Raw genomic sequence first — 229,217 nt, 5'->3', positions numbered from 1 at the left:
CGGCGCCGATCTCGCGGGCCGAACCGGTGATCACGGAGAACAGCCCCTTCGGCATGCCGGCGCGCTCGGCAAGCACGGCGATGGCGCTCGCCGAAAACGGCGTCTGGGCGGCCGGCTTCAACACCATGGCACAGCCGGCGGCAAAGGCGGGGCCGGCCTTGCGGGTGATCATCGCATTCGGGAAGTTCCACGGGGTGATCGCCGCGACGACGCCGATCGGCTGCTTCATCACGAGGATGCGCTTGTCCTTCTGGTGGCCGGGCACGAGGTCGCCATAGACGCGGCGCCCTTCCTCGGCAAACCACTCGATGAAGCTTGCGCCATAGACGATCTCGCCGGTCGCCTCGGCGAGCGGCTTGCCCTGTTCGATCGTCAGAATCCGGCCGAGATCGTCCTTGTTCTCGATCATCAGCTCGTACCAGCGGCGCAAGATTCCCGCGCGCTCCTTGGCGGTCTTCGCCGCCCATTCCTTCTGGACCCGAGCGGCGGTTTCGATCGCAGCCTTGGTTTCGGCGGCGCCGAGCTTCGGGACGCGTCCAATGATCTCGCCCGTCGCCGGATTGTTGACCTCGATGGCGTTCTGCGGGTCGGCTTCGATCCAGTTCTCGCCGACGAGCGCGGCTTGGCGAAACAGCGACGGGTCCTTCAAGTTCATGGCTGGTCCTTCCCTCAGAAAAAAGTTACAGAACTTATACAACTTTTTTCCGTTTCGACAATCGTCTTTTGCTTTTCCGGAAAACGCCTCCCTCGTCGCTTCGTTCCGCTTCCCGAAGGTCCCGCGCGCCAGCGTTCCCGCTTCGATGACTTTTTGTGATGCACGTTCCAAAGCGCCGTCAGGTTCTATAGCGTCGCGGCGAATCCGGCTCTTCGCGAACGCAACACCTTACAGCGGAAGGGCCTCCCAACGAATTCACAGAGAAGGATCCTTCCGTGACGGAAATCAACCACAGAACAGCCGACCATCCGATTCACTCCATCTTCCTCGAGCGCTGGTCGCCGCGAGCCTTCACCGGGGAGGAGATCGGCGAAAAGGAGCTGCTGGCGCTCTTCGAAGCGGCGCGCTGGGCGCCCTCCGCCAGCAATATCCAGCCGTGGCGCTTCGTCTATGCCCGCCGCGGCGCCGCGTATTTCGCCTCCCTGCTGGAAACGCTGGACGAGGGAAATCAGCGCTGGGCCAAGAACGCCTCGGCCCTCGTGATCATTCTTTCGAAGACCCACAGGCAGACCTCGAGCGGCGAGATCAGGCCCGCTTATACGCATGCCTTCGACACCGGCGCCGCCTGGTTCGCTTTCGCGCTCCAGACCCAGCTTGCCGGGTGGCATGCCCATGGGATCGACCGCGACAAGGCGATGCGCGTCGCCGGCGTGCCGGAGCACTATCGGGTGGAAGCGGCCGTCGCAATCGGCAGGCTCGCCGATCCGGCCACGCTTCCTGACGATCTCCGGGAGCGCGAAAAGCCGAGCCAGCGCAAACCAATCAACGAATTCGTTTTCGAAGGTCAGTTCAGGGGCGATTGAGGCGCAAAGCCTTCCGCCCGCAGCTCAAATGAAAAAAGCGCGGAGCCGAGACAGCCCCACGCTTTCATATACAGCACCGCCGAGTGTCTCTGCTGATCGGCTTCTCAGATGTCGAGGTTGGCGACGCTCAGCGCGTTTTCCTGGATGAAGTCGCGGCGCGGCTCCACCTCGTCGCCCATCAGGCGCGAGAACAGCCCGTCCGCGTCGGTCGCGTCGGAAACCTTGACCTGCAGCAAAGAGCGCACATTCGGGTCGAGCGTCGTTTCCCACAATTGCTCGGCGTTCATTTCGCCGAGGCCCTTGTAGCGCTGCATCGTCAGCCCCTTTCGGCCGGCAGCGAAGATCGCGTCCAGGAGAGCCCGCGGCCCGCTGATCTCCTGCGTGCCGTCGCGGCGGCGCAGGACCGGCGGTTCGGCATAGACTTCCTTGAGCTTCGCCGTCAGCTGGTCGATGTGGCGGGCATCGGAGGAACCGATCAGCGCCATGTCGAGCACCGCCACTTCCTTGACGCCGCGCACCATGCGCTCGAGCTTCAGGCCGCCTTCGGCCGTCACCGACCCGGTCCAGCCGCGTTCGGTCTCCTCGGCAATGACGTCGAGACGGCGCGCCACTTCGGCGGCGACCTTCTGGTAGTCGTCGTGATGGCTGTTGAGCTCGGTATTCAGCGCGCCGGCAATCGCCGCCTGCTCGACGATCGCCCGGTTGTAGCGCGAATGCAGTCCGTCCATCAGCGAGCGCAGGCGCAAGGCGTCGTTGATCACCTCGCGGAGATCCTGACCGGCCCTGACCTCACCCGAGCCGAGCGTCAGCGACGCCTCATCGAGGCCGGTCGTGATCAGATACTCCTCGAATGCCTTTTCGTCCTTCAGGTACTGGGCGGACTTGCCGCGCGTCACTTTGTAGAGCGGCGGCTGGGCGATATAGAGGTGGCCGCGCTCGATCAGCTCCGGCATCTGCCGGAAGAAGAAGGTCAGCAGCAGCGTGCGGATATGGGCGCCGTCGACGTCGGCATCCGTCATGATGATGATCTTGTGATAGCGCAGCTTGTCGGCATTGAACTCGTCCTTGCCGATCGAGGTGCCGAGTGCGGTGATCAGGGTGCCGATTTCCTGGCTCGACAGCATCTTGTCGAAGCGCGCCCGCTCGACATTCAGGATCTTGCCGCGCAGCGGCAGGATCGCCTGGTTCTCGCGCGAGCGGCCCTGCTTGGCCGAACCGCCTGCCGAATCGCCCTCCACCAGGAACACTTCCGACTTGGCCGGATCTCGCTCGGAGCAGTCGGCGAGCTTGCCCGGCAGCGACGAGATGTCGAGGGCCCCCTTGCGGCGCGTCAGTTCACGCGCCTTGCGCGCCGCTTCGCGGGCGGCGGCCGCCTCGACGACCTTGCCGACGAGGATCTTCGCATCGGAGGGATTTTCCTCGAGCCAGACGCTGAGCGCCTCATTGACGAGGCTCTCGACCACCGGCCGGACTTCGGACGACACCAGCTTGTCCTTGGTCTGCGAGGAAAACTTCGGATCCGGCACCTTGACCGACAGGACCGCCGTCAAGCCTTCGCGGCAATCGTCGCCGGTCAGCGACACCTTTTCCTTCTTGGTAATGCCGGACGTATCGGCATAGGAGGTGATCTGCCGGGTCAGAGCACCGCGGAAGCCGGCCATGTGGGTGCCGCCGTCGCGCTGCGGAATGTTGTTGGTGAAGCAGAGCACGTTCTCGTGGTAGCTGTCGTTCCACCACATGGCCACCTCGACGGTGATGCCGTCCTTCTCGCCGCGGATCGAGACCGGCTTGTGCACGAGCGGCTTCTTCGCCCGGTCGAGATAGGCGACGAAGGCCTCGAGGCCGCCGTCATACATCATCTCGTCGCGGCGGATGTCCGAGTGGCGCTTGTCGGTCAGGACGATCCGGACGCCGGAATTCAGGAAGGCGAGCTCCCGCAGGCGATGTTCGAGCGTTGCGAAGTCGAATTCGGTCTTAGAGAAGGTCTGCTCGCTCGGCAGGAAGGTGACTTCGGTGCCGGTTTCGCTGCCGGCGTCGCCGGTAATCGTCAGCGGCCCATCGGCGACGCCGTGGGTAAAGCTCATCTCGTGGATCTTGCCGGCGCGACGGATCTTGAGCTTGAGCGACACGGAAAGGGCGTTGACGACCGAAACGCCGACGCCGTGCAATCCGCCGGACACCTTGTAGGAGTTCTGGTCGAATTTGCCGCCGGCATGAAGCTGCGTCATGATCACCTCGGCCGCCGAGACGCCCTCTTCCCGGTGAATGTCCGTCGGAATGCCACGGCCGTTGTCGGTCACGGTGCAGGAGCCATCGGGATTGAGCGTAACCGTGACGATGTCGGCATGGCCGGCCAGTGCCTCGTCGATCGCGTTGTCGACGACCTCATAGACCATGTGGTGCAGACCGGAGCCATCATCGGTATCGCCGATATACATGCCCGGCCGCTTGCGCACGGCGTCGAGGCCCTTCAACACCTTGATGGAATCGGCACCATATTCGGCGATCGCGCCGGCTTCGGTCTCAGAGATATCGGTCATTCGGCTTCAGGTCTTTCCAGGTTTTCGGACGTCGTGATTCGTTGCGAATCACAGCGCGGATGCCTCGCGGACTATAGGAAATTTGTCCACGGGTTCCAAATCCCGGGCGTCGCGAGCGCGGCCGGGGCGAGGCTTCATCCCCTGTCATTATCAGGAAATGTGGCTTTTTCCAAAATATCTTCCATCGCCTCGATCGCTTCGCCCGAAAGGCCGCGAATCCGCTCGCTCAGGCGGTTGGCAAAGGCGGTGTGGCCGGGCGGCAGACCCGAAGTGTCGAGCACGACCTTCGGATCGGAAAGCCGCGCGATGCTGAAGAGCTCGTCGGCCTCGTCCCAGATCACATTGAAGTAGCCGGCGACGCGCTGCAGGAAATCGAAACTCGGGGCGCCGCGCTTGCCGTGTTCGAGGGCCGAAAGATAGGCCGGCGAAACGCCGATCGCCGCCGCCATCTCCTTCTGCGAGACCCCCTTGCGGCGGCGCAGGTCGCGCATGGCCTCGCCGAAGGGCGTCATGGCGCACGCCCCCTGGTGCGCGCCAGGCGGACATAGAGCGCCCCCTCGCCCCCATGATTTCGTGCCGCCGGCTCGTAGGACGAGATCAGCGGGCGAAACTCGGGAAGGGCGAACCAGAGCGGCACCGCTCGCTTCAACGCGCCGTCGCTGCCGAACGACGTTCCCTTGCCGGTGATGACAAGGACATGGCGCAAGCCGCGCTCGTGCGCCTTCAGGAGAAACTGCAGCAGGAACCCATGCGCCTCGCTCTGGATCATCCCGTGCAGGTCGATACGCGCCTCGAGCGCCAGCCGCCCCTTCGCCAGCTTCCGCTTCACCGGTCTCTCGATCGGATGGTGGCGGTGCTCGGCCTTGCCGCTCAGGGCAAATCCCTGCTCAGGCTTCGCCGATGCGGACAAGCCGGCGTCGGCCGGCTGGGGAGAGGACGGCGCCGGCGGCGGCTCGATCTCGCCGAGCAGGTCCTCGAGGTCCTGCAGCCGCCCCGGCATCGGCTTGGTCGAGCGCGCGACCTTGCCCCACAGGATGCGATCCTCCGGCGACAGCTTTTTCTCCCTAGCCATGGCGATATCTGGCGGCGGCCGCGCGGGGCACGAGGATGAAGAAATCGGCAGCGGCGCGCACCGAGCCGGCAAGTGCGCCGGCCGCCTCGCCGGAGCCGGTGAAGATGTCGCCGCGGGCCGGTCCGACGATCGCCGAGCCGGTATCGAGCGCCAGCATCAGCCGTGCAAGAGGACGGCCGCCATCGAGATGGGTAAGCGTCTCGCTGGCAATGTAGAAGGGAACCCCGAAGGTATGGATGAGACGGTCCACCGCGAGCGACCGGCCCGGCTCGAGCGGCACCTTGGCGGCGGCGACCGGTCCGAGGCTTTCGTCCTCGACCGACGCTTCACGGAAGAAGATGAAAGAACGATTGTGCCACAGGACCTGGTCGACCTTCGCCGGATGGGCCGCGAGCCAGTCGCGAATGCTCGCCATCGAGACGGTCGCCGGGTCGATTTCGCCGCGCTCGATCAACAGTTTGCCGATCGCAGAAAAGCGGTGCCCGGTCTTTGCCGCATAGGTAATGCGGCGGCGCGTTCCGTCCGGATAGATGAGCCGCGCAGCACCCTGGACATGAATAAAGAAGACGTCGACCTTCGAGCGGGCATAGGCGATCTCGAGGCCGCGGCCGGCGAGTAGTCCCTCGTCGATCGCCCGTCGATCGGAATATTCCTCAATCCTGCCATCGCGAAGCCGGCCAAAAACGAAATAAGGATCCATTCCCTCGGGCCGATTCGCGTCATCAATATCGATGAGATCGGCGGGCCGCCGGTAGAAGGGAAAGCGGAACTCCGCGTCTGCGGTGGCGCGAACCTCGACTTCCGGTTCGTAGAAGGCAGTGACGAAGCCTTTCCCTCCGTCGTCGGGACGGATGCGGAACGGCACGAAGCGGTCCTCGAAGAAAGCGCGCGCCGCGGCAGCTCCCGAAAAACCGGCACCGGCCGCCTCGTAGGCGGGCAGCAGGTCGGCGACCGTTACTCCGAGAGAGCCTGTCCTGTACGGCTTGACCGCCGTCACATGATGATGACAGCGGCGAAGCGCATCGATGACGGGAGTCGGGTCGTCCTGCTGCCACCCCGGCAATTCCGAAAAGGACACCGGTTCGAGATCAAAGGCCATTATCGCCCCTTGCGGTCAAGTTTCCGATTCGGTGGCGATCAGCTTCCAGTTCGGATCGCGCGAGCGGATGTCGCGCGCAAAGGTCCAGAGGTCATTCACTTCGGCAACCGAATCGGCGTCGCCGTCGATCAGCTTGCCCTGTTTGTCGTAGGTGGCGGAGATGAGCTGGCTGACGATGCGAACGGTGACGTTCTCTTCAGTGTCCTTGAGCTCCGCATGGACGATCTCGGCCTTTTCGATACCGACGAAGGTCGACTTGACCACCTCTCCCTTGGCCTCCCGTTCGGCGATCGCCGCTTCGAAGCCTTCATACACCTCGCGGGACAGAAGACTTTTCAGTGTCTTGCGGTCGCCGTCGGCGAAGGCCATGACGATCATCTCGTAGGCCATCTTCGCGCCGTTGAGGAATTCGGCGGGCTGGAAGCTCGGGTCTGCGTCGCTGAGCGCCCGCAGTTGCGCGTTCAGCGGCGTGCCGGGCTTGGAAAAGCCATCGATGGCGGCGTAACGGGACTCGTCCTCCGCGCTGCTCTCGCGGCGAGGGAGCTGCACGACCTTGCCATTGTCCCTTGCCTCCGGACCCTGCGCCTCGCGCGGCGAATAGGGGTCGAAAGGCGGTCGTTCATTTCCTGTCCTGCGGCCAAGGACGCTGCGCAATTGCAAGAAGATGACCACAGCCGCGATCAGGAAAAAAAACGTGATGAAGTCGAAAGAGCCCATTTCTACCCGGAACCGCTGTTAGAATTTCTCTTGGTGTTCCATATAGTCCGCAAGGATAAACCATTCAAATGGCGATGTCGCACCCATAAACCGGAGACCGGTCAATTGCACTCATCTTCTTGCGAGCACGATCGATGCGGTCGCTGATCATTCCCCTCGTCATCCTCGGCCTGCCGATCGCAGAGATTGCCGGCTTCGTGGTCGTCGGCCGCGAACTCGGCCTGGCGATGACGCTGCTGGCCGTCCTAGTGAGCGGAGTTGCCGGCGTCCTGCTCTTACGCATCCAAGGTCTCGGCACTTTGCGCCGCGTGCAGGAGGCGGCCCGGGCCGGAAAGGACCCGGGCCCGGATCTTCTCGGCGGTGCGCTCATCTTCGTTGCAGCAATCCTGCTGATCGTCCCGGGCTTCATCACCGACATCGCTGGTGTCATTCTCTTCCTGCCGCCGGTCAGGCGCGCCATCTCCTCCTTCCTGCAGACGCGGCTGACGATCCTGACGACCGGAAGCGGCTTCTACTCCGGCGGCCGCGGCAGCGACCGGCCGCGCGGCCCGACGATCATCGACCTCGACACGGACGAGTTCTCCAGAAGGAACGACGACGAAAACGGTCCCTCGCCGCCTGGCAACCGGATTTCCGGGTAGGTCAGGGCGATAGTGAATCCGGTCGGCGAAGGGGGCCGTAACGCCTTTCAGTCCGGGGAACCGGTCCCGGCTTCGAGGGTTGTAAGCCCAGGTCCGAAGTGCTAGATGGCCTCACCAATTCGAAGTCCGAGGAAACTCTTATGACGACTGATACCGCATCCAACGGCAATGGCGAGGCCCAGCAGAGCCCGTCGCTCAACATCCTGGCCCAGTACGTCAAGGACCTCTCCTTCGAGAACCCCGGCGCCCCGCGTTCGCTGCAGGCCCGCGATCGCGCGCCCTCGATCAACATCAATGTCAACGTCAATGCCAATCCGCTCGCGGAGAACGATTTCGACGTCGTTCTCTCGCTGAACGCCCAGGCTCAGGACGGCGACAAGGTGCTGTTCAACGTCGAGCTCGCCTATGGCGGCGTTTTCCGCGTATCTGGCTTCCCGCAGGAGCACATGCTGCCGCTGCTCTTCATCGAGTGCCCGCGCCTGCTCTTCCCCTTTGCCCGCCAGATCGTCGCCGACGCGACCCGCAACGGCGGCTTCCCGCCGCTGATGATCGACCCGATCGATTTTGCGCAGATGTTCGCTCAGCGCATGGCGGAGGAGAAAGTCCGCGCCCAGGTTGCCAACAGCAACACGACGACGAACTGACGCATCCTCGAATAAGTGCAAAAAACCCGGCTCAGAAGGCCGGGTTTTTGTTGCGGGCTTTCAGCCGCTGTACTTTACCCAGATCGCCTTCGCACCGATCTTGGAAACGAGCGCCGCATGGGCCGCGATCTCGGCTTCCGTCAGGCGCGGCGTCAGCACCCGCTCCCTTTGCATGACGATGATCGGACCATCGTCCGCCTGTACGGCAAGACCGTTGATCTCGCTCGTCACCAGCCCCAGCGCCGCCTGGCGGCCGCCGATCATTTCGATATAGACTTCGGCGAGCAGCTCGGAGTCGAGAAGGGCGCCGTGCTTGGCGCGATGCGAGTTGTCGATGCCATAGCGACGGCACAGCGCATCGAGCGAATTCGGGCCCATCGGGTGCTTGCGCCGTGCCATGGCCAGCGTATCGGTCACCCGATCGATCGCGATCGGCGGCAGCCCCAAACGGTCGAACTCGGCATTGATGAAGCCGATATCGAAGGTCGCGTTGTGTGCGACCCAGCGCGCATCTCCGAAGAAGTCGACGATCTGCTCGACCACGTCGGCAAAGGATGGCTTGTCCTTCAGGAAGTCGTCGGTGATGCCGTGCACGGCGAGCGCATCGGGATGCACCTTGCGGTCGCCCGGATTGATATAGAGATGGATTGTCCGTCCGGTCGGAAACTGGTTCTCGAGCTCGACGCCGCCGATCTCGATCACCCGGTCCTCACGGCTGTCGAGGCCGGTCGTTTCCGTATCGAAAATGATCTCACGCATGAATTTTCCTAAGACGGGCTACTCGGCGAATCAGTTGATCCGTTCGTGCGACCGATTTTAATGTCGTTGCTTTTCCAGTTGAAGATGCTCATGGCCGCGGGTCAGGGGCTGTCCACGGTCAAACGATCGACAATGGCGCGGACCTGCTCCCGGGTAACGTCGAAACTGTCGCTCGTGTCGATGACGTAATCCGCCCGGGCGCGCTTTTCACTGTCGGGCACCTGCCGCGCGAGAATCATCGCGAATTTCTCGGCGGTCATGCCCGGGCGCTTCATGACACGCTCTCGCTGGATCTCCGCATCGCAGCTGACGACGACGACCCGGTCGAGGCGCTTCTCGGCCTTGGTCTCGAAAAGCAGCGGGATATCGAGAAGCACGAAAGCCGCTCCCGCCGTCCTGTGCCTTGCCACGAACGCATCTTCCCTCGCCCGGACAAGCGGGTGAACGATCCGCTCCAGTTCGCCGAGGCGCTCCGGTTGCGCCAGCAACTGCCGGGAAAGCTCCGCCCGATCGACGATGCCGTCCTTGGCGACGCCCGGAAAGGCTGCTTCGACCGGCGCCACCGCTTCCCCGCGATAGAGATCGTGAACCACCTCGTCCGCGTCGTTCACCGGGACGCCGAGCTCCCGGAACATCTGAGCCGCCGTCGTTTTTCCCATGCCGATGGAGCCGGTGAGCCCGACGGTGATCATGCGTGCACGTCCATATCTTCGATAATAATTTGCCGAAGCGTTTCATCGACTTTCGGTTTCCGGCCGAACCATTTCTCGAAACCCGGCACGGCCTGGTGCAGGAGCATGCCAAGGCCGTCGACGATCCGGAAGCCCTGCTCTTCGGCCTGGCGAAGGAGCGGCGTTTTCAACGGCACATAGACGATGTCGGTGACCACCGCGCCGGCTGCGAGCGGCGAGAAATCGATCGACGGCGCCGGCTCGCCGTCCATGCCGAGCGAGGTCGTATTCACGAACAGACCGGCATCGGCCATGACCTCGGAAAGGGCGGCGATCGGATGGGCCTCGACGGCCTCGCCAAACCGGTCAGCCAGTTCCTGGGCCCTGGCGGCCGTGCGGTTCACCACATGGATCGTCCTGACGCCGCGATCGCGGACCGCCTGGATCACGGCGCGGCTGGCGCCGCCGGCGCCGAGAATGACGGCCGTGGAGGTACGATCCCAGCCGCTTGCCCGCTCGTCGAGATTGGCGACGAAACCGCGCCCGTCGGTATTGGTCGCGTAGATTTGTCGGTCTTCGAGCCAGAGGGTATTGGCGGCGCCGAGCTCGGCACTCAGCTCGTCCGGCCGGTCGGAGAGCTCGAAAGCCATCTCCTTGTGGGGGATGGTGACATTGCCGCCGCAGAAGCCAGTGCTGCCCTCCCGCAGATTGCGCATGAAATCAGGGAAGGCCGCCGGGGTCACCTCGTGGGCCCGGTAGCTTCCGGCAATGCCGAACTGTTTCAGCCAATAGCCGTGGATCAGCGGCGAGCGAGAATGCTTGATGGGATAGCCGGTGACGAAGGCGTGGTTAAAAAATGTTTCACGTGAATCACGCATCGATCGATCCCAATTCGCGGAGTTTTTCAAGAAGCGGCAGCATCGGCAGACCTAGGATCGTGAAGTAATCGCCGTCGATCTTCTCGAAGAGCTGGATCCCCTCACCTTCGAGCTGATAGGCGCCGACGCTCGAAAGCGCCTTCTCCCCGACCCTTCTCAGATGCCGTTCGGCAAAGGCGCGTTCCAGCGGCCTGACCGTCATACGCGCGGTCGACACATGCCGCCAGAGGACCTCACCGTCACGGACGAGGACGATGGCGCTGTTCAGGCTGTGCGTCCTGCCGGAGAGCGAGAGGAGATGTTCAGTCGCCTCCGCCATATCTTTCGGCTTGTGATAGACGCGGGTGCCAAGCGACATCGTCTGGTCGCTGCCGATCACCAGCGCGCCTGCGAAATGGCGCGACACATCCTTCGCCTTGGCTTCCGCTAGTGTAAGCGCCACCTCGGAAGGCGAGGCACCCGCCTCTTCCAGCGGTCGTTCCAGGGCGCGCTCGTCCACCTGCGCTGCGCGGGCCGCAAATGTCAGCCCGGCGTTTTCCAGGAGAGCGCGCCGAAAGGGGCTGGCAGAGGCGAGCACGAGCGAGGATGTCATCTTCTCAATCCGCAGTTCCGAGATCACGATGGTCGCTGGACCGGTCGCATGCGATCATCATGATCGATTCCGCATGAACCGGAACCGAACGGCGCGACCGAACGGCTGCTGTGCGACCTTCCGGTTCCTGGGCTCCGCTCTATCTGAGCCGGGGGCGAAGGGCAACGATCGCCGCGGCGGTTTCCTCGATCGAACGGCGGGTCACGTCGATCAGCGGCCAGTTGTTGCGGGCGCAGAGCGTGCGGGCATATTTCAGCTCCTCGGAGATCGCCGCCCGATCCGTATAGTCCTCGCCATGAAAGCTCGGGGTCGTACCGAGCAGGCGATGCTGGCGGACCTGGGAGAGCCGGTCGGCGCTGGCGATCAGCCCCACCACCAGCGGCTTCGTCGCCTTGAGCAGGCCCTCCGGCAAGGGCACGCCGGGGACAATCGGAATGTTGGCGGTCTTGATGCCGCGATTGGCGAGATAGATGCTCGTCGGCGTCTTGGAGGTCCGGCTCACGCCGACGAGCACGACATCCGCCTCGTTGAAATCGGCCGGCATCTGCCCGTCGTCGTGATCCATGGTGAAGTTCAGCGCCTCGATCCGGGCGAAATAATCGGCATCCATGACATGCTGTGCGCCCGAACGGCGCCGCGACGGCGAACCGAGATAGGATTGGAACAGTTCGATAATCGGGTCGAGGACGGAGACGCAGGGAACGCCGATCTCGCGGCAGCGCTGGTCGATCATGCCGGCTAGTTCCCGATCGACGATCGTATAAAGCACGATGCCCGGTGCGCCGTCGATCGCATCGAGAACCTGCATCAACTGCTTCCTGTTGCGGATCAGCGGATAGACATGCTCGAGCGCGTGCGAGGACTGGAATTGCGCCGCGGCGGCGCGGCCGGCGGCTATCAGCGTCTCGCCCGTCGAATCGGAGACGAGATGCAGGTGGAAGTAATTTTTTCGGTTCTCCACGCAATTCTCCGGAGGCTGTTGATAGGCCGGGACACCGGCGGCCAAAATCGCGGCCGCCGCTTAGGCCCGTGGAAAAGGGTCGCGTTATTCACATCCGAAGCCCGGACGAAAAACGCCCGGGCGCAGTTGTGGACAAGACTCAAGCCGACGACAAATTGTCACGCCGATCGACTCCTTGTCCACAGGAATCGCAAATCCGAACGCCTGGGCAAGATGCTGACTTTCCTGTCTTTTCTCAACTTTTCCCGATCCGTTGGCAATCCAGACGAACTTTCTCCAATGATACGCGTGGCGATCGGCGGCGGTTGGATGAACTGAGGATTGATTTTAATCCTTGATAGCCACCGACTCTAAGAAATAGAAACAATTTCAAATAGGTTGATTTTAGATTGGGAAATGGCGAGTGGCCGAGACACGTCGCAAAGTTCTTGAGGTGTTGAACGGGAAATGCCTTACGCCTCCGCCCGTCTGGCTGATGCGCCAGGCCGGCCGCTATCTGCCGGAATACCGGGCGACACGCGCGAAGGCCGGGAGCTTCCTCGATCTCTGTTATTCGCCGGATCTCGCCGTCGAGGTGACGCTGCAACCGATCCGGCGCTATGCCTTCGACGCTGCGATCCTCTTCTCCGATATTCTCGTCATTCCCGACGCGCTGCACCGAAACGTCCGTTTCGAAGAGGGCCATGGACCGCGGATGGATCCGATCGACACCGACGGCATAGCAAGCCTCAAGGCCGATCAGGTTTTGAACCATCTGGCTCCCGTCTTTGAAACCGTCTCTCGGCTTCGGCGGGAATTGCCTCAGGAGACGACCCTGCTCGGCTTCTGCGGGGCCCCGTGGACGGTTGCGACCTATATGATCGCCGGCCGCGGCACGCCGGACCAGGCGCCGGCGCGGCTCTTTGCCTACCGTGATCCGAAGGCCTTCGAGCAGCTTCTGGCGTTCCTTGCCGATGTCTCGGCCGACTATCTCGTCGAGCAGATCGATGCCGGCGCCGATGCGGTGCAGGTCTTCGATTCCTGGGCAGGCGTGCTCGGCGAGGACGAGTTCGCCCGCTTTGCCGTGGAGCCGGTGCGGCGGATGATATTATCGGTGCGGGCCCGCCGGCCTTCCGCGAAAATCATCGCCTTTGCAAAGGGTGCGGGCCTGCTGCTCAAGGACTATCGCCGCTTGACGGGGGCGGACGCGATCGGCCTCGACTGGACGGTGCCGCTGTCCTTTGCCGCAGAATTGCAGAGGGACGGACCGGTCCAGGGCAATCTCGATCCGATGCGGGTCGTTGCCGGCGGGTCGGCCATGGAAAACGGCATCGACCGCATTCTCGATGCGCTCGGCAACGGGCCGTTGATCTTCAATCTCGGCCACGGCATCACGCCGGAGGCGGACCCGGAGAACGTCGCGGCCCTGGTGGCGCGCGTTCGTGGGATCAGGGGATGATCGAGCGGCAAACCGATAGCGCGCCCGGAAGGCGGGCGCGGCTACGCGCGATCGCCGCCCTTTTGATCTTCGTCGCGCTGCTGGCGGCGCTCTTCATCGGGGAGCCGGACGATCTGTATCTCTGGATCAAGGCGTTCCACATCATCGCAGTGATCTCCTGGATGGCGGCGCTGCTCTATATGCCGCGGCTCTTCATCTATCACACCGACGCCGTGCCGGGGTCGGCGCAGTCCGAGACCTTCAAGACGATGGAGCGGCGGCTTCTGAAAGTCATCATGAACCCGGCGATGATGATCGCCTGGCTGCTCGGCCTCCATCTCGCCTGGAGCGTCTACGGGTTTAGCGGCGGCTGGCTTCACGCGAAGCTTTTCTGCGTCTTTCTGCTGACGCTGGTGCATATGCATTTTAGCCGGGCGGTCTCCGACTTTGAGCGAGACGTGAATCGAAGGACCGCGCGCTACTGGAGGCTGATGAACGAGGCTCCGACGCTGTTGATGATCGTCATCGTTATCCTCGCCGTCGTGAAACCATTCTGAATTCAAACGATTCGCAGCTGCAATAGTTGCCGCTAAATTGCTGCGCCCCCTTGCGGCGTTCCACGTGAATCGCTATTTTCGCGCATCTCCTTCATCCCCAAGGCCTGTGACGAAGTTTAGAGCCTGCCCCCTTTCCCCTCGCAGCTCCCTTACGAAAATCACGCCTCTCCCATTCCCCTACAAGACATGGACTCTTCATGGCTGAAATGAAGCTTCAAGACCTCAAGAACAAGACGCCGACGGATCTCCTGGCCTTTGCCGAAGAGCTCGAGGTCGAAAACGCCAGCACCATGCGCAAGCAGGAGCTGATGTTCGCCATCCTCAAAAATCTGGCCACGCAAGAAATAGAAATCATCGGGGAAGGCGTTGTCGAGGTCCTTCAGGACGGCTTTGGCTTTCTTCGGTCGGCAAATGCAAATTACCTGCCCGGTCCGGACGACATCTACATTTCGCCGTCGCAGATTCGCCGCTTCTCGTTGAAGACGGGCGATACGGTCGAGGGGCCGATCCGCGGACCGAAGGAAGGCGAGCGCTACTTCGCGCTGCTCAAGGTCAACACGATCAATTTCGACGATCCGGAGAAGATCCGCCATAAGGTCCACTTCGACAACCTGACGCCGCTCTACCCGAATGAGCGCTTCAAGATGGAACTGGAAGTACCGACCTCCAAGGACCTGTCTGCCCGGGTCATCGACTTGGTGGCGCCGCTCGGCAAGGGCCAGCGCGGCCTGATCGTCGCGCCGCCGCGTACCGGTAAGACGGTTCTCCTGCAGAACATCGCCCATTCGATCACCGCCAATCACCCGGAATGCTATCTGATCGTTCTCCTGATCGACGAGCGGCCGGAAGAAGTGACCGACATGCAGCGCTCGGTGAAGGGCGAAGTCGTCTCCTCGACGTTCGACGAACCGGCGACGCGCCACGTGCAGGTGGCCGAGATGGTGATCGAAAAGGCCAAGCGACTCGTTGAGCACGGCCGCGATGTGGTCATTCTGCTCGATTCGATTACGCGCCTCGGACGTGCCTACAACACCGTCGTTCCGTCATCAGGCAAGGTGCTCACCGGCGGTGTCGACGCCAATGCGCTGCAGCGGCCAAAGCGCTTCTTCGGCGCGGCCCGCAACATCGAGGAAGGCGGCTCGCTGACGATTATCGCGACGGCGCTGATCGACACGGGCAGCCGCATGGACGAAGTCATCTTTGAAGAGTTCAAGGGCACCGGCAACTCGGAAATCGTCCTTGACCGCAAGGTCGCCGACAAGCGTATCTTCCCGGCCATGGATATCCTGAAGTCCGGCACGCGCAAGGAAGACCTGCTGGTGCCGCGCCAGGACCTGCAGAAGATCTTTGTGTTGCGTCGCATTCTCGCGCCGATGGGCACGACCGACGCGATCGAGTTCCTGATCGACAAGCTCAAGCAGACGAAGACCAACGGCGACTTCTTCGATTCGATGAACACCTGATCGGGTCTGCGGCGACTCTTGTGGCAAGGCGGGACTCGCGAGTCCCGCCTTTTTCTATGAGGGGCAGCGAGCCGATCTGACGTTGGCAACCCAAGATGACCTTCGGCTTCCGTGCACGGCGGTGATTCACGTGAAACAATGCCGACGTTGCGCCGGACTCCGAGGGCCCACCATACTTGCATTCCGGCGCCCAGACATGCATAAGTCTGCGCCGTTCCCTGTGCCGACAGCTGCGTCTGTTTCGGGCGCAAGGAGAGAGAGTTAGCTCCTCGATACAGACGGAAGACGCCGCCGGCGCACAGGTTTGACCTGTGTGCTCACCAAATCGAACAAGCCGATGCAGCTCACGGACACTATCTACGCGCTCTCCAGCGGCGCCCTGCCCGCCGGGATTGCTGTCATTCGCATCAGCGGGCCGGCGACGGCCGGTGCGATCGTGCAGCTTTGCGGCGCTCTGCCAAAACCGCGCTCCGCCTCGCTCCGAACGATTCGGAATCGAAACGGTGAGATGCTCGATAGCGGGCTGTTGATCTATTTTCCCGGACCGTCGTCGTTCACGGGGGAGGATTGCTGCGAGCTGCAGCTCCATGGCGGGCGAGCCGTCGTGCACGCCGTCCTCGAGGCGCTTGGCGAGTTCGATGGATTGCGGCACGCAGACGCTGGCGAATTCTCGCGGCGCGCTTTTCAGAACGGCAAGTTGGACCTCGTCGAGGTCGAGGGACTGGCCGACCTGATTTCGGCCGAAACCGAAATGCAGCGTCGCCTGGCGATCGAACAGGCGAGCGGCGGTCAATCGGCTCTTTACCACGGCTGGGCGCGACGCCTGACCCATGCACGCGCGATGATCGAGGCGGAACTCGACTTTGCCGATGAAGAGGATGTCCCGGGCTCCGTCAGCGGCACGATCTGGAGGGATGTCGAGAAGCTTCAGGCAGAGATCGACGCCCATACCGGAAAGGCCGGGCTGGCCGAGATCATTCGCGATGGCCTTAAGATCGTCATTGCCGGCGCGCCGAATGCCGGCAAGTCGAGCCTTCTCAATACGCTGGCGAAGCGGGACATTGCCATCGTGACGGAGATCGCCGGCACGACTCGTGACGTCATCTCGGTCGACCTTTCCTTAGCCGGATTCTCGGTGAAACTATTCGACACGGCCGGGCTGCGGGAGACGGACGAGATCGTCGAGCGTGAAGGCATCCGCCGGGCAAGGGAAGTTATCGGACACGCCGATTTGATCCTCCTGCTATCGGAAAAACCGGACGGCTTTGTTTTGAACGAGCCGATTGCTGATGAAGCTCCGATCATTCGGGTTGCTACCAAGTTCGACCGAAACGCAACGATTTGGCGGGCGGGTCAGGCGGATGTGTTTCTGTCGACGAAGACCGGCGACGGCATCGGCGAGTTGCTGAAAAAAATCACGGCGCACCTGCCGGATCTCGCCGGGCGGACGTCACTTGCAATCCCGTCAAGAAAGCGTCATGTGGATTGCCTGAAACAGGCCAGCGTCGCGCTGGCGCGCGCCTTGGGCACCGAGGGCGCAGATCTCCAGGCTGAGCAGCTGCGCGTCGCCGGCGACGCACTTGGACGGATTACTGGTCGGGTGGATGTCGAGAACCTGCTCGACGTGATATTCTCGGAGTTCTGCATCGGCAAGTGAGATGGCGTGCGATCGAAGCGGGTCGCAAGCTCGTTTCACGTGAAACCTTCTTGACAGGATGCGGCGATTAACAATCAACACCCGAGCGCGGGAGTGTCTATGACGAGCTATGATGTCATCGTAATTGGCGGAGGTCATGCCGGCTGCGAAGCCGCTTCGGCGGCGGCGCGGCTTGGCGCGCAGACGGCTCTGGTAACCCACAAAATCGAGACAATCGGGGTGATGTCCTGTAACCCGGCGATCGGCGGCCTCGGCAAGGGGCACTTGGTTCGGGAGATCGACGCCCTCGACGGGCTGATGGGACGCGTCGCCGATGCCGCCGGCATCCAGTTCCGGCTCCTCAATCGGCGCAAGGGGCCTGCGGTCCGGGGACCGCGCACACAGGCGGATCGCCGGCTCTATCGCGAAGCGATGCAGCGGGAGATCGGCGCTATTGAAAATCTCACGGTCATCGAAGGTGACGCCTTTGACCTTCTGACCGATGGCGACGCCGTCACCGGCGTGGTCATGAAGGATGGCAGGGCCCTTAGGGCCGCCTCGGTGGTACTGACCACGGGGACTTTCCTCAAGGGACTGATTCATATCGGCGATCGCAAGGTTCCGGCTGGCCGCGTCGGCGAAGAGCCGTCGCTCGGCTTGTCGGAGACGCTCTCCCGCTCCGGCCTGGCGCTCGGACGGTTGAAGACCGGCACGCCCGCGCGGCTGGACGGCCGGACGATCGACTGGGACCGCGTCGGCCGGCAGGGGCCGGACGAGCAGCCGGTGCCCTTCTCCTTCATGACCGACACGATCATCAATCGCCAAATCGATTGCGGCGTAACCCGGACGACCGACGCCACCCACAAAATCATTGCCGACAACATTCACCGCTCGGCGATGTATTCCGGTCAGATCGAGGGAGTCGGCCCGCGCTACTGCCCGTCGATAGAAGATAAGATCGTCCGCTTCGGCGAACGGGACGGTCACCAGATCTTCCTCGAACCCGAAGGACTGGACGATGACACCGTCTATCCCAACGGCATATCTACGTCGTTGCCGGAGGAAGTCCAGGAAGCCTTCACCCGCACCATTCCTGGCCTCGAGGATGTGGTGATTCTTCAGCCCGGCTACGCCATCGAGTATGATCACGTGGATCCGCGCGAGCTCCAGTTGTCGTTGGCGGTTCGAAAAATGCCCGGGCTGTTCTTGGCTGGTCAAATCAATGGAACGACCGGCTATGAAGAGGCTGGAGCGCAGGGCCTGGTCGCCGGCCTCAACGCCGCGCTGGCAGCGACGGGCCGGGAGCCCTTCATCTTCAGCCGGACAGACTCCTATATTGGCGTGATGGTCGACGATTTGACCTCGCGCGGAATTAGCGAACCCTATCGGATGTTCACCTCGCGGGCGGAGTATCGCCTGTCACTTAGGGCCGACAATGCCGACATGCGTTTGACCCCGGTCGGCATCGAGCTCGGTTGCGTTGGGGAGGCGCGCCGGGCCCGCTTTGCATCGTGGAGGGGTGCCTATGAGAACGGCCGCACGCTCCTGCAATCGCTGTCGATCACACCGACCGAGGGCAAGCGGTTTGGCCTCAAGCTCAACCAGGACGGCCAGCGGCGTTCAGCCTTCGAAATCCTTTCCTACCCGGATCAGACGATCGATGGGCTGAAACCGCTGTGGCCGCAGCTCGAAGGAATTGATCGGCGCGTCATCGAAGCGCTGGAGATCGATGCTGCTTATGCCGTCTATATGGAGCGCCAGGCGGCAGACATCGCCGGTGTTCGGCGAGAAGAGAGCGCATCTATTCCGGACGACTTTGACTATAGCGACTTGCCGGGGCTCTCCAACGAGCTGAAGCAAAAACTGGCGCAGCAGCGGCCGTGCAATTTGGCGCAGGCGATGAAGGTCGATGGCATGACCCCCGCGGCCGTGTCGCTGCTGCTGTCCTGGTTGCGGCGGCAGGAGCGCGGTGCGTTGGCTGCGGGGCGTGCGGCGCAATGAAAGCGAGTCCTGCCGAGCGCATGAAAGCGCTGCGTGTTTCACGTGAAACGCACGAAAAGCTGGAGCATTTCGCCGGGCTTTTTCAGAAGTGGGCGAAGTCGATCAACCTTGTGGCACCGTCTACGCTTGAGGATCTGTGGCAGCGCCATATACTAGACAGTCTGCAGATCTTTCAGCTGTCTCCTTCGCCCAAGGTCTGGGTAGATCTTGGCAGCGGCGGCGGTTTCCCAGGCGTTATCACTGCCATCTGTCTCTCCGAATTTTCAGATGGATGGGTCCATCTCGTCGAAAGCAACAACAAGAAGGCTGCATTTTTGCGCGTTGCTCTCAACGAAACGGGGGCCCGCGGATCGGTTCATCCGATTCGAATCGAGCAAACCGCTTCCGCTATCCCGCGCTGTGACGCGATTTCGGCCCGTGCGCTCGCCGATTTGTCGCAATTGCTTGACTATTGCGCGCCGTGGATGCTTCAGAACGACGCGAAAACCGTCGCCTTCTTTCATAAAGGCCGGGATTATCAAACGGAAGTTGATAAAGCGGTTAGCCGCTTTCAATTCGATCTGGTAAAACATGCAAGTGTCGTCGAGCCGGATTCGGTTGTGCTCGAGATTGCAAATCTTTCACGTCGGACGAAGTGATAGGCGAGCGAAGCATGTTTGGCCCAAGAAATCGGATCATCACCATTGCCAATCAGAAAGGCGGCGTTGGCAAGACGACCACCGCAATCAACCTGGCGACAGCGCTGGCGGCGATCGGCGAAAGGGTCCTGATCGTCGATCTCGATCCTCAGGGGAACGCCAGCACCGGACTGGGCATCCAGCGGCGCGATAGGCATTTGTCATCCTACGAGCTGATGATGGGGAGCCACTCGATCGGCGAGATTGCCCAGGAGACAGCGGTGCCGAACTTGGCCATCGTCCCGTCGACCATGGATCTACTCGGCGTCGAAATGGAGATTTCTCGCGAGTCCGATCGGGTTTTCCGCCTGCGCAAGGCGCTCGCCGCGCCCGAGGCACTCGCCTATTCCTACGTTCTCGTGGATTGCCCGCCCTCCTTTAACCTGCTGACGATGAATGCCATGGCGGCGGCGCATTCGGTGCTTGTGCCGCTTCAATGCGAGTTCTTCGCGCTCGAGGGTCTGAGCCAGCTGCTGGAGACGGTCGATCAGGTCCGCCGCACCGTCAACCCGAGCCTGGATATTCAGGGCATCGTGCTGACAATGTTCGACTCGCGCAACAATCTCGCCCAGCAGGTCGTCAACGATGTCAGGACACATCTGGGCGAGAAGGTCTATCACACGTTGATTCCCAGGAACGTCCGTGTTTCGGAGGCGCCGTCCTACGGCAAGCCGGCCATTCTCTATGATCTCAAATGCGCCGGTAGTCAGGCCTATCTGCAGCTGGCCTCGGAAGTCATCCAGCGTGAGCGGCAGCGCAAGGCTGCGTGATTGTTTCGGTTTCGTAATCATCGGGTGTAGTATGAACGACGACAGCTCCAAGAGACGCCTTGGCCGCGGCTTGGCCGCCTTGATCGGCGAGATGGATCAGCCGTTGCAGAGCGGAACGGCGCCGACGAGCCCGGTCAATGCCGACCGGCGTGTGCCAATTGAGTTCGTCTCGCGCAACCCGCGCAACCCGCGACGGCAATTCGACGAGGCGGAACTCCAGGATCTGGCAAGTTCGATCCGCCAACATGGCATTGTTCAACCAGTCGTCGTCCGCACCGTCGGTCATGAACGCTACGAAATTATTGCGGGCGAGCGCCGTTGGCGCGCCGCTCAGCTTGCCGGCTTCACCGAGATTCCGGTGATCGTGCGCGACGTCGACGATCGGACGGCGCTGGAAATTGCCATCGTCGAAAACGTCCAGCGCTCCGATCTCAACCCGCTGGAAGAGGCGCTCGGTTACGAACAGCTGATTGCCGAGCACGGCTACACCCAGAACGACCTCGGCGACATCATCGGCAAGAGCCGCAGCCACGTCGCCAACAGCCTGCGGCTGCTAAAATTGCCGGAGCCGGTGCGCGACATGCTTTCCGACGGCAGCCTCTCTGCCGGCCACGCCCGCGCCCTGGTGCCGACCTCCGATCCGGTGGCGCTGGCGCGCTCGATCGTTGCCAAGGGGCTCTCGGTACGCGACGCGGAGCGCCTCGCGCAGAACGACATCAAGGCCCAGAACGATCCCAACTTCGCCAAGGGGCGGCATCGCGAGGAAAAGGACGCCGACACGCTGGCGCTGGAACGGACGCTTTCGGACAGTCTGGGGCTGGAAGTTACCGTCAGCCACAAGGCCTCCGGCGGACACCTTCGGATCGCCTACAAGACGCTCGATCAGCTCGAGGAGATCTGCCGGCTGCTTGAACGGCGCTGAAGATCGCGCTCCTGTCGCCGGAGAGCAGTTGACCAGCGAGTGCCTACGCCGGACCATTCTCGTCCGAGCGGCACAATTTCCTGCAGTGACGTGGCGGCAACTCCGTTGCGCTCTATTGAAGAAAGCGCTCGGTTCGCATGGAGCTGAGGCTACAACCGCGGCGGTGGCCTTCAGCGCCGTGCCGATTGAATAGCAATTGCCAGCAGGTTTTGCAGCACGAGGCTTTCCTCGAGGCTCTGCCGGGCACGGCTCTGATAGATGGTCGCCTGCAGGCGACCGAGTTCGCGCCGGATCGCAGGCGCGGTCCAATGTTTCAGCGCCGCCTCGACGATCGGCTTGCGCCGGAAATGCAGGCCGCGGCCGAGGCTTGCGACCACCTGGCTCGCCTGTTGCCGGTTCGCGTCCATTTCGGCGCGCATCACGTCCAGTTGCTGAAACTGCCGGAGGCAGGCCTGCAGCACCAGGAAAGGCGGCGTTTTCGACGTGGTGATCTTTTTCATGGCGTGCAGCAGCGCATCGATGTCACCCTGGAGCACCGCATCCACCGCGTCATCGACAGAAATGGCGCTGGCATCACCGACGATGGCGAGGACATCCTCCTCGTCGACAATATCCTTGCCGCGGCAGTAGAGCGCGAGCTTGCGCAGCTCGTTGCGCGAGGCGATACGATCGCCGCCGAGCGCTTCAACAAGATCCTCGCGCGCCGCCGGGCTTATGCGCAAACCCGCCTCGGCGAGTTCCTTGTCGATCAGGGCGTGCAGGCCGCGCGCATCATCGCTGTAGCAGGCGACCGAGGCGACGGCCCGCGAGGATTCGCCGATCTTCCTGAGCGCTGCCCCCTTCTTGAGATCGCCGGCCTCGATGATGAGCGTGCTGCCGGCGGGGGGGCTGTCGGCGAGGACTTGCAGCGCCTCGGCGACCGCCTTCTCGCCCGAGGCGCCGCGGATCCAGACGAGTTTCTCGCCGCCGAAGAGACCGATGGCATTGACCTCGTCCAGTATCCGGCCGGCCCCCTGCTGCAGCTCCGACGCGTCAAGCTTCACGAGGGCAAACGGATCGTCGAGAGTAACGCCGGAGCGGCCGGCAAGCTGCCCGGCGCGCTCCGAGACAAGGCCGCGATCGGGGCCGTAGAGCAGGAAAAGGCGGTAGTTCGACGCGCCTCTGTTCAAGAAGCTGTCGAATTCGTGCGACTTGACCTCGCTCATCCGACTAACCGGTCCTCAGCGGCCAAGGGCGGCGGCGATATCGGCCCTGATGAGTTCCGCCAGTTCCTTTGCGGCGCGGCTTTCGGCGTCACGCACGGCGCGCACCTTGGCAAATTCCTGTTCCGGGAAGTCGGCGAGCGCAACCGCCGAGCGATAGCCGGCCTTCACCGTCTCGCCTGTCGCCGTCCGCGTCAGATTGTAGTCCGCCTTGACGACGATGCGGCCGGCGGCTGCGCGGTCCTCGGCATCGTCGTAAAGCACGCCCATCGTCCGGTGCGAGACGTTGAGGGCGAGATGGTATTGCGGGTTGACGGGCTCGCCCCGACCGCCGGCGGCCAGGAAGATCAAGGCATTGCGCACTTCCTGTTCGACGCGGTCGTCGGCTTCCGAGATCTCGACGGAGCCAAGGGCCGCGGACGTGGCGCCGGTCGGGCCGTCCGAATAGAGCGGACGCACCTGGCAACCGGCCAGTACCGCTAGCAGCAAGGTGCCGGCAAGCACGCCAAAGGAGCGGGAACGAAGGCCAGCTTTCTCAGACAACGACATTGACGATCCTTTGGGGCACGACGATGATTTTTTTCGGTTTGCCGCCGTTGAGCGCCGCCTGGACGGCGTCAAGCGCGAGGACGGCGCTTTCGATCGCACTCTGATCTGCGTCGCGCGCGATTGTCAAATCGGCGCGTTTCTTGCCGTTGATCTGCACCGGCAAGGTGATTTCGTTCTCAACGACGAGTGCCGGGTCGAAGGCCGGCCATGGGCGTTCGGCGATCAGCCCTTCACCGCCGATCTCGCGCCAGCACTCTTCCGCCAGATGCGGCATCATCGGTGCAATCAGGTCGATGAGGATCGTCGTTGCATCCTTAACCGCAGCGGTAACGGACCCGTCGGCCTTGCCGGCGGCGACTTGCGTCAGCGGTGCGGCAAGAGCGTTGACGAGTTCGTAGATGCGGGCGACAGCCTTGTTGAAGGCAAGCTTGTCGTAGTCGGCTTCGACGGCGCGGAGCGTACGATGGGCGGTCTGAGAAATCGCCAACCCCTCGCCTTCCTTAGCCGGCAAAGCATTTACGCCGCGCAGGCCTTCCGCGGCTTCTCCCACCAGCCGCCAGACGCGCTGTACGAAGCGGTGAGCGCCTTCGACGCCCGCCTCGGACCAGATCACGTCGCGGTCCGGCGGCGAATCGGAGAGCACGAAGAAGCGTGCCGTGTCGGCGCCGTAGGAAGCGATGATGTCGTCGGGATCGACGACGTTCTTCTTGGATTTCGACATCTTCTCGATCGAGCCGATGGCGACTTCCTCCCCCGTCTCGATCAAGACCGCACGGCGGCGGCCGTCGATTTCCTCGATGCGGATTTCGGCCGGCGTGACCCACTCGCGCTGCGCACCCTCGCCGCGGCTATAGGTCTCGTGCACGACCATGCCTTGTGTGAACAGACCCTTGAACGGTTCGTCCAGCGCCACGTGGTCGGTCGCCTTCATCGCACGGGTGAAAAAGCGCGAATAGAGCAGGTGCAGGATGGCGTGCTCGATGCCGCCGATATACTGGTCGACCGGCAGCCAGTGATTGGCGACCTTCGGATCGGTCGGCTTGTCCTCCCAGGGCGCGGTGAAGCGCGTGAAGTACCAGGAGGAATCGACGAAAGTGTCCATCGTGTCAGTTTCCCGACGTGCATCCTTGCCGCATTCAGGGCAGGCGACATGCCGCCAGGTCGGGTGCCGGTCGAGCGGGTTGCCCGGCTTGTCGAAGGTGACGTCCGGCGGCAGGGTGACCGGCAGATCCGCCTTCGGCACCGGAACGACGCCGCAAGCCTCGCAATGGATGACCGGGATCGGGCAGCCCCAATAACGCTGCCGGGAGATACCCCAGTCGCGCAGGCGGAAATTCACCTTGCGCTCCGCACGCGGCGCGCCGTTCAGCGTCTCATTTTCGAGCTTCGAGGCGACCGCCTCGAAGGCCTCTTCCGTGGAGAGACCATCCAGGAAGCGCGAATTGATCATCACGCCGTCACCGACATAGGCTTCGTCGCCGATCGTGAAGGAAGCGGCATCGGCATCCTTCGGCATCACCACCGGCACGACCGGCAGGCCGTAGGCGAGGGCGAAATCCAGGTCGCGCTGGTCGCCGGAAGGGCAGCCGAAGATGGCGCCCGTGCCATAGTCCATCAGCACGAAATTGGCGACATAGACGGGCAGTTCCCAGTTCGGATCGAACGGGTGGCGGGCGCGAATGCCGGTGTCGATGCCCTTTTTCTCGGCCGTTTCGAGGGCGGCGAGCGAGGTGCCGGCGCGCCGGCATTCCTCGCAGAAGGCGTCGACCGCCGCATCCCTGGCGGCGGCTTCCCTGGCAAGCGGGTGGTCGGCCGAAATCGCCAGGAAGGAGGCGCCGAAGAGCGTGTCGGGCCGCGTCGTGTAGACGGTCAGTTCGCTGCTCTCGCGGGGAACGGTCTCAGGATCGAGTTCCCACCGGAGCAACAGCCCCTCGGAGCGACCGATCCAGTTCTTCTGCATCAGCCGCACCTTTTCCGGCCACTGATCCAGCGTGTCGAGCGAGTCGAGCAGGTCCTGGCTGAAATCGGTGATACGGAAGAACCATTGGGTCAGCTCGCGCTGCTCGACCAGCGCGCCGGAGCGCCAGCCGCGACCGTCGATCACCTGCTCGTTGGCGAGCACGGTGTTGTCGATCGGATCCCAGTTGACCTTCGACTGCTTGCGGTAGACCAGACCTTTTTCCAGGAAATCGAGGAACAGATATTGCTGGCGCTGGTAATAGGCCGGATCGCAGGTGGCGAATTCGCGGCTCCAGTCGAGCGACAGGCCCATGACCTTGAGCTGCGCCTTCATCGCCGCGATGTTCTGATAGGTCCAGCCGGCCGGATGCACGCCGCGCTCCATGGCGGCGTTCTCGGCGGGCATGCCGAAGGCGTCCCACCCCATCGGATGCAGCACGTTGAAGCCGCGGGCGCGCTTGTAGCGGGCGACGACGTCGCCCATCGTGTAGTTGCGCACATGCCCCATATGGATCCGTCCGGACGGATAGGGGAACATCTCGAGCACGTAGTATTTTTCACGCGGATCGTCGTTCCTCGTCTCGAAGACCTTGCGCGCATCCCATTCCTGCTGCCAGCGCGGTTCGGCGTCACGCGGATTATATCGTTCGGTAGCCATGTCTCTGTCGATGTTCCGGAAAATCTGCGGGGCTAAGGCGCCCTTGTGATAGTTGGCCTGACCTTCATCATGAAACCGCCTGACCGTCAAGTTTTGAAGGCCGGGCGCGCCGTACTTTGGCGGAATTGGCCGACCTCGGCTTGGCCGGGCTTGGCAAGCACGGCAAGTTTCAATAATTCGGCTTGCAAGCCTCGAATGGCAAGGAGCACAAGCATGGACGTAGAGGAACGACTGAACGATGTCTTGAGCCGGATTCGCATGAGCGAAAAGGCGGCGAAACGGGCTGAAGGCGTCGTCATGCTCGTCGCCGTCTCGAAGACCTTCGAGGCGGACGCGATCCGGCCGGCGATTGCCGCAGGGCAGCGTGTGTTCGGCGAGAACCGCGTCCAGGAAGCGCAGGGCAAGTGGCCGGAGTTGAAGGCCGAGACGCCCGATATCGAGCTCCACCTGATCGGTCCGCTGCAATCCAACAAGGCGGCCGACGCCGTCGCCCTTTTCGATGTGATCGAGACGATCGATCGCGAGAAGATCGCCCGCGCCGTCGCCGCCGAGATGGAGCGACAGGGCCGCAGACCCCGGCTTTATGTGCAGGTCAATACCGGGCTTGAACCGCAGAAGGCTGGAATAGCGCCGGAGGACACAGTTGCCTTCGTCGACCTCTGCCGCGCGGAGCTCGGTCTCGACGTAGAAGGGCTGATGTGCATCCCGCCCATCGACGAAAATCCGGGTCCGCATTTCGCCTTGCTTGCCAAGCTCGCCGCCAGATGCGGCCTTACCCGCCTGTCCATGGGCATGTCCGGCGATTTCGAAACGGCCATCAGCTTCGGCGCCACCAGCGTGCGGGTCGGATCGGCGATTTTCGGTAGGCGCTGATTTTCTTGAATCTTGAGGTGAAGCTCGGAACCCGCTGTTCCGCTCCATTACTCTTTCGTCGGGCTTCATCTTTCGCTCCACAGGCCTATCCTTCAGGACCGAGGAGCCGGGCCAATCCGTCCGGAAATCGGTGGAGGAGAACGGAAATGGCGAGCCGCTATTCCGACGTGTATGCCGCATGGAAAGCCGATCCGAGTGGGTTCTGGTCCGAGGCCGCAGGGGCAATCGACTGGTTCGAGAGGCCCCGCCGCATCTTCGACGCCGAACTCGGAACGTACGGTCACTGGTTTCCGGATGGCGTAACCAACACCTGCTACAACTGTCTCGACCGCCACGTGAAGGCCGGTCGTGCCGAACAGACGGCCTTCATCTATGACAGTCCCGTCACCGGGCGGATCGAGAAGATCTCCTATGCGGCGCTGCTCGCCGACGTCAAGGCGATGGCCGCTGTCTATGGCAAGCTCGGCATCGTCAAGGGCGACCGGATCATCATCTATATGCCGATGATCCCGGAGGCCGCGATCGCCATGCTGGCGGCGGCGCGGATCGGCGCCGTGCACTCGGTCGTCTTCGGCGGTTTCGCCGCCAACGAACTCGCCGTGCGAATCGACGATTGCCAGGCCAAGCTCGTCGTGTCGGCAAGCTGCGGGCTGGAACCCGGCCGCACCGTCTCCTACAAGCCGCTGCTCGATCAGGCGATCGAGATCGCCAGCAACAAGCCCGCCCATTGCCTGATCTTCCAGCGCGAGATGCTTGCCGCCGATATGGTACCCGGCCGCGATATCGATTTCGCCGCCGCCCTTGCAGCGGCGAAGCGGGCAGGCGAGGAAGCGCCCTGTGCGGCGGTCGCATCCACCGATCCGCTCTATGTCCTCTACACGTCCGGAACCACCGGCCAGCCGAAGGGCGTGGTGCGCGACAATGGCGGCCACATGGTCGCCCTCAAATGGTCGATGGAAAACTTCTTCGGCGTCCTGCCCGGCGAGGTGTTCTGGGCGGCGTCCGACATCGGCTGGGTGGTCGGGCACTCCTATATCGTCTACGGACCGCTCCTCAATGGCAGCACCTCGGTGTTTTTCGAAGGCAAGCCGGTGGGGACGCCCGATCCAGGCACCTATTGGCGGATCATTGCCGAACACGGCGTAGCCGTCATGTTCACCGCCCCGACGGCGCTCAGAGCGATCCGCAAGGAGGATCCGGAAGCCTCCCACGCTGCCCGTCATGACCTGTCGCGCTTCCGGGCGCTTTATCTTGCGGGAGAGCGAGCCGATCCGGACACGATCCGCTGGGCCGAGCGGGCGCTCGGCGTTCCGGTCATAGATCACTGGTGGCAGACGGAGACCGGCTGGCCGGTTGCCGGCAATCCGCTCGGCCTCGGCCTGCTGCCGGTGAAATACGGATCGCCCGCTGTTCCCCTCCCAGGCTATGACGTGCAGGTCCTTGACGATGCCGGCCGTCCGGTCAGGGCCGGCACGCTCGGCAATGTAGTCGTCAAGCTGCCGCTCCCGCCCGGATGCCTGCCGACCCTCTGGAAGGCCGACGACCGCTTTCGGTCCGCCTATCTCGAGGAATATCCCGGCTACTACAAGACGGCCGACGCCGGCTACATCGACGAGGAGGGCTATGTCTTCATCATGGCCCGTACCGATGACATCATCAATGTCGCCGGTCACCGGCTTTCGACAGGCGCCATGGAGGAGGTCTGCGCCAGCCATCCGGATGTTGCCGAATGTGCGGTGATCGGCATCGCCGATCCGATGAAGGGGCAGGTTCCGGCCGGCTTCCTAGTGATCAACGCGAATGTTTCCCGTGAGACGGCGGAGATCGAGAAGGAAGTGATCGCCCTCGTCCGCGAGCGCATCGGCCCGGTCGCCGCCTTCCGAACCGCGATCTGCGTCAAGCGGCTGCCGAAGACCCGGTCGGGCAAGATCCTGCGCGCGACGATCCAGAAGATCGCCGACCGGCAGCCCTGGAAGATGCCGGCGACGATCGACGACCCCGCGATGCTCGAAGAGATCACCGAAGCGCTGCATGCCAAGGGAATCGGCGTCTGACGCGGGACATCAGCCGGCCTGCAGTTCGACCACGCCTTTGAACCAGGCGCAGAAGATGGATGCGGCCTTCTGGCGCGCAGTCCTGCAGATCAGGAAATAGCTCTCCTCTTCGAGGATGGACGTCTCGGAAAGTACGATCAGGTCGCCATTGGCGATCTCGCGCCGGCATACCTCGACCGGACAGAGGGCAACGCCGTGGCGGTCGTCTCGTCGTGCAGGAGATGCGCCGCTGCGATCTGCTGTGCATTGTCGAGTCCACCCCTCCGTTCAAGATAGCGCGGACTGGCGACCGGCCGGTTGACGCGGGAAAAAAGCCGCTCGCAAGTGACGCTATCCGACGTATCGGCGCCCAGCGTAATCAGCACATCGCAGCCGGTTTCGCGCAGGCGTTGCGCAGCCGTGGCATAGATTACCTTGACGGTAATGTCGGGATGGGCGGCCAGGAAACCGCCGAGCGCCGGGATCAGCCAGCGCGTCGCGATCGAGGGAATGCAGGCGACGGTGATTCCCGATTTCGTTCTGAGCTTCAAGGCTTCCGCTTCGGCGGCAATCCGTTCGAAGCTGGCCGAGAGGGCTTCCGCGAGCCGTTCGGCTTCGGTCGCGAGCCGGACGCCGCGCTTTTCACGCAGGAACAGCGGGCGGCCGAACCACTCTTCCAACTGCCGCATCTGATGGCTCACGGCGGCATGGGCGACATGCAACTCGTCGGCGGCCCGCGAGAAGCTCGCAAGTCGGGCGGCGGCTTCGAAGACGCGAAGTGCGCCTAGGGGAGGCAGCATATGTAGATTCTCCTCAACTATCCGGTGAGGAATCGTCGTTTGTACGAACCGGTACTCCGGGGAATAAAGGACTTCAAGGTGACCGACGAGAGCCGGTTCTCCCTGATTTGTCAAACGCTCTTAACACATTGGAGAACAGCATGTTCGTGCGCAGCCTGCAAGATGTCGAAACCACCGATCACTTCGTTGAGTGGGGAAGCGGTACCAGCCACCGCCTGCTGACGGAAAGGGACGGGATGGGATTTACCGTCTGCCACACGGTGGTGCGGGCGAAAACCGTGTCGCTGCTCCAATACCGCAACCATCTCGAAGCCTGCTATTGCATCGCCGGAGAGGGTGAGGTGGAGGACATGGAAGGCAATGTCTTTCCCATCCGGCAGGGCGACATCTATGTGCTCGACAAACATGACAGGCACTATCTGCGTGGCGGTAGCGACAAGGACCTGATCCTCATCAGCATCTTCAATCCGCCGCTCAAGGGCACCGAACGCCACAACCTCGATGATTCGACCGGCTCGGCCTATTAAGTGGGCAAGTTACGCCCTTACGCTTGCAATTAAAGCCAACAAAAAACCCGGACCTGCGGCCCGGGTTCTGCATTTCATCACCGGTGACGAGGCGATCAGTAGTTGTCGTCTTCGTCGTCCTTACGGTCCGACTTCAGAGACTTCAGCTTGGCGAAGACGGCGTCGGCGTCGATTTCCTTCTCTTCCTCGCGATCGAAGCTGTAGTCGATCTTCTCGGTTTCCCGTGCCGACTCGAGCGTGGCGCCCAACTCGGCTGCCGTCGGCAACGGGCGGCCCTTGGCGGCGCGCTCGACTTCCAGGTCGAGATCGATCTGCGAGCAGAGGCCGAGGGTGACCGGATCCATCGGCGTCAGGTTGGCCGAGTTCCAATGGGTGCGCTCGCGAATCTGTTCGATCGTCGACTTGGTCGTGCCGACGAGGCGCGAAATCTGCGCGTCCTTCAGTTCCGGATGGTTGCGGACCAGCCAGAGAATGGCGTTCGGACGGTCCTGCCGCTTCGAAACCGGGGTGTAGCGCGGGCCCTTGCGCTTCGAATCCGGCACGCGGACCTTCGGCTCGGAGAGCTTGAGCTTATGGTTCGGATTTCCCTCGCCGCGGGCGATCTCGTCGCGCGAAAGCTGACCGGTGGCAATCGGATCGAGGCCCTTGATGCCCTGCGCCGATTCACCGTCGGCTATCGCTTTGACTTCGAGCGGGTGCAGCTTGCAGAACTGCGCGATCTGGTCGAACGACAGCGCGGTGTTGTCAACGAGCCAGACGGCCGTTGCCTTGGGCATAAGCAATTGCTGAGCCATGGATATAGTCCTTTCGTCCGTCCGCGCCGGTGTCGCGGGCCGTGGAGTCTACCACTGATTTCCGGGAATTGAGCGTTCTATATCGTTGTTGTCTCGAAATTGCAATTCTTCACTTCCGAATGTGCTTTTGTCTAATTGCGGCCAAGCTTTGACCTGCTATGAATCGTCCGAACGGGCGGTGGGAGTGCCGCCGCGAGCGGTGGAATCCCGCTCCGACTTCGAAAAACGATCCTGCTGGCGGTCTGGGCAGACCCGGCCCCAAGCATCGTGATCCAGCAGCAATGCGCAGGGAGGAAAACATGGACGTCAAGACCCATCCGGTCCTGGAAGCGGCCAAGAATCGCACGCTCATCGACAACGCGACCTATCTGAAATGGTATGAGCAGAGCATTGCCGATCCGGAGACGTTCTGGGGCGAGCATGGCAAGCGGATCGACTGGTTCCAGCCCTATACCAAGGTCAAGAATACGTCCTTCGAGGGCGACGTTTCGATCAAGTGGTTCGAAGACGGCCTCACCAACGTCTCCTACAATTGCATCGACCGCCATCTGAAGACGCATGGCGACAAGACGGCGATCATCTGGGAAGGCGACAATCCATACCTCGACAAGAAGATCACCTATAACGAGCTTTACGACAGGGTTTGCCGTCTTGCCAACGTGCTGAAGAAGCATGGCGTCCAAAAAGGCGACCGCGTCACCATCTACATGCCCATGATCCCGGAAGCGGCCTTTGCGATGCTCGCCTGCACCCGCATCGGCGCCATCCACTCGGTCGTTTTCGGCGGCTTCTCGCCGGAGGCGCTCGCCGGCCGCATCGTCGACTGCGAATCGACCTTCGTCATCACCTGCGACGAGGGCTTGCGCGGCGGCAAGCCGGTGCCGCTCAAGGAAAACACCGACAAGGCGATCGACATCGCTGCCCGCCAGCATGTCATGGTCAACAAGGTGCTGGTGGTGCGCCGCACTGGCGGCAAGGTCGGCTGGGCGCCGGGCCGCGATCTCTGGTACCACCAGGAGACCGCAACCGCCGAGCCACATTGCCCGCCGGAGAAGATGAGCGCCGAAGAGCCGCTGTTCATCCTCTATACGTCCGGCTCCACCGGCAAGCCCAAGGGGGTGCTGCACACGACCGGCGGCTATCTCGTCTATGCCTCGATGACCCACCAATATGTCTTCGATTATCACGACGGCGATATCTACTGGTGCACGGCCGATGTCGGCTGGGTAACCGGCCATTCCTATATCGTCTACGGGCCGCTCGCCAACGCCGCGACGACGCTGATGTTCGAGGGCGTGCCGAACTTCCCGGATGCCGGCCGCTTCTGGGAAGTCGTCGACAAGCACAAGGTCAACATCTTCTATACGGCACCGACGGCGATCCGCTCGCTGATGGGCGCCGGCGACGATTTCGTCAAACGCTCGTCGCGCTCGTCGTTGCGCCTGCTCGGAACCGTCGGCGAACCGATCAATCCGGAAGCCTGGGAATGGTACTACCATGTCGTCGGCGAGGAGCGTTCGCCGATCGTCGACACCTGGTGGCAGACGGAGACAGGCGGCATCCTGATCACGCCGCTGCCGGGCGCCACCGATCTGAAGCCCGGCTCGGCGACACGGCCCTTCTTCGGCGTCAAGCCGCAGATCGTCGACAATGAGGGCAAGGTGATCGACGGACCGGCGGACGGCAATCTCTGCATCATCGACAGCTGGCCGGGGCAGATGCGCACCGTCTATGGCGACCACGAGCGCTTCATCCAGACCTATTTCTCGACCTACAAGGGCAAATACTTCACCGGCGACGGCTGCCGCCGCGACGAGGACGGCTATTACTGGATCACCGGCCGCGTCGATGACGTCTTGAACGTCTCCGGCCACCGCCTCGGCACGGCCGAGGTCGAATCGGCGCTCGTCTCGCATCACCTCGTCTCGGAAGCCGCGGTTGTCGGCTATCCGCACCCGATCAAGGGCCAGGGCATCTATTGCTACGTGTCGCTGATGGCGGGCGAGGCCGGCAGCGACGAACTGCGCCAGGAACTGGTCAAGCATGTCCGCTCGGAGATCGGGCCGATCGCCACGCCGGACAAGATCCAGTTCGCGCCCGGCCTGCCGAAAACGCGCTCGGGCAAGATCATGCGCCGGATTCTCCGCAAGATCGCCGAGGACGATTTCGGCTCGCTCGGCGATACCTCGACGCTCGCCGACCCGGCGGTTGTCGACGACCTGATCGCCAATCGGCAGAACCGGGCGTGAGGTGAGTTTAAGGTTGATTGAGCCTTTTGCCCCTCACCCTAGCCCTCTTCCCGCTCGCGAGGAGAGGGGACTAAGGCCGTGCCCCATCCTCCTTCTCCCCGCTTGCGGGGAGAAGGTCGCGGCAGCGGGATGAGGGGCGTTACGCCACTGCACCAGCCGAATTCCCAGCGTAATGTGCCGCAGGGTCGAGCGAGTTGTGCTCGGGAGAGCATCATCGATTCGCTGTCGAAACGATAATCGCCTTAGAAGTCGATCGCCCGGCCCTTGATTTCCCAATCGCCGAAACGGGACGGATCCAGCCCGCCGCGGCCGCCGATTTCTGCCGGCGCTTCCTTTTTCTCCTCGGTGCGGCGTCGCTCGTCCGCTTCCTGGAGCGCGCGGAGGGCCGCGGGTGACAGCGGCCGCTTGGGCCGATGGGGTGAATTGTCGTTGTCGTTCTGCATGTGCGAGTCGGATCAGCCTTAGGATATTGAAGAACGGGGGCCTCGTCCCCATCATATAAGTCGCTTCCGTCGAAGCGGGAACCCTGATTCACGTGAAACGTTTGAGCAGTTCGGGGCAGCCTGCTCCGAGGTTGAACGAAAACGACCTGAGTGCCTGGAGTCTGATCCATGAACCTCGTGCGCACCGCAATGCTGCTTGCCTTCATGACCGTCCTGTTCATGGCTGTCGGCTATGTCATTGGCGGCAGGGGCGGCATGATGATCGCCCTGGTCATGGCCGCGGGCATGAACTTCTTCTCCTACTGGAATTCCGACCGCATGGTGCTCAGGATGTATCGGGCCCAGGAGGTCGACGAGCGCAGTGCGCCGGAATATTACGGCATCGTGCGCGACCTGGCGCAGAATGCCGGTCTGCCGATGCCGCGCGTCTACGTCATCGATAGCCCGCAGCCGAACGCCTTCGCCACCGGCCGCAACCCGCAGAATGCCGCGGTCGCCGCCTCCACCGGCCTGCTGCAGTCGCTCTCCTATGAGGAGGTGGCCGGCGTCATGGCGCATGAGCTCGCGCATATCCAATACCGCGACACTTTGACGATGACCCTGACGGCGACGCTCGCCGGTGCCATTTCGATGCTCGGCAATTTCGCCTTCTTCTTCGGGGGCAACCGCGAGAACAACAATCCTCTCGGGTTTATCGGTGTCCTGATCGCGATGATCGTCGCTCCGCTAGCGGCCATGCTGGTGCAGATGGCGATCAGCCGCACGCGCGAATACTCCGCCGACCGGCGCGGCGCCGAGATCTGCGGCAATCCTCTCTGGCTCGCCTCGGCGCTCCGGAAGATCGCCGGCGCTGCCCATGTCATTCACAACCAGGACGCGGAGCGCAATCCGGCGACGGCGCACATGTTCATCATTAATCCGCTTTCGGGCGAGCGCATGGACAACCTCTTCTCGACGCATCCGAACACCGAAAACCGCGTCGCCGCGCTCGAGCGGATGGCAGGCGAGATGTCGGCGGGCTCGACGCCGCCGGCTCGCCCTGATAATGCGGTGCGCAAATCGCGCTCTGTCCCGAGAACCGGCTGGGGTCGCGGTGGTTCCGAACCGCCGAAAGGCCCCTGGTCCTGATGCCCGAAGACAGACAAAACGATTCACATCCGAAACGAGCCCGCCGAATCAAGCCGTTCCAGAAGCCCGGCCAGCGGCCCGATGCTGCCGGCGCCGTTTTTAAGCCGGGGCTGAAAAGCCGCCAGGCGGCCGCCAAGATCCTGGCGGCGGTGATCGACCGCAAGACGCCGCTCGACGGCATGCTCGACCAGGAGCACGGCAATCCGGCCTATCGCGAGCTCAACGATGCCGACCGGGCGCTGGTGCGCGCCATCCTCAATTCGGCGCTCCGGCACCTGCCGCGGGTCCGCGCTGCGATCGACTCGCTGATCCAGACCCCCCTGCCGGATGGCGCCCGCGCGCTCGAACACGTGCTGACGGTCGCAGCAGCGCAGATCCTTTATCTCGACATCCCGGATCATTCCGCCGTCGACCTTGCCGTCGAGCAGGCGCAGGCCGATCCGCGGAATCGCCGCTTCGCCAGCCTCGTCAACGCGGTGCTCCGGCGGCTTTCGCGCGAGAAGGAGGCGATCCTCGAGACGGTGAATGCCGTGCCGGCCATTCCGGCCTGGTTCTATGAGCGCCTGGTCGCTCATTACGGCCAAGCCCAGGCGGAAGGCATCTCGGAAGCGCAGCTCGTTCCAGCGGCGATCGACCTGACGGTAAAGTCCGACGTCGCCGGGTGGGCCGGGCGCCTTGGCGGCATGGTGCTGCCGACCGGCTCCGTTCGGCTCGGTGAGTTTTCCGGGGCGATCCCGTCCTTGCAGGGCTTTGCGGAAGGCACGTGGTGGGTGCAGGATGCCGCCGCCTCGATCCCGGCGCGCCTCTTCGACGATCTTTCCGGCAAGACGGTGGTCGATCTCTGCGCGGCACCAGGCGGCAAGACGGCCCAACTCGTTCTTGCCGGGGCGCAGGTGACGGCGCTCGACCAGTCGTCCAGCCGGTTGCGGCGGCTGAAGGCCAATCTCGAACGGCTCGGCCTCGAAGCCCGGACGAAAGAGATCGACATGGCGAATTTCCGCCCGGAGGAGCTCTTCGATGCCGCCCTTCTCGATGCCCCTTGCTCCTCTACCGGCACCACCCGGCGTCACCCGGATGTGCTCTGGACGAAAGGGCCGGAGGATGTGGAAAAGCTCGCCCGCCTCCAGGAGCGGCTGCTGCGGCATGCGTTGAGGCTCGTTAAGCCCGGCGGTATCGTGGTCTTTTCCAATTGCTCGCTGGACCCGCGCGAAGGCGAAGAGGTCGTTGAACGCGTTCTAGGCGACGGACTTTGCGAGCGCGTGCCGATCGCCCCGTCCGATTGGCCGGGGCTCGAGGCGGCGATCACCGCGCTCGGCGAGTTCCGCACGACACCGGCGATGCTGCCGCTCGAGCCCCCCTTTTCCGGCGGGCTCGACGGCTTCTACGCGGCTGTGCTGCGCCGATCCCTGGGCAGCGACGATTGACGCTTCAGAACCGTCTGCCTATCAATGGCGGCAAATTGATAGAAATTTAATCTTCCTTCCGGCACCATTCCGGCCCATGAAAGCGATTCTGGCGCAATCCCGACAGGTGCTCATCAAGCGCTTCGAAGGTTCCGTCGCGGCCATCAACAAACCTGCAGGCGCCGATGCTGTTTTCCGCTAGACGAAGGCTGCTTTACCTGTATCTGCGCGAAGGCTGGCGCCGCCTTGCGCGGCGGATTTCGCTTGGGCGGCTGGCGGCCCTGCGTTTTTCCAGGTCAACCCCGGACAGGCTTATCGTCGCGCCGACCGATCTCAGAGCCATCGACCCCTTTGTAGCGGAGGAAATCCTTCAGGGCCGCTATCCGCTCGCCGGCCGGGTGCTCGACACCGAAGGTGAATCGCCGTTCGAGATCGATCTGCCGTCGCACGAATTTGCGAATCGGCTGCATGCCTTCGACTGGCTGCGCCACATGCGCGCCGTCCGCGATGAAGCGGGCTTTGCGAGGCTCCGTCAGATCGTCGACGACTGGATGGGCACGCATGGCCGCAACATCGGCGGCATCTCCTGGGAAGCGGATGTGATCGCGCAGCGGGTCATCGCCTGGCTGTCGCATTCGCCGGTGGTGCTGCGCAACGCAGAGCATGGCTTCTATCGCCGCTTCCTGAAAAGCCTCACCTATCAGGTCCGCTATCTTCGCCACGTCGCCGGAACGGTACCGGAGGGCGAGGCGCGGCTCAGGGTTCGCATCGCGCTGGCAATGGCGTCCGTGTCAATGCCGGTCTCGCCTTCGGTGCTGCGCCGGGCGGCGCGCGGTCTGGACCTCGAACTCGACCGGCAGATCCTCGCGGATGGCGGCCACTTCTCCCGCAATCCCCGCGCCGGACTCGAACTGCTGCTCGACCTGCTGCCGTTGCGCCAGACCTATGTCAATCTCGGTCACGACGTGCCGTCGCGGCTGATTTCCGGCATCGACCGGATGTACCCGGCGCTTCGGTTCTTCCGGCATCAGAGCGGCGAACTGGCGCTCTTCAACGGCGCAACCTCGGTGCCGGCACACGAGCTTGCTTCGGTGCTGCGCTACGACGAGACCGCGGGCGAGCCGTTCCGGTCGCTGCCGCACATCAGTTTCGAGCGGCTCTCGCTCGGCGAGACGGTGGTCATCGTAGACACGGGCCGACCCCTGTCGGTCGATCTGTCGCGCAGCGCCCATGCCGGCTGCCTCTCCTTCGAGATGTCGTCGGGGCGAAACCGCCTCATCGTCAATTCCGGCGCGCCGAAGTTCGCCGGCGAACGATTCCGGCAGATGGCCCGCGCCACCGCCGCCCACTCGACGGTGACGGTGAACGACACCTCCTCCTCGCGCTTTTCGCAATCGCGCTTTCTCGGCGCAATCATGGTGAGCGGCGTATCGCAGGTCGAGACGGAGCGAAACGACGAGCCGGGCCGAATCGAATCCGTCAAGGCGAGCCATGACGGCTATCTCGCCGCCTTCGGCCTCATCCACGAGCGCGACGTCGGCATTCTGAACGGCGGCCGGCTGATCCGCGGGCGCGACCGGCTTTCGCGGGAAAACGGCAGCGATCCGGAGGCGTCCGACAGCGCGATGGCTGTCGCCCGTTTTCACATCCATCCGGCGATCGGGCTGCGGCAAAGCAGCAAGAGCGAGATCTATCTGAGCGCGCCGGACGGCGAGGCCTGGCTCTTTGCCTGCCGGGATGGAGACCTGGCGATCGAGGAGGACGTCTTCTTCGCCGATCCGTCCGGCGTGCGCGCCTCGTCGCAGATCACCGTGACCTTCGCGGTTGCGGCGCAGCCGGAAATCCAGTGGACGCTGACCCGCGAGGGGTAGGACCAAGCCTATTTTCGACCTCCGCGGCTGCGAAGGTTCCTTCCGTCGGCAAGCTGTGCTAACGGGCAGCCATTCCAATCGCCGGCACCCCTCTTTCCAAGCGTCCGGCGTTGCCAAAGGAGCATGGTTGATGGCTGTCGCCTCCAAGAAAATCCCGGCTCCGGACGAGGTCCGGATCCAAACCGCCCTCCTCTCCGTCTCCGACAAGGCGGGTATCGTCGACCTCGCCCGCGCCCTCAATGAAAAGGGCGTAAGGCTGGTCTCGACCGGCGGCACGCACAAGGCGCTGGCGGGGGCCGGCCTTCCGGTCAGCGACGTTTCCGAATTGACCGGCTTTCCGGAAGTCATGGATGGCCGCGTCAAGACGCTTCATCCCGGCGTCCACGGCGGCCTGCTCGCCATCCGCGACGACGCGGACCACAAGGCGGCGATGGACGCGCATGGGATAACCGCGATCGATCTCGTCGTCATCAATCTCTATCCGTTCGAGGAAGTCCGCGCCGAGGGCGGCGACTATCCGACCACGGTTGAGAATATCGACATCGGCGGACCGGCGATGATCCGCGCATCGGCCAAGAACCATGCCTATGTGACGATCGTCACCGACCCGTCCGACTATTCGGCGCTGCTCGAGGAAATCGCCGACGGCACGACGCGCTACGCCTTCCGGCAGAAAATGGCCGCCAAGGCCTATGCCAGGACGGCTGCCTATGACGCGGCGATCTCAAACTGGTTCGCCGAGGCGCTCGATTTCGCCATGCCGCGCCATCGGGTCATCGGCGGCGTGCTCAAGGAAGAGATGCGCTACGGCGAGAACCCGCATCAGAAGGCGGGCTTCTACGTCACTGGCGAGAAGCGGCCGGGGGTCGCGACCGCGACGCTGCTGCAGGGCAAGCAGCTTTCCTACAACAACATCAACGACACGGACGCCGCCTTCGAGCTGGTGGCGGAGTTCCTGCCGGAAAAGGCGCCGGCCTGCGCGATCATCAAGCATGCCAATCCCTGTGGCGTCGCCACCGCGCCGTCGCTCGCCGAAGCCTATCGCCGGGCGCTCGCCTGTGATTCGACCTCGGCCTTTGGCGGCATCATCGCGCTCAACCAGCAGCTCGACGCCGAAACGGCCGAAGAGATCGTCAAGCTTTTCACCGAGGTGATCATCGCGCCGTCGGTCAGCGACGAGGCCAAGGCGATCATCGCCCGCAAGCCGAACCTCAGGCTGCTGGCGGCAGGCGGCTTGCCGGATCCGCGCACGCCCGGGCTGACCGCCAAGACGGTCGCCGGCGGGTTGCTCGTTCAGACGCGCGACAACGGCATGGTCGAGGACCTCGAACTCAAGGTCGTCACCAAGCGCGCGCCGTTAGCGCAGGAGCTCGACGACATGAAGTTCGCCTTCAAGGTGGCGAAGCACGTCAAGTCGAACGCCGTCGTCTATGCGAAGGACGGCCAGACGGCCGGGATCGGCGCCGGCCAGATGAGCCGCGTCGATTCGGCTCGAATCGCCGCCATCAAGGCCGAGGAAGCGGCCAAGGCGCTCGGCCTTGCGGCGCCGCTGACGTGCGGTTCGGCGGTCGCTTCGGAGGCCTTTCTGCCTTTCGCCGACGGTCTGCTGTCGGCGATCGCCGCCGGCGCCACCGCCGTCATCCAGCCGGGTGGCTCGATGCGCGACGACGAGGTCATTGCCGCCGCCAATGAGCACAATGTCGCGATGGTGTTTACCGGGATGCGGCACTTCCGGCATTGAGCGGTTAGGCGCGTTCCGTCATGTCAGTGGCGCACACCTGTGGGTGCTGAGTCTCTTCTCGTTCGTCATCCTCGGGCTTGACCCGAGGATCTAGGCGCAGGCCATGAAGCACCAGCAGCGCGGCGCCGAAATGCAGCGCTCACTGAACTTTGGCGGCCCATGAATGGATCCTCGGGTCAAGCCCGAGGATGACGATGGAGTGGGATGCGGGCGGCATAAAGCCGCTCGCGCCTCACCTCGTCGCAGCCCGAAAGGTCAGCGCATACCTCTTCCCGAGCGCAACGCGAATCTCGCCCGTGCGCCCGTTTATCCCGGCCGGCGGGCCGGATAGGGCGTGCGCAACAGCAGCATGAGGCCGACGGCGAGGAAGGCGACCAGCGCCATCATGCCGATTCGCGCCGAACCGGTCGCTACGGTGATCGTCGCAACCGAGGCAGGCGCCAGGAACGAGGTGGCGCGGCCGGACAGCGCGTAGAGCCCGAAATAGCGCCCGGCCTCGTCGGGTGAGACGCTGCGGGCGAGATAGGATCGCGACGAGGCCTGGACCGGACCGAAGGCGATGCCAACCAGCAGGCCGTAGAGGATATAGGCCTTCTCGGCGGCGGTGCCGAATAAGCCGCTCGAGTCCGCCGTCGGCAGCGGGACCAGCCCGAACAGTGTGAAACTGGGACCCGTCGAGACGATGCCGAGCGTCGCAATGGTCAGGCAAACGAGGCTGGCGACGACGATGGTCTTCGAGCCGAGCCGCGTGTCCAGCCGGCTCGCATAGAGGCAGCCGCCGATCGCGACGACGTTGAGGATGATGCCGTAGAGGCCGAGTTCCATCGTCTGCCAGCCGAACATGCCGGCGGCGAAGGTGCCGCCGAGCGCCAGCAGACCGTTGACGCCATCCTGGAAAATCATGCGGGCGATCAGGAAGCGCAGGATCCCTGCCCTCTCTTTCAGTTCCCCGAGCGTGCCCTTGAGTTCCGTGAGGCCGCGAGCCGTCGCCTCCTTCAGAGACGTCGTCGCCTTGCCCGCATCCGGGGTGAAGAGGAACATCGGCAGGATGAAGACGAGGTACCAGAGCGCCGAGATCGGGCCGGTGATGCGGGCGTCCTCGCCCTTGGCCGGGTCGAGCCCGAAAAGCGGATCGAGCCCGAGCGCCGTCTTGCCGGTAGCCGGATTCCCGGCGAGCAGCGCAACGACGCCGATCAGCACGATCATGCCCCCGAGATAGCCCATTCCCCAGGCGATGTTGGAGATTCTACCGACGTGCTTCTCGCTGACCAGGAGGGGCATCATCGAATCGTTGAAGACGATCGAAAACTCGGCGGCGACCGTTGCGAGCGCCAGGAAGAGCGCCGGGTAGATCAGCGGCGAACCAGGCACCGCGAACCAGAGCATGGCGAGCGAGGCGATCTTGATGGCGGCAAAAAAGCCGATCCACGGCTTGCGGGGTCCGGTCGCATCGGCGATGGCACCGAGGACCGGCGACAGCACGGCTATGACGATACCGGAGACCGTCAGCGTATAGCCCCAGATCGCCTGGCCGGCGGTGTGATCCGTCGTTAGCCGGGAAACGAAATAGGGCGCAAAGATGAAGGTGGTGATGACGGTGAAGAAAGGTTGGGCGGCCCAGTCGAACAGCATCCAGCCGGCAATGCCGAGGCGCGTGGTTTTCGGCTGTTGCTGCGCCTGTGCGGCTGCGATGTCCAATCTCCCCTCCCGGAACCGACCCCCTGCGCCCTTCAGCGGAGCGCAGGGTCAAAGCGTTGAAAACACGCTCGAACCGGGAACGGAATCAATCCTCCTGGCCGGCGGCCCCGACGGACTGTGTCATTTCGCCCTGCCGCGTGCAAGATCGCTGAGGAGACCTGCGGCGACCGTGATCTTGGCCAGCGTCGTCTCGCCCTTTTCGGTCAGCAGCTTCAACTGGTCGCCGGCGCGCGACACGCGCTCACGATCCTGTTCCTGCCAGGCGAGAACCGGATTGCGTTCCTTCTTCTGTTCAACGAGGGCGGCGACGGTGATGTCGCGCCGTGCGGTGGCGATGTCGGCAACGGCCCGTGTCAGCGCCATCGCCTCGAACTGTTCGGTGGCCGGCACCCGGTCGGCCGCCGCCAGCAGCCGGTTGACCCGGAACGTCTCGGTCACGGCGAAGTAGCCCTGAGCCGTGCGGTTGAGCGGCTCGCCGGTAACCGTGGCGATCTGCATGATCTCGGGGACCAGGGTCATCAGCGACAGTTCGGTGATCTCTTCGGCGAGCTTGGCCGGCACGCCGCTTTCGATGAAGCCCGCCGCCTTCAGGCGCGCCTCCTCGGCGCTTCCGCTCGAAATCGCCTCACGCATCGTGCCGCGCAGCTTCTGCAGCCCCTCGCGCAGCCGCTGAACGGCGTCGGCAACGGGGCCTTCGGACGCTCGGGTGCGCAAAGCCCGCTCGGCGACCAGCGCGAAGATGCGGCCGACTTCCTGGTAGAGCCGGTTCTGCACCTGGCCGCTGACCCTGTTGTCGAGCGCATCGATCTCGCTATAGATCCGCGGCAGGTCGAAGCCGTCGAGCGCCAGCACTGCGGCCTTGACGACATCGGCGGAAAGGAAGCCGGTCGCATCCGTGAGCGTCGAGACGAAAGCGGGGCCGCCGCGATTGATCGTCTCGTTGGCGAGCACCGTCGCTATGATCTCGCGGCGCAGCCGGTGACCGTGGATGTCCCCGGCATAGGGCTTGCGCATCTTCGCCGGGAAGTAGCGTTCGAGGGTCGCGGTGAAATAGGGGTCGTCCGGCAGCTCGCTCTGGATCAGCTCTTCGAACAGCACCAGCTTCGCATAGGAGAGCAGCACGCCGATTTCCGGGCGGGTCAGCGGCTTGCCCGCCTGGTAGCGTTCGGCCATCGCCAGTTCCGTCGGCAGGGTTTCCACCTTGCGGTTGAGGTGCCCGTCGGTCTCGAGCCGCGCCATCAGCCGCGCCAGCGGCGTGCGGTTGCCGAGGCCCTGCAATTCGGTGAGCGAGATCGCCAACGACTGCTGATAGTTGTTGCGCAGCACGAGATGCCCGACCTCTTGGGTCATCGCGGCGAGCAGCGTGTTGCGCTTCGGCCGGGTCAGCCGGCCGTCGCGCATCGCCGAGGCGAGTGCGATCTTGATATTGACCTCAACGTCGGAGGAATTGACGCCGGCCGAATTGTCGATCGCATCGGAATTGCAGCGCCCGCCGGCAAGCGAGAAGCCGATGCGTCCCCTCTGGGTAACGCCGAGATTGGCGCCTTCGCCGATGACCCGCGCGCGCACCTCTTCCGCCGTGACGCGGATCGGATCGTTGGCGCGGTCGCCGACCTCGGCGTCCGTTTCGTTGCTGCCGCGCACATAGGTGCCGATGCCGCCGAACCACAACAGGTCGACCTGGCTCTTCAGGATGGCGTTCATGATCTCGAACGGCGTCGCCTTCTGCTTGTCTATGCCAATCGCCGCCATTGCCTCCGGCGTCAGAGTCACCAGCTTCTCGGCGCGCGAGATGATCATTGCTCCCGGCGAAAGCGTCTTGCGGTCATAGTCCTGCCAGCTCGAACGCGGCAGCGCGAACATGCGCTTGCGCTCGGCAAAGGAGAGATCGGTATCCGGATTCGGATCGATGAAGATGTCGCGGTGGTCGAAGGCGGCGATCAGCCGGATCTTCTCCGAAAGCAACATGCCGTTGCCGAAGACGTCTCCCGACATGTCGCCGACGCCGGCGACCGTGAAGGGCTTCGTCTGGATGTCGATGTCCATCTCGCGGAAATGCCGCTTGACGGCTTCCCAGGCGCCGCGCGCCGTGATGCCCATCTTCTTGTGGTCGTAACCCGCCGAGCCGCCGGAAGCGAAGGCGTCGTCGAGCCAGAAGCCGGCCTCCTGCGCCAGCCCGTTCGCCGTGTCCGAGAAGGTCGCGGTACCCTTGTCGGCCGCGACGACGAAATAGGGGTCGTCGCCGTCTAGCCGAAGCGTGTCCTTCGGCGGCACGACCTCTTGGCCGACGATGTTGTCGGTCACCGAGAGCAGCGTGCGAATATAGGTCTTGTAGGCTTCGGTTCCGGCCTTGAAGACCTCGTCGCGGCTGCCGCCAATGGGGAGCTGCTTCGGATAGAAGCCGCCCTTGGCGCCGACCGGAACGATGACGGCGTTCTTGACCTGCTGCGCCTTGACGAGGCCGAGCACCTCGGTCCGATAGTCCTGAGCCCGGTCGGACCAGCGCAGCCCGCCGCGCGCCACCTTGCCGAAGCGCAGGTGCACGCCTTCGACTTCGGTGCCGTAGACGAAGATTTCGCGGAAGGGTCGCGGTTCCGGCAGGCCTTCGAGCTGTTTCGGATCAAGCTTGAAGGCGAGCACGGCGCGCGGCCTGCCCTCGGCATCCTGCTGGAAATAATTGGTCCGGAGCGTCGACTGGATGACGTTGACGTAGCGGCGCAAGATCCGGTCCTCGTCGAGGCTCGGCACGGCAGCGAGCGCCTCCTCGATCGTCGCAAGCAGCACGCTCTCTTTCTTCGAGCGGGCCTTGGCGTCCACCTTCGGATCTAGCCGCGTCGAGAACAGCCGGAAGATATCGGCGGCGATCGCCGGATATTTGTTCAGCGTATCGGCGATGTAGCCTTGCGAATAGGTAATTCCCGCCTGGCGCAAATAGCGCGAATAGGCGCGCAGCACCGTCACTTCACGGGCGGTGAGCCCGGCGAGCAGCACCAGCCGGTTGAAGTTGTCATCCTCGATCGTGCCGTTCCAGGCCGCAAGGAAGGCTTCCTCCAGGGCGGCGCCGGTCTTGGCGAGATTGACCGAGTGGCCGTCGCGGTGAATGAGCTCCATGTCGTGCAGCACGACCTCGCGCGGCTCCTGCCCGGGGGCGCGCACGCCGATATCGTGGGTCTGCTCGCTGATGACGCGGAAGCCGAGATTTTCGAGGAGCGGCACGCGGCGGGACAGCGAGACCGGCGTCTCGGCGTGGAAGATCTTTAGTTCCAGCGCGTCGGGGCTCTCCCGGTCCCGGTGATAGAAGGAGATGCGGATCGGATCGTCCGCCTTGCAGGCGGCTATCCCGGTGAGATCCGCATAGGCCTCGGCCGGCGTAAAGGCGGCCTGATAGGCTTCGCCGACCACGAGCTCGACACCGTCCTTGCGGGCGAACAGGTTGAAGCGGTCGGTCCAGCGGGTGACGATGGCGCGGACGGCTTCCTCGAGCTTCGCCTGCGGGACGCGCGGCGTCCTGCCGCCCGAGCGCCCGATGATGAAATGGACGCGCGCCAGGCCTCCTTCCGGGAAGGCGGGGTAATAGGCGGAGACGCGGCCGTCATAGGCGGTCTTCAGGTAGTCGCCGATCTTTTCGCGGACAGCCGAATCATATTGCTCGCGCGGCACGAAGACGATGACCGAGACGAAGCGGTCGAAGTGGTCGATGCGCGGCAGCACGCGCACCCGCGGCCGGTCGCCAAGCTCGTTGATCTGCTCCGAGAAGGCGGCGAGCAGGCCGATGTCGATCTGGAAGAGATCGTCGCGCGGATAGGCTTCGAGCGTATTGGCCAGCATCTTGCCGGAGTGACTCTGCGGATCGTAGCCGAAGTGATCGATGATCTTCTCGATCTTGTGCCGCAACAGCGGAATTTCCGCCGCCTGCCTCGTATAGGCGGTCGAGGTGAAGAGGCCGACGATGCGCAGCTCGCCAACGACGTTGCCTTCGGCGTCGAAGCGCTTGACGCCTATATAATCCATATAGGCCCGGCGGTGGACGACCGACTTCACATTGGCCTTGGTAACGATCAGGAAGTCGGGACCTTCAAGGAAGGCCAGGATCTCCGGCGTCGTTAGAACCGCATCCTTGCCCTGCCTGAGAACGCGGACCTCGGGATTGGAGAGGATGCCGAGGCCGCGCCCCTTGCCGCGCTCCACGCTCGCTTTCTCGCCCTTTCCGGAATAGGTGTATTCGCGCATTCCGAGGAAGGTGAAATTATTGTCCCTTAGCCAGCGAAGGAAGGCGAGGGCCTCGTCGCGGTCGCTCTTCTTGCGGGAGGCGCTGTAATCTTCCAGTTCCCGCATGGCCTGATCGAGGAGAGCGGTCATCGCCGGCCAGTCGTGTACCGCCTGATGAACCTGCTCCAGCACGTCGCTGATGCGCTTGCTCAGCGACCGCTCCTCGAGCGGCGTCAGTTTGCTCAGATGGATCTGGATGTGGCTGACGCGGTGGGCGGGGTCGCTTCCCTCGTCCGGGTCGAACAATTTGGCGGGCTGGCCCGGCTCCCTAACCAGAATGGGGTGGATCGCCAGGTGGATGTCGCGATGGGTGCTCGTCACCTCGCCCATGACGGAGTCGTAGAGGAAAGGCATGTTGCGTTCGGTGACGGCGATGATCGAGACTTCCGTTCCACCCGGCGCCACGCCCGGCACCGTCTCGACCGACACCTGCGGTCTGCCGCCGTCCCAGCGGGCCAGTTCCTTGCGCGCATGGGCGGCGGTCAGCGCCAGCATGTCCGGCGAATAGAGATCAAGGTCGTCGTTGCTCGCGCCGCTGAAGAGGATTTCCGGCGGCAGAGTTTCGGCACCGATCTTGGTCACTGCCGCACGGGCCGCATCGATGTGACGGTCCCGTTTCGGATTATGCTTCACGCCCATGAACTCGCTCCCCCAAAAATGATAGTTGACCCTATCAGAACCATGGTCAATGGCGATGGTTTTTTAAACGAATTTGGGCGAAATCGAGCCGGTTTTTGAAGAAATTCACGCCGAATCGACCTAAATCCATTTAAATCCGGGGTGATTTCGCAAAAATTTCCAGAAAAACGATGAAAACGAACAAAACCCCGCAAGGCTTCAAAATCGTCCCGAGCGACTGCCTGTTGACAAGGCGGCGACAGTCGGGCGATCACGCTTCGAATCGAAGGATGGTCTTGCCCCGATGTCCGAAATGCACGCCGCGCCAGGCGCCGTCATCGTCATCTCCAGCCACGTGGTTCGCGGCACCGTCGGCAATCGCGCCGCCGTGTTCGCGCTGGAGACGCTCGGGCATCGTGTGTGGGCGCTGCCAACCATCATTCTTCCCTGGCATCCCGGTCATGGCCGTTCGACGCGGGTGGTGATGCCGGACGCGGATTTTCGGTCCGTCATCGACGATCTCGCCAGCGCCCGCTGGGCGGGCGAGGTGCGCGCCGTCCTCTCCGGCTACCTGGGTTCGCCTGCTCAAGCCGAGGGCGTCGCCCGGCTGGTGACGGTGCTCAGGGGCCGCAATCCAGACCTTTTCTACGCCTGCGACCCGGTGATCGGCGATGTGAACGGCCTTTACGTGCCGGTCGAGATTGCCGCCGCCATCCGCGATCGGCTGCTGCCGCTGGCGACGCTCGCGACGCCGAACCGATTCGAGCTTGCCTGGCTTGCGGGCGCAGCACTCGAGACCAATGCGACGCTTCTCGACGCAGCACTTGGTCTTGGGCCGCCGCAGGTGCTGGTGACTTCGGCGATCCCCATGATGAGCGGCGGCACCGGCAATCTCTATCTCTCCGGCCGCCATGCGCTGCTTGCTGAGCATCGGCTGATCGACGACCCGCCGAACGGCACCGGAGACCTGCTTTCGGCCGTTTTCCTGGCCCGACTTCTTCAGGGGCTTTCCGAGGAGCGGGCGCTGCAGATGGCCACCGCCAGCGTGTTCGAGATCATCGCGCGCAGCCGCAAGCGCGGCGCCGACGAATTGACGCTCGAGCAGGATGCTTCGAGCCTGGCGACGCCGATGGCGATGGTGCAGATGCGCCGGCTGTTGCATCCGAGCCAGGTGCGGCCGAAATAAAGAAACTGCTCATAATGGATTGATCTGACGATCGCAGCGAGGTAACCGATGGATATGCAGCGTTTCCCGGAACATCTTCTGAACGGCTATCGCAACTTCATGAGCGGCCGGTTCAGCGAACAGCAGCAACGCTACAAGACACTAGCAGAAACGGGGCAGAAGCCGCGGACGATGCTCATCGCCTGCTGCGATTCGCGTGCGGCCCCCGAAACGATCTTCGACTGCGGCCCGGGCGAGCTCTTCGTCATCCGCAACGTTGCCAATCTGATGCCGCCCTATGAGCCGGACGGGCACTATCACTCAACCTCGGCGGCCCTGGAATTCGCGGTCCAGTCGCTGCGTGTCAGCGATATCGTCGTCATGGGTCACGGCCGCTGCGGCGGCATCAAGGCGGCCCTCGATCCGGATGCAGAACCGCTTTCGCCCGGCGATTTCATCGGCCGCTGGATGAATCTCTTGAAGCCCGCCGCGGAGCAGATCCAGAGCAACGAGGTGATGACGCAGGCCGAACGCCAGCGCGCGCTCGAGCGCGTATCGATCCGCAATTCGATCGCCAATCTCCGGACTTTTCCTTGCGTGCAGGTCCTCGAGGCGAAGGGAAAACTGCAGCTTCACGGCGCCTGGTTCGACATTTCGACCGGCGAGCTCTGGGTGATGGACGCGAAGACCGGCGATTTCACCCGCCCGGGAACGTGACAGACATGGGTTCGCCCATCATCCGGCCCGCCGCCAGTCCCTTCCCGCAGGCGGCGCAGGCGGGGAGAAGGGACTGGCGGAACGGCCGATGCCTGTTCAGAAATCTGCTTGAGCGATCCGCAGAACAGCACCGCGATCCTTCAGGAAAGGGGCGCAGAGGTTGCAGCAAAGTCCCTTCTCCCCGCAAGCGGGAGAAGGTGCCGGCAGGCGGATGAGGGCAATTCAAGCGTGGCTGTTTCTGATCAGTCGCCGTCGATCTCGGCGCCGATGATGGCGATCGCCTGCTGGTAGACGCTTGCGGCGTTCCAGCCCTGGATCGCCGCGTAGTTCACCTGGCCCGGCTGGTAGCCGCCACCCGGCTGCCAGCCGTGGCCGCGCAGGAAGTTTGCGGTCGAGGCCAGCGCGTCGGCTTTCGAGCGCACCATGTCGATATGGCCGTTGCCGTCGCCATCCACGCCGAATTTCAAGACGTTCAGCGGCAGGAACTGCGTCTGACCGATTTCGCCATGGGCAGCGCCGCGGGCGGTGGGGCTCAGATCGCCCCGTTCGACGAGCTGAAGCGCGGCATAGAGCTGGTCGGTGAAATAGGCGGAGCGGCGGCAATCATAGGCGAGCGTCGAGACGGCGGAGAGCGTGTGCTCCTTGCCCATGAAGGAGCCGAAGCCGGTCTCCATGCCCCAGATGGCGATCAGCGGGCCGGCCGGCACGCCGTAGCGCTGCTGGATGCTTTCGAAAAGCGCGGCGTTCTGGGCGCGCATTTTCCGGCCGCGCGAGATGATCGCCTGGCCGCCGCGCTTCTGCATGAACTGGTCGAGCGACAGCTTGAAGCTTTTCTGGCCGCGGTCGGCACGGATCGTCGCCCGGCTGTAGGAAACATTGGCGAGAGCCTGATCGAGCACCGATGGCCTGATGCCGTTGCCGGCCGCCTCGCGCTTGAACTCGGCGACCCAGGCGGAAAAGCCCCCGGCGCCGTTGCCGCATTGCGCCGCAGAAGCGGCCGCGGGAAGAAATGCCGTTGAGATGAGGGCTGCAAGCCCCGTTACTGCGCACCTTGCCATGTGCATGGTATACCCCGTCAAAGCCCGAATGGTTGACTTGAAAGCCCGCCCCGCCCGGGCTCTCTCGTTTGCTCTCGTCCCCCGGCGATGTTTCACGTGAATCCACCGCCCCGAAGTCAATGCGAAACCCCGCAAGGTCGCTGTCGCCGAGCGGGGTTTCGGGTTAATAAGCGATCGCCGGCTCTTCAGGCCGCCTGCTTGCGCGGCTTGATTAGGCCGCGATTGACAAGCAGTTCGGCAATCTGAACCGCATTCAGCGCCGCACCCTTGCGCAGGTTGTCGGAGACCACCCACATGTTGAGACCGTTTTCGACGGTCGCGTCCTCGCGGATGCGCGAAATATAGGTCGCATCTTCGCCGGCGCATTCATAGGGCGTTACGTAGCCGCCGTTCTCATGCTTGTCGACGACGAGGCAACCCGGCGCCTCGCGCAGGATCTCGCGCGCCTCGTCGGCGGTGATCTCGTTCTCGAATTCGATGTTGACCGATTCCGAATGGCCGATGAACACCGGCACGCGCACCGCGGTGCAGGTCACCTTGATTTTCGGATCGAGCATCTTCTTGGTCTCGGCGAGAACCTTCCACTCTTCCTTGGTGTAGCCGTCCTCCATGAAGACGTCGATATGCGGAATGACGTTGAAGGCGATGCGCTTGGTGAACTTCTTGCTCTCGATCGGGTCGGCGACGAAGACCGCGCGCGTCTGGTTGAAGAGCTCGTCCATGCCGTCCTTGCCGGCGCCGGAGACCGACTGGTAGGTGGAGACGACGACGCGCTTGATCTTCGCGTGGTCGTGCAGCGGCTTTAGGGCGACGACGAGCTGCGCCGTCGAGCAATTCGGATTGGCGATGATGTTCTTCTTGGTGAATCCGGCAACCGCGTCGGCGTTCACTTCCGGCACGATCAGCGGCACTTCGGCGTCGTAGCGCCAGGCCGACGAATTGTCGATGACGACGCAGCCCTGCTGGCCGATCTTCGGCGAGTACTTGAGCGATACCGCGCCGCCGGCCGACATCAGGCAAATATCCGTGTCGGAGAAGTCATAGGTTTCGAGGTTGGAGACCTTCAGCGTCTTGTCACCGTAGGACACTTCAGTTCCGATGGAGCGCGAGGAGGCGAGCGCCACAACCTCGTCCGCAGGAAATCCCCGTTCGGAGAGGATGTTCAGCATCTCCCGGCCCACATTGCCGGTGGCGCCTGCGACTGCAATCTTGAAACCCATGTTCTAAGCTCTCTTTCTGTCTCTCCTCATCTGGTGGAGGCGGAGCCGCGCGGATCGTCCGCGAGGGTCCTGTCCCCGGCCGTGCCGGGGAGAGAGCGGAGGGCCAGAGACGTCAGACGGTTTTCGTCGTCGTTTTGGCCGTTGTTTTGCTTGCGAGCGAGAAAGCGCACGCCTGCCCGGCATGGGCCGGCACGTGCAGCGCAGCGATGGACGAATTGTTCGGTCGCATCTCGTTTCCTCGTTCGCCGCTGCTCTTACCGGCTTTTCCACAAGAGTCAAGCCGCCGGAGCCTCTGCGCCCTCGAATTGCTCGGCCGGCCAACCGATCCCGACCGTCATGGTCCCTCTCCCCGTCGTCACGCCGCGTGCGGGCGAGGGTTAGGGTGAGGGGCAAATCCGCGCCCGATCGCCACATTAGACGAAAGTCATAGGACGAAAGCATCCCTGCCTGGGGAAGGGCTTTTCTGACATCCTCTCGACTCAGGCGCACCGCGTTCCGGACCTCGGGGAGGAGCCGGATCGATCGAACGGGCGCTCAAGGAATGCCTTTTGAAGTGGAGGATCATCAAATGGCAAATGTCGCAACAGCGGACGGCGTCAAGAAAGCCGGCCCTATGACCGCCGAGGAGAAGAAGGTCATCTTCGCCTCGTCGCTCGGTACCGTCTTCGAATGGTATGATTTCTATCTTTATGGATCGCTCGCCGTCTATATCGGCGCGACCTTCTTCAGCCAGTATCCGGAGACGACCCGCAACATCTTCGCGCTGCTTGCCTTTGCCGCAGGCTTCCTGGTGCGCCCCTTCGGCGCGCTCGTCTTCGGCCGGATCGGGGACCTTGTCGGCCGCAAGTATACGTTCCTCGTCACGATCCTGATCATGGGTCTGTCGACCTTCCTGGTCGGCGTTCTGCCCGGTGCCGCTTCGATCGGTATAGCCGCGCCGATCATCCTGATCGTCCTGCGCCTGCTGCAGGGTCTGGCGCTCGGTGGTGAGTATGGCGGCGCCGCAACCTATGTCGCCGAACATGCGCCGCATGGCCGTCGCGGCTATTTCACCTCGTGGATTCAGACGACGGCGACGCTCGGCCTGTTCCTGTCGCTGGTGGTGATCCTGTTCGTGCAGCTCATACTCGGCAAGGAGGCCTTCGCCGCGTGGGGCTGGCGCATACCCTTCCTGCTGTCCTGCGTGCTTCTTGGCGTCTCCGTCTGGATTCGGCTGAAGATGAACGAATCGCCGGCCTTCAAGAAGATGAAGGAAGAGGGCAAGGGTTCGAAGGCGCCGCTGACGGAGGCCTTCGGCCAGTGGCGGAATGCCAAGGTCGCGCTGCTGGCGCTCTTCGGTGCCGTCGTCGGTCAGGCCGTCGTCTGGTATTCCGGCCAGTTCTACGCCTTGTTTTTCCTGCAGAGCATCCTGAAGATCGACGGCCAGTCGGCGAACCTGATGGTTGCCGCCTCGCTCGTGCTCGGCACCGGCTTCTTCGTCTTCTTCGGCTGGCTTTCCGACAAGATCGGCCGCAAGCCGATCATCATGGCCGGCCTGCTGCTCGCCATGCTGACCTACTTCCCGCTGTTCAAAACCTTGACCTGGGCCGGAAACCCGGCTTTGGCCGAGGCACAGCAGAGTGTTCGCGCCACCGTCGCCGCCGCACCCGGGGACTGCAAATTTCAGTTCAACCCGACCGGCACGGCGAAGTTCACGACTTCGTGCGACATCGCAACGGCCTTCCTGACAAAGAACTCGGTGCCTTATGACGTGGTGACCACGGCGGCCGCGGGGACGCCGGCGACCGTGAAGGTCGGCGAGACGACGATCACCAGCTATGACGCGGTCGCCGCCGGCGACAAGGCGAAAGCCGAGGATGCTGCGTTCAGCAAGCAGGTCAACATGGCGCTGCAAGCCTCCGGCTACCCGCTGGTGCGTGGTGCCGCAAAGGTGCCAGAATCGAAGCTCGACGCTTTCGTCGCGGCCAATCCGGAGCTCGCCCTCGACGCGGCTGCGATCCGTGCCGGCGACAAGACCATGGTTCCGGCCGACAAGCTGACCGCCGACAAACTGCTGACCAAGGAAGAAGTCGGCAGCGCGACCGAAATGGCGGTCTATTCGATCGACAAAGGAGGCGCATTCACGATGGTGGCCGATCCGGCTCGCGTCAACTGGACGGTGATCATCGCCGTGCTGACCGTCCTCGTCATCTATGTGACGATGGTCTCCGGACCGATCGCCGCTCTGCTCGTCGAACTCTTCCCGACCCGCATCCGCTACACCGGCATGTCGCTGCCCTATCACATCGGCAACGGCTGGTTCGGCGGCCTGCTTCCGGCAACGGCCTTCGCCATGAGCGCGGCAAAGGGCGATATCTACTATGGTCTCTGGTACCCGATCGTCTTCGCCGGCATCACCCTGGTGATCGGCCTTCTGTTCCTGCCGGAAACCAAGGACCGCAATATCGACGCGATGGACTGAGCCGCAAATAAGGCAGCCTTTTCTCGATATCCAATAAGCTCTCCTGACTCCGGCGCGGCCTCCGCGCCGGCTTTTTATTTGAGCCGAGAACGCGCGGTCTTCGGTGCCGGCCAGCCGCCGGCGTCGAGCCGGAAGAGCCAGTCCCGGCGGGCGAAGAGAAAGGCGACCATCATTGCGGTCCAGAGGCCGAGCAGCAGGCCGGCCGCCACATCGCTCGGATAGTGGGCGCCGACGACGACGCGCGACACGCCGATCAGCAGCGCCAAGATCAGAAAGAGCGGCCGCAGCCTCGGCGTCAGCATGGCGAAGGCACCGAAGAAGGCGCCGGCGGCCGTCGAGTGGCCCGATGGAAAACTCTCGAAAGCGCCGCTGCCGGTAAAGGGCGTCAGGCTGTAGGCCCCGTATTCGGCGAAGAGCTCCGGGCGGGCGCGGCCGATCAGCAGCTTCAACCCGTGCACCAGCACGCTTGCCGTGCCGATCGTCAGCAGGAAGTAGGCCCCGAGGCGGCGTGCCGTGCGGGCCCGCTGCCGGACGGTGTTGCGTCGCGACGATCGCCTGACGATGAAGGCGATCAGGAGCAGGGTCGCGGAGGTATAGATCATCCAGGCGAAGGTGCCGAAATCGGTGATCGCCCGGTTGAAGCCGACGATCTCTTGCGGCAGGCCCTGCGCCCATTGCGACAGGTGCGGATCGAAGGGAACGAGGGCCACGACGAGAATGATCGTCGTCAGCAGGATCCAGCCGGAGGAGGCAAGCGGTTGGTTCATGTCGTGTTTCCCGGATCGGTTCCCTGCATGTGAAGTCGAGCGCGGGAAAATCAAGGGATTCAAATCAAAACACCTCCGGACCGTGTCCGGAGGTGTTTTCGTATAGGTAGGCGAGAGTAACGGCCGATCAGGCCGAGAGCGCCTTGAACTCGGCGAGAATGGCGTCGCCCATTTCGACGGTGCCGACCTTCCGGCAGCCTTCCGCCATGATGTCGCCGGTGCGGATGCCCTTGTCGAGCACGTTGGCGATTGCCCTTTCGAGATTGTCGGCTTCCTTCACGAGGTTGAAGGAGTAGCGCAGGCACATGGCGAAGGAGGCGATCATCGCGATCGGGTTGGCGATGCCCTGGCCGGCAATGTCCGGCGCCGAGCCGTGCACCGGCTCGTAGAGCGCCTTGCGCTTGCCGGTCCTGGCGTCCGGTGCCCCGAGCGAGGCCGAAGGCAGCATGCCGAGCGAGCCGGTCAGCATCGCGGCGACGTCGGAGAGCATGTCGCCAAACAGGTTGTCGGTAACGATGACGTCGAACTGCTTCGGCTGGCGCACCAGCTGCATGCCGCCGGCATCGGCCAGCATGTGCTCGAGCTGAACGTCCGAATATTTCGCCTTGTGCGTCTCGGTAACAACCTGGTTCCAGAGCACGCCCGACTTCATGACGTTGCGCTTTTCCATCGAGCAGACCCGGTTCTTGCGGGTCCGCGCCAGTTCGAAGGCGACGCCGGCGATGCGCTCGATCTCGTAGGTGTCGTAAACCTGCGTGTCGATGCCGCGCTTCTGGCCGTTGCCGAGATCGATGATTTCCTTCGGCTCGCCGAAATAGACGCCGCCGGTCAGCTCGCGGACGATCAGGATGTCGAGGCCTTCGACCAGCTCCGGCTTCAGCGAGGACGCGTTGGCAAGCGCCGGATAGCAGATGGCCGGGCGCAGATTCGCAAAGAGCTCCAGATCCTTGCGCAGACGGAGAAGTCCGGCTTCCGGGCGCACTTCATAGGGAACCGCATCCCATTTCGGTCCGCCGACGGCGCCGAAAAGCACCGCGTCGGCGGCAAGGGCCTTCGCCATGTCCTCTTCCGAGATCGCCGCGCCGTGGGCGTCATAGGCGGATCCACCCACGAGCCCCTCCTCCGTCACGAAGCCGGTGCCCTGCTCGGCATTCATGTAGGCGATGATTTTGCGGACTTCCGCCATGGCTTCCGGGCCGATGCCGTCGCCGGGCAGAAGGAAGAGATTGCGCACAGTCATGGATAGTCCTTCTCGAGGGGAAAACTCGGGCGGTTCTTAACGCAACTTCGTATCGAGGGAAATCGCGTCGGCGAAAGATTTGTGCGCGTCTACCGGTTCCCTCGGAAACAGACCCCGCCCGCCGGAACGCGGGAAAATGATAACATGGACCGATCACCGGTTCGCCCCAACGGCGAGGAAAAACCCATGCGCAGGTTCATTCGGGCTGTCGCAGAGCTGGTTCAGGCCACGATCGATATTCTCACCTTCCGCAAGCCTCTGCACCGTCACTGATGCCGCCAGACGTTCGCCGCCGCTGCCGTTTCCGCTTGACGGAATCGGCGCCGGGCGCTCGAATGACCGAATTCCACAACCGGGGTTTCCAAGATGTCCGAGACGCTTCTAGTCGGTGCCTTCCTTGCGGCCCTTTCCTACACCCTGATCCCCGGCCCCGCCTTCCTGGCGCTGCTTGGCATCGGCGCCGGCCAGGGCCGCAAGGCCGGCGCGCTGTTCATGGGCGGCCACCTCGCCGGCGATATCCTCTGGTCGACGCTGGCGCTCATCGCCATCGTCGGCGCCCGCTCGATCGGTACGGCGCTCTTTGACATTCTCGGGCTCATCTGCGGCGCCTATCTCGCCTGGATTGGCTGGACGGCGCTGAAGGCCCGGCCGAAGGGCGACAATCGCGCCCTGATGACGGTCGAGCGGCCGCTCCGACGCGGGCTGATCTTCGGGCTCACCAATCCCAAGGGTTATCCGGTGGCGCTCGCGACCTTCACGGCGCTCCTCGCCGGCTCCGCCAACGCCTTGGAATTCGACGCCCTGCCGATGCTGCTCGCCGTGTCGCTGATCGGTTTCCTGCTCGCCGATGTGATTCTGGTCGCCATTATCGGCGCCTCGGTCGTCCGGCGCTTCTACCGGCGCCACGAGCTCACCATCGTCCGGCTATCCGGGCTGCTCTTCATCGGCTTCGCCGTGCAGGCGATCTGGCACGCGGCGCCCGGTCTTTTCGGCATGCGCAGGGCTTGAACAGCCCGCGTCCGCCAACCACTTCACATCTGCCGGTGCGTCAAGCCCACGCCCGGTGCGATCCGCATGCGAAAGGAATCTCATGACCGCCGACGCTTCGCTCAATCCCGCCCTCACACACTGGACCGGCCATGAGGGCCTGCCGCGCTTCGCGGCGATAAACGACGAGGACTTCGCGCCCGCCTTCGATGCGGCCTTCGCGAGCCACGAGGCGGAGATCGAGGCGATCGCCAACAATCCCGAGCCGCCGAGCTTCGACAATACTGTCGTCGCTCTGGAGATCGCCGGCGACGAGCTGTCGCGCGTTTCGGCACTGTTCTGGACCAAGGCCGGTGCCCACACCAACGAGGTGATCCAGGCGCTGGAGCGCGACATTGCACCGAAGATGTCGCGCCACTATTCGAAGATCGGCACGAATCCGGTGCTCTTCAGCCGCATCGACACGCTGTGGGAGAAGCGGCAGGAACTCGGACTCGATCTCGAGGCGACGCGTGTTCTCGAACGGCACTGGAAGGGTTTCGTCAAGTCCGGCGCCAAGCTCGACAAGGCGGAGCAGGAGCGACTCGCGACAATCAACGAAACGCTTGCCGGCCTCGGCGCGAAATTCGGCCAGAACGTGCTGGCCGATGAGAAGAACTGGTCGCTCATGCTCACGAGCGATGAGGAACTGGCCGGGCTACCGGATTTCCTCAAGGACGCGATGGCCGAAGCGGCACGCGACCGGGGCGAGGACGGCAAGTATGCGGTGACGCTGTCGCGCTCTATCGTCGAGCCGTTCCTGACCTTCTCGGAAAACCGCGAGCTTCGCGAGCAGGCTTTCCGGGCCTGGACGGCGCGCGGCGAAAATGGCGGCGAGACCGACAATCGCGGCATCATCGCCGAGACGCTTTCGCTACGGGCGGAAAAGGCGAAGCTGCTCGGCTATCCGAACTACGCCGCACTCAAGCTCGACGACACCATGGCGAAGACGCCGGAAGCGGTGAACGGCCTGTTGCTGCGGGTCTGGGAAAAGGCGGTGGCCCGCGCCCGGGAGGAAGAGGCGGATCTTGCCAGGCTGATCGCTGCTGAAGGCCGCAATCACGACGTGATGCCCTGGGACTGGCGCCACTATGCCGAAAAGCTGAGAGCGGAAAAGTTCAGCTTCTCGGAAAGCGAGCTGAAGCCCTATCTGCAGCTTGAAAGGATTATCGGCGCCTGCTTCGACGTCGCCCATCGTCTCTTCGGCATTACGGTGACGGAAAAGAGCGGCATCGCCGCCTACCATCCGGACGTCCGCGTCTTCGAGATCCGCGACGCTTCGGGCAAGCTCGCGGCGCTCTTCCTCGGCGACTACTTCGCCCGCTCCTCCAAGCGCTCCGGCGCCTGGATGAGTTCCTTCCAGTCGCAGCACAAGCTGAAATTGAAGAACGGTGCGGTCGGCGAAATCCCGATCGTCTACAATGTCTGCAACTTCGCCAAGCCCGCCGACGGCAAGCCGGCACTGCTTTCCATCGACGACGCCCGCACCCTCTTCCACGAGTTCGGCCACGCGCTGCACGGCATGCTGTCGAACGTCACCTACCCCTCGGTGTCTGGCACCGGCGTTTCGCGCGACTTCGTCGAACTGCCGTCACAGCTTTACGAGCATTGGCTGACGGTGCCGGAGATTCTTAGGAAATACGCCGTGCACTACCGCACCGGCGAACCGATGCCGCACGCCCTCCTCGACAAGGTGCTGGCGGCGCGGACCTTCAATTCCGGCTTTGCGACCGTCGAGTTCACCGCGTCGGCGCTCGTCGACATGGCCTATCATACGGCGGAAAACATCGGCGATCCGATGGCGCTCGAGGCGGCGACGCTCGAAAGGATCGATCTGCCGGCATCGATCGTCATGCGGCATCGCAGCCCGCATTTCCTACATGTCTTCTCCGGAGACGGCTACTCGGCCGGCTACTATTCCTACATGTGGTCGGAGGTGCTCGACGCCGACGCCTTCGCCGCCTTCGAGGAGACGGGCGACCCCTTCGATCCGGCAATGGCGGCCAAGCTCAAGGGCCACATCTATTCCGTCGGCGGGGCGATCGATCCGGAAGACGCCTACAGGGCCTTTCGCGGCAAGCTGCCGAGCCCGGATGCGATGCTGGCGAAGAAGGGGCTTGCGGCATAGGTGTTCCCCGACGCCTTTCGTGCCTCCTGGCTCGCCCCTCCCCAACCCCTCCCCCTCCCCACAGGTGGGAGGGGCTTTGGCGCCCGCTGCGGCCGATTGCCATTTTCCAACGTAGCATCTGCCGTACCGTAAAGAGGATCGCAGAGGCCGCGGCAACTTAAGCCCACCTGTGGGGAGGGGCTGGGGAGGGGCCATGTTGCCCCCGCCGTGGTCATTCACATCAGCGAATCAAGATCGCCCGGAAATCATTGACATTGGTGCCGGTAGGACCCGGCGCGAAGAGGTCGCCGCTGGCGGCGAAGGCCGACCAGGCGTCGTGGCGGGCGAGATGGGCGCGGGGATCCGCGCCTGCCGCCCGCATGCGGCCGACACTCGTCCCGTCGGCAAAGGCGCCGGCATTGTCTTCAGAACCATCGATGCCGTCCGTGTCTGCGGCGAGCGCATCGATCCCCGCGACGCCATCTATGTCGAGCGCCAGCGACAAGAGGAACTCGCTGTTGCGGCCGCCCTTGCCGTAGTCCTTGCCGGAAATCGTCACCGTCGTCTCGCCACCGGAAAGCAGCACGACGGGTTTGGCGAAAGGTCGGGCGCGCAACGCCACTTCGCGGGCGAGTGCGGCATGCATGCGGCCGATATCGCGCGCCTCGCCCTCGATCGCATCCGACAGGATCATCGCCTCGATGCCGCTCTGCCGCGCCCGCGCCGCCGCAGCTTCCAGCGACACGCTCGCCGAAGCGATCACATGGACCTCGTTGCCGGCAAAGGCAGGATCGTCGGGGCTCGGTGCGCGCGCCGCATCCGAGCGAAGATGTGCGACGACCCGCTCCGGCAGCGCCATGGCGTAGCGCGCGACGATCTCGCGTGCCTCTTCCAGGCTCGACCGGTCCGGCACGGTCGGCCCGGAGGCGACGAAGGCGGGATTGTCACCCGGGACGTCCGATACGACCAGACTGACGACGCGTGCCGGTGAGGCGGCGAGGGCCAGGCGCCCACCCTTGACCCGCGACACGTGCTTGCGCACCACGTTCATCGCCGAGATCGGTGCCCCGGAAGCAAGCAGCGCCCGGTTAACGGCAATCTCGTCCTCGAGCGTCAGCCCATTCGGCGGCGCCGGCAGCAGCGCGGAGCCGCCGCCGGAGACAAGCGCAATCACCAGGTCGTCGGCGGTCAGTCCCTCGACCCGTTCGAGGAGTCCCGCGGAGGCGATGAGCCCCGCCTCGTCCGGCACGGGATGGGCCGATTGCAGCACCTTGATGCGGGCGCAATTTTCGATCGGCCCATGGCGAGCGACCACCACCCCTTCGAACGGGCCGTCCCAGAGCCGCTCAAAGGCGGCGGCCATTTGGCTTGCCGCCTTGCCGGCACCGATCACGATCGTTCGCCCCTTCGGCCGCTTCGGCAGATGGGCGCGAATGGCGGCTTCAGGGTCGGCCGCCACGACGGCAGCCTCGAAGACGGAGGTCAGAAAGGAGCGCGGCTCGATCGATGCCATGAATCAGTCCGGGATCTCGAGGTCAAAGACGAACACACCTTGGACGCCGCCCTCCGCCGTCGCAATGATTTTTGCGCCGATTCTGCGATGATCTGCGCCGTCGCGAATCGGTGACGGCTCGGCGATTGCCCCTCTCCTCGGGTTTGACCCGAGGACTAGCCCGCTCCCCGCGCGCGGGGAGAGCGGACAAAGAGGGCGCGGCATACCCCTTCTCCCCGCAAGCGGGGAGAAGGTCGCGGAAGCGGGATGAGGGGCAAACGTCGGCCTTGCTTACCTCGGGGCGAAGGCGGATCAAAACGCAGTGGCGGATCATGCTTGCCTCGCGTCAGCGAATTGCCGCGCGAGCCCGCGGCCGCGTGTCGTTGCGCTCGTGCTCGAACACGGCCGGCGGCAGCGGCGGCAGGCCGCGGATGATGTCGGCCCCCTTCTCGCCCATCATGATCGTCGGCCCGTTGGTGTTGCACGACGGCACCCGCGGCATCACCGAACTGTCGCAGACCCGCAGACCCTCTAGGCCGCGCACCTTCAGCTCCAGATCGACCACAGCCGCCGCATCCGTGCCCATCTTGCAGGTGCCGACCGGATGATGATCGGTCTTGGCATTGGCGCAGCCATAGTCGAAGAGCTGCTCGTCCGTCTTGATATCCTTACCCGGCAAACGTTCGGCGAGCACGAAGGGTTCGAGGGCCGGCTGCTGCATGATCTCGCGGGCGATCTGCAGGCCTTCGAGCGACATCTTGCGGTCATGCGGATCCTCCCAGTAGTTGGGGTCGATCAGCGGCGCGGCCGCCGGATCGGCCGAGGAAAGGCGAACCGTGCCGCGCGAGCGCGGATGCAGATAGGCGGAGTTGAGCGTGACGCCGGCGTTCTTCAGCCGCGCCACGCCCGCCTCGATGCCCGAGCCGAGGCCGAGATGGAATTGGATATCCGGCGAGCGGGCATTCGGATCGGCATACCAGAAGCCGCCGGTCTCGAAGAGCGACGAGGCGACCGGACCCGAGCGGAAAAGCACATATTGAAGGCCCGCCCAGAGCGTGCGGTGCAGCTTGGCGACATTGTCATAGGTGTGGTCGCCGGTGCATTCGGCAATCACGAAGAGGTCGAGGTGGTCCTGCAGATTGCCGCCGACGCCGGGCAAGTCATGCCGAACCTCGACGCCGATCGAGCGCAGGTGGTCGGCCGGGCCGATGCCGGACTGCAAGAGCAGCTTCGGCGAGCCGATGGCGCCGGAGGAGACCAGCACCTCCCGTTCGGCGCGGACCGCCTCGCTGCCCTTGGCGGTCACCACTTCGACGCCGACGGCGCGGCTTCCTTCGAGCACGATGCGGGCGACGCGGGCACCGGTGCGCACCGTCAGGTTCTTGCGATCCTTGATCGGCGAGAGATAGGCGAGCGACGCGGAGGAGCGCCGGCGGTTGCGCTGGGTCAGCTGATAAAAGCCGACGCCCGCCTGCTGCTTGCCGTTGAAATCGTGATTGTAGGGAATACCGAGCTCCTGGCCGGCGCGGATATAGGCGTCGCAGATCGGCAGGGACGAGACCGGCATCGAGACACCGAGCGGCCCGCCATAGGAATGGTAGTCGTCGGCGAAGCGCTGATTGTCCTCGGCGCGCTTGAAATAGGGAAGCACGCTGCGATAGTCCCAGCCGGCGCAGCCGTCCTCGCTCGCCCAGAGATCGTAATCGACGGCATTGCCGCGGGTGTAGAGCTGCGCATTGATCGACGAACCGCCGCCGATCACCTTCGCCTGCGTATAGCGCAGCACCCTGCCCTTCATGTGCTTCTGCGGCACCGTGTGCCAGCCCCAGCTCGCCACGCCCTTGGTCATCTTGGCAAAGCCGGCCGGCATGTGGAACAGCGGGTTCCAGTCGCCGCCGCCGGCCTCCAGCAGCAGCACCTTGACTGTCGGATCCTCGCTCAGACGGTTGGCAAGCACGCAGCCGGCCGGGCCGGCACCGGTGATGATATAGTCAAAGGTCATTCTCCGTTCCTCCACCGCCCTATTGGAACGTTCCAAATACAAGGCGTGATAAATCTGACGGCGCCTCCGGCGAGGCGGTCCTTTTGTCTTAAAGTCGACTGATCGACAGGCCCCCGTCGGCCTGGATGACCGAGCCGGTGGCGAAGGCGAACTTGCCGCTGGCTAGCCCGGAGACGATATTGCCGATATCGTCGGGCTCGCCCCAACGCTTGACCGGTACCAGCCCGCCGCCGATCAGCGCATCGTATTTGCCGGAGACGGCGGCGGTCATGTCGGAGCGGATGATCCCCGGGCGCACCTCGAAAACCGCGATGCCAGTCTCGGCGAGCCGCAGCGCCAGGCCTTGGCTGAAGGCGGCAAGGCCCGCCTTGCTCATGCAGTAGTCGAGCCGCTCCGGCGAGGTCATCGCCGCGGAGACCGAGGTGATGTTGATGATCGAACGTGGCGCGCCCGCCTCGACCGCAAGCATGGCCTTCAAAACGGCTTGGGTAAAAAAGACCGTGCCGCGCAGGTTGATCCCGACGATCGTGTCGAAATTCTCCGGCTTCAGGTCGAGGAAATCGCCGCGCACCACGGAGGCGATGCCGGCATTATTCACAAGGCAGTCGATCCTGCCGAAGGCGGTGATCACCGCGTCGACGGTTGTCTGGTGACCGGAAAGATCCGCAATGTCGGCCCGGAGGAAGATGGCGCGTGCCCTGAGCGCCTCAAGTTCGGCGATGACCGGCGCCACGCCGTCCGCGTCACCGATGCCGGTAATCGCGATATCGAAACCACCGGCCGCAAGAGCCCGGGCGATGCCGAGGCCGATGCCGCGGCGGCCGCCGGTGACGATCGCGACGGGGCGAGCCTTGTCCGTCATGACCGGAGATCCTCCCTAACGATATGATCGGCGACGCGCAGCGCCTGGGCCGCGACCGTCAGGGCCGGATTGACGGCGGCGGAGGTCGGCAGGAAGCCTGCATCGACGACGAAGAGGTTCGGATGGTCGAAGGCGCGGCAATGGACGTCGAGCGGCGCCTGTGCCGGGTCATTGCCGATCCGCACCGTTCCGCACTGGTGCGACGGCGTCCGCTTGTCGAAGGCGCGCGCCAACACCACCGGAAAGCCTGCCTGCTTCAGCACCGCCTTCAGCTTGGCGACGAGCTTCAGATGCGCATGCCAGTTGGTGCGTACCCATTGGAGCAGGATGCGGTCTCCGTCGACCATGATGCGGCTTTCGGGCGACGGCAGATCCTCGCTCATGGCGTAGAAGTCGATGGCGCGGGAAGAAACCTGGCCGAGCAGCCATTCGGGCATCGACCGCATGTTGGCCTTCAGGATCGCGCCGGAGACGCGGCCGAGGAGCTGGATATTGCCGAGCGGCGGCCCACCCTCGCCATCGGAAAGATAGAAATCGTTGAGGCCGAAGGTCTTCTGGTAGACGGAATCGTTGCGATACCAAGGGCTGAGCGCGATCACCGCGCTCGAATTGTGGTTCATGAAATTGCGGCCGACCTGGTCGGAGCGGTTGGCGAGGCCGGCCGGGTTGCGGTCGTCCGCCGAGCGCAGCAGCAGAACGGCCGATTGCACGGCGCCGGCGGAGAGAATGACGAGCTTCGGCGAGAGACTGTGTTCCACACCGTCTTTGACATAGTGCACGGAAGCAATCGCCTTGCCGTCTGGCGCCGTCGTCAGCAGCGTAACCCGCGAACCGGTCTGCAGGCGGACATTCGGATATTCGAGCGCCGCCGTCAGCGCCGCCGTCTCGGCGTCCATCTTGCCGTCGAAACTGTTCGGATGTGCGTCCCAGGGCGTCTTGCCCTTGGCGAGCCAGCGGTCGATATCGATGCCGAGCGGCAGCGAATAGGGATGCAGGCCGTTTTCGCGCAGCCGCTTGCGCACCTTGGCGATCGCCGGCTCGTCCGGCACCGGCGCATGCGGATAGTCGTTCGAATGCGCCGGTTCGGTCGGGTCCTCGCCGAGGCGTCCGCGCACCTGGTAGAGCGCTTCCGCCCTGGCGTACCAGGGTTCGAGCTCCTCATAGGAAAAGGGCCAGGCGGGCGAGACGCCGTCGAGATGCCGCATCTCCTCGAAATCCTCGCGGCGGTAGCGTGTGAGCACCGCCCCGTAGAATTTCGAGTTGCCGCCGACATTGTAGTAGTTGCCGGGGTTGAAGCCGGCGCCGCCCGCCTCGTACCAGGTCTCCTTCGGCCGGAAATGTCCGCGCTGGAAGATCGCCCGCTGGTCGCGATTGACCGGCAGGTCCTCGATGTGGTGGCCGGCCTCGAGGATGAGGATTTCGGCGCCCGAAGCGGCAAGTCCCGCGGCCACCGTGGCGCCGCCGACACCCGAACCGATGATGACGATATCCGGCTGGCTCTGCATGCTCTGGCTCATGCGATCCGCATCTGGCTCTCGGGGTCGAAGAACACCGCCTTGTCGAGATTGAAGGCGAGCCGCGACGTCTGGCCGGGGGCGATGCGGGCGTCTGCCCTGAGCCGCGCGACGATTTCCTTGCCCCCGAGACGGGTCACCGCGAAGGTATCGGAACCCGCGGGTTCGACCACCTCGATCAGGCAGTCGCCCTCGGCGACGAACTTCGCATTGCGGTCGGCGCCGTCCGGATCGGTCAGTGCCTCAGGACGGATGCCGAAGACCACGTCACGGCCAGCATAGGCGGAGAGCGCACCGTCATGCGGCACGGCGAGCTTCAGCGGCTCGGCATTCGGCCGCTCCAGCGTGACCGCGACGTTCTCCCCGGCCGCTTCGATCCGCGCCTTCAGCAGGTTCATCGCCGGCGATCCCATGAAATCGGCGACGAACATATTGGCCGGGTTGTTGTAGATCTCGGCCGGCGTTCCGAACTGCTGCAGCACGCCGTCCTTCAACACGGCGATCTTGGTGGCGAGCGTCATCGCCTCGATCTGGTCATGCGTCACATAGACGATCGTCGTCTTCATGCGGTGGTGCAGGCGCTTGATTTCCGTCCGCATGTCGACGCGCAGCTTCGCGTCGAGGTTCGACAGCGGCTCGTCGAAGAGGAAGAGTTTCGGGTCGCGCACCAGGGCACGGCCCATGGCGACGCGCTGGCGCTGGCCGCCGGAAAGCTGGCCGGGCTTGCGCTCGAGCAGATGGCCGATCTGCAGCATGTCGGCGACCTGCTTGATCGCCTTGTCGCGCTCCTCCTTCGGCACGCCGCGGATTTCCATGCCGAAGGCGATGTTCCCGGCGACCGTCATGTTCGGATAGAGCGCATAGGACTGGAACACCATGGCGATGTCGCGCTTCGACGGGTGCAGCCCCGAAACCGAGCGACCATCGATGGCGATGTCGCCCGAGGTGATCGGCTCCAAGCCGGCGATCGTGTTGAGCAATGTCGACTTGCCGCAGCCGGACGGGCCGACGAGCACGAGAAAGCCGCCCTGTTCGATCTCGATGTTGATGTCCTTCAGGATCTCCAGTGAGCCGTAGGATTTGCGCAGGTTGCTGATTTTCAAGAATGACATGGGCTTATCCTTTCACGGCGCCGGACATCAGCCCGCGAACGAAGTAGCGGCCGGACACGATATAGACGATGAGCGTTGGCAGGGCGGCGAGGATCGCACCGGCGAAGTGGACGTTGTATTCCTTGACCCCCGTCGACGAGCTCACCAGGTTATTGAGCGCCACCGTCATCGGCGTCGAATAGGGGCCGGAGAACGAGGCACCGAACAGGAAGTCGTTCCAGATATTGGTGAACTGCCAGATGACCGAGACGACGATGATCGGCCCGGAGGACGGCAGCATGATCCGCCGGAAGATCTGGAAGAAGCTCGCTCCGTCGATCTGCGCGGCACGCACCAGCTCGGTCGGGAAGGCCTCGTAATAGTTGCGGAAATAGAGTGTCGTGAAGCCGATGCCGTAGACGACGTGGACGAGGATCAGCCCCCAGATCGACCCGGCAATGCCCAGAATGCCGAGAATGCGTGCCATCGGGATCAGCACGATCTGGAACGGGATGAAGCAGGACAAGAGCAGCATGCCGAAGAAGACGTTCGCGCCCGGGAACCGCCACTTGGTCAGTACATAGCCGTTGAGCGCGCCGATTATCGTCGAGATCGCGACGGCCGGCACGACCATTAGGATCGAGTTGATGAAGAAGGGCCGAAGGCCGGTCGGCTGCACGCCGATCTGCGCCGTCGACCAGGCCGAAAGCCAGGGCTCGATCGTCCAGGTCTGCGGCAGGTTAAGCATGCCGCCCTGGCGAATTTCATCGAGCGGTTTTAGCGAGTTGACCAGCATCACGTAGAGCGGCAGCAGCGAGTAGAGCGCGAAGAGGATCAGCGCCAGGTAGATCAGCGCCCGGGTCAGGCGGTTGTGCGAGATGACGTTCTCGGGACTGGGAGCGCCCATCAGCGTTTTCCTCCCCGGATTTCGGAATAGAGATAGGGAACGATGATCGAGAAGATCATCACCAGCATGATGATCGCCGACGAGGCGCCGATCGCCATCTGGTTGCGCGTGAAGGTGTAGGAATACATGAAGGTCGCCGGAAGCTCCGTCGCCTGCCCCGGCCCGCCGCCGGTCAAGGCGATGATCAGGTCGTAGGCCTTGATGGCGAGATGGGCGAGAACGACGAAAGCCGAGAGGAAGACCGGCCGCATCAGCGGTATGATGATCCGCCGGTAGATGGTCGGCGTCGTCGCCCCGTCGATCTGGGCGGCCTTGATGATCTCGTTGTCGACGCCGCGCAAGCCCGCCAGGAACATCGCCATGATGAAGCCGGTTGACTGCCAGACGGCGGCGATGACGACGCAATAGATCGCGTAGTTGCGGTCCTTGATCCAGTTGAAGGAGAAGCTCTCCCAGCCCCACAGATGCATGGTGTTCTCAAGCCCGATGCCGGGGTCGAGGAACCACTTCCAGGCGGTGCCGGTGACGATGAAGGAGAGCGCCATCGGATAGAGATAGATCGGCCGGAGAAACCCTTCGGCGCGGATCTTCTGGTCGAGCAGGATCGCCAGCGCCAAGCCGAGCACCGAGCAGATGACGATATAGAGCGTCGCGAAGATCGCCAGATTGCTGACCGCCCGCCACCAGTGCGGCAGCGCCCAGAGCCGGCTGAAATTCGTGAGCCCGACGAAATTGTAGGACGGGAGCATCTTGCTGTCCGTCAGCGACAGGAAGCCCGTATAGACGATGAAGCCGTAGACGAACACCAGAACTATGAGAAAGCTGGGGGCGAGCACGAGCTTCGGCAGAAGCTCCTGCAGCCGGGTGCGGCTATCCATGTTTGTTACCACCGTATCGTTTCTTTTTTGCCCCTCATCCGCCTGCCGGCACCTTCTCCCCGCACGCGGGGAGAAGGGATATGCCGCGGCGCCTCCGCCCCCTCCCTCCCGGGAAAGGGGACAGCTCAGCCCTCAGGAGATGAAAGGCACGCCGAGCTCGCTGTTTGTCCCTTCTCCCCGCAGGCGGGGAGAAGGTCGCGGCAGCGGGATGAGGGGCAAGCCCCTCCCCGCACCACCCTTACTTCGCAGCCTCGACCGCCGCGGCGAGTTCCTTCACCGCCTCTTCGGAGCTGAGCTCGCCGTTGAACTGGCGGGTCACCACGTCGTAGATGGCGTTCTTGACGGCGGCCGGGTTGGCGTGGCCATGCGCCATGGAGCCCATGAGCGTGCCGTTGGCATTGGCTTCGGCAAGGTCCTTGATGCCCTTCTTGCCGCAGGCGTCGAAGTCGGTATCCGGAACGTCGGTGCGGGCCGGAACCGATCCCTTGACGACGTTGAAGGCCGACTGGAAGGTCGGGCTTTCGATCGCCGAGGCCATCTGCAGCTGCGCCGGGACCTTGTCGTCCGAGACCTTGAACATCGCGAACTGGTCGGAGTTGAAGGTGACCGAGCCTTGCGTTCCCGGGAAGCGCATGCAGACGAAATCGGTGCCCGGCACCTTCTTCGCCTTCAGGAATTCGCCCTTCGCCCAGTCGCCCATGAACTGCAGGCCGGCCTTGTTCTCGATGACCATCGCCGAGGCGAGGTTCCAGTCGCGGCCGGAGAAGTTGTCGTCGACATAGGATCTGAGCTTCGTCATCCGATCGAAGGCTTCCTTCATCTTGTCGCCGCCGAGCGTCGCCGGATCGAGGTCGATGAAGGCCTTCTTGTAGACGTCGTTGCCGAGCGAAAGCACGACCGCGTCGAAGATCGTCGCATCCTGCCAGGGCTGGCCGCCGTGAGCGACCGGAGTGATGCCCTGCTCCTTGAACTTGTCGAGCAGCGCGATCAGCTCATCCCAGTTGGCCGGCTCCTTGCCGCCGGCCTTGTCGAGCGCCGCCTTGTTGATCCAGACCCAGTTGGTCGAATGGACGTTCACGGGAGCGGCGATCCAGTGGCCGTCATATTTGGAGAACTGCTGCAGGGCGGCGGGAACCACCTTGTCCCAGCCCTCCTTGGCGGCGATCTCGTCGAGGTTGCCGAGCGCCCCTTCCTTGGCCCAATCGAGAATGTCGAAGCCGAGCATCTGCACCGCCGTAGGCGCATTGCCCGAGGTGACGCGGGCGCGCAACACGGTCATTGCCTCGGTGCCGCCGCCGCCGGCCACCGGCATATCGGTCCAGGTGATGCCCTTGCTTTCTAGGTCCTTCTTCAGAACGTCGAGCGCCGCCGCTTCGCCACCGGACGTCCACCAGTGCAGCACCTCCACGTTCTCTGCTGCGCGCGCGGCGGTTGCCGCCAACATCAGTGCTGCAACAGCCGTCGTCGTCATCAACTTGCGCATCGTTTCCTCCCGTTTGCAAGTTACCGAAGCGGAAATCTCCTCCGCCTTGCTTGATTTGCCGCCCACTCTCAGGGGCAGCTTGGGCTTGCGGCATGCACCGCCCGCTCAATTTAAAACGTTACAAATCGCCACGAGTCAAGCGGACCCGCCGTTCGACCACTCTTCCGCCGAAACAGTCTGAGTTACCTGTGTTCTGCGGCACAACGCAGATGCTGCGGCGCAGCAGAAAATACGCGCTAGGACGGTTTAAATCGTTTGCATCATACGATTGCCTGATGGTTGGCGTCACGTTACAAATGCCGCTCTTGACCGCTTGCAGGGAAGCATTCGTTTGGCCGATCCTACGAAACCCGTTCGCCCGGAAGGAACCGTGCAAAGGCGCGGCAAGCCCACCCTGCGCACCATCGCCGACATCACCGGTCTCGCCGTCACCACGGTCTCGCGGGCGCTTGCCGATGCGCCGCAGATCTCGCTCGAGACGCGCCAGCGGGTGCGTCAGGTGGCGCTCGACATCGGCTACTCCCCGGACCGCGCCGCCCAGCGCCTGAAGACCGGGCGCACCAACGTGATCGCGGTGCTGCTCGCGCCGCACGAAGAGATCCTCGGCTACGGCACTTCGGTCATGGCCGGCATCGCCCGCGCGCTGCAGGGCACCGCCTACCACCTGATCGTCATGCCGAACTTCCTCGATGCGGCGAATATCGATGCGGTGAACTACGTTATCCGCAACGGCATGGCCGACGGGTTGATCTTCTCGCGCACCGAACCTCTCGATCCGCGCGTCAAGCTGCTTTCGGAGACCGGCTTTCCCTTCGTCACCCACGGCCGCACCGAGCTTGCCACCGCGCATCCCTTCGTCGACTACGACAATTTCACCTTCACCTATGAGGCGACGCGGCGGCTGATCGCCAAGGGCCGCCGCAAGCCGGCGCTGATCAGCGGCCCGGCCGATTTCACCTTCAGCGGCCACATCCTGCATGGTTTCATGACGGCTGTGCGCGAGACGGGCTGCGCCTACGAAATCCTCTCCGACATCGACCTCGACAGTCCGGCGGGCGCGATCCGCGACCGGATCCGCCGGCGCCAGACCGAGAAGGATCCGCCGGACGGCTTCACCTGCGGCGGCGAGGTCTGCGCCTTGGCGACGATCACCGGCATGAGCGATTGCGGCCTGAGGCTGGGGCTCGAATACGACATCGTCGCCAAGCAGACCTCGCCGCTGCTCGGGGCCATCCAGCCGCAGGTCGACACCATCTATGAGGACCTGACCGAGACCGGCGCGCATATGGGACGCATCCTGCTGCACCGCATCGGCGGCAGTACCGATATCGGCGAGCTGCAATTGCTGCTCGACCCGGAGCTTCGCTTCAAGATGCCCGCCGAAGTCCCGGGAGACGGCGCGGTCTGACTGGCGGGCGGTCGACGAGCCAAGGCACGGCATCCGCCTCCCCTGCCTCATCGTTGCTGCGAACCTAGCGAGTAATCGCATCTTCGACCTGCCTCCCGATCCCGATCTCAGCGCGGCATCCACCAGCTGGTGCGCCGGCCGATATGCATGTTGAGCGTCTTGGTTTCCGTGTAGTCTTCCACCGCATGCCGCCCGAGTTCACGCCCGAGACCCGACTGGCGGTAGCCGCCAAAGGGCAGTTCGGAGGCGCCGTCCATGAAGGTATTCATCCAGATCGTGCCGGCACGTACACGCCGCCCGATCGTCAGGCACGTGTCGAAGTCGCGGCTCCAGACGCCGGCCGAGAGCCCATAGTCGATCGAATTGGCGATGCGGATCGCCTCCTCGGTCGTCTCGAAGGTGAGGACCGAGAGGACCGGCCCGAAAACCTCCTCGCGCGCCACCGCCATTTCCGGACGGACGGACGAAAGAATGGTCGGCGCCATGAACTGGCCCATGCCGAGATCGAGCGCTGCACCGCCGTGGCTGACGGCCGCCCCCTCGCCCGCGGCGGCAGTTACATAGCCGGCGATCTTTTCCAGATGCTGCGGCGTGATGATCGCGCCGACCTGCGTCTCCGGATCGAGCGGGTCGCCGACCTTGACCTTGGCCGACAGGCTGGCGATCCGGGCCGTGACCTCCTCGGCGATGTCGCGATGCAGGATCAGCCGCGAGCCGGCATTGCAGCATTCGCCGGCATTGAAATAGGCGCCGAACACCGCCGCATCGACGAACTCGTCGAGATTGGCGTCGGGGAAGACGATCTGCGGGTTCTTGCCGCCGAGTTCGAGTGACACCTTCTTTAGGGTCTGCGCCGCATTCGCCATGGTCAGCCGCCCCACCCCGGTCGAGCCGGTGAAGGAGACCATGTCCACATCCGGATGGGTGGTGAGCGGCGCACCTGCCTCCGGCCCGGTGCCGACGATGATGTTGACAACGCCTGCCGGAACTCCTGCGGCCTCGAGAATTTCGCCGAGGACGAGGGTCGAGGCGGAGGTGAGTTCCGAAGGCTTGACCACTGACGTGCAGCCGGCGGCCAGCGCGAAGGGCAACTTCTGGCTGACGATCAGAAAGGGGAAGTTCCAGGGCGTGATGATCGAGACGACACCGATCGCCTCGCGCAGCACGACGCCGAGGGTGCCGTCGCCGAGTGTGTTGTAGCTTTCGCCGGAAAGCTCGCGGGCGAGCGCTGCGGCATAGCGCCAGATATCGGCCGCACCCGCGAGTTCACCCTTGGCCTGGCTGATCGGCTTGCCGGATTCGATCGCGTCGAGAAAGGCAAGCTCCTCGGCGCGCGCGGCAATCATGTCGGCAGCGCGGAGCAGGATCAGCGAGCGTTCGGATGCCGTCATGCGCGGCCAGGGACCGTCGTCAAAGGCGCGTCGCGCCGCGGCGATGGCGCGCTCGGCATCCACCTTGGTCGCCGCGGCATAGCGGCTGACGACGACGCCATGACCGGGCGCCACGCGCTCGATTGTCCGGTCTTCGGTGCCGGCCATCCATTGGCCGTCGATCAGCATGCGGAATTCGCGGACCGTGTAGTCGCCAAGCGGCTTCGGCCTCAGCAGAACCATCATCACCATTCTCCCTTGAAGCGCGCTTCGCGCTTTTCGCTGAAGGCCGCGACGCCTTCCCTGAGATCGCCGGTCTTGGCGACGAGGATCGAACCCAGCGTCTCGACGGCGGCACCCTTGTCCTCGCCATTCGCCGAAGCGATCATCAGCTTCGATATTTCGAGCGCCGCCGGGCCGCGGCGAGCGATCCGCCCGGCATAATCCCGCGCCGCGGCCATGACCGTACCGGTCTCGACCACGGCATCGACGAGCCCTTCGGCCCTCGCCGCCTCCGCCGAGAACATCTCGCCGCCGAGCACCATGCGCCGCACGATCTGCGCGCCGAAACGGGCAACGAGGCGCTGAGTGCCGGACCAGCCGGGCACCATGCCGAGGCTCGTTTCCGGCAGGCCGATCTTCACCTGGCTTTCGGCGATGCGGATATCCGCCGCCGCGGCCAGTTCGAGGCCGCCGCCGAGCGCATGGCCGTTTAAGGCGGCGATCACCGGCATGCGCAGCGTCGCGAGGCGCTCGAAAACCCGGTGGCCGAAGCGCACCCAGTCATGGCCGAAGGCGACGGCATCCATGCCGCCCCAGGCCTTGATGTCGCCCCCGGCGGAGAACGCCTTGCCCTCGCCCGTAAGGATCGCGGCGCGCACGTCGCGATTTGCCTCGACCGCATCGCAGGCGGAAGCGAGCGCCTTCAGCATGTCGATGTCGAAGGCATTGAGTTTTTCCGGCCGCGCGACGGTCATCGTCGCGACGGCACCGTCGATCTCGATACGGATGCGCTCGTCAGCCATCAGCACCTCCCCTGATCTCGCGCCGGCGCTTCGCCGGCAGCTTGAGCCCCAGCGGCGCCTGGTGGAAGAGCGCCGCGTCCATCACCTTCAGCCTGTCGGAAACCACCAGCGGGAATTCCGACTGGTCGAGGATATGCGCCTCAATGTCGACGCCCGGCGCAATCTCGGTGAGCAAGAGGCCCTCGGCCGTCAGCTTCATGACGCAGCGCTCGGTGACGTAGGTGATGTCCTGCCCCTGCTCGATGGCCCGGCGTCCCGAGAAGGTGACGTGCTCGACCTGATTAACGAGCTTTTTGAGCTTGCCTTCCTTCTCGATGACGAGTCGCCCGTCCGTGACGCCAACTTTCGCGCCGGCGTTGAACATGCCGGAGAAGACGATCTTCTTCGCCCGCGCGGTGATGTCGACGAAGCCACCGGCGCCGGCGGTCACATGCGGGCGGAAGCTGAGCTTCGAGACATTGACCGAGCCGCTACGGTCGATCTCCAAGAAGGAGAGCAGCGACGCGTCGAAGCCGGCGCCCTGGAAATAGGTGAACTGGTAGGGCGACGGCATGAAGGCATCGGCATTGGAGGCGCAGCCGAAGGCGAAGTCGAGCAGCGGCACACCGCCGACCGCGCCCTGTTCGATCACCCAGGTGACGGCACCATGCAGCCCCTCTTCCAAGAGGATGCGCGGCACGTTGGCCGAGATGCCGAAGCCGAGATTGACGGCGCTTCCCGCCTCGAGCTCCTGCGCGACGCGGCGGGCGATCACCTTTTGGATATTGAATTCCGGGACGCGGAAACTGTCGAGCGGCCGGAAGATCTCGCCGGAAATCGCCGGATCGTAGAGCGTCTGTGTCGTCTGCTTCTGATCCGGATCGACGACGACGTAATCGACGAGCACGCCCGGCACCCGCACGTCGTGCGGTTTGAACGAACCTTCCTTGGCGATGCGCTTCACCTGGGCGATGACGATGCCGCCATTGTTGCGGGCGGCGAGCGCCTGGTCGAGCCCGCCGAGATAGGCGCCCTCGTGCTCATAGGTGAGATTGCCGCGCTCGTCCGCGGTGGTCGCGCGGATGATCGCCACCTCTGGCGCGATCGCCTTGAAATAGAGCCAGTCCTCGCCCTCGAAGGTAATCTTCTTCACCACCGGTTCGGCGGCGGCGGCAGCATTCATGGCGCAGCCTTCGCGCGACGGATCGACGAAGGTGTCGAGACCCACCTTGGTCATCACGCCCGGGCGTTTTGCCGCCGCCTCGCGGTGCATGTCGAAGAGGATGCCGGATGGAATGTTGTAGGCCGCGACTTCATTCGCGCCGATCATCTGCCAGATCAGCGGTGGCTCGGCACTCGAGGGGCCGGAAGGATAGGAGCCGCCGATGATCGTCTTCAGCAGACCCTTCCGGGCGATGTAATCGACCCCCTTGATGCCGCTCATGTCGCCGGCGGCAATCGGATGCAGCGTCGTCAGGTCGCGCGGGTGGCCGGTCGCCTCGAAGCGCTCGCCGATCGCCTTCAGCATCAGGTCCGGGCAGCCGAGACCGCTCGAAGAGGAGACCGAAACGACGGCGCCGTCCGGGATCATTGCAGCCGCTTCTGCCGGCGAAATATGCTTGCTCATCGACATCAGAGTCCCGTTTCGATGTGGGCGGCGACGCCGGTGGCCGCGGCCTTGACGACGGCGAGGCCGGTGGCGAGCGACCAGACTCCGTCCTCGCCCGTCGCCGACGGCCGGCCGTTTCCTTCGATTGCGGCATGGAAGGCGTTGAGGGCCGTTTCGTAGAGATTGCGGTGGTCGAGCGGCAGCTCGACCTCGCCCTCTTCATTCCTCAGCGTCACGGTGCCGACCGGGCGCTGGGTCATGACGTTGCGGCCGATCAGCGAACCGTCGGTGCCGTGCACTTCGAGCCCGGTCTCGGCATATTTCGTCGTGAAGGCATCGTGGAACTGGGCGATCACGCCGGAGCGGAAGCGCAGGACCCCCATGACGCCATCCTCGAGCCCCTCCTTGCCCATGCCGGCGCTGTGGCTGATGGCCACCGCCTCGATTGGATCGTCGTCGAGAATGAAGCGCAGCGTATCGGCATCGTGCACGGTGATGTCGAGGATCACGCCGCCGCCGGCTTCCGGCTTGTCGAGCCGCCAGCCCTGGAGGTGCGGCGGCAGATAGACGGCGTGGAACACCCGTGCCGCAATCGGCCTGCCAATCCGGCCGGCGGCGATCGCCTCGCGCATCGCCCGGTGCGTGGCGGCGTTGCGCAGGTGATGGTTGGTGCCGAGCACCACGCCGGCCTCGCATGCCTTCAGCACCATCTCGCAGCCGTCGTTGAGGTTCATCGCCAGCGGCTTCTCGCACAAAACATGCTTGCCGGCGTGAATCGCCGCGAGCGCCTGGTCGTGATGAAGCTCGTTGGTCGTCGAGATATAGACGGCATCGACCTCCGGATCGCCGACCAGGTCGTCGATACCGGTGACCGCCTTCGCGATGCCGTTTTCCGCGGCATAGGCCCGGCCACGCTCCTCGCTCGAACTCAGCACCGAAACGACCTCGCCGCCGGCGGCACGGATCGCCCTGATCACCCATTCGCGCGCGATGGTGCTCGCGCCGATCAATCCCCATCGGATCATGACGATATCTCCTTCACTCTGCGTTCGACGAGGCCGCCGCAGCTCTGGCGAACGACGAGCCGCACCGGGTTGATGATCGCTTCAGGCTCGGCACGCCCGGCATTGATCTGCTTCAGCAGCAGTTCCGCCGCGCGCTCGCCCATGCCCTGCGGCTGGACGGAGACGGTGGTCAGCGCCGGCACCGCGGTCTTCGCCTCGATCACGTCGTCGAAGCCGATCACCGCGAAATCCGCTCCCGGCTCCAGCCGCCGCGCCCGCAATCCATCGCAAACGCCGAAGGCGACGGCATCGTTGAAGCAGAGTGCGGCGCTCGGCCGTTCCTTCAGCATCATCGCCTGCTCGATCGCCGTGACGCCGCCGGCCCGCGACGGTGCCGAGCCGATGATCAGTTCGTCGAGTACCGGGACGCCCGCCTCGCGAAGCGCATCGCGATAGCCGCGCATGCGCGCCTCGAAGACGGCCGTATCGGGGAAGCCCCCAAGAAATGTGATCCGCCGGTGGCCGCGCTCGATGAGATGGCGAACCGCTGCCATGGCTCCGGCCTGGTTGTCGGAGGTGAGCGACGAGACGCCGGCGCCGGCGATGTCGCGCACGACGAGGACGACGGGAATGCCGCTCGCGACGAGCGGGGCGAGGTCGGCCGCTTCCGTGCCGCGTGCCGGCGAGATGATCAGCCCGGAGACCCCATGCTCGCGCATCGAGGCGATGACCTCGCGCTGGCGCTCGATCTTCTCGCTCGTATTGGCAAGGAACTGGACGAAGCCCGCCGACTGCACCACCGCATCGACGCCGACGGCAAGCTCCGCGAAGAAGCTGTTCGTCAGGTCGTTGACGACGATGCCGATGATCTTCGACTTCGCCTGGCGCAGATTGGCGGCGCTGCGATTGTAGACATAGCCGAGATCGCGGATCGCCGCATTTACCTTGGCCCGCGTCGCCTCGTTGACGAGCGGGCTTCCCTGCAGGACGAGCGACACGGTCGACTTCGACACGCCGGCGGCGCGCGCTATGTCGACAACGGTCACCCGCTCCTTCGCCATCACCGTTCTCCCATCGGATTTCATCTGTTGCATCCTTAATAATTGGAACGTTCCAATTCCGTCAAGAGGATTCCGTTCACTTTTCTTCCGGCGTCGTGGAGATCATGGAACACCTATCATCTATAGGAACCGACTTGAAACGCGTTGCATGTCAATGCTTTTGAGTGTTCGCTGCGCAGATCGCTGCGCAGACAAGATGCCGCGCCGCCCCATCGGCGCTACGGCGTGAGGACAAAATTTCCGCCTTGCAATTTGGAACGATCTAAATTACTCGTTGCCGCAAATCTGAAGAGGATCAATGCCGATGACCAGCCTTTTGCTGCCGCGCCAGGACGGCTCGCTCGAAGAATACCGGCTCCAGGGAACCCCGATCGGCCGGCCGACTGCGGTGCCGACGTTCAACCGCATCGCCTATGCGGCCGCCCATGTCGTTTCCGATCCGCTGCGCGATGCCGATCCGTGGGGCAAGCCGGCGATCGATTGGGACGCGACGATGGCCTTCCGCCATCATCTATGGGGGCTTGGCTTCAAGATCGCCGAGGCGATGGACACGGCGCAGCGCGGCATGGGGCTTGCCTGGCCGGCCGCGCAGCAACTGATCCGCCGTTCGCTTGCCGAAGCGCGCAGCGTTGCCGGCGCCGATCTCGCCTGCGGCGCCGGCACCGATCATCTCGCTCCCGCGGACGCACGGTCGATCGAGCATGTCATTGCCGCCTATGAGGAGCAGGTCGGCTTCGTCGAAGGCGAGGGCGGCCGGGCGATCATGATGGCAAGCCGGGCGCTCGCTCGCGTGGCCCGCTCCGGGGACGACTACCGGCGCGTCTACGGCCATATCCTCGCCCAGGCGAAGGACAAGGTCGTGCTGCACTGGCTCGGCGACATGTTCGACCCGCAACTCAAAGGTTATTGGGGCTCCGAGAATTTCGAGGAGGCGCTCGAAACGGTGCTGTCGATCATCAGGGAGAACAGCGCCAAGGTCGAAGGCATCAAGATCTCGCTGCTCGACAACGCCAAGGAAGTAGCGCTGCGCAACGGCCTGCCGGAGGGCGTGCTCTGCTTCACCGGCGACGACTTCAACTATGCGGAACTGATCGAGGGCGACGGCGAAAAATACAGCCATGCGCTGCTCGGCATCTTCGACGCCGTCGCGCCCTCGGCCTCGAAGGCGCTGGCGGCGCTTGCGGGCGGCGATCTCGCCACCTTCCGCGGCGTAATCGAGCCGACAGTGCCGCTGTCCCGCAAGATCTTCGAGGCGCCCACCCAATATTACAAGGCCGGCGTCGTCTTCCTCGCCTGGCTGAACGGCCACCAGCGCCATTTCACCCTGCCGGCCGGGCTGCAGTCGGCCCGCGGGCTCTCGCACTATGCGGAGATCTTCCGCCTCGCCGACCGGGCCAATGTGCTCGACAGGCCGGAGCTGGCGGCGGCACGGATGCGCAGCCTGATGGCGGTTCTGGGGGTAGAGCAGGCGGCTTGACGTCGGCTGGCCCCTCCCTTGGAGGGGCCGTGTGCAAGCGCACCGGGGCCGTTACTTCACCCTTTTCAAGGCATCGCCGAGGATCGAGACGATCTCGCCGAATTGCTGCTTCTCGACAATCAGCGGCGGCGAGAAGGCGATGATGTCGCCGGTGACGCGGATCAACAGACCCTTTTCGAAGCAATCGACGAAGACGTCATAGGCGCGGGCGCCGGGCGCGCCGTCGCGGGATTTGAGTTCGATGCCGGCGATCAGGCCGATGGTGCGGATGTCGATGACATGCGGCAGGTCCTTCAGCGAATGCATCGCCTCGTGCCAGTCCTCCTGCAGTCCGGCGGCGCGGGTCATCAGGCCCTCGTCGCGATAGATGTCGAGGGTGGCGATGCCGGCGGCGCAGGCGGCCGGATGGCCGGAATAGGTGTAGCCGTGGAAGAGCTCGATCTGGCTTTCCGGCCCCTGCATCAGCGCGTCGTGCACCTTGCGGCTGGCAAAGACCGCGCCCATCGGGATTGCGCCGTTGGTCAGCCCCTTGGCGGTGGTGACGAGGTCCGGCGTGACGCCGAAATAGTCGATCGCGAAGGCGGCGCCGAGGCGGCCGAAGCCCGTGATCACCTCGTCGAAGATCAACAGGATGCCGTGCTTGTCGCAGATGGCGCGGAGCCGCTCGAGATAGCCCTTCGGCGGGATCAGCACGCCGGTCGAGCCGGCGACGGGCTCGACGATGCAGGCGGCGATCGTTTCGGCGCCGTGCAGGGCCACCAGCCTTTCGAGATCGTCGGCGAGCTCCGCCCCATATTCCGGCTGGCCCTTGACGAAGGCGTTCTTCGCAAGATCATGGGTGTGGCGGAGATGATCGGAACCGGGAAGCTGCGGGAAGACGCGGCGATTGTTGAGGATGCCGCCGACCGAGATGCCGCCGAAGCCGACGCCGTGATAGCCGCGCTCGCGGCCGATCAGACGCGTGCGGGTGCCCTGGCCGATCGAGCGCTGATAGGCGAGCGCGATCTTCAGCGCCGTGTCGACCGATTCCGAGCCCGAGCCGGTGAAGAACACCCGGTCGAGCTTGGCGCCGGCCGGGCCCGGCGCAATTTCGGCCAGCCGCTGGGCGAAGTCGAAGGCGATCGGATGGCCCATCTGGAAGGACGGGGCGAAGTCCATGGTCGAAAGCTGCCGCTCGACGGCGGCGGCGATCTGCCGGCGGCCGTGGCCGGCATTGACGCACCAGAGGCCGGCGGTGCCGTCGAGAATCCTGCGTCCGTCGACGCTGGTGTAATGCATGCCCTCGGCCGAGGCGAGCAGGCGCGGCGCCGCCTTGAACTGGCGATTGGCGGTAAAGGGCATCCAGTAGCTGTCGAGAACCGGTGTGTTGGGCTTATTGTGGGCGTCCATGGCATCCTCCTATCAGGTGCGGGATTGACGCCACGATTTCGATTGCCAAACAAGTCTTTTTCTTCAGTCAACTAAGCTATTGAATTTCATGGGTAGCTTTTGATAGAGTTTCGATATTCCGAACAACGTCAACACCGAAATCTGCCATGAACGTCGATATCGGCAGCCGCCTGCGGTATGTGCGGCTGATGCACAATCTCTCCCAGCGGGAACTGGCCAAGCGGGCGGGCGTCACCAACTCGACCATTTCGCTGATCGAAGCGAACGCCTCGAACCCGTCGGTCGGTGCGCTGAAGCGGATTCTCGACGGCATTCCGATCGGGCTTGCCGAATTCTTCTCCTTCGAGCCGGAAAAGCCGCGCAAGGCCTTCTACGCGGCCGAGGAGCTGGTGGAGATCGGCAAGGGGCCGATCTCCTATCGCCAGATCGGCGACAACCTCTTCGGCCGCAGCCTGCAGATCCTGAAGGAGTGCTATCAGCCCGGGGCAGACACCGGCAAGGTGCCGCTGGTGCATGAGGGCGAGGAGGGCGGGATCGTGCTTTCCGGCCGCCTTGAGGTGACCGTCGACGATGAGCGCCGCATCCTTGGGCCGGGCGACGCCTATTATTTCGAAAGCCGGCGCCCGCACCGCTTCCGCTGCGTAGGGCCGGTGCCCTGCGAGGTGATCAGCGCCTGCACGCCGCCGACGTTTTGAGGGCAAAGAAGGCCGCGGCGACGACAGCGCGAGAATGCCCCTCCCCAACCCCTCCCCACAGGTGGGAGGGGCTTTGGTGCGCGTGGCGCCCGGGCTGCCATTTTCCCAAGCTCGACCCTGCTGCAACGATGCAAGAGAGGCGAAGTGAGTGCGGCGGGTTAAGCCCCTCCCACCTGTGGGGAGGGGTCGGGGAGGGGTCTTACGACCCGTACTCACCAGACTTAAGAAAGCCGCGCACAGGCCGCGGCAATGCGGGTGAGCGCCTCCTTCAGCTCCGCTTCCGAGGTCGCGTAGGAGATGCGGAAGAAGGGCGAGAGGCCGAAGGCCGAGCCGGGGACCACGGCGACGTGGGCGTCGTCGAGCAGATAGGCGCAGAAATCCGCATCGGTGTCGATCCGCTTACCGGAGGGCGTCACCCGGCCGAGCATGCCGGCGCAGCCGGCGAAGGTGTAGAAGGCGCCTTCCGGCACGCGGCAATCGAGGCCGTCGATGGCGTTCAGACCGCTGACGACGAGATCGCGGCGGCGCTGAAAGCTCGCGGTGCGTTCCTTCAGGAAATCCTGTGGTCCGGTCAGCGCCGCAACGGAGGCTGCCTGGCTCACGGAGGACGGGCAGGAGGTCGCCTGGCTCTGGACGACGGCCATCGCCTTGATGAGGGCGCGCGGGCCGCCGGCATAGCCGATCCGCCAGCCGGTCATGGCATAGGCCTTTGACACCCCGTTGACGGTCAGGGTGCGGTCTTTCAGCCGAGGTTCGAGTTGGGCGGGGGTGACGAAGCGGAAGCCGTCATAGACGATGTGCTCGTACATGTCGTCGACGAGCAGCCAGACATGCGGATGCTGCAGCAGAACGTCGAGCAGCGGCCGGTAGTCGGCTGCGCTGTAGGCGGCACCGGACGGGTTCGAAGGCGAGTTGAGCAGTACCCAGCGGGTCTTCGGCGTGATCGCCGCTTCGAGCTTTTCCGCTGTCAGGCGGAAACCGGACGATTGATCGCAGGCGATCAATACCGGCTTACCCTCGCAGATCTGCACGATGTCCGAATAGGAGGTCCAGTAGGGCGTCGGGATGATCACCTCGTCGCCGGGGTTGATCGACGCCATCATGGCGTTGAAGAGGATCTGCTTGGCGCCGGTGGCGACGGTGATCTCGTCCAACTCGTAGGCGATGCCGTTCTCGCGCTGGAGCTTTTCGCTGATCGCCTTCTTCAATTGCGCCGAGCCGTCGAGCGCCGTGTACTTCGTCTCGCCACGCCGGATCGCTTCCCAGGCGGCCTGCTTGACGTGGTCGGGCGTGTCGAAATCCGGCTCGCCGGCGCCGAGGATGATCACCGGCTTGCCGTCGCGCTTCATGGCGCTGGCGCGCGCGCCGATCTTCAGGATTTCCGAGACGCCGATCGTGGCGATCCGTGAGGCGGGCTGAAAACCCGCCTCCTTGACCGTTGCATTGATGGTCATGACCGATCCTGTGCGATGATTATTCGATGTCGAACGACACGCCCTGCGCCAGCGGCAGAGCCTTCGAATAGTTCACCGTGTTGGTGGCGCGGCGCATATAGGCCTTCCAAGCGTCGGAGCCGGATTCGCGGCCGCCGCCGGTCTCCTTCTCTCCGCCAAAGGCGCCGCCGATCTCCGCACCGGACGTGCCGATATTGACGTTGGCTATGCCGCAGTCGGAGCCGTCGGCCGCGAGGAAGCGTTCGGATTCCTGCATATCGCGGGTGAAGATCGACGACGAGAGGCCTGCCGCGACCGCATTGTGATCGGCGATCGCCGCGTCGAAGTCGCTGTACTTCATGACATAGAGGATCGGCGCGAACGTCTCTTCGAGCACGGGGCCTGCCTGCTTCGGCATTTCGACGAGCGCCGGTTTGACGTAGTAGCCGTTGTCGTAGCCGAGCTCGACGCGTTCGCCGCCGGTTACCGCGCCGCCCTCCGCCTTGGCCGCGGCAATCGCCTTCTGCATGTTGTCGAAGGCGGCCTTATCGACGAGCGGTCCGACCAGCGCGGCCGATTCCAGCGGGTTGCCGACGGAGACCGACTGATAGGCCTTCTTTAGCCGCGGCACGAGCTGGTCGTAGACGCTTTCATGGACGAACAGACGGCGGAGCGTCGTGCAGCGTTGGCCGGCGGTGCCCATGGCGCCGAAGGCGATGGCGCGCAGCGCCATATCGAGATCGGCGGAGGGGCAGACGATGCCGGCATTGTTACCGCCGAGCTCGAGGATCGAGCGGGCGAAGCGCTTGGCAAGCCGCGGACCGACCTCACGACCCATGCGGGTAGAGCCGGTTGCCGAGACGAGCGGAACCTTCGGATGGTCGACGAGCACTTCGCCGATCGTGCGGTCGCCGATCAGCACCTCGGAGAGGCCGTCAGGCGCATCGCCGAAGCGGGCGAGGGCGCGTTCGAGGATAGCCTGCGATGCAAGGGCGGTCAGCGGCGTCTTTTCAGACGGCTTCCAGACGACGGCATTGCCGCAGACGAGCGCCAGTGCCGCATTCCACGACCAGACGGCGACCGGGAAGTTGAAGGCCGAGATGATGCCGACGACGCCGAGCGGGTGCCAGGTTTCCATCATGCGGTGGCCCGGACGCTCGGTGGCGATCGTCAGGCCGTAGAGCTGACGGGAAAGGCCGACGGCGAAATCGCAGATGTCGATCATTTCCTGGATTTCGCCGAGACCTTCCGACGGGATCTTGCCGGCTTCGAGCGAGACGAGGCGGCCGAGGTCGGCCTTGAAGGCGCGCAACTCCTCGCCGAGCAGACGGACGAGCTCGCCGCGCTTCGGCGCCGGCACCAGCCGCCAGGCGCGGAAGGCCTCATCGGCTTTCTCGATCTTCCTGGCGGCTTCGGCGGCCGAAACGGTCCTGAGGCTGGCGATCTGCTCGCCGGTGACGGGGCTGTAGGAGGGCATGTCACCGCCCGTATAGAGCTCCTTGGCGACACCCATCTTGTCGAGGAGGGCGGCTGCCTCCTTTGCGACATCGATCTTCTTCGCTGCAATGTTCATCTGTCTAACTCCCGTGTTTTCCTTGTTGGCGCGGGCTGCGCGGCGACCTAACCGAAGCGCACGCTGCCGAGCTTGCCCGGAGAGGTGATCGTCTTCAGGCCGGCGGCCATCTCTTTCAGTTTTTCCGGCGTGTAAAGATCGTAAACTGCCTGGTTGCGGCGACCGATTGCATGCTCTGCGCTGAAGCTGCCTCGATATTGCTCGACCGCGACCGTGAAGACCCATTCGCGCAGGCGCTGTTCGAAGGTCGCATCGGTCAATAGCGGGCTATCTTTCGCAGCGACCAGATTGAAGTGAACGCCGCCGTCGCCGATATGGCCGAAATCGCAAACCGTCACGCCGGGAAATTTCTCCGGCATTTCCGCCTTCATATGGTCGCAGAAGGCCATGATGTCACCCCGGCGGAACGACAGATCGAAGGCGATCAGCTTGCCGAGGTGCTTTACGCCCTCAGAAAGCGCATGGCGCAGTGCCCAGGTCTCGTGCGGCCGCCCGATGAAGGCGTCGGCGAGCGGCGCTTCCTCCAGCTCCCAGATTTCCGCCAGCGCAGATTCGAGAACCGCATCGAGCGGTTGCTCGCCCTCGCGCGGCGCCCATGTTCGGAAGATTTCGGCGAGGATGACGTAGTCGGGAATATTGCCGCCCTGGAACGGATTCCTGAGCGACGGCACATGGGCGAAAGCGGCGGCGATGGCGTTTTTCGACATGCCCTCGAAGGCGGAAAGATAGGCGCCGAGGCGCTCTTCCATGGCCTTCAAGAGCGGCAGCACTTGCGCCCCGCTTGCCGGCACGAGGAAGGCGGTCGCCACCTGCTTCGGAAGTCGCTCGAGGTTGAGCACGCACTCAGTGACGATGCCGAAGGCGCCGGAGGTGCCGATGAAGAGCTGCTTCCAGTCGACGCCGGTATTGTTCTTGCGCAGCTCCGAGTCGAGGTCGAGCACCGTGCCTGCCTCGTCGGCAAGAACCACCTTCAGGCCCAGCGTGTTGCGGCGGACGTCGCCATATTTCAGGAAACGCGAGCCGCCGGTGTTGGTGCCAATCATGCCGCCGAGACGCGGATCGGCGCCGAGGTCGATCGGGAAGAACAGGTCGTGCTCCTCGAGCTTCCTGTTGAGATCGGAAAGACGGAAGCCGGCATCGACGCGAACCGAGCGATTGTCGAGGTCGAGCTCGAAACGGCGGGTGAGCCGATCGAGGCTGAGCACCATTTCAGTGCCGGAACCATCGGGCGTCGAGCCGGAGACGAGGCCGGTATTGCCGGCTTGGGGGATGAGCGCGATGCCGTTGCGCACACAATAGGAAACCGCGGCGGAAGCTTCGGCCGTCGTCGCTGGACGCAAGACGGCGGCGGCGCGACCGCGGTCGTAGCGCGCGCCTACCTCATAAGCTTCCATGTCCTGCTGACGCTCAACGACGCCCTTGTCGCCAAGGAGCTGCACGAGCGCGTCCATATGGTCCTGTTCAATCATCCTTGACCTGTCGTCATTCGGCGGCCACGGCGGCGGTCAAGGCCTTAAGGCAGGCCTCGATCGATGCCTTTTCAATGCCGGCATAGTGGGCGAACTCATCGAGAACGGCGGCGCCGAGATCCGTCTCGAAGCGCTTCTGGTTGGGGCTTGCGACGAATTCCTGCTGCGCGCCGTCGCCGAGGTTCGACTGGAAGATACCGGCGGCGCTGACCGGAAGGAAGTCCTCGTAGACGATCGGATCGAACTGAACGAGGCCTTCGGCGATCAGCCTGTCGAGATCGCGGCGGCCGGGAAGCTTCGTCTGCCGGCCTTTTTCGGTCATAGAATAGCTGAAATAGCCGAGACCCGCTTCACGGATTTCCGCCCAGCTGTCCGGAAAGCCCCTGAATGCGTCGGCGAGCGCCGCTTCATAATCCTGGGCATTGGAGCCATCGGCGGCGGGGCGCACGATGCGGCGCGATTCATCGAGCAGCCGGTCGTAGAGGCCGCGGCCCTTGGGGGTCAGCGCTATGCCGCGCTGTTCGATCTCGCCGAAGCGGGCCGTGTGGGAACCAGCCTTCCAGCCGCCACCGGCGTCGAGGAAGGAAACGGCTTCCTCGAGCGCCTTGAAGGACGTCTGGCGGAGCAGGATGGGGCAATGGCGGGTCGGCGGCCCTTCGACGACGGCCTTCGGCGCGATCCCGTATTCCGGCATCAGCGCCTGCACACGGTCGATGTCGAGGGTGCGCGGCGTCAGGTGGTTGATATGCGGCCCCTTGAACGAGACGACGTCGGCGATCAGTCGGTGGGCGTCATGCAGGCGCTTGTACATGTCGGCGCTGACATTGGCCTTGTCGTGCCAGCGGAAGGTCTCCAGTACCTCGGCGACGAAGCGCTCGGCATCCTTCTTGTCGAGCCCGCCGTCGCGCTCGGCCTTTTCGGTGAGTTCGACCGCGGCAGGCGTGAAGATCCGGCGCTCCTTGAGGATCGCGTCGGCCTCGGAGCGCAGCGTCTCGTCGGCGATCAGATCCAGCCGCAGCAGCGAGGTGAAGACGCGGAACGGATTGCGCTTCAGCGACGCCTCGCCGACCGGGCGGAAGGCGGTGGAGTGCACCGGAACGCCGGCGGTGGAAAGGTCGTAGTAACCGACCGGATACATGCCCATCACGGCGAAGACCCGGCGCATCATCGAGAGCTCCGCCGGTGTGCCGAGGCGGATCGCCCCGTGCCGCTCCTCGGAGATACGGTCGAGCGTATCGGTCGCCTCGAGACGCTCCTTGAGCGCCGCATCCGCCGAAAGCGTGTCGGCATTGACCTTCGCCACCAGTTCCATCAGCGTCCCGTAGGCGGGAACCTCGTTGCGATACATCGCCGACATCGCGGCGGAAAAGGCCGAGCGGATATCGTCGGCGGACACGAAACTATTTTCTTTCACTGGGGCTCGCCTCGCGCTAAGGGTGACGACAAGATCATTCTTAATTCTGATCATATCGGAAGGTGACGGGCTTTGATCGCGTTGCTTCCGACTATGTTGATGCGAGGCTGGAATGAAGTTAAGCCGACGACTGGTTCCCGACGTGACGACGCTGCAGGCCTTCGAATGCGCAGCGCGCCACGGCAGCTTCACCCAGGCCGCGGCCGAGCTCAATCTCACCCAAAGCGCCGTCAGCCGGCAGATCAAGGATCTTGAAACGCAGCTGGGCGTACTGCTCTTCGAGCGGGTCCGCCAGCGGGTCATCCTCTCGGATGCGGGCCAGAAATTCCTGCCGGAAGTTCGCCGCCTGTTACACCAGACCGAGGAGTTGATGGTGCGCGCCATGGCCTCGGCGCGGGCCGATTCGAGCCTTTCGGTCGCCTCGTTGCCGACCTTCGGCAGCCGCTGGCTGGTGCCGCGCCTGCCCGATTTCCTGAGGCGCTATCCCGGTACGGTGTTGAACATCGCCTCGCGCTCCGCACCGTTCGATTTCGACGAGCAGAATTTCGATCTGGCGATTCACTACGGCCAGCCGGTCTGGGCGCGAGCCACTTGCAGCTATCTCTGCAGCGAGGTCATCGTGCCGGTGGCAAGTCCGACACTTCTCGCCGCGAATTCGGTCGAGGCGCTGGAAGACATCGGCGGCGGCCCGCTGCTTCATCTCGCGACACGGCCGAAGCTCTGGGCGCAATGGTTCGATGCGAACGGCATCGACAGTCACGGTGCCTATCGGGGCAACCGCTTCGACCAATTCGCGATGGTCATCGAAGCGGCTACCGCAGGTCTCGGTTTTGCCCTTTTGCCCCGTTATCTGATCGAGCAGGAACTCGCCGCAGGCACGCTGCGGATTGTACTCGATCGACCGATGCAGACGGAAAACAGCTATTATCTCGTCGTGCCGGAAGGCAAACTGGAAAACCCGATCAGCCGCGCCTTCCGGGAATGGATCAGCGAGCAGGTCGGCTGACGCAGCCGGGGAGGGTGGAAAGCAGCCTTTCCGTGGGTCCCCCTTGGGATTGCGACGCTGCCATATACCAGGAAGGGGCCGGACTTGAGGGAAGTATTCATCGAGCCAGCGGGAGCGCGCCGCCGCGCCGCATCGTTGCCGCGGCCGTCCCGCGCAAATCGTTCAAGACGGTGCTCGCAATCCTTGCAAGCCGAAGGCACTGCGGCTAAAAAATGCCACTTTCATGCATCACGCGGCCGTGACATCCAGCGCGCCGTCGGCTTTGCGATCTCTAAGCCCCAGGTCCCGGCCGGCGCCTGCTTCAGCGGGTACCCGGCCCCGGGATGATGAGGGCGGATGGGGGACACATGACCGTGTCTAGAAACGCGCCGGCGCCGCCTGGATCTTCCGGGCCGCAGCCACTTCGGCAGATCAACGAGAACCGGGCCCATCAACCCCGGTTGGAACAAGAATCCATACCCATGCTGCAACAAACGACGTCGTCCAACACACAACCGGAAGCGAAGCAAATCGATTACAACGATTCGATCCGTTCGACCTATTTCTCGATCGACGACCTCAGGGCATGCGGGGCCGAGCTTGCGTTGAACGGCGTTTCCTCCCTGCCGGGGTTCTTTCCCTTCGAGTTCCGCACCAGGCATCGGGAGAACGAAAAGGAAATCTTCCGCGTCTACCGGGCGACGGCGGCCGATGTCGAAGCCGGGGCCTCGATCACTCCGGCGGCCGAGTGGCTGCTCGACAACCACCACGTCGTCGAGGAAGCGATCCAGGAGGTCCGGCGCGACTTTCCGCGAAAATTCTACCGCCAATTGCCGACGCTGTCGGTCTCCGGAACGACCATACCGCGCACCATGGCGCTTGCCTGGCTCTTTGTGGCCCACACGCACAGCACAGTTTCGCGGGAGACCGTCACCGCGATGGTGGAAGGCTTCCAGGAGCATGAGACCTTAAAGATCGGCGAGTTGTGGGCACTGCCGTCGATCCTTCGCTTCGTGCTCATCGAAAACCTCAGACGCATCGCGATCCGCGTCGAACGCTCACGCGGCATGCGGCGGAAGGCGAACGAGGTGGCCGACCAGATCATCCGCCTCGGCGATCCGGATCGATGCCGGGCGCTGCTGGCGGATTCGGAAGCGCTCGCCGCCGACAATACCTTCATCGCCCAGCTTCTCTACCGCATGCGCGACGGGTCGCAGACCTCCGGCGCGGTCATCGCCTGGATCGAGGAGCGGCTGGAGCGCCGCGGCACCGACGTCGAGGAGGCGCTGGTTGCCGAGCAGAACCGCCTGTCGTCCGGCAATGCGACGATGAGCAACATCATTCGCGGCCTGCGCGAAATCGACGACACCGACTGGGCCGTCTGGTTCGAGAGCGTCAGCAAGATCGACGCGACGCTGCGCGAAGGCTCCGACTATTCGGCGCTCGATTTCGGCTCGCGCAACAAGTATCGCGACACGATCGAAAAGCTCGCCCGCCGGTCCGGCTACAGCGAGCACGAGGTCACCGAAACCGCGATCGAGATGGTCGAGGAGGCGAAGGCCGCCGCCGCCGTCGAGGCTCCGCTGCATGAGCCGAATGTCGGCGCTTTCCTAGTCGGCAAACGCCGCAAGGATCTGGAGAGGCGGATCGGCTATTCGCCGTCGGTGCTGCAGCGGATGATCCGCCTGGTGCGCAAGCTGGACTGGTTTGCGATCGCCGGGCCGAACATCCTCCTGACCATCCTGGCGATGATCGCCGTCTATGCCTTCGTCAGCCCGATGGACATTCCGAGCGGCGCCAAGCTGATCATGCTGCTGCTTTTCGCGCTCCCGGCCTCCGAGGGCGCGATGGGCCTGTTCAACACGCTCGTCACGCTCTTTGTCAGGCCGTCGCGGCTCGTCGGCTACGAATTTCTCGACGGCATACCCGAGGATGCCCGCACGCTGGTCGTGGTGCCGTGCCTGATCGCCAAGCGCGACCACGTCGACGAACTGGTGCGCAATCTCGAGGTCCACTATCTCGCCAACCCGCGCGGCGAGATCTATTTCGCGCTCTTGAGCGACTGGGCAGACAGCAAATTCGAGGAGACGCCCGCCGATTCGGATGTGCTCGAATATGCGAAGCGCGAGGTGGCGGCGCTCTCGGCCCGCTACGCCTATGACGGCAGGACCCGCTTCTTCCTGCTGCACCGCCGCCGGCTCTACAACGAGGCCGAAGGCGCCTGGATGGGCTGGGAGCGCAAGCGCGGCAAGCTGCACGAGCTCAACCTGCTGCTGCGCGGCGATCGCGACACCTCGTTCCTCCAGGGCGCCAACACCGTGCCGGAGGGCGTGCAATATGTCATGACGCTTGATTCCGACACGCGCCTGATGCGCGACGCGGTGACGAAGCTGGTCGGCAAGCTTTACCACCCGATCAACCGGCCGGTCGTGGATCCCCATGGCCAGAAGGTCGTCGCCGGCTACAGCCTGCTGCAGCCGCGCGTGACGCCGTCGCTGACGACGGGCAGCGAGGCCTCGGCCTTCCAGCGCATCTACTCGATCAACCGCGGCATCGATCCCTATATCTTCACCGTCTCCGACGTCTACCAGGACATCACCGATGAAGGCAGCTTCACCGGCAAGGGCCTCTACCACGTTGATGCCTTCGAAGCTGCGCTCAAGGGGCGCATCGAAGAAAATGCGGTGCTCAGCCACGACCTGCTCGAGGGCTCCTATGCGCGCTGCGCGCTGGTCACCGACATCGAGCTCGTGGAGGACTTTCCGACCCGCTACGAGGTGGAAATGTCGCGCCAGCACCGCTGGGCGCGCGGCGACTGGCAGCTCCTGCCTTACATCTTCAGCCTTGCGAACGGCCTCTCCATGCTCGGCCGCTGGAAGATGTACGACAACCTGCGCCGTTCGCTGATCCCCGTCGCCTGGCTCGCGGCCTCCGTCATGGGTTGGTACTACATGGAGCCGGCGGATGCGCTGATCTGGCAGATCGTGCTGATCTTCAGCCTGTTCGTCGCCCCGACGTTGTCGCTCATCAACGGCATCATGCCGCGCCGCAACGATATCGTCGCCCGCGCGCATATCCACACGGTGCTTTCCGACATCCGTGCCGCCAATGCCCAGGTCGCCCTGCGCATCGTCTTCATCGCCCACAATGCGGCGATGATGGCGGACGCGATCGTCCGCTCGCTCTACCGCACCTTCGTCAGTCGCAAGCTGATGCTCGAGTGGCGCACGGCCGCGCAGGTCCAGAGCGCCGGCCATGGCTCGATCGGCGACTATTTCCGCGCCATGTGGACGGCGCCGGCTCTCTCCCTCGTCTCGCTAGCGCTCGCCGCCATCTCCGACACCGGGCTGCCCTTCATCGGCATTCCCTTTGCCCTCGTCTGGGCGGCGTCGCCGGCGGTCGCATGGTTCGTCAGCCAGTCGGCGGAAACCGAAGACCAGCTCGTCGTCTCCGACGAGGCGATCGACGAGATGCGCAAGATCGCCAGGCGCACCTGGCGCTATTTCGAGACCTTCGTCACCGCCGAGCAGAACTTCCTGCCGCCGGACAATTTCCAGGAAACGCCGCAACCGGTGCTGGCGGAACGCACCTCGCCCACGAATATCGGCGTCTATCTTCTCTCGGTAATGTCGGCGCGCTCCTTCGGCTGGATCGGCTTCGAGGAGACGATCACCCGGCTCGAGCAGACCATTGCGACGATCGATCGCATGCCCAAATACCGCGGCCATCTGTTCAACTGGTACCGCACGCGGGGCCTCGAAACGATGGAGCCGCGCTATATCTCGTCGGTCGACAGCGGCAATCTCGCCGGTCACCTGATCTCGGTCTCGTCCATGTGCCGGGAATGGGCCGAGGCGCCCTCCGCCCATGTCCAGGGCAATCTCGACGGCATCGGCGACGTAGCGGCGATCCTTGCCGAGATTCTGGCCGAATTGCCGGACGACCGCAAGACTGTCCGGCCCCTCAGGAAGCTGATCGAAGAGCGTATCGCCGGCTTTCAGAACGCGCTTGCCGCGGTCAAGCGGGAGCACGAATTCGCGTCGATCCGGGTCATCAACCTGGCGGTGCTTGCCCGCGACATGCACAAGCTGACCCTCAATCTCGACCACGAGGTCCGCAGCGCCCAGAGCGGCGAAGTGGCGAAGTGGGCGGGCTCGCTGGTGGCGACCTGCGAGGCGCACATCGCCGACGGCGTCTTCGATCTGGGTGCGATCGATTCGCTGCGCCAGCGCCTGCTGGTGCTGAAGGACCGGGCCCGCGACATCGCCTTCTCGATGGATTTCAGCTTCCTGTTCCGGCCGGAGCGGCGGCTGCTGTCGATCGGCTACCGGGTGAATGCCAACGAGCTCGACGAGGCCTGCTACGACCTCCTGGCTTCGGAAGCGCGGCTGACCAGCCTGTTTGCGATCGCCAAGGGGGATCTGCCGACCGAGCATTGGTACAAGCTCGGACGGCCGATCGTGCCGATCGGTGCGCGCGGCGCGCTCGTCTCCTGGTCCGGCTCGATGTTCGAATATCTGATGCCGCCGCTCGTCATGCAGGAGCGCCAGGGCGGCATCCTGAACCAGACGAACAATCTGGTGGTGCAGGAGCAGATCAACCATGGCCGGCGTCTCGGCACCCCGTGGGGAATCTCCGAGGCTGCGTTCAACGCGCGCGACCACGAACTGACCTACCAGTACACCAATTTCGGCGTGCCGACGCTTGGCCTCAAGCGCGGTCTCGGCCAGAACGCGGTGATCGCGCCCTATGCGTCGATTCTGGCCTGCATGTACGATCCGAAGTCGGCGCTCGCCAATCTCGCGCGCCTGCGCGAGGTCGGGGCGCTGGGTGCCTATGGCTACCATGATGCGGTGGATTTCACGCCAACGCGGGTGCCCGAAGGGCAGAAATGCGCCGTCGTGCGCAACTACTATGCCCACCACCACGGCATGTCGATCGCCGCGGTCGCGAACGTCGTCTTCAATGGACAGTTGCGCGAATGGTTCCACGCCGACCCGGTCATCGAGGCGGCGGAACTGCTGCTGCAGGAGAAGGCGCCGCGCGACATTCCGGTGATGGCGGCCAAGCGCGAGCCCGAATCGCTCGGCAAGGGCCAAGCCGACCTGCTTCGCCCGGAGGTCCGGGTCATCGAAGACCCGCTGTCGCAGGATCGGGAGACGGTTTTCCTGTCGAACGGCCACTATTCGATCATGCTGACGGCGAATGGCGCCGGCTATGCGCGCTGGAACGGCCAGGCGGTCACCCGCTGGAAACCGGATCCGGTAGAAGACAGGACGGGAACGTTCATCTTCCTGCGGGACACCGTGTCCAGCGAGTGGTGGTCGGCGACCGCCGAGCCGCGCCGCATCGAGGGCGAGAAGACGCTGACCCGCTTCGGCGACGACAAGGCCGAATTCGTAAAGACAGTCGGCGATCTGACGAGCGAAGTCGAATGCATCGTCGCCACCGAACACGATGCCGAAGGCCGCCGGGTGATTCTGCTCAATACGGGCACGGAAGACCGCTTCATCGAGGTCACCTCCTATGCCGAGCCGGTGCTTGCCTATGAAGACGCCGACAGCGCGCATCCGGCCTTCTCGAAAATGTTCATCCGCACCGAGATCAGCCGGCAGGGCGACGTCATCCGGGTGTCGCGCAACAAGCGCGGCCCCGGCGATCCCGATATCGAGGTCGCGCATCTCATCACCGACAATGCCGGGAGCGAGCGCCACACCCAGGCGGAAACCGACCGTCGCCGCTTCCTCGGCCAGGGCCGCACTTTGTCGGAGGCCGCTGCCTTCGACCCGGGCGTGAGCCTGTCGGGCACGGACGGCTATACGCTCGATCCGATCATGGCGCTCCGGCGCGTCGTCAGGGTTCCGGCCGGCAAGAAGGTCAGCGTCATCTTCTGGACGATCGCCGCCCCGGACCGCGAGGCGGTCGACCGGGCGATAGACCGCTATCGCCACCCGGAAACCTTCAATCACGAACTCATCCATGCCTGGACCCGCAGCCAAGTGCAGATGCGCCATGTCGGGATCAGCTCGAAGGAGGCGGCGAGCTTCCAGATGCTCGGCCGCTATCTCGTCTATCCGGACATGCATCTTCGCGCCGACTCGGCGAGCGTCAAGAGCGGCCTCGCCTCCCAGGCGGCGCTATGGCCGCTGGCGATCTCCGGCGACTTCCCGATCTTCTGCCTGAGGATCAACGACGACGGCGATCTCAACATCGCCCGCGAGGCGCTCCGCGCGCAGGAATATTTGCGGGCCCGCGGCATTACCGCCGATCTGGTGGTGATCAACGAGCGCGCCTCGTCCTATGCGCAGGACCTGCAGCACACGCTCGATTCGATGTGCGAGAACCTGAGGCTGCGCGGCCTGTCGGACGGCCCGCGCCAGCACATCTTCGCGGTGCGCCGCGACCTGATGGAGCCGGAGACCTGGTCGACGCTGATCTCGGCTTCACGTGCCGTCTTCCACGCCCGAAACGGCACGATCACCGACCAGATCGCCCGGGCCGCCGCCCTCTACGCAAAGCCTGCGGAAGAGGCTAAGGAGCGGCCGCAGATGCTGCTGCCGGTGAACCAGGATGGAGCCGGCGGACGGGAGGCGACCGTCTCCGGCGAGGATCTCGAGTTCTGGAACGGCTTCGGCGGCTTTGCCGACGACGGCCGCGAATATGTCGTGCGGCTGCGCGGCGGCGAAGCGACGCCTCACCCGTGGATCAACGTCATGTCCAACGAGGGCTTCGGCTTCCACGTCTCGGCCGAGGGGGCAAGCTTCTCCTGGAGCCGCAACTCGCGCGACTACCAGCTGACCCCCTGGACCAACGACGCCGTCGTCAACCGTCCGGGCGAGGCGATCTTCATCCGCGATATGTCCAGCGGTTCGGTGCTGACGCCCTATGCTTCGCTCTCGCGGCGCAAGTCGGCGATCTTCGAGGCGCGCCATGGCCTTGGCTATTCGCTCTTCAGGAGCAAGCAGGACGAGCTCGAGATCGAAGCGGCCCATACCGTGCACCGGTCGCTGCCGGCCAAGCTGGTCCGGCTGTCGATCGTGAACCGCGGTTCGGCGACCCGCAAGCTGCGCATCTACGGCTATGCCGAGTGGGTGCTCGGCAACAATCGCAGCCGCACCGCGCCTTTCGTGCTCAGCGAATGGCAGGCTGCTTCGAAGGCGCTTCTCGCGACCAATCCCTATAGCATCGATTATGCCGGACGGACGGCCTTCTTCGCCATCGACGGCGCGCCGGCGAGCTACACGGCGAGCCGCCGCGAGTTCCTCGGCCGGAGCGGCGCAATCCTTGCCGCGCAGGCCGTGCTGTCGGGGGCCGAGCTTTCCGGGGCGATGGAAGTGGACGGCGATCCCTGCGCCGCGCTTGCGACGGATCTCACCATCGAGCCGGGCGCCGAGCGGCAGATCACCTTCTTCCTCGGCGACGCCGACAGCAAAGACCAGGTGGACGGAATTCTCCAAGAATTGCGTGTCGGTTCCTTCGACGGAACGCTGGAGGCGTCGAAGGCCTTCTGGAGCGAGTTCACCGGCGTCGTGAAGGTGAAGACACCCGACCGGGCCTTCAACCACATGGTCAATCATTGGCTCCCCTACCAGAGCCTCGGCTGCCGGATCATGGCACGCTCGGCCTTTTACCAGGCGAGCGGCGCCTTCGGCTTCCGCGATCAATTGCAGGATACGCTCGCCTTCCTCACGCACCGGCCCGAACTGGCACGGGCGCAAGTGCTGAACGCCGCTTCCCGGCAGTTTGTCGAAGGCGACGTGCAGCATTGGTGGCTGCCGGGCTCCGGCGCCGGCGTCCGCACGATGATTTCCGACGACGTCGTCTGGCTCGCCTATGCGGTGGCGCACTATTGCACGGTCACCGGCACGAAGGACATTCTCGACGAGAAGCTGCCCTTCATTGTCGGGCCGGCGCTCGAGGAGGGACAGCACGACAGCTTCTACACGCCGGAAATCGCCGATGAGGTCGCCGACATTTACGAGCATTGCGCCCGCGCTCTCGATCTCGCCATCAAGCGGACCGGGGCCAACGGCCTGCCGCTGATCCTCGGCGGCGACTGGAACGACGGCATGAACCGCGTCGGCGAGGCCGGCGAGGGCACGAGCGTCTGGCTCGGCTGGTTCCTGGCGGGCGCCTTGCGGGCCTTCCTGCCTCATGCGCGCGAACGCAAGGACGAAGCCCGCATCGCGCGCTGGGAGACGCATCTCGATATCGTCAAGCGGGCGCTCGACGAGGCCGGCTGGGACGGCGACTACTATCGCCGCGGCTATTATGACGACGGCACGCCGCTTGGCTCGGCGGAAAACAACGAATGCAGGATCGATTCGATCGCGCAATCGTGGAGCACGCTCTCGGGCGAGGGTGACGCGGAGCGTTCCAGGCGCGCCATGGACGCTGTGTTGGCGGAACTCGTCGATCCGGAAAAGCGCATCGTCCGGCTGTTCACGCCGCCGCTCGAAAAGACCAAGCAGGATCCGGGCTACATCAAGTCCTATCCGCCGGGCGTGCGCGAGAATGGCGGCCAGTATACCCATGCGGCCACCTGGGTCGTGCTGGCCTTCGCCACCCAGGGGCGGCCGGAGGAAGCCTGGCGGGCCTTCCAGATGCTGAACCCGATATCGCATGCGCGCAGTCGCGAAGACGCCGAGCATTACCGCGTCGAACCCTATGTGGTCGCCGCCGATATCTATGGCGAGGGCCCGATTGCCGGCCGCGGCGGCTGGACCTGGTATACGGGTTCGGCGGGCTGGCTCTACCGCGCCGGCCTCGAGGGCATCCTCGGCATTCGCCAGCGAGGCGACAGGCTGGCGATCCAGCCGGTCCTGCCCGAACAGTGGGACGGCTATTCCGCCGAGGTCCGGCTGAACGGCGCCACGCACCGGATTTCCGTGAGCCGCGACAAAAAAACCGGTGGGGTGATCGTCAGCGTCAATAATAGTGTCACAAAAAACGCGCATGAAGGCATTTTGCTGTAAGCGCCGGAATTGAATCGGAGAGGAACCGGCTTTGTACCGAACGTGCGAGGCCGGTTTTTCTTTGCGCCAATTTTGGAGCGCGCCCTGACTTTCGGGCCGCGATTTCATCGACGCTGCCAAGCGCCCTTTGAGGGCGGCGGCGTCCGGTTTTCAACAAGGGGTGGGGCGGGGCGCCAAATCCCGGATAAGAACCGCATGCTGCAAAAGACTTCTTGGGGCGGCATAGACCGGATCGGAACCGCCCCGGTCACGACAGGGCGCGACACACGCCTCGACGTGTTTAGAGCGCTCTGCCTGTTGACGATCTTCATCAACCACGTTCCGGGCCAGTATCTCGAATACCTCACCCACAAGAACATCGGCTTTTCCGACTCGGCAGAGGCCTTCGTGCTGATCTCCGGCCTTTCGGTCGGCGTCGCCTATGGCGGCCGGTTCGTGGCGGGCGCGCGGTTGGCGCTGACCCTGAAGGTGTGGCGGCGGGCGCTGACGCTCTATGTCGCGCATATCATGACGAGCGTGGTGACGCTGGCAATCTTCGCCGGCGGCGCCCTCTATTTCGGCCGCCAGGATCTGATCGGCGAGATCAACATCCGCCCGATCGTCGATCAGGCCGAGCAGGGTATCGTCGCCATGGTGCTGCTCGGCCACCAGCTCGGCTACAACAACATCCTGTCGATGTATGCGGTGCTGTTCCTGATGCTGCCCGGCGTGCTGTGGCTGAATGCCGTCAGCCCGCGATTGCTGTTCGGATTCTCGGCAACGCTTTGGCTGGCCGCCGGCTGCTTCAAGCTGGTGCCGTACAATTTCCTCGACGAGGGCTATTGGTTCCTCAATCCGTGGTCCTGGCAGTTCCTGTTCGTGATCGGGATCATCGCGATGACCCATGTGCGCCGCGGCGGCAGCCTGCCGCGCAGCTGGTGGCTGATTGCGCCTTCCGCAGCCTATCTGATGATATCGGCCGCCTGGGTGCTGTTTTCCTGGTGGAACATCGACCTTTCCTTCGGCCTGCCGGCGGTGCTCACCGGCTTCGACAAGACCTTCCTGTCGCTGACGCGGCTGCTGCACGTGCTGGCGCTTTCCTACCTTTTGGCGATCACTCCACTCGTCAGCCGCCTGACGCGGCTCGGCACCAATCATCCGCTGGTGATGATCGGGCGCAATTCCCTGGCGGTTTTCATCTTCGGAACGATCCTCGCCATGGCGGGGCAGGTGCTACTCTTCGTCACCGGCAAGAACCCGATCATCGGCTCCCTCTTCGTCGTCGCCGGTATCGGCCTGCACTTCGTCTATGCCTATTACCTCGACTGGCTGAAGGAGGTAGGGAGTACAAAGCCGCTGAGGGTGGCATAAGAGCGCACGGATTGGGTCGATTTGCATGAATTCGATGTGGCGTAAGATGCGTCCGAGGCTTCATCGATTAGCGGATGTGGAGGGCTCATTCCTTGAAAGTGCCCACAGCATAGACGCCGGCATCGGCGGCGATTTCGCAAAACGCAACTGCAATAGGCGAGATGATCAGGAGCGCGGCGCTTCAAGGCGCGCGGCTGATCAGCTTCTGCGAAGGCGCGCTGTCGGGCTACGGGAAGGCGCAAATAGGAAGTCCTGATCATTGGCGGGACTTCGATTGGGATCGACAGGAAACCGCGCTTCGGGGTATGGCCGAAGTCTGCAGGCAATTCCGCATCTTTGCTGTCGTCGGTGCTGCGCATCGGCTCTGCGGAACCTACCCGCCGCACAACGGCCTCTACGTGTTCGCGGACGATGGGAAGCTGCTGACGAGATACGATAAGAGATCTCTGCGAGCTTGACGGCTGGTATACGCTAGGACTGCAGCCGGTCACGTTCGAGGTCGATGGTTATCGTTCGGCTGCGCGGTGTGCATCGAGTCGCAATTACCGGAGATATTCGCCGAGTACGAGCGTCTTGGTGTCGATGCGGTTCTATTTTCCTCCTATGGCAGTTCCCCACATTTCCAAATCGCGCTGCAGGCGTATGCGGGGCTGAACTGCGTCTGGATAGCGGCCGCGACGCCAGCACAGGCTGCCCATGAGGGGCCGGTGGGATGATCGGCACCGGTGGGAGGTGGATCAGTCGAGGCTCGGACGCACTTGAGCCGAGCCTCGCGGTAGCAATGCTCGATCGGGCAGATCCAGCTTATGAAATCGCGCTTCAAAGAGCGCGCCCCTGGCGTGCCAAGGCAAGGCAGGGAGACATTTACCGGGAAAAGATGGTGGACGACCCGAGAAGCCTAGACAGGAGCGTCTATTAACCTCGCGCGGACGAGAAGCACATGCGCCTTCCGCGGCCATCGCATTGCCCCAAAAGGAAATGCCCCGAAACGGGTCCGGGGCATTCGTTTGTTCGCAGGCAAGATGGGCGTCACGCCGCCGTGAGGCTCTTGCGGACATCCTCGTCCGTCAGGATACCGCTTGCCCTGAGCAGCGCCGCGAAGCGGCCGTTGCTCTGGCTGAGTTCGCTGAAGCCGCCCATTTCGACGATCCGGCCCTGATCCATGAAGATTACCAGGTCGGCCTCGCGCACCGTCGACAGGCGGTGGGCGATGATGAAGGTGGTGCGGTCCTTGCGCAGCGCATCGATCGCCTCCTTGACGCGCGCCTCGGTTTCCACGTCGAGCGCGCTGGTCGCCTCGTCGAGCACCAGGATCGGCGCGTTCTTGAGGATGGCGCGGGCAATGGCGATCCGCTGGCGTTCGCCGCCGGAGAGCCGGTTGCCGCGCTCGCCGACCATCGTGTCGTAGCCGTTGAGGCGGCCTTCGATGAAGTCGCTCGCGGCGGCAGCCTCGGCGGCGGCCATCACTTCTTCCAGCGAAGCATCCTCGCGGCCGAGGCGGATGTTGTCGCCGATCGAGCGGTTCATCAGGCCGGCGTCCTGGAAGACGGTGGCGATCGAACGGCGCAGCGACTTGCGCGTCACCGTCGAGATATCGACGCCGTCGATCAGGATCTGGCCGTGCTTCGGCTCATGGACCCGCTGCAGCAGGTTGACGAGCGTTGTCTTGCCAGCACCGGTCGGGCCGACGATCGCGACCGTCTGGCCGGCCTTGGCCGTGAACGAGACGTTGCGCACGCCCTGAGCGGAGTTGGCGAAGTCGAAGGAGATGTCGCGGAACTCGACTTCGCCGACGACGCGGGTGAGTTCCTTGGCGCCGGCCGGTTCATCGCGTTCGCGGACCGAATCTTCGAGCTTGTAGAAGTCCTCGAGCTTGGCGCGCGCCTCGAAGATCTGCGTCACGAAGGCCTTCATCTGGTCGAGACGGCCGATCAGCAGGTTGGCGAAGCCGATGAAGGCGATGACCTCGCCGACGCCCAGTTCGCCGCGCTGCACCAGGACGGTGCCGATCACGAGGATCGCCATCATCGAGATGGTCGAGGCGACGCGGTGGAGTGCGCTCGCCAGTGCCCACCAGTCAAGCACCGGGAACTGCGCGGAGAGGAGCCGCTCGGTGAACTTCTTGAGTTCCCGCGTTTCCGCTTCGATACGGTTGTAGCTGTGAACCACGGAAACGTTGCTGATCGAGTCGGAGACGTGAGAGAAGACCGTATGATAATGGTTCTCGACCGAAGCCTGGCCATCCTTCGTGCGCTTCATCACGGCCTTGCTGATCAGCACATAGGCGGCGCCGAGCACGACGAGGACCATCGACAGGCGGAAGTCCATGGCAAAGGCGGTCGGCACCAGCAGTACGAGCGCCACCGCCGTCGCAAGGTGCTGGCGCATGAATTCGAGCCACAGGCCGAAGAGGGTCTCGCAGGCACGCAGCAGCGTGTGCAGCGCATTGGAGGTGCCGCGCTGGCTATGCCAGGAGAGCGGCATGGAGACGATTCGGCCGAAGGCTTCCGTCAGCAGCGTCGCCCGGCGGCCATGCGCAAGGCGGTCGGCCCCGCGGGAGACGAGCACGAAGGCGATCGTGTTGAAGACGCCGAAGCCGGCCCACATAAGCAGCATCGGCGCGACGTCTTTCTGCGTGGAGATCGCGTCGATGATACGGCCGAAGAGGATGGGTTCGGCGATCGTGATGACAGCCAGGACGATATTGGCGATGACGATCGCCCCGACACGAAATTTGTGGACAGCAAGATACTGAAGCGCTCTTGCATACACCTGGAATAAAGACACTGTCTCACCCCTTCTGGGCATCGGATTTTCTGCCGCAACAGTCCTGCGGCACTGCGTTGCGCCCTTGCCGATCAGCGCAGGATTGCCCTGGTAGACCGACAAAGCCGCGCGAGACGGCCCTTGAGAAAAACCTGCGGAAAACGCGGAGCGGGCAAATCAGACGGCTTGATCATCCGGTCCAAGGGAGGAATTGGTGGACGATCCATCGTTCGCAATCTCTTGCCACGACTCCGATTTTTTGCAGGTTTCGTACAGGACCGGGCGTGATAAGAAGAATTATCGCGGTTGCAACATGAATGGCTTCTGAACGGCGTGTTCATAGAAGAATTCGCAGGCGCTCGCTGTCCGTTCCGACCACAGGGTGTTCCATGAATATAACGTTGCTCGTACAGTTTCTGGCGCTTCTGGAGGAGATGAAGACGCGCGAGGAAATCCTGCCCGAGTTCGAACGGCTGCTCGACCGCTGCGGCTTCGATTTTTACGGCGTCGTGCGCCAGCCCAAGCCGCACGAGAACCCGCTGCGGTTGCTGCTCGCCGGCCGATGGCCGGAGGGTTGGCCGCAGATCTACATCCGCAAGAAATATGTCGTCATCGACCCGACGATCCGCTATCTCGGCCACGCCCAGCGCGGCTTCCGCTGGCGCGACACGCTCGTCGCCTTCCGCTCCGACCCGCACCGCAAACGCATGGAAAGCATGATGGTCGAGGCCCGCAATCACGGGCTTTTCGACGGCTACATCTTTCCCGTGCACGGCCGGCGCGGGTTGATGGGCAACCTGACCGTCGGCGGCCGGGTGGTCGATCTGAGCCCGGTGGAACTGAGCCTTTTCGACGCGATCGCCAAGCGGCTGTTCTGGAAACTGCTCGAGCTGACCGATCCGGAGATCATGGCGGAGCTCGTCTCGCGCGTCGAGGTGCAGATGACGCGGCGCGAAATGGAGGCGCTGAACTATCTCGCCGACGGCATGACCTCCAACGACATCGGCAAGGTGCTCGACATTTCGAGCCACACGGTCGACTGGTACATGAACGGCATCCAGGAAAAGCTGAAGGCGAAGAACCGCCATCACGCGGTTGCCATCGCCTTCCGGCTGGGGCTGATCTCCTAGCTTCTCAAGTAAAAATCGCCGCCCCAGACTCCTTCTGGAACTGTCCGTACGATCCGAAGCTCCGCCATGACCCAATGGGTTAGGCTTCGTGTCGCATCTGAAATTGCACTTCATTCCTTGACTCGCTAATAGTTCTTTTCGCGGGTGCAGCATTCCGCGTTTCCAAGTCTATGAGGAGTCCGACTTGTCCATTTCGAAGATCCTTGTTGCCAACCGTTCCGAAATCGCCATCCGCGTCTTCCGCGCGGCCAATGAGCTGGGGCTTAAAACGGTCGCGATATGGGCTGAGGAGGACAAGCTGGCACTGCACCGTTTCAAGGCGGACGAGAGCTATCAGGTCGGACGCGGCCCGCATCTTGCCCGCGACCTCGGGCCGATCGAGAGTTATCTGTCGATCGACGAGGTGATCCGCGTCGCCAAGTTGTCGGGCGCCGACGCCATCCATCCGGGCTACGGGCTCTTGTCGGAAAGCCCGGAATTCGCCGAGGCCTGTGCCGCAAACGGCATCACCTTCATCGGACCGAAGCCGGAGACGATGCGCCAGCTCGGCAACAAGGTGGCGGCCCGCAACCTGGCGATCTCGATCGGCGTGCCGGTCGTGCCGGCGACCGAGCCGCTGCCCGACGATCCCGACGAGATCAAGCGGCTTGCGGAGGAGATCGGCTATCCGGTGATGCTGAAGGCCTCCTGGGGCGGCGGCGGCCGCGGCATGCGGGCGATCCGCGATCCCAAGGACCTGATCCGCGAGGTGACCGAGGCCAAGCGCGAGGCCAAGGCCGCGTTCGGCAAGGACGAGGTCTATCTGGAAAAGCTGGTCGAGCGGGCCCGCCACGTCGAAAGCCAGATTCTCGGCGATACGCACGGCAATGTCGTGCATCTGTTCGAGCGCGACTGCTCGATCCAACGGCGCAACCAGAAGGTCGTCGAGCGCGCCCCGGCCCCCTACTTGAGCGAGGCGCAGCGCCAGGAACTCGCTGATTACTCGCTGAAGATCGCCGAGGCGACGAACTATATCGGCGCCGGCACGGTCGAGTATCTGATGGATGCCGACACCGGCAAATTCTACTTCATCGAGGTCAATCCGCGCATCCAGGTCGAGCACACGGTGACCGAGGTCGTCACCGGCATCGATATCGTCAAGGCGCAGATCCACATCCTCGACGGCTTTGCCATCGGCACGCCGGAATCGGGCGTGCCGAAGCAGCAAGACATCCGCCTCAACGGCCATGCGCTGCAGTGCCGCATCACCACGGAAGATCCGGAGCAGAACTTCATCCCGGACTATGGCCGCATCACCGCCTATCGCGGCGCCACCGGCTTCGGCATCCGCCTGGACGGCGGTACCGCCTATTCCGGCGCGGTGATCACCCGCTACTACGATCCGCTTTTGGAAAAGGTCACCGCCTGGGCGCCGAAGCCGGACGAGGCGATCCAGCGGATGAACCGGGCGCTCCGCGAATTCCGCATCCGCGGCGTCGCCACCAACCTGACCTTCCTGGAAGCCATCATCGGCCACCCGAAGTTCAAGGACAACAGCTACACGACGCGCTTCATCGACACGACGCCGGAGCTGTTCCAGCAGGTGAAGCGCCAGGATCGCGCCACCAAGCTTTTGACCTACCTCGCCGACGTCACCGTCAACGGCCATCCGGAGGCGAAGGGCCGGCCGAAGCCGAACGACGATATCGCCGCCCCGGTCGTGCCGTTCATCAATGGCGAGGCGAAGCCCGGCACCAAGCAGAAGCTCGACGCGCTCGGGCCGAAGAAATTCGCCGAATGGGTGAAGGCGCAGCCGCAGGTGCTGCTGACGGACACGACCATGCGCGACGGCCATCAGTCGGTCTTGGCGACGCGCATGCGCACCTATGACATCGCCCGGATCGCCGGCACTTATGCAAGGGCGCTGCCGAACCTGTTTTCGCTCGAATGCTGGGGCGGCGCCACCTTCGACGTGTCGATGCGCTTTCTGACCGAGGACCCGTGGGAGCGGCTGGCGATGGTGCGCGAGGGCGCGCCGAACCTGCTCCTGCAGATGCTGCTGCGCGGCGCCAACGGCGTCGGCTACAAGAACTATCCGGACAATGTCGTCAAATACTTCGTTCGCCAGGCGGCCAAGGGCGGCATCGACGTGTTCCGCGTCTTTGACTGCCTGAACTGGGTCGACAACATGCGCGTCTCGATGGATGCGGTCGCCGAGGAGAACAAGATCTGCGAGGCGGCGATCTGCTACACCGGCGACATTTTGAATTCCGCCCGGCCAAAATACGACCTCAAATACTATACCGATCTCGCGGCGGAGCTGGAGAAGGCCGGCGCCCATATCATCGCCGTCAAGGACATGGCCGGTCTCCTGAAGCCGGCCGCCGCCCGGGTGCTGTTCAAGGCACTGAAGGACGCGACCGACCTGCCGATCCACTTCCACACGCACGACACGTCCGGCATCGCCGCCGCGACGGTGCTGGCGGCGGTCGAGTCCGGCGCCGATATCGTCGATGCGGCGATGGATGCGCTTTCCGGCAACACCTCGCAGCCCTGCCTCGGCTCGATCGTCGAGGCGCTGTCGGGCTCCGAGCGCGACCCCGGGCTGAACCCGGAATGGATCCGCCGCATCTCGTTCTACTGGGAAGCGGTGCGCCACCAATATGCGGCCTTCGAGAGCGACCTCAAGGGGCCGGCCTCTGAAGTCTACCTGCACGAAATGCCCGGCGGCCAGTTCACCAATTTGAAGGAACAGGCCCGCTCGCTCGGCCTCGAGACCCGCTGGCACGAGGTGGCGCAGGCCTATGCCGACGCCAACCAGATGTTCGGCGACATCGTCAAGGTGACGCCGTCCTCGAAGGTGGTCGGTGACATGGCGCTGATGATGGTCTCCCAGGACCTGACGGTTGCCGACGTCGAGAACCCGGCGAAGGACATCGCCTTCCCGGATTCGGTCGTGTCGATGCTGAAGGGCGATCTCGGTCAGCCGCCGGGCGGCTGGCCGGAGGCGCTGCAGAAGAAGGCGCTGAAGGGCGAGGCGCCCTATACCGCGGTGCCGGGTTCGCTGCTGCCGCCGGCCGATCTCGACGCGGAACGCAAGACGATCGAGGAGAAGCTCGGCCGCAGCGTCGATGACTTCGAGTTCGCTTCCTACCTGATGTATCCGAAGGTCTTCACCGACTATGCGCAGGCCTGCGAGACCTATGGTCCGGTCAGCGTGCTGCCGACGCCCGCCTATTTCTACGGCATGGCGCCGGGCGAGGAGCTCTTCGCCGATATCGAGAAGGGCAAGACGCTGGTCATCCTCAACCAGGCGCAGGGCGAGATTGACGAGAAGGGCATGGTAAAGATGTTCTTCGAACTGAACGGCCAGCCGCGCTCGATCAAGGTGCCGGACCGCAACCGCGGCGCTTCCGCCGCCATCCGCCGCAAGGCCGAAGCCGGCAACGCCGCCCATCTCGGCGCGCCGATGCCGGGCGTCATCTCGACCGTCGCGGTTCACCCCGGCCAGCCGGTCAAGGCCGGCGACGTGCTGCTCTCCATCGAGGCGATGAAGATGGAGACGGCGCTGCACGCCGAGAAGGATGGCGTCGTTGCCGAGGTGCTGGTCCGGGCCGGCGATCAGATCGATGCCAAGGATCTGCTGGTGGTGTTTGGCTGATAGGGGCAACCCTTCAATACAAACGGCCGGAGTGATCCGGCCGTTTGTATTTGCTGTAAGGCGAAGGTGGCAACGGTCTGCAGCGGAGCCCAGCTTCCCCCGTCGTCATCCTCGGGCTTGACCCGAGGATCCATGCACGAGCTGCAACCTTCACGGAGCGGTCCACACGCAGGACCCTTGCGACTGGGTTCGGAACGCGATGGACCGGATGCTTGCGTGTGGATCCTCGGGTCAAGCCCGAGGATGACGGTGGAGAGGGGAGATGCCCTCCCTGCTAAGCGTGCGCGCAGCCGTGCCATGGGAAAGCCGTCGTCACGGCGAACATTCTCTCAGATATCATAGCTCATCGGCGCACTGAGCGAGGCGATGAACCTTTTCGTGCGCTCCCGCTCTGGCGTCGAAAAAATCTTGCGCGGCGGGCCGCTTTCGACGACGACGCCGGCGTCGAGGAAGACGACGTGATCGGCGACGCGGGAGGCGAGGCGGAGGTCGTGGGTGGCCATGATCATCGTCGTGCCTTCGCGCGCGAGGCGGCTGAGCACCTCCACCACCTCCTCCGCGAGTTCCGGATCGAGCGCCGAGGTCGGCTCATCGCAGAGGAGAACGCGCGGCGAGGGGGCGAGCGCCCGGGCGATTGCCACGCGCTGCTGCTGGCCGCCGGAGAGCGTCGCCGGCCAGGCGTCGGCCTTGTGGGCCATGCCGACCTTCTCGAGGAGTTCGAGCGCCCGGGTGCGGGCCCGGTCGGCCGGCCATTTGAGAACGGTGACGAGGCCTTCCATGACGTTGCCGAGGGCAGTCTGGTGCGGGAAGAGTTGGAAGTTCTGGAACACCATGCCGGTCTGTCGGCGCAGCCGCTGGATCGCCTGCCAGCCGACCTTGCGGCCGGGGGCGAAGTCAAGCCGCTCGTCGCCGAGGCGGATTGCGCCGCTGGTCGGGATTTCCAACAGGTTGACGCAGCGCAGAAGCGTGCTCTTGCCGCCGCCGGAGGGGCCTACCAAGGCTGTGACGGTTCCTTCCGCCAGGCTGACGCTGATGTCGTTCAGGACCGCGTTGGTGCCGAAGCGCTTTACGATGTGCGTGAGCTCGATCATGCGCGCGCCTCCAGGAAACCGCCATAGCGGGCGAAGCGTTTCTCCAGCTTCACCTGGAGAGCGGAAAGCACGGAACTCATCACAAGATAGATCAGCGCTGCCTCGATATAGAGGATCAGGGGTTCATAGGTCGTGGCGACGATGCGCTGCGCCGTCTGGAAGAGCTCCGGTACGGTGATCGCCGCGGCGAGCGAGGTGTCCTTGACCAGCGATATGAAGGTGTTCGACAGCGGCGGCACGGCAACGCGGCCCGCCTGCGGCAGAATTGTCCGGCGCATCGCCTGGCTCCAGCTCATCCCGATCGAATAGGCGGCTTCCCATTGCCCGCGCGGCACGGAGGAGATCACCGCACGAATGATCTCGGACGTGTAGGCGCCGATGTTCAGCGTGAAGCCGATCAGCGCCGCCGGAAAGGCGTCGAGCAATATGCCGAGGCTCGGCAGGCCGTAGAAGATGACGAAAAGCTGAACGAGCAGCGGCGTGCCGCGGATCACCCAGACATAGAAGCGCGCCACGGCGACGAGGGGCGCCGGTGCGAACAGCCTGACGATGGCGGTGACGAGGCCGAGCAGCAGCCCGAGAACGAAGGAGAGCAGGGTCAGCGGCACCGTGAAGATCAAGCCGGCCCAAAGCAGGGTCGGCAGCGATTCCGCCATGAGGTTCAGCCAGTTGGGCAAGGGGAAGCCTTTCAAGACGCGCGGATCCGCTCCGAGGCCGGAACGGATCGTAACTCATAGGGCGAGATCAGGAAAAGTGGGAAGCGCCTTTCCGCTCGCCGGCGCTTACTTGGACACGTCAGCGCCGAAATATTTCTGCGAGATTTTCTCGTAGGTGCCGTCGGCCTTGATTTCGTTGAGCGCCTTGTTGATGGCTTCGAGCAGCTCCGGTTCGCCCTTGCGGATGATGATGCCCGAATAGTCGGCATCGGCCTGCTCGGCAGCGACCTTCACGGGGGCGTCCGGCTTTTGCTTCTTGAAGTCGAGGAAGGATAGGCTGTCGTTGATGGTCGCGTCGGCGCGGCCGGTCAAGACGAGCTGGATCGACTGGTCGAAGCCGTCAGTGCCGACGAGCTCGGCGCCCGAGGCTTGCGCAAGCTTGCCGAAGTTGCTGGTCAGCGATTGGGCCGACTTCTTGCCCTTCAAGTCGGGGAAGTCCTTGATCTCCTCGTTGTCGGCCTTGACGATCAGCACCGCCTTGGAAGCGATATAGGGCTCGGAAAAGTCGTATTTCTTCTTGCGTTCCTCGGTAATGCCGACCTGATTGATGACGGTGTCGTAGCGGTTGGCGTCGAGGCCGGCGATCAGGCCGTCCCACTTGCCTTCGAGGAACTCGGCCTTGACGCCGAGGCGCTCGGCGACCGCCTGGCCGATCTCGACGTCAAAGCCAACGAGCGTGCCGTTCGCATCATGATAGGTGAAGGGGGCATAGGTGCCCTCGGTGCCGATCTTCAGCACGCCGGCCGATTTGATGTCGTCGAGATTCGACCCTGCCTCGGCCGGCGCAAAGGCGGCAAGTTGCAGCAGGGCGGCAGCGAAAAGTGTCGGAAGGAGCTTCATTGTCTTGTTTCCATCTTTGTTGTTCTCCGGCCCGTCATCCGGATTGCGGGCGAGACTCGCACAAAATCCAGGCCGCCAGAGCGCATAAAAGACCAATCCCCAGCCGGTTCGGTAGAATATTTTCTCAGGCGAACCGTCCGCCGCCGGAACGAACCCCATTAGAACCTTCAGGCGGCGTGCCTGTTCCCAATGATCCAAGGTTGAATCTGCACGGCAAGAGTGTTACTCACGTTTAAAGCGATTCATGCACGTTTATGCACGATTAGGAAAATGGCGATCGAACTGCTGCTCCGCGAAAGAAAATCCCTGATCCGGGAGCGCCTGAGAACCAATGGCCGCGTTCTGGCGGCGGATCTCGCGCGCGAACTCAACGTTTCCGACGACACGATTCGGCGCGACTTGCGCGAAATGGCCGCGGCTGGTCTTTGCGAGCGCGTCTATGGCGGCGCCCTGCCGATCGCTCCGGACGCAGGCTCGTTAAGCGAGCGAGCGGCGCTCGCTCCGGAACGCAAGGCGGTGCTGGCGCGGGCATCGGTCGGCTTCATAGAGCGCGGCATGACCGTGTTTGTCGATGCGGGCTCGACCAATCTGGCGATCGCCCGGGTGATCGCCCCGGACCTCACGGCGACGATCGTCACCAACACGCCGCTGATCGCCTCCGCCTTGATGGAAAAGCCGGGGCTCGACCTTATCCTGATCGGCGGACCCCTCGACCGTGCGGTCGGCGCGGCGGTCGGGGCGAGGGCACAGCGTGACGCCGCGTTGCTGCGGCCCGATCTCTGCCTTCTCGGGACATGCGGTGCCGACGCCGAGGCGGGGCTGACGGCCTTCCATTTCGAGGATGCGGAATTCAAGCGGCTGATCGCCTCGCGCAGCCGCTCGGTGCTTGCCGCCATCACGACGGACAAGCTCGGCACGGCCGCGCCGCATGCCGTGGTCGGTATCGACGCCGGTTCGACTCTCATCCTCGAGGCGGATGCACCGGAAGCCGAGATCGCCGCATTCACCGCGCGAGGGGCACGTGTCGTTCTTGCGGGCGAGCGCGCCGGATGAGCATCGCGGCACAGCCCGAACGGCAAACGTATCAGAATCAGTTTGAGCCGGCTTGTCCGGCAGCGGAAAGTTAACAATGGATCAGCGCACAGACACCGCCCCGAAGGTCGCAGTCCGACAGGGCTACATGTCGAAGAACCGGCTCGCCGTCTCCCTCCTGTTCCTGATGAACGGCTTCGTCACCGGCAGCTGGGCCCCGAAGATCCCCGAATTCAAGGATCGGCTCGGGATCGGCGAGAGTGTGCTCGGCCTCCTTATCCTCGTGTTCGGCATCGGCTCGCTGGTGCTGATGCCGATCGCCGGTGGCTACATTGCTCGCATCGGCTCGCAGAAGGTGGCCAAGGCCACGGCGATCATCCTCTCGCCCCTGCTGCTCGTGCTGACGCTGGTGCCGAACGTCTGGGCGGCGGCGCTCGGCATGTTCCTGCTCGGCGGCTTCGTCGGCGCCATGGACGTGGCGATGAATGCCAATGCCGTCGAGGTCGAGAAATCGATGCGCCGCGCCATCATGTCCTCCTGCCACGCCTATTGGAGCCTCGGCGGTCTGATCGGCGCCGGCATCGGCGGCTTCCTGATGGCCCGCGTCGGCGTCCTGCCGCATGCGATCGTGGTGACTTGCCTCTGCGCCGCGATCCTTGCTGCTGCCTGGCCGATGATCCTTGCAGATCAGCCGCATCCCGCGGCCGCCAAGGAGAAGCTCAGACTGCCGATGACGCCGCTGCCGTGGCTTGTCGGCCTGATGGCGCTGTTCTCCATGGTGCCGGAAGGGGCTGTGCTCGACTGGGGCGCCCTCTATCTCCGCAATGAACTCGGCGCCTCGGTCGAGCTATCGGGCTTCGGCTTTGCCGCCTTCTCGGCGACGATGGCGGCGATGCGTTTTGCAGGCGACCATGTGCGCGATCGCTTCGGGGCGACGACGACGCTGCGCGTCTGCACCGTCACTGCGCTGGTGGGAATGGTTCTGGCGGGGCTTGCGCCGAATGCGGCCTTAGCGGTTCTCGGTTTTGCCATCGCCGGCATCGGCATTTCCAACATGGTGCCGATCGCCTTTTCGGCCGGCGGCAACATGCCCGGCCTGCAGCCGGGCATCGGCCTCGCCGTCGCGACCACCATGGGCTATTCCGGCATGCTGTTCGCGCCGTCGCTGATCGGCTTCATTGCCGAGCACAGCGGTTTCGCGGTGATCTTCGCATCGCTCCCCGTTCTCTTCGTCGTCGTACTTCTCCTGGCGCACCACGCCGTTCATGCGGATCAAGGCGGGGAGCATTAGATCGCCGTTGCACGGAACGCGGCTGGCACAGGCGACTGCCCCTCAACCGGCCTGCCGGCCACGTTCTCCCGCAGGCGAGGCGAAGGTGACTCGCGGCTTGTTCCGAACTCCCTCGTCCGCTCGGCGTATGCTGTCGGCCGTGCTCTGCGGCGAAAGGGGAGCGAGGCTTGCGGCAGACCCCTTCTCCCCGCCTGCGGGGAGAAGGTCGCGGCAGCGGGATGAGGGGCGCTTCCCGCGCCGTCGGTCGCCGCCATCAATTCGCCGTCAGCGCATGATGTTGCCGTTGACAAGTACGCTTTCCTTCGCCACCTGAATGACGAAAGCCGGAGCGGTTTCCGTATCACGCTCCGCCCGCGGGATCCAAAAAGAGGCCTTCATGTCTTCTGCCTTCGATTTCGAGCCAAAGCCGCGCCGTGCCTCGGTCGCCGTCGATGTCGGCGGCGTCATCGTGGGCGGTGCCGCGCCGGTCGTCGTCCAGTCGATGACGAATACGGATACGGCCGATATTGACGCGACGGTCGCGCAGGTGGCGGCTCTTCACAAAGCGGGCTCGGAACTGGTGCGGATCACCGTCGACCGCGACGACAGTGCGGCCGCCGTGCCGAAGATCCGCGAGAGGCTGCTGCGGCTCGGCATGGACGTGCCGCTCGTCGGCGACTTCCACTATATCGGCCACAAGCTCCTGGCCGACCATCCGGCCTGCGCCGAGGCGCTCGCCAAATACCGCATCAATCCGGGCAATGTCGGCTTCAAGGACAAGAAGGACAAGCAGTTCGCCGAGATCATCGAGATGGCGATCCGCTACGACAAGCCCGTGCGCATCGGGGTGAACTGGGGCTCTCTCGACCAGGAACTGCTGACGCGGCTGATGGACGAGAACCAGGCCGCGGGCTCGCCGCTGACGGCGCAAGAGGTGACGCGCGAAACGATCGTGCAGTCGGCTCTCCTCTCGGCGGAATTGGCGGAAGAGCTCGGCCTTCCGCGCAACCGCATCATCCTCTCCGCCAAGGTCTCCGGCGTTCAGGACCTGATCGCCGTCTATGCGATGCTTGCCGCCCGCTCCGACCATGCACTGCATCTCGGGCTTACCGAGGCCGGCATGGGCACCAAGGGCATCGTCGCCTCCTCGGCCTCGCTCGGCATCCTGATGCAGCAGGGGATCGGCGACACGATCCGCATCTCGCTCACCCCCGAGCCCGGCGGCGACCGCACCCGCGAGGTACAGGTGGCGCAGGAGCTCCTGCAGGTGATGGGCTTCCGCCAGTTCATTCCCGTCGTCGCCGCCTGTCCCGGCTGCGGCCGCACCACCTCCACCGTCTTCCAGGAACTTGCCCAGAAGATCCAGGAGGACATCCGCGCCAGCATGCCAGTCTGGCGCGAGAAGTATCCGGGCGTCGAGGCGCTGAAGGTCGCCGTCATGGGCTGCATCGTCAATGGCCCCGGCGAGAGCAAGCATGCCGATATCGGCATTTCGCTGCCCGGCACCGGCGAGATGCCGGCCGCACCGGTCTTCATCGACGGCCAGAAGGCGATGACCTTGCGCGGCCCGAAGATCGCCGAGGACTTCCAGCTTCTCGTTGCCGACTATATCGAGAAACGCTTCGGCCACGGCCAGGCGGCGGCGGAGTAGCGCCGTTATCTGCCCCTCATCCGGCCTGCCGGCCACCTTCTCCCCGCAAGCGGGGCGAAGGGGACTTGCGGTGACGCTTCAACCCCCTCGCGCCGTTTGCGGGGGAGGGCTGGTCCTCGGGTTTAACCCGGGTTAAATCCGAGGAGAGGGGCGGCCGCACTCGCTCGAGACAGGCCGCGGCCTCAGAGAACCTCGTCGAGCGCCGCGACCAGTCTTGCGCATTCCTCGTCGGTGCCGATGGTGATCCGCAGGAAGTCCGCGATTCGCGGCTTGGCGAAATGGCGGACGATGACGGCGCGTTCGCGCAGCTTCGCGGCCAGCGTCTGTCCTTCATGGTCCGGATGACGGGCGAAGACGAAATTCGCCTGCGACGGCAGGACCTCGAAGCCGCGCCTTTCCAACTCATTGGTCAACCTCGCGCGCGTCGCGATGATCTTGCCGCGGGTTGCCTCGAACCATGCGTCGTCCTTGATCGCAGCCGTCGCACCGGCCTGGGCGGCGCGGCCAAGCGGGTAGGAATTGAAGCTGTCCTTTACGCGCTCGAGCGCCTCGATCAGCGCGCGCTGGCCGATGGCGAAACCGACACGCAGGCCGGCCAGGGCCCGCGACTTGGAAAAGGTCTGCACGACCAGCAGGTTGTCGTATTTCGGCACGAGGGCGATCGCCGATTCGCCGCCGAAGTCGATATAGGCCTCGTCGATCACCACCGGCTGGTCGGGGTGCTCCGCCACCAGTCTTTCGATCTCGGCAAGCGGTAGGCCGATGCCGGTCGGCGCGTTGGGATTGGGAAGGATGATCGCGCCTGAGGCGCGGCGATAGTCGGCAATGTCGATGCGGAAGGCCGCATTGAGCGGCACTTCGATCGCTTCGATGCCGAAGAGCCCCGCATAGGTCGGATAGAAGCTGTAGGAAATGTCCGGATAGAGCAGCGGCTCGTCGTGCTTCAGCAGTGCGGCGAAGGCGTGCGCCAGCACCTCGTCGGACCCGTTGCCGACGAAGACCTCGCCGGCCGAGACGCCATAGCGTGCGGCGATCGCCTCCCTCGGGCCCAGTGCGACCGGATCCGGATAGAGCCGGAGATCGGCGCTTGCCGCCGTCCGGATCGCCTCGAGCGCCTGCTCCGAGGGCCCGTAGGGGCTCTCATTGGTGTTGAGCTTGACGAGGTTTGCGATGCGCGGCTGCTCGCCCGGAACATAGGGCTTCAGCGTCGAAACGATCGGCGACCAGAATTTGCTCATTTTAGTTCAGTTCCTCCGGTTCGCGATGAAACGGGCGGTTTCGACGAGAACGGCCGAACGGCTGCCGTAGGGCGCCAGCAGTTCTTCCGCCTCGACCACCAGTCTTTCAAGCTCTCGTTCGGCCCAGGACTGGCCGTGTAGGGCGACGAGCGTGCCCTTGCCGCGGGCGGCGTCCTTGCCGGTGGCCTTGCCCATGGCCTCGGCGTCGGCGGTGAGGTCGAGAAGGTCGTCGGCAAGCTGGAAGGCAAGGCCGATCTTCTCACCGAAGGCGCGCAGGCTTCTGCGATCCTCGGCCGCGGCGTCGGCAATGATCGCCCCCGCCTCGCAGGCGAAGCGGAGGAGGGCGCCGGTCTTCATCGCCTGCAGCGTGACGATCCCCGCCTCGTCGGGGGCATCCTTCTCGGCGGCGAGGTCGAGCGCCTGGCCGCCCGCCATACCGCCATGGCCGGCGGCGCGCGCCAACGCAAGCACAAGCGCCGTCTTCTGGCGGTCGGCAAGCGGCGTTTCCGGTGCCGCGATGATGTCGAAGGCAAAGGTCAGGAGACTGTCGCCGGCAAGGATCGCCGTTGCTTCGTCGAAGGCAATGTGCACGGTCGGCTGACCGCGCCTCATATCGTCGTCGTCCATCGGCGGCAGATCGTCATGGACGAGCGAATAGCAATGCACGCATTCGAGCGCCGCACCGATTTTGATCGCTGCCTCGGCGCTGCCGCCGAGAAGGGCGGTGCTTTCGGTGACGAGGAACGGGCGCAGCCGCTTGCCGCCGTTGAGCACGCCGTGGCGCATGGCCTCGAGCAGCCGTGGCGGGCGGGCAATTTCGTCCGTCTGGGCGGCAGGTCCGAGGAGTCTGGAAAGCTGGCTCTCCACCGCCAGCGCCGCGGCCTTGAGGCGCTGCGCAAAAAATGTTGTCTCGTCTTGCATGAGAGGCTCTTTGGCACGGGGAAGAGCGGCTTTCAACGGACTTTGTAGTCGCAGTTCCCGCGTTTTGTTCGGGATGAGTGCACAGCCGCCCTTGTCTTTCTCGGAGAAAGGCCGTTCAACTTTCGCGTTTCATGAAATAAGAGTGGGGGAATGGACAGAGGGGTAGACAGTCAGGCGGTGGACATCGTTCCGGAAGAACGCGAGGAGGGCGAGTTGTCCGCCGGCCGCTGGTCCACCTTGCGCCGCACCTGGCGAACGCGGCGCCGGCGTCTCGTTCTCGCGGCACTCTCCATTCTCCTGCTTCCCTACCTGCTTATCTTCGTCTACCTCGCCGATTTCATCCATCCTGTTTCCACATTGATGTTGCGCGACCTCGTGCTGCTGCGCGGCTATGACCGGCAGTGGGTGGAGTTCGACGATATCGCGCCGGTTCTCGTCCAGTCAGTGATGATGTCCGAGGACGGCCAGTTCTGCGCTCACAACGGGGTCGACTGGACGCAGATGCGCGGCGTCGTCGAGGATGCGCTGGATGGCGAGCAGACCCGCGGCGCCAGCACCATTCCGATGCAGACGGTCAAAAACCTCTATCTCTGGAACGGCCGCTCCTTCATTCGCAAGGGCTTGGAACTGCCGCTCGCCGTCGTCGCCGATCTCGTCTGGAGCAAGCGGCGGATGATGGAAATCTACCTGAATGTCGCCGAGTGGGGCGACGGCATCTACGGCGTCGAAGCCGCCGCACGGCATCATTTCGGCGTTTCCGCCGCCAAGCTTTCGCGCCGCCAGGCCGCTCTCCTCGCCGTAGCGCTCCCCAATCCGATCGACCGCAATGCCGGCAAGCCGGGGCGGGGATTGAGGCGTCTCGCCTCGGTGATCGAGCGCCGCGCCGGCCGGTCCGGCGACTACATCACATGTCTTTATGATTGAGATGAAGGCAATTCATTGGTCCTGCCGCCGGTGATGTGGCAATCCTCTCGCCGAAATCAAATTCAGTGAGGGATCCATGGCCAAGCTCGTTCTTTATGTCGGCAACAAGAATTATTCGTCCTGGTCGCTTCGGCCATGGCTGGCGCTCGAAGGCTGCGGCATCCCCTTCGAAGACGTCGTCATTCCTTTCGACTTTCCGGCGGGAAACCCGAAATTTCACGAGATCTCGCCGACGGGGCGCGTGCCGGTGCTTCACCACGGCGATACGCGCGTCTGGGAATCGCTGGCGATCATCGAGTACGCGGCCGAGCTCTTCCCGGAAGCCGGCCTCTGGCCGGAGGACCGCGAGGACCGGGCGCGGGCGCGCAGCTATTCGATGGAGATGCTCTCCGGCTTCCGTGCGTTGCGCGGCGCCTGCCCGATGAACATCCGCCGGTCGGTGAAGGCGATCGAGCTTCCCGATGGGGTCATGGCGGATGTTGCGCGGATCGAAGCGATCTGGCGGGAAGCGATCGCCCGCTCCGGCGGACCGTTTCTCTTTGGCCGTTTCACCGCCGCCGACGCGATGTTTGCCCCCGTCGTCAACCGTTTGGAAGTGTACGAACTGACGATCGATCCGGGAACGCTCGCCTACATGGAAGCCGTCAAGTCGCACCCGGCCTTCCGCAAGTGGGAGGAGGCGGCCAAGGCAGAGCCGTGGATCGTGCCAGAGGACGAGGCTTGAAGCCGGAGCGGACGCGGACGGAGAACCGCTTCACACTTTTCCTCGACCCGCTCCCATTCGAAAATTTGCGCGCGGGGACTGGTCAAACCGTGGTCGGCCATGTATAAGCGCGCGAAATTTCCGAGATCGACATCTGTTTGACCCGGCCATTTTCGGCTGCTGAACAGTGTTTTGCCCGATAAGTGGAGAATGAAATGGCTGTACCGAAAAGAAAAACGAGCCCGTCCAAGCGTGGCATGCGCCGTTCCGCTGACGCCCTCAAGGCTCCGACCTACGTCGAAGACAAGAACTCCGGCGAACTGCGCCGTCCGCACCACATCGACCTGAAGACCGGCATGTATCGCGGCCGTCAGGTGCTGACGCCGAAGGAAAACGCATAAGCGTTTCCGCTGGCGGATGAAGTTCGAAGGGTCGGCTCTGCCGGCCCTTTTTTCGTCGCTGCGGTCGGGATCATCCTTGAGAACCCCTCCCGACCCCAGGGGAGGGTCGGGGAGGGAATCTTCGTTCGCGAGGAAATTGGACGTCAGCCCAAGTTGTCGAGCTTCGTTTGCAATGCGCGCAGTTGTTCCTTGAGCTCGTCGATGTCCTTCGCCTCGGCCTTCTTGCTTTCCTTGGCCGGAGGAGCGGCCATGAAGGGCGAGAACATCTGCATCGCCTGATGGAACATTTCGGTGTTGCGCTTGACCTGCTCCTCGACGAGCTGCAGCGGTACCTGCAGGTTCTTGCCGAGCGGCGTGTCGCCGAAAGCCTTGTTGATCTGCTCGCGCATTTGGGCCTGCTGTTCCGTGAAGGCCTGCATCGAATGTTCGAGGTAGCTCGGCACGACCATCTGCATCTGATCGCCGTAGAAGGAAATAAGCTGGCGCAGGAAGGAAATCGGCAGAAGCGTGTTGCCGGTCTTCGATTCCTGCTCGAAAATGATCTGCGTCAGCACGGAATGGGTGATGTCTTCGCCGGACTTGGCGTCCTGCACGATGAAGTCCTCGCCCCTCTTCACCATCACCGCCAGATCGTCGAGGGTTACATAGGTGCTCGTGCCGGTATTATAGAGCCGCCGGTTGGCGTATTTCTTGATAACGATCTGGCCTTCGTTCTTCGCCATCAGGGTCTCCTCTACCCATCATCCCGTCTTTATTGTGTTTTTTAAGAGTATCCGCAAAAGAGCGCCGCTGACAATCTCTTTGTGCGTTGCGGCGACGCAGGTGCAAAAGGTGATGAACGGCGCCGGCCGTGAAGCTTTTGTTGCAGAGCATCAAGGCGTTTGACTTGCGCTCCTGGCTTTGCCAGTCTGCTCGTCCAGGCAAAGGAAACAAGAGGAAACGTCCCATGAGCAATCCCTCCATCGTGATCGCCAGCGCCGCTCGCACCGCAGTCGGGTCCTTCAACGGCGCCTTCGGCAACACTCCCGCTCATGAACTGGGTGCAACGGTCATCAAGGCGGTCCTCGAACGGGCCGGAGTCGAGGCGGGCGAGGTCGACGAGGTGATCCTCGGCCAGGTGCTGCCGGCCGGCGAGGGGCAGAACCCGGCGCGTCAGGCGGCGATCAAGGCCGGTCTGCCGCAGGAAAAGACCGCCTGGGGCATGAACCAGCTCTGCGGCTCGGGCTTGCGCGCCGTCGCCCTCGGCATGCAGCAGATCGCCACCGGCGATGCGAACATCATCGTTGCCGGCGGCATGGAGTCGATGTCGATGGCGCCGCATTGCGCGCATTTGCGCGGCGGCGTCAAGATGGGCGACTACAAGATGATCGACACGATGATCAAGGACGGCCTGACCGACGCCTTCTACGGCTACCACATGGGCATCACCGCCGAGAACGTCGCGCGCAAGTGGCAGCTTACCCGCGAGGAGCAGGACGAATTCGCGCTTCGTTCGCAGAACAAGGCGGAAGCCGCACAGAAGGCCGGCCGGTTCGCCGACGAAATCGTTCCCTTCGTCGTCAAGACCCGTAAGGGCGACGTGACCGTCGACCAGGACGAATATATCCGCCATGGCGCCACGCTGGATTCGGTCGCCAAGCTCAGGCCCGCCTTCGACAAGGAAGGCACGGTAACCGCCGGCAATGCCTCCGGGCTCAATGACGGCGCGGCCGCGACGCTGCTGATGACCGAGGCGGAAGCCTCCAGGCGCGGCATTCAGCCGCTCGCCCGCATCGTCTCCTGGGCAACCGCCGGCGTCGATCCGCAGATCATGGGCACCGGCCCGATCCCGGCCTCCCGCAAGGCGCTCGAGAAGGCCGGCTGGGCGATCGGCGACGTCGAACTCGTCGAGGCCAACGAAGCCTTCGCGGCCCAGGCCTGCGCGGTCAACAAGGATCTCGGCTGGGATCCGTCGATCGTCAACGTCAACGGCGGCGCGATCGCCATCGGCCATCCGATCGGCGCGTCTGGCGCCCGGGTTCTGAACACGCTGCTCTTCGAGATGAAGCGGCGCGGCGTTTCCAAGGGCCTTGCGACCCTCTGCATCGGCGGCGGCATGGGCGTCGCCATGTGCGTCGAGCGCCTGTAGCAGTTCACGGCATGCAAGGGCATCCGCCCTGTTTGATCGAGCGTGCGGCCTGGAGCTCCGGGCCGCCGAAGGACAATTTTTGACAGTTAACCCAAGTGGGAGGCAAAGATGAGCAGGGTAGCATTGGTTACGGGTGGGTCCCGCGGTATCGGCGCTGCGATTTCGGTGGCACTGAAGGCGGCGGGCTACAAGGTGGCCGCCAACTATGCCGGAAATGACGAAAAGGCCCAGGCCTTCAAGCAGGAAACCGGCATTCCGGTCTATAAATGGGACGTCTCCAGCTATCAGGCCTGCGTTGACGGCATCGCCAAGGTGGAGGCGGATCTCGGGCCGGTCGACGTTCTCGTCAACAATGCCGGCATCACCCGCGACGCGATGTTTCACAAGATGACGCCGGAACAGTGGGGCGAAGTCATCAACACCAACCTCACCGGCCTCTTCAACATGACCCATCCCGTCTGGTCGGGCATGCGCGACCGCGGCTTCGGCCGCGTCATCAACATCTCGTCGATCAACGGCCAGAAGGGGCAGATGGGCCAGGCGAACTATTCCGCAGCCAAGGCCGGCGATCTCGGCTTTACCAAGGCGCTGGCGCAGGAGGGCGCGGCTAAGGGCGTGACCGTCAATGCGATATGCCCCGGCTATATCGGCACGGAGATGGTGCGCGCGGTACCGGAGAAGGTGCTGAACGAAAGGATCATCCCGCAGATCCCGGTCGGCCGCCTCGGCGAGCCTGACGAGATCGCCCGCTGCGTCGTGTTCCTGGCATCCGACGAGTCGGGCTTCATCACCGGCTCGACGATCTCGGCGAATGGCGGGCAGTATTTCGCCTGACACCCGCGGACTCTCGGCATCATGCGGCGCTCTTCGGGGCGCCGCTTTCCTTTTCCGTCCGTTGCCCGAGCTGCGGCGCGGCGTCGGGCGGGACCGGACTCGCGGCCGGTGATCCCCGACACACTATATCTGGTAGCGCACTAAGCAGACGTCGCGCCGTTGCCGCCCGGAAGGGAGAGTCGCACCGATTCATCCGGCTGTCCGAAATGGCGATTCCTATTCCGGGATTCGAGGCGGCAAAAATGCAATTTTGGTCAAAATTTTTCAGCTGTTCCAGAGTCTTGGATTCGGAATCCTTTGAACCGGTTGCGTCATCGGACGCCGGAAAGCGGGCGCTTGAGAAGCGTGAAGCGCGCGCCTCGTCAACAGATTCAGCATATGGTGCGATTCGGCTCGACGTGGTCTATATGTAGCCGTGAACATACAGAGAATCGGCGCGAGTCAGCGATTCGTCTCCGATTCGTTCCACCGCTGTTCCAAGTGGCGATATTCGCATGGAAACTGAGCCCCAAGATATGGCCGGCAACAGCCTGGATTGTTTTATTGCTCGCGCCCCCTTGCGCTCGCGCTCGTGCATGGGCATCTGTTGCCCGCCGGGGTGCTGGCGCCCCGCTCCTACTGCATGTACCTTAAATCGGAGCCGATTTAAGGATAAAAACATGCAGCAATCAGAAGTGCTGCAGCGACCTTTGTGCGTGTGGAAGACGTGCGGCGCTGTGGGGCATTTTGCAGTCAGGTGGACTCACCTGACGTTGCACAAATGCGGCAAAGACAAAAAGATAGATCGGGAGCGCGAACGCATGTGAGCGAATCCCGCTCTAGAGACTGCCCGGGATCGATGACCTTGTCCTTTCAATCCATGATCCTGAGCGGCCGCGGGGTTGCCGCGGTCCTCGGACCCACCAATACCGGCAAGACGCATTATGCCATCGAGCGCATGGTCGCGCATGACAGCGGCGTCATCGGGTTGCCTTTGCGATTGCTTGCTCGCGAGGTCTATACGCGCCTCGTCGAGAAGGTCGGGCACCACAATGTCGCGCTGATCACCGGCGAGGAAAAGATTGCGCCGCATCGCGCCCGCTATTCGGTCTGCACGGTGGAGGCGATGCCGCGCGAAACGACGGCTTCCTTCGTCGCGATCGACGAGGTGCAGCTCGCCGGCGACCTCGAGCGCGGTCACATCTTCACCGACAGGCTCCTGCATCTGCGCGGACGGGGAGAGACGCTCCTCCTCGGTGCCGCGACCATGCGGCCGATCCTCGAGCATCTTCTGCCCGGCATCACGGTGGTCGAACGGCCACGCATGTCGCAGCTTCTCTATGCCGGCTCGAAGAAGATCACCCGGCTGCCGCATCGCTCGGCGATCGTCGCCTTTTCGGCCGACGAGGTCTATGCCATCGCCGAGCTCATCCGGCGGCAGCGCGGCGGCGCCGCGGTGGTGCTCGGCGCGCTCTCGCCGCGGACCCGCAATGCCCAGGTGGCGCTCTATCAGGAGGGCGACGTCGACTATCTGGTGGCGACCGACGCTATCGGCATGGGGCTCAATCTCGATGTCGACCACGTCGCCTTCGCCCAGGATCGCAAGTTCGACGGCTACCAATACCGCAACCTCAATCCGGCCGAGCTCGCCCAGGTTGCCGGCCGCGCCGGCCGACACATCCGCGACGGCACCTTCGGAGTGACGGGCCGCGTCGACCCCTTCGAGGACGAGCTCGTGCACCGGATCGAATCGCACGAATTCGATCCGGTCCGGGTGCTGCAATGGCGCTCCAAGGCCGTCGACTATTCCTCGCTGAAGGCGCTGAAGCACAGCCTCGAGGCGGCACCGGCCGTATCCGGTCTGACGCGGGCCCTTCCGGCCGTCGACCAGCAGGCGCTCGAGCACCTGGCGCGCTATCCGGAAGTCGTCGACGTCGCCACGACCGCGGAACGGGTTGAGAAGCTGTGGGAAGCCTGTGCGCTTCCCGATTACCGCCGCATCACGCCGGCGCAGCACGCCGACCTGATCGCGAGCATCTATGCCGATCTCGTCCGCCATGGCGCTGTCAATGAGGACTTCATGGCCGAGCAGGTCCGCCGCGCCGACCATACGGATGGCGAGATTGACACACTTTCGGCGCGAATCGCGCAGATCAGGACCTGGACCTATGTGTCCAACCGGCCCGGGTGGCTTGCCGATCCGACACACTGGCAAGAAAAGACGCGGGAAATCGAAGATCGATTGTCCGACGCGTTACATGAAAGGTTGACGAAACGCTTCGTTGACCGCAGGACATCTGTGCTCATGAAGCGCCTGAGAGAGAATGCGATGCTGGAAGCAGAAATCAGTGTGAATGGTGATGTCTTCGTCGAAGGGCACCACGTGGGTCAGCTAACCGGTTTTCGGTTCACGCTCGTGGCCGGCAGCGAAGGAACGGATGCCAAGGCTGTCCAGGGTGCTGCCCAAAAGGCGCTGGCGCTGGAATTCGAGGCGCGCGCCGCCCGCCTGCATGCGGCCGGCAACAACGATCTGGCGCTCTCGTCGGACGGACTCGTGCGCTGGCTCGGCGATCCCGTGGCGCGGCTTGCGGCAAGCGACCACGTCATGCGGCCCCGCGTCATCCTGCTCGCCGACGAGCAGCTGCAGGCGAATGCCCGCGACCACGTCGTGGCGCGGATCGAGCGCTTCGTGAACCATCACATCAGCACGGTCCTGAAGCCGCTCGACGACATCTCGCGCGCCGAGGATCTCGAAGGCCTGGCGAAGGGTCTCGCCTTCCAGCTCGTCGAGAATCTCGGCGTCCTCTTCCGCCGCGACGTCGCCGAAGAGGTGAAGTCTCTCGACCAGGAGAGCCGGGCGTCGATCCGCAAATACGGCGTCCGCTTCGGCGCCTACCACATCTTCCTTCCGGCGCTCCTGAAGCCGGCGCCTGCGGAGCTGATCACGCTTCTCTGGGCGCTGAAGAACGACGGCCTCGACAAGCCGGGCTACGGCGAACTGATCCCCATGCTTGCCGCCGGCCGGACCTCGGTCGTCACCGACGCGTCCTTCGAGCGGACCTTCTACAAGCTTGCCGGCTTCCGCTATCTCGGCAAGCGCGCCGTTCGGATCGATATCCTGGAGCGTCTCGCCGACCTCATCCGCCCGCTCCTGCAATGGAAGCCGGGCGCAACGCCGCGGCCGGACGGCGCCTATGACGGCCGCCGTTTCACGACGACGACCTCGATGCTCTCGATCCTCGGCGCGACCCCCGACGACATGGAAGAGATCCTCAAGGGTCTCGGCTATCGCGCCGACAGCGTGACCGCCGAGGAAGCGGCGGCCTTTCTGGCAAAGCAGGACGGCACGCCGGCGGAGGCCGCGCCGACCGACGAGGCGGCCGGGGAGCATGTCGAAGCCGATGCGGACGCCGCGGCGGAACCTGCCGAGGAGGATGCGGCACCGGCGGAAGTGGATTCGGCAGAAGCCGCTCCGGCCGAGGCAGAAGCCGCCTCGACGGAGGCGACCAGCGACGAGTCTCCCGTGGCGGAGCAGCCGGAAGAGCCGGCCGAGCCGAAGCCGGTGCTTCTGTGGCGGCCGGGCACGCGTCAGGACAACCAGCGCAGCGGCCGCCATCAGGGAGACCAGCGCCGCGGCGGCCAGCGCCACGGTGAGCGTCACGGTCAGGGCGAGGCAAGGGAAGGCGGCCGCAAGGGCGGTGCACCGGCGCGCGGCAAGGCTCAGGACGGCAAGCCGGGCGGCCAGCGCAAGGAGCGCCAGGACCGTCACGAGCGACATGAGCGTCACGACCGGTCGGACCGGTCTGGCAAGTTCGACAGCCGCCCGCCGCGCAAGGAGAAGCCGATCGATCCGGATTCGCCCTTCGCGAAGCTCGCCGCGCTCAAGGAGCAACTGAAAAAGTAGGCGGACCATGGAGAAACAGCCAGCCTCATCGCCTGCCGCGCGCCAGCGGCTCGACAAGTGGCTGTTCTTCGCCCGGCTGATCAAATCGCGCTCGCTCGCCCAGAAGGCGATCGAGGCCGGCCATGTGGCCGTCAACGGCGTTCGGACGACGCAGCCGTCGGCGCAGATCAAGGCCGGCGACAGGCTGGAGCTTTCGCTCGAACGGCGCGACCTCGTCGTGCGGGTCCTGCTGCCAGGTAACCGGCGAGGTCCCTATGAGGAGGCGCGGCTGCTTTACGAGGACCTGACGCCGCCCGCACCCGCCGAGCGTCGCACAGCCTTTGAACAGGCAACCCGCGATCGCGGCGCAGGACGGCCGACGAAACAGGAGCGGCGCGAGACGGACCGGCTGAGGCCCGATTTCGGCGACGACGACTAGCGTCCTCCATCGTGGTTTGGGCGGCGGTCGTGGTACGGGAGATGCCGTCGCGGCTGTCCTCTGAGGGGCCGTCCAGCAACTTTGGATGCTTCGATCCGATAGTCCGGCGATGCTGGAAAACTCTGCCCTTTTCGCGGCAAAAGGCGAGTGGATTATTCTTGCAAAGGCCGCTTAAAGCCTTTACGTCACAAGCCATGTTGCAGCACCCCGCGCCGTTCGGGCGCGCAAGGGTCGCTGTGTGAAATTTGAAATGCTGCATGGTCTTATCCTTGAACCGGTGCCGATTTAAGGAACCCTGCAGGAGGTGGCACTTGCGGTTTGCTTCGGGCAGCTATGCGCGCCGGACATTCCTAGCATGCGCGGACGATCGAGCATTGCCGACTGCCATCTGATGAGAGCATTGGCTGGAGTACCTCATGACGTATGTCGTGACCGACAATTGCATTCGCTGCAAGTACACGGACTGCGTGGAAGTCTGCCCGGTGGACTGCTTCTACGAGGGCGAGAACTTTCTCGTCATCCATCCGGACGAGTGCATCGATTGCGGCGTGTGCGAACCGGAATGTCCCGCAAATGCGATCAAGCCGGATACCGAGCCAGGCCTCGACATGTGGTTGAAATTGAACGCCGATTTTGCGACGCAGTGGCCGAACATCACGGTCAAGCGCGACCCTCTGCCGGAAGCGAAGGAGATGGACGGCGTCGAAGGGAAGTACGAGCAGTATTTCTCCGAGAAGCCCGGCCAGGGCGACTGAGGCCCGGCCGCTCGGTTCGCCGCGGCTGACGGAGCGCTAAACGCGCGAGGCCGCAAATCTGGGGAAATCCCATCGGTGCCTCGCAGGTGCGAGCATGGCGGCTTGATCGTTGCCATGCAGCAAATTATTGATTTCCGCTCTTTTTTATGATAGGTTCCAGACACTGATCCACAGAGGGTGCTTTTGCGCGCCCGAAAACCAGCACGAAAGCAAATCGATTTCCACGGCGCGGCACTTTCAAAATAGGCAACGTTCCGTTGCTCGTGACTGCGACGCAAGAAGCCGTTTGCATTTCGTTGGACGGACCAGGATTGACCCCACCCGGCGGTATCCCCGTCTATCCGGGCCTCACGACCCGGCCCGGCCGATCGAGGCCGGTGCGCACTAGGGAGTGTTTGAAACGAATGACGACCCAGCAGAAAAAATCTTCAACGCGCCAAGGCTTCAAGACCGGTGAATCGATCGTTTATCCGGCTCATGGCGTTGGTCAGATCGTGGCGATTGAGGAGCAGGAAGTCGCCGGCATGAAGCTCGAGCTTTTTGTCATCGATTTCGAAAAGGACAAGATGCGTCTCAAGGTGCCGGTGGCTAAGGCCGTCAGCATCGGGATGCGCAAACTGTCCGAAACCGATTTCGTCGACCGCGCATTGAAGGTTGTGCAGGGCAAGGCACGCGTGAAGCGGACCATGTGGTCGCGTCGCGCGCAGGAATACGATGCCAAGATCAATTCCGGCGATCTCATTTCCATCGCGGAAGTGGTGCGCGATCTTTATCGTGCGGAAAACCAGCCGGAACAGTCCTATTCCGAGCGCCAGCTCTACGAAGCCGCTCTCGACCGCATGGCGCGCGAAATCGCTGCCGTGAACAAGATGTCGGAAACGGAAGCCGTGCGCCTCGTCGAAGCCAATCTGAACAAGGGGCCGAAGCGCGGCAAGGCCATCGAGGAAGACGAGCAGGACGAAGCCGCCTGACCGGCAGCGAAACGCTTCGCCAGCATTCAGCAATTGGATCTAGGCCCGGCATCAGCGCCGGGCCTTTTTTCTTGCCTCAGTGCCTTTCGCGCGCCGCACAATGCTACTGCATGTCTCCTTATATCGACCTCCATTTAAGGACCAAGACATGCAGCAGTTCAAAGTGCTCAGTGACCTTTGCGCGATTAGACGCGCGGCGCTGCAGGTGCATGGCTCGCGACCTGCAATCTAAAATCGTTACCGCGACAGGGAACTTTTCGACCCGGCGCACGTTTCTCGTTCACGGGATAGGCGCGCGCCTGCGTTCCCGCGCGATCGTGGTTCTGTGAGTGCTCACCGTTTCAGGTCGTATTCCTCGATGTAGGGCACTGCTTCAATTCGTCAAGCAGGGCCGGCCGCCCTTCAACCGACCGCCGCGACAGGCGTTCGGCTCTTCTAGGATCAACAGTGTTGGCGTTCGGCGCCAGCCAGGGAGCAATCGATGAAGACCCTTACAGCAGACAGGCGTTTGATCAAGATTGCAATGGATGCCCCTTATCTCGAGCGAGACGAGGAGCATGCGCTGGCGGAGGCCTGGCGGAACGACCACGACCAGGAAGCCCGAAACAAGATCGCCATGTCGCATATGCGGCTGGTGATCGCCATGGCCGCCAAGTTCCGTAGCTTCGGCCTGCCGATGGGCGATCTCGTCCAGGAGGGGCATATCGGCCTTTTGGAGGCGGCGGCGCGGTTCGAGCCGAGCCGCGAGGTGCGTTTCTCGACCTACGCCACCTGGTGGATTCGCGCATCCATGCAGGACTTCGTGCTGCGCAACTGGTCGATCGTCAGGGGCGGCACCAGCTCGGCGCAAAAGGCGCTGTTCTTCAACTTGCGCCGGCTCAGGGCCCGCCTCGCCCAGGGCGACCGCCAGCTTACATCGCAGGCTATGCACGAGGAAATCGCTGCCGCCCTCGGCGTCAGCCTCGCCGACGTGCAGACCATGGATGCCCGTCTCTCCGGAAGCGACGCCTCCCTGCAGGCGCCGGTCGGCCACGGCGACGCCGATGGCGGTGCGCGGCTCGATTTCCTGCCGAGCGATGCGCCGCTCCCCGACGAGCAGGTGAGCGACATGATCGACGGCGAGCGGGCGCGCCGCTGGCTGCAGCTCGCGCTGACGCAGCTGACCGAGCGCGAGATGAAGATCATCCGGGCACGCCGTCTTTCCGAGGACGGCGCAACCCTCGAGGAGCTCGGTCTGGCGCTGGGCATATCGAAGGAGCGTGTGCGGCAGATCGAAACCCGGGCGCTGGAGAAGCTGCGGACGGCGTTGGCGGCAAAGGCCCCGGCACTGACTGCCGCCATGCACTGATCGCGCGCTGAAGCCGTTATTGGGCGCTCGTTCCTGCGTCCTCAAGTGCCGTCAGAATTCGATAGGCGGCCTTCACCCGTGCCGGAATGGGATAGCCCCTGTTGGCAAGAATGACGACGCCAATCCGCTGCGTGGGCACAAAGGCGGCATAGGCGCCGAATCCGCCCGTCGAACCCGTCTTGTTGATCAGCACGTCCTCCCGTGGCGCCCGCGGCGGATCGTGCCTTGTGACCTTGTTGGGTTTCAAGCTCACCTCGGGCGAGTTTCCTGCCAGCAGCGCCTCAAGCTCGACCGGGTAGGGATACATCTCCCACCCAAGCCCTTGCGTCATGTCACCGACACTGAAGTAACCGGTGTGCGTCGCGGCGATCGCCCCCCGGAGCGTCTCGTCGACTGCTGCGCCGCCCATATTGGCCTCGACAAAGCGGATCAGATCGCCGGCCGTCGTCTTGACGCCATAGGCTTCCGAATCGAGCACGCCGGGAATCACCCGGACCGGCTTGCCGGCTTTCGAATAGCCACGGGCATAGTCGTCCATGCGATCTTCCGGCACGCTGATATGGGTCTCGGTAAGACCGAGTGACGGGAAGAGCGTCTTTTCCATGAGATCGTCGAAAGGCTTTCCCATGCCTCTGACGGCAAGGTAGCCGAACAGGCCGATGCTGGGATTCGAATAGAGCCTGTGGGTGCCGGGGGCGTAGTCCGGCCGCCAGGCTTTGAAATAGGCGACCATCTCGTTCTCATCGGTGACCGACGCCGGAAACTGCAAAGGCAGGCCGCCCGCCGAATAGGTGGCGAGATCGAGAAGACTGATTTCCTCGAAGCGGCTTCCGGCGAGTGTCGGCAGGTATTTGCTGGCGCTGCCGGAGAGAGACAGGTCTCCACGCGCCTCGCCGTAGGCGGCGAGCGTTGCCGTAAAGGTCTTGCTGATCGAGCCGATCTCGAAAAGCGTCCGATCGCCGACCTTCCGTCCGGTTTCCTTCGAAGCGACGCCGTAGTTGAAGACGTATCGTCTCCCCTCGACCGTCACTGCGACAGCCATTCCGGGAATGTCGTATTCCTTCATCACCGGGCCGACCGCCTCGTCAACGACGCGCCCGATGTTTTCCCGGTCGTCGCCGGCAATTGCCTGGGTGCATGCGCCGCTGAAAAGAGAAACGGCCGCAACGACTGCAAGCGTCTGAAAGTGCCTGTTTTTCATGCTGATTCATCCCCGTCCAAGACCGTCAGTGGCTTACTTACTGCCTTGAATCGTAGCCGAATTAAGGAAGAAGGCGGCAATTCAAAGTTGTTACACTTTGAGGGTGCGTTGCCGAAGAATGAGGAGAGAGCGGCGGCCATCACCTATTCGGCGATGATCTTCACCTTGTCGCCCGGCTTTACGGTGGATGTGACCTGCATGGCGTTGATGAGCCGGAAAAGGTCGAGCTTCCTGTCCGTTCCCATCATCCGCGCCGCCAATGTGGCGCTCGTGTCGCCCGGCCGCACCGTCACCACCCTGATGCGCAGCGGCTTCAGGGATTGGACTTCGGCCGTAGACATGCGGCGGAAGGAGCTGCGCAACTGGCTCGCGGTCGCTTCAAGCGCGGTCGATCCCTTCGGAACCGCGGTCAGGAAGCGATAGATGCGGTCGCCGAGCCGGATGACGGTGACGTCGAAATCCCAGCGATCGGCGGAGGCACGCGCCGTCGCAGCCTCAAGGCCGCTGACGGAAACGGGACGAATGGTGTCGGGCTGCAGGCCGGTCACCCAGCCGCTGGCAATGTAGTCGGTCAAGTTGCGGCGGGCGTTGTCGGAAATGCCGTCGAAGCGGATGGCGACCTCGCCCGGACCCGTCGCCAGCACGGCTTCGGCCTTGTTGTCGATCTGGAAACCCTGGGGCACGTCGAAGCGTATGCCGAGTTGGCCGTGCAGGAAGGTCTGGCCGCGGACATAGCCTTCCTCCGGGCTGTCGCCATAGAGCAGCCCGTCAATGCCGGCGAGATAGTAATCCCGGCCGCGGTCGCCGCTCGTTCCTTCTGGGCCGAAGGCGCGCGCATGCCGGCGCGCCAGTTCGACGCGCTGCGGCGCGTTCGGGTGGCTCGACAGGAAGTCGAGGCTCTGGTCCGCTTCGGGATCGACCGCGGTGAAGCGGCTATAGGCAGCCATCGAATCGAGGAAGCGCGCGGCGGCGTAGGGATCGTAGCCGGCTTCGCCGAGCATCCTAACACCGATCACGTCGGCCTGCAGTTCCTGGTTGCGCGAGAAAGCCGCAAGCCGCAGCTTGCCGCGGGCGAGCGCCTGCTTGCCGGCAAGATTGGAGGACAGCACTTCGGAGACGACGCGGCTGGCGATCACCTCCGCCTCTTCGCGCTGCTGGCGCTGGATGCCGTGATTGGCGGTGACGTGCGCCATTTCGTGCGAAAGCACGGCGGCGACTTCCGAGGCGTCGTCGGCAAGCGCCAGCAAGCCGCGCGTGACGTAGAGATAGCCGCCCGGCAGCGCAAAGGCGTTGATTGCCGGGGAATTGAGGATGGTGATGCGGTAGGACTGCTGCGGGTTTTCCGAAACCGCCGTCAGCGCGCCGGTGATGCGGGCGACGAGCCGTTCGGTCTTGGCGTCCTTGTACTCGCCGCCGTAGCTCGCGACGATGCGCGGATGCTCGCGCGCGCCGAGCTGGGCGCGCGGATCGTTCTTCTGCACCTCCTCGACAATCTGCGGATTGGAGGAGGGCGAGACGGCGGGCTCGTAAGTCTGCTCGATGATCGACTGGCAGGCGGAAAGAAGGCTGAATGAAGACAGCGCAACCAAGGCGCGCAAAACCATGCCGGCATGCCGCGTCGGAAACCAGTCTCTTGTGACTGTCTGCCTTGCCATTCCTCAGCCCGTTCCATCCGCCGATGGCGCCTCTCGCCCTCGACGAAAAATCCTACTTTTTCAGCCGCATAACGCCGCCGGCGCCGGGTTTCTCAGCCATAACTCTGCTGTATCGATTTAACCGGCGCCTGCCTAGCTGATCCCAGTAGAAATAGTTGCCCCGTGGTATCACAGCAACGGATGCGCGAGTAACCTGCGCATCCGACCGGACGTTCCGCGCGTCGCATAGCGGGGCGGTCAAATTGTGGCGAAACGCGCATTGTCCAAAGATACTGCCGTAGTGCCCCGACCAATGGCTCATTCCTTCACCGGATCTCGTCATTGCCAAGAAAGCGGTTGATCGCTGCCAGGTCCCGCCTTGCCAGAAACCGATTGAGGGGGTCGTGAGCGACGATACGCCCGTCGTCGAGGAAAAGCACGCTGTCGGCGAGGCTCTTCACGTCATCGGGATGATGCGTGATCATCAGGATGGTGTTGGCTTCCTCGCGGTGAAGGTCGCTCAGAAGTTCGCGCATCTCGGCGCGCATTCCCGGGTCGAGCGCGGCGAAGGGTTCGTCGAGCAGCAGCAGCGGCCGATGCCGCACCAGCGCGCGGGCGAGCGCCACCCGCTGCCGCTCGCCGCCGGAAAGCGTCGGCGGCAGCCTTCTGCCGAAGCCGGCGAGCCCGACCCGCGCCAGCGCATCCTCGATCCTGTCGTGATCGGGCGGGCCGAGCCTCAGCGAGGGGCTGATTCCAAGGCCGACATTGGTCGCGACGTCGAGATGGGCGAAGAGATTGTTATCCTGGAAGATGACGGACACGGGCCGTTCTGCCGGAATGCGGCCGGCCATGTCGTCGCCGAGGATCCGTACATTGCCAGATTCCGGTGTTTCGAAGCCGGCGATGACACTGAAAAGCGTCGATTTTCCGGAGCCGGAGGGGCCGACGACGGCGGCGAACTGCCCGGCCGGAACCGCGCAGTCGAAGGCCAGGGCTGACGTTTCAAAGCGGACCCTCACGTCATTGAGGGACAAGGCAAGCGAACTCATGCGGCTCGTCCTTCCGCCGCCTTCTCTCCCGCCGTGCCGAGCACGGTCAGAGCGAGGCAGATGAGCCCCAGCATCAAGGCAATGCCGGCGGCGTCGGCGGTACGGTAGCTGCCCATCCGGCTATAGAGCAGCCAAGGTAGGGTCGCGAGATCCTGCGAACCGAAGAGGGCAACGGCGCCGAGATCGCCGAGCGACAGCGCGAGCCCGAAGGAGAGCGCCATCAGGAGCGGCTTGCGTAGCGCCGGCCAATCGATCCATCGCAGGCGATGGAAGCCGCGGATGCCGAGGCTGGCGGCAAGGCGCTCCGTTCGCGCGGCATGGGTCGCCATGGCCGGGGCCAGGACCCGGTGGACGAAGGGAAGCGCCATCAGCGCATTGATCGCGATCACGACGAAGGGAGCGAAACGCGCAACATCGCCGAAGGGGCGCAGGAGGAGGAACCAGCCGGCGCCGAGCACGACGGGCGGCGCGAGCAGGATGAAGGAAGTGCTGGCACCGATCGTGCCGGCAAACAGACGGGCGGGCATACCGCGGCGGCGCCTTCCGAGGAGCAGCCGTTGCGCCCGGATCATCAGACCGGCCATCGCGACCGAAATGGCGGCGGAGGGAAGGGCGATGGCGGCGCTGGTGATTAGCGCCCGACGGAATGCCGGCTCGCTGACGAGGCGGGCGAGATCGGCCTGCAATCCCGACGCTGCGATGGCGATGAAGGGCAAGCCGACGAAGAGGAGGGCGAGCGCCAGCCAGATGCCGTCGGCAAGGCGCGAAAGGCCACTCAGGCCGTCGAACCGCCGGGCTGCCCGCCCGCTCGTCTGGCCTTCTTCGGGGGGCGGAGCGAGAAATCTTAGGGCGATCAGCAGCGCGCCCGTCAGCGCGACCTGAAGGCCGGAAAGGGCGATCGCCCGGGGCGGGTCGAAATCGAAGCGCAGCGCCTGGTAGATCGCCACCTCGATCGTGCTCTGGGCCGGGCCGCCGCCGAGCGTCAGCACCAGCGTGAAGCTGGTGGCGCAGAGCATGAAGACGAGGCCGGCAATGCCCGGCAGCAATCCCCGGATCGCCGGCCATTCGATGAAGCGGAAGATCGCTAACGACCCCATGCCGAGATTGGCGGAGCTGCGCCAATATTCGCCGGGAATGCGCTCGAGTCCGGCAATCATCAGCCGGGCGGCAAGCGGCATGTTGAAGAAGACATGGGCAAGCAGGATGCCGAACAGGCCATAGACGCTGATCGGCTGCTGGCCCGTTGCCGAGAGAACGTGGTTCAGAATGCCCTGCCGGCCCCAGACCTCGATCAGGCCGAGCGCCGCGACGAGCGCCGGCAGGCCGAGCGGCAGGGCCATCAGCCGCAGCATCCAGATCCGGCAGGGGAAGGACGCCTGCCGTGCCAATGCGCGTGCCACGGGAATGGCGAAGAGGATCGACAGGGCCGTCGAGAGGCCCGCCTGCAGCAGCGTGAAGCGCGTGACGCGCCAGATATAGGCGTCGAACAGGCCGTCGGCGTTGCTCTCGCCCGTCTGCGTGATGAGGGCCATTCCCGCCATGCCGACAAAAAGCAGGATGCCGCCGAGGCAGAAAGCCGCGGCGGCGATCGTCATCCTGCTCTCGGTGCTGTCGAACAAGCCGGCCTCAGTTCTCGCTCATCGCCGCCAGCCATTCGTCGATCCAGGCCTTGCGGTTGGCCGCGACCTCCTCCGAGGGCAGCAGCAAGGTCTTTTCGGGATTGACGAGTTTGCCAAAGGCTTCCGGCAGCGGCTCCTTGGTGGTGCCGACCGGCATCATCCAGTTGGTGGTCGGAATGATCGACTGGAATTCCGGACCGGTCATGAAGGCCAGGAACTGGCGGGCGAGTTCCGGTTCCTTGGCGTTCTTCGTCGCGCCGGCCACTTCGATCTGGATGTAGTGACCCTCGGCGAAGGCTGCTGCCTGATAGCGATCCGTGTTTTCCGCCACCATGTGATAGGCGGGGGAGGTTGTGTAGGAAAGCACCATCGGTGCCTCGCCCTTGGTGAACAGGCCATAGGCTTCCGACCAGCCGGGGGTCACCGTCAGCACGCGATCCTTGAGCTTGGCCCAAGCCTCGCCGGCCTTGTCGCCATAGACCGATTTCACCCAGAGCAGCAGGCCGAGGCCGGGCGTCGAGGTGCGCGGGTCTTCGATGACGATCTTTTGCGCAGGATCGCCCTCGACCAGCTCCTTGAGGCTCTTCGGCGGGCTCTTCAGGGTCGCGGTGTCGTAGACCACGGCGAAGTGGCCGAAGTCATAGGGCACGAAGGTATCGTCGGAAAAATCGCCGGGAACCTTGAGGCCTTTTGTGTCGAGGCCGTGCGGGGCGAAATAGCCGGTGGCCTTGGCCTCGGCGATGAGGTTGGTATCGAGGCCGAGAATGATGTCGGCCTTCGAACCCTCGCCTTCCAGCTTCAACCGCGTCAGGAGCTCGACGCCGTCGGCAACGCCGACATAATTCACCTTGCAGTCGCAGGTCTTGCCGAAGGTTTCGGCGACCTTGGCGCCAGGACCCCATTCGGTGATGAAGCTCTCATAGGTGTAGATCGTCAGCGTCTTTTCGGCAGCTGCGGCGCTCGCGGAAAATGCTGCGATGGCCACGGTGGCGATAGCCAGCCGGCCAAGGATCTTGCGATGGAGTGAACTGGACATCTGGGCACTTCTCCCTGTTGTTGATGTTGCACGGGAAAAGCGCGTATCGGTCCGATCGCTTCTAATCCCTCCGCCGGTACGAGCCGGATCAGGTTCCGCGGGTTGGCTCGAAGCCTCTCAGCCATTGAATCCGCGAGCGGTTCCAGGCACCCCGTTAGAGCAACCAAGATTTAGCTTCGGGCGGCAGCCAAGGCAAGCGGAGTTTCGGCCGGAGCATTGGCCCTTGGCGCTGCCTGCGCTATTAAGAGGCCTGAAGCCTGCAAGGCTTTGAAATTCAAACAACGGCGGCGGCGTTTTGTTCGCCAAGCGAGGCCATTTCATGCCGGATATGCTCGTTCGCCTCTATGCTTTGCCCGAGGATCGCGCGTCCCGGCTCGGCCCCGACGTTGCCATTCGGCGCGCCCTGGCGCCCGAGCGCAGGATCGTCGTCTCCTGGATCGAGGAGCGCTTCGGCACCCTTTGGGCGGGCGAGGCGGAAGCGGCCTTCTCCTCGACGCCGACGCGGATCCATCTCGCGCTCTGCAAGGGCGAGCTTGCCGGCTTTGCCTGCCATGACGTGACGGCGCTCGGCTTCTTCGGTCCGACGGGCGTCGACAAAACATTGCGCGGCCGCGGCATCGGCGAGGCTTTGCTCTTCGAGAGCCTCTCCGCCATGCGCGCCGCCGGCTATGCCTATGCGATCATCGGCGGCGTCGGCCCGGCCGAATTTTACGCGCGCGCCGTCGGCGCGGTGGAGATTCCCGATTCGACGCCCGGCCTCTATGCCGACATGCTGTTGCCAGAGGAAAGCGGAAGTTGATCCAAGCAGTCCTGTTTGGCCAAACGGCCTGAAGAGGCGTTCTACCCTTTTCCTTCGCTGCCGCTTTGCGCTATGGGCTTCTGCCATGACCCGATCGACCTTCACCATTCTTCTCGGCGGCGCGCTCAGCTTGACGGAGCGGCTGACGGCGCAGCTTTCCGGCAGCCGGTTCATCGCGGCGGACGGCGGCATGCGCCACGCGAAGACCCTCGGCATCGTCCCGGATCTCTGGGTCGGCGATTTCGATTCGACCGACGAAACGCTGCTGGCGGCATTCGCCCAAGTCCCGCGGGAAAACTATCCCGCCGCCAAGAACGCCACCGATGGCGAGATCGCGGTCGAGGCCGCGCTTGCGCGCGGTGCGACCACGCTGATCTTCGCCGGCGCACTCGGCGGCACACGCAGCGACCATGCCTTCCTGCATCTCTTGCAACTCGCGGCGCTTGCGGAAGAGGGCCACGATGCGTTCATGACCTCGGGCGAGGAGGAGGCCTATCCGCTGATGCCGGGCACCCGTGAGATCGACCTGCCGAAGGGCAGCCTATTTTCGGTCCTCGGATTCACCGAGCTTTCCGGACTGTCGATCGAAAACGTCCGCTATCCGCTCGACGGCTTCGCGCTTTCCTTCGGATCGTCCCGGACCATTTCCAACGTCGCGGAAGGTCCGGTCCGCTTCTTCCTGAAATCCGGCCGGGCCGTGGTCCTCGCCCGCCCCTACGATCTTTCCGGAGCCTGACGCCTTGGCGCCCCCCATCCTCAAGCTTGACGACATCTTCCTGACCTTCGGCGGCACGCCGCTTCTCGCCGGCGCCAATCTGCAGGTCGAGTCCGGCGACCGCATCTGCCTCGTCGGCCGAAACGGATCCGGCAAGTCGACGCTGATGAAGATCGCCGCCGGCCTCGCCGAGGCGCAGTCCGGAGAGGTTTTCCGGCACCCGTCGGTGACAATCCGCTATCTGCACCAGGCGCCGGATTTCGACCGCTTCGATTCGGTGCAGGCCTATGCGGAGGCGGGGCTGGGACCCGGCGACGATCACTACCGCGTCACTTACCTGTTGCAGCATCTGGGGCTGACCGGCGAGGAAGACCCGAAGCGCCTCTCCGGCGGCGAGGCGCGGCGCGCCGCGCTTGCCCGTGTGCTCGCGCCGGAGCCCGATATCCTGCTTCTCGACGAGCCGACCAACCATCTCGACCTGCCGACGATCGAGTGGCTCGAAGACGAGCTCAGCCGCAGCCGCTCGGCACTCGTCTTGATCTCGCACGACCGGCGCTTTCTCGAAAAAGTCTCGACCGCCACCGTCTGGCTCGATCGCGGCCAGTCGCGCCGGCTCGACCGCGGCTTCGCCCATTTCGAAGCCTGGCGCGACGAGGTACTGGAGGCGGAGGAGCTCGAACAGCACAAGCTCGGCAAGGCGATCGAGCGCGAGGAGCACTGGCTGCGCTACGGCGTCACGGCGCGGCGCAAGCGCAACATGCGCCGCCTCGGCGAGCTGCAGGACATGCGGGCGCGCCACCGCGGCCACAAGGGGCCGCAGGGGACGATCCAGGCGACCGTCGCCGATGCCAGGGAATCCGGCAAGCTGGTCATCGAGGCGGACAAGATCACCAAGGCCTATGGCGAGCGCACGATCGTCGCGCCCTTTTCGATCCGCGTCCATCGCGGCGACCGCATCGGCCTGGTCGGCCCGAACGGCGCCGGCAAGACGACGCTGCTGAAGCTCCTGACCGGACAGATCGAGCCGGATTCCGGCACGGTAAAGCTCGGCACCAATCTGGAGATGGCGACGCTCGACCAGAAGCGCGAGGATCTGAACCTCGACGAGACGCTGGCGCATTACCTGACCGACGGACGCGGCGAGACGCTGCTCGTCAACGGCGAGCAGCGCCACGTCACCGGCTACATGAAGGAATTCCTCTTCCAGCCGGAACAGGCGCGCACGCCGATCAGCGAACTTTCCGGCGGCGAGAGGGCGCGGCTGATCCTCGCCCGCATCCTGGCGCGCGCCACCAACCTGCTGATCCTCGACGAGCCGACCAACGATCTCGACATCGAGACGCTCGACCTGCTGCAGGAAATCGTCGCCGGCTTCGCCGGAACGGTGATCCTCGTCAGCCACGACCGCGATTTCCTCGACCGCACCGTGACCTCGACCATCGCGCCGGCCAATCCGGAGGCGCCGGACGGCCGCTGGATCGAATATGCCGGCGGCTATTCCGACATGATGGCGCAGCGCCGTGGCGCGATCGAGGAGCGGCGCCGGGCCGAAAAGGCCGAGAAGACCAAGCCGAGCGAAACGGCAGCCGAAGCGGTCGAACCGCAGAAGGCCAAGGGCAAGCTCTCCTACAAGCAGAAATTCGCGCTGGAGAACCTGCCGAAGGAGATCGCCAGCACCGAGGCCGAAATCGCCAAACGCGAAGAGAAGATGCACGATCCGGCGCTCTTTTCCCGCGATCCGGAAGGCTTCGCCAAGCTCGCCGCCGAGCTCGAAAAGCTGAAGGAGAAGCTGGCGCGCATGGAGGAGGAATGGCTGCAGCTCGAAATGCTGCGTGAGGAACTGGAGGGCTGAGGTCAGACCGCGATCCGTGAGCGGACTTGCGGCCGATTGTTCCAGCCGCTATCCCGGGTCGCGGGCTTTACGAGGACGGCCATGACGATATTCCAGGCGCTGTTGCTTTTTGTTGCGGGCTTCCTGTCCGGTGCCGTCAATGCGATTGCCGGCGGCGGCACGTTTCTGACCTTCGGCGCGATGACGCTTAGCGGCCTGCCGCCGATCGTCGCCAATGCCACCTCCTCGATCGTGCAGTTTCCGGGCTACGTCACCTCGGCGCTCGCCTATGCCAAGGAGATCCGCGCCGACCGCAGGAATGCCGTTCTCCTCGGGGTGATATCGGCGGTCGGGGGGCTCGCGGGCGCGCTTCTCCTGCTGTCGCTCTCCAACCCGTCGTTCCGCGCGATGGTGCCCTGGCTGCTGATCGCCGCGACGGCGATCTTTGCGGCGGGCCCTCTCCTGAAGCCGAGGGCCCGCAGCGACGAGCACCGGATCGGGCCGTTCGGTGTGGCGAGCCAGATGGCGACATCCGTCTATGGCGGCTTCTTCGGGGCCGGCATGGGCATCATGATGCTTGCGGTGCTCGGGCTTGCGACCGGCGGCAGCTATCACCGGCTGAATGCGCTGAAGAATTTCATCTCGATCGTCATTGCGCTGATCGCCATCCTGGTGTTCGCCGCAGGCGGCGTCGTTTCCTGGCTCCATGCGGTGATCATGGTGCCGGGTGCCGCCCTCGGCGGCTATTCCGGCGTCTGGGCCGCCCGGCGCGTTCCGCAGGCGGTCATCCGCGCCATCGTCGTCGCCGTCGGCCTGCTGCTCGCCGCTTATTATTTCTTCACGGGCTGAGGCGGATCACTCTCGAAGGCACGCGCCAGCAGATCGGGGCGGCGTTCCGCCGTCAGCCGCCGCGCCTCGGCCGCGCGCCATTTGGCGACGGCGCCGTGATTTCCTGATGTCAGCACCGCCGGAATCTCGTGGCCTTCGAAGACCTGCGGCCGGGTATATTGCGGGTGCTCGAGCAGCCCGCCCTCGAAGCTTTCGTGCACGCCGGAGAGTTCATTGCCCATCACCCCGGGCAGGACGCGCACGACCGCATCGAGCAGCACCAGCGCCGCCGGCTCGCCGCCGGACAGGATATAGTCGCCGATCGACACTTCTTCGAGATAGCGCGTGTCGATGACCCGCTGGTCGACGCCCTCGAAGCGGCCGCAGACGATGACGGCGCCGGGACCGGCGGCAAGCTCGCGAACGCGCGCCTGCGTCAACGGTCGGCCGCGCGGGCTCATCAGCAGGCGCGGCCGGTCGTCATCCGCCGCGACGTGGTCGATGGCGCGGGCAAGAACATCCGGCTTCAACACCATGCCGGCGCCGCCCCCGGCCGGCGTGTCGTCGACGGTGCGGTGCTTGTTCTCGGCGAAATCGCGGATCTGCACCGCCTCGATCGACCATTGGCCGCGCTCCAGCGCCTTGCCGGCGAGCGACACGCCGAGATGCCCCGGAAACATCTCCGGATACAGCGTCAGGACCGTGGCGCGAAAGGACATCGCCGGCGGCTCACTTGCGCTTCGTCGGGAATTGCTTGTCGAGGCTCTCGTCCTTGTCATCGACGAGCCCGGCGGCGACCGGATCGACCAGCAGCTTGCCGGCCTCGAGATCGATCTCCAGCACCGACCATTCGGTGAACGGGATCAGCACCGGCCGGCGGCCGGGTCCCTTGAGCTCCAGCAGGTCCCCGGCGCCGAAGTCGAAGACGCCGGTCACCGAGCCGTAGCTCTTGCCAGTGCCGTCGATCGCTTCCAGGCCTTCGAGATCGGCATAGAAAAACTCATCCTCGTCGAGGTCGTCGTCGGGGAGGTTGTCGCGTTCGATGAAGAGTTCGAGGCCGTTCAACGCTTCCGCCGCGGTTCGGTCGTTGATGCCGCGGAAGCGGACGATGACCACGTTCTTCGCTTCACGGATTTCCAGCACCTCGAAGACGTGGCCGTCCTCGCTGTGCAGATTGCCGTAGTCGCCGAGCGCCGTCGGATCTTCCGTAAAGGACTTTACCCGCACTTCGCCGCGCAGGCCTTGCGCCGCGCCGATCGTCGCCATCAGGACAGGGTTCTCGAGCTTGGTCATTTTCGGCATCCAGGCAGGAGGGGTTCTTGCCACCGCTCCAATTCTTTGCCCGCTCCAATTGTTCGAACGTGCACATAAAGCAAAACGGGCGGCATGAAAATGCCGCCCGTCTGCTAACACCGTCCTGACGGTTATTATTCCGCGGCTGTTTCCGCAGCGGCAGCGGCGGCATCCTCGGCCTTCTGCTTGGCTTCGGCGGCACGCTCCTGTGCCTTCTTGCCCGGCAGTGCCTTGGTCGGGTTGTTGCGGGCCGGGCGCTTGGCAAGGCCTGCCTGGTCGAGGAAGCGCAGGACGCGGTCGGTCGGCTGGGCGCCCTGGGCGATCCAGTGGCTGACGCGCTCGGCGTTCAGCTCGACGCGCTTTTCGTCGTCCTTGCCGAGCATCGGGTTCCAGGAGCCGATTTTTTCGAGGAAGCGGCCGTCACGCGGGCTGCGCGCGTCGGCAACGACGATCTGGTAATAGGGGCGCTTCTTGGAACCGCCGCGGGCGAGACGAATTTTCAGTGCCATTTCAGTTACTCCTTGCAGGCTTTCTTGACCGCTTCGTTCAAGCGGAACGGGTGGTGCCGGCGCTGCCCGCGGGCTGCGAGCGATCGGCGGCGATGGCTTCATGATGCCGGATGACTTCCTTGATGATGAAGTTCAGGAACTTCTCGGCGAAATCCGGGTCCAGATTGGCGTCCTTGGCCAAATGGCGAAGGCGTTCGATCTGGTATTCCTCGCGCGCCGGGTCGGCCGGCGGCAGCTTGTGCTTGGCTTTGAGAACGCCGACCGCCTTGGTGCAGCGGAACCGTTCGGCCAGCATGTGGACGAGCGCGGCATCGATATTGTCGATCGACTGCCGGTAGCCCGCCAATTCCTCTTTGATCTCGGGATCAAGCATTCGTCGCGATCCTCACTTCTTCTTAGGTAAACCGGGAAGGCCGGGGAATCCGCCGAGACCGGGCAGCTTGCCGCCACCCAGGCCCGGCAAACCGCCACCGAGGCTCGGCATTCCGGCACCCGACTTGCCGAGGCCGGCGGCCTCCGCCTGCTTCTGCAGCGCTTCCAGCTGTTTCGGATCCATCTTCGAAAGATCCGGCATGCCGCCGCCCAAGCCGCCAAGGCCCATCTTGTTGGCAAGGCCGCCCATCATCTGCTTCATCATGCCGCCTTTGCCCTTGCCGCCCATCATCTTCATCATGTCCGCCATCTGGCGGTGCATCTTCAGAAGCTTGTTGATGTCGGCGGCGTCGGTTCCCGAGCCGCTGGCGATGCGCTTCTTGCGCGAATGCTTGAGCAGATCCGGATTGGCGCGCTCGGCCTTGGTCATCGAGGAGATGATGGCGAGCTGACGCTTGAAGAGACTGTCGTCGAGGCCGGCAGCGGCCATCTTGTCCTTCATGCCGGCCATGCCCGGCATCAATCCCATGATGCCGCCCATGCCGCCCATCTTCTGCATCTGGCGCAGCTGGTCGGCGAGGTCGTTGAGGTCGAATTTGCCCTTGGCCATCTTGGCGGCCATGGCGGCCGCCTTTTCGGCGTCGATGTTTTCTGCCGCCTTCTCGACCAGCGAGATGATGTCGCCCATACCGAGAATGCGGTCGGCAACGCGGCGCGGGTGGAACTCCTCGAGCTCGTCCATCTTCTCGCCGACGCCGATCAGCTTGATCGGCTTGCCGGTGACCGCACGCATCGACAGCGCCGCACCGCCGCGGCCGTCGCCGTCCATGCGGGTCAGCACCAGGCCGGTGATGCCAACGCGATCGTCGAAGTTGCGGGCGAGGTTGACGGCGTCCTGGCCGGTCAGCGCATCGGCGACGAGCAGGATCTCATGCGGATTGGACTTCCGCTTGATCTCCGCCATCTCGATCATCAGCGGCTCGTCGATATGGGTGCGGCCGGCGGTGTCGAGGATGACGATGTCGTGGCCGCCGAGCTTCGCCGCCTGAACGGCGCGGGCGGCGATATCGGTCGGCGACTGGCCGGCGATGATCGGCAGCGTGTCGACGCCGGTCTGCACGCCGAGCTGGCGCAACTGCTCCTGGGCGGCCGGACGACGGGTGTCGAGCGAGGCCATCAGGACCTTCTTCTTGTCGCGCGCCGTCAGCCGCTTGGCGATCTTGCCGGTGGTCGTCGTCTTGCCGGAGCCCTGCAGGCCGACCATCATGACGACGACCGGGGCCGGCGCATTGAGGTCGATCGTCACGCCCTCGGAGCCGAGCATGGCAACAAGCTCGTCATGGACGATCTTGACGACCATCTGGCCGGGCTTGATCGATTTCAGGATTTCGGCGCCGACCGCCTTCTCGCGAACCTTCTCGGTGAAGGACCGCACGACATCGAGCGCGACGTCGGCTTCGAGTAGCGCACGGCGAACCTCCCGAAGCGCCGCGGAAACGTCCGCTTCCGACAGGGCGCCGCGGCCGGTCAGTCCATTCAATATGGAACCAAGACGGTCCTGGAGGCTCTCGAACATTCTCTCTTCCTTCTGGTTTCCGGTTCGCTTCAGGATCGCCGAAAACTTGGGTACCCTCGCGCGGAAAACAAGGCGCAAAGCCAAAAACCACCCGAGGGCGCAACGCGCTGTCGGGTGTTGACCTCCGGGCTCTCTTTATACCTTTGCGGGGCCCGGTCGGCGGCTTCGAAGTCATCACTTGCGAAGGAATTTGCCGCGATAAACAGCAAAGCGACCGAAAAGTCAAGTTACGGGAGAACCTTGCGCGAAGAGGAAGAGCGGCTCAAGTTCCCTCACTCACCGTCGGGCGAGCGCCTCGAAGGCGGCGTCGATCCGTGCCATGACTCTGAGCGCCACGACTACCTCGGTCTGATTGATATCGCCGAGGACCGCATGCAGCATTTCGAGTTCGCGCCGATGGACGGCGTTGAAGAGATCCCTGCCGGCCGGGCTCGGCGCGCAGAAATAGGCCCGCCGGTGTTCCGGATTGGGCCTTTTCTCGATCAACCTTTTGCCGATCAGGCCGGCGGCGACGCGCTGCACGAACTGCCGCTTCATCGACAGCCGCCTGGCTGCCTCCGGCACGGTCAGCGGCTCCTCGCAGAGGAGTTCCAGCACGGAGCGCTCGGCAACACTGATTCCCGCACCCTCGAGCATGTTCTCGACTGTTCTGCTGACGTTGAGATCCACGGGCCGGACAAGCTTGATCGCCTTGTAGAGCCGTTCCAGTCTGTCGAATCGGGCGAGCATGATGGTATGGTAGCAATCGAGTTGCCATTCACAAGAAATTATTAACGGATTTGGCGTTCACACTGTGATCGAGCGCCGGAGCGCCTATCTTTTCGGCATCGATGTAATCGACAGCTTGGGACGGCAATGGGCACAGGCGGCAACCGCTACTACAGGGGACCCGTTTCGGATCATTTCGACGGCATTCGTTTCTACAATCCCGGCGGAATGGCGCCGCGCGGCTTCGCCGACCTGTTGCGCTGGCAGCTGCGCGGCAAGCGCGTGCGCTGGCCGAAACACTACGACAGCCCCTTCATCGAAGTCCGGCCTGAGCTCAATGTCGACGGCGACCGGCTGCGGGTGACCATGATCGGGCACGCGACGCTCCTGATCCAGGTGGCCGGCCTGAACATACTGACCGATCCGGTCTGGTCCCATCGTGCCAGCCCCTTCGCCTTTGCCGGGCCGCATCGCCATAACGCACCGGGCATTCGCATGGACGACCTGCCGCCGATCGACGTCGTGCTGGTCACCCACAATCACTACGACCATCTCGATGTAGAAACACTCGGCACGCTGCATGCCGAGCACGCGCCGCTGATCGCAACGCCGCTCGGCAACGACACGATCATCCGCCGCGCCGTTCCGGATGCGGAGCTCGCGGTTCTCGATTGGGGCGAGCGGATCGAGATCGACGACGGCGTCGTCGTCCATGCGGAACCCTGCCATCATTGGTCGGCCCGCGGCATGCGCGACAGGCGGATGGCGCTCTGGTCCGCCTTCGTCATCGAGACTCCGGTTGGCAAGATCTACCATGTCGGCGATACCGGCTTCCACGGCGGCATCAACTATCGCGCCGCCCGCGACAAGCACGGCTCCTTCCGCCTCGCCAACCTTCCCTTCGGCTGCTACGAGCCGCGCTGGTTCATGGAAAGCCACCACCAGAATCCGGAAGAAGCGGTCATGGGCATGATCGCCTGCGGCGCAGAGCACGTGGCGGGTCACCATTGGGGCACGTTCCGTTTGACGGATGAGGGCATCGAAGAGCCGTTGAGGGCCCTGGAGGCCGCGCTCGCCAGGGCCGGCGTCGAGCCACGCCGCTTCCGGCCGCTGCGGCCCGGCGAAGTCTTCGACGTTCCCGCCTCGACGGGATAATGCAGCACTGGTAATTTCAGGGCTTTTCCGCCATATACAGCCCGAATGAAGGGCGCCCGGGGTCGGGAGCCGAGTTTGGACAATCGCGACATGGCCGATCACGTGCAATTTGCCAGGATGAACGGGCTTGGAAACAAGATCCTGGTCGTCGACATGCGCGGCCGCAAGGATCGCGTGACGCCTGCGGCGGCGATCGCGCTCAATGCCGATCCGGCGACAGAGTTCGACCAAATCATGGCGATCCACGATCCGAGGGCCGCCGGCACGGACGCCTGGATCGACATCGTCAATTCCGACGGCTCGATGGCGCAGGCCTGCGGCAACGGCACCCGCTGCGTCGTCCAGGCGCTCTCCGCCGAGACAGGCAAGAAGGCGTTCCTGTTCCATACGGTCGCCGGCCTGCTCGAGGCCAAGGAGCATGACGGCGGCTTGATCTCGGTCGATATGGGAGCCCCGCGCTTCGGCTGGAGCGAGATCCCGCTCGCCGAGGAATTCCACGATACACGGCGGATCGAGCTGCAGATCGGGCCGATCGACGATCCGGTGCTGCATTCGCCCTCGGTCGCCTCGATGGGCAATCCGCATGCGATCTTCTGGGTGGAGAACGACGTCTGGAGCTACGAGCTCGAGCGCTTCGGGCCGCTGCTCGAAAATCACCCGATCTTTCCCGAACGCGCCAATATATCGATCGCCCGTGTCCGTTCACGTGAGGAGATGGACCTCAGGACGTGGGAGCGGGGCGCGGGGCTGACGCTCGCCTGCGGTTCCGCCGCCTGCGCCGCCGCGGTCAGCGGCGCCAGAACCGGCCGCACGGATCGGACCGTGACGGTGAACGTTCCGGGCGGGCCGCTTAAGATCGAATGGCGCGAGCGCGACGACCACGTGATCATGACGGGGCCGGCCGAATGGGAATGGTCGGGCAGGCTCGATCCCGCCACCGGTGCTTTTGAGCGTGATGCGGCGAGCGGCGCAAACGGAGCGCGAGCGCTTTGAGCGGCGTCGAGGTCATAACCTTTGGCTGCCGCCTCAACACTTATGAATCGGAAGTGATGCGGGCGGAGGCCGAGAAGGCGGGGCTGAACAACGCCATCCTCGTCAATACCTGCGCGGTCACGGCCGAGGCCGTGCGCCAGGCGCGCCAGGCGATCCGCCGCGCCCGGCGCGACAATCCGCATGCCCGCATCGTCGTCACCGGCTGCGCCGCCCAGACCGAGAAAGAAACCTTCGCCGAGATGGCCGAGGTCGATGCGGTTCTCGGCAACGAGGAGAAGCTCAAAAGCGCCTCCTATCGGGCGCTGCCGGATTTCGGCGTTTCGGCCGAGGAAAAGCTGCGCGTCAACGACATCATGAGCGTGCGCTCCACGGCGCCGCAGATGGTCAAGCACATCGACGGCCACGTGCGCGCCTTCATCCAGGTGCAGAACGGCTGCGATCACCGCTGCACCTTCTGCATCATCCCCTATGGCCGCGGCAATTCCCGCTCCGTGCCGATGGGCGCGGTCGTTGAACAGGCGCGCCGGCTCGTCGAAGGCGGCTATTGCGAGATCGTCTTGACCGGTGTCGACGCGACGAGCTACGGCGCCGATCTGCCCGGAACGCCGACGCTTGGGCTGCTCGCCAGGACGCTTTTGAAGCAGGTGCCGGAAATTCTCCGACTCAGGCTCTCGTCGATCGACAGCATCGAGGCGGACAGGCATCTCCTCGACCTCATCGCGGACGAGCCGCGCTTCATGCCGCATCTGCATCTGTCGCTGCAGCATGGCGACGATCTGATCCTGAAGCGCATGAAGCGACGCCATTCGAGCGACGATGCCCGCGCCTTCTGCGCCGAGGTTCGGCGTTTGCGGCCCGAGATCAGCTTCGGCGCCGACATGATCGCCGGTTTTCCGACAGAGACCGAAGAGATGTTTGAGAACGCCGCGCGGCTTGCCGAGGAGTGCCGCATCGCCCATCTCCACGTTTTCCCCTATAGCCCCCGTCCGGGCACCCCGGCGGCCCGCATGCCGCAGCTCGACCGGGCGCTCGTCAAAGAACGGGCCGCGCGGCTGCGCGTCAAAGGAGCAGAGCTCTACGCGGCCCATCTCGACCGCATGATCGGCAGCGACCAGACGATCCTCGTCGAGATGAACGGGCTGGCGCATACGGAGAATTTTACCCTCGTCGATGCGGCCGGCCTCGAGCCGCGCTCGCTCGCTACGGTCGCAATCACCGGCCACAACGGCAAGCATCTGACGATGCACAGAGAACAGATGGCTGCGGCCTGATATCCGGACATTCCCATGGCGATTGGTTTCATCAAGAAGATCTTCTCCTTCGGCAAGGATACCGTCGAAGAGAAACCGCTGCCGCCGCAGGAGGCGCCGGTAGCGCCGGTTGCCGATGAGGCCGCTGGTACGCCCTCTGTCCCTGCGGCGAGCGCCGAGGATGATCGGACTGCCATCGAGGAGGCGAAGTCTGGTGCGGACGAGATTGCGCCATCTGCCGAACGTGCCCCCGAGGTTGAGACCGGTCATGAAGAGGCAAGGTCCGAGAAAGACGTCGTCATCGAAGGCGAGAGCGTGCCCCATCCAATCTCCCCCCTTGTGAGGGAGATGCCCGAGGGGGGAGAAGCACCTTCCGAAGACGCTCCGTTTGCCGGTGAAGCCGCGATACCCCCCTCTGTCCCTTCGGGACATCTCCCCCTCAAGGGGGGAGATCAGGGGGAGATCGAGGCAGCCGCCGACAACAGCCGAACCGTCGTCGAGGAGGCAGAGGCCGGTCGTGCAGGCGAAATTGCGCCGACAGCCGAGCCCGCCCCGGATGAGGTTGGTACCCGTAGCGAAGAAGTTGACGAAAGCGTTGCGATAGACGGCGAGGGCGCGCCCCATCCAATCTCCCCCCTTGTTGGGGAGATGCCCGGCAGGGCAGGGGGGGGTGCCCCTTCCGCAGACCAGGCCGCGCTTCGCGACGAAGCCGCCCCGAGCCTCCCCAAGGGCTTTGCCGCCGCCGACAAACGCCCCCAGGAAGCAGTGCCCGCCGCCCAGCCGAAGCTTTCCTGGTATCAGCGGCTGCGCCGCGGCCTCGCCCGCACGTCGTCGCAGCTCACCGGCCAGATCGCCAGCCTCTTCACAAAGCGCAAGCTCGACGAGGCGACGCTGCAGGAATTGGAAGATCTGTTGATCCAGGCGGACCTCGGCGTCGAGACGGCGATGCGGATCACCGACGCACTCTCCTCGGAGCGCTACGGCAAGGACGTGACCGGCGAGGACGTCTCGCGCATCATGGCCGGCGAGATCACCAAGGTGCTCGCCCCGGTCGCCAAGCCGCTAGAACTCGATCTCAGCCACAAGCCGCATGTGATCCTCGTCGTCGGCGTCAACGGCACCGGCAAGACGACGACGATCGGCAAGCTTGCCGCAAAACTTTCCGGCGCCGGGCTGAAGGTGATGCTCGCAGCCGGCGACACCTTCCGCGCCGCGGCGATCGAGCAGCTGAAGATCTGGGCGGAGCGGACGAAGTCCGACATCGTCGCCTCCAAGCTCGGCGCCGACGCCGCGGGCCTTGCCTATGAGGCCTACCAGCTCGCCCGCGAGAAGAAATCGGACGTGCTGATCATCGACACGGCCGGGCGGCTGCAGAACAAGGCCGAGCTGATGGCCGAGCTCGAAAAGATCGTCCGCGTCCTCGGCAAGCTCGATCCGGATGCGCCGCACACGGTGCTGCAGACGCTCGATGCGACGACCGGGCAGAATGCACTGCAGCAGGTGGAGATCTTCCGCAATGTCGCGGGCGTCAGCGGGCTGATCATGACCAAGCTCGACGGCACGGCGCGCGGCGGCATCCTGGTGGCGATCTCCGCCAAGCACAAGCTGCCGGTCTATTTCATCGGCGTCGGCGAGGGTGTCGACGATCTTGAACCCTTCGAGGCGAAGGATTTTGCCGAGGCGATCGCCGGCGTCGCCGCCGGCTGATCAAGAAACGCGAAGCTTGCGGTGGCAACGCCGGTTGATATGGTTTTGCCGCAATGCTGGTGTTATGAGCGGCCAGAGAGCGGGACGAGGAAAAGTGTGAAGCGGTTTTCCGCCCGCGTCCCGTTCCAGCAAGTGGTATGACAGAACAGGATCCGCACATGTCGACAATCGAGGCAGAGAAGCCCCGGACGGAGGTAAGCCCGCTCCTGAAGCTCGTACTGGAGCTCGGGCCGCTGATGGTGTTCTTCTTCGCCAATTCGCGCGGCGACTGGCTGGCTGGGCGCTTTCCGGTGCTCGCCGAACTCGGCGGTCCGATCTTCATCGCCACCGGCCTTTTCATGGCGGCGACGGCCGCGGCGCTCGCCGTCTCCTGGATCATGACGCGAACCCTGCCGATGATGCCGCTCGTCTCCGGCATCGTCGTCTTCGTCTTCGGGGCGCTGACGCTGTGGCTGCAGAACGATACCTTCATCAAGATGAAGCCGACCATCGTCAACACGCTGTTCGGCGCGATCCTGCTCGGTGGGCTCCTGTTCGGCAAGTCGCTACTCGGCTATGTATTCCATGCCGCCTTCAAGCTGGATGAGGACGGCTGGCGGAAGCTGACGATCCGCTGGGGCGTGTTCTTCCTGTTCCTCGCGGTGTTGAACGAGATCGTCTGGCGCTCCTTCTCGACCGATTTCTGGGTCGCCTTCAAGGTCTGGGGGACGATGCCGATTACCATTCTCTTCACCCTTGCCCAGATGCCGCTGATTATGAAGCACTCGCTGGAACAGGAGAGGGCCGAGTGACGATCGCCGCCGGTACGGACGACAACAGACAACGCAGCACCTGGATTTGGCTGATCGCCTGCCTCGGCGTCGTCGTCATCCAGATCCTGATGCAGCATCTGATGGGGCGGCTGTGGATCTGTGAATGCGGCTATGTGAAACTCTGGGAGGGCGTCGTCAATTCCAGCGGCAACTCGCAGCACATTTCCGACTGGTACACGCCGTCGCACATCATCCACGGCTTCCTGTTCTACGGCCTCGGCTTTCTGCTGCTGCGCGGAAAACCGCTGAGCGCCCGCCTGCTGCTCGCGACCGTCATCGAGTCGGCTTGGGAGATCGCCGAGAACACGCCGATGGTGATCAACCGCTACCGCTCGGCGACGATCTCGCTCGACTATTTCGGCGACAGCATCCTTAATTCCACTATGGACACGCTCGCCATGGCCGCAGGCTTCCTCATTGCCTCGCGGTTGCCGGTGGCGGTAACGGTCACGATCGCGATCATCCTCGAACTCTTTACCGGCTGGCTGATCCGCGACAACCTGACGCTCAACGTGCTGATGCTTGTCTGGCCGCTTGATGCGGTGAAGGCGTGGCAGGCGGGGCTGTAGACCCGTTAGGTCTTCCGGCCGGGTTTGCCCCTCATCCCGCTGCCGCGACCTTCTCCCCGCAGGCGGGGAGAAGGGACTTCGCGGAAACGCCGAGCGCCCTCTTCAACGCAAGGCGTTGAAACGGGGAAGCCGCGTTTCCGTTACCTTCCCACAGGCGGTTCGATGAGGATGAGTGGGCGCCACGAGTCCCTTCGCCCCGCGCGCGGGGAGAAGGTGGCCGGCAGGCCGGATGAGGGGCAACGCTAGCTAAAATGCCACCTACGATCCGGCAAGCGCCTTCTCGATCGCCGGCATCAATCCTTCCTTCAAAGTCCGCTCGTCGAACGGCCCGGCGCGCTTGTAGAGGATCGTGCCGTCGGCGGCGACGAGGAAGGATTCCGGGATGCCGTAGACGCCCCAGTCGATCGCCGCCTTGCCGTTCGGATCGATGCCGACCGCCGAGAAGGGGTTGCCGAGTTCGCCGAGGAACCGCAGCGCGTTGTCGTTGCGGTCCTTGTAGTTGATGCCGACGACGGTCAACCGGGGGTCCTTCGAAAGTTCGAGGATGACCGGATGTTCCTGGCGGCAGGGCACGCACCAAGAGGCCCAGACGTTGACGAGCGTCAGTCTGCCCTTGACGGCCGTATCGGTGAGCGCCGGCATCGGCTGGCCTGAGGGCGTCACGGCGCCTTGGAGCGGCGGCAGATCGAGCTTCGGCGCCTTGGTGCCGATGAGCGCCGAGGGAATTTCGCTGATGTCGCGGCCGGAATTCAACTGGCTCCAGAAGATCAGCGCCAGCGCCGCGAAGATCAGAAGCGGAAGCGCGGCTAGCAAATAGCGCAAGGGGCCGGGCCTGCGCTCGTCCGGCTGCGGCGCCTGCGTGCTCGTCATCGAGCTTCTCCGGCTGGAGCTTCCGCCGAACGGCGGCGGATGCCGGCGGCCTCGAGTGCCCTCAATTCTCGTTGCCGGGCACGGCCGTCGCCGACAACCCAGACGACGAGGCCCGCAACGACCGCGAAGGCGGCGGCATAGCTGGCAAAGACATAGGCTGCATGGCTCATCATGGCGCCAAGTTCTCCCGGCCGGCATTGCGGGCCGCCTGGCGCCGGAGCGACGTCACCCGGCGGCGCCAGATCTCGTTGCGCATTGCGGCGATGTGCAGCGTGAAGAACAGGAGCGTGAAGCCGACCGCCATGATTATGAGCGGCCACAGGAATTCCGGATCGATGGTGGGGCCGTTGAGGCGCATGACGCTTGCCGGCTGATGCAGCGTGTTCCACCATTCGACGGAGAATTTTATGATCGGGATATTGACGAAACCGACGAGCACCAGCACGGCCGAGACGCGGGCCGAACGGGCCGGATCGTCCATGGCCCGGTTCAGCGCCATCAGTCCGAGATACATAAGGAAGAGCAGGAAGACCGAGGTCAGCCGTGCATCCCAAACCCACCAGGTGCCCCACATCGGCTTGCCCCAGAGCGAGCCGGTGACGAGCGCCAGGAAGGTGAAGCAGGCGCCGATCGGTGCGGCCGCCTTGGCCGAGACATCCGCCAGCGGATGGCGCCAGACGAGCGTGCCGAGTGCGGATATCGCCATCAGCGTGTAGCACATCATCGACAGCCAGGCGGAAGGCACGTGCACATACATGATGCGCACCGTCTCGCCCTGCTGGTAATCGCCCTCGGTGGTGAAGGAGAGCCAGAGCCCGGCGGCGAAGGCGAGCACCGTGAGTGCGGCAAACCATGGCAGTACGCGATCGGCGAGCGCCAGGAACCGGGTCGGGTTGGCGAGATCGCTGAATTTGCGGATGGCCAGGCTGTTATCGCTCATGACGGCTGTTTAACGCGGAAGCACCTTCTCCGCAATTGACCCAGGTCAATCACGATTGCGTCAGTCGGCCGAATGCCGCAGCGCCGCGGCCGCCGCAACCGGTCCGATGACCGCGAAGAACAGGGTTATCGCCATCAATATCATGAAAGGCGGCAGGAAGGGGGCGGGATCTTCGACCGCGGCATAGACGGCGCTCACCCCGAAGATCAGCACGGGAATGGCGAGCGGCAGCACGAGGATCGAGACGAGCAGCCCGCCGCGCGGCAGGGCGACAGCGACGGCCGCGCCGACCGCCCCGATGAAGGTGATCGCCGGCGTCCCTGCAAGGAGGGTAAGCATTGTCGCGCCGATGGCGAACTCGTCCATGTTCATGAACAGGGCGAGAAAGGGCGAGGCGACGACCAGCGGGAGTCCGGTGGCGGCCCAATGGGCGGCGCATTTGACGAAAACCGTGAGGATGAGCGGCGTCTCGTGCATCAGCATGAGATCGAGCGAGCCGTCTTCGCGCTCCGCCTGGAAAAGCCGGTCCAGGCCGAGAAGCGAGGCGAGCAGCGCGCCAATCCAGAGGATCGCCGGGCCGATGCGGGAAAGCAGATTGAGATCCGGCCCGACGCCGAAGGGGATCACCGACACGACGGTCATGAAGAAGAGCACGCCGATCATCGCGCCGCCGCCGGCGCGCACCGAAAGCTTCAGGTCCCGGAAGAAAAGAGACATCAATGCGAAAACCCCGTCATCTGCAAGGTCTTCGACTGCCCGATCCCCAGCGCCTGGTGGGTGGCGGCGATGACGATGCCGCCACGCTCGAGATGGCTCGTGACCAGCCCGGCAAAGAGCCTGTCTGCGCCGGCATCGAGTGCGGCGGTCGGTTCGTCGAGAATCCAGATCGGTCGATAGGCGACGAGCAGCTTCGCCATCGCCATCCGCCGCTGCTGCCCGGCGGAAAGATAGCCGAAGGGCAGATGGGTAATGTCGGCGAGGCCGACGGCGGCTGCCGCCGCGGCAAGATCGAGGCCGGAGCCGCCCGGCGAATTGCCGAGAAAACGCTGCCAGAAGGAAAGATTTTCCTCGACCGTCAATTCCCGCTTCATCGCATTGCGGTGGCCGAGATAGTGGCTGAGCTCGTGCGGATGCTCGAAACCGGCAGGTCCGTCCTTGAGCGATATCCTCCCCGTTTCGGCACGAAGAAGACCCGCAAGAACGCGCAGCAGGGTCGACTTTCCAGAGCCGTTCGGCCCCGTCACCACGAGCGCCTCCGCGGCTGCAAGCGAAAAGGAAATATCGTTGAAAATCAAGTCTTCGCCTCGCCTCGCACTCAAACCCTCAACCAGCAGGCGCATCGATCTTAAGCTTTCCTTGACGCTCTTTTTCGCAGAGCAAAAAAAGTTCCGATTGGACCTTGGTTGGTCTGGCACGAATTGGAGAAATTATCTATAAGGCGGCCAACACGCCAGCGGTCGGCGTGAATTTCATCCAAGCGCCGAACATGGAATGACATTCCACGTACGGACAGCGGAAATGGCCGCACCCGCATCCCATTTCGCGCTTCACAGGCGCTCGGGCGTTCGTACGTCAGCTTTTGGCGATCAGACGGAACGGGGTATTTCCAGTGTCCAAATCCCTAGACAGCTTTAATTGTCGCTCCACGCTCACGGTCAACGGCGTGGATTATGTCTATTACAGCCTGCCGAAAGCGGAAGCGAACGGCCTCGCCGGTGTCTCCAAGCTTCCCTATTCGATGAAGGTGCTGCTGGAAAACCTGCTGCGCAACGAGGACGACCGCTCGGTCACCAAGAAGGACATTGAAAACGTCGCCGCATGGCTCAGCGACAAGGGCACTGCGGAAAACGAAATCGCCTACCGTCCGGCGCGCGTGCTGATGCAGGACTTCACCGGCGTCCCGGCCGTCGTCGACCTCGCGGCGATGCGCGACGCCATGGTGTCTCTCGGCGGCGACCCGGAGAAGATCAACCCGCTCGTTCCCGTCGACCTCGTCATCGACCACTCGGTCATCGTCGATGAATTCGGCACGCCGCAGGCCTTTGCCAAGAACGTCGAACTCGAATATCAGCGCAACGGCGAGCGCTACCGCTTCCTGAAATGGGGCCAGCAGGCGTTCAAGAACTTCCGCGTCGTGCCGCCCGGCACCGGCATCTGTCACCAGGTCAATCTGGAATATCTCGGCCAGACGGTCTGGACCCGCGAAGAGAACGGCGAAATCACCGCCTATCCGGATACCTGCGTCGGCACCGACAGCCACACCACGATGATCAACGGCCTCGGCGTGCTCGGCTGGGGCGTCGGCGGCATCGAAGCGGAAGCAGCGATGCTCGGTCAGCCGGTCTCGATGCTGCTGCCGGAAGTCATCGGCTTTAAACTCACCGGCAAGCTCAAGGAAGGCGTGACGGCAACCGACCTGGTGCTGACCGTCGTGCAGATGCTGCGCAAGAAGGGCGTCGTCTCGAAATTCGTCGAATTCTTCGGCCCGGGCCTCGACAACATGACGCTCGCCGACCGCGCCACCATCGGCAACATGGGTCCGGAATACGGCGCCACCTGCGGCTTCTTCCCGGTCGACGCCGAAACGATCAACTACCTGACGATGTCCGGTCGTGAAGAACAGCGCATCGCGCTGGTCGAAGCCTATTCCAAGGCTCAAGGGATGTGGCGCGAGGGCGACGGTTCGGACCTCGTCTTCACCGACACGCTGGAACTCGACCTCGGCGACGTCGTGCCGTCGATGGCCGGCCCGAAGCGCCCCGAGGGCCGCATCGCGCTTGAAAACATCGCCTCCGGCTTTGCCGTCGCGCTCGAAAACGACTACAAGAAGCCCGGTCAGCTTTCGAACCGCTATGCCGTCGAAGGCACGGATTTCGACATAGGCCATGGCGACGTCGCGATCGCGGCAATCACCTCCTGCACCAACACCTCGAACCCGTCGGTGCTGATCGCCGCAGGCCTGCTTGCCCGCAACGCGGTCGCCAAGGGCCTGAAGACCAAGCCTTGGGTGAAGACATCGCTGGCGCCCGGATCGCAGGTTGTCGGCGAATATCTGGCGAAGTCCGGCCTGCAGAAGGACCTCGATGCGCTGGGCTTCAATCTCGTCGGCTTCGGCTGCACCACCTGCATCGGCAACTCCGGCCCGCTGCCGGCGCCGATCTCGAAGACGATCAACGACAAGGGCCTGATTGCCGCCGGCGTTCTTTCCGGCAACCGCAACTTTGAAGGCCGCATCTCGCCGGACGTCCAGGCAAACTACCTCGCCTCGCCGCCGCTTGTGGTCGCCTACGCACTCGCCGGCACGGTCCAGAAGGACCTCACCAAGGAGCCGATCGGCGAAGACAAGGACGGCAAGCCGGTCTACCTGAAGGATATCTGGCCGACCTCGCAGGAAATCCAGGAGTTCATCTTCAAATACGTGACCCGCGAACTTTACGCGACCAAATACGCGGACGTCTTCAAGGGCGACGAAAACTGGCAGGCCGTCCAGGTTCCGGCCGGGCAGACCTATGCCTGGGACGAGGCCTCGACCTATGTGCAGAACCCGCCCTATTTCGTGGGCATGGGCAAGAGGGGCGCCGGTATTTCCGACATCAAGGGCGCCCGCGTCCTCGGCCTCTTCGGCGACAAGATCACCACCGACCACATTTCCCCGGCCGGTTCGATCAAGGCCGCCTCACCGGCAGGCTCCTACCTGCTCGGCCATGGCGTGACCGTTGCCGACTTCAACCAGTACGGCACGCGCCGCGGCAACCATGAAGTGATGATGCGCGGCACCTTCGCCAATATCCGTATCCGCAACCACATGCTCGGCCCGAACGGCAAGGAAGGTGGCTACACCATCCACTATCCGTCCAAGGAAGAGATGTCGATCTACGATGCGGCCATGCAGTACAAGGAAGAGGGCGTTCCGCTCGTCATCTTCGCCGGCGTCGAATACGGCAACGGCTCCTCGCGCGACTGGGCGGCCAAGGGCACCAACCTTCTCGGCGTCAAGGCCGTGATCGCCCAGTCCTTCGAACGCATCCACCGCTCGAATCTCGTCGGCATGGGCGTCATCCCCTTCGTCTTCGAAGAGGGCACGACCTGGGATTCGCTGGGCCTGAAGGGCGATGAGGTCGTCACGATCGACAACCTCGCCAATGTCCAGCCGCGCGAAAGGCGCGTCGCCAAGATCTCCTATGGCGACGGTTCCGTGAAGGAAGTGCCGCTCATCTGCCGTATCGACACGCTGGACGAGGTCACCTACGTCAATAATGGCGGCATCCTGCAGACGGTTCTGCGCGATCTCGCGGCCTGAACCGGCCGTCCGCATTCTGCTTCAACGATCTGGCCGGGGCATCAGCCGATGCCCCGGCTCTTTTTTTGCGCTAACTGCCGCCGCTTATGTCCGTCGACGTTTTCCCCAGCCTGCCCGCAGGTCACTCCAACGTGACTTTCTGTTGAAACCGGCCCGTCGTATGTAATGTACTCCCCTGATGGAAGCGCCCGCCCGACAAATACAAGTGACGCCATGACTTTCGCCTTGCTGCCAATGCTCCGCCGCCTGGCCCTGACCATGGGCCTGCTCGGTGCCATCAGCGGAACGGCGGCGGCCGACGACGGCAAGGCGTTCAAGGGTGTGGTCGAGCTTTTCACCAGCCAGGGCTGTTCGTCCTGTCCGCCCGCCGACGCCGCCTTGAAGGCGCTTATCGACGAGGGCGAGGTCGTGGCACTCGCCTATCACGTCGATTACTGGAACTATCTCGGCTGGGCCGACACGCTTGCCACCAAGGAAAACACCGAGCGGCAGTATGCCTATGCCCGCATGCTCGGCCGCAGTGGCGTCTACACGCCACAGGTGGTTCTGAACGGCCGCGATCACGTGAACGGCTCCGACCTCCAGGCGGTCAAGTCCCGTCTGGCGACGATGAGCGCCGGCGGCGGCGGGCTCGCCGTGGCGGTCGATGCCACGATCGGCGGCGAGGAAATCTCCATCAAGGTCGGCGCCGGTGAGGGCAAGGCGAATGTCGTCGTCGTCTATTTCGACCGGGCCCGGGAGGTCAAAGTCGAAAGAGGCGAGAACAAGGGCAAAGAAATCGCCTATTGGCACGCGGTCAAGGATATCCAGACCATCGGCATGTGGGACGGCAAGCCCGCCCAGTTCACGCTCCCCGCCTCGGTGCTGATCGAGGGGCGCGGCAATAGCGGCTGCGCCATCCTGCTGCAATCGATGAAGGATGCGGAAACGCCAGGCCCGATCATCGGCGCCGCAACCCTTCTCGCCGGCCCGCAAGGCAAGCTGTAGCGACGCGAAGGGCTCCGGTCAGGAGTTTGCCCCTTGTCTGCTCGTGGAGGGACGTAAGCGGGTGCGGCATCGTCCCTTCGCCCCGCTTGCGGGAAGAAGGTGGCGGCAGCCGGATGAGGGGCAGATGCGAGCGCACGCGCCGAATTCGAGGCGGAGGGATGGTTCGGCCCGGCAGCATCGAGGGGCTGGGGCTGAGGGTTCGAAGTTACCGGACCGAACCGGTCATGTCTGCGTTTGGAAACCTCCCGCAGCATGACAACCTGTCCGGACATACGGTGGCAACGACTCGTCCGGCAGCGGTCGGAGTTTTGCGGTGAATTGGGGCGGCGATTTGACTGAATTGCGGCAAGGGCAAGAATTGCCCGCCTTGCCAACAGCTTCCGGCTTGCTTTTCGTCTCTCGTCAGGCACACTGTCATGGTCCTGTCACATCAGAAGGCCGAATTGCCGATGACCGATCAATCGGATTTGCCGGAGGGCGAAGCGCGTCACCAGGGCCAGACCACATCGAATGTGGTCGTCGATTTTCACGAATACAAGCAAGCCAAAAACCCCCCACCAGTCACCTTCCACCGCCGTGAGCTGGACCTCGTTCTGAGACTCTACGGCCGCATGGTCGGTGAGGGCGAATGGCGCGACTACGCGATCGACCATTTGAAGGACCGTGCCGTGTTCTCGGTGTTCAAGCGCGCCGGGGAAGTCCCGCTCTACCGCATCGAGAAGAACCCCAAACTCGCCGCCAAACAGGGTGCCTACAGCGTGCTGAACGCTCAAGGCACGATCCTGAAGCGCGGCCACGAGCTGGCACAGGTCCTCAAAGTCTTCGACAAGGTGCTGAAGCTCGTCGAGACATAACGCAGCGTCTCCATTTGGAATTGCCCCTCATCCGCCTCCCGGCACCTTCTCCCCGCAAGCGGGGCGAAGGACTATGCCGCGCCGGCTCCAGTCCCTCTACCCGCGTACGGGGAGAGGGTTAGTCCTCGGGTTTAACCCGAGGAGAGGGGCAATCAGCTCCGGTAAAGCGTATCCGGATAGGCGCCCTCGGCGGGCAGGGTGTCCGTCCCCTCGCCGAGAGGAAGCTGCATGATCGCGGTATCCAGCCAGCGCCCATGCTTGAAGCCGGTTGCCTTCATCGTTCCCTGATGCTCGAAGCCGACGGCGCGATGAACGGCGATCGAGGAGGGGTGGGCGCCGCCGATCACCGCCACCATCTGGCGAAAACCGAGCGCGGTGCACCGCTTGACGAGCTCCTCGAGCAGCGCCCTGCCGATGCCTTGGCCGCGCGATTCCGGCGCCAGATAGATCGAATCCTCCACCAGGAACCGATAGGCGGTCCGGGTGCGGAAGGCCGACGCATAGGCGTAGCCGAGCACGCTGCCCTGCTCGTCCGCGGCGACGATATAGGGATAGCCGCTGCCGGTGATCGTCGAAAAGCGCAGCGCCATCTCCGCCTCGGAGGGCGGCGTCACCTCGTAGGTCGCGACACCGTTCAGGACCGACTCGCGGTAGATCTCGGTGATGGCGGGAAGATCGGCGGCGACGGCGTCGCGAAGCGTGAAGGTCATGGGAGATTTTTCGTTGTTGGGACTGCTGCAGCATTCGCATGAAGCGGCCGGACCGATCAAGATTCGGCGCAACAAAAAAGGCGGCCGAAGCCGCCTTCTTCGTCAATCCAGTCCCGACTACTCGTTCTTGTTGCCCAGGAACTGCAGCAGGAACATGAACAGGTTGATGAAGTCGAGGTAGAGCGTCAGCGCGCCCATGATAGCCTTGCGGCCGGCAACCGCGACGTCATCGGCCTCGAAGTACATTTCCTTGATCTTCTGCGTGTCGTAGGCGGTCAGGCCGGCGAAGACCAGAACACCGATCACGGAGATCGCGAAGCCGAGGGCCGACGAAGCAAGGAAGATGTTGACGATCGACGCGATGATCAGGCCGAACAGGCCCATGATCAGGAATGTGCCGAAGCCCGACAGATCCTTTTTCGTCGTGTAGCCGTAGAGCGACAGGGCGCCAAACGAGGCGGCCGTCACGAAGAACGTCTGCACGATGCTCTGCCCGGTGAAGACCAGGAAGATCGAGGACAACGAAAGGCCCATCAGCGCCGCGTAGATCCAGAACGTCGTCTGGGCGGCGGAAACGCTCATAGAGTTGATGCGGAAGCTCATGAAGAAGACCAGCGCAAGCGGTGCCAGCATCACGACCCACTTCAGCGGCGAGGCGTAGATGAGCTGGGCGAATGCCGGATTGGAGACGGCAAGCGCATAGGTCCCGTAAGCTGCCACGCCGGTGATCGCCAGCCCCAGGGCCATCAGGTTGTAGACCTTCAGCATGTAAGCGCGAAGGCCTTCATCGATCACGGCACCCGCCTGAGCGCCGGCGGGCGACATTCGGGTTTGGTAGTTTCTCAGATCAGCCATTGTTTCCTCTTTAAGCCCCGGTTGGAATTACGGTGTCGGGCGGCGGGTGTCTGTGCCAGCTCACGCCCAGGCGCCGCTGCGGGGCTCCAGCATGCCTGTGGATAAATATGATGGTGAAAGCCGCGCCGCACAAGACCCGGCCGGGCCTGAATCGAGCAAAGCCGGGCTTTTGGGCGATCAAACACGGGTGATTAACGGTTAATCGCCACCGCTACAGTTCGCGTAGGACCGGCGCGGCCTTCTGCCCGAGGATGCGCCAGGTCCCGGCAAGGCCGATGCCGACCGTCACGACGAGGGCAACGGCGATCGTAGCGAAGGCCACGTCCGGCAGGAAATTCGACGGCAGCGTCATGATGCGGCTGACGACGAACCAGGCCGCAACTCCGCCTGCCAGGAGCGCGAAGACGGCGGTGGCCACGCCGAGAATAAAATATTCGTAGCTGAAGGCGCGGATCAAGGTTCCCCGGGTGGCGCCGAGGGTCTTCAGCACCACCGCGTCGTGGATGCGTGCCCGGTTTCCGGCGGCAAGCGCGCCGGCGAGCACCAGCACGGATGCGATCAACGCCACGGCGGCCGCGGCGCGGATTGCCGTCGCAAGCTGCCCGAGCAGCGTGTTGACGATGTCGAGCGCGTCCTTGACGCGAACGCTGGTGATCGTGGGATAGGTGTTGGTGACGGATTTCAGCACCGCCGCTTCTTCCGCCGCCGTGGCATCCGGGTCGATGATCGTCGCCAGCCAGGCATGCGGCGCGCCGGCAAAGGTGTTGGGCGAGAAGACCATGACGAAATTGATCGACAGCGATTCCCACTCGACATTGCGGAAATTGGCGATCCGGGCGGTGACGTTGCGGCCGAGCACGTTGACCGTGACCGTGTCGCCGAGCTTCAGGCCAAGCTCGCCGGCCTCTTCGGCCGAGAAGGAGACGAGCGGCTCGCCGCTGTAATCCGCGGGCCACCATGCGCCCGCGGTGAGCGTCGAATTCTCCGGCTTGTTCTTCGCGTAGGTGATGCCGCGGTCGCCGCGCAAGACCCATTGTCCGCCGGGCGGCACGGTGCGGCTGTTCACGTCCTGGCCGTTGAGGGCGACGATGCGGCCGCGCAGCATCGGCACCTCGACGATCTTGCCCTTCGGCATCGCCCTGCCGAGCAGCGACCGGAAGCCGTCTATCTCATGACCCTGAATGTCGACGAAGAAGAAATTCGGCGCGCGCTCCGACATGCTGCCGGTCAGCTCGCGCCGCAGATTGCCGTCGATGAGCGCGAGCGTGACCAGAAGCGCGAGGCCCAGCCCGAGCGACAGGACCACCGACGGCGTCAGTGCGCCGGGCCGGTGTATATTGCCGATTGCCAGCCGCAGGGCCGGCGAGTGGACGCGCGGGCTGCGCCGCGCCAGCCAGCCGATGAGGAAGGCAACGGCCCGCAGGACGACGAAGGCAAAGGCGATCGCGCCGAGAAAGATCAGCGAGATGTAGCGGTCATAGGCGGTCCAGACGGCAAGGCCTGCGAGCGCCGCCAGGCAGACGAGCGCGCCCGCGAGATAGGGCCAGGCGGGAAAGCCGCTCGGCTCGAAACCCTGCTGGCGGAAGAGGGCGGTGGCCGGCACCCGGCGCGCCCGGCCGAGTGGCAGGACCGCAAAGGCAAGCGCCGTCAGCAAGCCGAAGAGCGCCGCAAGGCCAAGCGCCGAGGGATAGAGCTCGAAGGATGTCGACACCGGCAATACGTCGGCGAGGAACTGCGCCGCCACGAATGGGATCAGGGCACCGAGCGCGAGGCCGATGGCAATGCCGATCGAGGCGATCATCAGGATCTGTGCGAGGTAGACCGTCGCCACCAGCGAGGCCGGCGCGCCGAGGCATTTGAAGGTGGCGATGACGCCGCGCTTGCCGTCGAGATAGGAGCGCACCGCATTGCCGACCCCGACCCCGCCGACGATCAGCGCTGTCAGCCCGACGAGCGTCAGGAACTGCGAGAAGCGGGTGATGTTGGCGTTGAGCGACGGGGCGGCATTGCTGCTGGTGCGGATCGACCAGCCGGCTGTGGGAAAACGCGCCTGCGCTTCCGTCCGGATCGAGGCGACACGCGACGGATCGGCGAGCCTGATCTTGTAAGCGTGCTCGACGAGGCTGCCGGTCTGCACCAGGCCGGAAACAGCGAGCGCCTCGGCCGACACCATCAGCCGCGGCGCGAAGCCGAATCCGTCGGACAGTGCGTCCGGCTCGCGAATGATCGTGGCATTGACGCGGATCCGCGCATTGCCGAGAAGGATCTCGGCGCCCGGGGCGATGCCGAGCCGCTCGAGGAGCAGCGGCGCGGCAACCGCACCGTAGACATCGCCATCCTTCGCAAGGAGTTCGGCAAGCGGCCCTGCCGGCTCGCTTTCAAGCGCGCCATAGAGCGGATAGGCGCCGTCGACGGCCTTCAACTCCACGAGCGCCTGGTTCGACCCGTCCGGAAGGCGCGCCATCGAGCGCAAGCCGGCGGATGCCGAAACGTCGCCGAAGCCCTCGAGAAAGGCGCGCTCCTCGGGCGTCGCGAGGCGGTTGTTGAGCTCGAAGCGGATATCGCCGGCAAGGATCTCCTGGCCCCGCGAGGCGATCGTCGCGCTGATCGACTGCGACAGCGAATTGACCCCGGCGATCGCCGCCGTGCCGAGCGCGATGCAGGCAAGAAAGATATAGAAGCCCTTGAGACCGCCGCGCATCTCCCGGAGCGCCAGACGAAGGGCGAGGAACGGGCGAAGGCGGCGGATGACCGTGGCTGCGCTCATGCGGATGCGGCCTCCGGACGGGCCGGTTCGGCGAGCGGCGCGGCCTCGGCCCCGGAGACGATCTCGCCCGAACGGACCCGCACCTGCCGGGAGCAGCGCCCGGCGAGGGCCGCGTCATGGGTGACGAGAATGAGGGTCATGCCGCGCTCGCGCTGCTCGGCAAAGAGCAGGTCGGCGATCTGCCGGCCCGTCTCGGCATCGAGATTGCCGGTCGGCTCGTCGGCGATCAGCAGTTTCGGCGACGGCGCCAGCGCCCTGGCGATCGCCACGCGCTGCTGCTCGCCGCCGGAAAGCTGTCCCGGATAATGCGTCAGCCGTTCGCCGAGCCCGACGGCGACTAGCTCTCGGCGGGCGATGCCGAAGGCGTCGCGGACATTGGCGAGTTCCAGTGGCACCGCGACGTTTTCGAGCGCCGTCATATTGGGGATCAGATGAAAGGACTGGAAAACGATGCCGATATTGCGGCCGCGGAAATCGGCGATCTCGTCCTCGCTCATCCGGTGCAGGGCCGTGCCGTCAATGACGATCTCGCCGCGATCGAGGCGCTCGAGGCCGGCCATGACCATCAGGAGTGTCGATTTTCCCGAGCCGGACGGCCCGACGATGCCGACGGATTCGCCGGCATTGATGGTCAGGCTCATGCCCTTCAGCACGTGCACCGAGGCTGCCGCCTCGCCGAGGGTCAGGTCCGCATTTTTCAGTTCGATGATGGTTTTTGCCACGCGGAACGACCCTATATGAAAGAAGAATGGATTGACGAAAAGATTGCCCGCCGATTTAGGAACGGAAGCATGCGATTGAAAGATTTTCTCCCGTTTTTCTTGAGCGTTGCAATGACAATCGCGTTATCGGCGGCAGCCCGGGCCGAAAGCCTCAGCCTCGTCGGCTTCGGCGACAGCCTGATGGCCGGCTACCAGCTTCCGCCGGAGGATGCTTTCCCCGCCCGGCTTGAAAAGGCGCTCAAGGACAAGGGCTTCGATGTCACGATCGCGAATGCGGGCGTCTCCGGCGACACGACTTCGGGCGGTCTCGCCCGCATAGATTGGTCGGTGCCTGACGGAACGAAGGGCGTGATCCTCGAACTCGGCGCCAATGACGCGCTGCGCGGCGTCTCGCCCGAGGAAACCCGCAAAAACCTCGAGGCTATGATTGACCGGCTCCAGGAGCGCGGCATTGCGGTGCTGCTCGTCGGCATGATGGCGCCGCCGAACATGGGTGGCGACTACGGCGCGCGCTTCAATTTGATTTATTCCGACCTCGCTAGGGAACACAAACTCGCCTTCTACCCTTTCTTCCTCGACGGAGTCGTAACCAAAGCAGGACTGCAACTCGACGACGGCATGCATCCGAACAGCGATGGCATCGCCGTAATGGTGGAGCGTTTTCTTCCAACGGCCGAGCAATTCGTCAGATCACTGCACAAAGGAGAATAACGAACATCCACAATTAAGCAGATGTTAATTTCTCAACTCGCCAAATAACAGTTGCGTGCAGAGTCGATGCGTGATTCGCTAAGACATCTGCAAGAGATTCGGGGAGCTCGCCATGCCGAGACTATTCACCGCCCTCGAAATTCCGCACAATGCAGCAATGAGTCTTTCGTTGCTGCGCGGAGGTCTTCCCGGAGCTCGATGGATCGATGTGGAGAATTACCACATCACCCTGCGTTTCATCGGCGATGTCGATTGGCGCACCGCCAATGAAATCATCGACGGCCTCGACCGCATCGAACGGCCGGAATTTCAGTTGCAATTGACCGGCATCGGTGCCTTTGGCTCGAAGAAGCCGCACTCGGTCTGGGCCGGCGTCAGCAACAATCCGGACATGTATGCGCTGCAGGCGGAAATCGAACGCATCTGCCAGCGTCTCGGCCTGCCGCCGGACCCGCGCAAGTTCACGCCGCACGTGACGCTGGCGCGACTACGCGCTTCACGTGTCGACGACGTCGTCGAGTATCTGTCAGGGCGCGGCAATTTCATGACCGCGCCCTTTATCGTTCCGCGCTTCGTCCTCCTATCCTCGCGCGACTCGGTCGGCGGCGGGCCCTATCTGACGGAAGAGGTGTTCCCGCTTCACGAAGGGCGCTTGAGCTTCGCAAGCAGCGAGGAGCAGCCGGCCTCCAGCATCTGGTAGAGCGCCTCGAAGGCATCCGCCGTTTCGTAATAGGGATCCGGAACGTCGTCGTTCCGGCCCGCGGCAACGTTCATGAACAGATGCACCTTGTGGAATGTCTCGGGCGAGGCGAGCCTCCGCAGCTCGGCGACATTGCGGCGGTCCATGCCGAGGATCAGGTCGAAGGCGGCAAGATCGGCCGCGTCGATCTGCCTGCCGCGCAGACCGGAAATGTCGATGCCGTGGGCTCTGGCGACTGCGATCGAGCGGCGGTCGGGAGGATGGCCGATATGCCAGGCACCCATGCCGGCTGAATCGACCGAGACCACATCGCCATAGCCGTTTCGGCGCGTAAGCTGACGCATGATGCCCTCTGCCAAAGGCGATCGGCAGATATTGCCGAGACAAACGAAGAGAATTCTGACGGGTTTCATGGTATCCATGGAGCATTCGACCGCACGTCCACGCGGCATGGTTAGCCTGAAAAGGGCAGGGAGAAAACCGCATGAGGCCCGAAAAGCTCGATGCCGAGACTATCGCCGAGCATCTCCACAGGATGGAAGGCTGGGTTCTCGCCGAGGACGGAGCCTCGATCTGGAAGGCGTTTCGCTTCCGCAATTTCGCCGAAGCCTTCAGCTTCATGACGCAATGCGCTCTCGCGGCGGAGAAGCTCAACCACCACCCGGAATGGTTCAATGTCTACAACAAGGTCGATGTCACGCTTTCGACGCATGATGCCAGCGGCCTGACGGAGCTCGACTTCAAGGTGGCGGCGAAGATGGACCAGGCGGCTGCCGGGCGGATGCCGGATCATCTGAAGTAAGGCCATCTAAATACGGCCATTTGAAATGGCGCCTGCCATGCCCATATCTGGCTGGTGACAAGCGGAACGGACGCGATGGACGACGTGAAGATTGGTGAAATTCTCCTTCCAGGCGAGGAATCCGAACAGGAGCGCCGCGAGCGCAAGGTGCGCCGCCGCTTCTGGCCGACCTTCCGCCGGGCGGTTCGCCAGATTCCCTTCAGCCGCGATCTCGTCGCCGCCTATTATTGCGCGGTGGACCCGCAGACGCCGACGCGCACCCGAGGGATACTGCTCGCGGCACTGGCCTATTTCGTCCTGCCGCTCGATTTCGTGCCCGACGTGCTCGCCGCCGTCGGCTTCTCCGACGACGTCGCCGTATTGACTGCCGCCTTTGCGGCGATCAGCGGCCAAATCAAGGAGACACATTATCACAAGGCCGACGAGACGTTCGGCGAGCGGCTCGACGACTAGCGGCGCCACCCCGTTGCCGAGGTCGCCGCATTGCCGCCCGCGACGACAAACTCTTGCCCGATTCTTTGTGACATAGATTCCGTAAACGTGACGGCTGTGGGCGTGAGGCAGCAGAACGGCGCGTCCGACGAGATTTGAGACAGGAAGATCACCGGCCACGGCCCGCCAGTACCGATGTCCGACCGGACCGGCAAATCCGCACAGGGACGAACCGCACGCCCGCAATGGCCCAAGGCTGCGGGCGCACTGTTCCTGTGGGGCAAAACGGGACGATTGCGGCGATCGTTGACGGTTTGGTAACCTGAATTAAGTCAAAATAAATTCAAATCGTGACTATGCGTTGCCCGTGTAAGCCTGGTTCGGGCAACCGCAAGCTAGGAAATCGGCAGGAACTCATGTTTGCAAGAAAGATCGCAACTGCAATCGTACTCGTAATGGCGGCAGCCGGCGTGGCTTCCGCGCAATCGCCGACGCGAATCCAGCAGTTCAACGCCTGGGGCGCGTACTCCTATCAGTCGGGCGGCGGCAAGGTCTGCTATGTCCTGTCGGTTCCAAAGGAAAAGAGCCCTGCCGGCGTCGACCACGGAGACATCTTCTTCCTCGTCTCGCAGCGCCCGGGGCAGAACATCAGCTACGAGCCGCAGGTGATGATGGGCTATCAGCTACAGGACAATTCGAAGGTCAACGTGGTCATCGACGGACGCACCTTCATCATGTTCACCAAGGGCAACTCTGCCTGGGTCGAGAATGCCGCGGAAGAGCCGGCGCTGGTCGCGGCGATGAAATCGGGCAAGGACATGTCGGTCAACGCCAAGTCGCGCAAGGGCACGGCAACCTCCTACTCCTATTCGCTCTCCGGCATCTCCGCCGCCTTGAAGCAGATCGAGGCCTGCAAGTAGGCCGGACCCTGCGTTCCCGACTCAGAGGCCGGCTGCTCAGCCGGCCTTTTTGCTTTCGGCTGAAGCGCTCATGGTGACTCGCCGCAAAAAGAATGCTAAAGCGCCCGCAATCCAGAGCCCTGCGCCCCGTGTGAGCGCGCCCGAAGGCTCGCCATACTTCAGTTCGAGCATCGGAAGATGATCCGGAGACGCATATCCGGACAGCCCCCGCTCCATGACAGGACCACGAGCATGCCAGCCACCGAGATCTTGAACAGGCCGGATATCGTTAAGGCGCCGCAGGTGCGCGTCGCGCCGCAAACGGAAAAGCCGTCGCTGATCGGCCTCTTGCGCGAGGACATGGCCAAGCTCTTGGTCGAGAAAGGCGTGCCGGAGCGGCAGGTGAAGATGCGCGTCAGCCAGCTGTGGCATTGGCTCTATGTGCGCGGCGTCTCGGACTTCGACCAGATGTCGAATGTCTCCAAGGACATGCGCGAAATGCTCAAGCAGCATTTCACCGTTGCCCGGCCCGAAATCGTCGAAGAGCAGGTTTCGGGCGACGGCACGCGCAAATGGCTGTTGCGCTTTCCGCCGCGCGGCGCCGGACGGCCGGTGGAAATCGAGACCGTCTATATTCCCGAGGAAGGCCGCGGCACGCTCTGCATTTCGAGCCAAGTCGGCTGTACGCTCACCTGTTCCTTCTGCCACACCGGCACGCAGAAGCTGGTGCGTAATCTGACGGCCGAGGAAATCCTCTCGCAGCTTCTGCTCGCCCGCGACAGGCTCGGCGACTTTCCGGAGCGCGACACGCCGCAGGGCGCGATCGTGCCGGCCGAGGGCCGCAAGATCACCAATATCGTGATGATGGGCATGGGCGAGCCGCTCTATAATTTCGAGAACGTCAAGACGGCACTGCTGATCGCCTCGGACGGCGACGGCCTGTCGCTCTCGAAGCGGCGCATCACGCTGTCGACCTCCGGAATCGTTCCGGAAATCTATCGCACCGGCGAGGAGATCGGCGTCATGCTGGCAATCTCGCTGCACGCCGTCAAAGACGAACTGCGCGACATGCTCGTGCCGATCAACAAGAAATATCCGCTGAAGGAGCTGATGGAGGCCTGCCGCGCCTATCCGGGCCTTTCCAATGCGCGCCGCATCACCTTCGAATATGTAATGCTGAAGGACGTCAACGACAGCCTGGAGGACGCCAAGGAACTGGTGAAGCTCCTGAAGGGCATCCCGGCGAAGATCAATCTGATCCCCTTCAATCCCTGGCCGGGCACCAACTACCAGTGTTCGGACTGGGAGCAGATCGAAGCCTTCGCCGACCTCATCAACCAGGCCGGCTACGCCTCGCCGATCCGCACCCCGCGCGGCCGCGACATCCTCGCCGCCTGCGGCCAGCTCAAGTCGGAATCGGAGCGCATGCGCAAGGTCGACCGACTCGCCTTCGAGGCGATGATGATCGCCAACCACGGCGAGGATTGAGGGGCAAGAGCCCTCGGGATGGACGTCACCGCGCCTGCGTCAGAAAAATCTTCACGGCAAACACCGAAAACACCCCGGCAAAGCTGTAGTCGAGCGCTCGCATCGCCCGCCTGTTGCGCTGCAGCCAGGCCGCCAGCCAGTCGGCGGCTAGCACCACCAGCGCGTTGACCGGCATGCCGATGGCGATGAAGAAGAAACCGAGGAACAGGAGCTTGCCGGTCACCGCCGGGTCGTCGGCGCTGACGAATTGCGGCAGGAAGGTCATGAAGAAGATCACGACCTTGGGGTTCAGGATGTTGACGGAGAAGCCGGTCGAAATGTTCGAAAGCGCCGTACCCTTCGCCTCCGCCACCTCCGTCGCCTTCGTTACCGACAGGCTGGAGCCGTAGCGGATCGCCTGGATCGCGAGCCACAGGAGGTAGGCGGCACCGCCGGTCTTCAACACCAGGAAGGCGGTCGGCGAGGCGGTGATCAGCGCCGAGATGCCGAAGGCGACGAGCAGCGTGTGGACGACGATGCCGAGCCCGGTGCCGACCACGACGAAGAGCGCGGCCTTCTTGCCCTGCGCCAGTGCCCGGCTGATCGACAGCGTCATGTCGGGTCCGGGCGTTGCCGCCAGCAGCAGGCTCGCGCCGGCAAAGGTAAGGAGGGTCGGCAGGCTTGGCAGGAAGTCCATGGCTATTCCTCAGGCGCAGGTCTTTGCTGATACCGAAGCTTACATCCTTTCGCCAGCAGATTCGTCCGAATGCCGCTTGTTCCGCTTGTATCGCTTCGAGTTCTGGCTAAAGTGCCGCAGATTTTGCACGGCGGCATTCCGCCCTCGAATAGCACGGACAGACATCATGGCATCGCACAAAGACGTGAAGAAGGTCGTACTCGCCTATTCCGGCGGTCTCGACACCTCGATCATCCTCAAATGGCTGCAGACCGAACTCGGCGCCGACGTGGTGACCTTCACCGCCGATCTCGGCCAAGGTGAGGAGCTTGAGCCGGCGCGCAAGAAGGCGGAGATGCTCGGCATCAAGGAGATCTATATCGAGGACGTGCGCGAGGAGTTCGTGCGTGACTTCGTCTTTCCAATGTTCCGCGCCAATGCGGTCTACGAAGGCGTCTATCTGCTCGGCACCTCGATCGCCCGGCCGCTGATCTCCAAGCACCTGATCGACATCGCCAGGAAGACCGGTGCCGACGCCATCGCCCATGGCGCGACCGGCAAGGGCAACGACCAGGTCCGCTTCGAGCTATCGGCCTATGCGCTGAATCCCGATATCAAGATCATCGCTCCCTGGCGCGACTGGTCGTTCAAGAGCCGCACCGAGCTGCTCGAATTCGCCGAAAAGCACCAGATCCCGGTCGCCAAGGACAAGAAGGGCGAGGCGCCCTTCTCCGTCGACGCCAACCTGCTGCATTCCTCATCGGAAGGCAAGGTGCTGGAAGACCCGGCTCAGGAAGCGCCGGAATATGTGCACATGCGCACGATCTCGCCGGAGGCTGCTCCGGACCAGGCGACCATCATCAAGATCGGCTTCGAGCGCGGCGACGCCGTTTCGATCGACGGCGTGCGCCTGTCGCCGGCGACGCTGCTTGCCAAGCTCAACGACTACGGCCGCGACAACGGAATCGGCCGTCTCGACCTCGTCGAGAACCGTTTCGTCGGCATGAAGTCGCGCGGGGTCTATGAGACCCCCGGCGGCACGATCCTGCTCGCCGCCCACCGGGCGATCGAGAGCATCACCCTGGACCGTGGCGCAGCGCATCTGAAGGACGAGCTGATGCCGCGCTATGCCGAGCTCATCTATTACGGCTTCTGGTTCTCGCCGGAGCGCGAGATGCTCCAGGCGGCCATCGACAAGAGCCAGGAGCATGTCGAAGGCGAAGTGACGCTGAAGCTCTACAAAGGCAATGTCATGGTCACCGGCCGCGAGAGCGCGAAGTCGCTCTATTCCGACAAGCTGGTCACCTTCGAGGACGACCAGGGCGCCTACGACCAGAAGGACGCTGCCGGCTTCATCAAACTGAACGCCCTGCGCCTGCGCACGCTCGCTGCCCGCAACCGCTGAGGCCGGAATTCCTCGAGACAGAGCTGCGGCGGAGCAATCCGCCGCGGTTTTTTCGTGCCGGGCGGTTTGAAGGCAAAGCCGGTTTCAAGGGGAGCATCTACGGCCGGCTCCCTTCCGCCTGCCCCTCATCTGCCTGCCGGCATCTTCTCCCCGCGCACGCCGCGCACGGGGACGAAGAGACAAGCCGCAATCGCTCGGTCCCTTCTTGACCCGCAGGCGTGCACATTTCTCGACGGCCGCCGTTTGGTGCCGGGATCGAGGCATTCCCTCTTCTCCCCGTGTGACGGGGAGAAGAGGCCGGCAGGCAGATGAGGGGCATGCCCGGCAGCAGAGGGGCATCCACCCCGAGCGCAGCTCAATTCATCTCGTCGTGGTGTCGTGGATGGAAAACCGTCACACGTCCCTGCAACTGTCTCTATTCTGCCGCTTCGCTCAACGGCGCTTCGGCTGGTGCCGGCGCGGCGAGCGGCCTCAGCCGAACCGCCCTGCGATACCAGATATAGCTCGCTATGGAGATCAGGCCGAAGCCGGGGATGATCGTCCCGAGCGCCAGGGCGGGCGCGCCGACGAGGGCGGCAAGCGCGCCGCCGAGAAGGCCGGAGCCCATCTGGATGAAGCCCATCAACGCCGACGCCGTGCCTGCGATATGCGGGAAGGGCGCCATCGCCGCGGTCATCATATAGGGCATGACGAAGGCGATGCCGAAGGCGTAGATGCCGATCGGAGTCATGACCGAGAGGAAGGTCGGCTCCATTGCTTGCATTGTAAAGGCAAGGATGAGGCTCGATGCGCCGATGAAAGAGAGGCCGACGGGCACCAGCGCCTGCGGCGTGAAGCGCCGCATCAGGAGCCGCACCGTCACCGTGCCGGAAAAGAACAGACCCGATTGCATCAGCATGCCGACGCCGAACTCGGTGGGCGTCAGCCCGACCTCGCTGATCAGCACGAAGGGCAGCATCGTCGCCCAGGCGTAGAGCGCGCCGACGGCGCCGGCGATCACCAGCGTCGACGATAAGAAGCGGCTGTCGGCCAGCAGTTCGCGATAGGCGGCAAGGATCGGCCGCAGATGCCCCTTGCTGCGGTCGGGCGCCACCGTCTCGGCCATGAAGAAATGCACGGTCAGGCAGGCCATCAGTGCGAAGCCGACCATCAGCAGGAAGATCGACTGCCAGCCGAAAAGACCAAGCGCAATGCCGCCGAGCGTCGGCGAGACGGCCGGCCCGAGCGCCAGCATCATGCCGATCATGTTCATGATGCGGGCGGCGCTCGTGCCGGTGAACTGGTCGCGGACGATGGCGCGGGCGACCGTCATGCCGACCGAGGCGCCGATCCCCTGCACCAGCCGCCCGGCGAGCAGCACGGCGATCGATGGCGCAAAGGCGGCCATCAGACTGCCGGCGAGATAGATGGCCATAAAGATCAGCGTCGCCGGCCGGCGGCCGATAACGTCGGAAAGCGTGCCCGAGACGAGCTGGGCGAAGGCGAAGCCACCAAAATAGAGCGACAGCGTCATCTTGATCGCCGCCTCGCTGGAGGCGAAGGCGCGGACGAGTTCCGGCATGGCCGGCGTATAGAGCGCCATGGAAACAGGACCGAGCGCCACCAGGAAGGCGCCGATGATGCTCGTGCGCCGTTCGCTCATCCTGAGCGTCATTGCGTCTTCTCCTTGCCGGCAAGACAGGGATCCAGGCGGCGAAGATTGTCGCGGAGGATCCGGAGGCTGCCGCGCAGCTGCTCGCGGCCCTCGTCGCCGATGCTCTCGGTATAGGCGTTCATCATTCCCCTGAGCCCGCTCATCAGCTCGGAAAGCAGCGGGTCGGCCTTTTCGGTGATGACGACATTCTTGGCGCGCCGGTCGGCCGGATCAGGTACCCGCGCCACCAGCTCCAGTGCCTCGAGGCGATCGAGATAGGCCGAGAGCGTCATCGGCTCGATCCCCATGCGCGTGGCGATCTCCGCCTGCTTGATGCCCTCGGTCACGGCGACCTGGATCAGCGTGCGCGCTTCCCCGGGGGTGATGCCGAGCGCCATCGCATTGACCTTGCGGTCGAAGGCGCCGCGCAGCAGCCGCGAGACATCGGTGAGCAGCAATCCGATCGTGTCGGATTCGAGTTTCCTGGGCATCCGGTTCGATCACGTAGAAAAATAATAAGGTTTCCTTATCATGTCTCGGCCGCGCGTACAATCGATGCGCCGGGTATCCGAGAAAATCTGCGATCGGGGATGACAAGCAGTCTCGTTTGGTGTATGTGCCGCCCCGGTTCGGGTTCTTGCCCGTCGACCACCAAGAAAGAATGGCGAATCCGCTCCTGTCCTTAAAGAGGGCAAGGCCTGAAGGAAATCCGACAGGCCGGCCGAGAGCGCTCTGGCTGTTTCAGAAGAAAGCAAAGGTTAGACCGATGAACATCATCCAGCAGCTGGAAGCCGAACAGGCCGCCAAGATCGCCGCCAAGCGCACCCTTCCCGATTTTTCCGCCGGCGACACCGTCCGCGTCAACGTCCGCGTCGTCGAAGGCAGCCGTACCCGCGTCCAGGCCTATGAAGGCGTCTGCATCGCCCGCTCAGGCGGCGGCCTCAACGAGAGCTTCACGGTTCGCAAGATTTCCTACGGCGAAGGCGTCGAGCGCGTATTCCCGGTTTACTCGCCGCTCGTCGAGAGCGTCGAAGTGGTCCGCCGCGGTAAGGTCCGCCGCGCCAAGCTCTACTACCTGCGCGATCGTCGCGGCAAGTCGGCTCGTATCGTCGAGAACACCGGCACGCGCGCCCGCAAGCTGAACGAAGCCGAGCGCCAGGCAGTCGCCGACGAGAAGGCACGCATCGAGGCCGAGAAGGTCGCAGCCGCCCAGGCGCTCGCCGCCGAAAAAGCAGCCGCCGAAGCGGCGGAAGCAAAGGCAGCCGAAGAGGCAAAGGCAGCCGAAGCGGCCGCAGAATAAGATTTCGACTCTTCGGAGTTATTCGCAAAGGCGGCCTCCCGGCCGCCTTTCTTTTTTAGCACTATCTGCTTGTCTTCCCGGCGAAATTCGTGACATTTTTCGGTCGCCACAATTTTCGGGAGTTCCTCCAATGACAATCCGCCGCCACGTGCTCGCGGGCATCGCCGCTGCCCTCGCCGTTCCCTTCGCATTCTCCGCGTCCGCCGTCGCGAGCGACCTGCCCGACCTTGGCGGCAAAACGGTCGTCGTCGTCACCGAGAACGCCTATCCGCCGCTGCAGTTCGTCGATCCGAAGTCGGGACAGGCGGTCGGCTGGGAATATGACGCGATGAACGAGATCGCCAAGCGGCTGAACTTCAAGGTAGAATATCAGAACACCAGCTGGGATGCGATGATCCAATCGGTATCCGACGGCCAGTATCAGATCGGCATGACCGGCATCACCATCAAGGACGACCGCAAGGAGAAGGTCGACTTCTCCGATCCCTATATGCGCTCGCAGCAGTTCATGCTGGTGCGCGCCGACGAGGCGCGCTTCAAGGATGCCAAGAGCTTCGCCGCGGTCGAGGACGCGCTGATCGGCGCCCAGCCCGGCACCTCGCCCTTCTACACCGCCGTCTATGAAATTCTCGACGGCAACGAGCAGAACCCGCGCATCAAGCTGTTCGAGACCTTCGGTGCGACGGTCCAGGCGCTGAAGGCCGGCGACGTCGATCTGGTGCTGACCGACAGCGTCGCGGCGAAAGGCTATGTCGACGCCTCCGAAGGCACGCTCAAGGTGGTCGGCGAGCCCCTCGGCACCGAGGATTTCGGCTTCATCTTCCCGAAGGGATCCGATCTCGTCCAGCCGGTCAACGCCGCAATCAAGGCGCTGAAAGAGGACGGCACCTTCGACGCGCTCAACAAGAAGTGGTTCCTCGACTACAAGATGGGCGGCTGATCGCTACTGCATAATTCCCTAAATCGGAATCGATTTGAGGACAAAATCATGCAGCATTTCAAAGTACTACAGCGACCTTAGCGCGTCCTATTGGACGCGCGGCGCTGTGGAGCGGGATGAGGAAAAGTGCATGCGGTTTTCCGCTCGCATCCCGCGTCTCAACTATGGAATCACGATGGCGCCGGTCAATTCATCCGCTTCCGAGAAGGGCGACTATCCCTGGTGGCTGGTCGCCCTCCTTGTAATCGCCGTGGCGCTCGCCGCGGTGATCGCCGCCAATGACATCTTCGCTCAGGTCTTCGCGGTCGTCCTGAAAGGTCTCGGCGTCACCGTCTTCGTAACCCTGGTCGGCTTCGCGCTCGCGACCATGCTCGGCCTCGGCGTGGCGCTGATGGCGCTTTCCGAGCACGCGGCACTGCGCCAGGCGGCGCGCTTCTACACGGAAGTCATTCGCGGCGTGCCGATCCTCGTCCTGCTCTTCTATATCGCCTTCGTCGGTGCGCCGGCGCTGGTGACAGCCGTCAATTTCCTGGCGACGCCGCTCGTCAAGGCGGGCGTCATGGAGCCGCTCGTCGTGCGCGACGTTTCGCTGATGTGGCGGGCGATCATCGCGCTGATGATCGGCTATTCCGCCTTCATCGCCGAGGTCTTCCGCGCCGGCATCCTTTCCGTCGACAAGGGGCAGGTGGAGGCGGCCAAGGCGCTCGGCCTGACGCGCTACCAGCGCTTCCGGCTCGTCGTCCTCCCTCAGGCGATCCGCGTCATCCTGCCGCCGCTCGGCAACGACTTCGTGGCGATGGTCAAGGACTCCTCACTCGTCTCGGTGCTCGGCGTCGCCGACATCACCCAGATGGGCAAGGTCTACGCCTCGGGCTCGTTCCGCTTCTTCGAGACCTATTCGATCGTCGCCTATGTCTATCTCATCCTGACGATCGGTCTGTCGCTGGCGCTTCGGGGGCTCGAGCGGCGGCTGAGAAGGGCAGAGGCGCGGTAGGGCGCGTTCCCCTCGCAAGGCCCCTCCCCAACCCCCCACAAGGGGGAGGGGCTCCGATGCCGCGCCCAAACCTCCCTTCTGCACCGCTGCAGCCGCCTCTTGCGCCGAGGTGATCGAAGAGGGTGCCGCGCGCGCCAAGCCCCTCCCCCTTGTGGGGAGGGGTTGGGGAGGGCTCTGACCGTCCACTGCCTGCCATCTCGCCAATTGCCGAACAGTCGAAAAATTGATATGAGCACCGGCCATGGAATCCAAGTTCGGATGTCGCGCCCAGAAAATCGTCGTGCTGCAGGACCACAAGCGTCTGCCGGCACGGTTCTTTGCGCATGTCTGCGGCGCTCTGACGAGCCGCCTATCCTGATCGCCTGATCAGCGTTGTTTCCGGCAGCATCGCCGCCGGCTTTTCCGTATTTTAAAATTCGATGGATATCTCGCTATGAGCGCACCGCGTACCCTCTATGACAAGATCTGGGACGATCATCTGGTCAATCAACAGGATGACGGCACCTGTCTGCTCTACATCGACCGTCACCTCGTGCACGAGGTGACGAGTCCGCAGGCCTTCGAAGGACTGCGCATGGCCGGGCGCAAGGTCCGGGCGCCGGAAAAGACGCTGGCCGTCGTCGACCATAACGTGCCGACCTCGCCGGACCGCCATCTCGGCATCAAGAACGAGGAAAGCCGAATCCAGGTCGAGGCGCTTGCCAAGAACGCCGCCGATTTCGGCGTCGAATATTATTCGGAGAACGACAAGCGCCAGGGCATCGTCCATATCGTCGGACCCGAACAGGGCTTCACGCTGCCGGGCATGACGATCGTCTGCGGCGACAGCCACACCTCGACGCATGGCGCCTTCGGTGCTTTGGCGCACGGCATCGGCACGTCGGAAGTGGAGCACGTGCTGGCCACCCAGACGCTAATCCAGAAGAAGGCGAAGAACATGCTGGTGCGCGTCGACGGGCAGTTGCCGCCCGGCGTCACCGCCAAGGACATCATCCTCGCCATCATCGGCGAGATCGGCACCGCCGGCGGCACCGGCCACGTCATCGAATTCGCCGGCGAGGCGATCCGTTCGCTGTCGATGGAAGGCCGCATGACGGTCTGCAACATGACGATCGAAGGCGGCGCCCGCGCCGGCCTGATCGCGCCGGACGAGACGACCTTCGCCTATATCAAGGACAAGCCGCGCGCGCCGAAGGGCAAGGCCTGGGACATGGCGCTCGACTACTGGAAGACGCTGCACACCGACGAGGGCGCCCATTACGACCGGGTCGTCGTGCTCGACGCGGCCAACTTGCCGCCGATCGTCTCCTGGGGCTCCTCTCCGGAAGACGTCATCTCGGTCCAGGGCGCCGTTCCGAATCCGGACGACATCCAGGACGAGACCAAGCGCGCTTCCAAATGGCGGGCGCTCGACTATATGGGCCTGAAGCCGGGCACGAAGATCACCGACATCGCCATCGACCGGGTGTTCATCGGCTCCTGCACAAACGGTCGCATCGAGGACCTGCGCGCCGTTGCCAAGGTCGTCGAAGGTCGCAAGGTCGCCCCGACCGTTTCGGCGATGATCGTGCCGGGCTCGGGCCTCGTCAAGGAACAGGCGGAGGCCGAGGGTCTCGACAGGATCTTCAAGGAGGCCGGCTTCGACTGGCGCGAACCGGGCTGCTCGATGTGCCTGGCGATGAACGACGACCGGCTGAAGCCGGGCGAGCGCTGCGCCTCGACCTCGAACCGCAACTTCGAGGGCCGCCAAGGCTTCAAGGGCCGCACCCATCTTGTCTCCCCCGCAATGGCCGCCGCCGCCGCGGTGGCGGGCCATTTCGTCGATATCCGCGAGTGGAAATAAGCCGGTTCGAACTTTTCCGGCAATTTGGCCGCCCTCTCGAGGGCGGCCTTTTTCATTGAGCGTCACAAGAAGCTTCCGCGGGCAGACAAGTGGCGTCAGCGGTGCCACAATGGCCGCGTTCCACCTGACCCGCGAAGAACCTCATGGCTGATCACGACAAGACCGCCGCACGCCGCCTGATGCTGCTCCGCCATGCGAAATCCGCCTGGCCAGAAGGCGTGGCCGACCATCGCCGGCCGCTCGCCGGGCGCGGGCGAAAGGCTGCCCCGGTGATTGGCGCCTATATGGCCGAGCAGGGCCTCGTGCCGGATCTGGCGCTTGTTTCCACGGCGCGGCGCGCCCAGGAGACCTGGGAACTGGTGGCCGAGGCGTTGCCGGCCAGCGTCGACTCCCGTGACGCCGTCGGGATCTACGAGGTCGCGGCCAAAGCCATTCTCGGCGTGATACGGGGCGTGGAGCCGCCGGTGCGCAGCCTCCTCCTCGTCGGGCACAATCCAGGCATGGAGGAGCTTGCACTGCTCCTTGCCGGCGAGGGCGAGGCGCTGCCGCGCCTGCGTGAAAAATTTCCCACGGCCGCCCTCGCGGTCATCGATTTCGATGCCGGGCAATGGTCGGAGATCGAGCCCGGCAGCGGCCGCCTCGTCCGGTTCGTGACGCCGCGCATGCTCAAGCAGAAGCAATGACAGTCTTCGCGGCTATGCCACCCGGACAGCCGTTCCCCGGCGCATATGCCTCAGCAGCCGCTTCATCGCCGGCAAGCTGACGGCGATGCAGCCTTGCGTCGGCTCATAACCGGGGCGAATGAGATGAAAGAAGATCGCCGAGCCGGCTTGTCGCCGCCTGGACGAGATGTTCCAATCCATGACGAGGCAGATGTCGTATAGTCCGTCATCGCGCATCATCGCCTCGTGGCTTGCGGCAAACGGTGCCCTGACGGGGCGGTTGTAGGAGGCGTGGCCCGGCGCGTCGCACCAGAGCATGTCGCGGCGGATCCTGCGGATCGGCAGCCGTGTCGGCGGCAGGGACACGCGGTCCCGGCGCGCGAACCCGCCGATCAGCCTCATCGTCGCCCGCGGCGTTGCGCCATCGCCTTCCCGCTTCATGGCCGTGAGGCCGCTTCGCCCGATCGCCGCCTGCTCGGTCTTTCCGTCGAAGCTCAGAAGCGCGCGGCGGCGATCGCGCGGCGCAGTGCGCACCACAATGGTGGATTTTCGCGATCTTACTCCCGACGTTTTCTTGCGCATTATTCTCACAAATTCTTGCTTTGCCCGTGATCTCGCGGCCACCCTAAGCACGGTTCCAAGGCGACAAGATTGCGCGGCCGCCGCGCTTTGCCAAGGGCGGCATTTGAGCTAGTTTGAAATTCAGGAAGCAACAGGAACTGTCCCATGGCGACGCGCACTATCCTCCTTGTCGACGATGACAATGACCTGCGTGAGACGTTGATAGAGCAGCTCTCTCTTTACGAGGAGTTCGACCTCCTGCAGGAAGCGACCGCCGGCAAGGGTATCCAGACGGCGCGCGCCCGCCAGGTGGACCTGTTGATCATGGATGTCGGCCTGCCGGACATGGACGGCCGCGAGGCGGTGAAGCTGTTGCGCAAGAGCGGATTCAAGGCGCCGATCATCATGCTGACCGGTCACGATACCGATTCGGACACGATCCTCGGGCTCGAGGCCGGCGCCAACGACTATGTCACCAAGCCCTTCCGTTTCGCCGTGCTGCTGGCCCGTATCCGCGCCCAGCTGCGCCAGCATGAGCAGAGCGAGGACGCTACCTTCAGCGTCGGTCCCTACACGTTCAAGCCGAGCCAAAAATTGCTGACGTTGGATAACGGCCAGAAGATCCGGCTGACCGAGAAGGAGGCGGCGATCATCCGCTACCTTTACCGGGCCGACCAGAAGGTGGTGACCCGCGACGTCCTGCTCGAGGAGGTCTGGGGCTATAATTCCGGCGTGACGACCCACACGCTCGAGACGCATGTCTACCGGCTGCGCCAGAAAATCGAACGCGACCCTTCCAATGCCGAGATTTTGGTGACAGAGAACGGCGGCTACAAGATCGTTCCGTAAAGCGGGATTTGCGGGTTTTCCCTCCCCATCTTGCTCGTAGGTGAGTCAGGAGAATTGCTGCGTGACGCTCAATGACGACATCGCGCTTCTGTCCAACGTCTCGCTCTTCGCCGATATCGGCGACGACAAGCTTCGGCTGATCGCCTTCGGCGCCGAGCGTCGTCGCGTGGCGAAGGGCCACGAGCTCTTTCGCGAAGGGGCGCCGGCGGACTGCGCCTATGCGGTCGCCGCCGGGAGCTTTTCGCTCTCCAAGCTCAATGCCGAGGGCCGGCCGCAGCAGGTCGACAGCGTCGGCCGCGGCGCTCTGCTATCGGAACTGGCGCTGATCTCGATGGTCGAGCGCAAGTTCACCGCGACCGCGGACGAGGACAGCGAGGTGATCCGCATCAACCGGCCGCTTTTCCGCCGCATGCTGGAAGAATACCCGGAGGTGACGGCAATGGTCGAAGCCCGGATCCGCGACAATCTGCAGGCGATGATCCGCCGCGTCGAGGCGCTCGCCGGGCGTTTTGCCTAGTCGAAGATGCTTCCCAAGCGCGTGGCGATCTCAAAGCTCGAAATGCGCAATCACCGGCACATGGTCCGAGGGGCGCTCCCAGCCGCGTGCTTCCCGGAGGATGTCGACGCGCAGGAGTTTCGTCGCGAGATCGGCCGAGGACCAGATATGGTCGAGGCGGCGGCCGCGGTCGGCGGCGGCCCAGTCCTTGGCCCGGTAGCTCCACCAGGTGTAGAGCCTCTCGGGCGGCGGGGTGTGCTGGCGCATCAGGTCGACCCAGGCGCCGCCGGTCATGACGGTGGTGAGCCCGTCGGTTTCGACGGGCGTGTGGCTGACGATCTTCAGGAGCTGCTTGTGCGACCAGACGTCGTGCTCGAGCGGCGCGATGTTGAGGTCGCCGACCAGAATCGAGGAAATGCCCGCCTCGGCCTCGGCGTGCAACAGCTTCATCTCGTCGACAAAATCGAGCTTGTGGCCGAATTTCGGGTTGATGGTGCGATCCGGCTCGTCGCCGCCGGCCGGCACATAGAAATTGTGCAGGCGGATGGTCTTGCCGCCGGCCGCGAAGACGACGGAGAGATGGCGTGCATCGCCGACGCCGCAATAGTCGCGGCGATCGGTCAATTCGGTCAGCGGCAGGCGGGAAATGGTCGCAACGCCGTGATAGCCCTTCTGCCCGTGCATTTCGATGTAGTTGTAGCCGAGCTTCTTCAAAGGTGCGGATGGAAACTGATCGTCCGGGCACTTGGTCTCCTGCAGGCAGAGGATGTCGGGCTGCCAATTCACCAGCAGATGCTCCACGAGCGGCATGCGCAGGCGGACGGAGTTGATGTTCCACGTGGCGATGGAAAGCGGCATTCTCATTCCTCTGAATAGCGGGATTTCCGGCAGTACGGGCGTTTTAAGCAGGTCCGGGGCCAATCGACAAGCATGAAAAAGGCCGCCCGAAGGCGGCCCTGGAGTCCTGTCGCGGCCACGCGCCTATGGCTATTTGCCGCCCTTGTTGCGCACCTCGTCATAGGGAATGCGGAACACCTTGTCGTCCAGTGCGATGCCGGTCTGCACGTTGAAGATCATCACCGAGGTGTCTTTCTTCTGCGCGTCGGTGATCGTCCATTGCCTGAGATTGTAGGTCCGCGGGTCGAACATCATGGTGATGGTCGAGTCGCCGAAGATCGAGCGGTCGCCGAGCACGATGGTGATGAGGTCGGGTTCGACCCGGACGTCGCGCACCATGCGGCTGCGGAGATCGATCCGCTCGCTCAGAAGCAGATTGAGCGGCGTCTTCGACAAGGGATAGATGTCCCAGGTCTTCAGCTTCATATTGCCGATGACCACCGACCGTCCGTCGGCGATGACGCGCATCGGCGACGGCGCCTCGTAGTTGAAGCGGATGCGGCCGGGGCGGCGGATGTAGAACTTTCCGCCGGTCTGCTCGCCGCGCGGACCGAACTGGACGAATTCGCCCGCCATCGTCTTCACCGATGAAAAATGATCGGCGATCTTCTGGGCGACGGCGGGGGCCTGCGCCGAAGCGGGGGCCGCGTCCAGCGTCGCGCCGGCGATGCCTGCGAGCGCTGCCAGGCCGCAAACGAAGACGCGCCGCGAGATCGCCCGAGTGTCGCCGCCGCCGTTTCTTGTCTCTGTCATCGCAGTCTCCTTCATATCAGCGTCATTTGGAGCGCAAGTGGGGCGCCTTCAAGGCGTTATCTGCTGCCGCGGCGGCCCGCCTCTCAAATGACCGTTACCGGCCGGTCTTTCAGACTTACCGGCCCGTGATCTCCGCCTCGGTCGGCACCAGGATTTCGCGCTTGCCGGCATGGTTGGCCGGACCGATGATGCCTTCCTGCTCCATCCGCTCGATCAGCGATGCCGCCCTATTATAGCCGATGCCGAGGCGCCGCTGCACGTAGGAGGTCGAGGCCTTGCCGTCACGCAGCACGATCGCCACCGCCTGGTCGTAGGGGTCCTCGGAATCGGCAAGGTTCGACGTGCCGGCCGGTCCGCCGCCGTCGTTCTCCTCGTCGTCGTCCTCGGTGATCGCGTCGAGATATTGCGGCACCCCTTGCGTCTTCAGATAGGCGACCACCTCTTCCACTTCGGTGTCGGAGACGAAGGGGCCGTGGACGCGCTGGATGCGCCCCCCGCCGGCCATGTAGAGCATGTCGCCCTGGCCCAGCAGCTGCTCGGCACCCTGTTCGCCGAGAATAGTGCGGCTGTCGATCTTCGAGGTCACCTGGAAGGAGATGCGGGTCGGGAAGTTCGCCTTGATCGTGCCGGTGATGACGTCGACCGACGGGCGCTGCGTCGCCATGATGACGTGGATGCCGGCGGCGCGCGCCATCTGGGCGAGCCGCTGTACCGCCCCTTCGATGTCCTTGCCGGCGACCATCATCAGGTCGGCCATCTCGTCGATGATGACGACGATATAAGGCATCGGCGAAAGGTCGAATTCTTCGGTCTCATAGACGGCTTCGCCGGTCTGGCGGTCGAAGCCGGTCTGGACGGTGCGGGTGATCGCTTCGCCCTTCAACAGCGCCTGCTCGACGCGGGTGTTGAAGCCGTCGATGTTGCGGACGCCGATCTTCGACATCTTCTTGTAGCGCTCTTCCATCTCGCGCACGGTCCATTTGAGCGCGACGACGGCCTTTTTCGGGTCGGTGACGACCGGCGAGAGCAGATGCGGAATGCCGTCATAGACGGAAAGCTCGAGCATCTTCGGATCGATCATGATCAGCCGGCACTGGTCGGGGGTGAGCCGATAGAGCAGCGACAGGATCATCGTGTTGATTGCCACCGACTTGCCCGAGCCGGTGGTGCCGGCGACGAGCAGATGCGGCATCTTGGCGAGGTCGGCGACGACCGGTTCGCCGCCGATCGTCTTGCCGAGCGCCATGGCGAGCTTGGTCTTGGTGGTCTCGAAGTCGCGCGAGCCGATCAGCTCGCGCAGATAGACCATTTCGCGCCGCTGGTTCGGCAGTTCGATGCCGATGGCGTTGCGGCCCGGCACGACGGCGACGCGGGCGGCGATCGCGCTCATCGAGCGGGCGATGTCGTCGGCAAGGCCGATGACGCGCGACGACTTGATGCCGGGCGCCGGTTCGAGTTCGTAGAGGGTGACCACGGGGCCGGGGCGGACATGGATGATCTCGCCCTTGACGCCGAAATCCTCGAGCACGCCTTCGAGCATGCGGGCATTCTGTTCGAGCGCATCGGCCGAAAGCGAGGCGTCGCGCGCCACATTCTTCGGCTCGGCGAGGAAATGGATCGGCGGCAGCGCGAAGTCGCCGTCATCCTCGACGAAGGAGCGCTGGGCTTCCCGTTCGACGCGCTGTCCGCTCTTCGGCCGTGCCGGCGGCGGAGCGACCCGCGAGCCGCCTATCGCGACCATCGGCTTGGCGGGGGCCGGTCTCGGCGCCCAGTCGGCGGCAATATCGTCCTCGTCGTCCGGCAGGATGCCGGCGGGGCGGGGCTCGTCGATGTCGAAGGGCGGGTCGTCTTCGTCGGCGACGATCGGCGGCGGCGTGACGACGCGGCGTTCGGCACGCTCGAGCGACGGTTCGATGCGCGCGCCGCCCACCTGCGCCTTCGGCCGGACCGGCTCGTTGAGGGTGCCGAACTCGTCGTTGTTGAAATCATAGGGCTCGTCGTACTGGCGCTTGGCGCGGCTGGCGCTCATGCCGATGGCCCGCCGCAGCCGGGCCTGTGCCGTGAAGCGCATATGAGCGAGAGAACCCATCAGCAGGGTCAGCGGACCTTCGTCGTCCTCATCCTCGAGTTCTTCGCGGATAGTGCGCGCCTTGCTGGGAACGGGTTCGGGTGCCTGCTCCTCTTCCGCCTCGTCGCTGACGCCGATCAGGCCGGCGCTGAAGATCAGCGCCCAGGCCGCCGGCCCGGCGAAGAGGCAGGCGAGAACGGTCGCGAAGGTGCCGGTCGGGAACGTGCCGGTGATGAGGGCCGGGAAACGCAGGATCATGTCGCCGAAGACGCCGCCGAGACCGTTCGGCAATGGCCAGGTGATCGGCGCCGGCACGCAACTCAAGGCGGCGCTTGCGAGCACCGAGCCGACGAACCAAAGGCAGAACCGCTTCACGACCTTGTCGAAGGGCTTGTTGCCGATGAGCACGAGCGCCCAGGCGACGGCCGGCAGCAGCGCCACGACGCTTGCCAGGCCGAAGAATTGCATGAAGATGTCGGCAAAGGCGGCGCCAGCATAGCCGAGCAGGTTGGTCGGCTCCTCCGAGGTGGCATAGGAGAAGCTCGGATCGGCAACGTTCCAGGTCGAAAGAGCGGCAACGGCGAGCGCCAGGGTGCCGAACAGCGCAAAACCCGCCAGCGACGCGGTCTGGCGCCAGAGGAAGGTGGTCAGCACGAACCGGTTGGTACGGCTGTCAAGCGTTGCGGGGTTGCTTCTGCTCATATTGCCTGCTGTCCGTTTCGATCCGCCGGAGCGCCACGCATTTTGCGAGTAACGGTGGGAACATTCCAGCCATTGATTGCAGAACATCCTTGCCCGACCCCAACCGGTTTCGGCGCAGCATGCTCCGGGCACATTGCGTGCCATGGAATCAACCTAAGCGTAGTAGGGTTAATGCGACATTAACCATGCGCGTGTGGCGCCGAATTACCGGTGGATAGGCCGGTCGAGGAACAAAAAAAGCCCGGATCGCGAGATCCGGGCGAAAGGCGATCCACGAAATATGCGGATCGCGACGGGACTTTTGGCGGCGCCGTTTTTTGCCGGCGCCGCAATCGAGCTTAGCTGGCGTGGTAGGCGGCCTCGCCGTGCGAGGAGAGGTCGAGGCCTTCGCGCTCCGCTTCGACCGAGACGCGCAGGCCGACGATCGCATCGACCACCTTGAAGAGGATGGCGGAACCGATACCGGACCAGACGACGGTGACGAGGACGCCCTTCAGCTGCGCCCAGACCTGCGTTGCCGTGCCGGCGTAGCCGGCGGCGAAGTCGGCGGTCGAATAGTCAACGATGCCTGCACCGCCGAGCGCCGGATTGACGAGGATGCCGGTTGCGATCGCACCGAGGATGCCGCCGACGCCGTGGATGCCGAAGACGTCGAGGCTGTCGTCATAGTGGAACTTGTTCTTCACCACGTCGACGAAGAAGTAGCAGACCGGCGAGACGGCGAGGCCGAGCACGATCGCGCCCATCGGGCCGGCAAAGCCGGCGGCCGGGGTCACCGCGACGAGGCCGGCAACGGCACCCGAGGCGGCACCGAGCATCGAAGCCTTGCCGCGGACGAGCGTTTCGACGACGGCCCAGGAGATGATCGCAGCTGCGGTCGCCAGGAAGGTGTTGATCATGGCGAGGGCCGCGTAAGCATTGGCTTCGAGGTTCGAGCCGGCATTGAAGCCGAACCAGCCGACCCACAGCAGCGAGGCGCCGACCATAGTAAGCGTCATCGAATGCGGAGCCATGATCTCTTTCTTGTAGCCCGTGCGCTTGCCGAGCATGATCGCGCCAACGAGGCCCGCGATGCCGGCATTGATGTGGACGACGGTGCCGCCGGCGAAATCGATCGCGCCGAAGGAGAAGATCAGGCCGGTCGGGGCCGTATAGGCGCTCGGGCCGCCCCAGAACCAGACCATGTGGGCCACCGGGAAGTAGACGAAGGTGACCCACAGGATGACGAACAGCATGACGGCCGAGAACTTGATGCGCTCGGCGAAGGCGCCGACGATCAGCGCCGGGGTGATGCAGGCGAAGGTCATCTGGAAGACGACGAAGACGTATTCGGGGATGAAGACGCCCTTCGAGAAGCTTTCCGCAAGCGTCGTCGTGTCAACGCCGGCCAGGAACATTTTCGAGAAGCCGCCGATAAAGGAATTGAGCGAGCCGCCATCGGTGAAGGCCAGCGAATAGCCGTAGGTCACCCAGATGATCATCACGACGGCGGTGATCATCAGAACCTGCATCAGCACCGACAGCATGTTCTTGGCACGCACAAGACCGCCATAGAAGAGCGCGAGCCCGGGAATGGTCATCAGGAGGACGAGGATGGTCGACAGCAGCATCCAGGTGGTGTCGCCCTTGTCCGGAACCGGCGTTGCTGCAACGGCCTCGGCAGCGGCGGGCGCCGCCTCCTGGGCAAAGGCAACGACCGGCGCGAGCAAGGCGGCGGCGGTGGCGCCCACGCGTCGAAGAGAAGTGGAAAGGTTGAATGACGACATCGAAAAATGCTCCCTGATCGGCGCTCTTACAGCGCTTCTGAATCGGTTTCGCCGGTGCGGATGCGCACGGCGTGGTCAATCGAATAGACGAAGATCTTGCCGTCGCCGATCTGGCCGGTCTTGGCGGCCGAGGCGATCGCGTCGACGGCCTTGTCAACGATCTCCGACGGAACCGCGATCTCGATCTTCAGCTTCGGCAGGAAGCTCACCGCGTATTCGGTGCCACGGTAAATTTCGGTGTGCCCCTTCTGGCGGCCGTAACCCTTCACTTCGGTCACGGTCAAACCCTGGATGCCTACGGCGGTCAGGGCTTCGCGAACCTCATCGAGCTTGAACGGCTTGATAATGGCCATCACAATTTTCATCGGCTTCCCATCCTTGTCTGCCTCCGCGCGGGAGGCCGTCTCTCCTTGCTGCTTAAGCGCGTGAAGCGCTGGGCAACCGAAAAGTCACATTCAAGGGGCGTGCCAGATTCAATTCAGAGGCCGCAAACTCCGGAAAAGACACGAAAAAACCACGATTCCTGCGCCGACGATCGCGGAATGCTAAAAAAGCAGCCAATTGAAAAGCTGATAAAATAGGCAAAAGCCAAAAAATGGCTCAGAACTGGCTATTTTTTACTCAACTGCCTTTTTACGGATCAGGCCTTCCTGTGCCACCGAGGAGATCAGCACGCCGGAACGATCGAACAGGCTGCCGCGCGTCATGCCGCGTGCGCCGTGCGCGCTCGGGCTGTCCTGGGTATAGAGCAGCCAGTCGTCCATTTTGGAGGGCCGATGGAACCACATGGCATGGTCGAGGCTCGCGACCTGCAGCGTCCGGTCGAAGACCGAAGTGCCGTGCGCATAGAGCGAGGTATCGAGCAGGGTCATGTCGGAGAGATAGGCAAGCACGGCCGCCTGCAGATGCCGTTCGTCCGGCACCTGGCCGACGGCCTTCACCCAGACGTCCTGCCGCGGCGCGGCCTTGTCGCGTGAGAAGTAGTGCTCGAGCGAGGTCGGCCGGATCTCGATCGGCCGTGGCCGTTCCCAATAACGGCGGATCGCTTCCGGTGCGTGGACCAGGAATTTCTCCCGCAGCTCCTTTTCGCCCGGCAAGGTTTCCGGCATCGGCACGTCGGGCATGTCGAACTGATGGTCGAAACCGTCTTCGTCGAATTGGAAGGAGGCGGACATGGAGAAGATTGCCTTGCCGTGCTGGATCGCCACGACGCGGCGCGTCGCGAAGCTCGACCCGTCGCGGATGCGGTCCACCTCGTAGATGATCGGGACGGTGGGATCGCCGGGCCGCAGGAAATAGGCGTGCAGCGAATGCACGTAGCGGCCGGCATCCACGGTGCGTTGTGCGGCGACGAGCGCCTGGCCGATCACCTGTCCGCCGAACACTCGCTGCCAGCCGACCTGGGGGCTCAAGCCGCGGAACAGATTCACCTCGAGCTTCTCGAGATCGAGAATGGCGAGAAGCGCATCCATGGGGGTTTCGGTGGGGCGCGACATTTCGGCGGTCTCCTCTACAGCGCCGCGCGCCTTTTCAGACGCGCAAAGGCCGCTGTACACTTTGAGTTGCTGCGTGTCTTCTTAAATCGCCCCCGATTCAAGGAGACATGCGGCAGTAGGAACGGCGATGGCATTGATCTATATAGGCACGGATCGATGCTCAAGTGCGACGGGAGAAGGCGGGATGATCGATGTACTGATTGCCGGAGGCGGTTATGTCGGCCTGTCGCTTGCCGTATCGCTCAAGAAAGCGGCTCCCCATCTTGAAGTGACGGTTGTCGACGGCGCGCCGGAAGGTGCTTGGAAAAGGGACGAGCGAGCCTCCGCGGTGGCGCTTGCTGCCGAGCGCATGCTCGAAGTGCTCGGGGTCTGGAGCGCGATCGCGCCGGAGGCCGAGCCGATCCTCAGGATGGTGATCACCGATTCGAAGGCCGCCGATCCCGTTCGCCCCGTGTTTCTGACCTTCGAGGGCGATGGCGGCGAGGGCCGTCCCTTTGCGCATATGGTGCCGAACACCGCGCTGGTCGGCGCCTTGCGCGACGCGTGCCGGGAGCTCGGCGTGGCCATCCGCCAGGCGGCGATGGTTGAGAGCTTCAAGAGCGGCGATCACGCCGTTGCCGTGACGCTTGCCGGCGGCGAGGCGCTCGAGGCGCGGCTGCTAGTCGCCTGCGACGGCGTGCGTTCGAAATTGCGCGAGGCGGCCGGCATCAAGGTCGTCGAGTTCGATTACGGCCAGTCCGGCATCGTGACGACGGTCGAGCACGAGCGGCCGCATGGCGGCACGGCGGAGGAGCATTTCCTGCCGGCCGGCCCCTTCGCCACCCTGCCGCTCAAGAACAACCGCTCCTCGCTCGTCTGGACGGAGAGCAGCTACGATGCCGAAAGGCTGCTGAAAGAGGATGACTTCATTTTCGAAGAGGAACTGGAGCGCCGCTTCGGCCATAAGCTCGGCCATCTCAAGGTGGTCGGCGGCCGCAGGGCCTTTCCGCTGGGCCTGACGCTGGCGCGCGATTTCGTGGCCCCGCGCTTCGCGCTGGCGGGTGATGCCGCCCACGGCATTCACCCGATCTCCGGCCAGGGCCTCAATCTCGGCTTCAAGGACGTGGCCGCCCTTGCCGAAACGATCGTCGAGGCGGACCGGCTCGGCCTCGACATCGGCTCGCTCGCCGTCCTTGAGCGCTACCAGATCTGGCGACGCTTCGACACGTTCCGCATGGGCGTGACGACGGATGTGCTGAACCGGCTGTTCTCCAACGACATCACGCCGGTGAGGGTGCTGCGCGACGTCGGCCTCGGCCTCGTCGATCGCCTGCCGTCGCTCAAGAATTTCTTCATCCGCCAGGCGGCCGGCATTGCCGGCGAAGCGGACCCGCGATTGCTTTCGGGGCAGCCTATCTGAGGAAGCGCCCGGTATTCGGCCTTACTGCTCCGACAGCTTCATATCCGGCTGGTAATCCTTGCCCTCCACCTCCTTCACCACCGCCTGGCCGCATTGCATGTGCTGGGTATCGGCGTTGAAGGCATAGGTGGGCGAGCCGTGCAGGCTCCAACCCTGGTTCAAAGCCGCCGTCACCTTGTGGCAAAACGAAGCGTCGTCGGGACCGGTCAGAAATCGGTAGAGTTTCAAGGTTTCACCTTTCGCTTTTCGATGATGTCCGCTTTCGTGGCGAGTTTCAGCGCCTCGTCGAGATGGAGGCGCTCGACCATGCGGCCGTCTAGATTGATCACGCCCCTGCCTGCATGTTCCGGCCGGGCGAAGGCGCCGATGATCGCGTGCGCCTCGTCGAGTGCCGCCTGGTCGATGCCGAAGCAGCGATTTGCTTCGTCGATCTGGGCGGGGTGGATCAGCATCTTGCCGTCGTAACCCATGTCGCGCCCCTGCCGGCACTCGGCCGCAAAACCCTCCGAATCGCGAAAATCGTTGAAGACGGCATCGATGGCGTCGAGACCGCTGCCGCGGGCGGCAAGCAGCACCTGCATCAGCCAGGGCACGAGATAGGTGCGGCCGGGAAGGGCGGGCACACCCGTCGCCTTGCGCAGGTCGTTGAGGCCGACGACGAAGCAATCGAGCCGACCGCCGAGGGTGCGCCCCATCTCGGCGATTGCCGGCGCGTTGATGACGCCGCGCGGCGTCTCGATCATCGCCCAAAGCCGCAGGCTTTCAGGCGCGTCGTTTTCGGAAAACCAATCGAGCACGGCTTGGATGTCGGCAGGCCTTTCGACCTTCGGCAGAAGAACGGCGTCGGGGCGTGCCGCAAGCGCAGCGACAAGATCCGCTTCGCTGAAACCCGATTCCGCCACATTGATGCGGATGATCGCTTCGCCGGAAGGACGGTTCGCGGACAGATGGCGGACAAGGGCGTCGCGGGCTTGTGTCTTGTGCTCGGGCGCCACGGCATTCTCGAGGTCGAAGATCACCGCGTCCGCGGCAAGATCCTTGATCTTGGCAAGCGCGCGGGGATTGTCGGCCGGAACGCTGAGCACGGAGCGGCGGAGTCGTACGGGATGATGATCGGTCGCTCGTGTCATGCAACCCGTTGTGCCCGCCTTTGTTGCCTTGCGCAAGGTCGAAGGGCCCTCTTGCAAGCGGTGCCGCGAGGTACCACATGGCCTAATAGAAAGGTGACGAACATGCAAAGCATCCGCTCTGTTCTTTTCACGGCCGCCGCCATTGCCATCACGGTTGCGGCCTTCGTGCTGACCGCCTCGCTGGCCCTGGCGCTCGCCGGCATCGCCGCCGTCGTTGCGATCGGCAGCGCAATCGCCGCGCGGTTCAATGCGAAGCCGATGCCGGCGCGGACCCGGGCAGCTGCCGGCCAGCAGCGTGAAATGCGGATCTGGAACGACGGACGCGGCACGATCATCGATCTCTAGGACGCTGCGCGCTCAACTGAACGCGCAAAGGACGCTCCCGAATCGACCCGCCAAGGCCCGCAGACGCAGATTCTCCTTCATTTCGGCGCGAAACTGATCTAAACGCTCTCCCAACACTTCCGCTGAAATCGAAGGCTAGACCATGGACAAGTTCGTCAAGCTCACCGGCGTTGCTGCGCCCCTGCCCGTCGTCAACATCGACACGGACATGATCATCCCGAAGGATTACCTGAAGACGATCAAGCGCACCGGGCTCGGCACGGGACTCTTCGCCGAGGCGCGCTACAACGAGGACGGCACGCCAAACCCCGATTTCGTGCTCAACAAGCCGGCCTACCAGAACGCCAAGATCCTGGTTGCCGGCGACAATTTCGGCTGCGGTTCCTCGCGCGAGCATGCGCCGTGGGCGCTCCTCGATTTCGGCATCCGCTGCGTCATCTCGACCTCGTTCGCCGACATCTTCTACAACAACTGTTTCAAGAACGGCATCCTGCCGATCGTCGTCAGCCAGGCCGACCTCGACAAGCTGATGGACGATGCCAACCGCGGCTCCAACGCGGTGTTGTCTGTCGATCTGGAAGCCCAGGAAATCACCGGCCCCGACGGCGGCTCGATCAAGTTCGAGATCGATGCCTTCAAGCGCCACTGCCTGCTGAACGGCCTGGACGACATCGGCCTGACGCTCGAAAAGGCGGGCGCCATCGACAGTTTCGAGAAGAAGAACGCGGCATCGCATCCCTGGGCCTGAGCGCCGATGACGCGCAGGCTGATCTCCTCCGGCTCCCCTTTCGAAAAGGCGGCAGGCTATTCGCGTGCCGTCGTCAAGGGCGACTGGTGCTTCGTCTCCGGCACGACCGGCTACGACTATGCCAGCATGACCATGCCGAAGACGGTCGAGGAGCAGGCGCGCAACTGCCTGAAGACGATCGAGGGCGCGCTGAAGGAAGCCGGCTTCTTGCTTTCGGACGTGGTGCGCAATCATTACTACGTCACCGACGCCAGCTTCGCCGACCGGGTCTTCCCGATTTTCGGCGGGGTTTTCGGCGAGATCCGCCCAGCCGCGACGATGGTCGTTTGCGACCTGATCCGCCCGGAAATGCTGATCGAAATCGAGGTCACGGCATTTCGCGGGTGAGGCGGGATCGGTTTTCGCGCATTCATCAACCTCGAGAGTAGCAGGTCCATGCAGTTTGAAGGCACCGCCGACTATATTGCCGACAAGGACCTGATGGTCGCCGTCAATGCGGCGATAAGGCTGGAGCGGCCGCTGCTCGTCAAGGGCGAGCCAGGCACCGGCAAGACCGAGCTCGCCCGCCAGATCGCCGCGGCACTTGGCCTCGACCTCATAGAGTGGAGCGTCAAATCGACCACCAAGGCGCAGCAGGGGCTCTACGATTACGACGCCGTCTCGCGGCTGCGCGACAGCCAGCTCGGCGACGCCCGCGTCAACGACGTGAAGAACTATATCCGCAAGGGCAAGCTCTGGCAGGCTTTCGAGGCGCCGGAAAAGGTGGTGCTGCTGATCGACGAGATCGACAAGGCGGACATTGAATTTCCCAACGACCTCTTGCAGGAACTCGACCGGATGGAGTTCCACGTCTACGAGACCGGCGAGACGATCCGCGCGCGGCACCGGCCGATCGTCGTCATCACTTCGAACAACGAAAAGGAACTGCCGGACGCCTTCCTGCGCCGCTGCTTCTTCCACTATATCCGCTTTCCCGATGCCGAGACGCTCGCCCGCATCGTCGAGGTCCACTATCCGGGTATCCGCAAGACCCTGCTATCGGCGGCCCTTGCCGCCTTCTACGGCATCCGCGAGGTGCCGGGGCTCAAAAAGAAGCCCTCGACCTCCGAGGCTCTCGACTGGATCCGCCTTCTGGTCGCCGATGAGATCGATCCGGCCGACCTGCGCGCCGATCCAAAATCGATGCTGCCGAAGCTGCACGGCGCCCTTTTAAAGAACGAGCAGGACGTGCACCTGTTCGAGCGCCTGGCCTTCATGGCGCGCCGCGACGCATGAGCCCGGACGCGCAGAAGGTCCTGATCTACGCCACCTGGCGGGGTTCGCTGCTGGTCTTCGACGAACCGGATTTTCCCGAAATCGAGCTGCAGGTGCCGGGCGGCACGATTGAGCCGGGCGAGAGCCCGGAAGGCGCGGCCCGTCGGGAATTTTTCGAGGAGACCGGGCTCACGCTGCCGGACACGGCGACGCAATTCGCCACCCGGGATTTTCGCTACGGGAAAGGTGATAGGGAAATCTGCCATCGCCGCCACTATTTCCACGTCGCCCTTGAAGGCGAACAGCGGCAAACATGACTGCATCACGAAATGACGCCGGACGGCGGTGGAGCGCCGATCCGCTTCCGCTTCTTTTGGATGAGCCCCGACAAGGCCGTCACGCGTCTGGGGTACGGAATGCAGGAAGGTCTGGACTTGCTGCAGTGCGCGACGCTTCGCCCTTTTCCTCGGGTTTGCCCCTCTCCTCGGGCTTAACCCGAGGACTAGCCCCCCGCTCGCGGGGGGGAGAGCTTGGGCGCCGCCGCGAGTCCCTTCTCCCCGTTGAACAGGGAGAGGTGGCCGGCAGGCCGGATGAGGGGCCGCAAACCCCAAGACTCCTTTTCCATTGACCACCTGCCCCGCGCCACGCTATCAAACGATCCTGTGGTGATTTGGCCGGCCGGCTTGCAGCCACGTTAAAGAAATCGCTAAAGGGCCGAGGAAAGAACGGATTTCCGAGGACCGGTCGCGATCATCTCGCCGCCGGTTTTTTTGTATTGATCGAGTGGACCCATGCCCATCAAGATTCCCGATACGCTGCCTGCCTTTGAAACGCTCGTCAACGAGGGCGTGCGGGTGATGACCGAGACGGCGGCGGTCCGTCAGGACATCCGGCCGCTGCAGATCGGGCTCTTGAACCTGATGCCGAACAAGATCAAGACGGAGATCCAGATCGCCCGGCTGATCGGCGCGACGCCGCTGCAGGTTGAACTGACGCTGGTGCGCATCGGCGGCTATCGACCGAAGAACACGCCAGAAGAGCATCTCTTCGCCTTTTACGAGACCTGGGAGGAGGTGAAGGGCCGCAAGTTCGACGGCTTCATCATCACCGGCGCCCCGGTCGAGACGCTCGACTATGAAGAGGTCACCTATTGGGACGAGCTGCAGCGGATTTTCGACTGGACCGAAACGCATGTGCATTCGACGCTGAACGTCTGTTGGGGCGCGATGGCGGCGATCTACCACTTCCACGGCGTGCCGAAATATCCGCTCAAGGAAAAGGCCTTCGGCGTCTATCGTCATCAGAATCTCAAGCCCTCCTCCGTCTATCTGAACGGCTTTTCCGACGATTTCGCCGTCCCCGTGTCGCGCTGGACGGAGGTACGCCGCGCCGATATCGACCGGGTGCCGGGTCTCGAGATCCTGATGGAATCGAGGGAGATGGGCGTCTGCCTGGTGCACGAGAAGAAGGGCAACCGGCTCTATATGTTCAATCACGTCGAATATGATTCCACCTCGCTCTCAGACGAATATTTCCGCGACGTGGACGCCGGCGTGCCGATCAAGCTGCCGCACGACTATTTCCCGCACAATGATTCGACCCTGCCGCCGCAGAACCGCTGGCGCAGCCATGCGCATCTTTTCTTCGGCAACTGGATCAACGAGATGTACCAGACGACGCCTTACGAGCTCGAAAAGATCGGCAGCGGAGAGTGATGTTCATTCCCTTCTTCCTTGAACTGAAGGCAGAGAAGATCCCGGTGACGCTTCGGGAGTTTCTGTCGCTGATCGAGGGAATGGAGAAGGGGATCGCCGCTTTCGACGTGGAGGCCTTCTATTTTCTGGCGCGCACGGCGCTGATCAAGGACGAGCGCTACATCGACCGTTTCGACCGGGTGTTCCGGCATTGCTTCGCCGGGCTCGAAGCGGTTTCCCCGTCGCAGAATGTTGCCGAAGTGGCGATCCCCGAGGAATGGCTGAAGAAGCTCGCCGAGAAATATCTGACCGAGGAGGAGAAGAAGCTCGTCGAGGCGCTCGGCGGTTTCGACAGGCTGATGGAGACGCTGCGCCAGCGGCTTGCCGAGCAGACCGGCCGTCACCAGGGCGGCTCGAAATGGATCGGCACGGCCGGCACCTCGCCCTTCGGCGCCTATGGCTACAATCCCGAAGGTATCAGGATCGGCCAGGAAGGCTCGCGTCATCGGCGTGCGGTCAAGGTCTGGGACCGGCGCGAGTTCAAGGACTACGACGACACAGTCGAGCTCGGTACCCGCAACATCAAGGTGGCGCTGAAGCGGCTCAGGCGCTGGGTGCGCCAAGGGGCGGCCGACGAACTCGACCTCTCCGGCACGATCCGTTCCACCGCCGAGCACGGCTATCTCGACGTGGTCACCCGGCCGGAGCGCCGCAATGCCGTCAAGCTCCTGATGTTCTTCGACGTCGGCGGATCGATGGACGACCACATCCGCATCGTCGAGGAGCTGTTCTCGGCGGCCCGCGCCGAGTTCCGCCATATGGACTATTTCTACTTCCACAATTGCATCTATGAGGGCCTGTGGAAGGACAATCGCCGCCGCCGCGCCGACATTACCCGCACCACGGAGGTCCTGCGCACCTATGGCAGCGACTACCGCGCCATCTTCGTCGGCGACGCTGCGATGAGCCCCTACGAGATCAGCCATCCGGGCGGCTCGGTCGAGCACTGGAACGACGAAGCCGGGGCGCTCTGGCTCGAGCGCCTGACGGCGCATTTCCCGCGGTCGATCTGGCTCAACCCGGTGCCGGAGAGCCATTGGCGCCATACCCATTCGATCGGCGTGATCCGCGCGCTCTTTCACGGACGGATGTTCCCGCTGACGCTCGCCGGCCTGCAGGCGGCGACCAAAGAATTGTCGCGGTGAAAAGTGTGACTTTCCGGTTGCCGCCCCGCCGGAAATGACGCAGTTTGTCGCCCGCTTGGATGATGTCGCGAGGGGAGAAACGATGAGCACCGACACGGAAATCTTCGGCCACCTGCCGTCCGGCGAACCGGTCCATCGGCTGACGCTCACGGGCGGCGGGCTGACCGCCAAGGTGCTGACCTGGGGCTCGGTCATCCAGGACCTGAGGCTCGACGGGCATGCGGCCCCGCTCGTGCTCGGCTTCGAGGATTTCGACAGCTACCCGGCCCATTCCTCCTATTTCGGCGCCACGCCCGGGCGCAACGCCAACCGCATCGGCGACGGGCGCTTCATGCTCGACGGTAAGGCCTATCAACTCGAGCTCAACGAGAAGGGCGTCACGCATCTGCACGGCGGCAGCGACAATATCGGCAAGCGCAACTGGACGATCCTCGACCGGGCGGAGGGCAGCGTGACGCTCCGGATCACCGATCCCGATGGCCGCGCCGGCTATCCCGGCAACTGCACGGTGACCTGCACCTATGCGCTGAAGCCGGGCGGCACGCTGAACGTCCTCTACGAAACCGAGACCGACGCGCCGACGCTCGCCAATGTCTGCCAGCACAGCTATTTCAATCTCGACGGCGGCGAGGACGCGCGCGGCCATGACATCATGATCGCCGCCGACCATTACCTGCCGACGGACGAGCGGCTGATCCCGACCGGCGAAATCCGCCCCGTCGCCGGCACTGCCTTCGACCTCCGCGAGATGACCTCGCTCAAGCGCCAGATGCAAGGCGACAGGATCGCCTATGACCATAATTTCTGCCTCTCGCCGGAGCGCATGCGGAAGCGCTCGGTGGCGCTGGTGCGCAGCATCAATTCCGGCGTCTCGCTGGAGGTGCGGACGACCGAGCCCGGCGTCCAGCTTTACACCGGATCCAAACTGAACGTGCCGGTCTCTGGCCTCGAAGGCCGCCGCTACGGCCCCTTCGCCGGCTTCTGCCTCGAGACGCAAGTCTGGCCCGATGCGGTGAACCACCGAGGTTTTCCGAATGGTGTGCTGAGGCCGGGTGAGGTGCTCCGGCAAGAGACGGACTACGTTTTCGCCAAGAGCTGAAACGGATATATAGCGCGAAGTATCTAAAGGTGCTCAAAGAGGGAGAGAGCGAATCTTCGTGTGTTTGCCGGTCGGAACTCGTGCATCGAAGGTGCGGCAACGATGCTTGTCAGATGATACATGTCAGGCCATCTGGAAACGATTGTCGCTGCCACCATGTGCATAGGCGATTTTTGATAGGCGGGCGCCAAGACAAAGCCGTGTAACCCAGCGGAGCGTAGTGCTGCTCGTTCTGCCGAATTTCTGAGAACTCGGGTATCTCCGGTGATGAACATCCACGATTCCGCTGAGGTGCGCAGAAATTCTATCCATTCCAAATCGGTGGAATTTCGCCCGCGCGGTAAGCCGGAGAGATCTTTGATGTGCAGGGCCGAGTGGCCAAAGTGACTTATGAAACCATGTAATGTTGAGGCGAGAACTGGCGAGGTGCAGTTGTCGAACAGAACCTTCACGCAGCCATCCGCTGACTGAGAGAACCTTCAAATTCCACGGCGCGGCGCACCGATGATTCGGGCACGTCAAAGGCCATGTTCAGCAGGCGTTCTCGTTCCTGGCCGTCGGGGTCGGTCTCGATGACGTGCAAGAATATCTTACGTCCATCAGTCCGAAATCGGTCGGTAGAAAGAGGGTGGTCGCGGCCGAGCTCCTCACGGGCAATCTGAATTGCTGCGCGCACCTTTATTGCTGAAATACCTGCTCGAATGAACGCGTCTGCAACTCTGATTTCCATCAGGTCTCTGAAGTCGAGCACCAACCGATCATCACCATGATTGATTGCCGGAGCCCAGAGCGGTGCGTACGTAGAACCCTTGACGGAGTGTCCGCGCAGCCATCGAGAGATTTTCGACGCGGGCACGTGAAGGAGGCGTCCTGCTTCCGCAGGCGTGTATAGTCCCACTCCTATCAGGTAGCTCATCCCGAAATCTCCTACGCCCATAGATTCAATAAACGAGATTCCTGTCAACAACTTTAAGCAAGTGCTCGCGAGCGCTGACAGTGAGCTTGTTAGGACGCGTTTTAGACAGGCAAAAGCTGCTAGAAAGCTGCTGATAATCTTTGAGAAAACTGGAGCGGGCGAAGGGATTCGAACCCTCGACCCCAACCTTGGCAAGGTTGTGCTCTACCCCTGAGCTACACCCGCTCATCAGACCCAGGTCCGGGGTAGTCTGTGGACCGTGGGTTGCCGCCCCGTCTTGCGGCGACCGGCGCTATATGGCCTATCGATTTTTCAAATGCAACAGGGAAATGGCGCGGAAGGCAAGAATTTTTTCGGGCTAATCCCAAAAGGCCGCCATGCCGCGATCCCCCGCCGTTGGCCGCCCTTGAGATTGCGTAAGCCGGCCCTTCCTCGTAAAGCAGGACAAAATCTAAAGCCGTCGGAAGGATCAAGATGATGAGCGAGGCACAGCCGAAATCCGCGGAAGACCTATTCCGCTTTCTCGACGAACTCGGTATCGAGCACAGGACGAAGCAGCATCAGCCGGTCTTTACCGTCGCCGAATCGGTGGCGCTGCGCGATGAAATTCCCGGCGGACATACAAAAAACCTGTTCCTGAAGGACAAAAAGGACAATTATTTCCTGCTGACCGTCGAGGAGAATGCGACGGTGGACCTGAAGACCATTCATCAGACCATCGGCGCGGCCAGCAAGGTCTCCTTCGGCAAGCCGGAGAAGCTGATGGAATATCTGGGCGTGATCCCCGGCGCCGTGACCGCCTTCGGCGCGATCAACGACACCTCGGGCAAGGTGAAGATCATTCTCGACGAGGGGCTGATGGAATTCGACACGATCAACTGCCACCCGCTCTCGAACGACCAGACGACCTCGATCGCCGCCACCGATATGCTGCGCTTCATGGAGGCGACCGGACACGAGCCGCTTGTCTTGAAAGTGACGGCCTGACATACGATCTTTGGCGCGGAAAGCATCAAGTCGGGCGGCAAGCCCGCGAGGAGAGAGAAGAATGGGCGGTAGCGACAATCCCTATGCAGGTTCCTTCGGCAACCAGATGACGGCCTCGGCCTCGTTCGGCGGGCAGCCGGCACCGAATGCCGCGGCCGCCGGCGACCTGATCAAGGAGACGACCACCGCCGCCTTCGCCCGCGACGTGCTCGAGGCCTCGCGCCAGCAGCCGGTGCTGGTCGATTTCTGGGCACCCTGGTGCGGCCCCTGCAAACAGCTGACGCCGGTCATCGAGAAGGTGGTCAAGGAAGCCGCCGGCCGCGTCAAGCTCGTCAAGATGAACATCGACGACCATCCGTCGATCGCCGGACAGCTCGGCATCCAGTCGATCCCGGCGGTCATCGCCTTTGTCGGCGGGCGTCCCGTCGACGGCTTCATGGGCGCTATCCCCGAGAGCCAGATCAAGCAGTTCATCGACCGTATCGCCGGCCCGGCAGTCGACGATTCCAAGGCAGAGGTCGAGGCCGTGCTTGCCGACGCCAAGGCGCTTTTCGAAGCCGGCGATGCCCAGAACGCCGCCGGCCTCTACGGCGCCGTGCTGCAGGCGGAGCCGGAAAACACCGAGGCGATCGCCGGCGTGGTCGAATGCATGATCGCGCTCGGCCAGCTTACCGAGGCGCGCCAGGCGCTCTCGCAACTGCCGGAAGAACTGGCGAAAGCCGCGGCAATCGGTGCTGTTTCGAAGAAGCTCGATCAGATCGAGGAGGCTCGCAAGCTCGGCGATCCGGTGGCTCTCGAGCAGCAACTGGCGCACAACCCGGACGACCACGCGGCACGGCTGAAGCTTGCCAAGATCCGCAATGTCGAGGGCGACAGGACCGGCGCCGCCGAGCATCTCCTGACGATCATGAAGCGCGACCGCAGCTTCGAGGACGACGCCGCCCGGCGCGAGCTCCTGTCCTTCTTCGAAGTCTGGGGACCGAAGGATCCGACGACGATTGCCGCCCGGCGCAAGCTGTCTTCTCTTCTCTTCTCCTGATCGGAAGACAGCCGGCAGCCGAGCCGTTTTTTGCGTCTCCGATCGCAGCTTTTGCCTTGAGATTTTCGAGGGATGCACCATTTCTTGAGCGTGCGGCCCGCGTTTATGAAATGGGGGACGCCGCGATCTTCAGGGGCAATCGGAAATGCATGTCGGAAATGCGCGTTATCTCAGTCCGAAGGATCTGCCGGAGATCATTCCGGTCTTCCCCCTGACGGGCGCGCTGCTGCTTCCGGGTGCCCAGCTTCCTCTCAACATCTTTGAACCCCGCTACCTCGCAATGTTCGATGACGCGCTCTCCGGTGACCGGCTGATCGGCATCGTCCAGCCCTCCTTTGCCGAAGGCCGCAGCGACATCGATTCCTCGCCAGTGCCGGCACTCTGCCAGGTCGGCTGCATCGGCCGCATCACCTCCTTCGCCGAAACCGGCGACGGCCGCTACATCACCTCGCTCACCGGCGTCTGCCGCTACAGGCTGTTTGCCGAAATTTCCGGCGTGCGCGGCTATCGCCGCTTCCGCATCGGCCCCTTCGCGGCCGATCTCGAAGGGCCGGACGACGAGGCCCTCGTCGACCGCGAGGCGCTGCTCGCCGCCTTCCGCGCCTATCTCGACGCCAACAAGCTGGAGGCCGATTGGGAAAGCGTCGAGCGGGCGAGCAACCGTACGCTCGTCAATTCGATGGCGATGATGTCGCCCTACGGGCCGGCGGAGAAGCAGGCGCTGCTCGAAGCGCCCGATCTCAAGACGCGGGCCGAAACGCTGATCGCGATTACCGAGATCGTACTCGCCCGCAATTTCGGCGATCTCGACAACATTCTGCAGTGAAGACGAAGCCATGGACGCAAACGCCAGCAGGGTCGATCCGAAACTTCTCGAATTGCTCGTCTGTCCGCTGACAAAGGGGCGGCTTAGCTACGATGCCGAGGCCCACGAGCTGGTCTCGGAAAAGGCCCGCCTCGCCTATCCGATCCGCGACGGCGTGCCGATCATGCTGGTCTCGGAAGCGCGCAAGATCGAAGATTAGGCGACGGTTGCTTGCCCCTCATCCCGCTGCCGCGACCTTCTCCCCGCGAGCGGGGCGAAGGTGCCAGCAGGCGGATGAGGGGCAAATCGATGGAAGGTCGTTTGTGCCCTAACCTCCGACGTGCTCGACGCTCGCCTCGATCCGCTCCATGTCGTCGTCGGAAAGACCGAAATGGTGGCCGATCTCGTGAATCAGCACATGGGTGATGATATCGCCGAGTGTTTCCTCGTTTTCCGCCCAGTAGTCGAGGATCGGGCGGCGGTAGAGGGTGATGCGGTTGGGAAACTGGCCGGTCTCCATGGTGAAGCGTTCGCCGATGCCGCGGCCTTCGAAGAGGCCGAGCAGGTCGAAAGGCGTCTCGAGCGCCATGTCTTCGAAGACGTCGTCGCTGGGGAAATCGGCAACTTCGATGATGAGGTCCGTCGTCAGCTTGCGGAATTCGTCCGGTAGATGGCTATAGGCTTCAAAAGCAAGCTGTTCGAATGTGGTAAGCGTCGGTGCGTGGCGTTCCCGCCAATCATCGGTCTGGTCAATGCGGGCCATAGGCACTCCTTGTTGCCCTCATATAGCGATTTCCCGTTTGTTTTTCGAGTGTTGAATTCTGTTCAGGCGGGGCTGAGGAATAAATTCTTATTCTTTGCTGTTGACTCTTCCTGCCAGCTCTGGAATCCATAAGAACATAACATGAACATTTGATGGGAGTTGACCGTCATGGCCGAGAACGCCGTGCAACGGCAAACCATACTTTCCCTTCGTGACACCATAGCACGGATTGAAAATTGCAGCTTGCCTGGAATCGTGCGGACCGCCAAGACGGCCGATGCCGCCGGCTTTCGGCGCGGCAGTGAAGGGACCTTGCATCGCAAGGTGCTGCCGCTCGGGATCGGGCCGCTCGACGGTCTCCTCAAGGGCGGGCTGCCGCTCGAAGGGATGATGGAAATCCGCAATGCCGAAACCCGCGATGCGGGCGCGGCCGCCGGCTTCGTGGCGGCGCTTGCGGTGCTCTACCAGCAGGAGAGGAGGGAGAAAGGCCATCTCGCTCCGGTGCTCTGGATCAGCCAGGCGCTCGCTTGCCGCGAGGCGGGGCAACTCTATGCGCCCGGCCTCAAGTCCTATGGGCTCGATCCGGAGCGCTTCCTCTTCGTCGCGGCGCGCACCGTCAAGGATGCGCTCTGGGTCGCCGAGACGGCGCTTTCGGTGCCGGTCTTCGCCGCGGTCGTTCTGGAAATCCGCGGCAATCCCGCCTGTCTCACCTTGAGCGAGAGCCGGCGCCTCAATGTCCGGGCCCGGGCGGGTCATGTGCCTCTGCTTCTCTTCCGCCAGGCGGGCAAGGAGGAGGCGAGCAGCGCCTTTTTCCGCTTCCAGATCAAGCCGGCGCCGGCCGGCGAACGTCCTCTCCCCGATGGCTCGGTGCTTTGCGGCAGCATCGACCATCCCGCCTTTCACCTCCTTGTCGAAAAAAGCAGGGCTTATGCCGCTGCCGACATCTTTCTGGAATGGAACGCCCATGACCGCCGCTTCTACCCCCTCGACGAACGCCGGAGCGCCGCTCTTCAGGCCAACGGACAGCCAGAGAATCCTGTCGATCCACTTTCCTCACCTGCCGGCCGACCGCCTCGCGCGCAGCCGCTGGGGCGCCTCCTGGCTTTCGCGCGGGCGTCCTGATCATCCGCCGGTCGTTTTCGCCGCCAAGATCGACAATGCCATGCGCCTCGTCGCGCTCGACACGCTTGCCGAGAAGATCGGCCTGAAGCGCGGGCAGGGGGCGGCGGAGGCCCGCGCCATGTGCCCGGCGCTCGACGTGATCGCCGCCGATCCGGCGGCCGACCAGGCCTTTCTGGAAGGGCTTGCCGACTGGTGCGACCGCTACACGCCGCTTGTCGCGCTCGACGGAAAGGACGGCCTGTTTCTCGACATCACAGGCTGCGCGCATCTGCATGGCGGCGAGAAGGGGCTTGTCAGCGATCTCCTGTCCCGGCTTTTCTCGCTCGGCGTCGAGGCGCGGGCGACCGTCTCCTCCGCAGCCGGCCTTTCCTGGGCCGCCGCCCGCTACGGCGATGTGGCCGTCATCGAAGCGGGAGAGGCCGGTCGGGTTCTTGCACCCTTGCCGGTTGCGGCGCTCCGCCTGCCGGAGGAAACCGCCGCAGCCCTCGAGCGCGTCGGGCTGAAACAGATCGGCGACCTTCTCGAAGCGCCGCGCGCGCCGCTTGCCCGCCGCTTCGGTTCCCTCCTTCTCCTCAGGCTCGATCAGGCGAGAGGCGCGGCGGACGAACCTTTGTCGCCGCGCCTGCCGGTGCCGAGCTTTGCCGCCGAGCGCCGGCTCGCCGAACCGCTGATGGACGAGGAATACATTCTCGAACTGACCCGTCACCTTGCCAAGGACGTCCGCACCTCGCTGGAGCGGCATGGCGAAGGCGGGCGGCTGTTCGAGCTTCTTCTGTTTCGCGTCGACGGACGGGTATTCCGTGTGCGGGCGCATGCGGCCATGCCGTTGAATGATGCCGGCCGCATCGCGGCGCTCTTTCGCGAACGGCTGCAGGCGGTCCATGACGATCTCGATGCCGGCTACGGCTTCGAAATCCTCAGGCTGGCCGTTTTGCGCAGCGAAAGGCTCGATCCGGCGCAGCAGGATTTTTCCGGCGTGCCCGAGGAAAGCCAGCCGCTTGCCGCCTTCATCGACAAGGTTGCCGCCCGGTTCGGCCCCGATTGCCTGATGCAGGCGAGCCTTGCCGAAAGCCACCTGCCGGAGCGGGCGGGCGGGTTTGCCGCGGTCAGGAATGTGGCGGCGGTGATGGCGCCGCCTGGCTCTGACGACAGGGTCTTTCCGGAAAACCGCCCGCTTCGGGTTTTCGCCTACCCCGAACTGGTGGAGGCGACGGCCGAGGTGCCGGACGGCGCCCCGCGCAGCTTCAACTGGCGAAAGACCCAGTATCGCGTCGCCCGCGCCGAGGGTCCCGAGCGGATCGCCGCCGAATGGTGGATCGACGGGGAGGACCATCCGACGCGCGACTATTTCCGGATCGAGGATCAGGAGGGCCGCCGTTTCTGGCTGTTCCGCGAAGGCCTTTACGGAAGGGAAGTCGCGGCAGCCCGCTGGTTCATGCACGGAGTTTTCGCATGAGCGAGGCGCCGATCTTCTACGAGCTTGGAGCGCGCACGAATTTCTCCTTTTTAGAAGGGGCGGCGCCGGCCGAGGAGATGATCGTCTTTGCCAAGAAGATCGGGCTTTCAGGCCTCGGCGTCGCCGACCGCAACAGCGTGGCCGGTGTCGTCAGGGCCCATGCCAAGGCAAAAGTGGAGAATTATCCTTTCCAGCCCGGGGCCCGCCTGGTCTTTGCCGATGGCACGCCGGACATTCTCGCCTATCCCCGGAACAGGCAGGGCTGGGGGCATCTCTGCCGACTGCTCAGCGCCGGCAACCTGCGTTCGAAGAAAGGCGACTGCACGCTTCATCTCGCCGATCTTCTCGAATGGCAGGAGGAACTGCTGCTGATCGTCATGCCGGGCGAAGGCCGGCCGCAGCCGGAAATCCTGGGCACGCTTCTTGAGACATTGCGGGAGCATGCCGGCAACCGGCTCTATCTCGGCCTGGCGCCCCGTTATGACGGCTTCGACCGGCATGACTTCGCCGTTCTCGCCGCCCTCGCCAGGAGCCTCGATGTCCGGCTTCTGGCCACCAATGACGCACTCTATCACGATCCGCACTACCGGCCGCTTGCGGATGTGGTCACCGCCATTCGCGAGCATGTGTCGATCGCCAGCGCCGGCTTCCTCCTCCAGAAGAATGCCGAAAGGCACCTGAAGGGCCCGCAGGAGATGGTCCGGCTTTTCCGCGACTATCCCGAAGCGATCGTCAATGCGGGCAAATTCTTCAAGCGGCTTTCCTTCAGCCTCGACGAGCTCAGCCATCAATATCCGGACGAAAACGCCGCGGGCGAGACGCCGGCCGAAAGCCTGCGGAGGCTCGTCGTCGAAGGTGCGCGCGAGCGGTATCCTTCCGGCGTGCCGGAAAAGGTAAAGCGGCAGATCGAATACGAGCTCGAACTCATCCACGACAAGAAATACGAGCCCTATTTCCTGACCGTCCACAAGCTGGTGAAATTTGCCCGCAGCGTGAACATTCTCTGCCAGGGGCGGGGGTCTGCCGCCAACTCCTCCGTCTGTTTCTGCCTCGGCATCACCGACGTCGATCCGCAGAAGTTCACGCTGCTGTTCGACCGCTTCCTGTCGCGCGACCGCGACGAGCCGCCCGATATAGATGTCGACTTCGAACACGAGCGGCGCGAAGAGGTCATCCAATATATCTACAGAACCTACGGCAAGGAGCATGCCGGGCTCACTGCCGCGGTGATCAGCTACCGCTCGCGTTCGGCCGGCCGCGAGGTCGCCAAGGCCTTCGGCCTGTCGGAGGACATACAATCGGCTCTCGTCAGTTCCGTCTGGGGCTGGGGCACTTCGCCCTTCACCGAGGAACAGGCGAGGGGGGCGGGGCTCGACATGGCGGATCCGCTGACGAGGCGCGTGCTTGCCTATGCCAGCCTGCTCATGAACTTCCCGAGGCACCTCTCCCAGCATGTCGGCGGCTTCGTCATCACCCGCGACAGGCTCGACGAGGTTGTGCCGATCATGAACACGGCCATGCCCGACCGCTACATGATCGAATGGGACAAGGACGATCTCGACCAGTTGAAGATCCTCAAGGTCGACGTGCTGGCGCTCGGCATGCTGACCTGCCTCGCCAGGGCCTTCAAGTTCCTGGAAGCCCATTACGGCAAGCCGAAAACGCTCGCCGAACTCTACCAAGACCAGAAAGAGGCCGTTTACGACATGATCTGCCGCGCCGATACGGTCGGGGTGTTCCAGATCGAAAGCCGTGCGCAGATGAGCATGCTGCCGCGGCTCAGACCGCGCGAAATGTACGATCTGGTGATCGAGGTGGCGATCGTCCGCCCGGGTCCCATCCAGGGCAACATGGTGCATCCCTATCTGAAGCGGCGCGAGGCGCAGCGCCGGGGAGAAGCGGTCGACTATCCGAGCGAGGAATTGAAGGCGGTCCTGGAAAGAACGCTGGGCGTGCCGCTGTTCCAGGAGCAGGCAATGCAGATCGCCATCACCGCCGCCGGCTTCTCGCCGAGCGAGGCCGATCGCCTGCGCCGCGCCATGGCGACCTTCAAGCGGACCGGCACGATCCATACTTTCGAGCGGAAGATGATCGATGGCATGGTCAAGAACGGCTATGAAAGGGAGTTCGCCGAGCGCTGCTTCAACCAGATCAAGGGTTTCGGCGAATATGGTTTTCCCGAGAGCCATGCCGCCTCCTTCGCCTCGCTCGTCTATGCCTCCTCCTGGTTCAAGGCCTATTATCCGGATGTCTTCTGCGCCGCGCTTCTGAACTCGCAGCCGATGGGCTTCTATGCGCCCGCGCAGCTCGTGCGCGATGCCCGCGAACACGGGGTGAAAATCCTGCCGGTCGACGTCAACCACTCGGACTGGGATGCCCTGCTCGAAGGCGAGAGGATGTTCAGCAAGGATGCGGTCGACCCGCGCCATGCGGATATGCGGGATGTGATCAAGTCGCAGAAGGCCGTCCGGCTCGGTTTCCGGCTGGTCAAGGGATTGCGGCAAGCGGATATGGGGGCGCTCGTCGCGCGCCGCGGCGAGGGATACCGGTCCGTTCACGATCTCTGGGTCCGCTCCGGGCTGACGCGGGCCGTGCTGGAGCGTCTTGCGGATGCGGATGCCTTCCGCTCCATCGGCCTCGACCGGCGAAGAGCCCTCTGGGCGGTGAAGGCGCTCAACGAGCAGTCGGCGGTCGAGCGCCTGCCGCTTTTCGATGGGGCCGGTTCGACGGACCTACAGGTCGAGCCGGCGGTTGCCCTGCCGGACATGCCCGCCGGCGAACATGTCATCCATGACTATCGCTACCTGACGCTGTCGCTGAAGGCCCACCCGGTCTCCTTCATGCGGGAGGATTTCTCGCGCATGAGCATTCTTTCCAGCCGGGATCTGGCGCGGACCCCGGCCGGAAGACGGGTGACGGTGGCAGGCCTTGTGCTCGTTCGCCAGCGGCCGGGTTCGGCCAATGGCGTCATCTTCATGACGATCGAGGACGAAACCGGTGTCGCCAACATCATCGTCTGGGAGAAGACCTTCCAGAAATATCGGCGGCAGGTCATGGGATCGCGGCTCGTGAAGATACGCGGTCGCTTACAGAGCGAAAGCGGCGTCATCCATGTGGTCGCCGAACATATGGAGGACATGACGCCGATGCTCGGGCTCCTGCGCAACGAGGCCAGGCGCTTCGGAGCCAATGATCGGGCCGACGAGGCGCTCAGGCCGACCGCGGATGCCCGCGACAAGAAAGCACTCCGGCAATTGCGCCTGATGCCTTCTCAACAAGAGGGACGAAAAACGTCGGAGTCGGGGAGCGAGGTGGCCGAGGTCATGCCGAAGGGACGCAACTTCCATTGATCCTCGGTCGGCTTGCCAACTGCAGATCGTTGCATCGCCCGATTGTCTCCGGCTTTGGCTGCGGGCAAGCCTGTGTAAAAATGTCGCAGCCTTTCCGACCCAATCTGCAAGCCATGAGAGAAAAATCGGTGCCTTAGAATCCGCTAATCCAATGAAAACACGAAATTTTTCCTCAAGATTAGAACGCCTCTAATATACCCTTCAACTTTATGGAGAGGAGTTTTTTGTTGACGGCAAATATCCTCTTTTGCTTTATCGCAAATTCAGGATGTTGCGTTTGACGGGCAAGACGAAATGCTGGTTTGCAGCTGCAATTTCATCACCGAAAAAGAGATCGAGGACACGATCATCGGCCTCCTCGATGAGGACTGTTGGCAGCTGATCGTGCCGGCGAAAGTCTATCACGCGATGGAAAAGCGCGGTCGTTGCTGCGGCTGTTTCCCCAATGTCGTCGACATCATCATCCGCACCACCGAGCAATATCACGCCCGTCGCGACTCGACGGACGCCGAGATATTTGATTTCATGACCCGCCTAAAACAATTCCACGAAGAAAACCGGAGGGCGGATCTTGAAAGGCGACGCAAAGGTCATCGAGCAGCTTAACGAAGCGCTCTTTCTCGAACTCGGTGCCGTAAACCAGTACTGGGTGCATTACCGCTTTCTCGAAGACTGGGGCTACACGCTGCTTGCAAAGAAGGAGCGTGAGGAATCTATCGAGGAAATGCACCACGCCGACAAACTCATCGCACGCATCATCTTCCTCGAAGGCCATCCGAACCTGCAGACGGTGGCGCCGCTGCGCATCGGCCAGAATGTCAAGGAAGTGCTGAAGGCCGACCTCGCCGGCGAATACGACGCCCGCACGGCCTACAAGAATTCCCGCGACGTCTGTCACGCGGCCGGCGACTATGTCTCGATGAAACTCTTCGAGGAACTGCTCGCCGACGAGGAGGGCCACATCGACTTCCTCGAGTCGCAGATCCAGCTGCTCGAAACGATCGGCGAGGAAAAATACGGGCAGCTCAACGCCGCCCCGGCAAACGAAGCCGAATAGTATCGAATTTGTTTGGATAAAGCGCCGCGCGTGCTACCCGCGGCGCTTTTGTATTGAGCTTATTGCAAGATAGCCCGCACCGTACGGATGTTGCGCAAAGGTCCATGCGCAAGACCCAATCGCGTCATGATGTGCGATGCGAGAATTGAAGCAGCGCACCACGCCCGGATCGACAGCGGCGACGTTTCGGCCCAACGCATTTGACTGTTCCGACAGGAACAGGAGAGACCTCAGAACTCGCGCATAGATGGCAGCGGAACGGAAGCTCCGTTCTCGAGGTCATGCGAATGCATGATCCGGTATGGGGGTCGAAGCAGGTCACGGAAATTTGCCGGTTCTCGTTCATTTCACGCTGTTTTTCCGGCTCGCTCATTGTCAGTTTGCAGATCGGATGCGCCTCAATGCGACAAGGCATTGAAATGCGGGGGCTGCGTTGGCGACAGCCGGCGGGACTGGGCAGTGCGGCCTTTGAGCAATCGAGCGGCACGCCCGCGGCATTTCTCCGAACAATCCGATTTTGACGGGCGAGACATGAGGATCGTGGTTCGAGCCTGCACGTCCCCGAGGCAACCAGTCAGGAGACAGGAATGGGAACTATCACGGGTACGAACGGCGACGATGTGTTGATCGGCAGCGATCTTGAGGCCGACGTCATAACGGGCCTCGAGGGTGCCGACGTCATCAATGGCGGCATGGGCTACGACACGGCCAATGGTGATGGGGACAATGATACCGTCAACGGGTCATTTCAGGGTGACGACCTCCGCGGCGCCGACGGGGACGATACGCTGAACGGTGACAGCGGCAACGATCGGCTCATGGGTGATGTCGGACAGGACATGCTGCATGGGGGCAGCGGCCGGGACACCATTGTCGCCAACGGATACGATGAGACTGTCGGCGACATCGTCGACGGCGGCTCCGGCACCGACACGGTGATGCTCAACTATGCGGCCTATGGCGCCGGACTTGACATCAGGATTGATGATTGGGCTTCCGTGCAGACCCTGACCGGCGGCATGCAAGTGATGAATGTGGAGTCGTTCTCGATTGGCGGGACCAGTTTCGACGATGTGATATCCGGCGGCGCCTATGCCGATGCTCTGTGGGGAGGCGCCGGCAATGACGAGCTTTGGGGTGGCCGTGGCGATGATACGCTGACGGGCCACACGGGTGCCGACATGCTCGCCGGCGGCTATGGTTCCGACCGCCTGTTCGGCGAAACCGGGGATGACATCCTCTTCGGGGACGCTGGAAAGGACTATCTCTACGGCGGCGACGGCGACGACAAGCTCTATGGCGGCGACGGCGATGATCTGCTCATTAGTGACGTCGGCAACGATCTCCTTTCGGGCGGCAGCGGCAGGGACCAGATATTCGCCGGCGACGGCGCGGATATTCTTCAGGGAGGGGCGGGCGACGACGTTCTTCTCAGCGGTCTTGGAGACGACAAGTCGGAGGGAGGCGCTGGCGACGATGTCTTCATCTACACCCATGGCGAAGGGAAGGACCAGATTACCGATTCAAGCGGCAGCGATCGTCTGCAAATCGGGAACTTCACCGGCGATTTTACCGCCAAGGCGGCGACCGAGGTCAACACGCTCGATGGCGGAACGACGGTTATCGGCATAGAGCATTATTCTTTCTTCGCCGCCGGTTCCGACGCGAACCGCATCATCACAGCCGACGGTAACGACGTCGTCTTTTCCGATGGAGGAGACGATACGGTCGATCTCGGCGCCGGCGATGATTATGTCAACGCAGGTCTCGGCATCGACAATGTGATCGGCGGCAGCGGCGATGACGAAATATCCCTCGGGGGCGGCGGTGCGGACCAGGCCGATGGAGGCGCGGGAAAGGACTGGGTAACTGTTATCCGCAGCTCTCTTACAGGCGCTCTGACCTTTTCGGTCAACGGCGCCGTCGCCACGCTTTCCGATGGCTCGGTTCTCACCAATTTCGAGCGTTATCAGATCCTGTTCGGCGCCGGCGACGACGTGGTTGCATCCGTAGGCTCCGCCGAGACCGTCTCGTTTTCCGGCTACGGCGGCAACGACAGGCTGATTGGCAGCAACGGTGCGGATTGGCTGGATGGCGGTGACGGCAACGACACGCTGACCGCCGGTGGCGGAAACGATGTTATCCGCGACTATGACGGCTGGAACACGATCAACGCCGGCGACGGCGATGATCAGGTCGCCGTTGCCGACGGTTCGAGCGGTGCCAGCACCAATGTCGTCAATCTCGGCGCCGGGAACGACACGTTTTCGCGGAGCGCCTCGAATGGGGTTCTCGACCTCGACGGAGGCGCCGGAAACGACTTCGCGACCATCGACTTCAGCATGTCCTGGTCGAATGTCGGATTTGAGCTCTCGGCCGACGTGACCGCTACCAACGCGTCCGTCTTTGTGAGGAACGTCGAGCGAGTCAAGCTCATCGGGGGTGCGGGCAGCAACACCTTCGCCGGCGGTAGCCTCGATGACGAGTTGTGCGGCGGCGGCAACAACGACGTCCTCAATGGCGGCGCCGGCGACGACACGATATCGGGTGATGCCGGCAACGACAGATTGAGAGGCGGCGCTGGCAATGACATCATCCGCGGCGCGGGCCTCGCCGGTACCGAGGGCAAGGACGTGATCTATGCCGAGGACGGCAATGACACGGTCTATATCGGCATCGGCGACAAGGCGGACGGCGGCGCCGGAACCGACGTGCTGAACCTTGATCTCACTGGGCAGACGCGGGAAATCAGTTTTGCCTTCTCTGGCGCAGCGGTGATCGTCGATACGGCGACATGGTTCAACGGCTTCGAAGGGCTTGATTATGCGGGCAGCAACGGCCGTGACAGGGTGAGCGGCGGCGCTCTCGACGACACGCTCAAGGGCAACAACGGCGACGACACCCTGCACGGCGGAAACGGCAACGATACGCTCCGCGACGGCGCCGGCGACGATCAACTCTTCGGGGATGCTGGCGACGACCTTCTCATCCGCGATGATCCATCAGGCAGGGATGTGTTAGACGGCGGTAGCGGTGTCGATACGCTTTCCTTCAGCGAAGGATCGACTTCGGTCGTTCTCGATCTCCAGGATCAGGCGGCGAGCAAGGGCCTGGCACTCGGTCTCACGGTGACGAACGTCGAAAACATCAGAGGCAGCGGCGCCGACGATGAGATTCGCGGCAATGCAAACGGCAATGTTCTTTATGGCGGGAAGGCGGACGACATCCTCGATGGCCGCACGGGCAACGACATGCTGGTCGGCGGCAAGGGCGATGATTGGCTGACCGGCGGTGCCGGCAACGACCGGTTCGTCTTCGATAAGGACGGATTCGACGGCGAGGGAGACGTCATCACCGATTTCACCCGTGGCCAGGACAAGCTCGTCATCGAGCGCGACGCCTTCGGCATCGCGGGGGGCGATGCGGCGGTGACACTCGTGACAGGCACCGACCCCGCAGCGACGAGCGGAAAGGGCATGTTCCTGTTCGAGACGGACAATGGCCGTCTCTGGTTCGATGCCGACGGCTCGGGTACTGCCGAAGACCCGCAACTGGTCGCCATCCTGCAGAACGTCAGAACACTTACGACGAGCGACTTCGTCCTCGCCTGACGAAGGTCCGAACGATCCGCGATCAGTAGCCCGTCCCGTTTTTGCGGGGCGGGCTCCGACGGCGGGCCTACCTACCCACCAGATGCGCGAAGGCGGCGACGACCTCTTCATAGGCCTTGCGCTTGAAAGGCACGATCAGGCCCGGCAGTTCGCGCATCGGCTTCCATTCCCAGGCGTCGAATTCGGGGTCGTGGCCGCCCGGCGGCGGGTTGATGGCGATCTCGCTTTCGTCGCCTTCGAAGCGGAAGGCATACCAGCGCTGCGTCTGGCCGCGAAACTTGCCCTTGAGGCCGATGCCGATCAGGTGCTCCGGCAGGTCGTAATTGATCCAGTCGGGCGCCTCGGCAAGCAGCGAAACGCTGCGCATGCCGGTCTCCTCGTATAGCTCGCGATAGGCGGCTTCAAGCGGGTCCTCGCCCTCGTCGATGCCGCCCTGCGGCATCTGCCAGAGCTGCGGCGAGCCATCATATTCCGAATTGCCGACCGCGAGCCGATGTCCGGCCCAGACGAGCCCCTCATGATTAAGGACCATGACGCCGACACAAGGCCGATAAGGCAGGTCCTCTGCCTTCAAAGCCTTGCCCTTGTCTTTACCCATGTCGTCATTCCCTTGCATGTGCTGTCAGGTATTCAGCCTGCTTAGATCAGTTTTGTTGCGGATCGTTGACGAGAGCCGAAACGCCGACGAATTCGATGCCGCGCCCGCCGGCCTCCTCCATCCAGTCGGCGATCGTCGCCACGCTCTCTTCGAAGGCGGAGGCGACGCCGATCGCCGTGCCGTTGCGCCGCGCGACGCGTTCGAGTTCGTCGAGCTTGCGCAGGATCGCGCTGCGGCTGAGTTCGCTGTCGAGAACCAGATCGGCAAAGCCATGCGGCACGCCCAAGGCGCCGGAGAGCGTTCCGGAAAGCGATTGCGCCGAGGTGCCGTCGTCGAGAAACAACAGGCCGCGCTTGCCGAGGTCGCGCATCACCGGCTCGAGCGCATCCGCATCGGAGAGAAAGCGGCCGCCGAGATAGTTCATGACGCCGGTATAATTGGTGATCTGGCCCATGCTGCGGTGCAGCTCGGTGAGGTTCTTCGTGGCGCCGCGAGAGACGAGAAGCGCATGCGGCCCGGGGTCGTTGTCCGGATAGTCGAAGGGCTCCATCGGGATCTGCAGGAGGATCTCGTGGCCGTCGCGGCGCGCATCCTGCATCCAGCGCTGCAGGCTGTTGCCGGCCGCGGCGAAGGCGAGCGTCACGTCCGGCGGCAGATCGCGGATCGCCCGCTGGGTCCCCGTCTGGCTGAGGCCGAGGCCGCCGACGACGAGCCCGATGCGGGTGCCGCGGGCGCCGGACCAGGGCCGGGCATATTGATCCATGGGCCGCAAACCGTCCGGACCGACGGTCGGCAACCGGCCCTCGGGCGTTGCTTCGATGAGGTCCTCGTTCGGAAGCGCCGCCATGCGGGGGTCCTGGCCGCGCATCGCCCCGGCGCTGATCAGCGCCGGGCCCTCGCCATCGCGCGGCCTCGGCGTGAATTTCGTGACCGTTGCGCCGTCGTCGGTGAGGATCTCCTCGACATGGGCGCCGGAACGGGCGCCGCTCGGGCGAAGCGAGCCGGCTGCTCCTTTCGGCTTGGCGGGGGATGCGACTTGCTCGGCGGGCGCCTGGCTCGCTTCTGCGCTCGCTACCGGATCCGGAGTGCGGAGCAGGGGATCGGGCGCCAAGGCGGCCCAGCCGGAAAGCCCGGCGACGACAAGGGTGAAGATGCCAAGAAATGCATAGCCGGACAGCCGGCGCGGGTCGCGCTTGCGCCGAGGCCGCTTCTTCGGGCCCTGGCCAAGGGGGGCATTGAGATCAGTTCCCAAACGGAGCCTCGACCTTTGGAACGTTGCCGGTGAGGGATGCGCCCCGCTCGCGAGAATCATCGGCAGTCGGCTACATCGCCGATGCATAATATAAAGGCGCCGGGTTGAACAGCCCGGCGCCTTTGTCTCATCCGCTTCGCGTCCGCTTACTTCTTGAGCTCGGCCTGTTCGGGATTGGCCGGGAAGGACGGATCCGTCTTCTTGCCGCGCAGGAGGTCGAGCGCGTAGTTCAGCTGAATGTCGTCCTTGGCCTCCGGCGGCACATAGGCGACCGAACCGGAGCCCTCGTCGTCCTCGTTCTGGCCCTTGATGTGGCCGCGCAGATCGGACTCGCCCTGGGCCTCGACCTTGCCGAGGAGTTCCGGCGGCAGCGGCTGTTCGACCTTGATGTCCGGGGTGATGCCGGTGCCCTGGATCGACTTGCCGGACGGCGTGTAATAAAGCGCGGTCGTCAGGCGCAGTGCGCCGGCGTCGCCGAGCGGAATGATCGTCTGAACCGAGCCCTTGCCGAAGGAACGCGTGCCGAGCACGGTCGCGCGCTTCATATCCTGCAGCGCACCGGCGACGATCTCCGATGCCGAAGCTGAGCCGCCGTTGACGAGGACGATGACGGGCTTGCCGTCCGTCAGGTCGCCCGGCGTCGCGTTGAAGCGGCGCGTCTCGTCCGGGTTGCGGCCGCGGGTCGAGACGACCTCGCCGCGTTCCATGAAAGCGTCCGAAACATTGATCGCCTGGTCGAGCAGACCGCCCGGGTTGAGTCGCAGGTCGAGCACATAGCCCTTGAGCTTGTCGGTCGGGACGTCCGCCTTGACTTTCTCGATGCCCTTCTTCAGGTCGTCGAAGGTCTTCTCCGTGAAGGAGATCACTCGGAGATAGCCGACATCGCCTTCAACGCGGTATTTGACGGCACGCACGGCGATCACGTCGCGAACGATCGTCACTTCGATCGGCTTCTCCGCACCCTTGCGCAGGATGGTGAGCTTGATCGGCGTGCCGACGGCACCGCGCATCTTGTCGACCGCTTCCTCGAGCTTCAGGCCGCGGACGTCCTGCCCGTCGATCTTCGAAATCAGGTCGCCGGCAAGCACCCCGGCGCGGGCGGCAGGGGTATCGTCGATCGGGCTCGTCACCTTGACGAGATCCTCTTCCATCGTCACCTCGATGCCGAGGCCGCCGAACTCGCCGCGCGTCTGGGTGCGCATATCCTCGGCATCCGCCGAGTTCATGTAGCTCGAATGCGGGTCGAGCGAGGAGAGCATGCCGTTGATGGCATTCTCGATGAGCTTGTCGTCCTGCGGCGGCGTCACGTACTGAGCGCGCACGCGCTCGAACACATCGCCGAAAATCGCCAGCTCGCGATAGGTGGACGAATTGGCCGCCACAGCCGGGATCGTTGCCGAATAGACGACGCCCATCGCCGTCGCCCCCATCAGCGCCCCGACCAGAACAAGTGAAGCTCTACGTATCATTTCGCGCCTTTCCAACTTCTGCTGCGGTCCACCACGGTCGGGAATCAACCGGCTTTCCGTCTTTTCGGAATTCAATGTAAATCGTTGGCCTGTCGGTTTCCAGCGTCAAGGCCGCCGCACTCGCCACTCTTTTTGCACCCATCGTCGCCACCGGCTCGCCTGCCACGACGAATTGCCCCGGGCGGACGCTCACGCTCTCCATTCCGGCAAGCACGATATGGTAGCCGTCGCCGGGATTGAGGATGATCATCTGTCCGTAGCTGCGGAAGCTGCCGGCATAGACAACCCATCCGTCCGCCGGCGTGGTCACCAGCGCGCCTGCATTGGTTTCCAGCATGATCCCCTGCAGCGAGTGCCCGGTGCCGTCCGCGTCGCCGAATTGCCGCAGGATCGAGCCTGCGACCGGATAGCTGAGCCTCTGTTGCAATTCCGAAAACACATATGCGGGCGCAATACGGTTTTTGTCGGGCACCGCGCTCTTGGCCAATTCCCGCGCCGCCTGGCGCTCGGCCTCGTTCATCCGCAGCCGTTCCTCCTCCTGCGCGCGCGCCGTCGCGGCTGCCTCGCGCACCGAGGAGATCTCGTTTTCGAGCGAGGAGATCAGCCCCTCGAGATTGGTCGCCTGCAGGGCCAGTTCCTCCGCCTTGAGCTGCTCGGAGGCGAGTTCCGTCGCGTTCTGCTGCCGCAGCTTTTCCTTCTCGGCGACGAGCATTGACATGCGCCGCTCTTCCTCGAGATTGGCGGTCATCGTCGCCGTCAGATCGTCCCGCTGCCTCGCTATGCCGGCGCGGATGTCGGAAAGCGCCTTGAGATCGGCGACGAGGCTGTCGGTCTGCTCGCGTATTTCTGGAACGACGGCGCCGAGCAGGATGGCGCTGCGAACGGAGCCAAGCGCATCTTCCGGCGTCACCAAGATCGCCGGCGGCGGGTTGCGGCCCATCCGTTGCAAGGCGGCAAGCACCTCGGCGAGTACGCCGCGCCGGCCCCTGAGCGAGCGCTTGACCACGTCCTCCTTGGCGCGCAGCTCGTTGAGCTTCTTCTCGCCCTCGGCGATCTGCCGTTCGAGGTCCTGGCGCTTCGCCGCCGAATCGACGATCGCCGAGCGCAGCGCCGCATTGCTCTTGTCGATCTCGGCAATCGTTTGCTCGAGAGCCGCGGCGCGATCACGCGAAACGCCGATCGTCTTCGACAGCGCCTCGAGTTCGCTGCGTGTGCTGTCGCGCCTCAGGGTCAGGTCGGCGGCGGGATCCGGCGGCCCCTGCGTCGCAGCGGTCGGGCCCGGAGCGGCCGCGCCGGGATCCTGCGCCAGTGCCGGCGCGCCGCTCAACAGGAGAACGGCGGCGATCGCCGCGTGCCGACCGACCTGCCCGACGGCAAATTTCATCCGGGCCACGTCTCTGTTCCTGGCGCGCGTCATCCTGTCTCGTGGGCTAAGCAAATAAATCAGGAAACCCTAATCCGATTTGCCGCAGCCCACCAATACATATTCTTGTTATTGCCGACGAATGAGATTCACGCACGATGATACGGATGACCGGCCAAAATCGTCACGGCCCGATAGAGCTGTTCGGCAATCAGGATGCGCACGAGCTGGTGCGGCCAGGTCATCTTGCCGAGGCAGAGGACGGAATCGGCCCGGGCATGAAGCGTCGGGTCGAGCCCGTCGGCACCGCCGATGGCGATCATCAGATCGCGCTTGCCGCCGTCCCGCAACGTGCCGAGCAGCGTCGCGAAACTCTCCGAATCGAGCGCCTTGCCGCGTTCGTCGAGCAAGAGCAGCAGGCTGCCCTCGGCAAGCGCCTTTTCGAGCTGGGCCGCTTCCTCGCGCTTGCGTGTTTCCGCGTTGGCGGCGCGGCTCTCGTTGACTTCGACCACGCGCGCCAGTTCCAGCCCGATGGCCGGTCCCGCCTTGGCGAAGCGATCGAGGTAACGGGCCGCGAGATCCTTTTCCGGCCCCGCCTTGAGGCGGCCGACTGCGAAAAGTCCGATTCGCATTGACCCGTTTCCATCCCCACCGGCACCGATCGAAGGGGATTTCGATCGGCAAAAACCCTTCTGCTGCCATCCTCCCGGTCGGGTGATGGCAGCGGCATCTCAAATCGGCACCGGTCGTCGCTCCGTCCTGAGGCGATCGGTCAGGGACGGGCGGCGCGTCTCAGTGCAGGGTGCTGTCCTCGACCTCCGGGGCCGCCCACATCTTTTCGATGTTGTAGAATTCCCGGATCTCGGGCCGGAAGATGTGAACGATCACATCGCCGGTGTCGATCAGCACCCAGTCGCCACCTTCGAGACCTTCGACGCGGGGATTGCCAAGGCCCTCGTCCTTCAGGTCCGTCACCAGGTGGTCGGCAATGGCCATAACATGCCTGTTCGAACGCCCGGAGACGACGACCATGAAGTCTCCCAACGCCGACTTTCCGGCAATGTTGATGGTGATGATATCTTCTGCCTTCGAGTCCTCTAGGCTTTCGAGGACCAGCTTAAGCGCACGGACAGCGGCTTCGTCGCTCAGTTCCGTGCTGCGCGGGACTGCGGAGACCGCATATCCCTTGGCGTGTGCTGTTGTCAGGGTCTTTCCTTTCCGAATGAACAGAACAAGCACTTCCGGTCCGTGATTGAGGTCGAACCGTGCGTCAAATGTAGGCACCAAACCGGTACGGTTTCAAGACGCGAGACGTAAATGACGGGAATTCACCCGGATTTGGCGGAACGGAGCGCCGTCGAGCTTAGTGAGGAGCGGGGTCCGTGGATGAAAGTCCAGGCCGGCGGCGGCCGAGATGCGACGCTCGGCGCGTCGTCCTCGTCGATTCGCGCCTGACTGAAGGTCCTGGCCATGGGCGACGACAGATAGGCGAGCGTCGAGCCCGGCCTGTCGATCACCGCGATCGGGAAGGTGCCGACGATCCGGCGCCAGTCCTGCCAGCGATGAAAGCTCCGGAGATTGTCGGCCCCCATCACCCAGACGAAGCGGACGCCGCGGTTGCGTGCCCGGACGAACTCCAGGGTGCGCGCCGTATAGCTCTGTCCGAGCGCCTGCTCGAAGGCCGTGATCTTGATGCGCGGATTGCCGGCGATCTTCTCGCTCATCGCGATCCGCTCGGCGAGCGGCGCGAGATTGTTGCGGTCCTTCATCGGATTGCCGGGCGTCACCATCCACCAGAGCTGGTCGAGCCCGAGCTTGCGTAGCGCCGTCTCGGCAACGAGCACATGGCCCTCATGGGGCGGGTTGAACGATCCGCCGAACAGGCCGACGGCCATGCCGCTCTCGACATGCGGCATGCGCAGATATTCCGGCTTCACATCCGCAGGTGTCGTCAGGGCCGCACCTGTCCTGTGCCGCGCACGCGATATTTGAACGAGGTCAGCTGCTCGACGCCGACCGGACCGCGGGCATGCATCTTGCCGGTGGCAATGCCGATCTCTCCGCCCATGCCGAACTCGCCGCCATCGGCAAACTGCGTCGAGGCATTGTGCAGCAGGATCGCCGAGTCGATTTCGGTGAAGAAGCGCTCGACGACGGCCGCGTCTTCGGCGATCACCGCCTCCGTGTGGGCCGAAGACCAGCTGTTGATGTGCTCGATGGCGCCGGAAATGCCGTCGACGAGCTTCGCCGAGATGATCGCGTCCAGATATTCGGTGGCCCAGTCTTCGTCGGTTGCGCCTCTCAGGCCCGGCAACAGGCCTTGTAGCTCGTCGGAAACGCGCACCTCGCAACCGGCGTCGAGCAAACCCTTAAGCAGCGGTTTCGCCAGCCGGTCGGCGGCGTTGCGGTCGATCAGCAGCGTCTCGGCGGCGCCGCAGATGCCGGTTCGGCGCATCTTGGCATTGACGACGATGTTTTTCGCCATATCGAGATCGGCGGAGGCATCGACATAGATATGGCAAAGGCCTTCGAGATGGGCGAAGACCGGCACGCGCGCCTCGTTTTGAACCCGGGCGACGAGGCTTTTGCCGCCGCGCGGCACGATAACGTCGATCGCCCCGTTCAGCCCCGAAAGCATGGCGCCGACGGCGGCGCGGTCGGCGACAGGCACCATCTGGATCGCTTCTTCCGGCAGGCCGGCAGCCTTCAGCCCCTCGGCCAGGCAGGCATGGATCGCCCGCGACGAATGGAAGCTGTCGGAGCCGCCGCGCAGGATCACCGCATTACCCGCCTTGAGGCAGAGCGCGCCGGCATCCGCCGTGACGTTCGGACGGCTTTCATAGATCACCCCAATGACGCCGAGCGGCGTGCGGACGCGCTCTATATGCAAGCCGTTCGGCCGGTCCCATGCGGCAATGACGTCGCCGACCGGATCCTTCAGCGCCGCGATCGCCCGGATGCCGTCCGCCATGTCGCGGATGCGGCCGTCCGTCAGCGTCAGCCGGTCGATGAACGCCTTGGCGACACCGCTCTCTTCAGCGTTTGCGAGATCGGTCGCGTTGGCGGCGAGGATGTCGCTGCTCCTCGCGATGATTGCCTCGGCCATGCCGATGAGCGCCGCATGCTTGCGCTCGGCGCTGGCAATGGCGAGCGGCCGGGCGGCCGCCTTGGCGCGACGGCCGATCTCCAGCATGATCGCATTGACGTCTGAGCCGTTCTCGACCGTGTCAAGCATGGAGCTTGCCTTTCTTCTCGTCCTTTTCCGCCCCGGATCGTGGTTCCGAGGGAGCCGTCATTACCATATCGTCGCGATGCACCATGGCGGTGCGGCCGGCGTAGCCGAGGATCGCGGCGATCTCGGCCGATTTCTTGCCGGCGATCTGGCGCGCCTCGTCGGCGTCGTAGCCGGCGAGCCCGCGGGCGATCTCGCGGCCGGAATTGTTGAAGATCGCGATCGTGTCGCCGCGGCTGAACGTTCCGGTCACCTGGCGGACACCGGCCGGAAGCAGGCTCTTGCCGGAGCGCAGCGCCGTCTCCGCGCCGGCATCGATCGCAATCGAACCGGCCGGCAGGAGCTGTCCGGCGATCCAGGTCTTGCGCGCCGTCACCGGCGAGCGGGAAGGCGCGAACCAGGAGGAACGGGCGCCGGCCTCGATCGCCTTCAGCGGATGCACCGGCTTGCCGGAGGCGATGATCATCGCGCAACCGGCCGTTGTGGCGATCTTGCCGGCATCGATCTTGGTGCGCATGCCGCCGCGCGACAGTTCCGAGGCCGCACCGCCGGCCATCGCCTCGATCTCCGGCGTGATTTCCGCAATCGTCTCGAGGAAGCGGGCTTCCGGATCGAGATGCGGCGGGGCCGTATAGAGCCCGTCGATGTCGGATAGCAGCACGAGCAGGTCGGCGCCGACCATGGTCGCCACGCGGGCGGCGAGCCGATCGTTGTCGCCATAGCGGATTTCGGTGGTGGCGACCGTGTCGTTCTCGTTGATGATCGGCACGGAGCCGAGCTTCAGCAACTGGTTGATCGTGGCGCGCGCATTCAGGTAGCGGCGTCGCTCCTCCGTATCGCCGAGCGTCAGCAGGATCTGGCCGGCGATGATCTGGTCGGTAGAAAGGCTTTCCGACCAGGCGCGGGCGAGGGCGATCTGGCCGACGGCGGCGGCCGCCTGGCTTTCCTCGAGCTTCAGGGCGCCGGCCGGCAGGTTCAATACGGTGCGGCCGAGCGCGATGGCGCCCGAGGAAACGACCAGCACTTCGACGCCCTTGCCCTTTAGCGCCGCGATGTCGGCGCACATGGCGTCGAGCCAGCTCTTTTTCAGCCCCGTCTGGCGGTCGACGAGCAGGGCCGAGCCGATCTTGATGACGATCCGGCGGTGCTTTTCGAGCGGTTTGCGGTTCGCGGCCATGTCAGGCTTGCTCCTCGCCGGCCTTGGCGGAGGAAATGACGTCGCGCAGGGCCCGCAGCGCCTCGGTCATGCCCTTGTTGGTCACGGCCGAGATGAGGAGCGGCGGCGCGCCGCAGGCTTTGGCGAGCGCCTTCGATTTCGCCTTCAACTCCTCGTCGGTGAGCACGTCGATTTGCGACAGCGCGACGATCTGCGGCTTGTCTTCGAGCCCGCCGCCGTAGGCCTCCAGCTCGTGCTTGACGGTCTTGTAGGCCTTGGCGACATCTTCCTCCTGAGCCGAAACCAGGTGCAGCAGCACCCGGGTGCGCTCGACATGACCGAGGAAGCGGTCGCCGATGCCGACGCCCTCATGGGCGCCCTCGATCAGCCCGGGAATGTCGGCGATGATGAATTCCTGCCCGTCGACGGTGGCGACGCCGAGATTGGGGTGCAGCGTCGTGAAAGGATAGTTGGCTATCTTCGGCCGGGCGCGCGTGCAGGCGGCAAGGAAGGTCGACTTGCCGGCATTCGGCAGGCCAACGAGGCCCGCATCGGCGATCAGCTTCAAGCGCAGCCAGATGGTCTTCTCCTCGCCCTCGAGGCCGGGATTGGCCCAGTTCGGCGCCTGGTTGGTCGAGGATTTGAAATGGGCGTTGCCGAAGCCGCCATTGCCGCCGGCCGCGAGCCGATAACGCTGGCCTTCCGCGACCATGTCGACGATCAGCGTCTCGTTGTCTTCTTCGAAAATCTGCGTGCCGACCGGCACCTTCAGCGTTACGTCGGCACCCTTCGCGCCGGTGCGGTTGCGGCCCATGCCGTGAACGCCGGTCTTGCCCTTGAAGTGCTGCTGGTAGCGGAAGTCGATGAGCGTGTTGAGGCCGTTGACCGCCTCCACCCAGACATCGCCGCCGCGGCCGCCGTCGCCGCCGTCCGGTCCGCCGAACTCGATGAATTTCTCGCGGTGGAAAGAGACGGCGCCGGCGCCGCCATCTCCGGACCGGATATAGACTTTCGCTTCATCGAGGAATTTCATCGGCTCGCCATTTCTTGCGTGTTCGGCTTCATCTGGGGTGAGGAAGGATAAAGCTGGAAGACCGCGCATCCTTGCTCTCTTGCAGTCGCCGCCATCGATATAGGCGGTTCCGGCAGAGGTCAAAGACTATCGCATGAAGGACCCGCCAAAGCTGAGCTCCGGCGGGTTCTGTTCGTCAAGCCGGCCGGCGCAGGTCCTCCGCCGTCAACCGCGTTTCGATATGCGCCACCATGGCATTGCGCGCGAGCGCATAGATCTGGCTGCAGCCGGTGATGCGGAAGCCGAGCTTCTCCTGCACCTTGAGCGAGGCCGGGTTGTCGGCAAAGACGCCCGAATGCAGCACCGCCTCCGGCATGCGGCGGAAGAAGCGTTCGACGGCGGCATGGACGGCCTCGCTGGCCAGGCCCTTGCCCCAATAGAAGCGGTTCAGCCAGTAGCCAACGTGCCATTCGCTCCGCCGGAATTCGATGCCGACGCAGCCGATATGGACGTCGTCGCCGGAGGTGACGGCGAGCATCCAGTCGGGCAGGACGCTTGCCGTCTGACGGTTCAGCCAGTCGAGCGCATCTTGCTGGTGGTAGGGCGCCGGCACCCGAGCCAGCATGCGCGCCACCTGGAAATCGCCGAGCGATTCGGCGATCGCCGCGGCATCGGAAAGCCGGTGCGGGCGCAGACGCAGCCGCTGCGTCTCGATGATGGGGCAGGGGCCGGGATCGGGGCGGGCGACCACCCGCGACCGTTCGGGAACGAGCGCGTTCATCGCATGCCTCCCCAGCTTCTGAGCGAAACCCAAGTCTTGCGGTCGAGCCGGTACCACTCGACGGCAATGGTGCCGCCGAGCGCCAGGCTGTCGACCATGCCGGAGCCCTGGAACTGGAAGCCGCACTTCTGGATGACCCGGCGCGAAGCCATGTTCATCACACGGCAGCGCGCATCGATCTGGTCGATATCGCGGGTGCGAAAGGCCATGTCGGTCAGTGCCTGCGTCGCCTCCGTCGCATAGCCTTTGTTCCAATGGGGTTCGCCCAGCCAGTAGCCGAGCTCGACCGTCTTGCCGTCGGCATGCGGCTCGATCCCGCAGCAGCCGAGGAATGCGCCATTGTCCGCTTTGGTGATCGCGTAGACGCACTTGCCAATCGTGCCGGGGCCAATCGTGCCGGCTTTGGCGCGTCGCACGAAATCGGCCGCATCCGCCGTCGTGTAGGGGTGCGGCATGCGCGAGACCATGGTGGCGATATTGGCGTTGTTGGCAAGATGGGCAAGGGCGTCGATATCATCTTCGTGGGGCGCGCGCAAAACGAGCCGGGGCGATAACAATATCGGGCAATCGGTCCTTGACCGCTGAGGCCTCAGCCTTTGTTCGGGAGACCGTGATTGGTCTTCCCTCAAGAGCTCGGTTTGCATGGTTCTTCCTCCAGAGACGTGAAAAGGGGAGCTGGGTATTGCCCCATCTCCCCTTTGAAGTCTGGCTTTTGAACCTTGCGGGTGCGTCAGCCGGGTCGATGAGACGCCGGCTGTTTTAGAGCGCTACCGGCTTATTCCGCTGCTTCGGCTTTCGGCATTACAGACACGTAGACTCGGCCGTTGGCCTTCGTACGGAAGTCCACGTTGCCCGCCGTAAGCGCAAAAATCGTATGATCCTTGCCAAGGCCGACATTGGCGCCGGCATGCCACTTCGTGCCGCGTTGGCGCACGATGATGTTGCCCGCAATGACGGCTTCGCCGCCGAACTTCTTCACGCCAAGGCGCTTGGACTCAGAATCGCGACCGTTGCGCGACGAACCGCCAGCTTTCTTGTGTGCCATTGGTGTTCTCCTTTAACCTTCGATCCCGGAACTCAGTTTGCAGCTTCAGCTTCAGCGGCGGCTTCGGTCTTCTTCGAAGACTTCTTCGCCTTGCCGCCGGCCGCAGCAATGTCCAGGATGCGGACGATCGTCTGATGCTGGCGATGGCCGCGCGAACGCTTGGAGTTCTGGCGGCGGCGCTTCTTGAAGGCGATGACCTTCTTGGCGCGGCCCTGGTCCACGACCTCGGCGCTGACGACGGCACCTTCGACAAACGGAGCACCGATGGTGGCATCGGCGCCGACGCCGACCATCAGGATCTCGGTGAATTCAATCTTGTCGCCTTGAACGCCTTCCAGCTTTTCGATGGTGATGACGTCGTCGGCTGCCACGCGGTACTGCTTACCACCGGTCTTGATGACTGCGAACATACTTTATCCTTTCATGTTCGGTCCGGCTCTTTGCCCGTGGACAAGGCCGTCTTTTTGTCAGTCGCTACGTTGAGCGGAGAGATGCGAGGAACCCTTGACCTCCGCCAGTGAACGGGCACAAACCATTACCCGCTGCGGTGCGGGCAGGCCACACCACTTCATGGCGCGGATTACGGGAGTCGCCCTTCCTTGTCAAGGCGAAAGCCACCGACTTGAAGATATTCTTCTTTCTGCCCCTTGTCAGCGGCCGAAACTGCCGCTATGAACCGGCCGCGCTTCAAAGCGCCAACCGGCCCCGCGGAGAGGTGGCAGAGTGGTTGAATGCACCGCACTCGAAATGCGGCATGGGTGCAAGCCCATCGGGGGTTCGAATCCCCCCCTCTCCGCCAGATTTTTCATCTAAGTATTTGAACATATTGTAGAAAATGAGATTTGTAGCAGGCCTTTCCTAGGCTATTTCCTAACGTAGGGGCCTTGCGTCAACGTCGGCATTCTTTCCCTTTTCCGCGCCGCCGAAATCAGGCTCGCCCCGAACCGCGAAAACTCTGACTCCGTTAGTCCTGGGTTCGAATCCCGGTTCCGCCAACACTTTCCTCAATGAGTGCAAACCTTTAGCAGTTTGCACCCTCCATTTGGCTGCAGATTCATGGCGCTCTCGCACCTTACTCGTGTGTTGTAGTCTTGCGGATGATACGCGCATGCTTCTGATGCCCAGCTCCCGCCCCCAAGCCTGCATCTCCTTGAGAGAGCACAAGCATCTGTTTGCGTTGTCGCTGAAAACAACGTGACGATGTATTGACTTTGCCCCTGCGACAGATTCAACCTTTTCATCGGTCGGGGTTGATTCTTGTTTAGGTATAACTTAACTTTTTTTGTGTTGCATGAGCCGCAAGCCACCCAAGAAACCATCTGACGCAACCGACGACGGTCTTCTTGTGGGGAGCGGCGAGTATGCGGATGTGTGCCTGTTTGGAGAGGCAAAGGAAGAATATGAGGCGCTTTCCAAACGCAACGACCAGGACAGCGTGAGAGAATACCGAACCATTTCCCGATACTTTCAACGTTTCGCAGATATGGGGCCGAGTCACTTGGACGACAGGATGTTCAAGAAGCAAGATCGCCGTAGCTCCGGCGGAACGACCGAGATGATCTACGAGTTTAAGGCCCGACAGTTTCGTATTTACGGCGTGGTTGCCAATCGTGACGGAAAGCGCTGCTTCTGGGGAACCTCGTGCGACCCTGAAAAGCAAAAGGACAAGGCAGACCCGCGAAAACTTCAAAAAGCTGCCGACGAATATGTGAGGATTATCAATGGCTAAGGATCTGAGGGAACTTACTCGCGAGCAGGTATACGCTGAAGAGGATGCGCTGATGGATTTTCAGTTTGCCCTCATCGATGCAATGCGCGAGCGTGGTATGACCAAGGCCGAACTCGCCGAAGCACTCGGCGTCACCCGTGCGCGTGTCAGTCAGCTGTTTTCGTCTGAAGCAAATCCGACGATCAAGCTTGCGGCGCGGGCGCTTCACGCCGTTGGGCTTAAGAACGAATACTGCCCGGTCCGGACCGCGGAAGCACATAGTGGTTCTGCCTGCGATGATGGCGACTTTATCGTGGGCATTGTGTCGGAGTCTGCTTGGCTGGGCGAGATCGGCGTCGCTATCGCCGCCGAACGCAAACTCGATGTGGACACCGTTAAGTGGTTTGCCTTCCAGCATCACCGCGAACGCCACACGACTTGGCATCGCAAGGAAGGTGAGGTCGCTAATTCTAATGGTCGCGAAGTTATGGAAGCTGCCTAATGGTCAAGGCGTCCAAGACAGCCTCGATCCCTGAAAAGGAGCAACGGCTCGAAAATTATAATAAGGTGGTCGCGGCAGCCGAACTTGGCGGAATCCAACTAGTGCAGCTCGCGTTCGACGTTTCCCCGGAGTTTTATGCCAAGCGGGATGAGGCAGAGCTTGGATACGTCGTCACGCCAGAATCGAGCATGTACGACGAAGAGGAAGGGTTTGCCGCGTGCATTATCAACTTTGATGTCGCCGCGACCGTCGATGAAGAAGTCTTGTTGCGCTGCAATGCCAAATACTCCGTGATGTATAAGGTCGCTGAGCCTTGCGATGAAGAAGCCGTCAATGCCTTTTTGAAGCGTGTCGGCATTTTCGCGTGCTATCCATATTTCCGAGGTGTTTTTGCTAATCTCGATTGGGCCGCTAATGCTTGCTTGCCGCCGCTGCCCATCCATAAGGAAGCGCCGAAGCCGAAACCCAAGGTGCGCAAGAAGTCTAATAGAGCGATCGCAACAAACGACGTATGAGCGGGACCCCGTTATACTGCCGCTGCTCCAAGCGTGGCGCAGCATACGCTGCGCCACGCTGATCTCGCACGAGCTCATTGCGCATTCGCGCCAAAGAGACCCTGTCAAATCCTCATGTCGATCCTCGGCTTGGTATGGCCACCGCAACGTCTTTCGTGTCGGCCATAGAAGACCCGAGTAACTTCAAGACATCTCGCTCCGTCAAACTCACAGAAAAGGGTCAGGTTTCAAACGCGCCGCCGTTGCCGTTGCGCGCAAATTGGCCGTAGCGGTGCTTGCGATGCTCAAGACCGGAACGGTTTTCGATGTGGACCCGGGAGGCGCCACAAGCGTTCCTGATCTGAGCGCGCTTGAGACGTCGTGCCGGACGTGGGCTGCAATGGGGGAGAGCGGTCGCTCAATCAATTTCTTTCCGAGGCCGGAATGCGCCAAGTGACCTGAATGGGTGACTGCTTCTAGGCAGGAAGCGGCGATTCGTGCCCGAGAGATATTGAGGCGGCTTCGTCCTCTTCGGTCGCTGAGTGATCCCAGCTACTTACCAAAAGCGGACGTGCGCGTGAACAGGCGATAACGCTATTCTGCAGCGGGCATTCGATATTATCACCATTTCAATCTATGACTTGGCGCTCCGCGCCGCGCGTCGCCTCGCCGCGCGGTTGCGGCGAGGCAGCCGCTGCCGCGAATGCGGCCCATGGGTTCTGAATCTGTTGTCAATCTGCTCCAGCGTTTCCTTGGCCGAGTAAGCCTGGATTTCGACCAACTGCTCGAAGAGCTCCAGACCAATCTCGCGCGTGTCGTCGCCGATTCGGTGAAGCGTAATGGCGAGGTCAACGAGCTCCGAAGCGGAGCCCGCCATCTCTGTCTTAATATCCCCCAGTTCGTCACGCCAGGTTTCGATCAGCCGCCTGGCGATCTTCGCCACGAGTAGAGCGTGATGTGGGAGAAGCGTCTGAAGGCGATCGACGACGAACGTCGCGTTGATCTGCGGAGCGCCTGCGAGGTTGGCCTCAATAGCACTAAGCAACGCAACCCAGCTCGGATCAGGGTTGATCTCGTCCACGAGCCGGAACACATCGAAAAGGTTGCTCCAGGCAAGGCCGGTTACCTGGGGGATTATGCGAACAAGCAGCTCAGATGCACGCTGCCGATACTCGACATCCGGAAACAGGTTGACGGCGGCATTGATGGCTCCCAGCCGTGTCGAGTCTGTACCGGGTCCAAAAACGACCCGCTCAAGCAATGGCTTCGTCCAGGGCAGCTCAGGTTGCAGGAACGCAATCAGGGGCGTCAACTCACCGGCAAGCTGCTCGAAATACTCGTCGCCGGAGGTGGACCATTTCTCCAGATAAGAACGCACGAAATCGGCATGCCGCCAATGAAGATAGGCAAACAAAACGGCAAGCTCAGTAGTCCTCAGCAGAGCCGGGTAGCGTGAAAAGATGGCTCCCAGGAGTCTCTCAAGCTTATCCTTGTCGGTCGCCTTGAGATAGCGGAACCAATGAAGGATGGCCCTCCATACCCGTTCGTCTTCCCCGCGCTCGCTGGCACGCGTCAGTAAGGCCAAGACGCGGTCGTGCTGCTCTGCGAGCAGCAGGGCATGGATTAGAACATCCAGCTTGGGGAAAATTCCAGCGGGAAGCACAATGGCGGAGCTCATTCCCCAGAGGATGCTTTGCTCCCGCCTCCCTGCCTCCTTCTCGCCGGCCTTCTCCTCTCCCGTGTCGAGGAATTCTTGATCTTGATCATCGCTTCGACTTTCCTCAGGCTGCGCTGGTGCGGTGTCGAGAGCGCCGGGCTTATTGAGCCACTTCTCAATGATGTCGAGGGTTTCTGACGAGACCACGACTTCCCGGCGGACCAGTCGGCTGACGGCTTCGGATGCCGAGTTCTGAAACTCATCGCCGCTGAATCCCCGCCCGTCGAGTTCGGCTATGAGCGCCATCACAAGCTGAGGATCACCTGCTTCGGCGATGCCCTCCAGCGCGTAGCCTGCTGCGCGGCTCCCGAAGCTGGGCTCGAACTTGCGCATGAGCTTCGCGGCCCGCTCAGGGTCGGTCTTCGCAAACTCCGCGAAGGCCCGCGACAGCTGGATATTGCCGCCCTCCATCATTCGGTTGGGATGGTCCCATTCATACTTGTCCGGCAACTGGCGGAAAGCGTTGAGAACCTCGTCGTCCTGCGCCTTTGCGAGCTGCTCCGCCGAGATGGGCGAGCCTATCCATGACGGCCCGTGGTGCCGTATCCCCCCGGCCGAACCGGGAAACCGGCGGCGTTCTTCCATTACAAGTCGGCGGGTCGCTTCAGGCAAGCGTTCGGATGGTAGCGCCGAGAGAAGGCCTAGCTTAATGCGACGGACCCTGTCGTTGAAGAGTTTGCGGCCTTTGGCGTCCAAATGGGAATAAGGTGTCGGGGCGTAAGCGTTGATGGCGGTAATAAAGGTTTCGACATCCGCGTCGGACCAGTGCGGGCTCGCCTCTGCGATCAGGCGCTTTGTTGTTCCGGAAGGGTCTTCACGGTTTCCGAGCCTGAAGCGTCTCGGATCGCCCTGGATGAAACGATACGCCGCCTGCGCATACTGATCCGGATAGAGCGACATTACATGCGCGAACAGGCGCTGAGCAGGGTTGAATTCGTCCCGTTCATGCTCTGACAGCCATGCGAGAAAATTCTGTTCGTCATTGAGGGCAAGGGTCTCGAGCGCAACGCGAATGGCGCTGAGTATGGGGGAGTCAGAACGGCCTCGACCCCTTTCTTCCTCTTCGAATTTGAAATCGAGGGTGTACTGCACCGGATAGGCGAGGCTGTCTTCTTCGCTCTCAAGATCGCGAAGCGCGGTCATTGCGTCGATCAGCCAGGGCCACAGGGCTTCAAGGAAGGGCGCGGGATATTCCATGCCGAGCGCTTCAAGGGTGTCCCACGCGTTCGACTGCTCGATGACACTTGTGATCGGCTCTCTGGGGGACGAGGAAATGCGCCATTTCCAGTAAGCGTCACCGTCCTCTGCCGGAGCCGATGCGAGCCTCGTCGCCGACTCCTGCTTTGCCGACTGAAGCTCCTGGTCGAGCTTTGCGAGCAGAAGCCGAAGCGCAACGTCTGGCTGGCTCATCCCGATAGTGCTGATTGTAAATTCGAGGCTATGCGCATGGATTGCTGTTCGGGAGATGAGCCCCCTAGCGATGTTGACCATGCCGTGCGTCCAGACCCGCGCTTGACCCAGCGCAGCCCAGGTGAATCCATCCTTGCCCGGCAGCGCCGACCAGTTTTCGGCAATCAGCCTCTCGACCTCACCGGGTGCAAAGACCCACGCGAGATTGAGAACGCCGAGGGCCAGGACGGCCTCCTTGTCGTCGTTCATAGCAAGGGGAATTTCAGTGTGTTTGTATCGCTCGAACCATCCCGGACTTCCTGCCATTGCCATGAAAGCCGCTGGCCGCCTGTCCGACGCAAGAGCTTCGTCAAACAGACGTGCCTCCACGCCGGCAGGCGTGGGCTGCTGGCCGAGGAATTCGACAAGAAGCGTCCGGAGATGAAGCCGCAGGTCCTGCGTGTGGAAGAGCGTTTGCATCTCCACGCCGTACGCAGCCGGATCGATCTCCCGAAGATAGGTCAGGGCGGACCACAATTTTGGCCGCACGAACAGCGAAGTCTGCCGGGCCATTGTGAACTCCGACAGCCGTCCTTCGCTGCGCGTAAAGGATCGTGCGAGGGCATGTTCAAACATGGTCTGGTGGGAGAAACCGATCTTGCTCCCGGCCTGTCCCAAATCCGAGAGCATGCCCGCCCTCACAAGATAGGTGATGTCTTCCGAGTACTGGTCAAATCGTGCGGCGGGGAGCCAGAGGACTTCTTTCTCAGCCATTAGGTCTGCGATGTCTGTGACGAGCCGCGCGAGCCGCGACCCGTTGGGCTGTCTCGTGATCGTCTCCGCCCACATCTGGTCTAGCATGAGTTGGTACTTGCGGAAGGGCTCGCTATTCTCCTCCAACTTCAGGAACGTGTTCAGCGCCTGGGGCGATCGTAGAACTTCCTGCGCGTCGGCAGGCCAACCTACGGGTTTGAAACCATTGCGCTCCAGCACAGGAAGGACCTCGGACCAAGGTGGCAGGTCCAGGTGGACTGTTTCAGCCTTGATGGTTTTGAGACGGGCATCGTGCTCATACTCGAACTCGCGTGCCGAGAGGACAACGTGCACGTTTGTCCGGCCACTGACGCGCCGCACCAGACTCAGCAGTACACTCAGTCGACCTGTCTTTATGTCCGTGTAGCCTGCGAGCGCATCAAGCTGGTCGATAATGAGAACGACTGGTCGCAATCGACTTATCCGCCAGAGCATCGCGCTGGGAAGAATGGTCAGTCCAAGCCACTCGGCTAGATCGTCTTCGGTTTCGATTGTCGGGTCGAGCAGGTCAGCCTTTATGGCCAGAACCCTGACGCCATCCTTCATGAGCGCGTTGGCTACTTCGGCCAGCAGAGCTGACTTGCCGGAGCCCGGAAGCCCGAGGATGGCCTGCGTCGTGGTGTCCTGCCCTGCGATGGCCTGGAGAATCTGGTCCTTCTCCGGGCGGTTGAAATGAGTCCCGTCTGGAAGTATTTGCGACCAGTCGAGCAGGTCGCGCGGGACGCGGCTCAGTTCGTCGTCCCTAAGCTGCGCTTGCCGGAAAGATTGCTCGTCTACAACACTCGTTAGAACGGCGTTGTGCTCCTGGCGAAGCAGCGCCTTCGTTTCCGGCGTGTCGATCATCGCCTTGTCGTCGTTAGTCGCGCTGATAAACATCAGGAACGAGCCGCGCTCGGTCGAGACAAGTTCGATCCCGGCATTACCGGTTATCTGTCTTAGAGATTCGATGATCGCATCCACCTTCTGAACGTGGAAATCGTCCGCATCGCCTTCAAAATTTAGAACAATGACGCGCGTCTGCATCTTTTTCGCTTTTGGAAGGGCGAGTGCTTCACCCGGCTCGGCGGTCAATAGACCGTCCTCAGAATTTCGGACGGCGCGGTCGGCATTCCGCAGCTCAACCTCCACCTCCCAGTTCGCCTTGTTGTATCTCAGCATCTCCGGTGTGATCGAAAGCGTAAGCTGCGTAGGTGAACGATGCGCTTGGTCGTGGCAAGTCGGGCAGAGGACAATCAGGTTGTCGTAGCTATTGTCCTGTGAGGTCGAGTATTCCTCGATGTGGTGCACGATAAAGGACAGACCTTTATCGCCCTTGCAGCAGTTGCAGAGGTAGTTGCTGTTTTCGAGAAGCAAGAGCAGCACTGTCTCGTCAATTGGCTGACGTACTACGGCCGCCTTGAGCGCCTTGGCCTCCTCCCCCGTGAAGCCTTTGTCTTTGATATCCTTCTGACTGGCCGCCCTGACTTTCGTGACCGTGAGCCCAGTCGCCACCGCGCGTTGTCCTAATTCTTGGGATACGCCGTACTGCAGAAACTTGAATAGGTTCGTCTCAAGCCTTGGGGCCACAAAAACTCTCAGGAAGCTCGGCGTGTCGTTTGGAACTATGGCGGATTACCGAGCACAATTTATCGGACCCGAATAGGCGCGGAAAATGGACAAGAGTTACTTTGCCGAACTTATCCCGCATTATTTGGTTGAGGAACTCGCATTTCGAACACCAGCCCAGTCGTAAAGCGCCGCCAGGTGGGCACGCCCATGTCGGGTGGGCGGGAATGGGAAAATGCCAGCCTTTATCACCGCCCATTCTGCTTCGGGCCAAACCTCAGACGTTCTCCTCTCGGAACTCAATCCGCTGCCAGACTGCTCCCCCCAAATCGGTCATTCGACAGAACCGAATAAACGCCTGTTTCGGCCGAACCGAGACGTTGCCCCTTGCCTGTCACCAGCGGCCGCTTCGGGTCGCAAACGGACCAGGACGTCTCCGATAGTCGGATGCCAGCGACGCACTGGAAATCGTCAAACGGAGCAAATCGCAAAGCGGATCAACCTCTTGTCGCTCAGACGAGACGCCGCTCTGACGGGCAGCCGCAATTTGCTCGCTAAGGCCGCACGGGTGGGGACCCCATGGCATCGTCGGGAGCCACCATTATCGCCTTCGGTCATGTGTATGTCGGTCGTCTCTCCGCTACACCGCGGCGGCAAGCTTCTGAGGTCCGCCCGCCCATATTGCGGTGTCTAGTCAGAGGCTTTCAGCGAAAAACCGGGCTGTCTCTCCACAGGGTTCCAGCAGCGAACTCCGCGTATCCAAGATTATAGACAGCCCGCATATAGTCGGTGTTGAACGGATCGGACATCGAATAGGGGAGCTGGACGTTGATAGAGGCGAGATGGAACCGTGCCCTGGTCAGCTTGGAATAGTTGTAGAGGGCCGTCAGCGCGCTCTGCGTCTGCGACTTGACGAAGATTGAGTATGCCCTGGCGATCACCGAAAGCGTTTTGTCCGGCGTAGTGGCAAATTCCGGCATCAGTGCGTTGTTGACGATGACATAGAAATTGACGCTCTGCCGTTTGGCCGGCACGAGGCTTTTGCCACTTGTCAGGAGAATCTGCGGAAGCATCAGGATCTGCGACGCGGATCCTCCATCCGAATGCATTTCCTTAAAGTGACGCCCTCCCGACTCGGCTTCGATCATCACCGCCGGGTAGACGCCCGGGATGCTGGCTGACGCCACCAGAATGTTCCGGAACAGCTTCAGTGCGTCCGGACGATTGCTGCC

General features: G+C 63.6%; 192 protein-coding genes, 2 tRNA genes, 3 pseudogenes and 2 riboswitches (2 of these 199 running past the window's edge). Of the genes and pseudogenes, 96 read left to right on the top strand and 101 right to left on the bottom strand.

What is annotated here, in order from left to right; all coding sequences use genetic code 11:
* On the bottom strand, positions 1-655 hold the 5' end (the start) of the coding sequence (gabD, locus tag SS05631_RS17720; protein WP_095678027.1) for an NADP-dependent succinate-semialdehyde dehydrogenase. Its footprint begins 800 nt before the window's first position; the window shows 655 of its 1,455 coding nt (coding positions 1-655); it begins with the start codon at positions 653-655; its stop codon lies off the left edge, out of view.
* A 275-nt stretch (positions 656-930) separates the two neighbouring features.
* Between gabD and SS05631_RS17715 the strand changes: the two genes are divergently transcribed.
* Positions 931-1,518 carry a nitroreductase family protein gene (locus SS05631_RS17715; RefSeq protein ID WP_037418469.1) on the top strand — a complete coding sequence of 196 codons (588 nt, stop codon included), beginning with the start codon at positions 931-933 and terminating at the stop codon, positions 1,516-1,518.
* A gap of 104 nt (positions 1,519-1,622) precedes the next feature.
* Here SS05631_RS17715 and gyrB read toward each other — a convergent pair whose 3' ends face one another.
* From gyrB to SS05631_RS17690, 5 genes are all read right to left on the bottom strand, one after another.
* Positions 1,623-4,058 carry a DNA topoisomerase (ATP-hydrolyzing) subunit B gene (gene gyrB, locus SS05631_RS17710; protein WP_037418466.1) on the bottom strand — a complete coding sequence of 812 codons (2,436 nt, stop codon included), beginning with the start codon at positions 4,056-4,058 and terminating at the stop codon, positions 1,623-1,625.
* Positions 4,059-4,192: 134 nt separating this feature from the next.
* A complete protein-coding gene (locus tag SS05631_RS17705; RefSeq protein WP_037418463.1) occupies positions 4,193-4,570 on the bottom strand; it encodes a helix-turn-helix transcriptional regulator in 378 nt (125 codons plus the stop codon).
* Entirely contained in the window at positions 4,567-5,130 is a 564-nt protein-coding gene (locus tag SS05631_RS17700; protein WP_037418460.1) for a Smr/MutS family protein, read from the bottom strand. The genes SS05631_RS17705 and SS05631_RS17700 overlap by 4 nt, the downstream gene beginning before the upstream one ends.
* Positions 5,123-6,229, bottom strand: a complete 1,107-nt coding sequence (locus SS05631_RS17695) for a murein transglycosylase A (protein WP_037418457.1) — start codon at positions 6,227-6,229, stop codon at positions 5,123-5,125. The genes SS05631_RS17700 and SS05631_RS17695 overlap by 8 nt, the downstream gene beginning before the upstream one ends.
* 15 nt (positions 6,230-6,244) lie before the next feature.
* Positions 6,245-6,946, bottom strand: coding sequence for a Tim44/TimA family putative adaptor protein (locus SS05631_RS17690; RefSeq protein WP_037418455.1), 702 nt, complete (start codon positions 6,944-6,946; stop codon positions 6,245-6,247).
* 134 nt (positions 6,947-7,080) lie between these two features.
* Between SS05631_RS17690 and SS05631_RS17685 the strand changes: the two genes are divergently transcribed.
* Positions 7,081-7,587, top strand: coding sequence for an FxsA family protein (locus tag SS05631_RS17685; RefSeq protein WP_037418453.1), 507 nt, complete (start codon positions 7,081-7,083; stop codon positions 7,585-7,587).
* A gap of 140 nt (positions 7,588-7,727) precedes the next feature.
* Positions 7,728-8,231, top strand: coding sequence for a protein-export chaperone SecB (gene secB / locus SS05631_RS17680; RefSeq protein ID WP_095678026.1), 504 nt, complete (start codon positions 7,728-7,730; stop codon positions 8,229-8,231).
* A 60-nt stretch (positions 8,232-8,291) separates the two neighbouring features.
* On the opposite strand, the gene dnaQ is transcribed toward secB, so the two are convergent.
* The 5 genes from dnaQ to SS05631_RS17655 all read right to left on the bottom strand — a co-directional run bounded on the left by dnaQ (position 8,292) and on the right by SS05631_RS17655 (position 12,092).
* Positions 8,292-8,990 (bottom strand): DNA polymerase III subunit epsilon, encoded by a 699-nt coding sequence (dnaQ, locus tag SS05631_RS17675; RefSeq protein WP_037418436.1) that lies wholly within the window; start codon positions 8,988-8,990, stop codon positions 8,292-8,294.
* Positions 8,991-9,091: 101 nt separating this feature from the next.
* A complete protein-coding gene (gene coaE / locus SS05631_RS17670; protein ID WP_037418433.1) occupies positions 9,092-9,682 on the bottom strand; it encodes a dephospho-CoA kinase in 591 nt (196 codons plus the stop codon).
* Positions 9,679-10,539: a shikimate dehydrogenase gene (locus SS05631_RS17665; protein ID WP_037418430.1), complete on the bottom strand. Its 861-nt coding sequence runs from the start codon at positions 10,537-10,539 to the stop codon at positions 9,679-9,681. The genes coaE and SS05631_RS17665 overlap by 4 nt, the downstream gene beginning before the upstream one ends.
* Positions 10,532-11,131, bottom strand: coding sequence for a Maf-like protein (locus SS05631_RS17660; RefSeq protein WP_037418427.1), 600 nt, complete (start codon positions 11,129-11,131; stop codon positions 10,532-10,534). Before SS05631_RS17660 ends, SS05631_RS17665 begins: the two co-directional genes overlap by 8 nt.
* 139 nt (positions 11,132-11,270) lie before the next feature.
* Positions 11,271-12,092 carry a pyruvate, water dikinase regulatory protein gene (locus SS05631_RS17655; protein WP_037418425.1) on the bottom strand — a complete coding sequence of 274 codons (822 nt, stop codon included), beginning with the start codon at positions 12,090-12,092 and terminating at the stop codon, positions 11,271-11,273.
* Positions 12,093-12,495: 403 nt separating this feature from the next.
* Here SS05631_RS17655 and hemE point away from each other — a divergent pair, with 403 nt between their 5' ends.
* The 8 genes from hemE (at position 12,496) to SS05631_RS17615 (ending at position 21,535) form a co-directional block, all read left to right on the top strand.
* Complete coding sequence (hemE, locus tag SS05631_RS17650) at positions 12,496-13,530, top strand: uroporphyrinogen decarboxylase (protein ID WP_037418423.1); 1,035 nt, start codon at positions 12,496-12,498, stop codon at positions 13,528-13,530.
* Complete coding sequence (hemJ, locus tag SS05631_RS17645; protein ID WP_083854006.1) at positions 13,527-14,066, top strand: protoporphyrinogen oxidase HemJ; 540 nt, start codon at positions 13,527-13,529, stop codon at positions 14,064-14,066. The genes hemE and hemJ overlap by 4 nt, the downstream gene beginning before the upstream one ends.
* A 197-nt stretch (positions 14,067-14,263) precedes the next feature.
* Entirely contained in the window at positions 14,264-15,529 is a 1,266-nt protein-coding gene (gene rho / locus SS05631_RS17640; protein WP_082911953.1) for a transcription termination factor Rho, read from the top strand.
* Between the two features lie 337 nt (positions 15,530-15,866).
* Complete coding sequence (gene mnmE, locus SS05631_RS17635) at positions 15,867-17,186, top strand: tRNA uridine-5-carboxymethylaminomethyl(34) synthesis GTPase MnmE (protein WP_037418441.1); 1,320 nt, start codon at positions 15,867-15,869, stop codon at positions 17,184-17,186.
* Between the two features lie 99 nt (positions 17,187-17,285).
* The gene (gene mnmG, locus SS05631_RS17630; RefSeq protein WP_037418420.1) at positions 17,286-19,166 is read left to right on the top strand and encodes a tRNA uridine-5-carboxymethylaminomethyl(34) synthesis enzyme MnmG; all 1,881 of its coding nucleotides are present in this window, start codon (positions 17,286-17,288) and stop codon (positions 19,164-19,166) included.
* Positions 19,163-19,804 carry a 16S rRNA (guanine(527)-N(7))-methyltransferase RsmG gene (gene rsmG / locus SS05631_RS17625; protein WP_037418417.1) on the top strand — a complete coding sequence of 214 codons (642 nt, stop codon included), beginning with the start codon at positions 19,163-19,165 and terminating at the stop codon, positions 19,802-19,804. Before mnmG ends, rsmG begins: the two co-directional genes overlap by 4 nt.
* A 14-nt stretch (positions 19,805-19,818) precedes the next feature.
* A complete protein-coding gene (locus SS05631_RS17620; RefSeq protein WP_037418415.1) occupies positions 19,819-20,613 on the top strand; it encodes a ParA family protein in 795 nt (264 codons plus the stop codon).
* Between the two features lie 31 nt (positions 20,614-20,644).
* A complete protein-coding gene (locus SS05631_RS17615) occupies positions 20,645-21,535 on the top strand; it encodes a ParB/RepB/Spo0J family partition protein (protein ID WP_037418412.1) in 891 nt (296 codons plus the stop codon).
* Between the two features lie 170 nt (positions 21,536-21,705).
* Here SS05631_RS17615 and holA read toward each other — a convergent pair whose 3' ends face one another.
* The 3 genes from holA to leuS are packed head-to-tail and all read right to left on the bottom strand — an operon-like array spanning position 21,706 to position 25,903.
* Positions 21,706-22,740: a DNA polymerase III subunit delta gene (gene holA, locus SS05631_RS17610; protein WP_037418410.1), complete on the bottom strand. Its 1,035-nt coding sequence runs from the start codon at positions 22,738-22,740 to the stop codon at positions 21,706-21,708.
* Positions 22,741-22,755: 15 nt separating this feature from the next.
* Positions 22,756-23,286, bottom strand: a complete 531-nt coding sequence (lptE, locus tag SS05631_RS17605; RefSeq protein ID WP_037418408.1) for an LPS assembly lipoprotein LptE — start codon at positions 23,284-23,286, stop codon at positions 22,756-22,758.
* On the bottom strand, positions 23,273-25,903 hold the full coding sequence (leuS, locus tag SS05631_RS17600) for a leucine--tRNA ligase (RefSeq protein ID WP_037418406.1): 2,631 nt from the start codon (positions 25,901-25,903) through the stop codon (positions 23,273-23,275). The genes lptE and leuS overlap by 14 nt, the downstream gene beginning before the upstream one ends.
* A 213-nt stretch (positions 25,904-26,116) precedes the next feature.
* Here leuS and SS05631_RS17595 point away from each other — a divergent pair, with 213 nt between their 5' ends.
* Together SS05631_RS17595 and SS05631_RS17590 are read left to right on the top strand one after the other, a co-directional pair.
* Positions 26,117-26,776 (top strand): YggS family pyridoxal phosphate-dependent enzyme, encoded by a 660-nt coding sequence (locus tag SS05631_RS17595; protein ID WP_037418404.1) that lies wholly within the window; start codon positions 26,117-26,119, stop codon positions 26,774-26,776.
* 146 nt (positions 26,777-26,922) lie between these two features.
* Positions 26,923-28,830, top strand: coding sequence for an AMP-binding protein (locus SS05631_RS17590; protein WP_037418401.1), 1,908 nt, complete (start codon positions 26,923-26,925; stop codon positions 28,828-28,830).
* A 9-nt stretch (positions 28,831-28,839) separates the two neighbouring features.
* On the opposite strand, the pseudogene SS05631_RS17585 reads toward SS05631_RS17590, so the two are convergent.
* Positions 28,840-29,609: pseudogene (locus SS05631_RS17585) on the bottom strand (LysR family transcriptional regulator).
* A gap of 140 nt (positions 29,610-29,749) precedes the next feature.
* Between SS05631_RS17585 and SS05631_RS17580 the strand changes: the two are divergent.
* Positions 29,750-30,136 carry an ectoine synthase gene (locus SS05631_RS17580; protein ID WP_037418399.1) on the top strand — a complete coding sequence of 129 codons (387 nt, stop codon included), beginning with the start codon at positions 29,750-29,752 and terminating at the stop codon, positions 30,134-30,136.
* A 95-nt stretch (positions 30,137-30,231) separates the two neighbouring features.
* On the opposite strand, the gene SS05631_RS17575 is transcribed toward SS05631_RS17580, so the two are convergent.
* Positions 30,232-30,930 carry a DUF1013 domain-containing protein gene (locus SS05631_RS17575; RefSeq protein WP_037418397.1) on the bottom strand — a complete coding sequence of 233 codons (699 nt, stop codon included), beginning with the start codon at positions 30,928-30,930 and terminating at the stop codon, positions 30,232-30,234.
* Between the two features lie 299 nt (positions 30,931-31,229).
* Between SS05631_RS17575 and acs the strand changes: the two genes are divergently transcribed.
* The gene (gene acs / locus SS05631_RS17570; protein ID WP_037418396.1) at positions 31,230-33,179 is read left to right on the top strand and encodes an acetate--CoA ligase; all 1,950 of its coding nucleotides are present in this window, start codon (positions 31,230-31,232) and stop codon (positions 33,177-33,179) included.
* 242 nt (positions 33,180-33,421) lie between these two features.
* On the opposite strand, the gene SS05631_RS17565 is transcribed toward acs, so the two are convergent.
* Positions 33,422-33,622, bottom strand: a complete 201-nt coding sequence (locus SS05631_RS17565; protein WP_037418394.1) for a DUF1674 domain-containing protein — start codon at positions 33,620-33,622, stop codon at positions 33,422-33,424.
* A 168-nt stretch (positions 33,623-33,790) separates the two neighbouring features.
* Between SS05631_RS17565 and htpX the strand changes: the two genes are divergently transcribed.
* The 4 genes from htpX to purH all read left to right on the top strand — a co-directional run bounded on the left by htpX (position 33,791) and on the right by purH (position 39,765).
* On the top strand, positions 33,791-34,750 hold the full coding sequence (gene htpX, locus SS05631_RS17560; RefSeq protein ID WP_037418391.1) for a zinc metalloprotease HtpX: 960 nt from the start codon (positions 33,791-33,793) through the stop codon (positions 34,748-34,750).
* A complete protein-coding gene (locus SS05631_RS17555) occupies positions 34,750-36,174 on the top strand; it encodes an RsmB/NOP family class I SAM-dependent RNA methyltransferase (RefSeq protein WP_037418388.1) in 1,425 nt (474 codons plus the stop codon). The genes htpX and SS05631_RS17555 overlap by 1 nt, the downstream gene beginning before the upstream one ends.
* 164 nt (positions 36,175-36,338) lie before the next feature.
* Positions 36,339-38,024, top strand: coding sequence for a heparinase II/III family protein (locus SS05631_RS17550; RefSeq protein WP_037418386.1), 1,686 nt, complete (start codon positions 36,339-36,341; stop codon positions 38,022-38,024).
* 130 nt (positions 38,025-38,154) lie between these two features.
* On the top strand, positions 38,155-39,765 hold the full coding sequence (gene purH, locus SS05631_RS17545) for a bifunctional phosphoribosylaminoimidazolecarboxamide formyltransferase/IMP cyclohydrolase (RefSeq protein WP_037418384.1): 1,611 nt from the start codon (positions 38,155-38,157) through the stop codon (positions 39,763-39,765).
* Positions 39,766-40,071: 306 nt separating this feature from the next.
* Here purH and SS05631_RS17540 read toward each other — a convergent pair whose 3' ends face one another.
* Both SS05631_RS17540 and SS05631_RS17535 read right to left on the bottom strand, forming a co-directional pair.
* Positions 40,072-41,463, bottom strand: a complete 1,392-nt coding sequence (locus SS05631_RS17540) for an MFS transporter (RefSeq protein WP_037418382.1) — start codon at positions 41,461-41,463, stop codon at positions 40,072-40,074.
* 120 nt (positions 41,464-41,583) lie between these two features.
* Positions 41,584-46,371: an NAD-glutamate dehydrogenase gene (locus SS05631_RS17535; RefSeq protein ID WP_037418380.1), complete on the bottom strand. Its 4,788-nt coding sequence runs from the start codon at positions 46,369-46,371 to the stop codon at positions 41,584-41,586.
* Positions 46,372-46,654: 283 nt separating this feature from the next.
* On the opposite strand from SS05631_RS17535, the gene pdxY reads away from it, so the two are divergent.
* The gene (pdxY, locus tag SS05631_RS17530; RefSeq protein ID WP_095678025.1) at positions 46,655-47,536 is read left to right on the top strand and encodes a pyridoxal kinase PdxY; all 882 of its coding nucleotides are present in this window, start codon (positions 46,655-46,657) and stop codon (positions 47,534-47,536) included.
* A gap of 54 nt (positions 47,537-47,590) precedes the next feature.
* Complete coding sequence (locus SS05631_RS17525) at positions 47,591-48,232, top strand: carbonic anhydrase (protein WP_037418372.1); 642 nt, start codon at positions 47,591-47,593, stop codon at positions 48,230-48,232.
* A 242-nt stretch (positions 48,233-48,474) separates the two neighbouring features.
* On the opposite strand, the gene SS05631_RS17520 is transcribed toward SS05631_RS17525, so the two are convergent.
* The gene (locus SS05631_RS17520; protein WP_037418366.1) at positions 48,475-49,296 is read right to left on the bottom strand and encodes a lytic transglycosylase domain-containing protein; all 822 of its coding nucleotides are present in this window, start codon (positions 49,294-49,296) and stop codon (positions 48,475-48,477) included.
* 179 nt (positions 49,297-49,475) lie between these two features.
* The gene (locus tag SS05631_RS17515) at positions 49,476-50,510 is read right to left on the bottom strand and encodes an aspartate-semialdehyde dehydrogenase (RefSeq protein WP_037418364.1); all 1,035 of its coding nucleotides are present in this window, start codon (positions 50,508-50,510) and stop codon (positions 49,476-49,478) included.
* A 568-nt stretch (positions 50,511-51,078) separates the two neighbouring features.
* Between SS05631_RS17515 and SS05631_RS17510 the strand changes: the two genes are divergently transcribed.
* Positions 51,079-52,971 carry an MFS transporter gene (locus SS05631_RS17510; RefSeq protein ID WP_037418362.1) on the top strand — a complete coding sequence of 631 codons (1,893 nt, stop codon included), beginning with the start codon at positions 51,079-51,081 and terminating at the stop codon, positions 52,969-52,971.
* A gap of 74 nt (positions 52,972-53,045) precedes the next feature.
* Here SS05631_RS17510 and SS05631_RS17505 read toward each other — a convergent pair whose 3' ends face one another.
* Together SS05631_RS17505 and leuB are read right to left on the bottom strand one after the other, a co-directional pair.
* Positions 53,046-53,738, bottom strand: coding sequence for a phosphatase PAP2 family protein (locus SS05631_RS17505; RefSeq protein WP_037418359.1), 693 nt, complete (start codon positions 53,736-53,738; stop codon positions 53,046-53,048).
* Between the two features lie 127 nt (positions 53,739-53,865).
* Positions 53,866-54,978, bottom strand: a complete 1,113-nt coding sequence (leuB, locus tag SS05631_RS17500) for a 3-isopropylmalate dehydrogenase (protein WP_037418356.1) — start codon at positions 54,976-54,978, stop codon at positions 53,866-53,868.
* 366 nt (positions 54,979-55,344) lie between these two features.
* Between leuB and SS05631_RS17495 the strand changes: the two genes are divergently transcribed.
* Both SS05631_RS17495 and SS05631_RS17490 read left to right on the top strand, forming a co-directional pair.
* Positions 55,345-55,986: a LysE family translocator gene (locus SS05631_RS17495; protein WP_037418352.1), complete on the top strand. Its 642-nt coding sequence runs from the start codon at positions 55,345-55,347 to the stop codon at positions 55,984-55,986.
* A gap of 82 nt (positions 55,987-56,068) precedes the next feature.
* Positions 56,069-58,132 carry a M3 family metallopeptidase gene (locus SS05631_RS17490; RefSeq protein WP_037418349.1) on the top strand — a complete coding sequence of 688 codons (2,064 nt, stop codon included), beginning with the start codon at positions 56,069-56,071 and terminating at the stop codon, positions 58,130-58,132.
* Between the two features lie 220 nt (positions 58,133-58,352).
* On the opposite strand, the gene SS05631_RS17485 is transcribed toward SS05631_RS17490, so the two are convergent.
* The 8 genes from SS05631_RS17485 to SS05631_RS17445 form a co-directional block, all read right to left on the bottom strand.
* The gene (locus tag SS05631_RS17485; RefSeq protein ID WP_095678024.1) at positions 58,353-59,624 is read right to left on the bottom strand and encodes a glycerate kinase; all 1,272 of its coding nucleotides are present in this window, start codon (positions 59,622-59,624) and stop codon (positions 58,353-58,355) included.
* Positions 59,625-59,949: 325 nt separating this feature from the next.
* Complete coding sequence (locus SS05631_RS17475) at positions 59,950-61,605, bottom strand: GMC family oxidoreductase N-terminal domain-containing protein (RefSeq protein WP_037418326.1); 1,656 nt, start codon at positions 61,603-61,605, stop codon at positions 59,950-59,952.
* Between the two features lie 88 nt (positions 61,606-61,693).
* A complete protein-coding gene (locus tag SS05631_RS17470) occupies positions 61,694-62,467 on the bottom strand; it encodes a 3-ketoacyl-ACP reductase (protein ID WP_095678022.1) in 774 nt (257 codons plus the stop codon).
* Positions 62,464-63,984: a GMC family oxidoreductase gene (locus tag SS05631_RS17465; RefSeq protein ID WP_037418321.1), complete on the bottom strand. Its 1,521-nt coding sequence runs from the start codon at positions 63,982-63,984 to the stop codon at positions 62,464-62,466. Before SS05631_RS17465 ends, SS05631_RS17470 begins: the two co-directional genes overlap by 4 nt.
* Positions 63,981-65,093, bottom strand: coding sequence for an ABC transporter ATP-binding protein (locus tag SS05631_RS17460; RefSeq protein WP_037418319.1), 1,113 nt, complete (start codon positions 65,091-65,093; stop codon positions 63,981-63,983). The genes SS05631_RS17465 and SS05631_RS17460 overlap by 4 nt, the downstream gene beginning before the upstream one ends.
* Before the next feature lie 4 nt (positions 65,094-65,097).
* Positions 65,098-65,979, bottom strand: coding sequence for a carbohydrate ABC transporter permease (locus SS05631_RS17455; RefSeq protein WP_037418316.1), 882 nt, complete (start codon positions 65,977-65,979; stop codon positions 65,098-65,100).
* Positions 65,979-66,857: a sugar ABC transporter permease gene (locus SS05631_RS17450; protein WP_037418313.1), complete on the bottom strand. Its 879-nt coding sequence runs from the start codon at positions 66,855-66,857 to the stop codon at positions 65,979-65,981. Before SS05631_RS17450 ends, SS05631_RS17455 begins: the two co-directional genes overlap by 1 nt.
* 238 nt (positions 66,858-67,095) lie before the next feature.
* Positions 67,096-68,328 (bottom strand): ABC transporter substrate-binding protein, encoded by a 1,233-nt coding sequence (locus SS05631_RS17445; protein ID WP_234819771.1) that lies wholly within the window; start codon positions 68,326-68,328, stop codon positions 67,096-67,098.
* Positions 68,329-68,671: 343 nt separating this feature from the next.
* On the opposite strand from SS05631_RS17445, the gene SS05631_RS17440 reads away from it, so the two are divergent.
* Positions 68,672-69,748, top strand: coding sequence for a LacI family transcriptional regulator (locus tag SS05631_RS17440; protein WP_037418307.1), 1,077 nt, complete (start codon positions 68,672-68,674; stop codon positions 69,746-69,748).
* 107 nt (positions 69,749-69,855) lie between these two features.
* Here SS05631_RS17440 and SS05631_RS17435 read toward each other — a convergent pair whose 3' ends face one another.
* Genes SS05631_RS17435 through SS05631_RS17415 form a run of 5 tightly spaced genes read right to left on the bottom strand, consistent with a single transcriptional unit; the run spans position 69,856 to position 75,796 of the window.
* The gene (locus tag SS05631_RS17435; RefSeq protein ID WP_037418304.1) at positions 69,856-71,364 is read right to left on the bottom strand and encodes an aldehyde dehydrogenase family protein; all 1,509 of its coding nucleotides are present in this window, start codon (positions 71,362-71,364) and stop codon (positions 69,856-69,858) included.
* The gene (locus SS05631_RS17430) at positions 71,364-72,143 is read right to left on the bottom strand and encodes an enoyl-CoA hydratase/isomerase family protein (protein ID WP_037418301.1); all 780 of its coding nucleotides are present in this window, start codon (positions 72,141-72,143) and stop codon (positions 71,364-71,366) included. The genes SS05631_RS17435 and SS05631_RS17430 overlap by 1 nt, the downstream gene beginning before the upstream one ends.
* Positions 72,136-73,755, bottom strand: coding sequence for an acyl CoA:acetate/3-ketoacid CoA transferase (locus tag SS05631_RS17425; protein ID WP_037418298.1), 1,620 nt, complete (start codon positions 73,753-73,755; stop codon positions 72,136-72,138). The genes SS05631_RS17430 and SS05631_RS17425 overlap by 8 nt, the downstream gene beginning before the upstream one ends.
* Positions 73,755-74,756, bottom strand: a complete 1,002-nt coding sequence (locus SS05631_RS17420; protein ID WP_037418295.1) for a Gfo/Idh/MocA family oxidoreductase — start codon at positions 74,754-74,756, stop codon at positions 73,755-73,757. Before SS05631_RS17420 ends, SS05631_RS17425 begins: the two co-directional genes overlap by 1 nt.
* Entirely contained in the window at positions 74,753-75,796 is a 1,044-nt protein-coding gene (locus tag SS05631_RS17415; protein ID WP_037418292.1) for a LacI family DNA-binding transcriptional regulator, read from the bottom strand. Before SS05631_RS17415 ends, SS05631_RS17420 begins: the two co-directional genes overlap by 4 nt.
* Before the next feature lie 304 nt (positions 75,797-76,100).
* Here SS05631_RS17415 and SS05631_RS17410 point away from each other — a divergent pair, with 304 nt between their 5' ends.
* Positions 76,101-77,273, top strand: a complete 1,173-nt coding sequence (locus SS05631_RS17410; protein ID WP_037418337.1) for a dihydrodipicolinate synthase family protein — start codon at positions 76,101-76,103, stop codon at positions 77,271-77,273.
* Between the two features lie 51 nt (positions 77,274-77,324).
* Here SS05631_RS17410 and SS05631_RS17405 read toward each other — a convergent pair whose 3' ends face one another.
* Positions 77,325-78,662 (bottom strand): aspartate aminotransferase family protein, encoded by a 1,338-nt coding sequence (locus tag SS05631_RS17405; RefSeq protein WP_037418289.1) that lies wholly within the window; start codon positions 78,660-78,662, stop codon positions 77,325-77,327.
* 146 nt (positions 78,663-78,808) lie between these two features.
* Between SS05631_RS17405 and SS05631_RS17400 the strand changes: the two genes are divergently transcribed.
* Complete coding sequence (locus tag SS05631_RS17400) at positions 78,809-79,357, top strand: cupin domain-containing protein (protein ID WP_037418287.1); 549 nt, start codon at positions 78,809-78,811, stop codon at positions 79,355-79,357.
* Between the two features lie 221 nt (positions 79,358-79,578).
* Here SS05631_RS17400 and SS05631_RS17395 read toward each other — a convergent pair whose 3' ends face one another.
* From SS05631_RS17395 to SS05631_RS17380, 4 genes are read right to left on the bottom strand one after another with little or no spacing between them, the layout of a single operon-like run.
* The gene (locus SS05631_RS17395) at positions 79,579-80,811 is read right to left on the bottom strand and encodes a pyridoxal phosphate-dependent aminotransferase (protein WP_037418285.1); all 1,233 of its coding nucleotides are present in this window, start codon (positions 80,809-80,811) and stop codon (positions 79,579-79,581) included.
* Between the two features lie 19 nt (positions 80,812-80,830).
* Positions 80,831-82,363, bottom strand: a complete 1,533-nt coding sequence (locus tag SS05631_RS17390) for an aldehyde dehydrogenase family protein (RefSeq protein ID WP_037418283.1) — start codon at positions 82,361-82,363, stop codon at positions 80,831-80,833.
* A 47-nt stretch (positions 82,364-82,410) separates the two neighbouring features.
* Entirely contained in the window at positions 82,411-83,832 is a 1,422-nt protein-coding gene (locus tag SS05631_RS17385) for an FAD-binding oxidoreductase (protein ID WP_037418281.1), read from the bottom strand.
* Between the two features lie 13 nt (positions 83,833-83,845).
* Positions 83,846-85,246 carry a VOC family protein gene (locus tag SS05631_RS17380; RefSeq protein WP_037418278.1) on the bottom strand — a complete coding sequence of 467 codons (1,401 nt, stop codon included), beginning with the start codon at positions 85,244-85,246 and terminating at the stop codon, positions 83,846-83,848.
* 112 nt (positions 85,247-85,358) lie between these two features.
* Between SS05631_RS17380 and SS05631_RS17375 the strand changes: the two genes are divergently transcribed.
* From SS05631_RS17375 to SS05631_RS31955, 4 genes are all read left to right on the top strand, one after another.
* Complete coding sequence (locus tag SS05631_RS17375; RefSeq protein WP_037418277.1) at positions 85,359-86,252, top strand: LysR family transcriptional regulator; 894 nt, start codon at positions 85,359-85,361, stop codon at positions 86,250-86,252.
* A 347-nt stretch (positions 86,253-86,599) separates the two neighbouring features.
* Positions 86,600-95,206, top strand: coding sequence for a cyclic beta-(1,2)-glucan synthase (gene ndvB, locus SS05631_RS17370; RefSeq protein ID WP_095678021.1), 8,607 nt, complete (start codon positions 86,600-86,602; stop codon positions 95,204-95,206).
* A gap of 195 nt (positions 95,207-95,401) precedes the next feature.
* Positions 95,402-96,556 carry an OpgC family protein gene (locus tag SS05631_RS17365; RefSeq protein ID WP_037418271.1) on the top strand — a complete coding sequence of 385 codons (1,155 nt, stop codon included), beginning with the start codon at positions 95,402-95,404 and terminating at the stop codon, positions 96,554-96,556.
* 161 nt (positions 96,557-96,717) lie between these two features.
* Complete coding sequence (locus SS05631_RS31955; protein ID WP_234819763.1) at positions 96,718-97,014, top strand: nitrilase-related carbon-nitrogen hydrolase; 297 nt, start codon at positions 96,718-96,720, stop codon at positions 97,012-97,014.
* Positions 97,015-97,585: 571 nt separating this feature from the next.
* On the opposite strand, the gene SS05631_RS17355 is transcribed toward SS05631_RS31955, so the two are convergent.
* Positions 97,586-99,343: a glucan ABC transporter ATP-binding protein/ permease gene (locus SS05631_RS17355; protein WP_037418268.1), complete on the bottom strand. Its 1,758-nt coding sequence runs from the start codon at positions 99,341-99,343 to the stop codon at positions 97,586-97,588.
* A gap of 368 nt (positions 99,344-99,711) precedes the next feature.
* Here SS05631_RS17355 and SS05631_RS17350 point away from each other — a divergent pair, with 368 nt between their 5' ends.
* Both SS05631_RS17350 and pyc read left to right on the top strand, forming a co-directional pair.
* Positions 99,712-100,452, top strand: coding sequence for an autoinducer binding domain-containing protein (locus tag SS05631_RS17350; protein ID WP_037390409.1), 741 nt, complete (start codon positions 99,712-99,714; stop codon positions 100,450-100,452).
* Between the two features lie 184 nt (positions 100,453-100,636).
* Positions 100,637-104,092, top strand: coding sequence for a pyruvate carboxylase (gene pyc / locus SS05631_RS17345; protein WP_037418265.1), 3,456 nt, complete (start codon positions 100,637-100,639; stop codon positions 104,090-104,092).
* 329 nt (positions 104,093-104,421) lie between these two features.
* Here the strand turns inward: pyc and SS05631_RS17340 are convergent, their stop codons facing one another.
* The 3 genes from SS05631_RS17340 to SS05631_RS17330 form a co-directional block, all read right to left on the bottom strand.
* On the bottom strand, positions 104,422-105,183 hold the full coding sequence (locus SS05631_RS17340) for an amino acid ABC transporter ATP-binding protein (protein WP_037418262.1): 762 nt from the start codon (positions 105,181-105,183) through the stop codon (positions 104,422-104,424).
* On the bottom strand, positions 105,180-105,860 hold the full coding sequence (locus tag SS05631_RS17335) for an ABC transporter permease subunit (RefSeq protein ID WP_037418259.1): 681 nt from the start codon (positions 105,858-105,860) through the stop codon (positions 105,180-105,182). The genes SS05631_RS17340 and SS05631_RS17335 overlap by 4 nt, the downstream gene beginning before the upstream one ends.
* Positions 105,861-105,965: 105 nt before the next feature.
* Positions 105,966-106,739 carry an amino acid ABC transporter substrate-binding protein gene (locus SS05631_RS17330; RefSeq protein WP_037418334.1) on the bottom strand — a complete coding sequence of 258 codons (774 nt, stop codon included), beginning with the start codon at positions 106,737-106,739 and terminating at the stop codon, positions 105,966-105,968.
* A gap of 270 nt (positions 106,740-107,009) precedes the next feature.
* On the opposite strand from SS05631_RS17330, the gene SS05631_RS17325 reads away from it, so the two are divergent.
* The 3 genes from SS05631_RS17325 to ispG all read left to right on the top strand — a co-directional run bounded on the left by SS05631_RS17325 (position 107,010) and on the right by ispG (position 110,692).
* Positions 107,010-107,792 (top strand): DeoR/GlpR family DNA-binding transcription regulator, encoded by a 783-nt coding sequence (locus tag SS05631_RS17325; protein ID WP_037418256.1) that lies wholly within the window; start codon positions 107,010-107,012, stop codon positions 107,790-107,792.
* 76 nt (positions 107,793-107,868) lie between these two features.
* Positions 107,869-109,062: an MFS transporter gene (locus SS05631_RS17320; protein ID WP_037418254.1), complete on the top strand. Its 1,194-nt coding sequence runs from the start codon at positions 107,869-107,871 to the stop codon at positions 109,060-109,062.
* 376 nt (positions 109,063-109,438) lie between these two features.
* Complete coding sequence (gene ispG / locus SS05631_RS17315; RefSeq protein ID WP_037418251.1) at positions 109,439-110,692, top strand: flavodoxin-dependent (E)-4-hydroxy-3-methylbut-2-enyl-diphosphate synthase; 1,254 nt, start codon at positions 109,439-109,441, stop codon at positions 110,690-110,692.
* 182 nt (positions 110,693-110,874) lie between these two features.
* Here ispG and hisC read toward each other — a convergent pair whose 3' ends face one another.
* A complete protein-coding gene (hisC, locus tag SS05631_RS17310; RefSeq protein WP_037418249.1) occupies positions 110,875-111,930 on the bottom strand; it encodes a histidinol-phosphate transaminase in 1,056 nt (351 codons plus the stop codon).
* 6 nt (positions 111,931-111,936) lie between these two features.
* The gene (locus SS05631_RS17305; protein ID WP_037418246.1) at positions 111,937-112,851 is read right to left on the bottom strand and encodes a polyprenyl synthetase family protein; all 915 of its coding nucleotides are present in this window, start codon (positions 112,849-112,851) and stop codon (positions 111,937-111,939) included.
* A 150-nt stretch (positions 112,852-113,001) separates the two neighbouring features.
* Between SS05631_RS17305 and mtgA the strand changes: the two genes are divergently transcribed.
* The 3 genes from mtgA to rpmF all read left to right on the top strand — a co-directional run bounded on the left by mtgA (position 113,002) and on the right by rpmF (position 114,879).
* The gene (gene mtgA, locus SS05631_RS17300) at positions 113,002-113,775 is read left to right on the top strand and encodes a monofunctional biosynthetic peptidoglycan transglycosylase (protein WP_037418243.1); all 774 of its coding nucleotides are present in this window, start codon (positions 113,002-113,004) and stop codon (positions 113,773-113,775) included.
* 76 nt (positions 113,776-113,851) lie between these two features.
* On the top strand, positions 113,852-114,499 hold the full coding sequence (locus SS05631_RS17295) for a glutathione S-transferase family protein (RefSeq protein ID WP_037418240.1): 648 nt from the start codon (positions 113,852-113,854) through the stop codon (positions 114,497-114,499).
* 194 nt (positions 114,500-114,693) lie between these two features.
* Positions 114,694-114,879: a 50S ribosomal protein L32 gene (gene rpmF, locus SS05631_RS17290; protein WP_026186748.1), complete on the top strand. Its 186-nt coding sequence runs from the start codon at positions 114,694-114,696 to the stop codon at positions 114,877-114,879.
* Between the two features lie 143 nt (positions 114,880-115,022).
* Here the strand turns inward: rpmF and phaR are convergent, their stop codons facing one another.
* Together phaR and SS05631_RS31085 are read right to left on the bottom strand one after the other, a co-directional pair.
* Positions 115,023-115,601 carry a polyhydroxyalkanoate synthesis repressor PhaR gene (gene phaR, locus SS05631_RS17285; protein WP_037390320.1) on the bottom strand — a complete coding sequence of 193 codons (579 nt, stop codon included), beginning with the start codon at positions 115,599-115,601 and terminating at the stop codon, positions 115,023-115,025.
* Positions 115,543-115,827, bottom strand: coding sequence for a hypothetical protein (locus SS05631_RS31085; RefSeq protein ID WP_141471734.1), 285 nt, complete (start codon positions 115,825-115,827; stop codon positions 115,543-115,545). The genes phaR and SS05631_RS31085 overlap by 59 nt, the downstream gene beginning before the upstream one ends.
* Here SS05631_RS31085 and SS05631_RS17280 point away from each other — a divergent pair.
* The 7 genes from SS05631_RS17280 (at position 115,826) to SS05631_RS17250 (ending at position 125,216) form a co-directional block, all read left to right on the top strand.
* A complete protein-coding gene (locus SS05631_RS17280) occupies positions 115,826-117,007 on the top strand; it encodes an acetyl-CoA C-acetyltransferase (RefSeq protein ID WP_037418236.1) in 1,182 nt (393 codons plus the stop codon). The genes SS05631_RS31085 and SS05631_RS17280 overlap by 2 nt on opposite strands.
* 108 nt (positions 117,008-117,115) lie before the next feature.
* Positions 117,116-117,841, top strand: coding sequence for a beta-ketoacyl-ACP reductase (locus SS05631_RS17275; RefSeq protein WP_037418234.1), 726 nt, complete (start codon positions 117,116-117,118; stop codon positions 117,839-117,841).
* Between the two features lie 859 nt (positions 117,842-118,700).
* Positions 118,701-121,724: a helicase-related protein gene (locus SS05631_RS17270; protein WP_172900192.1), complete on the top strand. Its 3,024-nt coding sequence runs from the start codon at positions 118,701-118,703 to the stop codon at positions 121,722-121,724.
* Positions 121,725-121,731: 7 nt separating this feature from the next.
* Positions 121,732-122,142 carry an RNA-binding S4 domain-containing protein gene (locus tag SS05631_RS17265; protein ID WP_037418128.1) on the top strand — a complete coding sequence of 137 codons (411 nt, stop codon included), beginning with the start codon at positions 121,732-121,734 and terminating at the stop codon, positions 122,140-122,142.
* Between the two features lie 416 nt (positions 122,143-122,558).
* Positions 122,559-122,897: a ferredoxin FdxA gene (gene fdxA, locus SS05631_RS17260; protein WP_037390327.1), complete on the top strand. Its 339-nt coding sequence runs from the start codon at positions 122,559-122,561 to the stop codon at positions 122,895-122,897.
* A gap of 404 nt (positions 122,898-123,301) precedes the next feature.
* Entirely contained in the window at positions 123,302-123,868 is a 567-nt protein-coding gene (locus SS05631_RS17255) for a CarD family transcriptional regulator (protein WP_018235988.1), read from the top strand.
* A 481-nt stretch (positions 123,869-124,349) separates the two neighbouring features.
* A complete protein-coding gene (locus SS05631_RS17250) occupies positions 124,350-125,216 on the top strand; it encodes an RNA polymerase factor sigma-32 (RefSeq protein WP_037418126.1) in 867 nt (288 codons plus the stop codon).
* A 16-nt stretch (positions 125,217-125,232) separates the two neighbouring features.
* Here SS05631_RS17250 and ampC read toward each other — a convergent pair whose 3' ends face one another.
* From ampC to thiB, 5 genes are all read right to left on the bottom strand, one after another.
* A complete protein-coding gene (ampC, locus tag SS05631_RS17245) occupies positions 125,233-126,417 on the bottom strand; it encodes a class C beta-lactamase (RefSeq protein ID WP_037418123.1) in 1,185 nt (394 codons plus the stop codon).
* A 143-nt stretch (positions 126,418-126,560) separates the two neighbouring features.
* Positions 126,561-128,072 carry a M48 family metalloprotease gene (locus SS05631_RS17240; RefSeq protein ID WP_037418120.1) on the bottom strand — a complete coding sequence of 504 codons (1,512 nt, stop codon included), beginning with the start codon at positions 128,070-128,072 and terminating at the stop codon, positions 126,561-126,563.
* Between the two features lie 305 nt (positions 128,073-128,377).
* On the bottom strand, positions 128,378-129,100 hold the full coding sequence (locus tag SS05631_RS17235) for an ATP-binding cassette domain-containing protein (protein WP_037418117.1): 723 nt from the start codon (positions 129,098-129,100) through the stop codon (positions 128,378-128,380).
* Positions 129,097-130,695 (bottom strand): thiamine/thiamine pyrophosphate ABC transporter permease ThiP, encoded by a 1,599-nt coding sequence (thiP, locus tag SS05631_RS17230; RefSeq protein WP_037418213.1) that lies wholly within the window; start codon positions 130,693-130,695, stop codon positions 129,097-129,099. The genes SS05631_RS17235 and thiP overlap by 4 nt, the downstream gene beginning before the upstream one ends.
* A 31-nt stretch (positions 130,696-130,726) precedes the next feature.
* Positions 130,727-131,755, bottom strand: a complete 1,029-nt coding sequence (thiB, locus tag SS05631_RS17225; RefSeq protein WP_037418114.1) for a thiamine ABC transporter substrate binding subunit — start codon at positions 131,753-131,755, stop codon at positions 130,727-130,729.
* Between the two features lie 48 nt (positions 131,756-131,803).
* Positions 131,804-131,919: riboswitch (TPP riboswitch) on the bottom strand.
* Positions 131,920-132,074: 155 nt separating this feature from the next.
* Between thiB and SS05631_RS17220 the strand changes: the two genes are divergently transcribed.
* The 4 genes from SS05631_RS17220 (at position 132,075) to SS05631_RS17205 (ending at position 135,949) form a co-directional block, all read left to right on the top strand.
* On the top strand, positions 132,075-132,554 hold the full coding sequence (locus SS05631_RS17220; protein WP_037418210.1) for a GNAT family N-acetyltransferase: 480 nt from the start codon (positions 132,075-132,077) through the stop codon (positions 132,552-132,554).
* Between the two features lie 85 nt (positions 132,555-132,639).
* Positions 132,640-133,290: a thiamine diphosphokinase gene (locus SS05631_RS17215; protein ID WP_037418112.1), complete on the top strand. Its 651-nt coding sequence runs from the start codon at positions 132,640-132,642 to the stop codon at positions 133,288-133,290.
* Between the two features lie 4 nt (positions 133,291-133,294).
* Positions 133,295-135,121, top strand: coding sequence for an ABC-F family ATP-binding cassette domain-containing protein (locus tag SS05631_RS17210; RefSeq protein WP_037418108.1), 1,827 nt, complete (start codon positions 133,295-133,297; stop codon positions 135,119-135,121).
* An 81-nt stretch (positions 135,122-135,202) separates the two neighbouring features.
* On the top strand, positions 135,203-135,949 hold the full coding sequence (locus tag SS05631_RS17205; RefSeq protein WP_037418105.1) for a sulfite exporter TauE/SafE family protein: 747 nt from the start codon (positions 135,203-135,205) through the stop codon (positions 135,947-135,949).
* Here SS05631_RS17205 and trmD read toward each other — a convergent pair.
* From trmD to SS05631_RS17175, 6 genes are all read right to left on the bottom strand, one after another.
* Positions 135,931-136,647, bottom strand: coding sequence for a tRNA (guanosine(37)-N1)-methyltransferase TrmD (gene trmD / locus SS05631_RS17200; protein WP_037418103.1), 717 nt, complete (start codon positions 136,645-136,647; stop codon positions 135,931-135,933). The genes SS05631_RS17205 and trmD overlap by 19 nt on opposite strands.
* Before the next feature lie 10 nt (positions 136,648-136,657).
* A complete protein-coding gene (gene rimM, locus SS05631_RS17195) occupies positions 136,658-137,221 on the bottom strand; it encodes a ribosome maturation factor RimM (RefSeq protein ID WP_037418207.1) in 564 nt (187 codons plus the stop codon).
* Positions 137,222-137,355: 134 nt separating this feature from the next.
* The gene (rpsP, locus tag SS05631_RS17190; RefSeq protein WP_037418100.1) at positions 137,356-137,730 is read right to left on the bottom strand and encodes a 30S ribosomal protein S16; all 375 of its coding nucleotides are present in this window, start codon (positions 137,728-137,730) and stop codon (positions 137,356-137,358) included.
* A gap of 37 nt (positions 137,731-137,767) precedes the next feature.
* On the bottom strand, positions 137,768-138,103 hold the full coding sequence (locus SS05631_RS17185; RefSeq protein WP_037418097.1) for a chorismate mutase: 336 nt from the start codon (positions 138,101-138,103) through the stop codon (positions 137,768-137,770).
* A gap of 12 nt (positions 138,104-138,115) precedes the next feature.
* Positions 138,116-139,678: a signal recognition particle protein gene (gene ffh, locus SS05631_RS17180; protein ID WP_037418094.1), complete on the bottom strand. Its 1,563-nt coding sequence runs from the start codon at positions 139,676-139,678 to the stop codon at positions 138,116-138,118.
* Between the two features lie 276 nt (positions 139,679-139,954).
* Positions 139,955-140,407: a MarR family transcriptional regulator gene (locus tag SS05631_RS17175; protein WP_037418092.1), complete on the bottom strand. Its 453-nt coding sequence runs from the start codon at positions 140,405-140,407 to the stop codon at positions 139,955-139,957.
* A gap of 126 nt (positions 140,408-140,533) precedes the next feature.
* Here SS05631_RS17175 and SS05631_RS17170 point away from each other — a divergent pair, with 126 nt between their 5' ends.
* The 6 genes from SS05631_RS17170 to SS05631_RS17145 all read left to right on the top strand — a co-directional run bounded on the left by SS05631_RS17170 (position 140,534) and on the right by SS05631_RS17145 (position 146,872).
* A complete protein-coding gene (locus tag SS05631_RS17170; protein ID WP_037418090.1) occupies positions 140,534-141,541 on the top strand; it encodes an MBL fold metallo-hydrolase in 1,008 nt (335 codons plus the stop codon).
* Positions 141,542-141,631: 90 nt separating this feature from the next.
* On the top strand, positions 141,632-142,534 hold the full coding sequence (dapF, locus tag SS05631_RS17165) for a diaminopimelate epimerase (RefSeq protein ID WP_172900191.1): 903 nt from the start codon (positions 141,632-141,634) through the stop codon (positions 142,532-142,534).
* A complete protein-coding gene (gene mtaB / locus SS05631_RS17160) occupies positions 142,531-143,805 on the top strand; it encodes a tRNA (N(6)-L-threonylcarbamoyladenosine(37)-C(2))-methylthiotransferase MtaB (RefSeq protein ID WP_037418085.1) in 1,275 nt (424 codons plus the stop codon). The genes dapF and mtaB overlap by 4 nt, the downstream gene beginning before the upstream one ends.
* Before the next feature lie 15 nt (positions 143,806-143,820).
* Complete coding sequence (gene ftsY / locus SS05631_RS17155) at positions 143,821-145,491, top strand: signal recognition particle-docking protein FtsY (RefSeq protein WP_037418082.1); 1,671 nt, start codon at positions 143,821-143,823, stop codon at positions 145,489-145,491.
* A gap of 158 nt (positions 145,492-145,649) precedes the next feature.
* Positions 145,650-146,282, top strand: coding sequence for a septation protein A (locus SS05631_RS17150; RefSeq protein ID WP_037418204.1), 633 nt, complete (start codon positions 145,650-145,652; stop codon positions 146,280-146,282).
* Positions 146,279-146,872, top strand: a complete 594-nt coding sequence (locus SS05631_RS17145; protein ID WP_083853992.1) for a DUF2585 domain-containing protein — start codon at positions 146,279-146,281, stop codon at positions 146,870-146,872. The genes SS05631_RS17150 and SS05631_RS17145 overlap by 4 nt, the downstream gene beginning before the upstream one ends.
* A 258-nt stretch (positions 146,873-147,130) precedes the next feature.
* Here SS05631_RS17145 and SS05631_RS17140 read toward each other — a convergent pair whose 3' ends face one another.
* Genes SS05631_RS17140 through ccmA form a run of 5 tightly spaced genes read right to left on the bottom strand, consistent with a single transcriptional unit; the run spans position 147,131 to position 150,022 of the window.
* On the bottom strand, positions 147,131-147,742 hold the full coding sequence (locus SS05631_RS17140) for a DsbE family thiol:disulfide interchange protein (protein ID WP_037418080.1): 612 nt from the start codon (positions 147,740-147,742) through the stop codon (positions 147,131-147,133).
* Entirely contained in the window at positions 147,739-147,915 is a 177-nt protein-coding gene (gene ccmD / locus SS05631_RS17135) for a heme exporter protein CcmD (RefSeq protein WP_083853990.1), read from the bottom strand. The genes SS05631_RS17140 and ccmD overlap by 4 nt, the downstream gene beginning before the upstream one ends.
* The gene (locus tag SS05631_RS17130) at positions 147,912-148,682 is read right to left on the bottom strand and encodes a heme ABC transporter permease (protein ID WP_037418078.1); all 771 of its coding nucleotides are present in this window, start codon (positions 148,680-148,682) and stop codon (positions 147,912-147,914) included. Before SS05631_RS17130 ends, ccmD begins: the two co-directional genes overlap by 4 nt.
* 60 nt (positions 148,683-148,742) lie before the next feature.
* Entirely contained in the window at positions 148,743-149,402 is a 660-nt protein-coding gene (gene ccmB, locus SS05631_RS17125) for a heme exporter protein CcmB (RefSeq protein WP_037418075.1), read from the bottom strand.
* Positions 149,399-150,022, bottom strand: coding sequence for a heme ABC exporter ATP-binding protein CcmA (gene ccmA / locus SS05631_RS17120; RefSeq protein WP_037418072.1), 624 nt, complete (start codon positions 150,020-150,022; stop codon positions 149,399-149,401). Before ccmA ends, ccmB begins: the two co-directional genes overlap by 4 nt.
* A gap of 269 nt (positions 150,023-150,291) precedes the next feature.
* Here ccmA and acnA point away from each other — a divergent pair, with 269 nt between their 5' ends.
* The 3 genes from acnA to SS05631_RS17105 all read left to right on the top strand — a co-directional run bounded on the left by acnA (position 150,292) and on the right by SS05631_RS17105 (position 154,823).
* The gene (acnA, locus tag SS05631_RS17115; protein ID WP_037418069.1) at positions 150,292-152,982 is read left to right on the top strand and encodes an aconitate hydratase AcnA; all 2,691 of its coding nucleotides are present in this window, start codon (positions 150,292-150,294) and stop codon (positions 152,980-152,982) included.
* Between the two features lie 213 nt (positions 152,983-153,195).
* Positions 153,196-153,969 (top strand): thioredoxin family protein, encoded by a 774-nt coding sequence (locus SS05631_RS17110; RefSeq protein ID WP_083853988.1) that lies wholly within the window; start codon positions 153,196-153,198, stop codon positions 153,967-153,969.
* A gap of 449 nt (positions 153,970-154,418) precedes the next feature.
* Positions 154,419-154,823: a DUF2794 domain-containing protein gene (locus tag SS05631_RS17105; RefSeq protein WP_037418194.1), complete on the top strand. Its 405-nt coding sequence runs from the start codon at positions 154,419-154,421 to the stop codon at positions 154,821-154,823.
* A 152-nt stretch (positions 154,824-154,975) separates the two neighbouring features.
* Here the strand turns inward: SS05631_RS17105 and SS05631_RS17100 are convergent, their stop codons facing one another.
* From SS05631_RS17100 to SS05631_RS17085, 4 genes are all read right to left on the bottom strand, one after another.
* Positions 154,976-155,533: a GNAT family N-acetyltransferase gene (locus SS05631_RS17100; protein WP_037418066.1), complete on the bottom strand. Its 558-nt coding sequence runs from the start codon at positions 155,531-155,533 to the stop codon at positions 154,976-154,978.
* Positions 155,534-155,650: 117 nt separating this feature from the next.
* On the bottom strand, positions 155,651-156,388 hold the full coding sequence (locus SS05631_RS17095) for a Bax inhibitor-1/YccA family protein (protein WP_037390358.1): 738 nt from the start codon (positions 156,386-156,388) through the stop codon (positions 155,651-155,653).
* Positions 156,389-156,599: 211 nt separating this feature from the next.
* Positions 156,600-159,155 (bottom strand): ABC transporter permease, encoded by a 2,556-nt coding sequence (locus SS05631_RS17090; RefSeq protein ID WP_037418063.1) that lies wholly within the window; start codon positions 159,153-159,155, stop codon positions 156,600-156,602.
* On the bottom strand, positions 159,152-159,877 hold the full coding sequence (locus SS05631_RS17085; RefSeq protein ID WP_037418060.1) for an ABC transporter ATP-binding protein: 726 nt from the start codon (positions 159,875-159,877) through the stop codon (positions 159,152-159,154). Before SS05631_RS17085 ends, SS05631_RS17090 begins: the two co-directional genes overlap by 4 nt.
* Positions 159,878-159,946: 69 nt before the next feature.
* Here SS05631_RS17085 and SS05631_RS17080 point away from each other — a divergent pair, with 69 nt between their 5' ends.
* On the top strand, positions 159,947-160,588 hold the full coding sequence (locus tag SS05631_RS17080; protein WP_037418192.1) for an arylesterase: 642 nt from the start codon (positions 159,947-159,949) through the stop codon (positions 160,586-160,588).
* Positions 160,589-160,700: 112 nt separating this feature from the next.
* Positions 160,701-161,288 carry an RNA 2',3'-cyclic phosphodiesterase gene (gene thpR / locus SS05631_RS17075; protein ID WP_037418056.1) on the top strand — a complete coding sequence of 196 codons (588 nt, stop codon included), beginning with the start codon at positions 160,701-160,703 and terminating at the stop codon, positions 161,286-161,288.
* Here thpR and SS05631_RS17070 read toward each other — a convergent pair.
* Positions 161,228-161,701 carry a low molecular weight protein-tyrosine-phosphatase gene (locus SS05631_RS17070; protein ID WP_037418190.1) on the bottom strand — a complete coding sequence of 158 codons (474 nt, stop codon included), beginning with the start codon at positions 161,699-161,701 and terminating at the stop codon, positions 161,228-161,230. The two genes, thpR and SS05631_RS17070, sit on opposite strands and share 61 nt — an antisense overlap.
* Positions 161,702-161,772: 71 nt before the next feature.
* Here SS05631_RS17070 and SS05631_RS17065 point away from each other — a divergent pair, with 71 nt between their 5' ends.
* The 4 genes from SS05631_RS17065 to rlmN all read left to right on the top strand — a co-directional run bounded on the left by SS05631_RS17065 (position 161,773) and on the right by rlmN (position 164,909).
* On the top strand, positions 161,773-162,090 hold the full coding sequence (locus tag SS05631_RS17065; RefSeq protein ID WP_037418053.1) for a 4a-hydroxytetrahydrobiopterin dehydratase: 318 nt from the start codon (positions 161,773-161,775) through the stop codon (positions 162,088-162,090).
* Between the two features lie 75 nt (positions 162,091-162,165).
* Positions 162,166-162,543 carry a YkvA family protein gene (locus tag SS05631_RS17060; protein ID WP_037418049.1) on the top strand — a complete coding sequence of 126 codons (378 nt, stop codon included), beginning with the start codon at positions 162,166-162,168 and terminating at the stop codon, positions 162,541-162,543.
* A gap of 395 nt (positions 162,544-162,938) precedes the next feature.
* Positions 162,939-163,442, top strand: a complete 504-nt coding sequence (locus tag SS05631_RS17055) for an invasion associated locus B family protein (protein WP_037418046.1) — start codon at positions 162,939-162,941, stop codon at positions 163,440-163,442.
* Between the two features lie 231 nt (positions 163,443-163,673).
* Entirely contained in the window at positions 163,674-164,909 is a 1,236-nt protein-coding gene (gene rlmN / locus SS05631_RS17050; protein ID WP_037418044.1) for a 23S rRNA (adenine(2503)-C(2))-methyltransferase RlmN, read from the top strand.
* 25 nt (positions 164,910-164,934) lie between these two features.
* Here rlmN and SS05631_RS17045 read toward each other — a convergent pair whose 3' ends face one another.
* Positions 164,935-165,585, bottom strand: a complete 651-nt coding sequence (locus SS05631_RS17045) for a LysE family translocator (protein WP_037418042.1) — start codon at positions 165,583-165,585, stop codon at positions 164,935-164,937.
* A gap of 166 nt (positions 165,586-165,751) precedes the next feature.
* Between SS05631_RS17045 and SS05631_RS17040 the strand changes: the two genes are divergently transcribed.
* On the top strand, positions 165,752-166,969 hold the full coding sequence (locus SS05631_RS17040) for an argininosuccinate synthase (protein WP_037418040.1): 1,218 nt from the start codon (positions 165,752-165,754) through the stop codon (positions 166,967-166,969).
* A 415-nt stretch (positions 166,970-167,384) separates the two neighbouring features.
* On the opposite strand, the gene SS05631_RS17035 is transcribed toward SS05631_RS17040, so the two are convergent.
* Positions 167,385-168,623 (bottom strand): multidrug effflux MFS transporter, encoded by a 1,239-nt coding sequence (locus SS05631_RS17035; RefSeq protein ID WP_037418038.1) that lies wholly within the window; start codon positions 168,621-168,623, stop codon positions 167,385-167,387.
* Positions 168,620-169,093 (bottom strand): MarR family transcriptional regulator, encoded by a 474-nt coding sequence (locus SS05631_RS17030; protein ID WP_037418035.1) that lies wholly within the window; start codon positions 169,091-169,093, stop codon positions 168,620-168,622. Before SS05631_RS17030 ends, SS05631_RS17035 begins: the two co-directional genes overlap by 4 nt.
* A gap of 275 nt (positions 169,094-169,368) precedes the next feature.
* Here SS05631_RS17030 and rplS point away from each other — a divergent pair, with 275 nt between their 5' ends.
* The 5 genes from rplS to SS05631_RS16995 all read left to right on the top strand — a co-directional run bounded on the left by rplS (position 169,369) and on the right by SS05631_RS16995 (position 174,362).
* Positions 169,369-169,902, top strand: a complete 534-nt coding sequence (gene rplS, locus SS05631_RS17020) for a 50S ribosomal protein L19 (RefSeq protein WP_037418032.1) — start codon at positions 169,369-169,371, stop codon at positions 169,900-169,902.
* Positions 169,903-170,032: 130 nt separating this feature from the next.
* A complete protein-coding gene (locus tag SS05631_RS17015) occupies positions 170,033-170,842 on the top strand; it encodes a basic amino acid ABC transporter substrate-binding protein (protein WP_037418028.1) in 810 nt (269 codons plus the stop codon).
* A 175-nt stretch (positions 170,843-171,017) separates the two neighbouring features.
* The gene (locus tag SS05631_RS17010; RefSeq protein WP_037418189.1) at positions 171,018-171,836 is read left to right on the top strand and encodes an amino acid ABC transporter permease; all 819 of its coding nucleotides are present in this window, start codon (positions 171,018-171,020) and stop codon (positions 171,834-171,836) included.
* Positions 171,837-172,269: 433 nt separating this feature from the next.
* Positions 172,270-173,679, top strand: coding sequence for a 3-isopropylmalate dehydratase large subunit (leuC, locus tag SS05631_RS17000; protein ID WP_037418025.1), 1,410 nt, complete (start codon positions 172,270-172,272; stop codon positions 173,677-173,679).
* Positions 173,680-173,822: 143 nt separating this feature from the next.
* Positions 173,823-174,362, top strand: coding sequence for a histidine phosphatase family protein (locus SS05631_RS16995; protein ID WP_037418022.1), 540 nt, complete (start codon positions 173,823-173,825; stop codon positions 174,360-174,362).
* Positions 174,363-174,374: 12 nt separating this feature from the next.
* Here SS05631_RS16995 and SS05631_RS16990 read toward each other — a convergent pair whose 3' ends face one another.
* Positions 174,375-174,923, bottom strand: coding sequence for a L,D-transpeptidase (locus SS05631_RS16990; RefSeq protein ID WP_037418019.1), 549 nt, complete (start codon positions 174,921-174,923; stop codon positions 174,375-174,377).
* Between the two features lie 144 nt (positions 174,924-175,067).
* Here SS05631_RS16990 and SS05631_RS16985 point away from each other — a divergent pair, with 144 nt between their 5' ends.
* Together SS05631_RS16985 and SS05631_RS16980 are read left to right on the top strand one after the other, a co-directional pair.
* Positions 175,068-175,751, top strand: a complete 684-nt coding sequence (locus tag SS05631_RS16985; RefSeq protein ID WP_037390380.1) for a response regulator transcription factor — start codon at positions 175,068-175,070, stop codon at positions 175,749-175,751.
* A 61-nt stretch (positions 175,752-175,812) separates the two neighbouring features.
* On the top strand, positions 175,813-176,268 hold the full coding sequence (locus SS05631_RS16980) for a Crp/Fnr family transcriptional regulator (RefSeq protein ID WP_037418017.1): 456 nt from the start codon (positions 175,813-175,815) through the stop codon (positions 176,266-176,268).
* A gap of 30 nt (positions 176,269-176,298) precedes the next feature.
* Here SS05631_RS16980 and SS05631_RS16975 read toward each other — a convergent pair whose 3' ends face one another.
* The 6 genes from SS05631_RS16975 to tesB form a co-directional block, all read right to left on the bottom strand.
* Positions 176,299-177,105 carry an exodeoxyribonuclease III gene (locus SS05631_RS16975; RefSeq protein WP_037418014.1) on the bottom strand — a complete coding sequence of 269 codons (807 nt, stop codon included), beginning with the start codon at positions 177,103-177,105 and terminating at the stop codon, positions 176,299-176,301.
* Positions 177,106-177,234: 129 nt separating this feature from the next.
* Entirely contained in the window at positions 177,235-177,897 is a 663-nt protein-coding gene (locus tag SS05631_RS16970; RefSeq protein ID WP_037418188.1) for an outer membrane lipoprotein carrier protein LolA, read from the bottom strand.
* A 115-nt stretch (positions 177,898-178,012) separates the two neighbouring features.
* Positions 178,013-180,667, bottom strand: coding sequence for a DNA translocase FtsK (locus SS05631_RS16965; RefSeq protein WP_037418012.1), 2,655 nt, complete (start codon positions 180,665-180,667; stop codon positions 178,013-178,015).
* A 338-nt stretch (positions 180,668-181,005) separates the two neighbouring features.
* A complete protein-coding gene (locus SS05631_RS16960; protein WP_037418009.1) occupies positions 181,006-182,433 on the bottom strand; it encodes an ammonium transporter in 1,428 nt (475 codons plus the stop codon).
* Between the two features lie 26 nt (positions 182,434-182,459).
* On the bottom strand, positions 182,460-182,798 hold the full coding sequence (locus tag SS05631_RS16955; protein ID WP_014766401.1) for a P-II family nitrogen regulator: 339 nt from the start codon (positions 182,796-182,798) through the stop codon (positions 182,460-182,462).
* Between the two features lie 252 nt (positions 182,799-183,050).
* Positions 183,051-183,929 (bottom strand): acyl-CoA thioesterase II, encoded by an 879-nt coding sequence (gene tesB, locus SS05631_RS16950; protein ID WP_037418004.1) that lies wholly within the window; start codon positions 183,927-183,929, stop codon positions 183,051-183,053.
* A 184-nt stretch (positions 183,930-184,113) separates the two neighbouring features.
* On the opposite strand from tesB, the gene SS05631_RS16945 reads away from it, so the two are divergent.
* On the top strand, positions 184,114-185,328 hold the full coding sequence (locus SS05631_RS16945) for a ubiquinone biosynthesis hydroxylase (protein WP_095678019.1): 1,215 nt from the start codon (positions 184,114-184,116) through the stop codon (positions 185,326-185,328).
* A 21-nt stretch (positions 185,329-185,349) separates the two neighbouring features.
* Here the strand turns inward: SS05631_RS16945 and SS05631_RS16940 are convergent, their stop codons facing one another.
* Both SS05631_RS16940 and SS05631_RS16935 read right to left on the bottom strand, forming a co-directional pair.
* A complete protein-coding gene (locus SS05631_RS16940) occupies positions 185,350-185,556 on the bottom strand; it encodes a DUF1737 domain-containing protein (protein WP_037390390.1) in 207 nt (68 codons plus the stop codon).
* Entirely contained in the window at positions 185,553-186,458 is a 906-nt protein-coding gene (locus SS05631_RS16935; RefSeq protein WP_037417996.1) for a CoA ester lyase, read from the bottom strand. Before SS05631_RS16935 ends, SS05631_RS16940 begins: the two co-directional genes overlap by 4 nt.
* 102 nt (positions 186,459-186,560) lie before the next feature.
* Between SS05631_RS16935 and SS05631_RS16930 the strand changes: the two genes are divergently transcribed.
* The 8 genes and pseudogenes from SS05631_RS16930 (at position 186,561) to SS05631_RS16895 (ending at position 192,803) form a co-directional block, all read left to right on the top strand.
* Positions 186,561-186,803 (top strand): hypothetical protein, encoded by a 243-nt coding sequence (locus SS05631_RS16930; RefSeq protein WP_037390393.1) that lies wholly within the window; start codon positions 186,561-186,563, stop codon positions 186,801-186,803.
* 142 nt (positions 186,804-186,945) lie between these two features.
* The gene (leuD, locus tag SS05631_RS16925) at positions 186,946-187,551 is read left to right on the top strand and encodes a 3-isopropylmalate dehydratase small subunit (RefSeq protein ID WP_037390394.1); all 606 of its coding nucleotides are present in this window, start codon (positions 186,946-186,948) and stop codon (positions 187,549-187,551) included.
* Between the two features lie 6 nt (positions 187,552-187,557).
* Positions 187,558-187,938 (top strand): RidA family protein, encoded by a 381-nt coding sequence (locus tag SS05631_RS16920; RefSeq protein WP_037417993.1) that lies wholly within the window; start codon positions 187,558-187,560, stop codon positions 187,936-187,938.
* A 48-nt stretch (positions 187,939-187,986) separates the two neighbouring features.
* Complete coding sequence (locus SS05631_RS16915) at positions 187,987-188,826, top strand: MoxR family ATPase (protein WP_037417990.1); 840 nt, start codon at positions 187,987-187,989, stop codon at positions 188,824-188,826.
* A pseudogene (locus SS05631_RS16910) lies at positions 188,823-189,299 on the top strand (NUDIX domain-containing protein). The gene SS05631_RS16915 and the pseudogene SS05631_RS16910 overlap by 4 nt, the downstream one beginning before the upstream one ends.
* Before the next feature lie 158 nt (positions 189,300-189,457).
* A riboswitch (SAM riboswitch) is annotated at positions 189,458-189,535 on the top strand.
* Positions 189,536-189,596: 61 nt separating this feature from the next.
* A complete protein-coding gene (gene metA, locus SS05631_RS16905) occupies positions 189,597-190,520 on the top strand; it encodes a homoserine O-succinyltransferase (RefSeq protein ID WP_037417986.1) in 924 nt (307 codons plus the stop codon).
* A complete protein-coding gene (locus tag SS05631_RS16900; protein ID WP_037417975.1) occupies positions 190,520-191,704 on the top strand; it encodes a VWA domain-containing protein in 1,185 nt (394 codons plus the stop codon). Before metA ends, SS05631_RS16900 begins: the two co-directional genes overlap by 1 nt.
* Before the next feature lie 82 nt (positions 191,705-191,786).
* Complete coding sequence (locus tag SS05631_RS16895) at positions 191,787-192,803, top strand: aldose epimerase family protein (protein WP_037418186.1); 1,017 nt, start codon at positions 191,787-191,789, stop codon at positions 192,801-192,803.
* 448 nt (positions 192,804-193,251) lie between these two features.
* Here SS05631_RS16895 and SS05631_RS16890 read toward each other — a convergent pair whose 3' ends face one another.
* Both SS05631_RS16890 and SS05631_RS16885 read right to left on the bottom strand, forming a co-directional pair.
* On the bottom strand, positions 193,252-193,719 hold the full coding sequence (locus SS05631_RS16890) for a hypothetical protein (RefSeq protein ID WP_050988245.1): 468 nt from the start codon (positions 193,717-193,719) through the stop codon (positions 193,252-193,254).
* 150 nt (positions 193,720-193,869) lie between these two features.
* Positions 193,870-193,944, bottom strand: a tRNA-Gly gene (locus SS05631_RS16885).
* A 252-nt stretch (positions 193,945-194,196) separates the two neighbouring features.
* Here SS05631_RS16885 and SS05631_RS16880 point away from each other — a divergent pair.
* From SS05631_RS16880 to SS05631_RS16865, 4 genes are all read left to right on the top strand, one after another.
* Positions 194,197-194,706 (top strand): prolyl-tRNA synthetase associated domain-containing protein, encoded by a 510-nt coding sequence (locus SS05631_RS16880; RefSeq protein WP_037418183.1) that lies wholly within the window; start codon positions 194,197-194,199, stop codon positions 194,704-194,706.
* A gap of 61 nt (positions 194,707-194,767) precedes the next feature.
* Positions 194,768-195,745 (top strand): thioredoxin, encoded by a 978-nt coding sequence (gene trxA, locus SS05631_RS16875; protein WP_037417972.1) that lies wholly within the window; start codon positions 194,768-194,770, stop codon positions 195,743-195,745.
* Between the two features lie 145 nt (positions 195,746-195,890).
* Positions 195,891-196,571 (top strand): LON peptidase substrate-binding domain-containing protein, encoded by a 681-nt coding sequence (locus tag SS05631_RS16870; protein ID WP_037389940.1) that lies wholly within the window; start codon positions 195,891-195,893, stop codon positions 196,569-196,571.
* Between the two features lie 10 nt (positions 196,572-196,581).
* Entirely contained in the window at positions 196,582-196,770 is a 189-nt protein-coding gene (locus tag SS05631_RS16865) for a Trm112 family protein (RefSeq protein WP_018235934.1), read from the top strand.
* 108 nt (positions 196,771-196,878) lie between these two features.
* On the opposite strand, the gene SS05631_RS16860 is transcribed toward SS05631_RS16865, so the two are convergent.
* Positions 196,879-197,313: a metallopeptidase family protein gene (locus SS05631_RS16860; protein ID WP_037389938.1), complete on the bottom strand. Its 435-nt coding sequence runs from the start codon at positions 197,311-197,313 to the stop codon at positions 196,879-196,881.
* Positions 197,314-197,481: 168 nt separating this feature from the next.
* Here SS05631_RS16860 and SS05631_RS31950 point away from each other — a divergent pair, with 168 nt between their 5' ends.
* From SS05631_RS31950 to SS05631_RS16835, 6 genes are all read left to right on the top strand, one after another.
* Positions 197,482-198,435, top strand: coding sequence for a hypothetical protein (locus SS05631_RS31950; RefSeq protein WP_037417969.1), 954 nt, complete (start codon positions 197,482-197,484; stop codon positions 198,433-198,435).
* 40 nt (positions 198,436-198,475) lie between these two features.
* Positions 198,476-199,891, top strand: coding sequence for a DUF6504 family protein (locus SS05631_RS16855; RefSeq protein ID WP_037417967.1), 1,416 nt, complete (start codon positions 198,476-198,478; stop codon positions 199,889-199,891).
* Entirely contained in the window at positions 199,888-203,241 is a 3,354-nt protein-coding gene (locus SS05631_RS16850; protein ID WP_037417964.1) for an error-prone DNA polymerase, read from the top strand. The genes SS05631_RS16855 and SS05631_RS16850 overlap by 4 nt, the downstream gene beginning before the upstream one ends.
* A 294-nt stretch (positions 203,242-203,535) precedes the next feature.
* Positions 203,536-203,847: a (2Fe-2S)-binding protein gene (locus tag SS05631_RS16845; protein ID WP_037417961.1), complete on the top strand. Its 312-nt coding sequence runs from the start codon at positions 203,536-203,538 to the stop codon at positions 203,845-203,847.
* Complete coding sequence (gene bfr, locus SS05631_RS16840; protein ID WP_018235917.1) at positions 203,813-204,298, top strand: bacterioferritin; 486 nt, start codon at positions 203,813-203,815, stop codon at positions 204,296-204,298. The genes SS05631_RS16845 and bfr overlap by 35 nt, the downstream gene beginning before the upstream one ends.
* 587 nt (positions 204,299-204,885) lie before the next feature.
* Positions 204,886-207,909 carry a calcium-binding protein gene (locus tag SS05631_RS16835; protein WP_037417956.1) on the top strand — a complete coding sequence of 1,008 codons (3,024 nt, stop codon included), beginning with the start codon at positions 204,886-204,888 and terminating at the stop codon, positions 207,907-207,909.
* A 67-nt stretch (positions 207,910-207,976) separates the two neighbouring features.
* Here SS05631_RS16835 and SS05631_RS16830 read toward each other — a convergent pair whose 3' ends face one another.
* From SS05631_RS16830 to rplU, 14 genes and pseudogenes are all read right to left on the bottom strand, one after another.
* A complete protein-coding gene (locus SS05631_RS16830; protein ID WP_037417951.1) occupies positions 207,977-208,507 on the bottom strand; it encodes an RNA pyrophosphohydrolase in 531 nt (176 codons plus the stop codon).
* 46 nt (positions 208,508-208,553) lie between these two features.
* Positions 208,554-209,759 carry a divergent polysaccharide deacetylase family protein gene (locus SS05631_RS16825; protein WP_037417948.1) on the bottom strand — a complete coding sequence of 402 codons (1,206 nt, stop codon included), beginning with the start codon at positions 209,757-209,759 and terminating at the stop codon, positions 208,554-208,556.
* Positions 209,760-209,905: 146 nt separating this feature from the next.
* Positions 209,906-211,228, bottom strand: a complete 1,323-nt coding sequence (locus tag SS05631_RS16820; RefSeq protein WP_037417945.1) for a S41 family peptidase — start codon at positions 211,226-211,228, stop codon at positions 209,906-209,908.
* Positions 211,218-212,612: a murein hydrolase activator EnvC gene (locus SS05631_RS16815; protein WP_037417942.1), complete on the bottom strand. Its 1,395-nt coding sequence runs from the start codon at positions 212,610-212,612 to the stop codon at positions 211,218-211,220. The genes SS05631_RS16820 and SS05631_RS16815 overlap by 11 nt, the downstream gene beginning before the upstream one ends.
* A gap of 128 nt (positions 212,613-212,740) precedes the next feature.
* Positions 212,741-213,223 (bottom strand): 23S rRNA (pseudouridine(1915)-N(3))-methyltransferase RlmH, encoded by a 483-nt coding sequence (rlmH, locus tag SS05631_RS16810; RefSeq protein WP_037417938.1) that lies wholly within the window; start codon positions 213,221-213,223, stop codon positions 212,741-212,743.
* A gap of 160 nt (positions 213,224-213,383) precedes the next feature.
* Positions 213,384-213,830, bottom strand: a complete 447-nt coding sequence (rsfS, locus tag SS05631_RS16805; protein WP_037418182.1) for a ribosome silencing factor — start codon at positions 213,828-213,830, stop codon at positions 213,384-213,386.
* A gap of 89 nt (positions 213,831-213,919) precedes the next feature.
* Positions 213,920-214,486, bottom strand: a complete 567-nt coding sequence (locus SS05631_RS16800) for a nicotinate-nucleotide adenylyltransferase (protein WP_234819774.1) — start codon at positions 214,484-214,486, stop codon at positions 213,920-213,922.
* 56 nt (positions 214,487-214,542) lie between these two features.
* The gene (locus tag SS05631_RS16795) at positions 214,543-215,826 is read right to left on the bottom strand and encodes a glutamate-5-semialdehyde dehydrogenase (RefSeq protein WP_037417931.1); all 1,284 of its coding nucleotides are present in this window, start codon (positions 215,824-215,826) and stop codon (positions 214,543-214,545) included.
* On the bottom strand, positions 215,819-217,000 hold the full coding sequence (proB, locus tag SS05631_RS16790) for a glutamate 5-kinase (protein WP_037417927.1): 1,182 nt from the start codon (positions 216,998-217,000) through the stop codon (positions 215,819-215,821). Before proB ends, SS05631_RS16795 begins: the two co-directional genes overlap by 8 nt.
* A gap of 1 nt (position 217,001) precedes the next feature.
* A complete protein-coding gene (gene obgE, locus SS05631_RS16785) occupies positions 217,002-218,012 on the bottom strand; it encodes a GTPase ObgE (protein ID WP_037417924.1) in 1,011 nt (336 codons plus the stop codon).
* A gap of 175 nt (positions 218,013-218,187) precedes the next feature.
* Positions 218,188-218,772 carry a GNAT family N-acetyltransferase gene (locus SS05631_RS16780; protein WP_037417912.1) on the bottom strand — a complete coding sequence of 195 codons (585 nt, stop codon included), beginning with the start codon at positions 218,770-218,772 and terminating at the stop codon, positions 218,188-218,190.
* Positions 218,769-219,416, bottom strand: coding sequence for a GNAT family protein (locus SS05631_RS16775; RefSeq protein WP_037417909.1), 648 nt, complete (start codon positions 219,414-219,416; stop codon positions 218,769-218,771). Before SS05631_RS16775 ends, SS05631_RS16780 begins: the two co-directional genes overlap by 4 nt.
* A gap of 131 nt (positions 219,417-219,547) precedes the next feature.
* Positions 219,548-219,817, bottom strand: a complete 270-nt coding sequence (rpmA, locus tag SS05631_RS16770; RefSeq protein WP_012709652.1) for a 50S ribosomal protein L27 — start codon at positions 219,815-219,817, stop codon at positions 219,548-219,550.
* Positions 219,818-219,915: 98 nt separating this feature from the next.
* Positions 219,916-220,227 (bottom strand): annotated as a pseudogene (gene rplU, locus SS05631_RS16765) (50S ribosomal protein L21); the annotation flags it as partial.
* Between the two features lie 299 nt (positions 220,228-220,526).
* On the opposite strand from rplU, the gene SS05631_RS16755 reads away from it, so the two are divergent.
* From SS05631_RS16755 to SS05631_RS16740, 4 genes are all read left to right on the top strand, one after another.
* Positions 220,527-220,616: transfer RNA gene (locus SS05631_RS16755), tRNA-Ser, on the top strand.
* Positions 220,617-221,108: 492 nt separating this feature from the next.
* On the top strand, positions 221,109-221,546 hold the full coding sequence (locus SS05631_RS16750) for a hypothetical protein (protein ID WP_095678018.1): 438 nt from the start codon (positions 221,109-221,111) through the stop codon (positions 221,544-221,546).
* Positions 221,539-222,027: a helix-turn-helix transcriptional regulator gene (locus SS05631_RS16745; protein ID WP_037417900.1), complete on the top strand. Its 489-nt coding sequence runs from the start codon at positions 221,539-221,541 to the stop codon at positions 222,025-222,027. Before SS05631_RS16750 ends, SS05631_RS16745 begins: the two co-directional genes overlap by 8 nt.
* On the top strand, positions 222,027-222,542 hold the full coding sequence (locus SS05631_RS16740) for a hypothetical protein (protein ID WP_037417897.1): 516 nt from the start codon (positions 222,027-222,029) through the stop codon (positions 222,540-222,542). Before SS05631_RS16745 ends, SS05631_RS16740 begins: the two co-directional genes overlap by 1 nt.
* Before the next feature lie 613 nt (positions 222,543-223,155).
* On the opposite strand, the gene SS05631_RS16735 is transcribed toward SS05631_RS16740, so the two are convergent.
* Positions 223,156-227,931 (bottom strand): HNH endonuclease, encoded by a 4,776-nt coding sequence (locus SS05631_RS16735; RefSeq protein WP_157213171.1) that lies wholly within the window; start codon positions 227,929-227,931, stop codon positions 223,156-223,158.
* 758 nt (positions 227,932-228,689) lie between these two features.
* Positions 228,690-229,217, bottom strand: the 3' end of a protein-coding gene (locus tag SS05631_RS16730) for a patatin-like phospholipase family protein (protein ID WP_083853981.1). Its footprint extends 681 nt past the window's final position; only the last 528 of its 1,209 coding nucleotides appear in the window; its start codon lies off the right edge, out of view — the gene reads right to left on this strand; it ends in the stop codon at positions 228,690-228,692.

It is taken from the genome of Sinorhizobium sp. CCBAU 05631, assembly GCF_002288505.1.
Classification (GTDB): domain Bacteria; phylum Pseudomonadota; class Alphaproteobacteria; order Rhizobiales; family Rhizobiaceae; genus Sinorhizobium; species Sinorhizobium fredii_C.
The sequence above is the reverse complement of the archived record's forward strand: the minus strand, read 5'-3'. Positions and strand labels throughout refer to the sequence as shown.

What these genes read in the sequence shown, in the direction of transcription:
- gyrB (WP_037418466.1), bottom strand. Translation starts at nt 4,058, where the DNA reads ATGACCGATATCTCTGAGACCGAAGCCGGCGCGATCGCCGAATATGGT.
- SS05631_RS17705 (WP_037418463.1), bottom strand. Translation starts at nt 4,570, where the DNA reads ATGACGCCCTTCGGCGAGGCCATGCGCGACCTGCGCCGCCGCAAGGGG.
- SS05631_RS17700 (WP_037418460.1), bottom strand. Translation starts at nt 5,130, where the DNA reads ATGGCTAGGGAGAAAAAGCTGTCGCCGGAGGATCGCATCCTGTGGGGC.
- SS05631_RS17695 (WP_037418457.1), bottom strand. Translation starts at nt 6,229, where the DNA reads ATGGCCTTTGATCTCGAACCGGTGTCCTTTTCGGAATTGCCGGGGTGG.
- SS05631_RS17690 (WP_037418455.1), bottom strand. Translation starts at nt 6,946, where the DNA reads ATGGGCTCTTTCGACTTCATCACGTTTTTTTTCCTGATCGCGGCTGTG.
- SS05631_RS17685 (WP_037418453.1), top strand. Translation starts at nt 7,081, where the DNA reads ATGCGGTCGCTGATCATTCCCCTCGTCATCCTCGGCCTGCCGATCGCA.
- secB (WP_095678026.1), top strand. Translation starts at nt 7,728, where the DNA reads ATGACGACTGATACCGCATCCAACGGCAATGGCGAGGCCCAGCAGAGC.
- dnaQ (WP_037418436.1), bottom strand. Translation starts at nt 8,990, where the DNA reads ATGCGTGAGATCATTTTCGATACGGAAACGACCGGCCTCGACAGCCGT.
- coaE (WP_037418433.1), bottom strand. Translation starts at nt 9,682, where the DNA reads ATGATCACCGTCGGGCTCACCGGCTCCATCGGCATGGGAAAAACGACG.
- SS05631_RS17665 (WP_037418430.1), bottom strand. Translation starts at nt 10,539, where the DNA reads ATGCGTGATTCACGTGAAACATTTTTTAACCACGCCTTCGTCACCGGC.
- SS05631_RS17660 (WP_037418427.1), bottom strand. Translation starts at nt 11,131, where the DNA reads ATGACATCCTCGCTCGTGCTCGCCTCTGCCAGCCCCTTTCGGCGCGCT.
- hemJ (WP_083854006.1), top strand. Translation starts at nt 13,527, where the DNA reads ATGATCGAGCGGCAAACCGATAGCGCGCCCGGAAGGCGGGCGCGGCTA.
- rho (WP_082911953.1), top strand. Translation starts at nt 14,264, where the DNA reads ATGGCTGAAATGAAGCTTCAAGACCTCAAGAACAAGACGCCGACGGAT.
- mnmE (WP_037418441.1), top strand. Translation starts at nt 15,867, where the DNA reads ATGCAGCTCACGGACACTATCTACGCGCTCTCCAGCGGCGCCCTGCCC.
- mnmG (WP_037418420.1), top strand. Translation starts at nt 17,286, where the DNA reads ATGACGAGCTATGATGTCATCGTAATTGGCGGAGGTCATGCCGGCTGC.
- rsmG (WP_037418417.1), top strand. Translation starts at nt 19,163, where the DNA reads ATGAAAGCGAGTCCTGCCGAGCGCATGAAAGCGCTGCGTGTTTCACGT.
- SS05631_RS17620 (WP_037418415.1), top strand. Translation starts at nt 19,819, where the DNA reads ATGTTTGGCCCAAGAAATCGGATCATCACCATTGCCAATCAGAAAGGC.
- SS05631_RS17615 (WP_037418412.1), top strand. Translation starts at nt 20,645, where the DNA reads ATGAACGACGACAGCTCCAAGAGACGCCTTGGCCGCGGCTTGGCCGCC.
- holA (WP_037418410.1), bottom strand. Translation starts at nt 22,740, where the DNA reads ATGAGCGAGGTCAAGTCGCACGAATTCGACAGCTTCTTGAACAGAGGC.
- lptE (WP_037418408.1), bottom strand. Translation starts at nt 23,286, where the DNA reads ATGTCGTTGTCTGAGAAAGCTGGCCTTCGTTCCCGCTCCTTTGGCGTG.
- leuS (WP_037418406.1), bottom strand. Translation starts at nt 25,903, where the DNA reads ATGGCTACCGAACGATATAATCCGCGTGACGCCGAACCGCGCTGGCAG.
- SS05631_RS17595 (WP_037418404.1), top strand. Translation starts at nt 26,117, where the DNA reads ATGGACGTAGAGGAACGACTGAACGATGTCTTGAGCCGGATTCGCATG.
- SS05631_RS17590 (WP_037418401.1), top strand. Translation starts at nt 26,923, where the DNA reads ATGGCGAGCCGCTATTCCGACGTGTATGCCGCATGGAAAGCCGATCCG.
- SS05631_RS17580 (WP_037418399.1), top strand. Translation starts at nt 29,750, where the DNA reads ATGTTCGTGCGCAGCCTGCAAGATGTCGAAACCACCGATCACTTCGTT.
- SS05631_RS17575 (WP_037418397.1), bottom strand. Translation starts at nt 30,930, where the DNA reads ATGGCTCAGCAATTGCTTATGCCCAAGGCAACGGCCGTCTGGCTCGTT.
- acs (WP_037418396.1), top strand. Translation starts at nt 31,230, where the DNA reads ATGGACGTCAAGACCCATCCGGTCCTGGAAGCGGCCAAGAATCGCACG.
- SS05631_RS17565 (WP_037418394.1), bottom strand. Translation starts at nt 33,622, where the DNA reads ATGCAGAACGACAACGACAATTCACCCCATCGGCCCAAGCGGCCGCTG.
- htpX (WP_037418391.1), top strand. Translation starts at nt 33,791, where the DNA reads ATGAACCTCGTGCGCACCGCAATGCTGCTTGCCTTCATGACCGTCCTG.
- SS05631_RS17555 (WP_037418388.1), top strand. Translation starts at nt 34,750, where the DNA reads ATGCCCGAAGACAGACAAAACGATTCACATCCGAAACGAGCCCGCCGA.
- SS05631_RS17550 (WP_037418386.1), top strand. Translation starts at nt 36,339, where the DNA reads ATGCTGTTTTCCGCTAGACGAAGGCTGCTTTACCTGTATCTGCGCGAA.
- purH (WP_037418384.1), top strand. Translation starts at nt 38,155, where the DNA reads ATGGCTGTCGCCTCCAAGAAAATCCCGGCTCCGGACGAGGTCCGGATC.
- SS05631_RS17535 (WP_037418380.1), bottom strand. Translation starts at nt 46,371, where the DNA reads ATGGGCGTGAAGCATAATCCGAAACGGGACCGTCACATCGATGCGGCC.
- pdxY (WP_095678025.1), top strand. Translation starts at nt 46,655, where the DNA reads ATGTCCGAAATGCACGCCGCGCCAGGCGCCGTCATCGTCATCTCCAGC.
- SS05631_RS17525 (WP_037418372.1), top strand. Translation starts at nt 47,591, where the DNA reads ATGCAGCGTTTCCCGGAACATCTTCTGAACGGCTATCGCAACTTCATG.
- SS05631_RS17520 (WP_037418366.1), bottom strand. Translation starts at nt 49,296, where the DNA reads ATGCACATGGCAAGGTGCGCAGTAACGGGGCTTGCAGCCCTCATCTCA.
- SS05631_RS17515 (WP_037418364.1), bottom strand. Translation starts at nt 50,510, where the DNA reads ATGGGTTTCAAGATTGCAGTCGCAGGCGCCACCGGCAATGTGGGCCGG.
- SS05631_RS17510 (WP_037418362.1), top strand. Translation starts at nt 51,079, where the DNA reads ATGGCAAATGTCGCAACAGCGGACGGCGTCAAGAAAGCCGGCCCTATG.
- SS05631_RS17505 (WP_037418359.1), bottom strand. Translation starts at nt 53,738, where the DNA reads ATGAACCAACCGCTTGCCTCCTCCGGCTGGATCCTGCTGACGACGATC.
- leuB (WP_037418356.1), bottom strand. Translation starts at nt 54,978, where the DNA reads ATGACTGTGCGCAATCTCTTCCTTCTGCCCGGCGACGGCATCGGCCCG.
- SS05631_RS17495 (WP_037418352.1), top strand. Translation starts at nt 55,345, where the DNA reads ATGTCCGAGACGCTTCTAGTCGGTGCCTTCCTTGCGGCCCTTTCCTAC.
- SS05631_RS17490 (WP_037418349.1), top strand. Translation starts at nt 56,069, where the DNA reads ATGACCGCCGACGCTTCGCTCAATCCCGCCCTCACACACTGGACCGGC.
- SS05631_RS17485 (WP_095678024.1), bottom strand. Translation starts at nt 59,624, where the DNA reads ATGGCATCGATCGAGCCGCGCTCCTTTCTGACCTCCGTCTTCGAGGCT.
- SS05631_RS17475 (WP_037418326.1), bottom strand. Translation starts at nt 61,605, where the DNA reads ATGACCTTTGACTATATCATCACCGGTGCCGGCCCGGCCGGCTGCGTG.
- SS05631_RS17470 (WP_095678022.1), bottom strand. Translation starts at nt 62,467, where the DNA reads ATGACGGACAAGGCTCGCCCCGTCGCGATCGTCACCGGCGGCCGCCGC.
- SS05631_RS17465 (WP_037418321.1), bottom strand. Translation starts at nt 63,984, where the DNA reads ATGAGCCAGAGCATGCAGAGCCAGCCGGATATCGTCATCATCGGTTCG.
- SS05631_RS17460 (WP_037418319.1), bottom strand. Translation starts at nt 65,093, where the DNA reads ATGTCATTCTTGAAAATCAGCAACCTGCGCAAATCCTACGGCTCACTG.
- SS05631_RS17455 (WP_037418316.1), bottom strand. Translation starts at nt 65,979, where the DNA reads ATGGGCGCTCCCAGTCCCGAGAACGTCATCTCGCACAACCGCCTGACC.
- SS05631_RS17450 (WP_037418313.1), bottom strand. Translation starts at nt 66,857, where the DNA reads ATGGATAGCCGCACCCGGCTGCAGGAGCTTCTGCCGAAGCTCGTGCTC.
- SS05631_RS17445 (WP_234819771.1), bottom strand. Translation starts at nt 68,328, where the DNA reads ATGACGACGACGGCTGTTGCAGCACTGATGTTGGCGGCAACCGCCGCG.
- SS05631_RS17435 (WP_037418304.1), bottom strand. Translation starts at nt 71,364, where the DNA reads ATGATGGTTCTGCTGAGGCCGAAGCCGCTTGGCGACTACACGGTCCGC.
- SS05631_RS17430 (WP_037418301.1), bottom strand. Translation starts at nt 72,143, where the DNA reads ATGGCTGACGAGCGCATCCGTATCGAGATCGACGGTGCCGTCGCGACG.
- SS05631_RS17425 (WP_037418298.1), bottom strand. Translation starts at nt 73,755, where the DNA reads ATGTCGATGAGCAAGCATATTTCGCCGGCAGAAGCGGCTGCAATGATC.
- SS05631_RS17420 (WP_037418295.1), bottom strand. Translation starts at nt 74,756, where the DNA reads ATGATCCGATGGGGATTGATCGGCGCGAGCACCATCGCGCGCGAATGG.
- SS05631_RS17415 (WP_037418292.1), bottom strand. Translation starts at nt 75,796, where the DNA reads ATGGCGAAGGAGCGGGTGACCGTTGTCGACATAGCGCGCGCCGCCGGC.
- SS05631_RS17410 (WP_037418337.1), top strand. Translation starts at nt 76,101, where the DNA reads ATGACCAGCCTTTTGCTGCCGCGCCAGGACGGCTCGCTCGAAGAATAC.
- SS05631_RS17405 (WP_037418289.1), bottom strand. Translation starts at nt 78,662, where the DNA reads ATGGACGCCCACAATAAGCCCAACACACCGGTTCTCGACAGCTACTGG.
- SS05631_RS17400 (WP_037418287.1), top strand. Translation starts at nt 78,809, where the DNA reads ATGAACGTCGATATCGGCAGCCGCCTGCGGTATGTGCGGCTGATGCAC.
- SS05631_RS17395 (WP_037418285.1), bottom strand. Translation starts at nt 80,811, where the DNA reads ATGACCATCAATGCAACGGTCAAGGAGGCGGGTTTTCAGCCCGCCTCA.
- SS05631_RS17390 (WP_037418283.1), bottom strand. Translation starts at nt 82,363, where the DNA reads ATGAACATTGCAGCGAAGAAGATCGATGTCGCAAAGGAGGCAGCCGCC.
- SS05631_RS17385 (WP_037418281.1), bottom strand. Translation starts at nt 83,832, where the DNA reads ATGATTGAACAGGACCATATGGACGCGCTCGTGCAGCTCCTTGGCGAC.
- SS05631_RS17375 (WP_037418277.1), top strand. Translation starts at nt 85,359, where the DNA reads ATGAAGTTAAGCCGACGACTGGTTCCCGACGTGACGACGCTGCAGGCC.
- ndvB (WP_095678021.1), top strand. Translation starts at nt 86,600, where the DNA reads ATGACCGTGTCTAGAAACGCGCCGGCGCCGCCTGGATCTTCCGGGCCG.
- SS05631_RS17365 (WP_037418271.1), top strand. Translation starts at nt 95,402, where the DNA reads ATGCTGCAAAAGACTTCTTGGGGCGGCATAGACCGGATCGGAACCGCC.
- SS05631_RS31955 (WP_234819763.1), top strand. Translation starts at nt 96,718, where the DNA reads ATGATCAGGAGCGCGGCGCTTCAAGGCGCGCGGCTGATCAGCTTCTGC.
- SS05631_RS17350 (WP_037390409.1), top strand. Translation starts at nt 99,712, where the DNA reads ATGAATATAACGTTGCTCGTACAGTTTCTGGCGCTTCTGGAGGAGATG.
- SS05631_RS17340 (WP_037418262.1), bottom strand. Translation starts at nt 105,183, where the DNA reads ATGATCGAGCTCACGCACATCGTAAAGCGCTTCGGCACCAACGCGGTC.
- SS05631_RS17330 (WP_037418334.1), bottom strand. Translation starts at nt 106,739, where the DNA reads ATGAAGCTCCTTCCGACACTTTTCGCTGCCGCCCTGCTGCAACTTGCC.
- SS05631_RS17325 (WP_037418256.1), top strand. Translation starts at nt 107,010, where the DNA reads ATGGCGATCGAACTGCTGCTCCGCGAAAGAAAATCCCTGATCCGGGAG.
- SS05631_RS17320 (WP_037418254.1), top strand. Translation starts at nt 107,869, where the DNA reads ATGGATCAGCGCACAGACACCGCCCCGAAGGTCGCAGTCCGACAGGGC.
- ispG (WP_037418251.1), top strand. Translation starts at nt 109,439, where the DNA reads ATGTCTTCTGCCTTCGATTTCGAGCCAAAGCCGCGCCGTGCCTCGGTC.
- hisC (WP_037418249.1), bottom strand. Translation starts at nt 111,930, where the DNA reads ATGAGCAAATTCTGGTCGCCGATCGTTTCGACGCTGAAGCCCTATGTT.
- SS05631_RS17305 (WP_037418246.1), bottom strand. Translation starts at nt 112,851, where the DNA reads ATGCAAGACGAGACAACATTTTTTGCGCAGCGCCTCAAGGCCGCGGCG.
- mtgA (WP_037418243.1), top strand. Translation starts at nt 113,002, where the DNA reads ATGGACAGAGGGGTAGACAGTCAGGCGGTGGACATCGTTCCGGAAGAA.
- SS05631_RS17295 (WP_037418240.1), top strand. Translation starts at nt 113,852, where the DNA reads ATGGCCAAGCTCGTTCTTTATGTCGGCAACAAGAATTATTCGTCCTGG.
- rpmF (WP_026186748.1), top strand. Translation starts at nt 114,694, where the DNA reads ATGGCTGTACCGAAAAGAAAAACGAGCCCGTCCAAGCGTGGCATGCGC.
- phaR (WP_037390320.1), bottom strand. Translation starts at nt 115,601, where the DNA reads ATGGCGAAGAACGAAGGCCAGATCGTTATCAAGAAATACGCCAACCGG.
- SS05631_RS17280 (WP_037418236.1), top strand. Translation starts at nt 115,826, where the DNA reads ATGAGCAATCCCTCCATCGTGATCGCCAGCGCCGCTCGCACCGCAGTC.
- SS05631_RS31085 (WP_141471734.1), bottom strand. Translation starts at nt 115,827, where the DNA reads ATGGGACGTTTCCTCTTGTTTCCTTTGCCTGGACGAGCAGACTGGCAA.
- SS05631_RS17275 (WP_037418234.1), top strand. Translation starts at nt 117,116, where the DNA reads ATGAGCAGGGTAGCATTGGTTACGGGTGGGTCCCGCGGTATCGGCGCT.
- SS05631_RS17270 (WP_172900192.1), top strand. Translation starts at nt 118,701, where the DNA reads ATGATCCTGAGCGGCCGCGGGGTTGCCGCGGTCCTCGGACCCACCAAT.
- SS05631_RS17265 (WP_037418128.1), top strand. Translation starts at nt 121,732, where the DNA reads ATGGAGAAACAGCCAGCCTCATCGCCTGCCGCGCGCCAGCGGCTCGAC.
- fdxA (WP_037390327.1), top strand. Translation starts at nt 122,559, where the DNA reads ATGACGTATGTCGTGACCGACAATTGCATTCGCTGCAAGTACACGGAC.
- SS05631_RS17255 (WP_018235988.1), top strand. Translation starts at nt 123,302, where the DNA reads ATGACGACCCAGCAGAAAAAATCTTCAACGCGCCAAGGCTTCAAGACC.
- SS05631_RS17250 (WP_037418126.1), top strand. Translation starts at nt 124,350, where the DNA reads ATGAAGACCCTTACAGCAGACAGGCGTTTGATCAAGATTGCAATGGAT.
- ampC (WP_037418123.1), bottom strand. Translation starts at nt 126,417, where the DNA reads ATGAAAAACAGGCACTTTCAGACGCTTGCAGTCGTTGCGGCCGTTTCT.
- SS05631_RS17240 (WP_037418120.1), bottom strand. Translation starts at nt 128,072, where the DNA reads ATGGCAAGGCAGACAGTCACAAGAGACTGGTTTCCGACGCGGCATGCC.
- SS05631_RS17235 (WP_037418117.1), bottom strand. Translation starts at nt 129,100, where the DNA reads ATGAGTTCGCTTGCCTTGTCCCTCAATGACGTGAGGGTCCGCTTTGAA.
- thiP (WP_037418213.1), bottom strand. Translation starts at nt 130,695, where the DNA reads ATGACGATCGCCGCCGCGGCTTTCTGCCTCGGCGGCATCCTGCTTTTT.
- thiB (WP_037418114.1), bottom strand. Translation starts at nt 131,755, where the DNA reads ATGTCCAGTTCACTCCATCGCAAGATCCTTGGCCGGCTGGCTATCGCC.
- SS05631_RS17220 (WP_037418210.1), top strand. Translation starts at nt 132,075, where the DNA reads ATGCCGGATATGCTCGTTCGCCTCTATGCTTTGCCCGAGGATCGCGCG.
- SS05631_RS17215 (WP_037418112.1), top strand. Translation starts at nt 132,640, where the DNA reads ATGACCCGATCGACCTTCACCATTCTTCTCGGCGGCGCGCTCAGCTTG.
- SS05631_RS17205 (WP_037418105.1), top strand. Translation starts at nt 135,203, where the DNA reads ATGACGATATTCCAGGCGCTGTTGCTTTTTGTTGCGGGCTTCCTGTCC.
- trmD (WP_037418103.1), bottom strand. Translation starts at nt 136,647, where the DNA reads ATGTCCTTTCGCGCCACGGTCCTGACGCTGTATCCGGAGATGTTTCCG.
- rimM (WP_037418207.1), bottom strand. Translation starts at nt 137,221, where the DNA reads ATGACCAAGCTCGAGAACCCTGTCCTGATGGCGACGATCGGCGCGGCG.
- rpsP (WP_037418100.1), bottom strand. Translation starts at nt 137,730, where the DNA reads ATGGCACTGAAAATTCGTCTCGCCCGCGGCGGTTCCAAGAAGCGCCCC.
- SS05631_RS17185 (WP_037418097.1), bottom strand. Translation starts at nt 138,103, where the DNA reads ATGCTTGATCCCGAGATCAAAGAGGAATTGGCGGGCTACCGGCAGTCG.
- ffh (WP_037418094.1), bottom strand. Translation starts at nt 139,678, where the DNA reads ATGTTCGAGAGCCTCCAGGACCGTCTTGGTTCCATATTGAATGGACTG.
- SS05631_RS17175 (WP_037418092.1), bottom strand. Translation starts at nt 140,407, where the DNA reads ATGCTCGCCCGATTCGACAGACTGGAACGGCTCTACAAGGCGATCAAG.
- SS05631_RS17170 (WP_037418090.1), top strand. Translation starts at nt 140,534, where the DNA reads ATGGGCACAGGCGGCAACCGCTACTACAGGGGACCCGTTTCGGATCAT.
- dapF (WP_172900191.1), top strand. Translation starts at nt 141,632, where the DNA reads ATGGCCGATCACGTGCAATTTGCCAGGATGAACGGGCTTGGAAACAAG.
- ftsY (WP_037418082.1), top strand. Translation starts at nt 143,821, where the DNA reads ATGGCGATTGGTTTCATCAAGAAGATCTTCTCCTTCGGCAAGGATACC.
- SS05631_RS17150 (WP_037418204.1), top strand. Translation starts at nt 145,650, where the DNA reads ATGTCGACAATCGAGGCAGAGAAGCCCCGGACGGAGGTAAGCCCGCTC.
- SS05631_RS17140 (WP_037418080.1), bottom strand. Translation starts at nt 147,742, where the DNA reads ATGACGAGCACGCAGGCGCCGCAGCCGGACGAGCGCAGGCCCGGCCCC.
- ccmD (WP_083853990.1), bottom strand. Translation starts at nt 147,915, where the DNA reads ATGATGAGCCATGCAGCCTATGTCTTTGCCAGCTATGCCGCCGCCTTC.
- SS05631_RS17130 (WP_037418078.1), bottom strand. Translation starts at nt 148,682, where the DNA reads ATGAGCGATAACAGCCTGGCCATCCGCAAATTCAGCGATCTCGCCAAC.
- ccmA (WP_037418072.1), bottom strand. Translation starts at nt 150,022, where the DNA reads ATGCGCCTGCTGGTTGAGGGTTTGAGTGCGAGGCGAGGCGAAGACTTG.
- SS05631_RS17110 (WP_083853988.1), top strand. Translation starts at nt 153,196, where the DNA reads ATGACTTTCGCCTTGCTGCCAATGCTCCGCCGCCTGGCCCTGACCATG.
- SS05631_RS17105 (WP_037418194.1), top strand. Translation starts at nt 154,419, where the DNA reads ATGACCGATCAATCGGATTTGCCGGAGGGCGAAGCGCGTCACCAGGGC.
- SS05631_RS17100 (WP_037418066.1), bottom strand. Translation starts at nt 155,533, where the DNA reads ATGACCTTCACGCTTCGCGACGCCGTCGCCGCCGATCTTCCCGCCATC.
- SS05631_RS17095 (WP_037390358.1), bottom strand. Translation starts at nt 156,388, where the DNA reads ATGGCTGATCTGAGAAACTACCAAACCCGAATGTCGCCCGCCGGCGCT.
- SS05631_RS17090 (WP_037418063.1), bottom strand. Translation starts at nt 159,155, where the DNA reads ATGAGCGCAGCCACGGTCATCCGCCGCCTTCGCCCGTTCCTCGCCCTT.
- SS05631_RS17080 (WP_037418192.1), top strand. Translation starts at nt 159,947, where the DNA reads ATGCGATTGAAAGATTTTCTCCCGTTTTTCTTGAGCGTTGCAATGACA.
- thpR (WP_037418056.1), top strand. Translation starts at nt 160,701, where the DNA reads ATGCCGAGACTATTCACCGCCCTCGAAATTCCGCACAATGCAGCAATG.
- SS05631_RS17070 (WP_037418190.1), bottom strand. Translation starts at nt 161,701, where the DNA reads ATGAAACCCGTCAGAATTCTCTTCGTTTGTCTCGGCAATATCTGCCGA.
- SS05631_RS17065 (WP_037418053.1), top strand. Translation starts at nt 161,773, where the DNA reads ATGAGGCCCGAAAAGCTCGATGCCGAGACTATCGCCGAGCATCTCCAC.
- SS05631_RS17060 (WP_037418049.1), top strand. Translation starts at nt 162,166, where the DNA reads ATGGACGACGTGAAGATTGGTGAAATTCTCCTTCCAGGCGAGGAATCC.
- SS05631_RS17055 (WP_037418046.1), top strand. Translation starts at nt 162,939, where the DNA reads ATGTTTGCAAGAAAGATCGCAACTGCAATCGTACTCGTAATGGCGGCA.
- rlmN (WP_037418044.1), top strand. Translation starts at nt 163,674, where the DNA reads ATGCCAGCCACCGAGATCTTGAACAGGCCGGATATCGTTAAGGCGCCG.
- SS05631_RS17045 (WP_037418042.1), bottom strand. Translation starts at nt 165,585, where the DNA reads ATGGACTTCCTGCCAAGCCTGCCGACCCTCCTTACCTTTGCCGGCGCG.
- SS05631_RS17040 (WP_037418040.1), top strand. Translation starts at nt 165,752, where the DNA reads ATGGCATCGCACAAAGACGTGAAGAAGGTCGTACTCGCCTATTCCGGC.
- SS05631_RS17035 (WP_037418038.1), bottom strand. Translation starts at nt 168,623, where the DNA reads ATGACGCTCAGGATGAGCGAACGGCGCACGAGCATCATCGGCGCCTTC.
- SS05631_RS17030 (WP_037418035.1), bottom strand. Translation starts at nt 169,093, where the DNA reads ATGCCCAGGAAACTCGAATCCGACACGATCGGATTGCTGCTCACCGAT.
- rplS (WP_037418032.1), top strand. Translation starts at nt 169,369, where the DNA reads ATGAACATCATCCAGCAGCTGGAAGCCGAACAGGCCGCCAAGATCGCC.
- SS05631_RS17015 (WP_037418028.1), top strand. Translation starts at nt 170,033, where the DNA reads ATGACAATCCGCCGCCACGTGCTCGCGGGCATCGCCGCTGCCCTCGCC.
- SS05631_RS17010 (WP_037418189.1), top strand. Translation starts at nt 171,018, where the DNA reads ATGGCGCCGGTCAATTCATCCGCTTCCGAGAAGGGCGACTATCCCTGG.
- leuC (WP_037418025.1), top strand. Translation starts at nt 172,270, where the DNA reads ATGAGCGCACCGCGTACCCTCTATGACAAGATCTGGGACGATCATCTG.
- SS05631_RS16995 (WP_037418022.1), top strand. Translation starts at nt 173,823, where the DNA reads ATGGCTGATCACGACAAGACCGCCGCACGCCGCCTGATGCTGCTCCGC.
- SS05631_RS16990 (WP_037418019.1), bottom strand. Translation starts at nt 174,923, where the DNA reads ATGCGCAAGAAAACGTCGGGAGTAAGATCGCGAAAATCCACCATTGTG.
- SS05631_RS16985 (WP_037390380.1), top strand. Translation starts at nt 175,068, where the DNA reads ATGGCGACGCGCACTATCCTCCTTGTCGACGATGACAATGACCTGCGT.
- SS05631_RS16975 (WP_037418014.1), bottom strand. Translation starts at nt 177,105, where the DNA reads ATGCCGCTTTCCATCGCCACGTGGAACATCAACTCCGTCCGCCTGCGC.
- SS05631_RS16970 (WP_037418188.1), bottom strand. Translation starts at nt 177,897, where the DNA reads ATGACAGAGACAAGAAACGGCGGCGGCGACACTCGGGCGATCTCGCGG.
- SS05631_RS16965 (WP_037418012.1), bottom strand. Translation starts at nt 180,667, where the DNA reads ATGAGCAGAAGCAACCCCGCAACGCTTGACAGCCGTACCAACCGGTTC.
- SS05631_RS16960 (WP_037418009.1), bottom strand. Translation starts at nt 182,433, where the DNA reads ATGTCGTCATTCAACCTTTCCACTTCTCTTCGACGCGTGGGCGCCACC.
- SS05631_RS16955 (WP_014766401.1), bottom strand. Translation starts at nt 182,798, where the DNA reads ATGAAAATTGTGATGGCCATTATCAAGCCGTTCAAGCTCGATGAGGTT.
- tesB (WP_037418004.1), bottom strand. Translation starts at nt 183,929, where the DNA reads ATGTCGCGCCCCACCGAAACCCCCATGGATGCGCTTCTCGCCATTCTC.
- SS05631_RS16945 (WP_095678019.1), top strand. Translation starts at nt 184,114, where the DNA reads ATGATCGATGTACTGATTGCCGGAGGCGGTTATGTCGGCCTGTCGCTT.
- SS05631_RS16935 (WP_037417996.1), bottom strand. Translation starts at nt 186,458, where the DNA reads ATGACACGAGCGACCGATCATCATCCCGTACGACTCCGCCGCTCCGTG.
- SS05631_RS16930 (WP_037390393.1), top strand. Translation starts at nt 186,561, where the DNA reads ATGCAAAGCATCCGCTCTGTTCTTTTCACGGCCGCCGCCATTGCCATC.
- leuD (WP_037390394.1), top strand. Translation starts at nt 186,946, where the DNA reads ATGGACAAGTTCGTCAAGCTCACCGGCGTTGCTGCGCCCCTGCCCGTC.
- SS05631_RS16920 (WP_037417993.1), top strand. Translation starts at nt 187,558, where the DNA reads ATGACGCGCAGGCTGATCTCCTCCGGCTCCCCTTTCGAAAAGGCGGCA.
- SS05631_RS16915 (WP_037417990.1), top strand. Translation starts at nt 187,987, where the DNA reads ATGCAGTTTGAAGGCACCGCCGACTATATTGCCGACAAGGACCTGATG.
- metA (WP_037417986.1), top strand. Translation starts at nt 189,597, where the DNA reads ATGCCCATCAAGATTCCCGATACGCTGCCTGCCTTTGAAACGCTCGTC.
- SS05631_RS16900 (WP_037417975.1), top strand. Translation starts at nt 190,520, where the DNA reads ATGTTCATTCCCTTCTTCCTTGAACTGAAGGCAGAGAAGATCCCGGTG.
- SS05631_RS16895 (WP_037418186.1), top strand. Translation starts at nt 191,787, where the DNA reads ATGAGCACCGACACGGAAATCTTCGGCCACCTGCCGTCCGGCGAACCG.
- SS05631_RS16890 (WP_050988245.1), bottom strand. Translation starts at nt 193,719, where the DNA reads ATGAGCTACCTGATAGGAGTGGGACTATACACGCCTGCGGAAGCAGGA.
- SS05631_RS16880 (WP_037418183.1), top strand. Translation starts at nt 194,197, where the DNA reads ATGAGCGAGGCACAGCCGAAATCCGCGGAAGACCTATTCCGCTTTCTC.
- trxA (WP_037417972.1), top strand. Translation starts at nt 194,768, where the DNA reads ATGGGCGGTAGCGACAATCCCTATGCAGGTTCCTTCGGCAACCAGATG.
- SS05631_RS16870 (WP_037389940.1), top strand. Translation starts at nt 195,891, where the DNA reads ATGCATGTCGGAAATGCGCGTTATCTCAGTCCGAAGGATCTGCCGGAG.
- SS05631_RS16865 (WP_018235934.1), top strand. Translation starts at nt 196,582, where the DNA reads ATGGACGCAAACGCCAGCAGGGTCGATCCGAAACTTCTCGAATTGCTC.
- SS05631_RS16860 (WP_037389938.1), bottom strand. Translation starts at nt 197,313, where the DNA reads ATGGCCCGCATTGACCAGACCGATGATTGGCGGGAACGCCACGCACCG.
- SS05631_RS31950 (WP_037417969.1), top strand. Translation starts at nt 197,482, where the DNA reads ATGGCCGAGAACGCCGTGCAACGGCAAACCATACTTTCCCTTCGTGAC.
- SS05631_RS16855 (WP_037417967.1), top strand. Translation starts at nt 198,476, where the DNA reads ATGCGCCTCGTCGCGCTCGACACGCTTGCCGAGAAGATCGGCCTGAAG.
- SS05631_RS16850 (WP_037417964.1), top strand. Translation starts at nt 199,888, where the DNA reads ATGAGCGAGGCGCCGATCTTCTACGAGCTTGGAGCGCGCACGAATTTC.
- SS05631_RS16845 (WP_037417961.1), top strand. Translation starts at nt 203,536, where the DNA reads ATGCTGGTTTGCAGCTGCAATTTCATCACCGAAAAAGAGATCGAGGAC.
- SS05631_RS16835 (WP_037417956.1), top strand. Translation starts at nt 204,886, where the DNA reads ATGGGAACTATCACGGGTACGAACGGCGACGATGTGTTGATCGGCAGC.
- SS05631_RS16830 (WP_037417951.1), bottom strand. Translation starts at nt 208,507, where the DNA reads ATGGGTAAAGACAAGGGCAAGGCTTTGAAGGCAGAGGACCTGCCTTAT.
- SS05631_RS16820 (WP_037417945.1), bottom strand. Translation starts at nt 211,228, where the DNA reads ATGATACGTAGAGCTTCACTTGTTCTGGTCGGGGCGCTGATGGGGGCG.
- SS05631_RS16815 (WP_037417942.1), bottom strand. Translation starts at nt 212,612, where the DNA reads ATGAAATTTGCCGTCGGGCAGGTCGGTCGGCACGCGGCGATCGCCGCC.
- rlmH (WP_037417938.1), bottom strand. Translation starts at nt 213,223, where the DNA reads ATGCGAATCGGACTTTTCGCAGTCGGCCGCCTCAAGGCGGGGCCGGAA.
- SS05631_RS16800 (WP_234819774.1), bottom strand. Translation starts at nt 214,486, where the DNA reads ATGGCCGTCGGCCTGTTCGGCGGATCGTTCAACCCGCCCCATGAGGGC.
- SS05631_RS16795 (WP_037417931.1), bottom strand. Translation starts at nt 215,826, where the DNA reads ATGCTTGACACGGTCGAGAACGGCTCAGACGTCAATGCGATCATGCTG.
- proB (WP_037417927.1), bottom strand. Translation starts at nt 217,000, where the DNA reads ATGGCCGCGAACCGCAAACCGCTCGAAAAGCACCGCCGGATCGTCATC.
- obgE (WP_037417924.1), bottom strand. Translation starts at nt 218,012, where the DNA reads ATGAAATTCCTCGATGAAGCGAAAGTCTATATCCGGTCCGGAGATGGC.
- SS05631_RS16780 (WP_037417912.1), bottom strand. Translation starts at nt 218,772, where the DNA reads ATGAACGCGCTCGTTCCCGAACGGTCGCGGGTGGTCGCCCGCCCCGAT.
- SS05631_RS16775 (WP_037417909.1), bottom strand. Translation starts at nt 219,416, where the DNA reads ATGCAAACCGAGCTCTTGAGGGAAGACCAATCACGGTCTCCCGAACAA.
- rpmA (WP_012709652.1), bottom strand. Translation starts at nt 219,817, where the DNA reads ATGGCACACAAGAAAGCTGGCGGTTCGTCGCGCAACGGTCGCGATTCT.
- SS05631_RS16750 (WP_095678018.1), top strand. Translation starts at nt 221,109, where the DNA reads ATGAGCCGCAAGCCACCCAAGAAACCATCTGACGCAACCGACGACGGT.
- SS05631_RS16745 (WP_037417900.1), top strand. Translation starts at nt 221,539, where the DNA reads ATGGCTAAGGATCTGAGGGAACTTACTCGCGAGCAGGTATACGCTGAA.
- SS05631_RS16740 (WP_037417897.1), top strand. Translation starts at nt 222,027, where the DNA reads ATGGTCAAGGCGTCCAAGACAGCCTCGATCCCTGAAAAGGAGCAACGG.